Origin of the sequence: Oceanicola sp. 502str15, from assembly GCF_024105635.1 — a bacterium.
GTDB lineage: Bacteria > Pseudomonadota > Alphaproteobacteria > Rhodobacterales > Rhodobacteraceae > Vannielia.
This window is the reverse complement of sequence record NZ_WYDQ01000001.1, coordinates 3,240,203-3,462,563: the sequence shown is the minus strand read 5'-3', so window position 1 is coordinate 3,462,563 and position 222,361 is coordinate 3,240,203. Positions and strand designations below refer to the sequence as shown.

Sequence of the window (222,361 nt, the reverse complement as noted above, 5' to 3'; positions counted from 1 at the left end):
GCAACCTGAGAGAGCCAGCCGGGCAGAGCATCCGGCAGGATATGAATCGGGATGACCATGCCGTTGAAACCGCGCTCCGCCATGATCCGGCTCAGCGCCTCGGGCGATTTCACCTGCCCGATCGGGTGGCCGATGATCGGGAAAAAGGCGGTTTCGCCGTTGATCGTCAGCTCATGCGCCATGGCTCAGGCCCTCCCTGCCGCGCGCAGGATCGCCTGCGTCGCGGCCATCGCCATGCTGGCGCGGCCGAGCGGGTCGATCTTGGTCGCCAGCTTTCGGTGCGGCACCTCCACGCTGATCGTGGTGCCCTCGGGCAGCGCCTTGGCGAGGCCGAGCATGTCGATGCCACCTTCGCCCGGAAACAGCCGCTCTCCCCGGGCGACAGCAATCAGAGCTTCGTCGCTGGGGTCATAGGGCACCGCGCCATCGCAGAACTGGGCGTAGTTGATCCGCGCGGGAGGCAGGGCAGCGATCTCGTTCAAGGTGGTATCGGAGCGGTCGAAATGCAGCGCGTCGATCAGCACCCCGCCATTGTCCTGCCCGGCGGCTTCGACAATGGCCTGCGCCGCCTTCAGGTCGGGAACCGCCGTCCAAGGCATGAACTCGAGATCCGCCGTCAGCCCGGCCGGGGCGGCGAGTTGGCAGAAGCGGGCATAGTTCTCGGTCAGGCGCCCGGTGTCCGGATCGTCCCCCGCCACCAGCACATGCCGGGCCGAAAGCGCGGCGCAACGGTCGGTGAAGCGGGAGAAGAGATCCCAATCGTTCTCCGGTTTGAGGCGGATGATCTCGACATCGCCCACCGTCACGCCGGTATCGTCGAGCGCCGCCCGCACCTCCCGCAACACGCTGTCATCTGACAGCAGCGGATAGTCGGGCTCGGCACCGGGCGCGGCAGGCAGGATACGCAGTCCCACCATCTGGTAGCCCGCAGCGGCGGCGGTTTTCACCGCCTCCACCGGACCGACGTCGAAGGTGGTGAGGAAGGCAAGAGAGATCGGGTGTGTCATGTGGATCGTTCGCTCAGGTCATCGGCGAGAAAGGCAGGGGCATGGCAATCTGGCTGGTCATTTCCGGCATCAGGCTGGCCGGGCCATCCTTGGGCGGCCACTTCCCGTCCTTGACGGAGGCGGCGCGGGCTTCGGCGCGGGCGGCAAGGCTCTCGTAGGGCCAGATCTGGGTGAGGCGCGGCTCGCCATCGAGCCCGTAAAACGCGGCACTGAGCTTGGAGTATTCCTCCCGCCCGGGCACTGCATCGCGCCACTTTTCGACCAGCTCGCGAATGCCGTTGATCTTGGTGCGATAGGTGCGGAACTCGTAAACCGGGCCATGGGCACCAGGCTTCACCGGCGGCATGAAATCCAGCGCGCGGTAGCTCTCCATTGTGAGCCTGACCAGCTGCTCGGTGCAGCCGAAGGGATCGGCACTCATCAGCGCACGCTCGCGCTCGGTCATCATCTCGTCGAGGCTGTCGAAGCCGCGCAGCAGAAACACACGGTTGAGCGATCCGATGTCGGTGCCCCATGCGCCGAGAAAGGTGCCGCTGCCGCCAGCGATCCACTCCTGAATGCCCGGCGATGCCGCCCCGGCCCCGAAAATCACCGTGTCCAGCGTGGCAAGCTCATAGTAGCTCATGTCGTCATCTCCTTGATATTGACCTCTGCGGCTCCGCCTTGGGAGCCGGCATCGAGGCTGGTAACGGGCTGGCCCGCGAGATCGCGCCCAGCAATGTATCCGAATGTCATTCCCGGCCCGAGGTTGATGCCCCCCGCCGGGTAGTTGCCGCCCATGATCGACGCCATGTCGCTGCCCACGGCGTAGAGCCCGCAGAGCGGCTCTCCCATGCCGTCAAGCACGCGGGCGCGGGTATCGGTGGCAAGACCGCCGAAGGTGCCCAGCGATCCGGGCAGGATCTCGACCGCGTAGAACGGACCCTTCTCCAGCGGCGCAAGCGAGGTGTTGGGCCCGTGGTCCGGGTCGCCCTGAATCCGGTTGTAGATGCTCTCGCCGCGATGAAAATCGGGGTCGCGCCCCTGAACCGCGTGGCGGTTGAAGTTGGCGACGGTCTCCGCCAGCACCTCGGCGGGAATGTTACAGGCCCGCGCAAGGTCGGCCAGCGTGCGGCCGCGTTTCAGGTAGCCATTGCGCACCGCCGGCCCGACGGGGAAGGGAAAGGGCTTTGACCATCCCAGCCCCCAGCGCCGTTGCGCCCTGTGATCCGCGATCAGCCAGCACCGCGGCGCTTGTCCGCTTGGGGTTGCCTCGATCATTGCCCGGGTGAACCCGTGGTAGCTGTCGGCCTCCGAAACAAACCGCCGCCCCCGCGGGGTCACGGCGATGATGCCGGGCTTTGCGCGTTCGATCAGGTGCGGGAAGGTGTCGAAGCCGCCATTCCCGTTCGGAACACGCGACACAGGGGCGAGCGCAACGTTCCACTCCAGCGTGCCGTCAAGTTTTCCGCCGGCAGATTCGCCAAGGCTCAGCCCATCGCCCGTGTTGCCCTTGGGAGCGGCAGAGTGATGCCCTGCCGCGCCGCCGGCAGCGGACGCCAGCGCGTCCAGCCGGACCGGGTCATGCGGGAAACCGCCCGTGGCCAGCACCGCTCCCCGCGCGGCACGAACCTTAACCGGGCCGTCCGGCGTGTCGAGCATCGCGCCCACCACACGGCCATCCTCGCTCAGGAGCCGCTGTGCCGGAGCGCTCTCGACGAAGGTTACGCCGAGGTCGAGCGCGGAGCGGAGAAGGCGGGCAACGAGTGCGTTGCCGTTGCGAAGCTGCATGCCCCGCCGGTGCAGTGCGAGATCGCGGAGGTGGCGGGTGATCCTCCGGGTGGCGTAAAGAGCCGAAGCGGGCCGCCGGGTGGCGCGGAAGAACTCGTTCATGTCCGCCATGCCGCCGATGCCCATGCCCCAAAGACTGGCCACGCCGAGCGGTGGGCGCAGCTTCTTGATCCACTCGCCCAAGGCCCGCCCGTCATAAGGCGCAGCCGCAACAGATCGCCCGCCCTTCGCCGCGCCGGGCGTTTCATGAAAGTCGGGCACCCCGTTTCCGTCGACCCAGGCCACGGCCGTGTTCTTCTGGAAGAAATCCACCATCTCCGGGCCGTTCTCGAGGAACACCCGCAGGCGGGGGTCGCTCGAGCGATTGCCCAACTCGGAGCGGAGATATTCCAGCGGCTTTTCGATCGGCTCGTCGATGCCTGCCGCACGGGCGAGAGGGTTGCGCGGAATCCAAAGCCAACCCCCGGACCAGGCCGTGGTGCCGCCCAGCACCGGGGCCTTTTCCGCCACCACCACGCGCAGCCCGAAGTGCGCGGCCGTCACTGCGGTTGCCAGGCCGGCCGCACCGGATCCGATGACCAGCACATCGCAGTCGAGGGTGGTATGGGGAGATGGAGCCATCAGGCCGAGGCGCCGCGCAGATCCGCGAGCGAACTGGCAATGCCCTGCTCGATGGTCGTGACGGGTTGCGGCCCGAGCCATTCGGGCGCAGGCGTGTTGGCCAGCGTCTCTGGAATCCGCATCTTCGGGCCATCATATGTGATGCCATCCCAGCCAGTCTGCTGCTTCAACTCGGCAATGAACGCATCCATCTCGCGGGTGTCTCCGGCCATGGTCAGAATGCCGGCGCCGGTCATTTCGCCCGTCATGGCCGCGGCGAGTACGCGGGCGACGTCGTCGACATGAACAAACCCCACCCGACCCGAGAACCGGATCACCGCAGGCTCGCGCTTGACTGAAGCCGCAAGGGCCACCGAGGGGCCCGAGGCAATGCCGCTGCTGATGCCCGGCCCGTAAACGATGTAGGGCCGCAGCCCGAGGCTCGGCACGCCATGATCGGCCTCGTAGACCCGCGCAATGCCTTCCACGGCCAGCTTGGTGACACCGTAGATGCTCATCGGATGCGGGTTGTCTGCATCTTCGGGGCCGTAAACCCCGGCACTACTGAGGTAGGCAACCGGCAGCTTGCGGGCGCGCGCGGCCTCGAACACGTGCAGGCTGCCCAGCAGGTTGATGTCGAAGGCGCGCCGCGGATTGGCAGCACAGTCCACCGTCATGATCCCGGCGAGATGCACGACGCCATCGACCGCTTCCATTGCCGAGGCCACGCTGGCCGCATCGGTCACATCGCCCTCAACAGCCTCCCAACCTTCCGGAAGCGAGAAGGCGTGCAGTGCCTTCGGGAGATCCAGCAGGCAGGGTGTCACACCCTGCTCCGCCAGCTTGCGGGCCACGCGCTGCCCGATGAAACCGGTGCCTCCGGTCAGCAACACGCGGGTCATGGCTGATAGCCCCGGACACGCCTGCAACGCAGATTCGCAATGTGCATGAACTGTCTCCTCCCTGATCTTGGGTTCAGGTTCTGTCACAAAATGGAATGTCGTTCAATATTAAAAGTATCTTCCAAAACCGAGAGCGCCGTGGCAGGTTGCGCGCGATTTGACAGGACCGATCCCGGGCCGGCCATGCAGGCACCGGAGCGTTGGCGCTAGGAGGACCGCATGACAGACACCGCCGCACACGCCCCGCAACAACAGGGCGATTTCGACGAAGTAACCGACCTGTTGGTGATCGGCGCAGGGGTTGGCGGCATGACCGCTGCACTCGTCGGCGCAATGCGCGGCCTCGAGGTGATTCTCTGCGAGAAGACCGGAATGGTGGGCGGCAACACCGCAACCTCCGGCGGCACCACATGGGTGCCGGGCACCGCGCTCAGCCGAGAGGCGGGCGCCCCCGACAGCACCGAGGACGCCGCCGATTTCCTGCGCCACATCGTCGGCAACCGGGGCGGCGATTCGCTGCGGGCGGCCTTTCTGGACTCCGGCCCGCGGGCGATTGCCGAGATCACCGAGAACTCCGAAGTCCGCTTCGCCGCCGCACCGGCGCACCCCGATTACCTCGACGGCCCGGGCTCTGCCTATGGTGGCCGGGCGCTTGGCCCGATGCCCTTCGACGGTCGGCGGCTCGGGAAGGACTTTGGCCGGGTACGCCCGCCGCGTGACGTGTTCATGGGGCTTGGCGGCATGATGGTGGCCCGAGGGGAGATCGACCCGCTGCTGAAACCCTTCGCGAGCCTCTCCAACCTGACCACCACGATGAAGGTCGTGGGCCGCTACGCCCGCGACCGGCTCGGCCACAGCCGGGGCACGCGTCTGCTGATGGGCAATGCCCTGGTGGGCCAGCTCTTTCTGAGCCTGCGGCAGCGCGAGGTGCCGATCCGGTTCGACAGCCCGCTGAAGACTTTGATCAGCGAAGGCGGAACGGTGGTGGGCGCCGTGATCGACACGGCAAATGGCCCGCGCCGGATCCGGGCCCGCAAGGGCGTGGTCCTCGCGACTGGCGGGATCGGCTGGAACAAGGAGCTGCGCGCGCGTTTCTTTCCGCCCGAAGTCTCCCCCGCCTCGCAGATGGATCCCTCGATCTCGGGCGACGGCATCTCGACTGCCGAGAGAGATCTTGGCGCGGCGGTCGACAGTGGTGGCGACAGCGCCGGCCTCTGGATGCCCTGCTCGATCCTGAAGAACGCCGACGGCACAACCTCGGTCTGGCCACATATCCTGCTCGACCGGGCCAAGCCCGGGCTGATCGCGGTCGGCGCCGACGGGCGCCGCTTTGTGAACGAGAGCCTCAGCTACCACGACTTCTGCATGGGAATGATCAACGCCGGGCAAAGCGCGGCATGGCTGGTCGTGGATTCCCGCTTCATCCGCCGCTATGGCCTCGGCCTGGTGCTACCGGGCGGGCGGGGGCTGCGGGGTCTGCTGCGCAAGGGCTACCTGACGGAAGCACCCTCGCTTGCCGATCTGGCCGAACGGATCGACATCGACCCCGCAAGCCTTGCGGAGAGTGTTGCCGCCAACAACCGCTATTCGGAAACCGGAACTGACGAGGACTTCGGCCGGGGCAGCTCGACCATGAGCCGGTTCAACGGCGATCCCGAACGCGGGCCAAATCCCTGTATCGGCCCCATAGCCGAGGGCCCTTTCTATGCGCTGAAGGTCGTGGCGATGGACCTCGCCGGGGCGGGCGGGCTCCAGACCGACGAAACCGGCACCGTCCTGCGACCCGACGGCAGCAAAATTTCCGGCCTCTATGCCTGCGGCAACGATGCGGCGACGATCTTTCGCGGCACCTACCCCGGGCCGGGCACAACCATCGGGCCTGCAATGGTGTTCGGCTGGCGGATCGCCAGCCATGCTGCGGGCACGCTCTGAGGCGGCTGGCCCGTTACTCGGCAGCTTTGGAGATCAGGCCGAGATTGTGGTGGAAGTATTTGAAGCCCAGCGCCGCATCGCCCAGTTCGGCGGCGGCCGCCTTCAGCATCTCTGCATGGGCGGCCATCCACTCCGGATCGAGCCGGGCGGTCGGCCCGGCGATGGAGAGGCACCCGACCACGGTTTCGCCACCCCGGTAGCGCACCGGAACGGCCATGGCGGCCATGCCCACGAGGTAGCTGTCGATCGCAACCGAGTAGCCACGCTCCCGCGTTTCGGCGAGGCGGGTCATCAACTCCGACAGAGTTTGCGGGGCCTTGCTGCCTGCGTTTTCGTCGGCACGAACCACGCCCTGACGGCTGACGCGCATCAGCGCCTCATCCTCGCTCATTGTCGATAGCCAGGCCTGTCCCCCGGCCGAACTGGCCAGATGCACAACGACGCCTTGCTCCTGCCCCGGGTCATAGCGAAGCCCGCGAGTACCACCCTGCGCCACGGCCACCCAGGTCAGGCAATCGTCATCGACGATGGAGAGCCGAATCAACTCGCCACTCTCGGCAGCAAGACGGTCGAGCACCGGCTGGGCCACGTCGGTGATGCCCGCTCGCCCCAGAAAGCCGAGCCCAAGGGCAGGCATGCGGATCGTCAGCCCGTAGTCTCCATGCGCCTGCGCCTGCCGCACGTAGCCCAGCCGGGTCAGTTCCTGCAGCGTACGGTGCACCCCGCTGGCGGGCTGTGCGGTCGCCTGTGCAATGGCAGAGACCGGCAGGCCTTCCGGGTGCTCCACAAGCAGTTCGATGATGGCGAAGGATTTTTCGAGAACGCTGCTCATGATTTTTCCGTTTTGGAATTTCATTCCATAATGGCAGCGCCGATGCTCCAAGGTCAACGGCGCTGCACGCAATTACCCCACGTGATCGGCCACCCGGCTCAGCTTGCCACTTTCGATGGAGGCGGCAATCGCCTGCATCACGGCAAGGTTCAGGCTGCCTTCGCGCGCGTCGATCACCGGCGCCTCCTGCCCGGCAATCACGCCGGCAAAATGCTCCAACTGCGCCACGAAGGGGTCGACATGATCATAGGTCACCGCCTCCGGCGCCATCCGCGTCGTCCACTCGCGCGACCCCTGATGTCGCCAGAGCTCCAGGCGCGGCAGCGTCAGCCCCGCCTCCGTGCCCGAGAACATGTGCGAAACGATATCGTGCTTTGGAAACCGCGGCGCATCACCCGAGCCGAGGTCCCAGCTCCAGGGGCCGCAGGCGGTGTCTGACAGCGCCAGGGTTGCCAAGGCACCGCTTTCGAAGCGGAAGATTACCGCCGCGGTATCCTCCACGGCCAGCCCCCGGATGCCCGAAGAGGAAAGCGCCATGACCTCGGCAATCTCTCCCACGGTAAATCGCAGCAGGTCGATCTCGTGGATTGCATTGATCAGCAGCGGCCCGCCAACACCGGGCGTGCGGCGCCACTCGGGATCGAAGTAGGCGGGCGGCTTCATCAGGTCATAGGTGATCGAGACCTTCGCCAGCCGCCCAAGCGTGCCCTCGGCGATCAGCTCCTTTGCCTTGCGAATGGCGCGGTGGTGGCGACGATGGTGGCCGACCAGCACCGGCGTGCGGGTTCGCGCGGAGATTTCGGCCAGCTCCATGCCCTCCGCGACCGTGTTGGCCACCGGCTTTTCCATGAGCACAGGGATGCCTGCCTCCAGAAAATCCCGCCCGATGGGCAGATGCAGCGCATTGGGCGCTGCAATGATGGCACCATCGGGCTTTTCGGTGGCGATCAGGGACTTGTGGTCGGCATGGCTCGATGTGCCGTGGCGCGTGGCAATCTCGCCCGCGCCCGGTGCCGGGTCCGCAATGCCGGCCAGCGTGAAACCCTCATGCCGGGCGATGGTTTCGATGTGGGTGATACCTATCGCCCCGCTTCCGATGACGCAGATCTTCATGGCCGTCTCTCCCTCCCCTGTCAGTATGTCGCGCGCCCGCCGGAGGCGTCGAAAGTCGCCCCGGTGGTGAAGGAGCAGCGATCAGATGCCAGCCAGATGGCCAGCTCCGCAATCTCGGCGGGCTTCCCGGCACGCCCCATCGGCACCTTGGCCAGCACGGCCGCCCGCTGCTCTTCGGGCATCTGGAAAATCAGCTCGGTCTCGATGATCGCCGGTGCGATGCAGTTGACCAGCACCCCTGAGGTGGCCAGCTCCTTGCCCTGCGATTTCGTGAGCCCGATCATCGCAGCCTTGGAGGCCGAATAGGCCGACTGGTTCGCGTTGCCCTCCTTGCCCGCAATCGAAGCGAGGTTGACGATGCGCCCGTATCCGGCTTCGCGCATATGCCCGGCGACGGCACGGCTGGTCAGGAAGGCACTGGTCAGGTTGATTGCGAAGACACGTTGCCAGTCAGCCAGAGCATAGCGTTCTACCGGGGCTGTGGGCCCCGTGATTCCCGCGCAATTGACGAGGCTATGGATCTTCCCGAACCGCGAGACCGTTTCGTCGAAGGCGGCCTGCACAGCCTCCTCAGACGTGAGGTCGCAGGCAATGGCGTGCTGCCCCTCTCGCTGGGCACCGGGGCTCAGATCCCAGATCATTACGGTCGCGCCATTGGCAACGGCCTTCTCGGCAATCGCCTGACCGATGCCTCCATGGCCCCCGCCGATCACCATGACGGTGCCGGAAAGCATGGCTGTGCTCATGTGCGTATTTCCCTTTCTGGAGGTATTGAAATGTAGGCTGCTGCGGCCCGCCGGTTTGCGCGGCGCTCCTGCCACCACAGGAAAATTCCGCTCGACACAAGGATCACCGTGCCAAGGGTCAGCCGGGTCGACAACGTATCCCCGAACCAGAAGACGGTGATGAGAGCGGCCCCCAGCACCTGGCTGTAGAGAAAGGGCGTCAGGGTCGACGCTCTAGCGCGCGCATAGGCGGCCAAGAGGGCACTGTGACCGAGGGCGCCGAAGCCGCCGATCGCCAGCATCAAGCCGAGATCATGCAGCGAAGGGCGGACCCAGAAGAGGGGCAGGGCCAGCGTCAGGGCAAGGGCACCGATGGCGGTGGTGGCGAACTGGGTGCATCCGCGCTCCTCGTCGGTCGAGAGGATGCGGGTCAGAATCAGGAAGACCGACATGCAGAAGGCAACGCCCAACGGCAACAGAACCTCCGGCGTCAGGATCCTGCCAAGGTCCGGGTCTATCACGATGACGGTCCCGGCGAATCCCCCTCCCACAGCAACCCAATGGCGCGATGTGGGACGTTCGCCGAGAAAGAGCGCAGCCCAGATCACCACGAGAATCGGCGAGAGAAACTGGATCGTCGTGGCATTCGCAAGGGAGGTGAGGACGACGGAAGTATACATCATCAGCGTCGTCACCAGCAGGATCAGCCCGCGCAGCAACTGGAGCCCGGGTCTCCGCGTCTGCACCAACCGCCAGCCGTAGCGGCGGCTCAAAAACCCGACGACGAACAGCGTGTGAAAGACGTAACGCGCCCAGGCCGCCTGCCAGACACTGGCATGATCCGAAAGGATTTTTCCGACCGCATCGGTGGCAGCCAGCAGGACACCAGCCAGGATCGTCAGGCAGATCGCAGCTGCCAGGCTCCGCGGTGCCAATGTCTCTGTAGCTGTCATTCCTCACTCCCTGCTGTCGTACTGATATGAAATACTATTGTGGAATGCTATTCAAAAATAGCTTGCGATACCGAATATCCTGTGCTTCCTATCTAGCCGTCACGCAGAGCCGGGCCCGGGAGGGGTTCGGCGCGAAAATGAGTGCCGGAGGTGGGTGCGTCAGCGCGCACGGCACAGGGAGGGCAAAATGCTCAACAAGCGAACTTTCTTGAATTCGGCACTCGCTGCGGCGGTGCTGGCCGGCTCGTTTCTGGCACCGGCGCCGGTGGTGGCGCAGGACACCATCACCTGGAAGGCCGTCACGCTTCATCGCAACGGCGAGAGCTACAAGAAGTGGCTCTGGTTCCAGGAAGAAGCCGCCAAGCGGACCGACGGACGGCTTCAGGTCGAAATCCTGACCTTCCCCGAAGTGGGCCTGACGGGCACCGACGTGCTCCGCGTCATGGAAAGCGGCCTCATCAGCATCGCCGAAGTTTCCACCGGCTACGTATCAGGGGACTTTCCGCTGATCGAAGGCACCGACCTGCCCGGCATGGTCGGCTCCATCGACCAGTCGCGCGAGGTCTACGACGCCTGGTTCGACGAGGTCGTGCTGCCAAACAGCGACGCCATGGGCGGTAAGGTCTTCTCGACCTTCGTCTGGGGCTCGATCTACCTCTTCACCGCCGAACCGATCACGACCGCAGCCGACTTCAAGGGCCTCAAGATCCGGGTCTTCGCACCCGCCCAGGCGCGCATGGTCGAGGAACTCGGCGGCGAGCCGATCTCGATGCCGATTTCCGAGGTCTACTCGGCGCTTCAGCGCGGAGTCATCGACGGCATGATCACCGGCGCCGACCAGATCAAGCCGATGTCGGCCTGGGAGGTGACGCCCAACATCACCGATATCGGCATCGCTCCGCTCGGCGCCTATATCGTGATCTCGCAGAAGGCCTGGGACGGACTGCCCGAAGACATCCAGCAGATCCTCACCGACATGCAGGACGAGTTCACCGACGTCGGCTGGTCCACCGGCACCGAGAACACCAAGATCGGCCTCGAAATCGGCCGCGAACACGGCATGTCGATCAGCATCCCCGCCTCGCCCGAGCTTCAGGACGAGATGCGCGCGGTGGCGGTCAGCGACATCGCACCCTGGTGGAAAGAACGCGTGGGCGCCGAGGGCGCAGCCAAGTTCGACGAGATCATTCTCCCGATCGTCGAAAAGGCAGCGGCGGAGTAACCGCCGACGCACCTGTCCCGGTGGCACGGCCCCTCGATGGGGCCCGCCCGACCACCGGGAACCGGCGCGGCCCGGCTTCTCCCCGATTGCCGGACCGCGCCGACTTCCTCCGCCAAAGGGCGGCACCAGCCTTTCATCTCCAGACCGAGGGACACCCGTTGCAAACCCATTCCCGAAACCTGCTGGCGCTGTGCAACAGGGTCACCACCGCGATGGCCTGGCTCAGCGGGCTGCTGTTCCTCATCATGGCGCTCTACATGACGGCCGATGTAACCAGCCGCTCGCTCGGCGGCCCGTTCACCGGGGTTGCCGATACCTTCGCGGCCTTCACCCTCGCTCTGGGGGGCACATGGGCACTGGCACGCGCGCTTTCCGATGGCAGCCATGTGCGGATTGACCTGTTCCTGCCGCTCTACAGCACGCGCATCAAGGGCTACCTCTACACATGGTCGATGCTCATGGCCGCGCTCTTCGGCGCGGTGCTGGCCTGGCAGGCCTGGGTGCTGGTCGACAAGTCGGCCGCACGTGACGCGCTGGTGCCGCAATCGCTGGTGGATGTTCCGCTGGCCATTCCGCAGGCCTTCGCCGCGGTGGGCTACTCGATGTTCACCCTGCAGGCCGTGGTGATGACCCTCGTAGCCATCACACTTCTCTTCACCGACCACGGCGACCTGATCGAAGACCTTGAGCGCCATGAGGCAGGGCCCCAGATATGAACACCGTAATCATCACCATCATCGTTCTGCTCTTCATCGGCTTCGCGCTCGGCATGCACGTGGCGATTGCCCTCGGCATGACGGCCCTCGTCACCGGCATGGTCTTCATCGGCCCGATCTGGGACTTTTTCGGACAGATCCCGTGGAACACCACCAGCGGGGCCACGCTCATCGTGGTGCCGCTGTTCATCCTGATGGGCGAACTGCTCCTGCGCAGCGGCATCACCGAAGACCTCTACACCGCCTTCGCCAAATGGATGGACAGAATGCCCGGCGGCCTCCTGCACACCAACATCGCAGCCAGTGGCGTGTTCTCGGCCATCAGCGGCTCCAGCGTGGCCACCGCCGTCACCATCGGCGGCGTGGCCCTGCCCTCGCTGAAACGGCGCAACTACAACGAGCGCATCTCGCTCGGCTCGCTGGCGGCGGGGGGCACGCTCGGCATCCTGCTTCCGCCCAGTATCATCCTCATCGTCTACGGCCTCATGGCCGAGGTCTCCATCGGCCGGCTCTACATTGCTGCGATCGTGCCGGGCCTCATCATGATGGCCGCCTTCATCGCCGTCATTGCCGTCCGGGTCTTTCTGCGCCCCGACATGGCCCCGCGGGAGGGCGCGCAAAGCTACAGTCTCGGCGAGAAGATTGCGGGCCTCGTCAACGTGCTGCCCGCAATGGCGCTGATCCTGCTCGTGCTCGGCACCATCTACGGCGGCATCGCCACCGCAATCGAAGCCTCCGCCTTCGGCGTCACCGGCGCGCTTCTGATCGCCCTGCTCAAGCGGCGGGTGAACCTCGACATGCTGTCGAAGTGCTTCGTCACAACGGCCAGCACCACCGGCATGGTGATGCTGATCCTCATCGCGGCCTTTCTCCTCCAGTTCGTCCTGGCCTTCACCGGGATCCCGGCGGCGATCACCCGCTACGTCGTGAGCCTCGGGCTTTCCGAGCTGGAACTCGTTCTCCTGCTCTGCGTGATCTACCTCGTCTTGGGGATGTTCATGGAGAGCATGGCCATGATGGTCACAACCCTGCCGCTGATCCTGCCGCTGCTGAACTCGATGGGCGTCGACCTGGTGTGGTTCGGAGTGATCCTGGTGATCATGATCGAGGTCTCGCTGATCACGCCACCGGTCGGGATGAATCTCTTCGTGCTGCAATCGCTGCGCCGCCGCCTCGCTGGCCCGGGGGGCACCGGCTCGATCGTCGACCTCTACGTCGGGGCCTTCCCCTTTGTCTTTGCCATGCTCGCGGTCCTGCTGATGGTGATCCTGCTGCCGGACCTGGCGATGTTCCTCGTCGAAACCATGCGCGGCACCGGCTGAGGGCACCAACCCAAAGAGGGAATAGAGAATGGCAGAGCTGATCTACGAGTTTCGCAGCTACCGGCTGCTGCCCGGCAAGGCGCCCCACTACCTCGGGCTGCTGCGTCAGCACGGTGCGGCAGTGGTCAGTCGGCACCTGCCGATGCTGGGCTTCTGGATGACCGAGACCGGGCGTCTGAACACCCTGCATCACCTATGGGCCTACGCCGACATGGGCGAGCGCGCAGCCTGTCGCGCAGCCCTGATGGCCGATACCCGCTGGACAAAGGGCTTCGTGCCCGAGGCCTTTCCGCTGATCCAGGCGCAGGAAAGCCGGCTGATGCAGCTTGAAACCGGCTCGGCCCTGCTTTCCGAAGCCACGGCGCGCCGCAAGGAGCCGGTGAGCGTCGAGCCAGCCGACGGCCCGGTGGTCACCGAGGCGCTGCACGGCGTCAGCTTCGGCGGCAACGCCGCCCAGCCGGAAGGTCATATCGGCAGTTTTATAACCGTCTCAGGCGAGGCGCCGGGCACGCGGGTTTCGCTCTTTTCCTGTGACGGAACCACGCTACCAGCCCCGTCTGGAGCGCCCTCTCGCCAAGAGCTGATGCGCCCCGCCAGCTTCTCCCCCCTTCGCTAGAATGGAGCCCCCCGACATGGATCATCGCACCGCCATCATCACCGGCGCGGCAGACGGAATCGGCTGGGCAATGGCGCAGGTCTTTGCGCGTGCCGGCCATGCCGTGCTGCTGGCGGATCTCGACGGCGAAAAGGCCGCCGCCCGCGCCGCCGAGCTGGGCCCGCGCCACCTGTCCGCCGCCGCCGATGTAACCTCCGAAGACGACGTGACCGCTCTCGCGGCTCTGGCCGCAGAGAGCTTCGGTGGCTGCGACGTTCTGGTGAACAACGCCGGCATCGCCGACCGCCACCTGCCGACACTCGAGCAGGACATGGCCCATTTTTCCCGCGTGCTCGACGTGCACCTCAAAGGCACGTTTCTCGTGAGCAGGGCCATCGGAGCGGGCATGCTGAAGGTGGGAACCGGCGCAATCGTCAACATCGGCTCTATCGCCGGGGTGGCGGGCATGCCCCGCCGCAACGCCTACGGTGCCGCCAAGGCCGGCATCGTCGCGATGACCCGCTCCATGGCCTGCGAATGGGCCGGGCAGGGCGTGCGGGTCAACGCGATCATTCCGGGCTACGTGGAGACCGACCTTGTTGCGACGCTCATCGCCGACGGAAAGCTCGACGCCACCCGCCTGCGCCGCCGGATCCCCATGGGCACTCTCGCCCGCCCCGAGGATATCGCCGAGGCCGCGCTCTTTCTTGCCTCCCCGCAGGCACGGTATATTACCGGAACCACGTTGAACGTTGATGGCGGCTGGAGCGCGTTCGGAGATTCCGGAGATGCCAGCCCCGGCTGAGTTGGTCCCGGGGGCCAGCAGGAAAGGACATGTATGAGTTCCGTTGTCGATCGTACCTTCGCCATCCTGGAGTTGCTGAGCACGGTGCCCGACGGGCTCTCGGTGAAGGCGATCGCCGAGCATCTCGACATGCCCCCCAGCGGCACCCACCGGTTGCTCGGTCAACTGGTGCAGACCGGCTATGTCTCACAGGACCGCGTGCAGGGCGACTACGGGCTGACGATGAGAGCCGCGGCCATCGGCATGAGCTTTCTTCGGCGCAGCAAGGTGGTCGAGATCACCCAACCCATTCTCGACAGCATCGCCCAGGAGGCGCATGAGCTGGTTCGCCTGAGCGTCCTTGAGAACGACGGCCTGATCTGGATCGGCGTGGCCCAGGGCGCGACCGTGGGGCTGCGCTACGACCCGGGCGAAGATCAGGGCCAGATTGCGCACCTTGCCTCTTCGGCCAGCGGGCTGGCCTGGCTCTCGACGCTCGATGACGACGCTGCCCTGATGCGGGCGGCGCGGGCGGGCTTTCAAACCGAAACCAGCGGCCCGAATGCGCCGCGCGGTGCCGCCGAACTGCTCGAGCGTCTCGGCGAGACACGGGCACGCGGCTATTCCATCGTGATCGAAAGCTTCATGGCCGGGATGAACGCAATGGCCGCCCCGATCCGCCACCCCGACAATGGTCAGGGGATCGGCACGATCAGCATAAGCGGACCCAGCGTGCGCTTTTTCCAAAGTACGATGGAGGCCCTCGGCCCGCGCCTGATGAGCGCGGCGGAGGATCTCGGGAAAATGGCCTATGCCTCGCAATTCTTCCGCCGGGCGCTCTCGTCACAAGCGGACTAAGGCGGACAAAACGCGATTGGATCCGGCGCAGAAACTCCGGGCCGAGCGAGCGGCCCGGAGCGGTTTGCCTTCAACGGCTCAGTGCAGCGCCACGATCCGCGAGGGCCCGCCTGACGCTCCGGCAACTTTCGGCGCGCCAACCAAAATGTACGCCCCCGACGCGGCGATCTCATCCATGCCGGTCAGGCATTCCACGCCCCAGCGCCCGGACCCGAGCCACTCGTAGTGCACCGGAAACTCGCCCGAAGCGATGCCCCGGTCGAGCGAGAGCGTGTCCACCGCGATTCCCTTGACCGAACGCTCCTCGATCAGCAGTCGGGCGGCCTCGGGGTGGAAGCCCGGCGTGTGGTTCTTGCCCTCCCCGTCGAGCCCGGTGAAGCGTTCGGTCTTCAGGTGCGCCGACCAGCCGGAATTCATGGCAACGCAGGCACCCTCCGGAATCTCGCCGTGCTCGGCTTCCCAGGCCGCAATGTCATCCGGCGTCAGGTAGGCATCGGCATCCTCCGCGGCCTTCTGGCGGATGTCGATGATCACCAGCGGACAGAGCAGGTCGCCAATCGGGATCAGGTCCGCCGAGTTGCCATCCTCGGAAAAGTGGATCGGCGCGTCGATATGGGTGCCAGTGTGCTCCATCAGGGTCCAGCGGTTGAGATTCACCCGGTCCTTCTCCCAGGTCACCGGATGCTCCATCTCAAACCACTTCTCGCCCGAGAAGGTTGGGAAGCCCTCGTAAAGCGTGTGGGTCATGTCGGTGACGCTGCTGAAACTGAGCGGCCCGGTGGCGGCACTGGCGCGCGACGCGCTGCCAAGCAGCCCGCCGGCGCCGGCCAGCGAGGCCACGCCAAGCGTGAACCCGGCCTTCAGCACACCGCGGCGCGTGGCTTTTTCACAGATCGAATGCAAACAGTTCGGTGGGCACATGGGTACTATCCTTCTGTTGATCAAATCAGATCCACGGCACCAGCGCCGTGAAACAAAAAGCCCGCAGCCGAAGGTCGGCTGCGGGCGGGGAGAAACCGTTCTTGGGCGGGTCTCCTCAGAGACCGTTGATCGCGTCGATCATGCCCTCGGGCCAGGACTGCGACATCGTCGAGTTCAGATACTGCTCCTGCGCGTAGGCCTGAAAGGCCGCCACATCGGGGGTGTAGACCTTGAGCCCCTCGCCCTCGAAAAAGGCGATCAGCTCGGCCTCCTGGTTCAGGTACTGCTCGTCAGACCAGGCCACGGCGTTCTCGGCAGCAGAACGCATCCGCTCCTGCTGCTCGGGTGTCAGCGCGTCAAACACCTTGGACGACACGATGATGAGGCCGATGCCCACGTTGTGGCCGGTCAGCACGATCTGGTCGGTCACTTCGTAGAACTTCATTTCCTTGTCGTTCGGCAGCGGGTTGTCCTGCCCGTCGACCACGCCCGATTGCAGCGCGGTGTAAAGCTCCGAGTAGGGCACCGGCACCGGGTTGGCGCCGAGCGACTTGCCGAGGAACTGCCAGCTTTCGCCACCGGGCATCCGCAGCTTGACCCCCGACATGTCGGCAGGCGTCATGATCTCCTTGTCACCGCGCAGGTTGACCTGGCGGGTGCCGTAATAGAGCCCGGTCAGGATCTCGACCCCGAGCTTGTCGCGGCCAATCTGACGGAGCTGCTCGCCGACCTCGGACTGGAACACCGCCTTGAGGTGGGCCTGGTCACGGATCACGTAGGCCGCGCCGAGAATGTCGAACTCGGGCGCCTGCTGCGCGAGGTCCGAAGGCGGCAGGCTGGCCATCTGGATATTGCCGCGCTGGATGCCCGTGAGCTCGGTGCCCTGCTTCATCAGGGTCGCGCCGTAGAAGGGCTGGAAGTCGAACTCCTCACCGATCTCCTTGGCGAAGATGTCGACAAGCGCCACGTTGCGCGGGGCCTGCTGCGGGTTCACATCGGAGAAGATCAACTCGATCTTGTCCTGGGCCTGCGCCCCACCGGTGAGCATGGCCACCGCGAGCGCGGCGGATGCGAAGGTCTTTATCTTGTGATGGATCATGTAATCCTCCCTTGGTTTTCTTCAGATGTTGAACAGGTTTTCGGGCACCCCCTGCCCTGCCCCCTCGATGGCAAAGACGCTTCCGGCCAACGGCTCGGCAGCGAGTTGCTCGGGCGAGAGGAACTTGAAGGCAGAGGTGACGAAGAGTGTTTTCAGATCGGCCCCGCCGAAGCAGAGGCAGGTCGGGTTGGTCACGGGCAGGGCGATCTCGCGGTCGATCCGGCCATCCGGGGCGTAGCGCACCACCCGGCCACCGCCGAAGAAGGCCTGCCAGAGGCAGCCATCGGCATCGACGCATGCGCCGTCTGGCCGGTCACCCGTGGCCGAGTAGTCGGCAAACACCTCGCGTCCGGTGATCGCCTCGCCGGCCTCGTCGAGGGTGAGGCGGAAGGTGGTGTAGCGGCGGGTATCGGTAAAATACATGTGCCGCCCGTCCGGATCGAAGGCGATGCCGTTCGACACCACCACGTCGTCCAGCATTCGGGTCATGGTGCCGTCCGCGTCCACCCGGTAGAGCGCGCCCAAACCGTCCTTCAGCCCATTGTCCATGGTGCCGATCCAGAGCCGCCCGCGGGCATCGACGCGCCCGTCGTTGAGGCGGGTTGCGGGCATCGCCTCGTCCGGCGTGGCGGCAAAGGGCGTGGCGGCTCCGCTCTCGGGGTCCAGTGCCACGAGAGCGAGATCGCGCGCGCCCATCAAGCCCCCGGAACGGGTGAGCGCAAGCGAGCCGAAGTAGGTGCCGGGCTGCTCTCGGGCCTCCGCACGCCCGGTCGCCGGATTGAGCTGCCACAGGGTCGGCTGCTCGATGTCGATCCACCAGAGCAGACCGCGCGCCGCGTCCCACAGCGGGGTTTCCCCGAGCTGGGCAGCGACCTTCTGAACACAGTGGATGGTGGGCGTCATTGCCGTCACCCCTTGTAGCCCAGCAGGCGCGGCAGCCAGAGCACGAAGTCAGGCACGAAGGTGATGATCATCAGCGCCACGACGAGGGCCACGAGAAACGGCGCCAGATCGCGCACGATCCGGGTGAGCGGCTGCTTGGTGATCGACGACACGATGAACAGCAAAAGCCCGTAGGGCGGCGTAACCAGCCCGAGCATGGCGTTGACCACACAGATCACCCCGAAGTGCACCAGGTCGATCCCGAGCGCCTGAGCGGTGGGGATGAAGATCGGCACGATGATCAGCAGGATCGCGCCCGACTCCAGGATACAGCCCAGCACGAGGAACAGCGCGTTGATCGCCAGAAGGAAGCCGATCCGCGACAGCTCGTATTGCCCGAGGAAGGCCGCAAGCGAATCCGGCACGTTCTCGCGGGTCACGACATACTGGAAGGTCAGCGCCCCGGCGATCAGGATGCCCACGGTTGCGGTGGAGCGGGCCGAGGCCAGCAGCGTCTGGTAGAACTGGCCGACCCTCACCGAGCGGTAGAACACCACCGAGATCAGCAGCGCGTAGAAGGCCGCAACGGCGGCCGCCTCGGTGGGCGTCATCACCCCGCCGTAGATGCCGCCCAGCAGGATCACCGGCAGCAGCAGCGCCGGGATGGCGCGGAAGGTCACGCCGGGCATCTCGCGCAGCGGCACCACCTCGTCGACCGAGAAGTTGCGGCGATGCGCGATGACCGCGTTCATGATCATCAGCACGAGGCCCATAAGCAGCCCCGGCGCCATGCCTGCGGCAAAGAGGTAGCCAACGGACTGATCGGAAACCAGCGCATAGAGCACCATCGGGATCGAGGGCGGAATGATCGGCCCGATGGTGGCGGAGGCGGCAGTAATGGCGGCGGCATAGGAGGGCGTGTACTTCCCGTCCTTCGTCATCATGTTGATGATGATCTTGCCCATGCCCACCGCATCGGCGACCGCCGAGCCGGACATGCCGGAGAAAATCAGCGACGACACCACGTTGACGTGGCCAAGCCCGCCCTTGAACCGCCCGACCAGCGCCTGCGAAAACTGCAACAATCGGTCGGCCAGCGAACCGATATTCATGATGTCGGCGGCAAGGATGAAGAGCGGAATCGCCAGCAGCGTGTAGCTGTTGAACAGGCCCTGCAGCAGCGTCTCGGAGGCGATCGAGGGGTCGAACCCCTTCAGCATCAGGTAGACCGAAGAGCCGCAGATCATCGCGAGGCCCATCGAGAGGCCGCCGAAGGCAAGAACCGCGATCAGCAGGATGGAAATCAGGAAGGGGTCATTCATAGTCGTGGCTTCCCGCCGATTGGGGCGTGTTCCAGCCGGGGCCGGTGCCGGTGATGCCGCGCCAGATGCTGATGAAGCAGCGCAGGATCACGGAGAGTGCGAAGGGGACGTAGATGGCGAAGACCCAGTCGAAACGGATCTTCATGTAGGCGGTCTTCTCGATCGCCATGAAGGAGACGTAGTCCCAGACGTTCGGCAGGGTCCATATGAAGATGCCCGCGCAGATCGCGCCGGTGATCACGTCAAGCGCCCGGCGCCCGCCTCGGGGCAGCAGGTTGTACAGGATGTCGAGCCGGATCACTTCGGATTCCCGCACCACGAAGGCGTATCCGAACAGGATGCCCCAGAGCCACGCGATGGAGACAAACTCCACCGTCCAGCCCAGCGGCAGGTTCAACAGGTAGCGAAAGACGATCTGGATCAGGAAGCTCACGAAGAGCGCCCCGAGGATCAGCGCGAGTATGTTCTCGGCTCGCGCGCCGAGCCATTGGATTGGTTTTCGCAGACGGTCCATCCTGCCCCCGGTTGTCTCTTTGGTCGGAGACCGGCCAATCTGGCCGGCCTCCCTGTTGGTGGCTCAGAGGCCGTTGATCTGATCGAGCAGCCCTTCGGGCCAATCGGCAGAGAACTTGGAGTTCTTGAACGCCTCGAGCACGTGGGTGCGGAAGGCTTCCTTGTCGGGCTCGTAAACCTCGAGACCCTGCTCCTCGAAGAAGGCCACCAGCTCGGCCTCCTGCGCAATCGTGTCGGCGTCGAGCGCTTTCTGGAACTCCAGAGAGCATTCCTGCACCTTGGCCTGCTGCTCCTCGTTCATCGAATCCCACTTCTTCCGCGAGATCGAGAACACGTTGGTCGCGATCAGGTGGCCGGTGAGGATGATCTGGTCGGTCACCTCGTAGAACTTCATCTGCTTGTCGGCAGGCAGCGGGTTGTCCTGCCCGTCCACGGCGCCGGTCTGAAGCGCGGTATAGACCTCGGTGAAGGCCATCGGCGTCGGGTTGGCGCCCAGCGCCTCGCCAACGAACTGCCAGCCCTCGCCGCCCGGCATCCGCAGCTTGATCCCTTCCAGATCGGCCGGGACCATCACCTTGCGGTCGCCCCGGATGTTCACGTGGCGGGTGCCGATATAGGGCCAGGACAGCAGCTTGATGTCGGTGGCCTCTTCCATCTTGGCGTAAAGATCGTGAAGCACGTCGCTCTCATAGACCGCACGCATGTGGTCGTAGTCGCGGAACAGGTAGGCTGTGCCGAGGATCGAGGCTTCGGGCACCTGGTTGTAGAAATCGAAGATCGCCAGAGCGCCCATGTCGAGGTTGCCGCGCTGCATGGCGGTCAGTTCGGTGCCTTGCTTGAACAGCGTCGCGCCGAAATAGGGTTTGAACTCGAACCCGTCACCGAGGCAGCCCGAGAAGGTCTCCCGCAGAATGCGCGACCGGCGGTCGGTGTCCTGCACGGTGTCGGAATAGATCAGCTCGACCTTGTCCTGCGCCAGAGCCATATCGGCCCCTCCGCCAAGGCCGGCTCCAAAGCCGACGGCGGCCAGTATCGCCAGTTTGAGGGTAGTCTTCATCCTAAGCTCCTCCCAGGTGCTCATGTCGCGGGCGCAGCCCGCCTTCAGGTGAACGAGTCGAATGCCTCCCGCATCCGCTCGATATCGGGCGTCATGCCCGTGAAGAGATGAAAGGCCCGGACGGCCTGGTAGAGCGCCATCCCGGAGCCGGGCAAAACCGCGCAGCCCAAGGCCCGCGCCGTGGCGAGCAACTCGGTTTCGAGCGGGAAATAGACAATATCCGCAACCCAGTGATCGGGCCGCAGCGCGGCGGCTGGCAGCGGCAGGCCCGGCGCCTTGGCCATACCCACGGGTGTTGCGTTGACGATACCTTGGGCAACCTCTGCGGCCGCCGTCGCGTCTGCCACCGCGATGGCCCGGCCGGCGCCGTAGTGGCGGCAAAGATCCTGCGCCAGCGCGTCCGCCGAAGCGGCGTCTACGTCGCGGATCATCAACTGTTCCACGCCGTTGTCGAAAAGCGCATGGGCCACAGCCCCGCCCGCCCCGCCGGCGCCGATCAGGAGCACCCGGTCGCGGAGCGCCTCGGGCAATCCGCGACGCAGACCTTCGGAAAAGCCCCAATGATCGGTGTTGTCGCCAATCCGGCGACCCTCGCGCAGCAGCACGGTGTTGATCGCGCCAACCTTGCGGGCAGCCTCCGAGACTTCGTCCATCAGCGGAAGCACATCGCGTTTGAACGGGTAAGTCACGTTGAGGCCGTCGAAGCCCTCGGCCTCCAGCAGGTCCAGCGTTTCGGCCATATCCGCGGGCAAGGTGCGCGCGTCGCTGTCGATCAGGTCGTAGCGGTAACCCAGCCCGGCAGCCTCCGCCGCGGCCATGTGCATCCGCGGTGTCCGCGACCCGCCGATGCCCCGCCCAAGAAGCCCGATACGGTGCGACCCGAGCGCGCCCGGAAGACGTTGTGCTGAGGTGGCGCTTGCCAAGTTCGTGATTCCTCCCCGGGGCTCTCGTGCCCCCTTGACGCGACATTGTTCGCTACGGTTAATTATGTCAATACTATGTTCGCCAAGGTTAAGAGCGGGCCGTCCGAAAGTCGTGATCCGGAATGGCGCATTCAGCCTTGCCGCGTGATCGGCTAGACCGGGGCCGGAAGCGGACATGGCTGGAGGGGGACGATGGGAGAAATTTCGACCACAGAGGACGCGGGCGGACCGCAGCGGCGCGGCTGGAAGCAGGATCCGGACGCGGTGCGCCGCAACATCGTGCAGGTGGCCCGCGGCGTGTTTGCACGGCAGGGCCTTTCGGGCGCGCGCGTCGAGGAGATCGCCGCCAGCACCCGCACGTCCAAGCGCATGATCTACTACTACTTCGGCGACAAGGAAGGCCTCTACCGGGCCGTGCTGGAAGACGCCTACGGGCGGATGCGCGGCGACGAGGCCGCGCTCGACCTGCGCGCGGTTCACCCCGTGGCCGCTCTGCGCCAGCTGGCCGAGTTCACCTTCGAGCACCACCGCCGCGACCCCGATTTCGTGCGGCTGGTGATGATCGAGAATATCCACGAAGGCGCGCACATGTCGTCCTCCGACAGCATGACGGGGCAGAACAGCTCGGTCATCCTGCTGCTCGAAGACATCTACCAGCGCGGCTGCGAAGCCGGACTCTTCCGGAGCGGCCTCACGGCCCTCGAGCTGCACTGGCACATCTCGGCCCTGTCGATCTTCAACATCGCCAACCGCGCAACCTTCTCGCGCATCTTCGGCGACGCGCTGTTCACCGAACGCGGCCAGCGGATGCTGAGCCGGCATGTGGGCGACATGATCCTCGGCCTGGTGATGAAGCCCGGCCTCTCGTCCGAGACAGACCCGCAACGCCCCAAGGAGGAGGCACGCATGATCAACCCCGACATCTTCCGGTTTCTCGACGTATGGGACGCCAAATGGGCCACGCTGGCCCCCGAGGCCGACGCGGCGGCGCGGCGCACCCATTTCGAGAGCATCGCCCGCGACATGCGCCTGCCCACTCCGCCCGAAGTGGAAACCGACGATGAGCACTGGATCGACAGCAGCGGCGGCCCGGTGCGGGTGCGGGTGTTCCGCCACGCGGCGGGCGGCACCCAGCCTGCGCTCATCTACATGCACGGCGGCGGCTGGATGCAGGGCAGCCCCGAAACCCATTGGGACATCACCGCCCGGCTTGCGGCCTGGACCCGCTGCACGGTGATTTCGGTCGATTACGCGCTGGCGCCCGAGCATCCGTTCCCGGCGGCCTACGAGCAGGTGCTCTCGGTGGCCAAATGGGCGCATGCCGAGGCCGAGGCGCTGCGCATCGACCCGGCCCGCATCGCAATCGGCGGCGACAGCGCGGGCGGCAACCTCGCTGCCGCGGTGGCCCTCACCTGCCGCGACGAGAGCGTGCCGCTCAGCGCGCAACTGCTGATCTACCCCGCCTGCGACTTCGACCAGTCCCGCCCGTCCTATGCCGAGAACGCCGAGGGCCCGCTGCTGAAGGTGGCCGGCATGAAGGCAACCCACGCGCTCTACTCCCCCGACGAGGCGCAATTGTCCCGCGACCCGCGCCTTGCCCCGCTGGTGGCCGAAAGCCACGCCAACCTGCCGCCCACCTACATCGCCGTGGCCCAGAACGATCCGCTGCGCGACAGCGGCCTCGCCTATGCCGAGGCCCTCGAGGCGGCGGGCGTGGAGGTTGAGCTGGATCGCGGCGAAGGGCTGATCCACGGCTACCTCCGCGCCATGGAATATTGCGAGGACAGCGAGGCCAAACTGCGGGCCATGGCCACCTGGCTCCAGCAGGCGCAGGGCTGAAAACGCGGCCGGGCACCCGTCTCGGGTGTCCGGCCGGGGCCGGAAATCGGGGTTTGCGTCATGCAGAATCCTTTCGTATGAATCAAATATCACCTACGATTCCATTTTCGTAGGACATTTTTGGGAGGACCACTTGATGAAGATCACACGCAGGCTGGCGCTCGGCGCCGCAGCCGCCGCCCTGGCGCTGGCCCCGCTCACTGCCCCGGCACAGGACGTGCCCGAGCTCACCTTCTCCGCCGTGTTCACACAGAACGACATTCGCGCGGAGATGATGGAGAAGCTGAAGACGTCGGTCGCCGACATGGCCGATCTGCAGCTCTACTATGGCGGTACGCTCTTTGCGCAGGGCACCGAACTTGTCGCAATCCAGCGCGGCAACCTGTCGATGAGCAACGTCGCCCCGCAGGACATTGCCAAGCAGATCCCCGCCTTCTCCATTCTCACCGCGGCCTACCTGTTCCGCGACGCCGACCACCTGAAAACCTTCTTCGCCAGCGAAGCCGGTGCCGAGATGGTGCAGATGGCCGAGGAACAGCTTGGCATCCACATCCTCGGGCCAACCTACTTCGGCACCCGGCAGGTCAACCTGAAGAGCGACAAGAAGATCACCACGCCCGAAGACATGGCCGGCGTGAAGCTGCGGATGCCCGGCGGCGATGCCTGGCAGTTCCTCGGCGAGTCGCTCGGCGCCAACCCCACGCCGATGCCCTACTCCGAGGTCTACACCGGCCTTCAGAGCGGCGCGATCGACGGGCAGGACAACCCCTTCCCGAACGTGGAGAACATGAAGTTCTACGAGGTGACCGACCAGATCGTGCTGACCTCGCACCTCGTGGCCTTCGACCTGCTGGTCATCTCGCAAGAGATCTGGAGCGGCATGACCGATGAGCAGCGCGCGGCCTTCCAGGCGGCGGCTGACGAGGCGATCGATTGGAGCACCGAGCAGCACCTGGCCCGCGAGGCCGAACTGGCCGAGTTCTTCAAGGGCGAAGGGCTGGAGATCTACGAACCCGATCTCGACGCCTTCCGCAGCCATGCCCAGCAGAAGTACCTCGAGTCCGACCTCTCGGCAGACTGGCCCGAGGGCATGCTCGACCGGATCAACGGTCTCTGACACCGGCCAATATCGAGCAGAAAACAGAACCCGGGCCCGGGGCGCATGATCGCGCCCCGGCGCCACGGCCAGCAAGGATTCCCCAGTTATGCCGAAGCCGATCTACATCCTGAACGGCCCCAACCTGAACCGTCTGGGCGTGCGCGAGCCCGAGATCTACGGCCACACCACGCTGGCCGAGGTCGAAGCGCTATGCCGCGAGGCTGCGGGGCCGCTGCCCCTCGAGTTCCGGCAGACCAACTCCGAAGAGACGATGATCGGCTGGATCCACGAAGCCACCGACACCGGCGCGGGCATGATCATCAACCCGGCGGCCTTCACCTTCTACTCCATGGCGATCATGGACGCGCTGAAGATGTTCGACAAACCGCTGATCGAATATCACATCTCCAACATCCACACGCGCGAGCCGATGTATCACAACTCGCTGGTATCGGGCGTTGCCACCGCCGTCATGGCGGGCCTCGGCGCCGGCGGCTATGCCCATGCAGTGCGGGCGCTGATGGACATGATCGGCCCCGAGGCCTAGTCGTCGAACCGGCCGGTGCGCGCCACGTGGTCGCGCCCGACCATCACGTGATCGGTCAGCAGCGCCTCCGCCCCGGCAATATCGCGTGCCAGCACCAGATCCCGCAGCGCCTCATGCTGTCGGGCCACATCCGCACCACGAAACGACAGGGCCAGCAGGTGATAGCGCATGTAGCGATCAAAGGCGCCGGAATGGCTGGCCATCAGCGCCGGGCTGTCGCAGGCGGAGATGATCGCGTGATGAAAATCCCAGTCGTACTGCACCCAGGACGACACCGGCACCTCTTCACCGGCAACAAGCTGTGTCTCGACCGAGTGCAGCTTGTGATAGGTTGAAACCACCCGCGCCTCCCACTCGATGTCCCCCACCTCGACCGAGCGCCGCAGGGCGTGGCGCTCCAGCAGCAGCCGCAACTCCGAAATGTCCCTCAGGTCGCGCAGCGACACCGGGCTCACCTCGAAACCGCGCTGCCCCTCGGCAATGACGAACCCCTCCACCGCAAGGCGGTTCAGGATCTCCCGCAGAGTCGTGACGCTGGTGTCATAGGTCTCGCGCAGCCGCTCCAGCTTCAGTTTCTGGCCGGGCGCGAGGGTGCCCTGCATGATGTCGAAGCGGATCCGCCGGAGGCTGCGCTCGCCGGTGGTTTCGCCGTGGTGCTCGTGGGTGAAGGTCTTGGCCGCCATCTGGTTGCACCCGCCCTCAGGCGCGCTCGCCCAGGGTCTGGAGTGCGCCGGAATAGTTGGGCTCCATCGCCGCGATATGGGCCGTCAGCACCCGCGCCAGCGCCTCGGCATCACGATTCTCCACCGCCTCGGCAATCTCGAGGTGCTCGGCATAGGTGGTGTGCCGGTGCAGACTGAGCTGGGCCGAGAGATGCGCCCTCAGCGCGGCCAGACGCCCCGAGGCAATGTCGAACGCCTCGGCAAAGAACGAGTTTCCGGCATTCTCGAAAAAGACGTTGTGAAACTTCGTATCCGCCTCGGCATAGGCCAGCGAGTCGTCGTCACCGCGCGCGGCCTCCATCAGCGCGATGCTCTCGCGCAATCCGGCCAGGGTGGCCTCAGGCGCACGCTCCAGCGCAAGGCGGCTGACCAGCAGTTCCAGGTGCAGGCGGTAATCGACAAGCGCGCGAAGTTCCTCGACATCGGGCAGAAACACGATGCTCCCCCGGCGCGGCAGGATGTTGATCAGCCCCTGCATCTGAAGCAGCGTCAGCGCCTCGCGCACCGGCGTTCGGCTGACCTCCATCGCCATGGCGATCTTCTCCTCCGAAAGCGGCTCGCCCAAGGCGATCTCGCGGCGCAGAATCGCCTCCTTCAGCCGCTCGGCCACCGTAACCGCGAGCGATTGCGGCCGGTGGATCGGGCTTTTCTTCATTGGATTGATGTTCTTGTTCGCTTTCAGCGCCATGCCGCCGCCCTTCGTGCCGCCCGATCCGAAGGGCGATTGTATCTGATATGTCAGGTGCGTCCAGCGCAGCCTATAATTGACATACAGTATGCCAATAAGTAGGCCTTGGGGAAGCAGTCCAGGGAGATGGTCATGAAGGTTCTGGTCACGGGTGGCGGCGGGTTCATCGGAGCGTGGATCATCTGCCGGCTGGCGGAGGCCGGGCACGAGCCGGTTGTCTTCGACATGCACGAGAACCGCGCCAAGCTTGCCGAAATCGCGGGCGCAGCGCTCGCCGAGCGGATCACCTGGCATACCGGCAGCATCGTGGCGACGGATGATGTGACGGCGGCGGCCAGCGGCTGCGAGGGCCTGGTGCACCTCGCGGGCATCCTCACCCCGGCCTGTCGGGCAGAGCCGGTGCTGGGCGCGGAGGTCAACCTGATCGGCACGCTCAACGCCTTTCTCGCCGCCCGCACCCATGGCATCGCCAACGTGGCGTGGATGTCGAGCATGGGCGTGTTCGGCCCCGATGGAGGCGCCGAACCGCGCCCGACGACGCTCTACGGCGCCTTCAAACTGGGTGCGGAGCACGCCGCCCGGGCCTTCTGGGCCGAAGATGGCATCAGCTCCACCGGCTTTCGGCCCTACGTGGTTTATGGGCCGGGCCGCGACGTGGGCATCTCGGCGGGGCCGAGCCTGGCCTGTGCCGCCGCCGCACGGGGCGAGGCCTACACCATCCCCTTCTCCGGGCCGATCGACATGATCCATGCAGATGACGTTGCGCGGATCTTCCTCACCGCTGTCGAAGCCCCGCCGCAAGGCGCCGAGGCCATGACCCTGCTCGGGCGCTCAACCGACACCTCCGAGGTGGCCGCAACGATCAACCGGCTCGTGCCCGGTGCACAGATCACCGTCGAAGGCCCGCCGATGCCGATCGACGGGCCCAAGGCCGAACCCAAGATTGCCCGGCACTTCCCGGACTGGCAGCCGATGACGCTCGAGCAGGGGCTGTCGGACACCATCGACTTCTACCGATCACAGGGTTGAGCCGGCCTCTCAGGGCTTGTCCCACTCCGGGGCCCATTCGAAGTCGCTCTTCCGGTCCTGACGGTCGAGCCCCGAAATCGCGGCCATGTCTTCCGCGCTCAGTTCGAAGTCGAAGATGTCGAAGTTGGCCTTCATGTTCTCGATCCGCGACGACCGCGGAATGGCCAGCACGTTGTCCTGCTGCATGAGCCACCGCAGCGTGACCTGCGCCGCCGACTTGCCATGCGTCTCGCCGATGCGGGTGATGACCGGATCCTTGAACACCTCGCCCCGCGCGATGGGCTGGTAGGCGGTGAGCAGCATGTCGCGCTTTCGGGCGGATGCCAGCAGCTTCTCCTGCGCCAGGTACGGGTGATACTCGACCTGGTTCGCCACCAGCTCGGCGCCGCAGGCGTCGATCGCCTCGTCGAGCAGTGCGACGGTAAAATTGCTCACCCCGATGCTGCGGGTCTTGCCCGCCTCCCGCGCCTCGGCAAAGGCGGTCAGGGTCTCGGATAGGGGCACCTCGGTGCCGGGCCAGTGCACCAGCAACAGGTCCACATGATCCAGCTGCAACCGCTCAAGGCTGCCGTCGATGCTTTCGCGCACCTGCTCGGGGGCAAGCCGGTCGAACCAGACCTTGGTGGTGACAAAAAGCTCCTCGCGCGGCACCCCCGCCTCGCGGATCGCCTGGCCAACCTCGGCCTCGTTGCCGTAGCGCACGGCGGTGTCGATGTGGCGATAGCCGTGCTCGATGGCGCTGCGGATCGCAGCCGTGCCTTCCGGGCCGGTTAGCTCGAAGGTCCCGAGCCCCAGCGCCGGAATGCTTATGCCCTTGGCTGTCTTGTGGATCATGAAAGCTCCTTTCAGGTTGTCAGAATGACCTTTGCGGCCGCCACGCGGCCAGCATCTATATCGGCAAAGGCGCGGCTGCCCTCGGACATGGGCCGCTGTTCCACCCAGTCCAGCGCGCCAAGCGCCCGCGCCTGCAACAGGGCGAGCGCCTGGCGGAAGTCGGCCATGGAGTAGCAGTAGGCGCCGAGGAAGGACAGCTCCCGAAGCGTCAGCGCGCGCACGTCGGTGCCGTCGCTGCCGGGCAGCAGCCCGCTGTGCACGATCACCCCGCCGCGCCGCGCCAGAGCGAAGGCCTGCGCACGGGTGGCAGCGGCTCCCACGGCATCAAAGATCATGTCGGCGCTCCCCGCCGGTGGGGCCTCTTCCGGCGCCACGGCGCGCAGCCGGGCAGAGGCGGCGGCAGCCGTCGCGCGGCGTGCGGGGTTGGTCTCGATCAGCACCACCTCGCCGGCCCCTTCGGCGATCAATACCAGCGCCGTGGTCAACCCAATCGCACCGCCGCCCAGCACCACCAGCCGGGCGGTCGAAAGCGGGCGGCCCAGCGCGCGCATGCCGATGGCAACCGCATGGACCGAAACCGCCACCGGCTCCGCCAGGGCCGCCGTGGTGAACGGCATGTCATCGGGGATCGGCACAAGGTTGCGCTCGGGCGCCGCGACCAGCCCGGCAAAGGCGCCGGCATTGGGCGGCAAACCGATGTTGGCCTGCGCCTCGCAGAGCTGCGGCGCACCCGCAAGGCAGGCGGCACAATGCCCGCAGTCGAGGAAGGGGTTCAGGGCCACCCGCTGCCCGTCAAGCGCACCGCCCCGCACCACGCCTGCCGCTTCGTGCCCCATGATCATGGGCGGCACGCGGCGCGGGTCATGGCCGTGGTAGCCGTGCATGTCGGAGCCGCAGATCCCGCAGGCCGCCACTTCCAGCAGCGCCCGCCCCGCGCCCGGCACGGGCGGCGGCGGCACGTCCTCCCATTCGATCCGGGTCGTGCCGTGATAGACCAGTGCTTTCATCTCACCCTCAGTAGAACAGCGATGGCAGGAACAGGCTGACCTGCGGCACGAAAGTGACCAGCAGCAGCGTCAGCACGTTGATCGCCAGAAACGGCAGCGACGCCCGCACAAGCCGCCCGACCGGCACCTTGGCCACAGCCGCCCCCACATACAGGCAATTGCCCACCGGCGGCGTGATGAGCCCCACCCCGAGGTTGACCACCATGATCGCGCCAAACTGCACCGGGTCCACCCCCTGCGCCATCGCGACCGGCAGCAGGATCGGCGCAAAGAGGATCAGCGCCGGCACCAGGTCCACGAACATGCCGATGATCAGAAGGAACAGGTTCATCAGCAGCAGCACCATCCACGGGCTGGCATCGAGCCCGTTGAAGAACCCCACCAAGGTGTCAGGAAACTGCTCGATCGCCACGACCCAGGCAACAACTGACGTGGTGGACACCACGAAGAGCGGGATCGCCGTGTTCACGGCAGCCTCGACAACGATGGTGCCGAGCTGGCGAAAGCTGAACTCGCGATAGACCACGCCCGCGAGGAACAGCGCGTAGACCACGCCGATCACCCCGGCCTCGGTGGCCGTGGTCAGGCCGGTCACGATGGCACCCAGCAGGAACACCGGCAGGAGCAGCGCAAGGATCGCGTCCTTGAAGGCGGCCCAGAGTTCCGAAACCGGCGCCCGATGCTCGGCCTGCGGCCAGCCCTTGCGCTTTGCCATCACGTAGACGGCCACCATCAGGAACAGGCCCACAAGGATGCCCGGCACCAGCCCCGCAAGAAACAGCGCGCCAACCGAGCTGCCCACGGTCACACCGTAAAGCACCATCGGGATCGACGGCGGGATCAGGATGCCGATGGTCGAGGAGGTGATGGTGATCGCGCCCGCATCCTCCCGGCTGTAGCCCTGCTTCTCCATCGCCGGAATCATCAGGCTGCCCACCGCCGCCGTATCGGCCACCGCCGAGCCCGAGACCCCGCCGAAGAACATCGAGGAGGCAACGTTCACATGCCCCAGCCCGCCCCGGATATGGCCCACCAGCGCCGTCGCCAGCCGCACCAGCCTGCCTGCAATGGAGGTTTCGCCCGCCAGCGCGCCAGCCAGGATGAAGAGCGGCACCGCAACCAGCGGAAACGAGTAGACACCGTTGACCATCTTGTGCGGCACCTGCGCCATCGGAAAGGTGCCATCGGCCCAGAACGCCCCCATCGCCGCCGCGCCGATCGCCATGGCAACCGGCACGCCGATGATGAGCAGGAAAAAGAAGACGACGAAGATCGTCAGGATCATGAGGGGGCTCCAGTTCCGCGGCCGCGCAGCAGGCGGACGAGGTTTTCGATGCTGCACACCGCCATCAGCGCGGCCGAGATCGGCATGCAGAGATAGAAATAGCCGCGCGGAATTTTCAGCGCGTCCGACAGGCTGTTCATCGCGCCCATCACGATCTGGGTGCCGTAGACGGCCAGCGCGACGAGAAAGACCAGAACGACCAGCTCCGAGAAAATCATCAGCCCGCTCCGCAACCGTGGCGGCAGCGCCTCGACCAGCGCGGAAAAGGCAATGTGGCGGCGCTCATAGAAGGCCACGACCGAGCCCATGAACACGATCCAGATCAGGATCACGTTGGGCACTTCGGTCGCCCAATAGAGCGAATTGCGCAGGCCATACCGCCAGAACACACCCATCGCCACGCTGAGGACCAGCGCGGCGATGAGGATGCCGATAAACCAGCGAAGACCTTGGTTTACCAGCGCCACGTCAGTTGGTCTCGAGCACTGCGTCGATCAGGTCGCGGCCAATGGTCTCTTCCGAAGCCCTGTAAGACTCCTCGGCACCGGCGCGGAACGACTCCTTGTCGATGTCGCGGATGATCGTCACGCCGGTTGCCTCGATCTGATCAACCAGCGCGGCATTGGCTTCACGCGCGGCAGCAACCTGAATAAGGCTGCCCGCCTTGGCGGCCTCGACCACGGTATCCTTCACCTCCTCCGGCAGCCCTTCCCAGAAGGCGCGGGACAGCACGAACTCGGTGGGGATGTTGGCATGACCGGTAAGGCTCATGGTGGATTGCACCTCGTGGAACTTCGAGGTCCAGATGTTTTCCGGCGGGTTCTCCTGCGCACTGACCACACCCTGCTGAAGCGCCGAGTAGACCTCTTCAAACGGCAGCGGCGTCGGGTTGGCGCCCCAGGCCTTGAACGCGGTCAGCCACGGCTGGACATTGGGCACCCGAATGTCGAGCCCCTGAAGATCGGCGGCAGAGCGCACCTCGGTGCCGTTGGTCGTGATGTAACGGAAGCCCAGCTCCCCCCACGCCAGCACCTTGAAACCCTTCTCGTAGAGAATGTCGTTCAGCCGGGCCTCAACCTCGCTGTCGGCGTGCAGCACCGCATCCACATGGGCATCGTCGCGGTAGATCATCGGCAGGTTCAGCACATCGAGCCGCGAGTCGATCTGGCCGTGACGGCCCATGATGGCGCCGTCGAGCGTGCCAAGCTGCATCGCCTCGAGATACTCGGTCTCGGTGCCGAGCTGGGCGGCGGGGAATACCTTGATGTCGAACCGGCCCGGAAACTTCTCTTCCAGCACCTCCTCGAACTTGTCGAGCCACAGGCTGTAGGTGTGCGCCTCAGGCATGTTGTGCGCGATGCGCATGGTGATCGTGTCCTGCGCCATGGCGGCACCGGCCCCAAGGGCCACGGATACCGCAGCAGCGGTCATCGAAAATCTTCTGAGCAGAGCGTTCATCTCATTCCTCCCGGTTTTCAAGGCCGCCCCGGCGCGTTGATCCGCAGCCGGGCGGCCCTGTTCGTTCGCGATACTTGGCAACTGACATACAGTATGTCAATAGTCGCTCGCAGGCCATTGCTCCGGCCCGCTCGAACAAGGACAATCCCCCCGTGACCCGCGCCTATTGCCTCTCCTACCTCACCCTCGAGCTCTCCCCGCCCGAGACCATCAGCCTCGCCGCCGAGGCCGGTTACGACTCGGTGGGCACCCGGCTGATGCCCGCGCTGGAGGGGGGGCAGGCCTTTCCGCTCTGGGAGAATCCGGAGATGCTGCGCCAGACCGAGCGCCTCATCGCCGAGACGGGCATCCCCGTGTTCGACGTCGAAATCGCCCGCATTGACGGGCAAACCACCGTGGAGCACTGGCTGCCGATGCTGGAAACCGCCGCCCGGCTGGGCGCCCGGACAATCATTGCCGCCGGCCTCGACGAAAACGAATCGCGGATGACCGACACCTTCGCCGCGCTCTGCGAGGCGGCGCGGCCGCACGGGCTTTCGATCAACCTCGAGTTCACCCCCTGGGCCCCCCTGAACAGCGCTGCCGCAGCCCTTCGCGTGGTGCAGGCCGCAGGCCAGCCGAACGGCGAAGTGCTGATCGACGCCATCCATGTGGCCCGCTCGCGCACCACGCTGCGCGACCTGCAAACCATTCCCGCCGCCATGATGAGCTACCTGCAACTCTGCGATTGCCCCGCCGAACCGGCGACGACACCCGAAGCCCTTCTTCACACCGCGCGGCAGGAGCGCCTGCTGCCCGGCGAAGGCGGCGCAGACCTCGAGGGCATCACCGCCGCCCTGCCCGCCGACCTCATGGTGAGCGTCGAGATCCCCAGCCATCGGCGCATCGCCGAAATGGGGCACGCAGCCTGGGCTAGGCTCTGCCTCGAACGCTCGCAAAACAGCATGAACGCCTTTGACGCCCGGAGGGCCGCCGCATGACCACTCGCCCCGCTCCGCCCTTCGACACAACTCGGCTCGACCACCTGATGGACACCGCCGGCGTCGACGTGGTGATCGCCTCGTCAAAGCACAACATCCAGTATCTGCTGGGCGACTACCGCTTCTTCATGTTCGAGGCGATCGACGCCATCGGCCTCACCCGCTACCTGCCGCTGCTGGTCTACCCCGCAGGCCGCCCCGAGCTGGCCTTCTACATCGCCAACAGCAACGAGCGGTTCGAGCTGGAGCTGAACCGCTTCTGGGTGCCGGAGGTGGTCACCAAATCCCGCGGCACGGTCGATGCAATGCAGATGGCCCTCGACGGCCTGGCCGAGCGCGGGCTGAGCGCGGGCCGGATCGCGGTGGAAACCTGCTTTCTGCCCGCCGACGCATGGGATGTTCTGCGAACCGGCCTGCCCGGCTCGGCCCCCGTTGATGCGGTCGAAATTCTCGAAGAGCTGCGGGCGGTGAAGTCACCCAAGGAGCTGGATCTGCTGCGCATGGCGTCGGACGGCGTGGTCGGCGCGATGCAGGCCACCTTCGCCCAGCTCGCACCGGGAATGACCAAGAACGACGCGGTCGACATCCTCCGCCGCGAGGAGATCGCCCGGGGGCTGACCTGGGAGTATTGCCTCATCACCGCCGGCCAAAGCCTCAACCGCGCCCCCTCGGCGCAGGTGCTGGAGCCGGGCGACATCCTCTCGCTCGACTCGGGCGGCAACTGCTCGGGCTACCTCGGCGACCTCTGCCGCATGGGCGCGCTCGCCCCACCTTCGGCGGAGCTCCAGGACGCGCTGGCACAGATCGAGGAGGTGCAGCAGGCCGCCCGCAAACCGCTCCGCGCAGGCGCCCCCGGGGGCGCCCCCTTCGAGGCGGTGGCAGATCGGCTCAAGCCCGCCCGCGAAGGCTCCTTCGCCTTCGTCGTCCACGGAGTCGGCCTGATCACCCACGAAGCACCCCGGCTGATGGACAACGGCCCCATCCCCTACCCCGCACCGCATCGCACCCGCCCACTCGAAGCCGGCATGGTGCTCTCGGTCGAGACCACCTGGCAGCACCCCCGCCTCGGCTTCATCAAGCTGGAAGACACGGTGGCGATCACCGAAACCGGCTGCGAGGCCTTCGGCGACACGGCCCGAGGCTGGAACCTCGCCGGCTGAGCCCGCGCCTCAGGGTTCCAGCAGGATCTTCACACCCTCACGGGCGGCCACGGCCTTCAGCGCATCCTCGAACCGGTCGAGCGGAAAACGGTGGGTGACGAGGCGCAGAACCTGCGGCGCGACCTTGGGAAGGATCTTCATCACCAGGCGCCACGTCGGGTCATTGTAGGCCCGCGAGCCGGTAAGCTGGATCTCCTTCAGCACGGCAGGCGTGGTCACGAAGGTGGCGGGGCCATGGCAAAGGCCGATCAGCCCGATACGCCCTGCCTTGCGCAGAAGATGCAGGAACTCCGCCGCCACCGCCGCATTGCCGCTTGTCTCGTAGATCACGTCGGCGCCCTCCGGCCCCAGCGCCTCCGCCGCGCTGGCCTGCTCCACATCGACCGGCTCCATGCCCAGCTCCCGCGCCAGCGCGAGACGGCCCGCATCGGCGCCGACGCCGGTGATCACCACCCGCGCCGCGCCAGCTTCCAGCGCGAGGATGCCGCAGAGCAGCCCGATCGGCCCGGCCCCGATCACCAAGGCATCTTCCCCCGCCCGCAGGGGCACCTGCTCCATCACCGCGTGCACCGCCACCGCCATCGGCTCCAGAAGCGGCGCCACCGCCGGGTCCACACCCTCGGGCAGCGCAAACACCTGCGCCTCGGGCACGCTGACCATCTCGGTCCAGCCCCCGTCGATATGGCCGCCCATCATCCTCCGGTCGTCGCAAAGCGTCGGGCGCCCCAATCCGCAATACCGGCAGGTGCCACAGCCAATCTGCGGGTTCACCCCCACCACGGTGCCGGGGCTCAGATCACTGCCCTCCGGCGCTTCAACCACAACCCCGGCAAACTCGTGCCCCACGACCACCGGAAAGCTGGGCGCATACTGTCCCACCACCGCCTCGTGCCAGTGCCAGATCGCCACGTCGGTGCCGCAGATGCCCGCGGCGGTGATCCGGATCAGCACCTCGCCCGCACCGCGCCGGGGCTCTGGCCGCGCGACGAGCGCCATGCAGCCGTCGCGCGGGGCCTCCTTGACGACGGCTTTCACCCGGCAGCCGCCATGTCGGCGGCGGTAAGGGTATAGGCGAGATTGTAAACGATGGTCTGCGGATCGCTCAGCCCCAGCCCGCAATGGGCGATCACATCGTGAAATTCGGGCAGCGAGGCCTCAAGCTCGGGCTTGCCGCTGCCCTCGATCAGAACCAGCGCGTCAAAGCCCTTCTCGGTCATGCCGGGGCGCATGTCGGTCTCGCGGGTGCGAATGTCGGACACCTCGCTGCGCGCCGCGCCAACATGGGTGCAGGCCGCGCCCGTCACCTTCAGCAGCGCATCGCAAAGCCCCTGCGCGCCCGCCTCGAGCGCAGAATGGTCGCCCTCGGCCATGGTCAGGCGAATGGTCGCCATCGCGCCGCCATCCCCGGTGCCGGCAGAGGCAAGGCGATTGCAGGCCACACGCAGAAAATTGCGGAAGGTCGGCTGCACCCGGCCCGACCATTCAGTGGGGTTGTTCAACCGTTCCAGATAGGCCGGCGAGCGAAACACATCGACATTCTCGCCGGTATAGACGGTGCCGTACCGATAGCGCTCGCGCTCATGTCCGATCAGTCGCTTGCCGACCAGAAAGCCGGGGATCGACAGCCGCTCGGGCATGTGCTCGCGGGTATGCCACTCCATGTATTCGGTCTGGGAGGCGGGCTCGATATCGTGCCAGAGGGCCAGGAAGGCTTTGCCGGGCAGTGTCATTGGGTGGTCTCCTTCAGAAGCCATCAGTCTGGGCAGGGCAGCATGAACCTGCCCCGCCGGATGATCGAAGTTCAAGCATTTGGCATACTGTATGTCAATCAGCGCCACGATGCAGACCTCGGTTTTCCCGCACGCTCACGAAGATAAGCATCTGGCGAACACGTGCTGAACCAGCACCCGATCTCGCCCCAGATTCCCTACGGAAAGCGCTCCACACCGCCCATGTCAAAACCCCGCGTCACCCTAGGCCGCTCGCGCAACATAAAGCCGCGGCCCGTCGCACCGTTTTCAAAAGATGATAGGTTGATGACCGAAAGTCAGCCTGCCGCGCTGAGGCCATAACCGGACCCACCGGAAGCCGCCCGCCGCCCCTCAGCCACAAAGAGCCTAACCCGCCTTCGGCCCTTCGCTCAGCGCCTTCGCCAACCTGAACCCGATGCGCTGTGCCTCCACATCGCCCTTCGGCTTGGGCAGCGCCCGAAGCGTCACGTTGAGCTGGGTCACATGCTGCACCAACTGCATCCGCCCGCCTTCCATGTCGCGCCCGTAGAAGCTGACGATATCGGGCGCAAAAAAGCCAAGCCCCTCGATCCGCAGCAGCCCCGCACCGCCATCGGTCATCCCCATGGCGATCTCTTCGTCAGGGTCGAGCTGCTCCTCGAAGTTCTGAATATAGAGAATGATCCGCTCATAGGCCCATTCGGCGGGCGACTTCCGGGCGCCGTCCTCGCTCATCCCCTCGGGCAGCGGCTTCTGCTCCGCCGTAGCGGGGGCATCCGGATCGGTGTGCACGGCGCGACACCGCGGCAGCGCCACGCGCTCCTCCGCCTCTGCCAATGTGCGAATTTCGTCATCCATACCGGTCACACCACCCTGTAGATCCAGGCATCATCCTCGCCCGGTTCGCGGCTCACCCGCCCGGTCGCATAGAGATGGTTCACATGGCCCACCGCCTCCGCCAGGGCCAGCCCATAGGCATCTCCCTCGATCCGGCGGCCGAATACCGGCTCGAACACATCATGCGCGGTGCCCGGGGTTTCGGCCAGATGCTCCAGCAAACGGGCCAGCGCCGTGTGGTGGTTGTCGGCCATCTGCACCAGCCGCGCGGGCAGGCCGGTAAAGGGCAGCTTGTGACCGGGCAGCACGAGCTGGTCGTCGCGGGCAAAGGCACCAAGCCGCGCGCAGCTTTCCAACCACTCGCCCACCGGGTCGGCATCGGGCTCGGAAGCATAGACCCCAAGGTTGGGCGAGATCGAGGGCAACAACTGATCGCCCCCCAGCACCAGCGGCGCATCCTCGCACCAGAAGGTGGCATGTTGCGGCGCATGGCCATTGCCGATGTGCACGGTCCAGCTTCGCCCGCCGATCTGCACCCTCTGCCCCTCGCGGAGCGCCTGAAAGCCCAGCGGAAGCGGCCAGGTTATATCGGCAAAGTTGAACGGACGCTCCTCGCAGCGCTTGGCATAAACCGCCGGGTCCATCCCGGCACGCCGCCAGAACTGAAGGGTTTCCTCGTTCGGTCGCGCCTGCTCGTCGAGTTGCAGCATCCGCGTCAGCGTCCAGCACAGCCGGGTCGACCAAAGCTCGGCGCCATATTCCTGCATCAGCCAGCCAGCATTGCCGACGTGGTCAGGGTGATGATGGGTCAGGAAAATGCGTCCAATCGGCTTGCCGCCCAGCGGCCCGTGGATCAGCGCCTTCCACAGCTCGCGGCTCTCCTTCGAGCCGATCCCGGTGTCGATCACCGCCCAACTGTCGCCCTCGTCCAGCGCGAAGATGTTCACGTGGTCGAGCTTCATCGGCAGCGGCAGACGCAGCCACAAGATGCCCTCGGCCACCTCGATCGCCTCGCCGGGGGCGGGCGCGGTCTCCCACGGGAAGGAAAGCGGTTTTACGTCCATGCCCCGGACCTAGCCCGCCAACTCCTCGTTGGAAAGGGCATCCATGCCATCGCTGCCCATCCGCACCTCGGCGGCAAGCCCGGCGTGCTGCGGCAGCAGGCGGGTGATGTAAAAGCGGGCAAGGCCACTGCGCGGCCCCTCGCTGCCCTCGGCCATGGCGCTGGCAAGGTGGTAATGGGCGCCCAGCACGCGGGCAAAGGCCCGGAGGTAAGCCACCGCCACGGCACCACGCGCCGCCATGTCCATCTCCAGCACGGCCTCGGTCAGCTCGCGCTGCACCTCGGCAGCGTTCCAGACCGCGTCCGCCAGCTTCGGAAACTGCCCCCGCGCCGCCTCGGCAGCATCCTCCACCTCCGAGATCACCGTGAGTGCGGCCTCGCCGCCATCCATCAGCTTGCGCCCCACGAGGTCCAGCGCCTGAATGCCGTTGGTGCCCTCGTAAATCGTCGTGACCCGCACATCGCGGTAAAACTGCGCCGCACCGGTCTCTTCGATAAAGCCCATGCCGCCATGCACCTGAACGCCCAGCTCGGCCACCTCGCAGCCCACATCGGTGCCATAGGCCTTCGAGATCGGGGTGAACAGCGCGGCACGGGCGGCCCATCCGGCCTCGCCGGTGGCATTGGCCATGTCGAGCGCCACCGCATTGGCCAGCGCAATCGCGCGGGCGGCCTGAGTCTCGGCCTTCATGGTCATCAGCATCCGCCGCACATCGGGAAACTCGATGATGCTGCCCGAGCCGCCGACCTTGCCCTGCTTGCGCTCGGCGGCATAGGCCACGGCGGCCTGCGTGGCGGCCTCGGCCACGCCGATGCCCTGAATGCCCACGCCAAGGCGGGCGTTGTTCATCATGGTGAACATAGCCGCCATGCCGCCATGCTCGCGGCCCACGAGCCAGCCCTTTGCGCCGCTGTATTCCATCACCGCCGTGGGCGATCCATGCAGCCCCATCTTGTGCTCAAGGCTCACCACCCGCAGGCTGTTGCGCTCACCGGGGTTGCCGCTCACGTCGGGCAGGTTGCGCGGCACCATGAACAGGCTGATCCCCTTGGTCCCATCCACCCCATCAGGCAGCCGGGCCAGAACCAGATGGCAGACGTTCTGCGCAAAATCCGCATCGCCCCAGCTGATGAAAATCTTCTGCCCGCTGATGGCATAAGTCCCGTCTCCATTCGGCTCGGCCTTGCTGCGCAGCGCGCCCACATCGGTCCCGGCCTGCGGCTCGGTCAGGTTCATCGTGCCCTGCCACTCGCCGCTGATGAGCTTGGGCAGATAGGTGGCCTTCAGCTCGTCGCTGGCATGATGCTCCAACGCCTCGATCTGCCCCTGCGTGAGCAGTGGGTTCAGCGCCAGCGACAGGCAGGCCCCGTTCATCATCTCGTTGACCGATTCCATCAGCGCAATCGGCAGGCCCATCCCGCCATGCTCCGGGTCGGCGCTGATCCCGATCCAGCCGCCCTCGGCAATCGCCTTGTAGCCCTCGGCAAAGCCCGGGCTGGTGCGCACCACCCCATTCTCCAGCACCGCCGGATGCAGATCGCCCTCGCGCTGCAACGGCGCCAGAACCTCGGTGCTCAGCCGCCCCGCTTCGGTCAGGATCGCATCCACCATGTCCCCGCCCGCCTCGGCAAAGCGGTCGGTGGCGCTGACCTCGCCATATCCCACCACATGGTTGAGCAAGAACCGAAATTCGTCGACAGGGGCCTTGTAGGGCATGGGTATTTCCTCCTCGGTCGGCCTTGAGGGGCCGTCCGGCGCAGCATAAGAGAGTTGGCACCCGCGCCCAAGCGAAAGGGCGCAAAACGCAACGTCACGGGAAAGCGGCATGACGGAACGGCTGGAAGGCGAGGCAGGGCTGTCGCGAGCGGCAGAACTGCTGCGGGCGGGCGAGCTTGTGGCGATCCCGACCGAAACGGTCTACGGGCTGGCCGCCGATGCCCGCAATGGCACAGCGGTGGCCGGGATTTTCGAGGCCAAGGGCCGCCCCCGCTTCAACCCGCTCATCTGCCACCTGCCCTCGCTCGAGGCCGCTTCGGACATTGGCGTGTTCGACGGCGCCGCCCTCGCCTTGGCTCAGGCCTTCTGGCCCGGCCCGCTCACCCTCGTCGTGCCCCGCCGAGCCTCCTCGGGGCTGTCGCCGCTGGTCACGGCCGGGCTGCAAACCGTGGCCCTCCGGGTGCCTGCCCTGCCCCTGGCGCAGCGCCTCCTGACGGCCTTCGGCGGCCCGCTCGCCGCGCCCTCGGCCAATCCTTCCGGCAAGATCTCTCCCAGCACGGCCGAGCATGTGGCCACCGGCCTCGCCGGGCGTATCGCCGCCGTTCTCGATGGCGGACCGGCGGGCGTCGGGGTCGAAAGCACCATCGTCGACTGCACCGGCCCCGCCCCCCGCCTGCTCCGCCCCGGCGGCCTGCCCGTGGAAGCCCTGGAGCAGGCCCTCGGCGCGCCGCTCAACCGCGCGACCCCGACAAACGACACCGCCCCCTCCGCACCCGGCCAGCTCTCATCGCATTACGCCCCCGCAAAGCCGGTACTGCTCAACGCCGCGGCCCCGCCCCCCGGCGCACTCTTCCTCGCCTTCGGCCCCGGCCATGAGACGGCCACCGCCAACCTCTCCCCCTCGGGCGACCTGCGCGAGGCCGCCGCCAATCTCTTCACATTGCTGCACCGGCTCGACGCCATGCCCGGCACCGCCATCGCCGTCGCCCCGATCCCCAACCACGGCCTCGGCCTCGCCATAAACGACCGCCTCACCCGCGCAGCAGCCCCGCGCGGCTGATCACAGCCATCCATTCTTCGAAAAACGCCCTCAAGCGTGCCCCGCCTCGCCACTCAGCAAGCGCGGATCAACGCCAAGCGACTTCAGCGCCTGGCCCCATTTGTCGGCATCACCGGTGCCAAAGACAATCTCGGGCGTGGCATCGCAGGTCAGCCAGCCATTTCGGGTGATCTCACCCTCGAGCTGCCCCGGCCCCCAGCCGGAATAGCCCAGCGCCAAAATCGCATCCCTCGGGCCGGTGCCCCGCGCCATGTCTTCCAGAATATCCACCGTGGCGGTCATCCCGAAGTTCGGGCTCACCTCCAGCGTGGCCCCCTCGCTGCGATAGTCGGTCGAATGCAGAACAAAACCGCGCCCATGCTCCACAGGCCCGCCAACATAGATCGGAGAGCGCGCGCGGCTCGGGGCCAGATCAATCCCGCTGCCGATATCCAGCTGCTTCAACAGGTCTGAGAACGTGAGGTCTTCCGCCGTCCGGTTCACGATCAGCCCCATGGCCGCCTCGTCGGAATAGGCGCAAACATAGATCACCGCCCGCTCGAATCGCGGATCGCCCATGCCGGGCATGGCAATCAGCAGCTTGCCGGTGAGGTCCATCACTTCTGTCTGCGCGCTTGGCATGGCCCCAATGATGGGGTGCGCGGCGACGTGGTGCAAGCCGCCCGTGCGGCCCATCGGCCACGCATCGCGGGCTCTCGCCCAAACGTGATTTCACCGGAGCCACGCCGCGCCTATTCTCCGCCGCCATGAAAGCCCTCTTCGCAGCCCTCCTCACCCTCGCCCTCTGCACGCCTGTATCTGCCGGAACCTTCGGCGCCACGCCCGGCGAAGTGGTTCGGGCCGAGGTGCTTCCGGGCTGGACCACCAAGCGCGGCACCCGCATGGCCGCCCTCCGCCTCACCCTCGCCCCGGGCTGGAAGACCTATTGGCGGGCACCCGGCGAGTCGGGCATTCCGCCCAGCTTCGACTGGTCCGCCTCCCGCAACCTCGCCCGCGTCACCCTGCACTGGCCCTCGCCGCAGATCTTCGACGACGGCGGGCTTCGCACCATCGGCTACAAGCGCGAGCTGGTGCTGCCGATCGAGATCACCCCGGCCAATCCCGGCGCGCCTGTCGAGCTTGCCGCCAAGGTCGATCTTGGCGTCTGCGAGCACATCTGCGTGCCCGCCTCGCTCGCCTTCACCGCCACGCTCTCGGGCGGTGGCGCCCATGACCCGACCATTCAGGCCGCGCTCAAGGCCCGCCCGCTCACGGCCCGCGAGGCCGGGGTCTCCGGTGTCACCTGCGCCGTCGATCCCATTTCCGACGGGGTGCGCGTCACCGCCCGCATCCCCGCCTCGGCCGCCGGCGGGCGCTCGGTGGCGGTGATAGAGCCGGGCAACCCCCGCATCTGGGCCTCCGAAACCGAAACCCGCCGCGAAGGCGCCGCCCTGCTCGCCACCGCCGATCTCGTGCCCCCCTCGGGCCAGGCCATGGCGCTCTCCCGCAAGGCCCTCCGCGTCACCCTTCTCGGGCAGGGCCGCGCCATCGACATTCAAGGCTGCCCGGCGCCCTGACAGGCGCAAACCTTGACCCAAACCGCCCAAACCCCTACCTCTCCCCCATCCAAGGGAGACCTCGACATGACCAAGAACCTCACCGCAATCGCCCATCCCGCGCTTCGCACCGAGGTCTCTCATGCCTGCTCTCTCCCTCTCCGCCGTTCCGCTCACCGCACCTGACGGCACCGCCCTCACCCCGCCACTCACCCTCACCTTCGGCCCCGAGCGCACCGGCCTCGTCGGGCCGAACGGCGCGGGCAAATCCACGCTGCTGAGCCTGCTCGCCTCCGGCACCCCTGCCGCCGGGCAGATCGACAGGCAAGCCACCGCCGGGCTGCTGCGCCAGTCATGGCCCGACCTGTCGCTGCCCTGCGCCGACGCGCTCGGCCAGTCCCAGTCGCTCGCCCGTCTCGCCCGGATCGAGCGCGGCGCGCCCGCGCCGGATGACCTCGACCTTGCCGACTGGCAGCTTCCTGCAAGGATCGACGAGGCGCTCGCCCGCGCCGGCCTCCCCGGCCTCAGCCTGTCGCGCCCGCTCGCCAGCCTCTCGGGCGGCCAGCGCACCCGCCTCGGCCTCGCCCGGCTGCTGCTGGAGTCCCCCGACATCCTGCTGATGGACGAACCCACCAACAATCTCGACACCGCGGGCCGCGCCCTCGTGTCCGAGATCATCGCCACCTGGCCCGGCGGCGTTGTGGTGGCCAGCCATGACCGGGCGCTGCTGGAACGCATGGACAGGATCGTCGAACTCACCCCCGGCGGCACCCATGTGACCGGCGGCGGCTGGCAGGCCCACCGGGCCGAGCGCGAGGCCCGCCGCAACCGTGAGACAGAGGCGTTCGAGAGGGCCCGACGCGACGAGTCCCGCGTCGCCCGCGAGCTTCAGGCCGCCCGTGAAAGGGCCGCCCAGCGGGCGCAGGCAGGCAAGAAGGCCCGCGCCTCCGGCTCCCAGCCCAAGGTGCTCACCGATGCCATGGCCGACCGCGCCGGGCGCACACAGGGCGCCGACCGCCGCCGTGCCGAGCGGCTGGAGGCGCAGGCCGCCGCCGCTCGCGGGGCCGCCGAGGCGCACATCGCCCCGGCCCGCGCGCTCAGCATCGAGGCTGCCGCTTCGCGCGGCGGTGACCTCGTCCTCGATATGCAGGATCTCACCCTCACCCGCGGGGGCTTCACGCTCGGGCCACTCTCCGCCCAGCTCGCTGCGGGGGACCGCGTGGCGCTCACCGGCCCCAACGGCGCGGGCAAGAGCACCCTGCTCGCGGTCCTCCGGGGCCGCATCCCGCCGGCCGGCGGCACCCTCACCGTCACCCCCTCGCAGGCCACGCTTGATCAGCACGCAGGCGATTTTGCGCCGGAACAGAGCCTAATCGCCAACCTCCGCCGCCTTCACCCCGCCATGCCCGACAACGCCGCCCACGCGCTGCTCGCCCGCTACGGGTTTCGCGGCAAGACCGCCGACACCCCTGTCGCCCGCCTCTCGGGCGGCGAGCGCCTTCGGGCCGCGCTGGCGGCAACGCTCGGCGGCACCCCGCCCGCGCTGCTGCTGCTCGACGAGCCCACCAACCATCTGGATATCGAAACCGTCGAACTGCTGGAGGAGGCCCTGCGCCGCTACACCGGCGCCCTCCTCGTCGCCAGCCACGACGCGGCGTTTCTCGAAGCCCTCGACCTTGAGCGGGAGTTAAAGCTCTAGCGCCCGCTCGAGATCTTCGCCGCCATAGCGTTCCCGACCCGTCGGCACGAAACCGAGCTTCTCGTAGAAGGCCGCCGCCGGGTTCTCGTGCATGTGGCTCAGCACAAACCGCTTCGCCCCACGCGCCCGCGCCCAGTCCGTCAGCCAACCCAGCGCCGCCGCGCCATACCCCTTGCCCTGCTCACCGGCACCAATCATCAGCCGCCACAGGAAAACGCCCTCCGGGTCGTCCCCCTCTTCCAGCCGGTCGGCCTCTCGCCAATCCAGCATAAGGGCAAGCCCCACGTGGCGCTCGCCGTCGAGAATGGCAAAGGGGTAGGCGCCCGGCGTATAGGCCGCCTGCGCCAGGCTGATCGCGTTGTTGGAGACCCAATGGTCCTGATCCGGCGCAACCACCAGACGGATGAGCGGGTTCACATCGTCCCGCTCGACCCGCCTCAGCGTCACCATCACTTCACCCGGCGATTTCGCGCTGCAATCAGTTTCAGCCGCAGCGCATTCAGATGAATGAAGCCCTGCGCGTCCTTCTGATCGTAGGCGCCCGCATCTTCCTCAAAGGTCACATGCGCCTCGGAATACAGCGTGTGATCCGACTTGCGCGCCACGCATTTGGCCGATCCCTTGTAGAGCTTCAGCGTCACGGTGCCGGTCACATGCGCCTGGCTGTGGTCGATTGCCGCCTGCAACATCTCGCGCTCGGGGCTGAACCAGAAGCCGTTGTAGATCAGCTCTGCATATTTCGGCATCAGCTCGTCTTTCAGGTGCATCGCACCCCGGTCCAGCGTGATGCTCTCGATGCCGCGGTGGGCCTCCAACAGCAGGGTGCCGCCCGGGGTCTCGTAGATCCCGCGGCTCTTCATCCCCACAAAGCGCCCTTCCACAAGGTCCAGCCGCCCGCAGCCATGCTTGCCGCCCAGCTCGTTGAGCTTGGTCAGCACCGTCGCCGGGCTCATCGCCTCGCCGTTGATGCTGACGGCATCGCCCTTCTCAAAGCCGATCTCCACGAACTCGGGCTTGTCGGGCGCATCCTCGGGGTGAACCGTGCGCTGATAAACGTAGTCCGGCGCCATCTCGGCCGGATCTTCCAGCACCTTGCCTTCGCTCGAGGTGTGCAACAGGTTCGCATCCACCGAAAACGGCGCCTCGCCGCGCTTGTCCTTGGCAATCGGAATCTGGTGCTCTTCCGCAAACTCGATGAGCTTGGTCCGGCTCGCCAGGTCCCACTCCCGCCACGGCGCGATCACCTTGATCTCGGGGTTCAGCGCATAGGCACTCAGCTCGAAGCGCACCTGATCGTTGCCCTTGCCGGTCGCACCATGGGCCACGGCATCGGCGCCGGTTTCGGCCGCAATCTCCACCAGACGCTTCGAAATCAGCGGCCGGGCAATCGAGGTGCCCAGCAGGTAAAGGCCTTCGTAAACCGCGTTGGCGCGGAACATCGGAAAGACGAAATCGCGCACGAACTCTTCGCGCACGTCCTCGATAAAGATGTTCTCCGGCTTGATCCCCAACAGCTCGGCCTTCTTGCGCGCCGGCTCCAGCTCCTCCCCCTGGCCGAGATCGGCGGTGAAGGTCACAACCTCGCAACCATATTCAACCTGAAGCCACTTCAGGATGATCGAGGTATCCAGCCCGCCGCTATAGGCGAGAACAACTTTCTTGGGGGCAGTCATGTGCCGGGCGCTCCGTCGTCTTGCGTTCAAGGCGGCGGTCTATGCCCTTTCGGGGCCGAATCCAAGGGGCTCTCAGGCAGGGCGGCCCTGCTCGAAGGCCGCGATCGACGCGCGAAAGCTGGCGGTGACGGCAGCGGCATCCGCCGGCCCGGCCTCGCCCGACCGCGCCCTGATCTCGGCGTCCTGGCAAAGCCGGGCCACTTCGGCAAAGCCCATGTTCAGCGCCGCGCTCTTCAGACAGTGAAAGTCCTCCTCCCAACTCCCCGATGCACCGTCCTCGAGCCGGGCAAGCACCTGCTCGGCCTCTTCCAGAAAGATCTCCTTCACCTCGCCAAAAACCTCCGCGCCTACATCCTCCCGCAATTCTGCCACGCGCCCCCAGTCAATCATTCCGCCCTCCTCTGGTCTCGGCAGCCCCAAAGCTAGGGCCGGCAGGTTGAAGAAGGATTACCGAAGCCATGAAGATCCTGCGGTTCACCCAACCTTAACCGCTCCCTGCCAAACCAACCGCGCAGTAACCAAAGAGCCGATCCACCCCGTGCAAAACGGCCTTCCTCATTCTGCGCCCTCGGCGCACGGCGCAGCTGTGAGCCCACGGCGCGTTCTGGTTGTCGACGACAGCCGGATGCAGCGCCGCATCCTCTGCGCCATGCTCACCAGATGGGGCTACGCCGTGCAGGAAGCCGCCGGCGCCAAGGAGGCGCTCGACATCTGCGTGGCCGACCCGCCCGATTTCGTGCTGTCGGACTGGATGATGCCCGGCATGAACGGCATCGAGTTCTGCTCGGTCTTCCGCGCCATCCCGCGCGAGAGCTACGGCTATTTCATCCTACTCACCTCCAAGAGCAGCACCGAGGAGGTCGCCGCCGGGCTCGATGCCGGGGCCGATGACTACCTCGCCAAGCCGATCTCCCCCGACGAGCTGCGCGCCCGCCTCGCGGCCGGAGAGCGCATCCTTGGCATCCATGCCGAGCTGGTCGAAAAGAACCGCCTGGTCAGCGAGACCCTCTCACAGATCTCCACCCTCTATGATTCGCTGGACCGCGACCTCCAGGGCGCCCGCAAACTCCAGCAATCGCTCATCAAGGAGCGGTTCCGCAGCTTCGGGCCGTCGCAGGTGTCGCTCCTGCTGCGCCCCTCCGGTCACGTCGGCGGCGATCTGGTCGGCTTCTTCTCGATCAACGCCGACCGGGTGGGCCTCTTTGCCATCGACGTGTCGGGCCACGGCGTCTCCTCGGCCCTGATGACCGCGCGCCTCGCCGGGTTTCTCTCCCCCACCTCCGCCGATCAGAACGTCGCCATGACCGAAAATGCACTCGGCCTCTACGACGCGATCCCCCCGGCAGAGCTCGCCACCACCCTCAACCGGCTCACCTTCACCGAGCTGGACACGGAGCACTACTTCACTCTCGCCTACGCCGACCTCGACCTGACCACAGGCGCCTTCACCCTCGTCCAGGCCGGCCACCCCCATCCGATGATCCTCCGCGCTTCCGGCACCATCGAATGCATCGGTGAGGGCGGCATGCCGATCGGGCTGGTCGAAGAGGCGGAGTTCGACCAGATCACCGGGCACCTCGCGCCGGGCGACAGGCTGTTTCTCATGTCCGACGGGCTCACCGAGGCGATGGACCCCGAGGGAAACATGCTCGACGAAGACGGGCTGGCCGCGCTCCTGCGCCGCAATGCCCAGACCCGCGGGCCGGGGTTTCTGGAGGCCCTCACATGGGATCTCTCGGAATTCACCGGCGCCCGCGACTTCGAGGATGACGTCTCCGCCGTACTCTTCGAGTTCGACGGTCCAAAGCAGCTGGGCTAGATCAACCCCGCAAGATACCGCGCCGCAAAATGCAGATCGCCCTGGTTGCCCAGAAGCCCGAGCGCCTCGTCCGCCTCCAGCCAGAGGTCCGAGTGCCCCGGTTCGCTCGGCGGCCCGAGGCGGCGCACCGGGCGCGCCAGCACCACGGTGCACAGCTTCTCAGCCCAAAGGTCATACTCCGGCATGTAGGTGAACCGCCGAAACGCCCCCAGCCGCCGCATTGGCGCTATCCGCCAGCCAGTCTCTTCCAGCACTTCCCGGTGCAGCGCCGCCAACGGCTGCTCGCCCGGATCAATCCCGCCGCCGGGCAGCTGAAACTCCGGTTTCGGCTCTTCCTGATAGGTCACCAGCAACCGCCCGTCGCGCGGCAGCAGCGCGTAAATTCCCGGCCTGCGCACGTAGCGCCGCCCCGCCTCGACCGGCTCACCAAATCGTCTCGTCACGTCCTGCCCCTTTGCCTTGCACGCCTGCGCCCTTATATGGCACCGACAAAGCACGCCTCTACCGTCAAGGAAAGCAAATGACCCTCGGTGCAAAGATCGCCTGGGATGACACCGTCCTGCCCTTTCAACTCGACCGCTCCGACATCCGCGGTCGGGTGGCCCGGCTTGACGGGGTTCTCGACGAGATTCTCGACCAGCACGACTATCCCGACCCGATCGAACAGCTCGTGGCCGAAATGGCCCTGCTGACCGCCATGATCGGCCACACCATGAAGCTCCGCTGGAAGCTTTCGCTGCAACTGCGCGGCGATGGCCCGGCCCGGCTCATCGCAACCGACTACTACGCGCCGGAGAGCGAGGGCGCCCCGGCCCGCATCCGTGCCTACGCCAGCTATGACAACGAGCGCCCCCTCACCGACAAGCCCTTCGATCTCATCGGCTCCGGCTACTTCGCCATCCTGATCGACCAGGGCGAGGGCACCACCCCCTACCAGGGCATCACCCCCATCGACGGCGGCTCGCTTTCGGCCTGCGCAGAGACCTATTTCGCCCAGTCCGAGCAGCTTCCCACCCGGTTCCACCTCCGCTACGGCCGCTCGCTCGATGCCGATGGCACCGCCGGCACATGGCGAGCGGGCGGCATGATGCTTCAGCTCATGCCCGAGGCCTCGCCCCTGCTGAAACCCGTCGAGGGCGAAGAGCCCCGCCTGCTCCAGCCCACCGACATGCTGGACGACGAGAACGAAGAGCACTGGAACCGCGCCAACATCCTGCTCGACACCGTCGAGGAGCTTGAGCTTGTCGGCCCCACCATCCAGCCGACCGACCTGCTGGTCCGCCTCTTCCATGAAGAGCGCCCGCGCGTCTTCGATCCGCAGGCCATCAAGTTCGGCTGCACCTGCTCCGAGGAGCGGGTGCGCCAGTCGCTCTCGATCTACTCGGCAAAGGACATCGCCACCATGACCACCGACGAGGGCCGGGTCACCGCAGATTGCCAGTTCTGCGGCGCGCATTACGATCTCGACCCGGCAACGCTGGGATTCGAGGCCAAGGATGGCGATGACTGATATCGAGTCGCGGCTTCTCGCGGCCATCGCCGCCCCCGGCCGCCCCTCGTCGGACTACGACCTCAACGCGAGTCACCCGGCGGTCAAGGTCAAGACGCGCGCCGCCGGGGTGCTGGTGGCAATCTCGCTCGCCGGGCCCGAGCCGCTGCTGTTCCTCACCAAGCGCAGCTCCAGGCTCAAGCACCACCCCGGCCAGATCGCCTTTGCCGGCGGCAAGGTCGATCCGGGCGATGCCGATGCCGTCGCCGCCGCACTCCGCGAGGCCGATGAGGAAATCGGCCTGCCGGTGGCCGCAACCCGGGTGCTCGGCACGCTGCCCTCGCATGAAACCGTCACCGGCTTCACGATCACCCCCGTCATCGGTGTGATCGACGCCGCCTTCACCCCGGTGCCCGAGGCCGGTGAGGTCACGGAGGTCTTCACCGTGCCCCTCGCCCATGTGCTCGACCCTGCCCGCTACTCGGTGCAGAGCCGCTTCTGGCAGGGCTACCATCGCCGCTATTTCACCGTGCCCTACGGCCCCTATTACATCTGGGGCGCGACCGCCCGGATGCTGCGCGCCCTGGCCGACCGGATGCCGCAATGACCCGCCTCACCGCCCCCTGGCTCTCTGCCCCCGGCCCGCAGGCTCTCTGCGCGGCGCTCGAGGCGGCCGGTCATCAGGCGCTCTTCGTCGGCGGCTGCGTCCGCAACACCCTGCTCGACGCCCCGGTCTCCGACCTCGACCTCGCCACCGATGCCCTCCCGCAAAACGTCACAGACATTGCCGGAAACGCCGGTTTTCGCACCATCCCCACCGGCATCGACCACGGCACCGTCACCGTGCTCGCCGGTGAGGAGCCCATCGAAGTCACCACCTTCCGGCAGGATGTGGCCACCGATGGCCGCCACGCCACCGTCGCCTTCGCCGATGATGTAGCCCAGGATGCCGCCCGCCGCGACTTCACCATGAATGCGCTCTATTGCGATGCGCGCGGCACCCTGGTCGATCCGCTCGATGGCCTCCCCGATCTCAAGGCGGGTCGGCTGCGCTTCATCGGCAGCGCCTCCGCCCGGATCGCAGAAGACTACCTGCGCATCCTGCGCTTCTTCCGCTTCACCGCCTGGTACGGCAATCCCGACCACGGGATCGACGCCGAGGGCCTCGCCGCCTGCGCCGATGGGGCCGACGGGCTCTCCCATGTCTCCGCCGAGCGCATCACCGCCGAGCTGCTCAAGCTCCTCGCCGCCCCGGGCCCGGCCCCCGCCGTGGCCGCGATGGCCGCCTCCGGCGTGCTGCACCACGTCCTGCCCGGCGCCGATGCGCCCACGCTCACCCGCTTCATCCACTTCGCTCCCAGCCCCGATGCCACCGCCCGCCTCGCCGCGCTGGGCGGCAGCCGCGACGGGCTGCGCCTCTCCCGCGCCGAGGATCGCCGGGTCGAAACCCTGCTGACAGCCGCCGCTTCCCTCGCCCCGCCTGCGGCTCTCGCCTACCACCACGGCGAAGCCGATGCGCTGGCCGCAATCCGGCTCCGCGCCGCGCAAACAGAGACTGTTCCACCTGAAAACGCCGCTTCGGAGGCACGCCACGGCGCCGCCCAAACCTTCCCCGTCGCCGCAGCAGACCTCATGCCGCAACTCTCCGGGCCAGCCCTCGGCGCCCGCCTGAAAGAGCTGGAGTCCCGCTGGATCGCCTCCGGCTTCACCCTCGGCCGGGAAGAGTTGCTGGCCCCCTAGTTTCTTTCCCTGCCGGTTGGGCTAAGTTGCTCCCGGACGCCGAAGGACCACCCATGCAACGCCTCGCCCGCCGCATTCCCAACCTGATCGACGCCTTCCGCCCCGCGGAGGGCCCGCCCCCCGCAACGCTCCTGCCCTTCATGCGCTGGGCCGTACGCGGGGCCGAGGTGCCACTGGTCGGCGCAGGCCTCCTCTTCGTGCTCACCGGCACGCTCGAGGTCATCACCGCGCTCCTGCTCGGCGACATCATCGACGCCGCCCTGTCCTCCGGCCCCGATGCCTTCTTCTCCACCCACCTCTGGCTGATCCTCGGCACCATCGCCTTCTTCGTCCTGATCCGCCCGGCCTGCTTTCTGGCCTCCGCGGCGGCCAACACGCTGGTGATCCAGCCCAACGTCATGCCGCTGGTGCTCTCGCGCCTGCACCGCTGGACCATGGGACAGGCGGTGCAGTTCTTCGACAACGACTTTGCCGGGCGTATCGCCCAGAAGCAGATGCAGACCGCGCGGGCCATCACCGATGTCGTCTCCGAGATGGCCAACACCGTCTGCTTCGCCCTCGCCTCCCTCATCGGCGCGGTGCTTCTGCTCATCGGGATCGACTGGCGCATCGCCCTCACCCTCGCCGTCTGGCTGGTGGCCTACCTCTCCCTCATCGGCTGGTACATGCCCCGCATCCGGGTGCGCTCCAAGGCCCGCGCCTCGGCACGCGCGATGGTGACGGGCCAGGTGGTGGACACGATCACCAACATAAAGACGGTCAAGCTCTTCGCCCATGCCGAACACGAAGATCGCGCCGCTCTGGGGGCCATGGGCAAGTTCCGCGAGGCCGTCATTCACGTCGGCACCCTCGCCGCCGGGTTCCGCGGTGTGCTCATGCTGCTGGCCGGCTTCCTGCCCGCCATGCTGATCGGCGGCACCCTTCTGCTCTGGCGCGGCGGCACGGCCACGGCGGGCGACATCGCGGCCGCCGGCACCATCGCCATCCGCATCGCCCAGATGACGGGCTGGGTCAGCCACACGCTGCTGGGCATCTATGCCAGCATCGGCGAAATCGAAGACGGCATGCGCACGCTCACCCCGCGCCACTCCGTCACCGATGCCCCCGATGCAACCTCGCTCGACGTGCCCACCGGCGAGATCGAGTTTCGCGATGTCACCTTCACCTACGGCCGTGAAAAAGAAGGCCTGCGCGGCGTGAACCTGCGCGTCACCCCCGGCGAGCGCCTCGGCATCGTCGGCGCGTCCGGCGCCGGCAAATCCACCCTCGTCGCCCTGCTCCTGCGTCTCTACGACACCGAAGAGGGCAAGATCCTGATCGACGGGCAAGACATCTCGACCGTCACGCAGGAGAGCCTCCGCCGGGCTATTTCGATGGTCACGCAGGACACCGCCATGTTCAATCGCTCCGCCCGCGACAACCTCAAGTACGGCTTCCCCGATGCCCAGGATGAGGAAATGGAAGAGGCCGCCCGACGCGCCGAGGCCCATGAGTTCGTCACCGGCCTGGAAGATTTCAACAGCCGCACCGGCTACGATGCCCACCTCGGCGAGCGCGGGGTGCGCCTTTCCGGCGGCCAGCGCCAGCGCGTCGCCCTCGCCCGCGCGATCCTGAAGAACGCACCCATCCTGGTGCTGGACGAGGCCACCTCGGCGCTCGATTCCGAGGTCGAGGCCCAGATCCAGACCGCGCTCGACGAGGTGATGGAGGGCAAGACCGTGCTCGCCATCGCCCACCGCCTCTCCACCATCGCCCGAATGGACAGGATCCTCGTGCTCGATGCCGGGCAGATCGTCGAAGAGGGCACCCACGAGGAGCTTGTGGCACTGGGCGGGCGCTACGCGGGCTTCTGGCACCGCCAGTCCGGTGGTTTCCTTGACGTGACCGAAGCCGCCGAGTAACGCCGGTTCCATGACAGATGCGGTGATCGAACGGTTGAACTTGCGCGGCGAAGGCGTGGCCGAGGGCCTGCCGCCCATTCCGCGCGTGCTCCCGGGCGAGGAAGTCTCTGTTTCACCCGAAAAGCTGCAAATCCTCACGCCGTCCGAGCATCGCGTCTCGCCGCCCTGCCGCCACTACAAGGCCTGCGGGGCCTGCGCCATGCAGCACGCCTCCGACAGTTTCGTGGCCGACTGGAAAACCTCTGTCATCGCGCAAGGCCTGTCCGCGCAGGGGCTGACCACCCGGATCCGTCCCATCCTCACCTCGCCCCCCGCCTCGCGCCGCCGCGCCACGCTGCACGGGCGGCGCACCAAGAAGGGGGCCATGGTCGGCTTCATGGCCCGCGCCTCCGACGTGCTGGTCGACGTGCCCGACTGCCAGGTGCTCCACCCCGCAATCCTCGCCGCAACCTCCGCGCTCGAGGCCTTCACCCGCCTCACGGCCACCCGCACCGCCGGAGTGGATCTTGCCGTCACGGTCTCCGAAGCAGGGCTCGATCTCCGCATCACCGGCGGTCGCGCCGCCGACCGGGGCCTGCTGGCCGAACTGGCGCAGCTTGCCGGGCAGCACGGGCTGGCCCGCCTCACCTACGGCGACGAACCCATTGCCACCCGCGAGCCACCTGCCCAGCGCTTCGGCCCGGCCCGCGTGGTGCCCCCGCCGGGCGCATTCCTTCAGGCCACCGCCCACGGCGAGGCCACGCTGCTCGCCGCGGTGCAAGAGGCCATCGGGCCGGAACAGAGCCTTGTCGCCGACCTTTTCGCCGGCTGCGGCACCTTCTCGCTGCCGCTGGCCCGCGATGTCGAGGTGGAGGCCTACGAGGGCGACGCCGCCCTTACCGCCGCCCTCGATGCCGGCTGGCGCAGCACCGGCGGCACCCTGCGCCGCACCACGGCCCACACCCGCGATCTCTTCCGCCAGCCGCTCCTGCCCGACGAGCTGGCCCGCTACGGCGCCGTGGTCATCGACCCGCCCCGCGCCGGCGCCGAGGCCCAGCACCGCGCCCTCGCCACCTCTTCCGTGCCCCGCATCGCCGCCGTGTCCTGCAACCCCGTCACCTTCGCCCGCGATGCCCGCATTCTCACCGAAGGCGGCTACCGGCTCGACTGGGTTCAGCCCGTCGACCAGTTCCGCTGGTCCTCCCATGTCGAGCTGGCGGCACAGTTCACGCAGGCGTGAGTCGGCGCCGCAGCGGCTTCCACGATGGGCCAAAATCCGTATAGTGCTGGCAAAACAAGACACAGGCAAAATGCTGGGGATTCAACGGTGAAAAAGCTTACGCGCCGCGCCGCGCTCTTCGGCGCCACGGCCCTCGCTCTGGCGGGATGTTCGAGCAAGTTCAAAACCTACAACGGCCCGGAGGTCACGCGCATCGTCGTCTACAAGGACCGTCGGCGCATGTATCTCCTGCACCACCAAGACGTGCTCAAGGAGTACAAGATCGGCCTCGGCTTCGCGCCGCGCGGGCACAAGCAGTTCGAGGGCGACGGCAAGACCCCCGAGGGCCGCTACACCATCGACCGGCGCAACCCCAACTCCAGCTTCCACCTCTCGATCGGCATTTCCTATCCCAACGAGCGCGACCGGGCCTATGCCGCCGAGCAGGGCAAGAAGCCGGGGGGCGACATCTTCATCCACGGCGCCCGCGAGAGCAAACGCGACCGCAAGGGCTCGGATTGGACGGCCGGCTGCATCTGGGTGAAGAACCGCGAGATCGAGAACATCTACGCCATGGTCCGCGACGGCACCCCGATCGACATCCACCCCTGACGCCCGCGCACAGGCCCCAAACGCAAAACGCCCGGCTCTCTGGCCGGGCGTTGTGTTTTTCGGTCGGCGCGCTTGCAGCCAATCGCCGTGTCAGCTGCCGGTGATCAGCGTCCACCAGATCTTGCCGTTCTGCTCCTGATGCCAGGCAATCCCCAGATTGCGGGCGGCGGGCGAAAGGATCACGTCACGCGTGTCGCTCTGCTCCATCCAGGCCGAAACGGTCTCGATCTCGGATTCGAAGGTCTCGCTGATGTTCTCGCCCACGAACTGCCCGGCGTAGCCCGTGCGCCGCACCCGGTCGAGCGGGCTGGAGCCGTCCGAGCCAAAGTGCCAGGGCCGGTTCTGCACCGCCATATCGCGCGAATGCGTCGCGGCGGCGGCGTTCAGCTCCGAGCTGAGGGCCACAGGGCTCACGCCCCGCGCCGCACGCAGCTCGTTCACGGTGTCGAGCACCCGGTAGGGGATCTGGTTGGCGTCCCGCGCGGTGATGTTGTACACCCGCACCCCGCCATCCGTTCCGGTCGTAACAGCCGGAGAACAGCCCGCCAGCGCCAGCGCGCTCACGGCAATCAACGTAATCATCCGCAACATGATGAAAGGCAGCCCCCATGTTCAGTATCGGAGGAAAGCCATAAACACATGTCCCGCCTTCTGCAATTGCACTGCGTTCACGTTTGCCGTTTTCCGGGGTGTTTGATTTGCGACTGCGGCTTTCCCGCAATATAGTTTCGCCTTGTCGGGGCCTGCCACCCGTCACAACCGTTCGAGGCCAGTATGTCAGATCAATCCATTTCCAGGATCAACCGCCGCGCCTTTCTCGGCGCCACCGCCGCCGCCGCCGTCCTGCCTGCCACCCTTCGCGCCGAAACCGTCGATCCCTCCGCGCTCGGGCCGCAGGCCGAGGTCGCGCGCAACATCTCCAGCTTCCGCTCGCTCGACTGGCGCCCCTATTTCAGCACCACCCGGGGCGGGGCCATCCTTGTCGATCTCACCTCGCGGGCGCTGCACTACTGGTCGTCCGACCAGTCGGTCTACAAGCTCTACCCCACCTCGGTCCCGATCACCGAGGATCTCACCCGCCGCGGCCGCACCTCCGTGGCCCGCAAGGTCGAGGGCCCCACTTGGTCGCCCACCCCGGCCATGAAGCGGCGCAACCCCGAATGGCCCGATTTCGTGCCCGCCGGGCCCGACAATCCGCTCGGCACCCATGCGCTCTACCTCGGCTGGACCTACTACCGCATCCACGGCACCCACGACACGCGCAAGATCGGCCGCAAGTCGTCCAACGGCTGCATCGGGCTCTACAACGAGCACATCGCGGAGCTGTTCGGCCTCGTCGGCGTCGGTGCGCAGGTGCTGCTCATCTGAGGCACCCCGCCAGCACAAACAGCAGGGCGGCACCATCACGGGCCGCCCTTTTCATTTTGCCACACCCGCCACGCGCCGAAGCGTTAACCCTTGCCGACAAACGGCCACCTATCGCATAGATCAGGGCAAAAGGATCTTCGATGCCCGAAATCACCACCGCCCTCCCCCTGCTCGCGCTCACGGCGCTGCTGGCCTACCTGCTGGGCTCGGTGCCCTTCGGCATGGTCATGGCGCGGCTGTTCGGGCTGGGAGATCTGCGGGCCATCGGGTCGGGCAACATCGGGGCCACCAACGTGCTGCGCACCGGCAACAAGCTGGCCGCCTTCCTGACTCTGGTGCTCGATGCCGGCAAGGGCGGCATCGCCGTGCTGCTCGCCCGTTTCCTGCTGGGAGAAGATGCGGCGCAGATCGCGGGGCTCTTTGCCTTCCTCGGCCACCTCTTTCCGGTCTGGCTCAAGTTTCACGGCGGCAAGGGCGTGGCAACCTTCCTCGGCACGCTGCTGGCGCTGCACCCGCTCACCGGGCTTGCCGCCTGCGGCACATGGCTGATCGTCGCCCTGGCCACCCGGCTGAGTTCGCTCGCCGCGCTGATCTCCGCCGCCACCTCGACCTTCTGGATGTTCACGCTGGGCTACGGCAACGGCTTCTTTCTCGGCATCGCGCTGACGGTGCTCATCTACCTGCGCCACGTCGAGAACATCCGCCGCCTCAAGGCCGGCACCGAAACCCGCATCGGCGAGAAAAAGAAAACCGGGCCCTGAGGCCCGGTTTCCTGTCGTCCCAACTGTCCGCGGGTCTTACCGACCGGCCAGCTTTTCCACCGCTTCGGCAGTGCGGCGGGTGTTGTTGTAGGTGCCGATCTGGATGAAGAACATCGCCATGATCACCACCGCGCCCAGCAGACCACCGATGATGATGCCGAGGCCAACGACCTCGCCCTGGGCCAGCACCACGATGCCGCCAACCACGCCACCGATGGCGTAGATCGCACCGATCACCCAGATCAGTACTTCGAAAATCTTGATAATTGTATTGCGCATGGAATGACTTCCCTCTTCGTGTTCAATGCCTTGTGCCCGGAGATTGAGCACTTTTTACCGTTGGGTCAAGGAGTGTTAACATTTCCGTGTGCTGCGCCCGCAATGTGACGGAAGTTTTCACGTAAACCTCACGTTGCCCCAACGGTCAGTAGCTGTAGGCAGGGTAGATCCGGCTGAGATCGCCGTTCCAATCCGTCGCATAATGCTCCAGCAGCTCGTCCGCCGGGGTCTTGCCGCTGGTCACACTGTCCTGAAGCGCATTCAGAAAGTGGGTTTCATCCGGCACCATGCCCCCCGCGCCGGGACGGGCCCGCGCCTTGAGCCCGTCATGGGCGATCGACACGGCTTCCCGCGCCAGATCGAGCACTTTCATGCCCCCGACCTCACCCGCAAGCCCCTGCTCCCCGGCCGAGACGCGCAGCGCCTCGCGGGTTTCGGCGTCCCAGCCCTTCACCATGTCCCATGCCGCGTCCAGCGCGCCCTGGTCATAGGTCAGCCCGACCCAGAAGGCGGGCAGCGCACAGAGCCGCCGCCACGGGCCGCCGTCGGCGCCGCGCATCTCGATGAACTTCTTCAGCCGCGCCTCGGGGAAGGCCGTTGTCAGGTGGTCGGCCCAGTCGCTGAGGGTCGGGGTCTCGCCCGGCAGCGCGGGCAGCTCGCCCTTCAGGAAGTCGCGGAACGACTGGCCCAGCGCATTGATGTATTTGCCGTCGCGGTAGACAAAGTACATCGGCACATCCAGCGCGTATTGCACATAGGCCTCAAAGCCGAAGCCCTCCTCGAACACGAAGGGCAGCATCCCGGTGCGGGCGGCATCCATGTTGCGCCAGACGTAGCTGCGATAGCTGCGCATCCCGTTCGGCTTGCCCTCGAAGAAGGGCGAATTCGCAAAGAGCGCCGTGGCAATCGGTTGCAGCGCCAGCGCCACCCGCATCTTCTGCACCATGTCCGCCTCGGAGCCGAAGTCGAGGTTCACCTGCACCGTGCAGGTGCGCCGCATCATGGTGGTGCCGGTGGTGCCGACGCGGCCCATGTAGTCGTTCATCAGCTTGTAGCGGCCCTTGGGCATGAGCGGCATCTCGTCATGCATCCATTCCGGCGCAGCGCCCAGCCCGATGAAGCCCACGCCGATCTCGTCCGAAACCTCCTTCACCTCGCGCAGGTGCTCGTTCACCTCGTCGCAGGTCTGGTGGATGGTCTCCAGCGTCGCCCCGCTGAGTTCCAGCGCGCCCCCCGGCTCGAGGCTGACGTTCGCGCCATCCTTCTCCAGCCCGATGAGGTAGCCGTTCTCCTCTACCGGCGCCCAGCCGAAGCGGTCACGCAGCCCGGTCAGAACCGCCTGAATGGAGCGCTCCCCCTCGTAGGGCAGCGGCTTCAGCGTGTCCTTGCAATAGCCGAACTTCTCGTGCTCGGTGCCGATCCGCCAATCCTCGCGGGGCTTGCACCCGGCTTCCAGGTATTCGGCAAGTTGCGCGTGCCGCTCGATCGGCCCGCCGCCGGACTGGGGGATAGACATATTCTGGCTCCGGGGTTCTTGCCGACTGAACAATCAGACTTGGCGGCATTGGTTATGAAGTCAATGCACCAGAAGTCTATCCTTCTGCCACACGATAAAGAGCCGCGGTTCGGTGCTTCCCGAGGCCGCGATGACCTGCTCGTAACGGGCACCGGCAAAACCGGCAAGCGCATCCACCATCTTCTCCGACCCTGCCGCCGAGGCAGGAATGCGCGCCGTGCCCTCCGGCGTGACCCAGAGCCAGAACAGATCATCCTCCATCGGCCCGTCGCCGGTGGTCTCTATCTCGATCCGCATCACCTCCGGAAGCGACACCACCATGCCGCCCTCGCCGGTGAGGTAGCGCAGCGCGCCCTCGTCCAGCTCGATCACCCCGCGCCCGCCACTGCGCGGGCGAATGCGGGCACGTTGCAGCCCGGCATAAAAGCCGAACAGCCCGAACGAGATCATCGCCACCGCCAGCCACCAGACCAGCCCCGAACCCTGAAGCCCCAGCCAGACGCCCACCGCAACAACGAACCCGGCGGCAATGCATTCGCGCCAGCGGTGCAGATGTGCCCGCGCCTCGGGGCGGATCAGGCTCATGCCATCACCCGCACGGGCTGGGGCCTCTCGAGCAGCGCAATCCGGTAACTGCCCACCCGCTCGAAGCCGATCGCCTCGTAAACCCGCGCCGCCTCCGGGTTGTTGGCAAACAGCACCGCCGTCGCCACGCCCCGCGCCCGCTCCTCCGCCAGCAACGCCGCCGTCACCCTCCGGCCCCGCCCGACGCGACGCAGATCGCGCGGCACATGCACCGAGCCAAGCTGCACCATGTCGCCGGCACGGGCGTTGACCCCGGCCATGCCGACCGGCGCGCCATCTTCCACCAGAAGCCGCAGGTTGTCCTCCGTCACCACCCGCGCCGCCCGCCGCCGGGCATCCGCCACGGCCTGGTTCTTGCTGCGCGAAAATTGCGTGTCGAGAAAATGCTCGGCAAACCAGCGCCGCAGCATGTCCTCGTCCTCCGGGCGGGAAGGCCGGATCTCGGCCTCCGGGTCGGTGAGCCGCGCCAGGTCCAGCCGATAGAGCGGTTCGGCATGGTTCAGCGTAAATCCCGCATCCGCCAGCCCGAGCCCCTCCATCGCCGCCTGCACCTGCCCGTCCTCGCCTGTCATCCCGGCAATCCGCCGCCCCGCCAGCGCCCCGGCCACCGCGGGCCACAGCCCCGGCAGCGGCTCGGGCACCTGCGCCATCAGAAACCCGTCATTGTTGCAGCCCACCACCGCACGGATCTCGCCCCTTTCGGTCTCCGCCATCCAGAAGGTGCTGGAATGCGGATGGTCGCCCGGCACAAGGCCATGGGTCTCCAGATTGCCGCGCAGAAACATCGAGCTGTTCGGATGCTGCGCCAGAAACGCCTCCATCCGCGCCTCCTCGCCGGGCTGCGCCTGCCGGATCATTGCCAGTCTCCATGGGTGGTCTGCCACAGCGTCAGTGCCGCCACCGCCGCCGTGTCTGCCCGCAGAATGCGCGGCCCGAGGCTCACCGCATGGGCCTGCTCCATCGCCGCCAGCCGGTCCCGCTCGCCTTGCGAAAACCCGCCCTCCGGCCCGATCAGCACCGCCCAAGGCCCGGCCTCGCCACCAAGCCGCCGGTCTTCACCCACCAGCGCCTCGTTGCAGAACATCAGCCTGCGCTCCTGCGGCCAGCTCTCGAGCAGCGCCGAGAGCTTCACCGGCTCGCAGACCTCGGGCACAAAGGTCCCGCCGCATTGCTCCGCCGCCTCCACCGCATGGGCCTGAAGCCGGTCCACCCGGACCCGCTCGGCATTGGTGAACTCGGTGAGCACCGGCACGATCCGCCGCGCGCCCATCTCGGTGGCCTTCTCCACAATGAAATCCGTCCGCGCCTTCTTGATCGGCGCGAAGCACAGCCACAGATCGGGCGGCGACACCTGCGGCCCGGTCTGCTCGCGACACTCCAGAACCGGGTTGCGCTTGTTGGCTACAAGCACCTCGGTCCGCCACTCGCCCGCCGCGCCGTTGAACAGCAAAACCTGGTCGCCCGCCCCCAGCCGCATCACCGCAAACAGGTAATGCGCCTGCTCCCGCGACAATCCAACGGTTTGCCCCGCGGCCAGCGGGTGGTCTACATGGAGGCGGATTTTTGCTTTCATGGGGCCAGAGATATGCACGCCGAGACCGAAAGGCCAGATGCCGGGCAAGTCGCGGATGCCGTCTCGGGCAACTGGGTCGACCGCTGGGCGCCCCCCGCCACCCGCCCCTACCTCCGCCTCTCCCGCGCCGACCGGCCCATCGGCACATGGCTCCTTCTGCTGCCCTGCTGGTGGGGCGTGCTGCTGGCGGCAGCCTCGACCGGCTGGCGCTGGTTCGACCTCTGGATCATCCTCGGCTGCGGCATCGGCGCCGTTCTGATGCGCGGCGCGGGCTGCACCTGGAACGACATCACCGACCGCCATATCGACGGCTCGGTGGCCCGCACCCGCTCGCGGCCCATCCCCTCGGGCGCGGTCACCGTGCGGCAGGCGGCGGCATGGATGGCAGCCCAAGCGCTGGTGGCCTTCGCCATCCTGCTCACCTTCCCGCCCATGGCCATCTGGCTCGGCGTGGCCTCCCTCGGCCTCGTCTGCATCTACCCCTTCGCCAAGCGCTTCACATGGTGGCCGCAGATCTTCCTCGGGCTGGCCTTCAACTGGGGCGCCCTCCTCGCCTGGGCCGCCCATACCAACGCGCTCTCCCTCGCGCCCGCCTTCCTCTACCTCGCCGGCATCGCCTGGACGGTGTTCTACGACACCATCTATGCCCACCAGGACATCGAGGACGACGCCCTCATCGGCGTCAAATCCACCGCCCGCCTCTTCGGCGAAAGCTCCCCCTCCATCCTCCGCCTCTTCCTCGCCCTCACCATCACCCTGCTGACCGTCGCCATGATCGCCGCCCTGATCGAGCCCGCCTCCCCCCTGCAACTGGCCCTCGCAGCCGGCGGGGCCTGGGCCATGGGCTGGCACCTCGCCTGGCAGCTCGGTCAGCTCGACATCGAAAACCCCGCCACCTGCCTGCGCCTGTTCCGCTCCAACCGCGACGCCGGGCTCATCCCTGTGCTGTTTCTCGCCGCCGTCATCCTTCTGTGATCGCAGCATGATTGCACCCGGCGGCGGGGCGCTCTAAAGCAAGGATCAACCCGCAGCCGTGCCGGAGTGTTCATGCGCCTCAGCCCCAAGTTCGTCACCCTCGCCGCGCTCATCGTCGCCGCCGTGCTCTGCTACTTCAGCGCCACCGCCGCCGCAGGGCTCATCGAACGCGGGTCTCACTCCGCGGTGAAGACGGCGCTGATCGAAGGCGGACACGACTGGGCCACGGTGCAGACAGACGGCCTGCAAGTGCGCCTCGCCGGCACCGCCCCCTCCGAGGCAGCCCGCTTCCGGGCGCTCTCCGCCACCGGCGCCGTGGTCGATGCCACCCGCGTCATCGACCAGATCGAGGTCGAGCCCGCCAAGCCCATCACCGCCCCCAAGTTCTCCATCGAGATCCTGCGCAACGACGACGGAATCTCGATGATCGGCCTCATCCCCGCGCAGGTCGACCGCGACGAGTTCGCCGAGCGCATCACCGGCGCCGTGGGCAGCGACGTGGCCATCACCGACCTGCTCGAAACCGCCGACTACCCCCTGCCCGAAGGCTGGGACCGCGCCGTCAAGTTCGGCCTCTACGCGCTCAAGGCCCTGCCGCGCTCCAAGGTCTCCATCGCCGCCAACCGCGTGGCCGTCACCGCCATCTCCTCCTCCGGCGCCGAGAAGCGCAGGCTCGAAACCATGCTCGCCCGCGAGGCCCCCGACGGGGTCAAACTCGTGGTCGACATCACCGCGCCCCGGCCCGTCATCACCCCCTTCACCCTGCGCTTCCTGATCGACGAGAACGGCACCGCCCGCTTCGATGCCTGCTCCGCCGACACCGAGGAAACCCGCCGCCGCATCCTCTCCGCCGCCCGCTCCGTCGGGCTCGAAGGCCAGGCCGATTGCGTGCTCGGCCTCGGCGTGCCCACCCCCGACTGGGCCACCGCCGCCGAACAGGCCATCGCCGCCGTGGGCGAGCTGGGCGGCGGCGCCGTCACCTTCTCCGATGCCGACATCTCCCTCATCGCGCTTGCCGGCACCGCGCAGAATGACTTCGACCGCGTCGTCGGCGATCTCGAAAGCAACCTCCCCGAGGTCTTCTCGCTCGCCTCCAATCTCCCCGAGAAGGTCAGCGTCGATGGCACCGGCGAGGCCGATCAGGGGCCGCCCGAATTCGTCGCCACCCGCTCCCCCGAGGGCCGCGTGGCCCTGCGCGGCCGGGTGACCAACGAGCAGGTCCGCGAGGCGGTGCGCAGCTTCGCCCAGGCCAGCTTCGGCTCCGAAGCGGTCTACCTCGCCACCCGCCTCGATCCCGACCTCCCCGATGGCTGGCCGATCCGCGTGCTCGCCGGGCTCACCGCCCTCGGACAGTTGAACAACGGCACCGTCGTCGTGCAGCCCGCCTACATCGAGGTGCGCGGCATCACCGGCAACCCCGATGCCAAGGCCGAGATCGCCCGCCACCTCGCCGAAAAGTTGGGCGAAGGCGCGCATTTCGAACTCGCCGTCACCTACCAGGCCGAGCTCGACCCGCTGGCCGACCTGCCCACCCCCGAGCAGTGCCTCGCCAAGATCGTCGCCATCAACCAGGCCACGAAGATCACCTTCGAACCCGGCTCGACCGAAATCACCGGCCCCGCCGTCGGCGTGATGGACCGCATCGCCGAGGTGCTGAAGGGCAAGTGCTCCGAAATCGACTTCGCCTTCCAGATCGGCGGCCACACCGACAGCCAAGGCCGCGAACAGATGAACCAGCAGCTCTCCCAGCAGCGCGCCGACGCCGTGCTTCAGGCCCTGATGGACCGCCGCGTGCTCACCGGCCGGATCACCTCCATCGGCTACGGCGAGGCAATCCCGATCGCGGACAACGAAACCGAAGAGGGCCGCGAGGCCAACCGCCGCATCGAGTTCAAGCTCGTCTCTGCCGCGGGTGCCGAAGAGGCTGGCGCTGCCGGGGCTGATGGGGCAGAAGGTGAGAACCCGTCAGATGACGCAGTTGCCACCGAGGCTGCCACCGACGGCGCAGAAGAAGAAGGCGAGGCGGAGACCCCGGGTGAGTAGATCAGAGTTCATCATCGTCACGGCAATCATCCTCTTTGTCGCCTTCATGCTCGGATGGTTCGCCAACTGGCTCATCCACCGCCTCAGCCGGGTGACCCAGTCCGAGATAGGCGAACTCGACAAGATGGCCCAATCGCTCCACGAAGCCGAAGAAACCCGCGACCAGGCCATCGCCTACCTCCAGCAGCGCGAGGCCGAGCTGACCAACCAGCTCTCCCAGACCGAAGCCGAACTCTCGGCCGCCATGGACGGCCTGCGCGACGCCCGCCGCGAGGCCGAAGAGCTGCGCAGCTACATCGAGCGCCACCAGCAGGCCGGATGAGCGCGGCCTCCCTCGCTCTGCACCTCTGCAACGCCCGCGGCGCCCTCGATGGCCTCGCCCCCTGGCTCACCCAGGCCATCCACACCACCCACGCCCGCGCCGCCGCCCGCCTTCCCCTCGGCCCGCTCGACATCGTGTTGCGCGCCGGCACCCAGGTCATTCCCGAGAAGGGCCACGTCGGCCTCGCCCCCGGCCCCGGCACGCTGATCCTCACGGTCGATCCGCAAAACCCGGCCCTCGCCCAAAACACCAACGAGAGCTTCGAGCGCATGGTCGCCCACGAGCTGCACCACGCCGCCCGGTGGGACGGGCCGGGCTACGGCACCACCCTCGGCGCCACCCTCGTTTCCGAAGGCCTCGCCTGCCACTTCGCGCAGGATCTCTTCGGCCCGCCGCTGGAGCCTTGGGAAAACGCCGTGCCGGACGCGCTTCAAAGCCACCGCGAAACCATCCGCACCCTCTGGTCCGATCCCGGCTATGACCACAACGAATGGTTCTTCGGCACCGGCGTCTACCCGCTATGGCTCGGCTACGCCGCCGCCACCCAGCTCGTCGCCCGCTACTTCGCCGAACACCCCACCGCCACCTCGGCCGCCCTCGCCCACGACCCGCCAGAGCACTTCCGCCCGCTGGTCTGACCGCGCCCCGTTCATTTTCTTGCTGCAAATATCTCCGGGGGTGTGGGGGCTGGCCCCCACTCCAAGCCCCGCACAACGAAGCACGGCCCGAAACCCGCGCTCACCAGCGCTTCAGCGCATCCTCATCGGCCTCCACGGCCTCAACCCAGCCATCCCCGTCCCGGGTCACTTCCTTCTTCCAGAACGGCGCCCGGCTCTTGAGGTAATCCATCAGGAACTCCGCCGCCTCGAAGGCCGCCACCCGATGCGCCGAGGCCGTCGCCACCATCATGATCTGCGCCCCCGGCTCGAGCCGCCCGTGGCGATGAATCACCAGCGCCCCGGTGAGCGGCCAGCGCCCCTCGGCCTGCTGCACGATCCCGGCAATCGCCTTCTCGGTCATCCCCGGGTAATGCTCGATCTCCATCGCCTCCAGCCCGCCCGCCACGTCGCGAACCACGCCGGTAAAGCTCACCACCGCCCCGGCCCCGGCCTGCGCCGCCGAAAACCGGTTCAGCTCCGCGCCCGCGTCAAAGCCCTCGGCCTGCACCCGAACCTCGGCCATCATCCCCCCGTCATCGGCGGAAAGAAGGCCACCTCGCGCACGCCCGCAAGCGGCGCGTCAAAATCGGCAAGTTCCTGATCCAGCGCCACCCGCAGCGCGCTCACATCCTCGAAGGCCGCCGCATAGCGCGGCTCCCGCGCCCGCAACTCGTCAACCAGCGCGGCCACCGTCGCGGCCTCGGTCTCCACCGCCTCGCGCGGCAGCCCGATCCGCTCGCGGACCCAGGCAAAGTAAAGCACATCCACCGTCATTTCGGCCCCTTCAGGAAGGGCAGCGCCTTGCGGAAATAGTCCCAGCCCGTGATGAGCGTGAGCGCCCCCGCGATCCAGAGCACCCAGATGCCCGCCACCGTCGCCCAGCCCGCCGGGCCATCGCGAAAGCGCGCAAGGCCGCCGGGGCTGTCGCCACGGTGGGTCAGCCAGTCGAGCCCCGTGCCGAGGAAGAGAATGGCAATGGCCGTCATCTGCGCCGTCGTCTTCCACTTGGCGAGGTTCGTCACCTTCAGCGTGCCCGCGGTGTCACCGAGAAACTCCCGCAAGCCGCTGACGAAGACCTCGCGGAACATGATCAGCGTCGCCGGCAGCAGGATCCACGGGTTCATGCCGGAAAACCCGGTGATGACCAGCAGCGCGATCACCACCATCGCCTTGTCGGCAATCGGGTCCAGCATCGCGCCGATCTTGGTTTCCTGCTTCCACTTCCGCGCCAGCCAGCCGTCGAAAAAATCCGTCACCGCCGCCGTGACAAAGAGCACCAGCGCAAACCAGTCGGCCCAGGGGCGGGAGAAATAGAGGAACATCACCGCCACGCCGGGGGCGGCGAGCAGGCGCAGAACCGTGAGGATATTGGGCAGCGTCCAGACCATCGCCACCGGTGTATCGCGTTGCCGTGGCGTCTGGAAGAGCCGTTCGCCGCGCCTCTTTGGCGGCAATGGCCAGCGCACGCTGCATTGATTAACGTCCGCTATGTCGGATGACGTATGCACAGGGTGTGTACCGCTTGTGTACCGGATGTGCCCCTGTGCTTTTCGCGGTTAATCCCTATGGGTTAACACAAGGTCCGGCGGTGCCCCGTGCTCACCCCTTCTCATGGAAGAAGTCATAGATCTTCTGCGCCAGCCCCTCGCTGACCCCCTCCACCGCCTTCAGATCCGCCAGCGCCGCCCGGCTCACCGCCTTGGCCGAGCCGAAATGCGCCAGCAGCGCCCGCTTGCGCGTCGCGCCCACACCGGCAACCTCGTCGAGCGGGTTGGCCACCATCGACTTCGCCCGCTTGGCGCGATGGGTGCCAATGGCAAACCGATGCGCCTCGTCGCGCATCCGCTGCACGAAATAGAGCACCGGATCGTTGTGGCGCAGCGCCATAACCCTTTGGCCAGGGCGGTGAAATTCTTCCTTGCCGTGGTCGCGGTCCACCCCCTTGGCCACGCCGATGAAGGGCACATCCTCCACCCCCAACTCAGCCATGATCTCGCCCACTGCGCTCACCTGCCCGGCGCCGCCGTCGATCAGCAGCAGGTCGGGCCAGGTCTCGCTCTGCCGGTCCGGATCTTCCTTCAGCAGCCGCTTGAAGCGCCGCGAAAGCACCTCTTTCATCATGCCGAAGTCATCTCCCGGCACCAGCTCCTCGCCCTTGATGTTATATTTCCGATACTGGCTCTTCATCCAGCCATCCGGCCCCATCACCACCATGCCGCCAACGGCATTGGTGCCCTGAATATGGCTGTTGTCATAAATCTCGATCCGCCTCGGCGGCGCGGCGAGATCAAAGGCTTCCGCCAATCCTTTCAACAGCTTGGACTGCGCCGCGCTCTCGCTCATCTTCCGCGCCAGGCTCTCCCGCGCATTCCTCAGCGCCCCCGCCACCAGCTCGGCCTTCTCGCCCCGCTGCGGCACGTTCACCTCCACCTTGCGGCCCGCCGCCTCGCTCAGCAGCGCCTCCATCACCTCCCGGTCCTCGATGTCGTCACTGAGCAGCACCAGCCGCGGCGGCTCCTTGGTGGAGTAGAACTGGCCGACAAAGGCCTGCAACACCTCCGCCGGGCTCTCCGCCCCGCCAAGACGTGGGTAGTAGTCCCGGTTGCCCCAGTTCTGCCCGGCCCGGATGAAGAACACCTGCACGCAGGCCTGTCCCCCCTCCATGTGCAGCGCGATCACATCCGCCTCGGGGGTGGAGCGCGGGTTGATCCCCTGCGTCGTCTGCACCGCCGTCATCGCCCTGATCCGGTCGCGCAGCGCGGCGGCCCGCTCGAACTCCATCGCCTCGGAGGCTTCCTGCATCTGCTCGGCCAGCTGCTCCTGCACCTTGGTCGATCGCCCCTGCAGAAACCGCTCCGCATCGCCCACCAGCGCCCCGTACTCCGCCTCGCTGATATGGCCGACGCAGGGCGCGGAGCAGCGCTTGATCTGATAGAGCAGGCAGGGCCGGGAGCGGGTCTCGAAGGTGGCATCCGTGCAATTGCGCAGCAAAAAGACCTTCTGCAACTGGTTCAGCGTCCGGTTCACCGCCCCCGCGCTGGCAAAGGGGCCGTAATAGGCGCCCTTCTCCTTCTTCGCGCCCCGGTGCTTCTTGATCTGCGGAAAGGCGTGATCCTTGGCCACCAGGATATTCGGAAAGCTCTTGTCGTCGCGCAGCAGCACGTTGAACTTGGGCTTCAGCTGCTTGATCAGGTTCTGCTCCAGCAGCAGCGCCTCGGTCTCGGTCGATGTGGTCAGAAACATCATCGACGCGGTTTCCGAGATCATCCGCGCAATCCGCGGGCTGTGCCCCGTGGGCCGGGCATAGCTCGACACCCGCGCCTTCAGGTTGCGCGCCTTGCCGACGTAAAGCACCCGGCTCTCGCCATCGAGCATCCGGTAAACCCCCGGGGAGCCGTCCAGATGCCGCAACTGGTCGCGAATTACCTCATGGCCGGTCTTCATGGCACCTACTTGATCTTGATCCTGATTCCCCGTCATGGCTGCAATGGTAGTGGGGCTGGAGCAATAGGAAAGCTCTCCACGGTTTCTGTGGATAACTCTCTGGAGAACTCCCGGCCGTCCCTGAAATACCCTTATTTTCCGGCAGATTCCGTGCTTTGCCCACTTTTTGGGCGATATTCCAAGTCATTGAAATCACATGGAATATTTTATTCCGATCTCTAAATTAATGAAATCATTAAAGAATTTGTTAACGTTTTGTAACGTTTCGCGGCCCGATGGATAACTCGGTATGCCATTGTACTCCTGCCCCTCCTGTCAGGAGCAAAGCGGACGTCGCGGCAACCTCGGAGCCGAAGCCGTCAGACGACGACGACCACTAAATATGCCACGTACAACAGACTGAAAAGCGCACCGATTCTGCGGCCCATGTTCTGCTTCAGGAACACAAAAGGCACCAGCGCCAGCGAGGCCGCGAGCATCACCCAGAGGTCGAAACTCAGGATCTCCGGGTCCACCGGAACCGGCCCGACAAAGCTGGCGATGCCGATAATGGCCAACAGGTTGAACATGTTGGAGCCAATCACATTGCCCAGCGCCACATCTGCCTGGTTGCGCAGCGCGGCCATTACCGTGGTGGCCAGCTCGGGCAGCGAGGTGCCGATCGCCACCAGAGTCAGCCCGATCACCGTGTCCGAAACACCAAGAACCGTGGCAATCCGCACCGAGCTGTCGACGAGCAGATCTGCCCCCAGCGGCAGGCCCGCAAGGCCGAGCACGGTGAATACCCCGATCTTCCACCAGGGCATCGACGGGTCGGCGCCCTCGAGGTCTTCGTCCTCATCCGCGCCGTAGTCCTGCGTCGCCGTGGCCCGGCGGTGGTTGCGGGCGCTGTGGATCGCATCCCAGAGCACACCCGAAAGCGCCGCCATCAGCACCAGCCCGTGCCACCACCGGATCGGGCCGAGGTAGCAGCAGGCGATGAACAGCAGCGAAGCCGCGATCATGAACATGAAGCTTCTGCGGGTGTCGTGGTCTTTCGTGGCCAGCACCCGCATCAACGCGGGCACGCCCAGCACCAGCAGGACGTTGGCAATGTTGGAGCCCACTACGTTGCCCAGCGCCAGCCCGCCCGCATTGTCGCGCACCGCGTTGACCGAAATCAGCAGCTCGGGCGCCGAGGTGCCGAAGGCCACGATGGTCAGCGACACGATCAGCGCCGGAATGCCGAGCCGCAGCGCGATGTTCACCGCCCCGCGCACCAGTGCATCGCCAGCCAGCAGCAGGATCACAAGGCCCAGCCCTGCGATCATCAGATCATAGGCCATGCATCAGCCCTTCCCGCAGGCGCACTTGCCCGCTCCGATCCGGTAACTTCCGCATTCGGGGCATTTCCTGGCCTTCTCTACCGGCTTCGCGGGGGGCTTCTTCTTGCTCACCTTCCGCTTTCCGAAGATCGCAAGCAGGCCCATCGCGGCCAGAAAGAGAATGACAGCCTTGAGCAGCATCTAAAGCCCGAACCTCGCCCACATCGCACGGTCTTCCACCGCGCCCACGGCGCCGTTCATGGCCTCTGCACCCAGCCGCTTCAACAGCCCACGGCGCGGCCCGTGCACGGCAAAGCGGGTCTTGTCGCCAAAGCGGGCCTTCATCGTCGGGATCAGGTGGCCAACCCCATCGGCAAGCCCCACGTCCACTGCCTGCTGCCCAACCCAGATATCGCCGGTGAACAGCTCGGTGCCATCGTCCAGCTTGCTGCCCCGCCGCGCCTTCACCTGACGGATGAAGTTGCCGTGTATCACCTCCTGCAACGCCTTCAGGCGCTCAACATCCTCGGGCTTCTCGGGGCGGAACGGGTCCATGAAGCTCTTGCTCTGCCCGGCGGTATGCACCCGCCGCTCGATCCCGTGCTTGCCGATGAACTCATGCAGCCCGAAGCTGGCCGAGATCACCCCGATCGAGCCGGCAATCGAATTGTCATCGACAAAAATCTCATCGCCCGCCGTCGCCAGCCAGTAGCCACCCGAAGCCGCCACGTCCTCGACAAAGGCAAAAACAGGCACCTCTTTCTCTGCCGAAAGCCGCCTGATGCGCGCGGCAATCAGCGCGCTCTGCGTCGGAGAGCCACCGGGAGAGTTGATTTGCAGCGCCACCGCCACCGGCTTGCCCTTGCGAAAGGCCCGCTCGATCGGCGCGGCCATCCCGGCATCGCTCATCCCGCGCGAGCCCACGCCGATCGCGCCCTGAAGGCGAATGACCGAAACGAGCGGCGGGCGGTTGGTGAAGGGGAGACGCAGGCGCATGACCCCTCATGTAAGTGTGCGCAGATGCAGGAACAAGGCCGGGTGACGCCCCGTTTCGCCGCGTTCACCCGCTAATTGCCAGCCCGCTCCCGTCAAAGTAATGCAGCGCCTCCTGCGGGAAGCCCAGGGCAATCGGCGCGCCCTCCTTCAGCTCGGTATTCCCCGGCGCCCGCACCGTGATCTGCCCGGCCTCGCCCGCATCGACGATCACATAGGTATCGGCCCCCAGATACTCGATCACGTCGATCCTGCCCGTGCAGGCCCCGCCACTCTCGACCACTTCGATATGCTCTGGCCGAATCCCCACCTGCGCCACGCCCTCCGGCGTTGCCGGCAGGGTCAGCCCCGCATCAATCGGCATCACGTTCATCTTGGGCGAGCCGATGAACTGCGCCACGAACAGGTTCGCCGGGCGTTCGTAAAGCTCCCGTGGCGTGCCCACCTGCGCGATCTTGCCGAACTCCAGCACCACGATCCGGTCGGCCAGCGTCATCGCCTCCACCTGGTCGTGGGTCACGTAGATCATCGTCGTGGCAAGGCTCTGGTGCAGCTTGGCGATCTCGTAGCGCATCTCGACGCGCAGAGAGGCATCGAGGTTGGAGAGCGGCTCGTCGAACAAAAACGCCGTCGGGTCGCGCACGATGCTCCGCCCGATCGCCACCCGCTGCCGCTGCCCGCCGCTGAGATCCTTGGGCCGCCGCTCCAGGTAGGGCTCCAGCTTCAGCACCCGCGCCGCCTCGCCCACCTTGGCGTCGATCTCCGCCTTCGGCGCGCCCGCCGTCTTGAGGCTGAACCCCATGTTCTCGGCCACGCTCATGTGCGGATAGAGCGCATAGCTTTGAAACACCATGCTCAGCCCCCGCTTGGAGGGCGGCGCGGCGGTCATGTCGGCGCCGTCGATCAGGATCTGCCCGCGCGAGGTCTCCTCCAGCCCGCCGATCATCCGCAAAAGGGTCGACTTTCCGCAGCCCGAAGGGCCGACGAAGATGATGAACTCGCCGTCATCAATCTTCAGGTCCACCCCCTTGATGACCTGCACCTCGCCATACCACTTCTCGACCGCCTTCAGCTCTATGCTGCCCATGCGTTCCTCCCTGCGGTGGGCGAGGCCCATGCCAGCCACACCGCCGCCGTCCATGTAAAGTTGCGCCCGCCCGCAGGCGCGCCGTCTCGCGGATCGAAATACTCGGCAAAACCGTTTTCCGCGATCATCGCGCGCGTGTTCTCGGTGATCTTGCCCGCCCATTCGCCATGGCCCTGCTCGGCCAGCCCCTTGGCGATCAGCAGGTTCATCATCGCCCAGACCGGCCCGCGCCAGTAACGCTTCGGCTCATAGGCCGGATGCGCCGGATCGGTAGAGGGGATGCCATAGGTTTCCAGCCCCATTACCCGCTCGAGCTGCGGCAACATCCGGTCACCCCCCACCCCCGCATACCAGCTCAGAAAGCTCGCATTGCTCACCACGCCCGAGTGCCTGCCTGCCCGCTCATCGAAGGTGTCATAGGTCTGCGCCTCGGCATTCCACAGCCGCTCCGCCCCCTCTTCCATTGTGGCAATCCACCCCGCGATCTCGTCGCGCGGGCCACCAAACCGCTCCGCCAGCACCAGCAGGTCCCGCGTGCTCCGCAGTAGCGTGAAGGTCATCGTCGGATCGGCCACCCGAAACGGGTTCGCCTCGCGCAGATGGGCCTCGTCCCAGCCGCTCTCCGCCCCCAGCTTCACCAGGTAGAGAAACCGGTCATACTGCGCCTGCAAGGGCCGCTCTTCCTCGACCACATGGGTCGTATCCCGCCGCCGGTAGCTCTCGATCCCGACCGGCTCGATCGCCGCAAACGGCCCGTCCCAATCCGGGCAATTGTCGCGCCCCGTCTCCCATGGGTGGGTCACCACAATCGCCCCGCCCTCGCAGCGCCACGTCATGAACCAGCGGTGCCAGTCGACCAGCTTCGGCACCAGCGCCTCGGCGCGCGCCGCAAAGCTCTCGTCCATCTCCAGCAGCCAGCGCACGAAGGTTCCCGCAATCGGCGGCTGGCTGATCCCGCTCGACGGGATCAGCCCCACCCCGCGCCACACGTCCGGCCCCGGAAAATACCCCGGATCAACTTTGTGAAACAGGATATGCGGCACCATCCCGTTGTTCCATTGCCCGGCAAAGAGCGTGTCCAACTCGTCCCAGGCGCGCGCCATGTCATGCTCGGCAAACCCCAGCGCGGCAAAGACCGAATCCCAGTTCCACTGATACGGATACAAGCCCGCCGTCGGCACCGTATACCCGCCCCGGTCGTTCCCCTTCAGAATGGCCCGCGCCTCCTCATCCCGCGTCATCCCTTCACCGATCCCGCCGTGAGGCCCTTGGTCATGAACTTCTCCAATCCGAGAAACAGCACCATGATCGGCACCGTCGCAATCACCGCCCCCGCCATCAGGTGCTGTCGCGGCACCTCCGAGCTGTTCAGGCTCGTCACCGCCCGCGTCAGGGTAAATTTCGAGGGGTCATCCAGCAGCATGAAGGCCAGCAGGAATTCGTTCCACGCGATCATGAACACATAGAGCGACACGCTCGCCAGCGCCGGCAGCGCCAGCGGCAGGGTGATCTTCCAGATCACCGCCAGCCGGCTCAACCCATCCATCAACCCGGCCTCCTCCACCTCCGCCGGCAGCCCGCGGAAGTAGCCCTGCAACATGTAGAGCGCCACCGGGATCGTCGTGACCGGATAGATCAGCACGATGCCAAACACCGTGTTCCTCAACCCCATCTGGCTAAAGGCAATGTAGATCGGCAGCGCCAGCACGATCATCGGCACCATGTAGATCAGCAGGATCGAGCGCGAAAACGCCGCCCGCCCCACAAACCTCAGCCGCGCCACCGCATAGGCGCCGGGCACCGAGAACAGCAGGGTGATAAACACCGTCAGGCAAGAGATGTAAAAGCTCGTCCACAGATAGCGGCCAAAGTCATACTGCCCGAACAGCTCCACATAGCTGCGCAGCAGGTCCCAGCCGCGTGACAGTTCGATCGAAAAGTCGAGCGGATTCTGCAACAGCGCCTGCTGGTTCTTCAGGGAGGTCATCACCATCACGTAAAACGGGATCACCACGATGGCGGTAAAGAAGATGTAGCCGAACCCGGTCAGAAACCGGATCACCGCCTCCTCGAACTCGTGCCGCGTCAGCACCCCCGGCTTCAGCCCCGCCACGATCCCCCAGAAGCTCACCGCAAAGCTCGCGCCCAGCACCAGCGCCGAAAGCCATTCCGCCAGCCCGCCCACGTCCGCGCCAATCACCATCGGCCCCACACCCGCCAGCGTCACCCCCGCCAGTCCGATCACCGCGCCCAGCATCGACACCGAGCCAAGCCGCATCACCGCGCTCAGCCCAACCACCACGCCCCAGAGCAAGCACAGCCCCACCGAGGGCCGAAACGCCTCGCCCGTCGCAAAGGAAAAGCCCACCGCCACCGTGGTCGCCACCACCAGCATCCACAGCGCCCCGAGCACCGGGGCCGTCAGGTATCCGCGCCACAAAAGGCTCACACCCGCCCCCATTTTCTTGCTGCAAATATCTCCGGGGGTGTGGGGGCTGGCCCCCACGGCGCACCGACCGCAAAAGGCACCACGCTCAAAGCCCTTCCTCCCGGCTGATCCACTTGAAGAACACCACCGAAAAGGCAATCAGGCAGCCGAAGATCACCACCGCCACCGCCGCCCCCGCGCCGATATTGCTGATCGCGAAAGCCTGCTCATAAACGTTCACCGTCAGCGTGCGCGTCCCCGCATTGCCCCCGGTCAGCAGAAAGATGTCGTCGAACTTGTTGAAAGTCCAGATAAAGCGCAGCAGGAACAGCACGCTCAGAATGCCCAGAAGCTGCGGCAGGCTCAAATACCAGAACTTCTGAAACGGGCTGGCCCCGTCCATGTCCGCCGCCTCATACATATCCGTGTCGATGCTCTGCATCCGCGCGAGGATGAACAGAAAGCTCAGCGGAAAATACCGCCAGATCTCGAAGATGATCACCATGATCAGCGCCAGCGGTCGCTGCCCGAAAAAGTTGATCGCCTCCTCCGTCACCCCCATCTGGATCAGCAGCGCATTGGCGCTTCCGCTGAACGGGTCGAACAGCGTCACCCATGTGAAAGCCACCGCGATCACCGGCGCGACATAGGGAAACAGGTAGAGCCCCCGCAAAATCCCCTGCCCCCGAAAGCTCTTGTTCAGCAGCATGGCGGCAAACAGCCCCATCACCAGCGCCCCGATGGTGCCGAAGACCGTGTAAACCAGCGTCACCCAGAGCACCGACCAGAACTCGCCGCCATCGAAGACACGGGCGAAGTTCTCCAGCGAGAACTCGAAGTTGGTGAGGATATTCGGCGCCTTCACCACCACTTCCGGCTCGCTGTCTTCCAGCGGGTCTTCCATCGCCTCCGGGTCGTCGGCAAGGATCGGCACCCGGATCTCGCTGCGCCCCCCGGCCTCCACCTCGCCCAGATCGCAGGTCAGGGTGCGGGCCGCATAGGTGCAACCCTCCGGCACCGCACCCGGCTCGACCCCCTCGGGGAAGCTGTCCGAAAAGCGGGCCGAACTAAGCGCGATGTCCTGGCTGGTGTTGCGCACCCGGTACCGGATGTAGGGCTCCGCCTCATCGGCATCGCGCAGCTGCTCGTTCACGCTCAGCGACGGCGGGCGCAGGTCGGCCAGCCCGATCGGCTTGAAGCTGATCCAGAAGATCGCCAGCAACGGCAGGATCACCACCAGCGACACGCTGATGATCGTTGGCGCCAGCAGGCCCCACGCCAGCCGGGCCTCGCGCCTGGCAAGCGGGCCGCGGCCCTTGGGGGGGATTGGTGTTTCGGTCATTTCAAGGCCGGGCGGCGAGGCACCCCCGCCGCCCGAAGGCAAAGGTTCACTGAACCTTCGCCAGCTCCTCGTTCATCATCGCAACCGTCGCCGCCGCATCGCGGGCACCGTCGATGTATTCCCGCACCAGCCGGTTGATGACCTGGCTGTTGATCATCTTGGAGGCCAGCGAAAGCTGCCCCTCCTCAACGCCCCAACGCTGCGCCACGTCCAGCCCGCTGACGATCTCGTCGATCATCTCCGGCGCATAGAGGTCCGAAAGCGCCGCCTTCCGGTCCACGCCCACGTCGAGCATCGACCACTCGGTCTTGAACTTATCCGGCTCCTCAGCCGTGCCGCGCCGGGTCGGGAACTTGCCCTCGGGCGCGATCGAGAGCGTGTCCATGTAGCCCTCGCCCATCGAGAACTTCACAAACTCCTCGGCGGCATCGGTATCGGCATCCGAGGTGATCCCGAAGTAGCGCATGTCACCCCAGGCCGCGCCCTCTGGGTTGGAGGGGCCGGAGAAGGTGGTGACGATCCCGGTCTTGCCCGCCAGCTCGGCGCTGGTCGGATCGTCGGTCAGGGTCGGGGGGGCGTCATCGCGCAGCCCTGCCAGCTCGTCGAGGATGAAGGGCGACCAGATGATCATCGCCGCCTGCCCGGCAAAATACAGCTCGCGGCTCTGCTTCCAGAACAGCTCACCCGGCGGCGAGGCCTCTGCGATGGCCTTGTAGAAATCGAGCACCTCGGTGGTGGCCGCCTCATCGAGCGGCGCAAAGCCCTCCTCGTTCACCGGCGACACGCCGTTGGCGAGGAAGACATGCTCCAGCACCTGAGACATGAAGTTCTCATCCACCTTCGTCGCGGCCACAAAGCCATACATCTCCGGCGGGTTGTGCAGGGTCTCGATGGCGGCAAGCACATTGGCGTAAGAGTTCGGCGGCTCCAGCCCGTTCTCCTCGAACAGATCCTTGCGATAGACGATCATCTGCGTCCAGCCATCCACCGGCACGGCTGCGGTGCCATCCTCGAAGGCGGCCATGGCGAGCGGGCCGGGGGCAAAGGTATCGGTGCCCAGCTCTTCCAACACCTCGGTCGCCGCCTCGGCATCCAGAATGCCCGCCTCGGCCCAGGGCAGGGTGTATTGAATGGTGTGATAGATCACATCCGGCAGGTCTCCGGCGGCAAAGGCGGCGGTGGCGCGGGTGCCAAGATCGGTCTCGGTGACGGGAATCACCTCGACAGCGGTGCCGGTTTCAGCCTCGAAGGCCTTCGCCATCTCCTGCTGTTTCGCCAGCCGCTCGGGCTGCTCTTCGGTGGTCCAGAAGCGGATCGACTGGGCATCGGCCATCGCCGTGCCGAGAGTCAGCGCAGTCGCGGCCAGAAGCCCGCGTTTAAGGGTCACATAGGTCATGGAAGTCCTCCCAGTTTTTGTCTTTTCCAGCGCTGTTCGCACCAGTCTTCGCGTTACTCGATCGCGCCTAGGGGAGGTCTTCTGTCGGCCCTCTGGCCAGTCCGCGTCGTTGCGCGCGCTCCCCCGATGTCCTTCATAGTTGAAGGCCGGACCGGGCTGGGCAACGGTTTTTTCCCGTTTTTGCGGTAGGATGCGGGGTCTTGCCCGGGGGCTGCCTAGTTTTTGTGCAACTGTCTGCCAGACTCCTCGCGGGCATAAAGCCGCCATGTCGCCATCAGCGCCCTGTCGGCGCGGCTGCGGATCTCGGCCGCCGGCAGCGGGGGTGCGGCATGGATCACCCGGCGGATCTGAAGGTCGCCCAGCAGCAGGCCAAGGTAGGTTTCGCAGATGGCTCCGGCATCGCCGCCCCTCAGGGCGCGCTCGTCCAGCGCCCGCTGGCAGAGCGCCTCGATCATCGGCGCGATACGCGCCCGCCCGACCTCTGAGAGCACCGCGCCCAGCGCGCCCGTGGCATCACCCGCCGCCGCCCGCGCCAGGGCCACCGCCCGCGGGCCGGTCAGCAGCTCGAGCAGCACCGGGCCGAGGGCATCGAGGGTTTCCAGCGGCGAGGCCTCCGCCACAAGCGCCGCCTCAAGGCGGCTCGCGATGGCCTCGCCGTTGCGCAGCGCCATCGCCCGGAACAGGCCGAGCTTGTCGCCGTACCAGTTGTAGAGCGTCTCGTTGCTGGCCTTCGCCGCCTTGGCCACCGCCAGCATCGACATGCCCGCCGCGCCTCTCGCCTCCAGCAGCCCATAGGCCGCCGCCATGATCTGCTCTTCCCGCTTGGTCCGGTTTTCCTCGCGCATGTCACGGCTCCCTGTTGACACGCTTCCGTATATCACGTTACGGACTAGCAACAAGCGTAATAGCATATACGGATATTGCCATGCCCCTCGCCTTCCGCATCGCCGCCCTCGCCGCGCTCCTGCTCTGCGGCGCGCTCTTCGGCTTCTTCTACGCTTGGGTCTGCTCCACCATGTGGGGCCTCGATGCAGCCGCACCCGAGGTCGCCATCCGCGCCATGCAGGCGATGAACGCCTCCGTCCGCAACGCCCTCTTCTTCCCCGCCTTCTTCCTCACCGGCCCGGCCCTGCTCCTGGCCGCACTGCTCGCGTGGAAAAGCGCCCAGCCCAGGCAAGTCACCATGCTGCTCACCCTCGCGGGCCTCACCGTCCTGCTCGGCGGCACCGTCCTGACCATGGCCGTCAACGTCCCGATGAACGAGGCCCTCGCACGGGTGAGCGATGCAGAGATCGAGGCAGACGCCGCCGCCATCTGGGCCACCTACTCCGCCCCCTGGCAGGTCTGGAACCAGACCCGCACAGCCTTCACCGGCCTCGCCCTCGCCATGGCGGGCGCGGCGCTGCTGAAGGCGCGCTCAATGCAAGGTCAATAAGTCAGTAAGGTCGCGTCGGGGCTTCTATCTGTGCCGTGCAGCGCTCGGCCATCGGGCCGGGCAATGCCGCCCCGATCCGCGCCCGCTCGGAGTCCAGAAACCCCTCGCGCCCATCCGCGTTCCGGTCTTCAAACCCGAACCAGCCGCCGATCAGGTAGCAGGTGCCCGCAATCATCCAGGGCGCCGCCTCCAGCGCCGCAAGCATCCGCTCCGGCCCTGCGTCATAGAGCGGCTTCATCGCGGCGGTGAAGCTCTCTTCCGTCGCCCCGTCGAAGCTCAGCAGCGCCACCTGCCCATAGAGCAGAAACGCCGCATAGCTCTCGCTGTCTCCGGCCTCGGCGCCATCCTTGAGCCGCGCAAACAGCGCATCGCGCCCGTGCATGGCGGCAATCACGCCGTCATGACGCGTCACCGGAAGCCCGGCCATGATCTGCGCCAGTTCCACCGCGTCTTCCGGTGCCAGTTCGGCCTGCGCCGGAAATGCCGCCAGCGCAAAGGCCAGCGGCAGGGCGCAGCGCCGCAGACTCACCCGTAGAAGCCCGTCATCATTCCCGACATGAACCGCGGGTTGCAATCGTGGTCCGCCGGCCGCTTCCAGCCCGTTTCCGCCTTCTTGTCGGAAATCGACACATCCACGATGAACTGGTCCTTGGGCGATACCGTGGTCCAGATCTGGAGCAGGATATCGTTCTTGATCACGATGCAGCCCTTCGACCACCCGGCGCTCGTGCCGGCATGGATCATCGCGCCGCCACCCACGTTCGCGCCGTCGTTGTAGGACGTCCGCGGCCCGAACCAGAAGGCCTCGCGCTGGGGCAGCCCCTTTGAGACCCGGTCCTTGTCGGCCCGGTGCACCTTCGCCACCGAGTAGTCACCGGCCACGATCACCATCTTCGGATCCCACCAGCAGTCCGTGGTCACGGACAGGCTGGAAGAGGTGAACGACAGCTTGCCGACACCATCACCACGAACAACGTCTATCTGATATTTTCCCATAGGGGTCGCTCCACAAATGCATTGGTCATCTTCATCACGCCCCTTGGAATCGGCCCAAAATTGGCCGAGGGGCAGGTGAAGCCTAGCACCGGGAGCGAAATCTGCCTAGTCGCCCGTCAGCTCTTTCATCGCCGCCAGAAACGCCGCCACCTCGCCCTCGGTGTTGTAGTGGCACATCGACACCCGCAGGCACCCGTCGAGGCCCAGCGGGGCGAGCACGTTGCCCGAGTAGTGGTCCGCCGCCCGGGCATGGGTCCGAATGCCCCGCTCCCGCAGCGCGGCCACCAGCTCTCCCGCGCTCATGCCCTCCAGCGTCAACGAAACCAGCCCTTCCCGCGCCGGGTTCTCGACGCCTCCCAGAATGGTCACACCGCTCAGCTCGGCCAGGCCCTTCTGGTTGCCGGTGCCCTTCAGCATCGCCTCGGTCAGGTCGGCCTCATGGGCATGGATCGCCGCCGCAGCCGCCTCGATCCGGGCGCGCCTGTCGCCGGTCTCGCCCAGCGTCTCGCCGAGCCACGCAAAGTAGTCGACCACATCCGAAAATACCGCATAGGCCCCGGTGTCCCGCGTGCCCAGCTCCCAGGGCCCGCCCTCCTTGAGCGCGTCATGGGGCGCGGCGGCGAGCCGGTCCGAAAGCCAGGCCAGCCCGAAGCCGTGCCGCGAGAACATCTTGTAGGGAGAGACCACGTAGCCATCCACACCGGCAGCCGTAACGTCCACATGCCCATGCGCCGCGTGCTGTATCCCGTCGACGATGATCGTGCACTCCGGCGCAACCGCCCGGATCGCCCCGGCAATCGCCGCCACATCCATGCCCATGCCCGTCACCGGCGAGGCATGCACGATCGTGGCCACCCGCACATCCGGCGTCATCGCCGCGGCATAGGCCTCCGGTCCAACGGTGCCGCTGGCATCGTCATGCGCCACGAGGATGTGCTCCAGCCCCGAAGCCTCCGCCGCCCGCGCCGCCGCCACCCGGCTCGCGGGGTGCTCGAGCGTCGAGCTGATGACCTTGCCGCCATCCGTGGCATGGGCCGCACAGGCAGCGCGGGTCAGCCGAAACAGCAGCTCGGTGCCGGTCTCGCCCACGATCACCTCGCCACCCTGCGCGTTGAAGAAGGTGCGCGCGTCGTCCTTGCCCTTCGCGATCACCGCCATCAGGTGGGCCGAGGCCGGGTTGTCGCGCCCCTGGTTGTCGGGGATCGCGGCAAACTTCGCCGACGTCTCGGCAACCGCCTTCAGCGTCAGCGCCCCGCCCGCGTTCTCGAAGAAGATCCGCTCGCCCGTGAACGGGCAGCTCTCCACATGGGCAAACCTCGCCCGCACGTCTTCGATCAGCTCCGATGTCTTGCCCAGCATATGCGCCTCCTTCTTTGCCTCCGCTCTATGCCCGCCGCCGCCCGGCCACAAGATTCTCTTGCCCTCAATCAATCGTTTGATTAAACCGCGTCTCATGGACATCCACCCCACCCGAGACGCCCTCCTCCACGCCGGCCTCCGGCTGTTTGGCGAAAGCGGCTTTGCCGGGGCCTCCACCCGCGCCATCGCGGCGCAGGCCGGCACCAACGTTGCCTCCATCGCCTACCACTTCGGCGGCAAGGCCGGTCTCTACGAGGCCTGCGTCACCGAGGTGGCCCGCCGGATGACCCTCGTGTCCGAGCTTCCCATCGCCGCCAACGCCTCTCCACAAACCGCCGCCGATGCGCTCGAGGCCCTGCTGCGCCGCGCCATCGCCTACCTCTTCACCGCCGACGAGGCGGGCGAGGTCGTGCCCTTCGTCCTGCGCGTGCTGACCGAGGCAGGGGAGGCCTCCGAAACGCTCTACAACCGCCTGTTCGAGCCGCGCCACAGGCTGCTCTGCGTGCTCTGGGGCACCGCCACCAATCGCCCCCCCGAAAGCGAAAGCATCCGCCTCGCGGTCTTCGGCTTCGTCGGCCAGCTCGTCTATTTCCGGATCAACCGCGGCTTCGTCCTGCGCCGCATGGGCTGGAACACCGCCGGCCCCTCCGAGGCCGAGGCCATTGCCGACACCCTCGCCGAACAGCTCCATGCCGCCCTTGAAAGGAGCCGCTCATGAGCATCCTCTGCGCCATCCCCATCTTGTCCGCCCTCTTCGCCGGCTGCGCCCCGCCGCTGCCCTTCGCCACCGGCTACGTCGAGGGCGAGTATACGCTGGTCGCCCCCATCGCCTCGGCGCAGGTGCGCTCTGTGGCCGTCAGCCGGGGCGACAGCGTGGTGCCTGGCGACCTGCTGGTCGAGATGGAAAGCCGCGACGCCGAGATCGCCCTGGCCCAGGCCGAGGCCGCACTGGCCCAGGCCCAGAACGAGCTGGCAAACCTGACAGAGGGCCAGCGCCCCGAAGAGATGCGCGTGCTCGAGGCCACCCTCGCCTCAACCCGCGCCCGCGAGGCCGAAGCCGAGCGCGAAGCCGCCCGCATGGCCCAACTCGCAGAGCGCGGGGCGGCCACGGCAGCCCAGCGCGACGATGCCCAGACGGCGGCAGAGGTCGCCCGCGCCGCCGTGGCCGAGGCCGAGGCCCGGCTTGCCGTTGCCCGCCTGCCCGCCCGCGCCCAGCAGATCGCCGCCGCCCAGGCTCAGGTCGACGGGGCAAGCGCGGCCCGCGATCAGGCCGAATGGGCGCTCTCCCAACGCCGCCTTACCGCCCCGGTCGCCGGCCAGATCACCGATATCATCCGGATCGCCGGCGAAAACGCCGGGCCCTCCGCCCCCGTCCTCTCTCTCCTCGGCGAGAGCGCCTTGAAGCTCCGCCTCTACGTGCCCGAAACCTCCGTGTCCCGGGTCGCGCCCGGCGCCCGCCTCACCGTCAATTGCGACGGCTGCGCCTCCGGGCTCACCGCAACCGTCAACTACGTTGCCGAAGGCCCCGAGTTCACCCCGCCGGTGATCTACTCGCTCGAGAACCGCCAGAAGCTCGTCTACCTCGTCGAGGCCCGCCCCGATGGCGGGGCGGCCTCCCTCAAGCCCGGCCAGATCGTCGATGTCGACCTGCCGGGCACGACCGGACAATGAGCGCCGAACCCGCCATATCGGTGAAGGGCCTCACCAAGTCCTTCGGCGACAAGAGGGTGGTCAACAACGTCTCCCTCACCGTCGAGCGCGGCGAGATCGCGGGCTTCCTCGGCCCCAACGGCTCGGGCAAAACCACCACCATCCGCCTGATGTGCGGGTTGCTCACCCCCGATGCGGGCGAGGGCCGCGTGCTGGGCCACGACATTCTCACCGAGGGCCGCGCGATCAAGCTGAAGGTCGGTTACATGACCCAGAAGTTCAGCTTCTACGAAGACCTCACGATCGAAGAGAACCTCCGCTTCGTCGCCGGCCTCTACCGCCTGCCCCGCAAGCGGCAGGTGGTGGAAGACACGCTGAAAGACCTTGGCCTGCACTCCCGCCGCAAGCAGCTCGCCGGGTCTCTCTCCGGCGGATGGAAGCAACGCCTCGCGCTGGCCGCCTGCATCATGCACAAGCCCGACCTCCTGCTGCTCGACGAACCGACAGCGGGGGTGGACCCGAAGGCGCGCCGCGAGTTCTGGGACGAGATCCACGCGCTGGCCGCCAAGGGCCTGACCGTGCTGGTCTCCACCCACTACATGGACGAGGCCGAGCGCTGCCACCGCATCAACTACATTGCCTATGGCGCGCTTGTCGCCCGGGGCACCGTGGAGGAGGTGGTCGAGGAGGCCGCGCTCACAACCCTGCTCCTCTCCGGCACCGCCGACCAGACCGCCAGTGCCGCAGCCGCGCTCAAGGGCGCCGCCGGCGTCGAGCAGGTCGCCCACTTCGGGGCCGATCTCCACGTGGTCGGCCGTGATGCCACGGCGCTGCGCGCCTCCGCCGAGGCGGCCGCCCAACAGTCCGGCTGCACCCTGACCGAGTCCGAAACCTCGCTGGAAGACGTGTTCATCCGCCTGATGAGCGAAAGCACGGACAACATGGCATGAGCCTCTCCCGCCTCCTCTCCTTCGCCCGCCTCGGCACCCTGATCGCCAAGGAAGGCATCCAGATGCGCCGCGACCGGCTCACCTTCGCCATGATGCTCGGCGTGCCCCTGCTGCAACTCTGCCTCTTCGGCTTTGCCATCAACACCGACCCCAAGGAACTGCCCGCCGCCCTCGTCGCCCCCACGCAGGACCGCTACACGCGGGCCATGGTGACGGCCCTCGAGCTGACCGACTACTACCGCTTCATCGCGCCCCATGCCTCTGCCGCAGAGGCCGAGCGGATGATCGCCCGCGGCGAGGTCGCCTTCGTGGTCACGGTCCCCTCCGACTTCGGCCGCAAGGTCGAGCGCGGCGATGCGCCCACGATCCTGATCGAGGCCGATGCCTCCGACCCCTCCGTCGCCTCCGGCGCCGTCTCCACCCTCTCGCAGGTCGCCGCCGACGCGCTGCTGCGCGAAACCGGGCAGGAGGCCGAGGCCGCCGCGCAGGCCGCCTCCCGGCTTCAGGTCGTCGTGCACCGCCGCTACAACCCCGAGGGCATCACCCAATACAACATCGTGCCCGGTCTCCTCGGGGTGATCCTTCAGCTCACCATGGTGATGATGACCTCCATGGCGCTCACCCGCGAAACCGAGCGCGGCACGATGGAAAACCTGCTCTCCATGCCCGCCACCCCCTTCGAGATCATGCTTGGCAAGGTCATCCCCTACCTCGTGGTCGGCGCGGTGCAGGTGGCCGTGGTGCTCATCGCCGCGCGGGCGATGTTCCACATCCCCTTCGTCGGCTCGCTCTCGCTGCTGCTCTTCGGCGTCTTCGTCTTCGTGCTGGCGCTGGTGATCCTCGGCTACCTGATCTCCACCGTGGCCCGCTCGCAGATGCAGGCCATGCAGATGACCTTCTTCTTCTTCCTGCCCTCGATCATGCTTTCCGGCTTCATGTTCCCCTTCCGGGGCATGCCGCTCTGGGCGCAATACCTGGGCGAGATCTTTCCCCTCACCCATTTTCTGCGCATCGTCCGCGGCGTGATGCTCAAGGGCGCTGACCTGCCCGATGTGACGGCCCCCCTCACCGCGCTGGCCCTCTTCACCGGCCTGCTGACCCTGCTCACCCTCGCCCGCTTCCGCCGCACGCTGGACTGAGCCCGCTCAGCCCAGGCGGCACCGCAACGGGGCCATGGCCGTGGATCTCACCGAAACCCCGCCACCGCCCGCACCCGCGCGGCATTGTCCTCCGCCACCGTGCCATCCGCGTGCAGCAGCGAGTTCTCAAACCCCACCCGCATCTTGCCCCCGGCCTCCACCGCCGCGCGCAGGCACGCCGTCTCTCCCCGCCCGAAGGCGCACACCGCCCAATCGGCCGGCCGTCCGCCGAGCCAATCCATGAACGGCTCCAGCATCGCCGGGTCCGAGGCCTGCCCGGCCACATAGCGCCCGAGCACGAAAATCAGTTGCGTCTCCGCCTGCACCCCGCCCGGCAGCACCCGCTCCAGATGCACCGCATCCTCCCGGTCATACAGGATGTGCTGTATCGCAATCCCCCGCGCCGCGGCCTCGTCATAGAGCCGCGCCGCCAGCCCCTCGCCCTCCCGGCAGATCTCCCGCACCGAGACAGAGACCATATCCGCCCCCGAATGCAGCGCCACATGGGCCTGATGCCCCGGGCCATACCGCCCGCCCGACTCCGTGGTCACCTGCACCGCGAGGCCGGGCAGCGCCCGCGCCAGCTCCGCCAGCGCCTCGCGGTAGGCCCCCGAGTCGAGCAGATGCCCGCCCTCGCCGTCGCGCAGATGCAGGTGCAGCCCGTCGGCGCCCGCCGCCGCGCAGTCTCTGGCGCAGCGCACCACTTCCCCGAGGGTCAGCGGCAGGCGCGGGTGGTCATCATGTGTCTTGCTGGCGCCGTTCGGGGCCACCATCAGGCTGGGAAGCTGCATTGAAAATTCTCCTCGGCCCCAACCTCCCGCCTGCGCGGGGCAGCGTCAAGCCGCCCGGCGTCAGCCGGCAGCGCCCCCGCCCAGCGGCTCCCGGCGCAGCAGCCGAAACCGCCCGTCGTTACCCTCGCCGAACAGGCAAAGAGACCCAATCCGGAACGGCGCCGGAAGCAACCCCTCCAGCCGCTCCGCAAGCGCCGCCTCCACCCGGTCCGCTTCCGCGCCCTCCAGCCTGCCGGTGAGGGTCAGGTGAAACCGGAACTCCTCCATCACATAGGGGTAGCCCCAGCGCAGCAGCAGCGCATCCTGCCGCTCAGTCAGCCCCGCCGCCCGCCGCCGTGCCAGCTCGGCCGCCTCGGGCACTGCCCTGAAGCCATCGAGCCCCTCCACCACGCGCGCCGCAAGATGCTCGAGAGCCGCGCTGTCACCCACCGGCACAAGCGCCATGAACCGCCCGATCCGCGCCAGCCGAAGCCCCGCCATCTCCACCGGCTCCAGCCCCCGCGCCAGATCCTCCAGCGCTGCCTCCAGCCCGGCCCGGTCATGCCCTGCCGACAGCCGGAACGGCGGCTTGATCGTGCCATGAAACCCGTATTTCCGCGGCGCCTCGGCAATCGCCGCCATGTCGAGGCCCGGCACCTCCGGCTGCGCCACCTCCTGACCGCCTGCCGCATCCCAGCCCAGCCAAGCCGCGCCAAAATCGGCCAGCGGGCCCTCCGGCGGGGCGTAGTAGATCGCATATCGGCGGAACTCTTCCATCGGCCTCACCCTCCCGCACCCCTGCAACAGGGCCATGACAGATCCGCACAACCTGTTGCGAGATTTAACGAAAGGGAAGCCCCGGGCCCTGCGGCACGAAACCAAATGTTAACAGCGCCAATCCTATGGTTGCCGCCATCAGCTTGCCAACAAGACGCAGGAGGCCCAGATGCCGAACCAGCCAATTCCCTTCCCCGCGGTTGCCACCGCCACTGCCACAGCCGTATCCACGCGGCTGCGGGCACTCGTCCTCGACGATGACGATATCGACCAGCTCCGCCTGCAACGCATCTGCGAGCGGGCCGGGCTCGATCTCGACATCACCGAGGCCTACACCATCGCAGAAATGCGCCAAAAGCTCGAAACGCCCTTCGATGTGGCGTTCATCGACCATAACCTCGGCATGGAAACCGGGCTCGATGCGCTCAAGGTGCTCCTCGGCCACGAGGAGCAGACCCAGGTCATCCCGATCATGCTCACTTCCGTCACCCGCCGCACCATCGCGGTCGAGGCCATGCGCCAGGGCTGTGCCGACTACCTGGTGAAAGAGGAGCTATCGGTCGACAGCCTGCGCAAATCCATGGTCTCCGCCTTCGAGCGGCGGATGTTCTTTGCCTCCATTTCCGACGCGCGCTCGTTTCAGGAAAAGATGAAGCGCACGATCTCGCAGTTCCTCACCTCCTGCGGGCCGGAAATGCGCGAAATCCTCTCAACCACCCTCGGCCAGATCCGCAAGATGCGGGTGGACGCAAGCACCATGACCGTCGATGAGCATGTCACCATGCTGGAACGCGGCTGCAAGGATCTCGTGGTCTTCCTCGATGAACTGATGACCATCGTCGAGCAGGGCAAACGTGAAACCGCCCGCAACATCAAGCTCGTAGGCGGCTCTCATTAGGGCGCGGGCGGGGGGCACCGTGAAACGCGCGTCACCTGACGGAAGCGGGGCGGCGCATGCACTCGCCGGGCGGATCACGCTCATCGCCGTGGGCATGGTTCTCACGGTGAGCCTGCTCTACGGCTCCTACCACGTGCTCACCACGCGGTCGGCGGCGCTCCGGGCCGCGGAGTCCGATCTGCAACAGCGCGCCAGCTTCTACGCGGGCCAGATCTCTGCGGTCTTCCGCTCGGTCGAAGACCAGAGCGCCACGGTGTCCCGCCACCCCCCGATCGCCGGCATCGCGCGGGCGCTCCCCACCGGCATCGACCCGCTCGATGGCTCCACCCTCGACCACTGGAAGAGCCGCCTCGCCGTCATCATGGCCAACACCATCGAGGTGCAGCCGCATTTCACCCAGATCCGCCTGATCCTCGCCGATGACGGCTGGCACGAGATCGTCCGCGTCGATCAGCTCGGCGGCAAGCCGGTCCGCGTCTCCGAGTCCGAACTCCAGCGCAAGGGCGCCGAGCCTTATCTCACCCGCGCCCGCACCGACCCGGCCACCGCCCCCTATTTCTCCGCCATCACCTACAACCGCGAGCACGGCAAGCGCGACGGGGGGCCGGTCACGATCCGCTACATCCAGCCGGTCCGCGATGTGGCCGGCCAGCTCTACGCCGTGCTGGTGTTCAATGCCGACTACGAGCAACTGCTCCAGGCCGCCCGCCCCGAAGTCCTCAAGAACCAGACCGTCGCCGTGGTGAACAGCGCGGGCGACTATCTGCTCTTCGAGCCCGACGGCAAAACCTCCCGCCTCCATCACCACACCGATGCCGACTATCGCCCGCTGCCCGAGGTCGAGGCGCTCGGCAGCCAGCTCGGCACCCAGACCTTCGCCCACCTCGATGACGACCTCATCTACCTCTCCACCGTGCCGATTGATCCCTCCCGGCAGATCCCGGCGCAATTCGGGGTGCTCACCTTCGGCACCCGCGACCTGCTCGACGCCAACATCGCCGGAGTGCTGGTCCGCCATCTCCTCCTCACCATCCTGCTGGTCGGTTTCGCAGGCGTGGTGACCCACCTCCTCGCCTCCGAAATGGCCACGCGGTTCGAGCGTCTCACCCACGAGGTCGACCGCAGCCATGCCCGCTTGGGCTGGACCCTGCGCAACGTGGCCGACGGGCTCATCACCATTTCCGGCGATGGCCGCATCGAAGAAATCAATCCCGCCGCCGAAGACATGTTCGGCTATTCGGCCGCCGAGCTCGCCGGGCAGCCCCTCACCCGCCTGATGTTCGACCAGGACGCCACCGAGCACCCCGCCCGCGTCGCGGCCTCCGGCATCGGGGCGCAAAGCATCCGCATGGCCGGCAACCGCGAGATCTTCGGGCGCCACAAGTCCGGCCTCAAGGTGCCGCTCGAAATCTCGGTCACGCGGGCCGAACTCCACGGCGAGGTCAAGTTCATCGGCATGGTCCGCGACATCACCGAGCGCCACGCCGCCGAAAACCGGATGGCGGAGCTCGTCGGCCAGCTGCGGCGCTCCAACGAGGAGCTCGACCAGTTCGCCTATGTCGCCAGCCACGACCTCAAGGCCCCCCTCCGCGTGATCCAGAACGCCGCCGGCTGGCTGGCCGACGATCTCGCCCCCTACCTCGATGACGACACCCGCGAGAGCCTCGACCTCCTGCAAAGCCGCGCCACCCGGATGGAGCACCTCCTCAACGACCTGCTCGAACACTCCCGCATCGGCCGCCGCGAGCACTCCGTCGAGCAGGTCGGTGGCGCGGAATTTCTCGACAATCTCAAGGGCCTGCTGAACGTGCCCCCCGGCATGCGCTTCGAAACCGAGGGGCCCTTCGCCACCGCCACCCTGCCGCTCATGCCGCTGCAGGTCGTGCTGCTCAACCTCGTCTCCAACGCCTTCAAGCACCATGACCGCCCCGAGGGCCGGGTGCGCCTCGGCTTCACCGAAACCCCCGCCGCCTGGCTCTTCACCGTCGAGGATGACGGCCCCGGCATCGCCCCGGAGTTCCACGAACGGGTGTTCCAGATCTTCCAGACCCTGCGCCCCCGCGACGAGATCGAAGGTTCCGGCATGGGGCTAGCGATGGTGCGCAAGCATGTCGAGGTCGCCGGCGGCCGGATCGAGCTTCACTCCGACGGCACCCGCGGCACCACCTTCCGCCTCACCTGGCCCCGCCCCGCCGCCACGCCCCCACAGGAAATCGCCGCATGAACCAGCCCCTGCGCGTCCCGCCCCCCGTTGCAAAGGACCTCCTCAACATCATCCTGATCGAGGATGACGATGGCGATGCCAAGGCCGTCCGCCGCGCCCTCGCCAAATCCCGCATCGCCAACCCGATCCATCGGCTGCGCGACGGGATCGAGGCCCTCGGCTTCCTGCGCGGCGAGGCAGAAACCGCCCCGCCTGAGCACTTCCTCATCCTGCTCGACATCAACATGCCCCGGATGAACGGCCACGAGTTCATGGCCGAACTGCGCAAGGACGCGCGCCTCAACCGCGCGGTGGTCTTCATGCTCTCCACCTCCGAGGACGAAACCGACATCGCCCGCGCCTATGACAACAACGTTGCCGGCTACATCCTCAAGGGCAACGCGGGCCTCGACTTTCTGCGCCTGATCGACACCGTCGAGCACTTCTGGCGCCTCGTGATCCTGCCGGACATGTCGAAACCCGGCGTGCCACGGGGAGGCTAGACATGGTGCTCAAGGTTCTGGTGGTCGATGATGACGCGGGCGACCGAAAGCTCCTGCGCAGGCTCATAACCCAGCGCAGCGAAACCGCCGAGCTGAGCGAAGCCGCCAGCGGCGCCGAGGCCGCAACCGCCGACCTGCCCGACCCCGATGTGATCTTCCTCGATTACATGCTCCCCGACACGAAGGGCGTCGATCTCATCGCCCCCCTCTCCACCCGCTGGCCCCGCGCCGCCATCTGCGTCATGACCGGCCAGGGCGATGAGGAGATCGCCAAGGAATCCATCCAGCGCGGCGCCGTCGATTACCTGCCCAAGCGCAACATCTGCGCCTCCGCCCTCGACCGGGTGATCGAGACCGGCTGCAAGCTCGCCCGGATGCGCTGGCAGCTCGACGAGCAGCGCGAAGACCTGTCGATGTTCTCCGAGGTGCTCGTCCACGACCTCAAGGCCCCGATCCGCTCCATGCGCTTTCTGGTCGACAAGCTGAACGAAGACCTCGCCGAACAGCGCCAAACCGATGTCAGCCGCGATGTGCAGCTCATCGGCAAATCCGCCGACCGGCTCCACGCGCTGGTCACGAGCCTCGCCAGCCATGTCCACTTCGACCGCGAAACCCTGGCCGAGCATGTCACCGCCGCCGAGCTGGTCGAAGAGGCCCGCCTGTCGCTTCTGGCCGAGATCGAGCGCAGCGGGGCCGAACTTTCGGTCGAGGCCACCGGCAGCCTCATCTGCCACGCCCCGCAGATCGTGCAACTGCTGCAAAACCTCATCGGCAATGCCATCAAGTACGCTGGCAATGGCCCGCCCCGCATCACCATCCGCTGCACCGAGGCCGCCGACACGGTGCATTTCGAGATCGCCGACAAGGGCATCGGCGTCGCGCCCCAGTATCGCCAGACCATCTTCGAGCCCTTCAAGCGCCTGCCCGTCGCCGCCGCCATCCCCGGCACCGGCCTCGGGCTGGCCACCTGCCGCAAGGTGGTCGACCGTCACGGCGGGCGCATCTGGTGCGACGAAGCCACCACCGAGGGCACCTCCATCCACGTCACCCTGCCGCGCAGCACCGCAAAACTCGCCCGCACCGGCTGACCCGTTGCAGCCCGGCGCCGATGCTCTACCATCCGGGGCAACAAACGCCCCAGCCTGCAGGAGCAATAGGTGACCAACCCTCAAGAGCCAGCCGCCCCCCACGCCATCTACGGAGTCGATCGCTGGGGCCGCGGCCTCGTCGAAGTGATGGACAACGGCGAGATCGGGCTGGTCAACCCGCTCTCCCCCGGTGCGCAGCCCGTCAGCCTGCCCGGCATCGTCAACGCGCTCTCCCAACGCGGCATCCAGACCCCGGTGCTGCTGCGCATCACCCAGTTTCTCGAATACGGGCTCGGCCGCGTCACCGGCAGCTTCTCCGACGCCATCGCCCGCGCCGGGTACAAAGGCAGCTATCGCGGCGTGTTTCCGATCAAGGTGAACCAGCAGGAGCAGGTGGTTCGCCGTATTGTGGAGTACGGCGCACCCATGGGCTACGGCCTCGAGGCCGGCTCCAAGCCCGAGCTGGTCATCGCCCTCGGCCAGCCTCTTGCCCGCGAGGCGCTGATCATCTGCAACGGCACCAAGGACGAGGAGTTCGTCCGCCTCGCCACCCTGTCGCGCAAGGCCGGGTTCAACACCTATATCGTGCTGGAATCGCTGAACGAGGTCGATATCGCCATTCGCGTCGCCAAGGATCTGGGCATCGACCCGCTGCTCGGCGTGCGCATCAAGCTCACCAACCAGATCGGCGGCGCATGGGCCGCCAGCTCGGGCGACCGCTCCGCCTTCGGCCTCAATTCCGAACAGCTCGTTACGGCAGTCGAAAAGCTCAAGGAAGCCGGCCTGCTGCACTGCCTCACGCTCCAGCACAGCCACCTCGGCTCCCAAATCCCCGACGTCAACGACGTGCGCCGCGCCGCCTCCGAGGCCTGCCGCTACTTCACCGAGCTGCTGGGCGAGGGCGTGCCCCTCACCCACCTCGATCTCGGCGGCGGGCTGGGCATCGACTACACCGGCGAAGCCCGCGCCTCCGAAAGCTCGGTCAACTACTCGGTGGCCGAGTATTGCACCAACATCGTCGAAACCGTGAAATACGCGATGGACGAGGCCGGGGCATCCCACCCCACCCTCGTCACCGAAAGCGGGCGCGGCGTGGTCGCGCTCTCGGCCGCGCTGGTCTTCGACGTGCTCGAAACCACCCGCTACGATGTCGAAAGCGCCCCCGAGCCCGAGCCGGGCGACCATCACCTCGTGTCCGACATCGCCGGCATCGCCGCCTACCTCGAGCCGAACCGCCTGCAGGAGTGCATCAACGACGCCAGCTATTACCGCAACGAGCTGCGCGCCATGTTCCGCCGCGGCGCCATCGGCCTGCGCGAGGTGGCCCGCGGCGAGCGCATCTATCTCTGGCTCATGTCGCGCATCCACGACATCGCCGAGGCCCCCGGCGGCCCCGCCGAAATTCTCGACCAGCTCGACACCACCGCAGACATCCTGCACTGCAACTTCTCGCTGTTCCAATCGCTCCCCGACGTCTGGGCGATCGACCAACTCCACCCCCTCGTGCCGCTCCAACGGCTCAACGAGGCCCCCGACCGACGCGCCATCCTTGCCGACATCACCTGCGACAGCGACGGCAAGATCGACCGGTTCATCCTCGACGGCGGCACCGCCTCCACCCTCCCCGTGCACTCGGTCGAGGAGGGCGAGCGCTACCACTTCGGCACCTTTTTCGTCGGCGCCTACCAGGAAACCCTCGGCGACCTCCACAACCTCTTCGGCGACACCAACGTGGCCACCATCACCCTGCGCGACGATGGCGGCTTCGATCTGGTCGAGGAGCTTCAGGGCGACACGATCAGCGAGGTTCTGAGCTACGTCGAATACACCCCGCGCAACATCTCCGACGGCTTCCGCAAGCGGGTCGATGCCGCCATTTCCGAGGGCGGGATCGACGCCAACGAGGGCCGCGAACTGATCGAGGCCTTCCGCAACTCGATGAACGGCTACACCTACTTCGAATAGGCCCTAGGCCTGCTTCTTCGGCCTTTGTGCCAGCACCGAGATCAGCGCCAGCATCCCCGAGCCCAGCATCAGCACCACCGATGTTGCGTTCAGCACGGGGGTGCTGCCCGCCTTCACCATGCGGTCATACATGGTGATGGTCAGCGGCGAGTCGGAGCCGACGAGGAAGAGCGTGGTGTTGAAGTTCTCGAAGCTCACCAGGAAGGCGACCACGAAGGCCGAGAACATCGCCGGCACCAGAAACGGCAGCGTCACCGTCGCCAGCGTGCGCACCCGCGAGGCCCCGAGGTTCAGCGCCGCCTCCTCCAGCGAAATGTCGAACTTCTGCAGCCGCGCGGCGATCACCAGCGATGTGATCGTCACCAGAAACGAGAACTGCCCCAGCACCACCAGCGGCACGCCGGGCCGCAGCCATGTGAGGAAGAGGCCAAACCACTGGTCGGCCAGGTTGGCGAGGGTCGAGGCAAACACCAGGATCGAGATGCCAAGGATCACCCCCGGAATCACCAGCGGCACCACCATCAGCACGTAGAGCGCGTTCTTGAACCGGAAGTCCTTGCGCACGAAGAGGAAGGCGTTGCAGGTGCCCACCGCCACCGAAAGCGCCGCCACGATCACCCCGATATAGAGCGAGTTGCCAAGCCCCTGCAGCAGCCGGTCGTCATGAAACAGCCCCAGCTTCGGCTCGTTGGGCGAAAAGAACCAATCCCAGGTGAACCCGTTCCACGGCAGCGACGGAAACATGCTGTCGTTGAAGGCAAACACCCCGGCCGCCACCAGCGGTGCCACGAGGTAGAGAAAGAAGGCCACCACGTAGCCCCGGTAAATCCACATCAGCCCGGCGGAACCCTGCATCGCCCTACTCCTTCGCCACGGTGGTCGCCAGGCTCTGCCCGGTCAGCCGGAGCCCGGCCCAGACCACGAAGGAGGTGAAGACAAGCAGCGAAACGCCAAAGGCCGAGCCGCTCTCCCAGTTGTATCGGGTGATGAACTGGTTGTAGATCTGCTCGGTGAACCAGCTCGAATTCTTGCCCCCCAGCAGGATCGGCGTGAGGTAGCTGCCCGCCGTGAGCATGAAGGTGATGATGCAGCCCGCCACGATGCCGGGCATCGCATAGGGCACGATGATCCGCCGAAATACGGTGACGCGCGAGCCACCAAGGTTGTAACCCGCCTCCAGCAGCGCGTCGTCCATGCCTTGCAGGGTGCTCACCAGCGGCACGATCATGAACAGGATCACCGTGTAGACCAGCCCGATGATCACCGTCATGTCGTTATACAACATCTCCACCGGCTGGTTTATGATCCCCCATTTCACCAGCGTCATCGAGATCACCCCGGTTTCGCGCAACAGCACGATCCAGCCGTACGCCCGCACAAGGTCACTCACCCACAGCGGGATGAGGCACATCAGGAACAGCGCCGCCCGGCTCCGCTCCCGCGCGATCTTGGCAATGTACCACGCAATCGGAAAGCCGATCACCAGCGCCAGCGCCGTGACCAGAATGCTCATCCAGGCCGTGCGCAGCAGCGTGTTGCGATAGACCGGCTCGGTGATGAAATCTATGTAGTTCTTCAGACCGTATTCATACTGGTTGATCCCCACCTTCTCGCGGATCGACACATAGCCAATCCCGAACTGCGGCAGGATGATCAGCAGCCCGATCCACAGCGCAAAGGGCGTGAACAGCAGGATCAGCGAGAGCTTGCCCGCATCGCGGCTCATACGCCGGGCCTCCGGGCAAAGATCCGGGCACGCTCCGGGCTCCAGCTCACCGTCACGGCGCTGCCCTGCTCCACCCCGGCGCGTTGCTCCGGGTCGGCCACCTCGATCAGGTGCCGTCCGGTCTGCACCAGAATCCGGCTCGAGGCGCCGTTGAACAGAAGGCTCTCGACCTTGCCGCCAAGCTGGCAGCCGGCATCGCCCGCACCCAGCTTCAGCGCCTCCGGCCGCAGAAACACCTCCACCGCATCGCCGCTCTTGCTGCCATCGGAGACGGTGCCAACCACCTCCTGCCCGCCTTCCAGCTTCACCTTGCCCTGGCTGCCGCGCACCTCGCCCAGCTTGCCCCCAAGCACCGTGGCATCGCCCACGAACCCGGCCACGAAGCCCGAGGCGGGCGCGTCATAAAGCGCCTTCGGGGCGCCGATCTGCTCGAAGCGCCCGGCGTTCATCACCGCCACGTTGTCGCTCATCACCAGCGCCTCGCTCTGGTCATGGGTGATGTAAAGAAACGTGGTCTCGAACTGATGCTGCAACTGCTTCAGCTCGATCTTCATATGCTCGCGCAGCTTGAGGTCCAGCGCGCCCAGCGGCTCGTCCAGCAGCAGCACATCCGGCTCCAGCACCATGCAGCGCGCAATGGCGATCCGCTGCTTCTGGCCGCCCGAGAGCTGCTCGATCTTCTTGTCCTCGTTGCCCGGCAGCCCCACCCGGTCCAGCACGCGGGCCACCTTGCCGGCAATCTCGCTCTTCGGCTCGCCGCGGCAGCGCAGGCCATAGGCAATGTTCTCGCCCACGCTCATCATCGGAAACAGCGCGAGGTGCTGAAACACCATCTTCACGTTGCGCTTGTTGGGCGGCAGCCGCAGCACGCTCTCGCCCTTGATGGCAATATCCCCCGAAGTCGGGCTCTCGAAGCCCGCGATCATCCGCATCAGCGTGGTCTTGCCGCAGCCCGACGGCCCGAGGATCGAAAAGAACGACCCCGAAGGAATGTCGAGCGACACATCGGAGACGGCGGTAAAGGTGCCGAACGTCTTGGTGAGATCGGTGCAGCTCAGGTCATACATGGGGGCGGTCTTTCTGTCTTCCGGGCGGGCGTAGGGCGGGACTTGTCCCGCCATCCCGCAATGAAAAAGGGCCGGAGCGCAAGGCCCCGGCCCGTTCTCTCAATTGGCAGCCTTGATGCGCTCCAGCGCCAGGCCTTCCATGTCTTCGATCCCCGGCGGGATGTTGGCAAAGAACTTCAGGTTATCCAGGTCAGTCTGGTCGAACCCTGCCGAAATCGCCGCTTTCTTGTCGTCGGGCATCAGGTCGATCCCGTTCGGCACGGCGGCAATGGCGCCGGTCGAGGCCGACATCATCTTGGTGATCTCGGGCCGCAGCACGAAGTTGATCCACTTGTAGGCCGCATCGTCCGCCTCGCCACCGCGCGGGATGGTGAAGGTGTCGATCCAGGCCAGCGCGCCGGTTTCCGGCGGCACGAACACGATGTCGGGGTTCTCGCCGTAAAGCTTGAAGGCGGTCGAGTCCCATGTCTCCGACACCACGACCTCGCCCGAGAGCATCAGCGCACTCAGGTCGTCGCCGCCGCTCCAGTAGGTTTTGATCACGGATTTGCAGGCGATGAGCTTCTCGGTCACCTCGTCCAGCATCTGCTGGTAGGCTTCCGGGTCGGCGTAGAGGGCAAACGGGTCTTTGCCCATGCCGAAGGCGGTGCCCAGCAGGATCGTGCGGCGCAGGCGCATCGAGGTGCGGCCAGCGTATTTTTCGTCGCACAGGTCGTTCCAGCCTGTCACATCCGGGGCTTCGGCGGTGTTCGCCATGATCCCGCTGGTGCCCCACTGGTGCGGCACCGAGTAGACCTCGCCCTCGATGGTGGTGTTGGCCTTCACGCCTTCGAGCAGGTTCGGCGTCATCTTGTCGGTGTCGATCTTGCTCAGATCGAGCGGCTTGTAGATGTTGTACTCGAGCTGCGCGGCATAGACCCGGTCATGGCTCGGCTGGGCAAGGTCAAAGCCGGTGCCGCCGGTGGCGCGGAGCTTGGCGATCATCTCCTCGTTGTTCGACAGCGTCACCTCAACGTCGATGTCGGGGTATTCCTCTTCGAACTTCGCAATCACATCCTCGGGCGCATAGCCGCCCCAGGTGAGCAGGCGCAGCGTCTCGGCGCTGGCGGTGCCGGCTGCCAGAACCATCGCGGTTCCGGCAAGCAGGGCGCGGAAAGTGGGTTTCATTTCAAGTCCTCCGGTTGGGTCATTGACGTTGGAGCGGCCCGTCTGACGCGGGCCTTTGGTGAGTGAAGCCCAGAACCGCACGGATCGAAAGGAAAATTCCGTGCGCGGGCCTTAACCGATACACTGCCGTTACAAACCGAAGCGGTCCATCATCCGGTAGCTCGCCACCGCGGCCGGCAGAAACCACGGATCGCCGCTGTAGAGAGGCCGCGTCGGAAAGCCGGGCCGCATCATCGCGGTCTCCCCGGCCTTGTCCCCCAGCACCCTGAGCCCCGCTTTCATTCCCAGATAGGAGGCCATACCGATCCCCGATCCGCAATAGCCCATGGCGTGGTGGATCGGCCCCGTCGCGCCGGTATGGGCCAGCTTGTCGAAGGTGAAGGCCACAAACCCCATCCAGCTATGGCTGATCCCCACGCTCTCCAGCTCGGGAAAGAGCCGCACCATCTCGGCCCTGAGCCGCTTCGCCGCCATCCCCGCCCCCGCCTCGCCCGCCGCCGCGCGCCCGCCGAACAGCACCCGCTTTCCATCCGGCGAGGCGCGGTAGTAGTAGATCACCCGGCGACTGTCGCAATACACCCGGTTCTGCGGAAACAGCCGGGCAACATCGGCCTTCGGCAGCTCCTCCGTCGCTATGATGTAACTGCCAATCGGGATCACCCGCTTGCGGTGCCATGGCGCGGCCTTGGGCGTGTATCCATTGGTCGCAATCACCACGTCCGAGGTGGCGATGCGGCCATGCGGCGTGCTGACGGTCACGCTGTTCAGCCCCTCGTCCATCGCCTCCGCCGGGCAGTCGGGCACCACCGTCACCCCGGCGGCCAGCGCCGCGTTCAGCAGCCCGGCATGGTAGCGGCCCGGGTCGAGCGACCCGTAATTCCGGTGCACGATCCCACCGTGATACCAGTCGCTCCCGATCTCCCCGCGCTGCGCGCCCTTCGGCACCGCGATGACATGCTCGCCATCCGCCTCCCGGCTCATCTCCACGTAGGCGCGCGCCGTGGCCGCCCCGTCGAACCGCCCGCAGAGCCGATAGTCGCAGTCGATCCCCTCCGCGCCGATGAAATCTCCCAGAAACGCCAGCGAAGCCGGCCCCTCGGCCCGAATCGCCGCCGCCGTCTCGGCCCCGTGCTTCGCCGTCAACGCCCGCAGGCTCGGCTTGATCGAATAGCTGAGTTGCCCGCCATTGCGTGTGCTGCACCCCTCCCCCGGCTGGCCCTTTTCCAGCACCACCACGCTGCGCCCGCCCCGCGCAATCTGAAGCGCGGCATGCAGCCCGGTGTAGCCCGAGCCGATCACCACCGCGTCGGCGCGTTGCGGCAGCGGCGGACGCTCGATCTGCGCAGGCGGGGTGGTGTCCCACCAATAGGGCGTGGATTTCAGCTCCATCGGCAGAGCCTGCCCTGTCGCCGGTTTCGTTTCAATCCGCCGCGCTCACGGCATGGGCGGCCTTGTCGAGCCACTCCGGCGCAATCTCCACGCCCCAGCCGGGCGCCTCTGTCACGCTCACCCTGCCGCCCTCCACGCGGTAGGGGTCGTTCCGGTAAAGCCCGTATTGCCAGGGGTAATAGTCGGCCTCCTCGATGGAGAACTCCAGGTAGGGCCCGGCATTGGGGATGGCCCGCAGCAGGTGCATTGTAAATAGTGTTACAAGTCCCAGATTGGCCGCATGGGGCGTCACCACCAACCCCGCCGCCTCGGCCATCTTCGCAATCCGCAGCGTGCGCCCGATGCCACCGGCATAAAGCACATCCGGCTGCGCCACGTTCACCGCCTTCAGCTCGAACATCCGCTTCCACGTCGGCAGCCAGCAATCCTGCTCGCCCCCCGTCACGTCGATCTCCAGCGCCGCCGTCACCTCGGCGGTCTGCTCCAGCTCCCAATAGGGGCAAGGCTCCTCGTAATGCACGATGCCATTGTCCTGCAGCATCTTCCCGTAATGTATCGCCCTCTCCGGCCCGTAGCAGGAGTTCGCATCCGCCAGCAGCGCCACCCCCGCGCCGCCCACGGCCCTTGCGATGATGGGGATGATCTCTTCCGTCCGCCCCTCCCACTCATCCTGCCCGCGCCCGCACTCGGCTCCGATCCGGAACTTGAAGGCATCAAACCCCTTCTCCCCCCGCAGCCGCCGAAAGCGCTCGGCCTCCTGCTCCGGCGTGATGTCCCGCTTCATCGAAGAGGCATAGGCCCGCAACGGCCCGGCGCTCCCGCCCAGCAGCGCCGCCACCGGCTTTCCCGCAACCTTCCCGCGCAGATCCCAAAGCGCCGTCTCCACCCCGCCGATCGCCCGGCACATGTAGGAGCCCGGAAACTTGTGCTCCTTCTCCCAAGCCCGATCAAACAGGTCATCCGCGCCGGTCTCCGGGTCAAACTCCACCCCCAGCACATGCGGCGCCACCTGCCGGTGCAGCACCTGCGCCGTGATATCGCTCTGATAGGTCGAAACCTGCCCCCACCCCTCGTTGCCCGCCTCGTCGGTCACGCGGGTAAAGCCGACATCCGGCGTGGCAAAGGTTTCGATCTTGCGGATCTGCATGGCGGCGCTCCTTCTTTCGGGGCCGATAGAACGCGGGGCGCGAGGCGCGGGCAAGGGGCAAAGCGTCAGAGCCGCGCCGCCACGAGGTCGGCGGCCTTCTCCCCGATCATCAGCGCCGGGGCGTTCAGGTTGCCCGAGGTGATCGCCGGGATCACCGAGGCATCCGCCACCGTCAGCCCCTCCACGCCCCGCAACCGAAGGTCCGGCGTCACCACCGCCGTCTCTTCCGCGCCCATCGCGCAGGTGCCGCAGGGATGGAAGACAGAGCCTGTGACGGCCCGAATGTAGTCTTCCAGCGCCGCCCGCTCCGTCACCGCCGGGCCGGGCTTCAGCTCCGCGCGGGTCACCTCGGCCAGCGCCGGTTGGGCGGCAATGGCCCGCATGATCGGCACCGAGGCCAGCAGCTCGTCAAGGTCTTCCGGCGCGCTCAGGTAGTTGGGCCGGATGGCCGGGGCCTCCATCGGGTCCGCCGAGCGGATGTGCAGCGCGCCCCGGCTCTTGGGGTGGCAGTTGGAGATCCCGATCATGAAGCCCGCAAAGGCATCGGGCTTCATCAGCCGTCGCTTGCCCGGCACGGCGCGGGTGTAGGACAGAGGCGAGAAGTACAGTTGCAGGTTGGGCCGCTCCCGCCCCGCATCGCTGCGCACGAACCCGCCCGCCTGATTGACCGAGAGCGAAAGCGGCCCGCCCCGTGTGATCACATATCGCATCCCGGCCCCGGCCCGGCCCAGCCACGAGCCCAAAGTGGCATTCAGCGTCGGGGTGGTGGCCTCGTAAACAAGGTCAAACCCGATGTGATCCTGCAGGTTCTGCCCCACCCCCGGCGCGGCACAAACAGTCTCTATCCCGTGGGAACTCAGCATTTCCGGGTCGCCCAGCCCCGAAAGCTGGAGGATCTGCGGCGAGCCGATAGCCCCGGCCGCGAGCACCACCTGCCGCGTCGCCTTCACCTTCACCAGCCGGTCGCCGCGCTGAAACTCCACGCCGCTGCACCGCCGCCCCTCGAACAGCAGCCGGGTTACATGGGCGCCCGTCTCCAGCCGCAGGGCCCGGCGCCGCAGCGCGGGCCGCAGGTAGCCCGCCGCCGCCGAGGCGCGAAAGCCGCCCCGCGTGGTGATCTGGTAAAACCCGACCCCCTCCTGGCGCGCCCCGTTGAAATCCCCGTTCCGCGCATGGCCCGCCGCCTGCCCGGCGGCGACGAAGGCATGACTCAGCGGATGCACCTCCGCCGACACCTCCTTCACCCCGATCGGCCCGCCCGTGGCACGCCAATCGTCGGCCCCCGCCGCGTTGTCTTCCAGCCGCTTGAAATAGGGCAGCACCTCTTCGTAGCTCCACCCGGCACAGCCCGCCGCCGCCCAGCGGTCGTAGTCCTCGGCCTGCCCCCGGATGAAGACCATCGCGTTGATCGAACTCGAACCGCCAATCACCTTGCCCCGCGGCCAATAGGCCGCGCGCCCGCCCAGCCCCGGCTCCGGCTCGGTGTAGTAGCGCCAGTTGAGGCGCGGGTGGTAGAACGCCCCGCCATAGCCGATCGGCATCCGCACCCATGGGCTCAGATCGCCCCCGCCCGCCTCCAGCACGCACACCCGCAGCCCGGCCCGCTCCGCCAGCCGCGCCGCCACCACGCAGCCCGAAGAGCCCGCGCCCACCACCACCACGTCGCATTCGATCGTCTCCACAGGCCACGCTCCCCTGCCTTTGAAGCCCCGACCCTAAAGCCCCACTACGGCTCCCTCTCGGTGAACCGGTTGAACGGCTCGACATCGCAAAGGAACTTGACCGCCATGGCGAGGGAATAGGGATTTCGCGCAAGCTTCGAGATGGTCATACTGCCCGGGACGATCCTTTCCGCGGACCTTCCATGGCCCCTGAACTCCGTCCGCGACTGTTACCGCGTGCCGGCAAGCCGGTCCATCGTTTCTCGCCCCAATCCGAGCGATCCGCCCTGCCCCACGTCACTTGAGCAACAGCCCGACCCCCGCACCCGGCACCGCCCTGAAAGCCCTCAGCCCGCGGCCTCCTGCGCCAGCGCAACCCGCGCCTGCAACCGGCTCTGGGCCTGGTCGATGACGACGGCGGCCACGATGACCAAGCCCTTGATGACCATCTGCCAGAAGGACGACACGCCCATCATCACCAGCCCGTCGGACAGGATGCCGATGACAAAGGCGCCCACGATCGTGCCCCAGATCCGTCCGCGCCCGCCCGACATAGACGTGCCGCCAAGCACCGCCGCGGCAATGGCATTCAACTCGAAGAACTCGCCGGTCGCCGGGTGGGCGGCCTTGAGTTGTGAGGCAATGATAAGCCCCACCAGAGCAGCCATCAGACCAGAGAACATGTAGACAAACATCTTCACCCGCCGCACCCGCACGCCCGAAAGCTCCGCGCCGCGCTCGTTGCCGCCGGTCGCATAGATATGCCGCCCCAGCGGCGTGCGCTGGGCGATGTAGGTCGCCAGCAGCGCAACCGCGATCAGGATCCAGATCATCACCGGAATGCCAAACAGGTTGCCCGCCCCGATCAGCGGAAAGGTGTGCGAGCCATAATCCGGGTTGCCGTTGAGGTTCGGAAAGGTCCGCCCCCCCGACATCAGCAGCGCCGCACCCCGCGCGATGTAGAGCATCCCAAGCGTGGCGATGAAGGGCGCAACGTTGAGCCGCGTGATCAGCAGCCCGTTCACCCAGCCCACGAACACCCCCACCACGCAGACCATCAGCACGATCTCCAGCGTGTTGAACTGGATAGACCAGCCAAGGCCGAGGTCTATGCCGTTAAGCAGCAGATAGCCCGCAATCATCGAGGTGAGCCCCACTACCGAACCAACCGACAGGTCGATGCCGCCAGTGATGATCACATAGGTCATGCCGATCGCGAGAAAGGCGTTGATCGCGACATGCTTCGAGATCAGCACCGCGTTGGCCACGCTCAGAAAGTTCGGCGCGGCGAAGGCGAAGTAGCCGAACACGAGGATCAGGGCCACAAAGGTGCGGGCCTTGAGCAGCAGCAAAAGCCAGTTCACCTGTGCTGCCGGTTGCGATTGGGCGGTGACGCTCATGCGGCGCTCTCCCTGACTGAAGTGATTGGAGAGGCTGCCGCAAGCACTTCGGCCACCTCCGACCTGTTGCTGAATTCGCCGGTCACCCTGCCGTCGGCCATGACCAGAACCCGGTCGCTCAACGCCATGCATTCCTCGATCTCCGAGGTCGAGAACAGCACCGCCAGCCCCTCGGCCGCGAGCTGGCGCATCACGCGATAGATCTCGGCCTTGGCGCCAACGTCGACGCCCCGGGTCGGCTCGTCCATCAGCAAAATCTTCGGCCCGGTCATCAGCGCCTTGCCGATCACCACCTTCTGCTGGTTGCCGCCCGACAGCGACGAAACCGGATTTTCCTGGCTGGAAACCTTGATCGTCAGCCGCTTGATGAACTCCATCGCCCGCGCCGCCTCTTTCCCGAGATCAAGGTGAAACCCGCGCGCGAGGCTGCCCAGCGACGACAGCGTCAGATTCTCGCGGATCGCCATGATCTGCACCAGCCCGTCACGCTTGCGATCTTCCGGCACCAGCGCGATCCCCTGCGAGATCCGGTCGGCAATGGCGGTGCTCCGTAGCGCCTTTCCGTCGATGAAGTAGCGCCCCAGCGAGCTGCCCGGATGCCGCCCGATGATGCATTCCATCAACTCGGTGCGCCCCGCCCCCATCAGCCCGTAGATCCCCACGATCTCGCCGGCCTTCACATCGAGCGAAACGTGATCCACGTGGTAGCCGCCGCCCATCTTGGGCAACACCACATCCTCGGCCCGAAACACCTCGTCGCCCGGCTCATGCCCGATCGACGCTGCAAAATCCTTCTGCGCCCCGCCGATCATCGCCTCCACGATCCAGCGCAGGTCCACGCCGTCCATGCTGCGGCTACCGGTGATCTCGCCGTCGCGCAGCACCGTGATGTAGTCGCCAATCCGGATCAGCTCCTCCAGCCGGTGCGAAATATAGACAATCCCCACCCCCTGCGCCGTCAGCTCGTCGATCAGCTTGAACAGCACCTCCACCTCAACCGCCGAAAGCGCAGAGGTCGGCTCGTCGAGGATCAGGATGCGCGCATCCTCGGCCAGCGCCTTGGCAATCTCCACGATCTGCTGCTGCCCGATCTTCAGGAAGCCGAGCGGCGTATCGGGGTCAATCTTCTGTTCCAGCCTGCGGAGCAGCTCCGCGCTGCGCGCCCGCTGGCTTCGGGTGTCGAGATGAAACCCCGCCCGGGTCGGCTCGTTACCGATGAAGATGTTTTCGGCCACCGACATGTCGGGAAACAGGTTCAATTCCTGAAACACAATGCCGATGCCCGCCCGCACCGCGTCATCCTTGGTCTGAAACTGCACCGGCTGCCCGTCAACGGTGATCTGCCCCTCCGTCAGCGGCTCGACGCCGGAAATCACCTTCATCAGCGTCGACTTGCCCGCGCCATTCTCGCCCACCAGCACGTTGACCGCACCCATGCGGATATCGAAATCCACGCCCTTGAGCGCCCGCGTCCCGGGGTAGACCTTCACCGCATCGCGAATGCTGAGGCCAATGGGATGCTTATCGCTCATGGCTGAAAACTCAGCTCGGCAGGAGTCACGATCACCTCGTCACCGGCGCCACGAAGCGGCGTGATGCCAAGGAAGGTCACGGTGCGGCCCAGCGGGTCGCCCTCCGGCAGCACGATGCTGGCGGTGATCCGGTCGTTCAGCGCCCGCGAGAGCTTGGCATATTCGATCTGGTCGCGGAAATCGTCGAAGTTGTAGAACGGCACGCCGTCGCGCAGGGCTGTGCCCTTGATGACCGGGCCAAGCTGCAACGTCACATCGGCAGCAGCGTCATCGTCGGTGTCGAGGCCCAGGGTGCGGGCCCGGCTTTCGAGATTGGCCTCCACAACAACACCCGTGCCCCGAACCGGAAAGTTCCACGCCGCGCCCGCCCCGGCGCCCCGCTGGGCATGGGCAGTCCCGGCGGCTTCGAGGTCTGCGGCAATCTGGCGGCGCAGCTCCCCAACGTCGAGCGCCTTGTCGCGGATATGGGGCAGCAGTTGCGGCTCGAAGGTCTCTTCCAGCCGCGCCGCGTTGCGGGCGTCATCACCCTCCGGCCCTGCCGGAATTTCGGTCTCGTCCTTGTCGGAGTCATAGACGATCTTGCAGCCCGCCACGCCAAGAGACATGGCGGCTGCCAGCGCGAGCAGGAATGCCCTGTTCATCTTTCTGCTCTTCCTTGTTCCCGTTGCGCGAAGTCCGCGCGTGAACGCCACGCGCGGACCCATGCTGAGGCAAAAGCCGATCACTTCAGCGCGAAGGTCTCGAGCTGTGCAGCATTGTCGCCATTCACCAGAACGCAGTCCATGAGCTGCTTCTCGTCCATGCCCGTCGAGCCGGTCTTCAGGTACTTGTCGGCCTGCTCCACCGCCATCTGCGCCTGTGCATAGGCCGGCTGAAGCACGGTGGCCTTGATGCCGCCCGCCTTGATCGAGTCGCGCACGTCGTTGGAGCCGTCGAAGCCCACCACGATCACGTCGGTCCGGCCGGCGGCTTCCAGCGCGGCCCATGCGCCCATCGCCATGGTGTCGTTGCCCGAGATCACGCCCTTGATGTCGGGGTTGGCCTGAAGCATCGACTCCATCACCGTGAAGGCTTCGGTCTGCGACCAGTTCGCGGTCTGCTGGGCCACCATCTCCAGCTCGGGATACTGGTCGATCACGTCATGGTAGCCTTGGCTGCGAATGCCGGCGTTGGTGTCGCTCTCCTTGCCCACCAGTTCTGCATATTTGCCCTCTTCGCCCATCAGCTTCACGAACTCCTCGGCGCCAAGCTGCGCGCCCTGGTAGTTGTTCGAAACGATCTGGCTGACGGCAACGCCCGTCTCGGTGATCTCGCGGTCGATCAGGAACGACGGAATGCCCGCGTCCTTGGCCTTCTGCACCGCCGCCACCGAGGCATCGGCCCCGGCGTTGTCGAGAATGATCGCCGAAACACCCGCGGCGATGACGGTGTCGAACAGCTCCGACTGCTTGTTGGCGTCGTCATCGTGCACAAGCACCATTGTCTCGTAGCCCAGCTCCTTCGCCTTGGCTTCGGCACCATCGGCCTCCGCCTTGAAGAACGGGTTGTCATGGCTCGGGGTGATGATCGCGATGGTGTCTGCCGATGCCATCACTGGCAGCGCCAAGAGCGCCGTCGCCGCGGCCCGGATTACAGTCTTGAACGTCATGTCTTTCTCTCCTCCGTGTTGTCCGACCCCCTTGTTCACCGGGTCGCCGGAACCATTGTGCGCCCTCCTCAGCCAATGCTGTCGGTCGGCACGCTCCTCCCTTCAGCCGCCGAAACATAGGCGGCCTCCACCAGCGCGAATGTCTTCAGGTTGTCAGCGCCGGAGGTCTCCGGCACCGCGCCTTCCGACAGGCAGTGAATGAAATGCTGCTGAATGGTCACAACGCTCTCCTGAATGTTGTGCCAGGGGCGCTCGGCCCAATCGAGCAGCGGCGGCGAGGCGTCGATCACCTCTTCCTCGCCCCCGGCCTGAACCGTCAGCCGATAGCCCGCATCAAGCCGAATGGTGCCTTCCGGGCCGTCGATCTCGATCAGCGTCTCGGGAAAGGTCTCGGGGCTGCGGCGGCTGGCATAGGAGCAATCGACCACGCTGGCCATGCCGCTTTCATGGGTGAGCAGGATCGTCGCCACATCCTCCCCATTGATCGCCGGGTTCACCCGCGTCGTCACCGCCGACACGCGGGCAACATCGCCCATCAGCGCGCGCACCACGTCGAGCACATGAATGCCGAGGTCTTCGATGATGAAGCGTTTGCCTTCAGCCAGATATGGCTGGCCCGAAAACACGTCATAGCCCGAGCGAAACGAGCCACGGCAGAAAAACGGCGTCCCGATCCGGCCCGCGCGCACCAGCTCGATCACCCGGCGCACCGCCGATTGCCACCGAAAGTTCTCGTGCACCATCAAGGTCTTGCCCGCCCTGTCGGCGGCCTCCACCATCGCGCGGGCGTCGGCCATGTTCTCGGCAAATGGCTTCTGGCAGATCACGTGGACACCATGGCGCAGCGCCAGTTCCACAAGCGGGCGATGGGTCGGGGCGGTGGTGATGATATCGACGAAGTCGAGCTGATGGCGTGTCAGCATCTCCTCGGCATCCCCGTGCACATGGGCAATGTCAAAGGCGCCCGCAGCGGCCTTCGCCTTCTCCGCGTCGAGGTCGCAGAGCGCAACGATCTCTGCCCCCTCAACCGCCTTCCAGCCGTTCAGATGGTTGCCGGCAAAGAATCCGGTGCCAATGATACCGCCTTTCAGCATGTCCCCTCCAAGACTGTTCTCCCCCGCCCCGCGTCCAAGGCGCAGGCACCGTAGAATGCCCGCGCAACCGGCAGAAGCGGAGTTCGCGACCATCGCCTGCGGAAACCCGCAAGCCCGATCCGCGCCGCCGTGATGGGCACCCTCTCCACGCTCAGCCTTCCATCTCGAGCATTGCCACCGCGTAGCCCTCAAGGCGCAGGTCGCTCTGCTGTTTGCGCGGCGCCGTGTCGAGCCAATTCGGGTCTTTCATCGCCGCCGATGCACTCGCGCCATCGAGGATCGTCACCTCCGCCGCGCGCGGCAGCGCAAGGCTCTGCGGGCTCCGGGTCAGGTTCGCCACCATGATCCGCGTGGCCCCGTTCACCGTCGCGCCATAGGCGGCAACCCCCTCCGGCAGCCCGCTCAGCGCCACCCGCGGATGCCCCGCCATCTCCCGGGCCAGCCGCACCACGTGATAGAGCGGCACAACCACGCCCTCCCCCCGGTCGAAACCGGGCTGAAGAAAGCGCTGGCGCATATAGGCCAGCCCGAACGGGCCGGTCGGCGCCCCGAGGCACAGCGCCTCCACCCGGCTGCCCGCCGTGCTCGCCAGCACACCCACCGCCCAGGCCGCCCCGAACAGCCCCCGATGGCGCGGGTCCGCCCGGGCCATGGTCTCGCGCAACTGCACGGTATTTTCCGAAACCGAGCTGCCGTAGGGATTGGTCCGCATCCCGATGGACACAAGCCCGAGCCGATAGGCAAGCCCGCCGGAAAGCGCCTCGGCGCTGGAAAACACCTGCGGCAGCGCCTCCAGCGTTTCCATCACCGAGAGATCATCGCTGGCATGCACGGTGGCCGAGTTGCCATGAAAGACATAATCGCAAACCGCAGGATCGGGCCGGCAGCGATTGAACTCGGTGAAGTTGGTCAGCATCCCGCCGCCGATCAGCGCCTCCCGAAAGACCCGCCGCGCCGCCGCAACCAGCTCGTGCGGCTGCGGCCCCTCGGGCCAGGTGGCGCTCGGCTGGTAGCTCTTGAGATAGGCCTCGTTCAGCGCGAGCACCCGCTCCGGCGCAATCCCGGCCGCAGCCAGCTTCGCGGCCAGTGTATCGATCGCCGCAAAGGGCTCCGCATCCTCAAGCAGCAGCTCAACGTCGATCCCCGCCCCGAGCCTCCCGGCCAGCAAACCCGCCTCATCAAGGAACGCAGGCGCCACCGAGGCCCGCAACCGCAACAGCAGATGCGAGGCCCCGCACCCCGCGATCAGATCACGCGCCGCCGCATCGCCTTCCCAGCCCTCCTCCAGCGCAAGCCCGATGGCCGGGGCAACCTGCCCGAGAGGCTCCACACCGAGCGCCGGGGCCCGTTCCGCCCGCCGCACCACCGGCGCATCCCCCCTCAGCGAGAGCCGGACCCGCTGCGTCACCGGCGCGCCGATCTCGTAGGTAAAAGGCTCCTTCAGCGGCACGCAGTAGGTCTTGTAGGAGGCGTCCGACCAGTTGCGCTGATCCTCCATCTCGAAAACTTCGCCCTCAAAGCTCACATCCACATGGGCCGCACCGATGGCATAGGCGAGGCCAGTGATCTCCTTCATCGGCTGCGACGGCATGATCTGCTCGGGAAAGCGGGTGATCTCCTCCGCACCCCCCGGATGGGTCACGCGCACCGAACCGCCCGAAAGGCCGAGGATCGGATGCAGCACCGTCAGCCCGGCCCGGTTGGTCGCAAAGGGGCCGCCCACCGGCGTCATGGTCACGGAAACAGTCAGCAACCCGGCGTCATTGGCCGAGAACTCCACCACCAGCCCCAGCCGCCCGCCGCTCACCTCCTGCTCGATCCGCCCGGTGATTCGCCCATCCGAGCGCGCGGTTGCATCGTTGAGCGTGACGCAAGGATAGGTCGCCCAGTTCTCGTCGCGAACGGGCCAGCTGATCGCCCGCACAAGCTCGACGCCATGCCACTTGATGCTGCGGATGGACTGCTCCGAAAGCAGAAACGACAGCGCACCAACCTGCATGGCCCGCCACGGCACCGGCGGCTCCATCGTGCCGAAGATCGCAACCAGGTCTGTCGGATCTCCTCCCGATCCCGACACGGCAATGCCGCCCGTCTCCATCCCGCTGTCCAATGCCCTGTTCCTCACCTCGCCACGCTACCGGGCGCGCGGTTGGCCGTCAGGGTGATTCAGGGCGAATTGCTTTCGGCAAAGTGCAGCCCCCCCTGCGGGATCCCGCAACCATCGGCGTCATTGCCTGCATTCCTGCACCTTGGCGGGTGGCGCGCCAGCGCGTAGCATTCCCGATCAAGGGGAGGAGGAGGAGACAATGGACCTGGCTGCGGAGAGCGAGCTCGATCACTACCTGGCGATCTCCCGGGCGGTGGCCGGCGAGATGGATTTGCAGAATGTTCTCAACGGCATCGCCGGTGCGGTCAAATCCAAGCTGCTGGAGTATCACCACCTCGACGTTGCGGTCGTCACGCCCGGCGACAAGTCCAAGCACTTTGCGCTGGAAACCGGGATCGAAACGGTCTGGAACCGCGATGGCGAGGGCCGCCCGAACGCGCTCGCCCCCGTGCGTCAGGTGCTGAGCGGCGAGATCGGCAACCTCGTCACCGGCGATGCCTGGACAGACCCGCGCTTTCACTTCGACGGCGCAGACGACGCGCCGATCTTCGAGGCCAACCTGCGCAGCCGCATCCATGTGCCGCTGACGGTGCATGGCGAGGTCATCGGCGTCCTCAGCTTCTCCTCTCCCGAGCGCAACGCCTACGGCGAGGACGACGTGCGCAAGGCCCAGAACGTGGCAGACTTGATCGCCCCCTATTTCTACGCCCTCAACATGTCGGATCAGGCGCAGTCCTCCGCGCGGGCCGAAGGCGCGGCACGCGGGCGCGAGCACTCGCTGCGCCACGGCGCGCAGCGCCTGACTGAGGCGATGGAGGCAGAACGCCTCCGCCTCGGCATGGAACTCCACGACCAGACCCTGGCCGACCTCTCCTCGGTCTTCCGCAGGGTCTCCCGCCTCGCCGGGCAACCCGGCCCCGACAGCTCCGAACTTCAGGAAATCGCCAAGGCCATCTCGCGCTGCACCACCGATCTGCGCGGCATCATCGAAAACACCAAGCCCGGCGTGCTCGACCTCTTCGGCGTCACCCAGGCCATCGAGGCCCAGCTCGAACGCGCCACCCAGGGGCAGGACCGAAAGATCGCCACAAAGGTCATCGACGACACCGACAACCTCCTCGACCGCTCCGAATACCGCCTGCAACTGGCCGTGTTCCGCATCGTGCAGGAGGCGGTGACGAACGCGGTCAAGCATTCCGAATGCAGCACCATCACCGTCCGCCTGTCGATCGAAGACCACAGCCTCGGCATCGTCGTCGCCAACGACGGGCGGGTGCCGCTGGTCGGCTGGCGGCGGTCCAACCGGGGGGTCGACAACATCCGCATCCGCGCCGCCCTGATCGGCGCACGCGTCGAGTTCGAGCGTGATCCCAACGGCTCGGGCAGCCGCACCATCCTCAACATTCCCTGCGAAATCGTGCGCGCAGGCACACAAGGCCCGGGCCTCCCCAACGAGCCTGCCGCCCAGACCTCACCCCCCTCCCTGCATCACTTTGCGGACAGCGCGTCATGAAGATCCTCATCGCCGAAGACGACCCGTTTCATCGCTCCTTCCTCGCAGGCGCCGTGCGCGAGGCCCTGCCAACCTGCGAAACCCTCTTCGAGGCAACCGGCGGGCAGGACGCCATCGACATTGCGCTCGCCAACGAGATCGACGGCGTCGTGATGGACCTCCAGATGCCCGAGGTCTCCGGAATCGCCGCCGCCTCCAGAATCTGGGAGAACCGCCCCGACATGCGTATCCTGTTCTGGTCGAACTACTCCGACGAGGCCTATGTGCGCGGCGTGTCCCGCATCGTGCCCAAGGAGGCGGTCTACGGGTATCTGCTCAAGACGGCTTCGGCCCATCGTCTGGGGCTGGCGATGATGGGGATCTTCCTCGAAGACCAATGCATCATCGACCGCGAGGTGCGGGGCGTCCAGCAGCGCGCGATGGACCTGCACCAGGGGCTGTCGAACACCGAATTCGAGGTTCTGACAGACATCGCCCTGGGCCTGACCGACAAGGGCATAGCCGCCCGCCGCGGCGTCTCCACCCGCTCGGTCCAGAGCCGGCTGAAGCAGCTCTACGAAAAGCTCGGCATCGACCAGATGTCCCCCAATGACGACAGCTCGACCTTCAACTCCCGCTCACGCGCCGTGGCCATCGCCCTGTCGCGCGGCCTGCTGAACCTCGAGAGCATGTCCGCCGCCGAGGTCAAGCTTCAGGTCTGGATGGGCAACTGATCCCGGGACGCCCTCACCTCTGTTGGGCGGCCCAGGCGTCGGTCGTCTCGGTACGGATGCGGTAGATGCTGGTGGAGGCCGCAATGTAAAGATCCCGCCCGTCCTCACCGCCAAAGCACAGGTTCCCCGTCAGCTCCGGCACCCGCACCCGGCCAATCTCCCGCCCGTCGGCGTCAAACACGATCACGCCGATCTCGCTCGAACTCCAAAGGTTGCCCAGCGCATCCACCGCAAAACCGTCCGGAACCCCCTCCTCGATCTGCGCAAACAGCCGCCCGTTCTTGCACCGCCTGCCCCCCTGCACATCATAAACCCGGATGTGGCTGTTCCCCACGCCCGGCGGCTTGCGGACCGACGAGCTGTCGGCCACGTAGAACAGCGATCCATCGGGCGAGAAGGCGAGGCCATTGGGCTCCTCCACGTCGATCACCACGGGCAGGGTCTCGCCCGTGCTCGGGTCATGGCGAAACACGTAGTGGTCGCCGTACTCCCGCTCGCCGGGGTGGCCCTCGCGCGCCTCCGTGATCCCGTAGGCCGGATCGGTGAACCAGATCGCGCCGTCAGGCGCGATCACCACGTCATTGGGCGAATTGAGCCGCACCCCCCGCCAGCCATCGACGATGTTCGTCACCTCGCCGTCGCGGTCCCGCTCCATGCGCCGCCGCCCGTGAGAGCACTGCACCACGCTGCCATCCCGGTCGAGCGTGCGCCCGTTGGTAAACTCCACATCGCCCGCATACTCCGTCACCTCGCCGGTGGCCGGGCAGTATTCCCTGATCCTGTTGTTCGGAATGTCGCTCCACCGCAGGCACCCCCGCGCCGGAATCCACAGCGGCCCCTCGCTCCAGATCGACCCGCCGACCACCCGCTCAAGCGGATGCGCTGGGTCGATCAGCCCGGCCAGCCCCGTCACCGCATCTCCGATCGTCTCCCTCACGTCCCGTCCTCCCCGGCGGTTTCCCCCGCGCCACCTTTCTTCACCACCCGGCGCGGCGCAAGGATCGGCGCGCCGCTGGCAAGGAACAGGACCGCCAGCACAAGGAACCCCTTCAGCACGTTCTGCCCCGCATAGCTCCACCCGATCAGGTTGAGCAGCCCGTCCAGCAGGATGAAAAACAGCGCCCCGCCCCAAACCCCGGCGGGCACCGCGCGCCCGCCCGTGATGAGCGTGCCGCCAATCACCACAACGGCAATGGAGTCCAGCAGATAGTCATTCCCCAGCTCCACGTTCGGGGCCGAAAAAGACGCCCGAAGCGCCCCCGCCAGTGCCGCCAGCGCCCCGCACCCCAGATAGACCGCCGCCAGAACCCACCGCCCGTCGATCCCGGCATATTCCGCCGCCCGCCGCGCCTGCCCGAAGGCCAGCAGCCGCGCGCCCCATGTGGTGGTGCGCAGCAGCAGGGACACGGCGACGGTGAACAGCGCAACCAGCACCGCAAAGGCCGGAATGCCCAGCGGCGCCCAGCCAAGGAAGCTCTTCAAGGCGGGCGCCGCCGAGCCCTGAAACCCCTTCGCCAGCGTCAGCGAGATCGAGGAGGCAAAGAGGCTGGTCGCCAGCGTGGCCACGATCGGCGGAATGCGCACCAGCAGAATCGCCAGCACGCTGATCGACGCCATCGCCAGCCCCACCCCGACCGCCGCCAGAAGCCCCAGCACCCACGACCCGGTCGCCTCGCTGACGGCAATCGACAGCAGCCCCCCGAGCGAAAAGACCTTGGCCACCGACACGTCGATGTTGCCCGGCCCCGCGCTCATCACCAGCATCTGGCCAAGCCCCACCAGCACCAGGTAGGGCGCAACGGTGAAGGCCAGCGTCAGCGTCTGAAACCCGCCACCGCCCGACACCGCAATCGTCAGGGCCAGAACGATCGCCGCAGCGCCGAACGACCATGTCCATGGAGGAAGCTGCTCGCCCTTCACTGCCTCGCCTTTCGATCCACCACCAACCGCCCGGCCAGAACCGCAATGACGATGAACGCCTGAACCGCCGGTTGCAGGTTCGACGACAGCTTCAGCAGCGTCAGCAGCACCGTGAGCAGCCCCAGCGTGATCGCCCCGCAAAGCGTGCCCCAGGCCACGGCGCGGCCCCCGGTAAACATGCCGCCCCCAAGGATCACGGCAGCGATGGTCGTCAGCGTATAGCCCGGCACCGCGTTCACATCGCCACCGCCGATCTCGGCGGTCAGGGTCAGGCCCGCCGCCACCCCGAGCACCCCCACCGTGCCATAGGCCAGCATCCGGACCCGCAGCAGCGAGCCCCCCGCGCGAACCAGCGCAACCGGGTTGCTGCCCAGCGTCCGAAAGCGCACGCCCAACTGCGTCCGCTGCATCACGAACCACGTGAGCGCGGCGGCGACCACCATGGTGACGAGCGGCGTGGGGATGGCGAGCGGCGCACGCCACATCGTGTAGCTCACCAGCCAGTCGGGCCCGAGCCCCCCCGGCACCGGCAGCACGAATAGCCCGACTCCCAGCCAGATGAAGGAGGCCCCCAGCGTCGCAATGAGCGAGGGCACGGCCCGCAGCTCCACCAGCGCGCCCAGCGCGGCATAGGCCAAAACGCAGCCCCCCAGCGACATGACGCCCAGCGCCGGGCTGTCGCGCAGCACCGTTGCCGCAAGGGTGGTGACCATCCCCACGAAGAACCCGATCGACAGGTCGATATCCCCGATGCTCATCATCACCATCTGCGCCATGGCGGCGATGGCCAGCGCGACGATGGGCGACAGGATTAGCGTCATGCCGCCCTGCGACCAGATCCGCGGCTGGATCGTCCCGCAAATCAGCAGGATCACCACCATGGCCGCCAGCGTCAGCAAGCCCGGCATCAGCCGCCGCGCCAGCCCCTTGGGCCAGCCGGTCATGGCGCTCTTCGAGGTCGGGGCAGGGGCAATGACTTCGCTCATGCGGCATCCTCCGAGGCTTCGGCAAACGACAGGGCAATGATGCGTTCGTCGCTGATCTCGCGCCCGTGCAGCACCCCGGCAATCTGGCCCGCCCGCAGCACATAGGCCCGGTCGCAATAGCGCATCTCGGAGTTCTCGCTGGAGTACCAGATGATCGTGCGCCCCCCGGCGGCCTCCTCGCGGATAAGCTGGTAGAGCTCCGACTTGGTATGAATGTCGACCCCCCGGAACGGGTCGTCGAGCAGGATGGTATCAGCCTGCGAGGCAAAGGCCCGCGCCACGATCACCTTCTGCTGGTTGCCCCCCGAAAGGCCGGTGATCGCCGCCTTCGCACCGCCCCTGACCTTCAGGTGATCCACCCACCTGTCCACCAGCGCGCGCTCGGCCTCCTGCTGGCGGATGCCGTTGCGCGCAAGGCTGCCCAGCGCCGTGATCGACAGGTTGCGCGCCACGCTCCAGAGCGGAAAGATGCCCGAGCGCTGGCGATCTCCGGGCAGGTAGGCGCGGGCCTTCTCGACCTGCACATCGCCGGCCCGTCCGCGCCACAACCGCTCCAGCACCTGCTCCTGCCCCTGCCCGGCAATCCCCGCCAGCCCAATCACCTCACCCCGCCGGGCCATGATCTCCGCCGGGGCCCGGTCCACCGTCTTCATCGGAACCCGGACCGTGACGGGGCCTGTGTCCTCCGCCGCCCTGCCGGTGGCCTCGGCCCCCGTTTCGGTCACAACCACCTCCCCGCCCATCGCCATGAACAGGTCGCGCTCGGTCACCTCCCCGGCCCGATGAGTCGAGGCAACGGCACCGTCCTTCAGCACGATCACCCGGTCGCAGACCCCGAGGATCTCGCGCAACCGGTGCGACACGAGGATCACCCCAAGCCCCCGGGCCCGCAGCTTGCGCACGTAGTCGTAAAGGTCATCGACCGCGCCGCCACTGAGCGACTCCGTCGGCTCGTCGAGGATCAGCAGGCGCAGATCGTCGGTCAACGTCGCCCGCGCAATCTCCACCATCTGGCGGCTCGCAAGCTGCAAATCGTCGATGAAGTCCCCCGCGCGGATGTCATTGCCGGGAAAGATCTCCTGCAACCGCTCCCCCGCCCGCCGCGCCGCCGTGCGGTGCCAGCGCCAGCGCGGCAGCCACGGGGCGCTCGAAAAGGCGATATTGTCCCTGACCGTCAGTTCCGCGGCGAGGCTGCCCTCCTGATAGGCCATCCGAACGCCCGCAAACCCCCGCGCACCGGGCGTCGTCTGCCCGTCGATCTCGATGCTGCCGGCGGTCGGGCGCTCCAGCCCGCTCAACGCCCGCATCAGCGTGCTCTTGCCCGCGCCGTTGTGCCCGACAATGCCAAGCACCTCCCCGCACCGAACCTCCATCGTCACGCCTTTCAGGGCAACGGTCGGGCCATATGTCTTGCGCGCGTCGGTAACGCGCACCAACGGCCCGCCCTGGTCCGGCAGCTCTTCATCTGGCAGCATGGTGTTCCGATCGTGATCCATGGTCGAGGATCGGCCAGCGCCCCGAAAGGCGCTGACCGCTGCTCCGGATAGGCCCTCAGTTGCGCACCGGCACCGGCGGCAGCGCCGCCTCTTCAACGGTGCCGTCGATGTTGGCCTTGACCTGCGCGTCGACCAGCTCCTTGGTCCACTGCCACGAGGCGATCTCGTCGTCGCCCACCGCTGCAATCCATGCGTCCCGCGCGTCGTCGCTCACCACGACCGGCGGAAAGATCGTGACCCGCGGCACCTCTTCGCCATGGTAGATCTTGATCGCGGCAAACAGCGCCGCCACCCCCTGCCCCGGATCGGACATCACCGCCACCGAACCCGGCGCCCCGTTGCCTTCGCCCCAGAACTTCAGCGCCCGGCCACTCGGCGCAAAGGCCACCACCGGCGCCTCACGCCCCGCCGTCTGGAAGGCCTGCACCGCGCCCAGCCCCTCGCCGCAGCCGATGACTCCCTTGATCTCGGGCAGGCTGGCGATGGTGCCCAGCAGCGCCTCCTGCGCCTTGGCGCTGTCACAGAAGGTGACGATCTCCGCCACCACCTTCACATCCGGGTTCTTCGCCAGAATGTCCTGCTGCACCGCATACATTTCCAGCTCAGGCGGCGACCCCTGAACCCCTCTCGACAGCACCACATTGCCCGCCCCTCCGATGGCGTCGATCACCGCCTGCGTCGAGAGCCGGGCCCAATCGCCAAAGCTGTTGGTCACCAGATAGGCGCATTCGAGGTCGGTCGCGCTGTCGAACACCACCACCACGGCCCCAAGGTCGCAGGCCTGCTGCAACGTCGGATTCAGCGCCGTCGGCGACGCCGGGTTGACCAGCAGAATGTCCGGCTGGTCGAGCAAAAGCGCCTTGAGCTGCGCGATCTGCTCCGTGGCCGAGTTCTCCCCCGGCGCGTTCGAGATCTGAAACGAACTGATGAGCCCGTCGGCCTCCGCCTTGGTGGCAGCCTCCTCGAAGGCGGTGATCATCGAGCGCCGCCAGGCGTTGCCCAAAAACGCATTGCTGAGCGCCACCGAGGGCGCCTCCTTGTCCTGCGCCACTACGCTCTGCGGGCAAATGGCCGACATGACCGCCAACGCCCCGGCAAGCGTCATGCTCTTCAAGATCGTGGATTCCATTGCAGTTCCTCCCTCCTGCGATTTCGACGCGCAGCACCCGCGAGGGGCCTCGGGCGTCGCCGCAAAACTAGCCTTGCTGTGAGGAGGGCGTCAGATCGAAACCAAGAATTCGGCTGCGGTGATCCGAGTCGAACATGGCGGCTTCCCGCAAAGGGCAATGGGAGTTCGAGCGCTGTTCCTGCAAGAGACCCATCCGGCCGCCTGCAAAAATCCGCCAACCCGCAGACGCCACGGGGGGCAGATCAACGATCCCCGGTTACCGACAAAATCGGCAGCATCCGGATACTGCTCGGTTCAAGTGGTGAGCCGTGCAGGATTCGAACCTGCGACCCACTGATTAAAAGTCAGTTGCTCTACCAACTGAGCTAACGGCCCACTTGAGGCCCGGTCTCTAGGGAATCCCCCAAGGGGGGTCAAGCGGGAATCTTTCACCCCGGGCTAGAAAGCGCATCCGCCGCGCTGTATATGCCCGCCCATGCGCGACCAGACCCCTCCCCCTGGCCTGCCCTTCATGAAAATGCACGGGCTTGGCAATGACTTCGTGGTGCTCGACCACCGCGAGGGCGGGCAGGCCGTGACTCCGGCGCTCGCCACCATGCTGGCCGACCGGCACCGCGGCGTCGGCTTCGACCAGCTCGCCGTGATCGAGCCGAGCGACAGGGCCGATGCGCGCCTCACATTCTACAACGCCGACGGCTCGCTTTCGGCGGCCTGCGGCAACGCCACCCGCTGCATCGCCCGCCACCTGATGGAGGAAACCGGCAAACCCGCCGTCACCCTCCTCACCGAGCGCGGCCTCCTGCCCTGCATTGACGCCGGCGAGGGCCTCACTTCCGTCAACATGGGCGCCCCCCTGACCGACTGGCAGCAGATCCCGTTGGCCCGCGAAGCCGACACCCTCCACCTCCCGCTCGAGGGCGACCCGGTCGGCACCTCCATGGGCAACCCCCACTGCACCTTCTTCGTGGAGGACGCCGAGGCCATCGACCTCGCCCGCCTCGGCCCCGAAACCGAGCACAACCCGCTCTTCCCCGAGCGCACCAACGTGCAATTCGCCCATGTCATCGGCCCCGATCACCTGCGGATGCGGGTCTGGGAGCGCGGCACCGGAATCACCCTCGCCTCCGGCTCCTCCTCCTGCGCCGTGGCCACCGCCGCCGCCCGCCGCGGCCTGACCTCCCGCAAGGTCACCATCACCCTCGACGGCGGCACCATCCACATCGACTGGCGCGAAGATGGCGTCTGGATGACCGGCCCCACCGCCCACGTCTTTTCCGGCACGCTCCACCTATGAGCGCCCCGATCTTCTCCACCCACGGCTGCCGCCTCAACGCCTATGAGAGCGAGGCGATGCGCGAGCTCGCCGAAAGCGCAGGCCTCAAAGGCGCGGTGATCGTCAACACCTGCGCCGTCACCTCCGAAGCCGTCCGCAAGGCCCGGCAAGACATCCGCAAGCTGCGTCGCGAAAACCCCGAAGCCCGCCTCATTGTCACCGGCTGCGCCGCCCAGACCGCGCCAGAAACCTTCGCCGAAATGCCCGAGGTCGACCACGTCATCGGCAACACCGAAAAGATGCAGCCGCAAACCTGGCAAAGCCTCGCGCCGAACTTCATCGGCGACACCGAGCGCGTGCAGGTCAACGACATCATGTCGGTCACCGAAACCGCAGGCCACCTGATCGACGGCTTCGGCCGTCACCGCGCCTACGTCCAGGTGCAAAACGGCTGCGACCACCGCTGCACCTTCTGCATCATCCCCTTCGGGCGCGGCAATTCGCGCTCCGTCCCCGCTGGCGTGGTGGTCGAGCAGATCAAGCGCCTCGTGCAAAAGGGCTTCAACGAAGTCGTCCTCACCGGCGTCGATCTCACCTCCTGGGGCGCCGACCTTCCCGCACAGCCCAAACTGGGCGACCTCGTCATGCGCATCCTCAAGCTGGTGCCAGACCTGCCCCGCCTGCGGATCAGTTCGATCGATTCCATCGAGGTGGATGAAAACCTCATGCAGGCCATCGCCACTGAGCCGCGCCTCATGCCCCACCTCCACCTCTCGCTCCAGCACGGGGCAGACCTCATCCTCAAGCGGATGAAACGCCGCCACCTGCGCGACGACGCGATCCGCTTCACCGAAGAGGCCATCAAGCTCCGCCCCGAAATGACCTTCGGCGCCGACATCATCGCCGGCTTCCCCACCGAAACCGAAGCCCACTTCGAAGACTCCCTGCGCCTCGTCGAAGACTGCAACCTCACCTGGCTCCACGTCTTCCCCTACTCCCCCCGCCCCGGCACACCGGCAGCCAAAATGCCCGCCGTCCCCGGTCCCGACATCAAATCCCGCGCCGCCCGCCTCCGCTCCGCCGGCGCGCAGGCCGTCGCCCGCCACCTCGCCGCCCAACAGGGCCGCACCCACACCGTGCTCACCGAATCCCCCCGCATGGGCCGCACCGAGCAATTCACCGAAGTCGCCTTCAGCGCCGACCAGCCCGAAGGCGCCCTCGTCACCGCCACCATCACCGGCACCCAAGGCGCACAGCTCACCGCCTAGCTCCCCCCCTGCCCATTTTCTTGCTGAAAATATCTCCGGGGGTGTGGGGGCTGGCCCCCACTCCAACCCGCGCCTCCAGCGAACCGCCCCGGACCGGGCGCGTGGCGCAACGGGGTGGGTGGGTGGGCGTTGCGCCACGCGCCCGCCGCCACCCTTCCAACTCGCCCCCACCCCTGTAGGGTAGCCCCCACCCCACCACGCCGGACCAGCCCCATGCACCCCAACCCGATCTACCGCGACGCCCCCACCGCCCAGAGCCTCGACTTCGCCGCCGAGCGCGGCTTCGGCACCCTCTCGGCCAATGGCGAGACCTTCCCGCTCACCGCCCACGTCCCCTTCGCCCTCACCCCGGCCACCGGCACCGCCACGCTCCACCTGATGCGGTCCAATCCGCTGGCCCGCGCCTGCACCGCCCCCATGCCCGCCCGCCTCTCGGTCACGGGCCCCGACAGCTACATCTCCCCCGACTGGTACGGGATGGATCACCAGGTCCCGACCTGGAACTACGTCGCCGTCCAGCTCGACGGCACCCTGCACCCGCTGCCCGACGCCGATCTGCGCGCCGTGCTCGACGACCTCTCCGACATGTTCGAGCAGCGCCTCCTTCCCAAGCCGCCCTGGACCGCCGACAAGATGCCCGCCGACACGCTCGCCCGGCTCATGCGCATGATCGTGCCGTTCCGGTTTTCGGTCGAACGGGTCGAAAGCACCTGGAAGCTCGGCCAGAACAAGCCCGCCGAAAACCGCGAGGCGGCGGCGCAGCAGGTGCGCGCCTATGGCATCGGTCAGGAGACGGCGCTGCTGGCCGCGCTGATGCTCGGGGCCGGGTAGCGGCCGACGCACCGTCAATCGCCTGCGCCCGCGGCGTTAACCTCTGGCGCCCATGTCAAAAAATGTATGCACGGGATGTGTACGGCCTGTGCACGGGATGTGACATCGACCGACTCAAGGTTAACTTGCCACCGGCACAAACTTCCGCCAACGTGAATTGTCCGTTAACTCAGCCGGTTGCAAACCATGCCCTATATCCTCCACCACAGCCCCGCCTCGCCCTTCGTCCGCATGGTGATGGTGGTCGCCCACGAGGTCGGGCTGGTCGACGAGATCGAGTGCAGCGCCTCCGTCGGCACCCCGCTCGAGCCGGGCAGCATGCCGGTCGCGCAGAACCCGCTGGGCAAGATTCCCACCCTAGAGCGCCCCGACGGCCCGGCAATGTTCGACAGCCGGGTGATCTGCCGCTTCCTCGATTCCCAGGCCAGCGGCAAGCTCTATCCCGAGGGCCGCATCTGGGAGGTGCTGACGCTGGAGGCCATGGCCCACGGCTTTACCGAGGCGATTCTGGCCATGACCTACGAGGCCCGCCTGCGGCCCGAGGAAAAGCAGAGCGCAGAGATCGTCGAAGCCCAGTGGAGCAAGGCCCATCGCGCCGCGGCACAGGCCAACTCGCGCTGGATGAGCCACCTCTCCGGCCCGATCGACGCCGCGCAGATCGCGCTCGCCTGCGGCCTCGGCTATGCCGATTTCCGCCACCCGGCACGTGACTGGCGCAGCGGCAACGAGGCCCTCGCAGAGTGGTTCGCCCGCTTCAGCGAGCGCCCCTCCATGCAGGCCACCCAGCCGCCCGAGGCGTAACGCTCCGGCCCGCTGCCCGCCGGGGTCAGCCCGGCGCCTCTGTCAGAAGTTGTAGCTCAGGCCGACGTTGATCGCGTTGGTCAGAATGTTGCTTTCCCATTCGCCGCCGCCCTCGAGGTCGCCCTTGTTCGACGAGTAGGTGCCGTTGTACTCGCCAAACAGCGCCCAGTTGTCGTTCAGCGCATAGGAGGCCCCGGCAATCCAGCGCGCGGCCGGTCCGCTCACCTGATACTCGAAGGTTTCCGCCCCGCCGGTCTGCTGAAACTCGATATGCGGAATCGCCACACCCAGGCCGCCGCCGACATAGGGCGTGATCTTCCCGCCCGCCCACTGGCCGGGCCAGCGATACATCAGGTTGGCCGTCAGAATGTTGATCCCGTCGGTCATCTCCAGCGTCTCCAGCCCGTTGTCGGCCAGCGTCTCGTCGGAGGCGTAAACCTTGGCATGAGTGAATTCGGCGCCGAAGCCCCAGTTCGCATTGCGCCACCACATCGCCCGGACACCATAGTAGGGCGGCATCTCGAAGCTGCGCCCCTCCCACTCGGCCAGAAACGAAAACGGCGTGCCCGCATCCGTGCCCTCAAACCGACTGTGCGGCGAGGTCTGGTAGCCGGTGTAGAAACTCAGCTCCACCTCCGCCCGTGCGGGCAGGGCGGCGGCAAGGGTGACGGCCAGGGCAGTGGCGAAACGGGCGATGGCGGGAATGCGCATGGAAAGCTCGGCTCCAACAGGTCTTCAGGATATTTCTCCTCACCTAGCACGCAGGCCACGGATTTACAGCAGACCCCGCTTCAACAGGATGCGAACGCGCTCTTCTGTGCCATTTTTCCGGCAGTTACCCCGATTTTGCGTCACTTGGCCGCAACTGCGCCGGAATGTCCGCTGGACTGGCGCGATGGGGCCAGCTAATAACCGCGCGAAATGGCTGGGCTTCACGCCTTTGTCATGCCGCGTCATGGCCCGCCAACGCGCCGGGCCGGTGAGAAGGAGAACAACCCGTGTCGGACACTCACGAGCCCGAAGGTACACGCCGGGATTTCATCTATTACGCTACCGCAGGAGCGGGCATCGTCGCCGCTGGCGGCGCCGGCTGGGGTCTGGTCAACCAGATGAACCCCTCCGCCGATGTTCGGGCCCTCAGCTCGATTCGGGTGGATGTGTCCGGCGTCGAGCAGGGCACCCAGCTGACCGTCAAATGGCTCGGCAAGCCGGTGTTCATCCGCCGCCGCACCGCCGAAGAGATCGAAGAGGCCCGCGCCGTCGAGGTCAGCCAGCTGGTTGACCCGATCGACCGCAACGCCAACAAGCCCGGCCTGCCCGCCACCGACGACAACCGCGCCCTGAGCGAGGATGGCGAGTGGCTGGTGATGATGGGCGTCTGCACCCACCTCGGCTGCGTGCCGCTAGGGGATGGCGCCGGCGAGTTCGGCGGCTGGTTCTGCCCCTGCCACGGCTCGCACTACGACACGTCCGGTCGCATCCGCAAAGGCCCCGCACCCGAGAACCTTCCGGTGCCGGTCGCGGTCTTCGTCGACGACACAACAATTCAACTCGGCTAAGGGAGACGCGCGAAGATGTCTGGTATCCCGCACGACCATTACGAGCCCAAGACGGGCATCGAGAAATGGCTCCACTCCCGTCTGCCCATCGTCGGGCTGGCCTATGACACCCTGATGATCCCCACCCCCAAGAACCTGAACTGGTGGTGGATCTGGGGCATCGTCCTGACCTTCTGCCTCGTCCTGATGATCGCCACCGGCGTCGTCCTGGCGATGCACTACACCCCGCATGTCGACAAGGCCTTCGCCTCGATCGAGCACATCATGCGCAACGTGAACGGCGGCTACTTCATCCGCTATACCCACATGAACGGCGCCTCGCTGTTCTTCTTTGCCGTCTACATCCACATCTTCCGCGGCCTGTTCTACGGCTCCTACAAGGCGCCCCGCGAAGTGACCTGGATTGTCGGCATGCTGATCTACCTCTGCATGATGGGCACCGGCTTCCTCGGCTACGTGCTGCCCTGGGGCCAGATGTCGTTCTGGGGTGCCACCGTGATCACCGGCCTGTTCGGCGCGATCCCCTTCATCGGCCCCGACATCCAGACCTGGCTGCTCGGCGGACCTGCGGTCGACAACGCCACGCTCAACCGCTTCTTCTCGCTGCACTACCTGCTTCCCATGGTCATCGCGGCGCTGGTTGCGGTCCACATCTGGGCCTTCCACACCACCGGCAACAATAACCCCACCGGGGTTGACGTGCGGACCTCCTCCAAGGAAGAGGCCGAGAAAGACACGCTGCCGTTCTGGCCCTACTTCGTCATCAAGGATCTCTTCGCACTCGCGGTGATCCTCGCGGTGTTCTTCGCGGTCGTGGCCTTCATGCCCAACTACCTCGGCCACCCCGACAACTACATCGAGGCCAACCCGCTCTCGACACCGGCCCACATCGTGCCCGAATGGTACTTCCTGCCGTTCTACGCGATCCTGCGCGCCTTCACCTCCGACGTCTGGGTGGTGATGTTCGCCAACTGGATCAGCTTCGGCATCATCGACGCCAAGTTCTTCGGCGTGCTGGCGATGTTCGGCGCAATCGCGGTGATGGCGCTGACCCCGTGGCTCGATACCTCCTCCGTGCGCTCGGGCCGCTACCGCCCGATGTTCAAGTGGTGGTTCCTGCTGCTGGTCATCGACTTCGTGGTTCTGATGTGGCTGGGCGCCATGCCCGCCGAAGAGCCCTATTCCAGCTTCTCGCTGGTCGCGTCGGCCTATTGGTTCGCCTACTTCCTGGTGATCCTGCCGCTCCTCGGGGTGATCGAAAAGCCGCTCGCACGACCCGCGACCATCGAAGACGACTTCAACGCCCATTACGGCGGCGCTCACACGCCGGCGGAATGAGGAGGAGAGACCCAATGCGCAAGTTCGCCATCGCCCTCGCGGCAGCCAGCCTCGCCACCCTTCCGCTCGCCGCCCAGGAGGCAGAGACCACGGAAGACGAGCAGCCCCTGGCTGTAGAAACCGAAACCGAGGCGCCTGCCGAAGCCCCTGCCGAGACCACGACCGAGGAGGCCCCCGCAGAGGAGGCCGCCCCGGAAGAGGCACCGGCAGAGGAGGCAACCACGGAAGAAGCTCCTGCCGAGGAGGCTGCCGAAGAGGCGGCCCCCGCCGAGGAAGAAGCCACCCCGGAAGAAGCCCCTGCTGAAGAGGCCGCACCAGAGGAAGCTCCTGCCGAAGAAGCCGAAGCTCCCGCCGAGGAAGCTGCCGAAGAAACTCCGGCAGAAGCCGCCGAAGCCACCGGTGAAGAGGCGCCCGAAGAAGCCGAAATGGCCGAGGACGCAGATCACGCCATGGCCGAACACGGCGAGGAAGAGCACGCCGATGCGGCCCACGCCACCGGCCACACCGAAGACTTCGCCTTCTCCTTCGAGGGCCCCTTCGGCAAGTACGACCAGAACCAGCTGCAGCGCGGGTTGAAGATCTACACCGAGATCTGCTCCGCCTGTCACGGTCTGCGCTACGTCTCCTTCCGCTCCATGGCCGAAGACGGCGGGCTCGGCTACTCCGACGACCAGGTTCGCGCCTACGCCTCCGAGTTCCCGATCCTCGACGAAGACAACAACCGCCAGTTCTACGACGCTGCGCTGGGCGAATTCCGCACGCCGCTCCCGTCCGACAACTTCCCGGCCAACATGACGGCAAATGCCCCCGACCTCAGCCTGATGGCCAAGGCCCGCGCCGGTTTCCACGGTCCCTACGGCACCGGCATGAACCAGCTCTTCAAGGGCATGGGCGGCGCCGAGTACATCGCCTCTCTGATGACCGGCTACACCGGCGAAGAGAAAACCGAGTACGGCTCCACCTTCTACGGCAACACCGCCTTCCCCGGCGGCTGGATCAGCATGGCCCCCCCGCTCGCGGGCGAGGATGTCGAGTTCGATGACGGCCACGCCAACGACCTGCATCACGAGGCCGAAGACATCGCCGCCTTCCTGATGTGGACGGCAGAGCCCAAGATGATGCAGCGCAAGGAAACCGGCTTCCTCATCGTCGGCTTCCTGATCTTCCTGTCGGTGCTGCTCTACCTCACCAACAAGCGCCTCTGGGCCCCGCACAAGGCACGGGCCAAGGAGCTGAACGCCAAGAGCTGATCCGGCTCACCTGGTAACAGAACAAAAGGCGCGGACCTCACGGTTCGCGCCTTTTTCGTTGGCTCCAGGCTCCCGTCGGGTGGGTAAAATCCGCCGCCCCTACCCCAGATAGGCCCGCAAGGCCTCCGGCGGATCGTCCAGCAGCGGCCCGGTCGCCACCGGGGCCTCCGCCCGGCCCCCTGCCACCACCACCACCTGCGCCGCGAAGGCCCGCGCATCTTCCGGGTCGTGTGTGACCATCAGCACCGTGGCCCCGCTCTCCTCCGCGATCTCCGCGACCAGCGCCAGCATCTCGCGCTTCAGCGCCGGTCCGAGCGCCGCAAAGGGCTCGTCCAGCAGCAGCACCGGCCGCTGCCGCAGCAGCACCCGCGCCAGCGCCACCCGGCTGCGCTGCCCACCGCTGAGTTCGCGCGGCATCCGCCCGCCCATGCCACCCAGCCCGACCCGCTCCAGCGCCGCCTCGACCTGCCCCCTGTCCTCCGCCGTGAGCCGTAGATCCGTCCGCAGCCCGAGGCCCACGTTTCGCTCGGTGCTCAGGTGGCCAAACAGGTTCTCCTCCTGAAACAGCACGCTCACCGGCCGCGCGCCCGGCGCCAGCCCGTCGAGGTCACGCCCCGCCCAGGCAATCCGTCCGGCGCTGACCTCCACAAACCCGGCAATCCCCATCAGCAGCGTCGACTTGCCCGCCCCCGACGGCCCGATCACCGCAACCCGCGCGCCCGGCTCCACCTGCCAGTCGGCCCGCAACGCAAAGTCACCCTGCTCCAGCAGCAGCCCCTCAAGCGCCAGCATCGGCCCGCCCTCCCCTGTCAAATGCCCAGAACAGCGTCAGCGACAGCGCCAGAAGGAGCAACGCCGCCCCCGCAGCCTGCTCGATCCGGTAGGACGCCATCAGCCGGTAGAGCTGCAACGGCAGCGTCGCCGTGTCGCCATCGGCAAACATCGCGATCACCCCGAGGTCGCCCATCGACAGCGCCGCCGCCAGCCCGAGCGAAAATCCGATCGGGCGGCGCAGGGCAGGCAGCGTCACCAGCCGCAACCGGGCAAACCCGCCCATGCCGAGGCTGTCGGCCAGCCGCCCCTTGCCCGCCCGCATCTCCGCCGCCGCAGGCACCAGCACCGCGAGGGCAAAGGGCAGGGCCAGCACCGCGTTCACCACCGCCGTTACCAGCAGGGCAATCTCGTCAGGCCGCACCCAGCGGTAGCTGACGATGAACAGCCCGGTGCCGATCACCAGCGGCGAAGCCGCCAGCGGCAGCACCCCCACGAGCTGCACCCAAAGCCCCCGCCGCGCCGCTAGGGCCATCGGCAGGGTCAGCGCAAGGCACAGCGCCGCCGAGCCCAGCGCCACCGCCACCGAGCGCCCCGCCGCCGCCCAGACCGTGCCGGGCATCTCGAACAGCCCCGCCACCCCCTTCAGCGCAACCGCGCAGAGCGGGGCCAGCAGGAACAGCGCCGCCAGCGCCACGCAGAGCGCGTCCTGCACCCGCAGCCACCCGCCGCCATCCCAGCGCCGTACCGTGCCGCCCAGCCCGCCCGCAAACACCGCAGGCCGCGCCAGCCCCCAGGCCAGCGCCGCCGCCGTGCCCGCAAGGGCAAATTGCACCAGCCCCAGCACCGAGGCGGCGCCAAGGTCGTATTCGAATCGAAACGCCTGATAGATCGCCAGCTCCACCGTCGTCGCCCCCGGCCCGCCGCCCAGCGCCAGCGCCACGGCAAAGCTCGTCAGGCAGAGCGCAAAGATCAGCAGCCACGCGCCCGGCAGCACGCCCCGCAGCATCGGCCATTCAAGCCCGCGCTGCACCGCGCCCGGCCCCATGCCGAGCGAGGCCGCGAGCCGAAACCGTTCGGCCGGGATCGCCAGCCACCCCTGCAACACCAGCCGCACCGCCAGCGGCAGGTTGAAGAACACATGCGCCAGAATCACCCCCTGCGCACCGTAGAGGCTCACCTCCGGCAGCCCCAGCGCCCGCAGGCTGGCGTTGATCGCGCCCGAGCGCCCGAACACGGCGACAAGCCCCAGCACGGCAACGATGGTCGGAAGGATGAAGGGGGCGCCCATCAAGGTGATCACCGCCCCCCGCCCGTAAAAGCTCCGTCGCGCAAGCGCCCGCGCGACCGGTATCGCCAGCACAACGCTCAGCGTGGCCGAAACAACGGCCTGCCAGAGCGTGAACCACAGCGCATCCCGCGCCGCCGCACTCACCCCGGCAAACCCTTCGGCCCGCAAGGCAACAGCCACCAGCGTCCCCAGCGTCAGCGCCAGAACCAGCGCCGCCGCGAGGGCTGCAAGGCTGCGTGCTACTGGCTCAGACCTTGCCGCCACGTCTCGATCGCGTCCGCTTTCAGCGCTTCGGCCTCCTCCGCGCTCACGTAAACCGCGGTCGCCGGCACCGGCAGGTTGCGGAAGACCTCGGGCAGCTTTTCCGGGTCCAGCTTGGCCGGAAAGCTCCAGTTGCCCTCCGGAATCGCCTGCTGGAACCCGTCGCTGAGGATGAAATCCATGAACCCCTGCGCCAGCTCCGGCTGGTCACTCGAGGCCAGCTTGGCCGCCAGTTCCACGTAAAGGTAGTTCCCCTCCTCGAAGATCGCCGCCTTCTTGCTCTCATCGCCCTCGGCCATGATGTGATAGGCGGGCGAGGTGGTGTAGCTCAGCACCATGTCGGCCTCGCCCTCGGTGAACAGCCCGTAGGCCTCGCTCCAGCCCTTGGTGACGGTCAGGATCTTCGGCGCAAGCCGTTCCCAGGCCTCGCCCGCCTTGTCGCCATAAAGCGCCTCGACCCACATCACCAGCGCCAGCCCGGCCGCCGAGGCGCGCGGGTCCTGAATCACGATCCGCGTGTCGTCGGGCAGCGCCAGCAGCGCCTCGAAGCTGGTCGGCGGGTTTTCCGTCCGCTCGTCGTAGATGAAGGCGAGATGGCTCCAATCGAACGGCAGGAAGGTATCGTCTTCCCACGAAACCGGCATGGTCAGAGACGAAACATCCTGCCCATGCGGCGCAAACAGCCCGCTCGCTCCGGCGCGGGCAATCTCGTCCTGGCTCAGGCCGATGGCCACATCGGCCTCGCTGCGCTCGCCTTCCAGCAGGATGCGCGGCAGCACGTCGCCGGTGACGAACTCCAGCTCGCAGCCGCATTCGGCCTCGTAGGCGGCCTGGATCGCGGGGCCGGGGCCCCATTCGCTGGCGAAGTAGTCGGGGGCGTATACCGTCAGGGTCTCTGCAGCCGCCGTGCTGGCGACAAGTGCAAATCCCGCGGCGATGAGGGGGGCTTTCATGGGTGGTCCTCCATTGCATGCGGGCGGAGCGGGCAATCGAGGTGTCTCGAAACCTTCCCTCCGCCGGTTCTAGCCGGTTCAGGTTCGACGGGTTCGCAGGCACTCACTGCCGCATCTCAGCCCACTTGCGCAGGCACCCCGAGGTGAAGCGCAGCATAGAGGGCAAGTTCGCCTTGGCAAGGAGGTCACACATGCCGCGCTGCGGCGGGCGGGATCTTTCCTTTCTGCCGGCTCATCCTAGTCTCTGTGCAACGCCCAAGGAAACCAACATGCTACGCACATTCGCCCTCTCCCTCGCCCTGCTCCTCCCCCTCCCCGCGCTCGCCCAGCAATCTGACGGGCTGCAATCCTTCGGTCTCTCGATCGAAGGCGGCGGCCACCCCTCCGGCTCCTACTATGGCCTGATGGCCGAGGCCCGCGCGGGCTACGATCTGAGCTGGGGCGATGTCACCGTCGATCTCACCCTCGGCACCGCCGACGCCGGCTCCAACAGCCTCACCACCGCTGGCGCGCTGGTCCATGTCAGCGCCCGGCCCTACGACTGGCTCGCCGTCGGCCCCTACGCCTGGCTCGGCAGCCAGGGCGAAGGGCCCGCGGCCTATGGCTTCGGTGTCGAGGCCGCGGTGATGACCGGCGCCGGCTGGGGCGGCGAACTCTGGTTCGGCGAAACCTTCGGCGGCGTGCTGGGCGAGGGCACCTATGCCACCAACAAGGGCCTGCGCGTGCGCTACGACCGGGGCGGCAAGTTCTCCGGCTACGGCGAACTCTCCAAGGACACCGCCAACCTCACCGCCGGCGACCAGGACTTCTACCGCCTTGCCCTCGGCTTCAGCACCTGGCTCGACCTACCGGGCAGCAGCGGCACCGACCGCGCGGTCAAGCTCTCCGTCGCCGCCGGTCAACACCACTTCGACCTGCTGAATGAACGTGACAACTGGGTCTCCGTCGGCTTCAGCATCCCGCTCAAACCCACCACCGGCAGCCGCCCCGAGTTCTCCTCGCGGCGCGGGGTCACCCATTACCTCCCGATGCCCTGACAAATCCGAAACGCGTTAACGTAACGTCACCGTTTTGCAACATTCTGTGCCCCGCGCATGGATCGGTGCAATTTCGGCAATAATCCGCCGCGGGCCCGTGCTATGTCATCTGCCATACGAAGGCGCTCCAAGCGCCTCGCCAAGACCAGTGTGGTTACGTGCACCCCCCATCGTTTCGGGGACTCGTTGCTGAACTGAATCGGCAGGAGCTCGAGAACCCCCCCTTGTACCACCGGGGGCCTCTGAAAGAGCTGGGCGGTGGTACTGTCGTCATCGATAGTCTCGAGTTCCTGCCGATTTGTTTCTCCTTGGCACCGGGCCGCGCCTTGGGTAACTCCTTGCCTCCAAAGGAGCCCGCGCATGAGCCTCAACACCTTCGGTCACCTCTTCCGCGTCACCACCTGGGGCGAAAGCCACGGCCCCGCCCTCGGCTGCACCGTCGATGGCTGCCCTCCGGGCATTCCGGTCACGGCAGAGCAGATCCAGGTCTGGCTCGACAAGCGCAAGCCCGGTCAGAACAAGTACACCACCCAACGCCGCGAGGCCGATGAGGTCGAGATCCTCTCGGGCGTGTTCGAAGGCGTCACCACTGGCACCCCGGTGCAGCTGATGATCCGCAACACCGACCAGCGGTCCAAGGACTATGGCGACATCGCCGAAAAGTTCCGCCCCGGCCATGCCGACATCACCTATTGGCAGAAGTACGGAATCAGAGACTATCGCGGCGGCGGACGCTCCTCCGCCCGCGAAACCGCCGCCCGTGTGGCCGCAGGCGGGCTGGCCCGCAACGCGCTGGCCAAGCTGGTGCCGGGCCTCTCGATCAAGGGCTTCATGGTGAGCATGGGCGAACGCAGCGCCGACCCGGCCCGCTACGACATGGCCGAGATCGACAATAACCCCTTCTGGACCCCCGATGCCCAGGCCGCCGAAGACTGGGCGCTCTACCTCGACGAGCTGCGCAAATCCGGCAACTCGGTGGGCGCCGTCATCGAAGTGGTCGCCACCGGCGCCCCCGCGGGCCTCGGCGCCCCGGTCTACGGCAAGCTCGACACCGACCTTGCCGCCGCCATGATGAGCATCAACGCCGTGAAAGGCGTCGAGATCGGCGACGGTTTCGCCGCCGCCCGCCTCACCGGCGAGGCCAATGCCGACGAAATCTCCATGAGCCAGGGCGGCCCGGTCTATTCGTCCAACCACGCGGGCGGCATCCTCGGCGGCATCTCCACCGGGCAGGATCTGGTGGTACGCTTCGCCGTCAAGCCGACCTCCTCCATCCTCAAGCCCCGCAAGACCATCACCAAGTCGGGCGAGGAAACCGAGATCATCACCAAGGGCCGCCACGATCCCTGCGTCGGCATCCGCGCCGTTCCGGTGGGCGAGGCGATGATGGCCTGCGTGCTTCTTGACCACATCCTGCTGCATCGCGGGCAGGTGGGCGAAGGACTTCCCGGCCGCATCGGCTAACCCTTCCCCAAGGGCCACAAAACATGCAGTCTGCGTTCCATTAACCAAATGGGACTTTAAGCATGACCGACTTTTCCTTCGGCACATCCATGACCCTGATGCGCCGCACCGCCCCCTTCGTGATCTTCCGCATGATCGTCTACTTCGGCATCGCGGTGGCCTATGTCGTCGTCACCGGCACCGGCGCCGGCATCGGCTGGACAGTAGGCCTTGCCGGCACCGACGACTTTCAGGCCTCCAGCACGGCCTGGGGCGGCGCCATCGGCCTCGGGGCTACGGCGGCGGTGCTCTACTTCCTGCGCGAATACATCCTCTACATGGTCAAGGCCGGGCATATCGCAGTGATGGTCGAGTATCTCGAGGGCAAGGAGCTGCCCGAGGGGCGCGGCCAGATCGCCCATGCACAGGCCGTGGTCAAGGAGCGCTTCGGCACCTCCAACACGCTTTTCGCCATGGACCAGCTCATCAAGGGCGTGCTCAAGGTGGTGGTCGGCATCATCCAGGGCATCGCCAGCATCCTCCCCATCCCCGGCCTCGACGGCGCGGTAAAACTGATCCGCGCCTTCCTCAAAACCGCCGTCGGCCTGCTCGACGAGGTGATCCTCGGCCATCTCATCCGCACCCGCTCGCAAAACCCGTGGGCCGACGGGCGCGACGCGCTGGTGCTCTACGCGCAAAACGCCAAGCCCATGCTGATGAACGCCGCATGGATCGCGCTCGCCTCGTGGATCCTCTCCTTCGTGGTCTTCCTCGTCATGCTCGCCCCGGCGGCGCTCGTGGTCTGGCTGATCCCCGGAAGCTGGTCGGCCGGTGGCTTCATCTTCGCCATCATCTTCGCATGGGCAGTGAAGGCCGCACTCATCGAGCCCTTCGCCATCGCCTGCCTGCTTCAGGCCTACTTCAAGGTCACCGCCGGGCAACAGCCCAACCCCGAGTGGGTCGCCAAGCTCGAAGGCGTGTCGAAGAAGTTCAAGACCATGGGCGAGAAGGCCGCCAACTGGGCCACCGGAGGGCGCACGGCCTAGCGCCAGCCGTCCTGACACGATCCCTGACAGCGCTCCTGACACCACCCTGTCAGGGGCGCTTTGCTATGATGCCCTCATCAACAGGAGAGACTCATGCCCACCTTCTACCACGCCCCAAATTCCCGCAGTTCCACCGTGGCCATCGCCATCGAAGAAATGGGGCTTTCCACTGAAATAGAGACCAAGATCGTCTCTATCCCGCGCCAAGACGGCTCCGGCGGCCCCGATGCCGCCAACCCCCATCCCGAAAGCAAGGTGCCCGCGCTGGAGGTGAACGGCACCCTCGTCACCGAGCGCGCCGCCATCCTCGCCCTGCTCTCCGAGCTCTACCCCGAAGCCCCCAGCGCCATCCCGCCCGGCCACGCCGACCGCGGGCCGTTCCTGATGTGGCTGGCCTATTACGCGGGCGTGGTTGAGCCGCTCATCATGGGCATGGTCTGCGAGGTGGCCGACAAGCCGATCTGGATCACCACCTACCGCGACATGCCCGCCATGGTCGCAAGGCTCGAATCCACCCTCGAAGGGCAGGATTACCTGCTCGCCAGCGGCTTCTCCGCCGCCGACCTCATCATGGCCTCGCCCTACCAGTGGAACCGCGACTGGCTGCCCAAGTCGCCTGCGATCGAAGCCTGGTTCGACCGGGTCAACAGCCGGCCCGCCGTGCAGGCCATCGCCGCGCGCGACAATCCGGCCTAGCCCGCCACCTTCTTCTGCTTGGCGAGCTGCACCAGCAGGATGCCCACGGCAATCACCGCGACCCCGGCAATATCCAGCGGCCCGATGTGCTCATCCAGAAAGACCCAGGCCACCAGCACGCCGAAGAACGGGTTCAAAAAGTGGAAGGTGGCGGCCTTCACCGCCCCGATCCGCCCCACCAGCTTGAACCAGATCCACGTGGCCAGCAGGCCGGGCACGAAGACGGTGTAAAGGAAGGCCAACGTCAGCGCCGTGCTCGGGGTGTATTCCCACGTCTCGAACAGCAGCGAAGGCACCACGAGGCAGACCGCCCCGATCAGCATCTGGTAGCCCACCACCACCATCAGGTTGCCGCCCCCGCCGCTCGCGCCCCGCAGCGCCAGAGTGGCCACCGCCAGCGCCGTCGCGGCCACCACGCAAAGCGCCACGCCGGGCAGGCTCACGCCCGCCTCCAGCCGCGCCCCCATGATCAGCAGCACGCCGCCAAAGCCCATCACCAGCCCCAGCACGCCGATCCGCGGCAGCCGGTCGCCCAGCGCCACCCAGCCGATGAGCCCGACCAGAAGGGGCATCGAAGAGGCGATGATGGCGGCCAGCCCCGCCTCGACCCATTGCATCGCGATGAAGTTCAGGCCGAGATAAAGCGCATTCTGGCAGATCCCGAAGATGATCGTCGCCCGCCACTGCCCACGTGAGAGCGCAAAGCTCTGCCCGAGCGCCCGCGCGATCAGCAGCGCAATGCAGCCCGCCAGAAAGAACCGCACCGAAGACACCGCCAGCGGCGGCGCGGCCGTCACGATGATCCGCGCCGAGGTAAAGGCCGACGACCAGATGAAGGCAAAGGTCAGACCCATGAAGATTGCGCGGATGTCCATGTCAGTCCCTTTTTGCCGTCAAACCGCCCTACGCCTCCCGCGTGGGAGGGTCCAGCCCCTCTCTGCCCCCTGCCGCAGTTCTGGACAGCCCGCCCGGCAGGCAGCCATGATCGGGCATTGCTCTTCACACTTGGAGAAAGCCATTGGTCGATATCAAGATAGGAACCGCGAAGCTCGAGGCGCATCCCCTCGTCCTGTCGCCCGAATTTCATTACTACTTCCGCCGAAACCTCAGACTTCTCGGCTACCGGATGCGGCTTGTGCACACCATGGACTGTTCGTCCTGGCCAAATGACAGTGGCCTGCCCGCCAGAATCCGCGTCGAGTCCTACACCGGCTTGCGGGTTCCGATACCCGGGACCGGCAGGATAGATACCCAAACCACAAAGAACCGTCTCGCCGCCCTCTACAAGCGCAGCGGCCTGTTCGAGCCAAGCCAGATCGACAGGGATGTTCAGGCAAGCACGCTCGGTGGCCACAACATGGCCGTGCCGACCAAGAAGCTCGAACAGCTCTACAACGAGTTCTACAGCGTGGTGGTCGGCGTCTGGCTGAACTTCCGGCCCTACCTGGTCTACGGGCGGTCCGGCAGCAGCGGAGCCAGATCACCCCTGTTCACCATCTCCCAACCGGTGAGCGGCACCTTCATCGCCATCCCCGGCAAGGTGTGCAACTCCGAGGTAAAGCCGCCTTCCCGGCGCCTTGCAGAGGTCGAGTCGGTTTACAGCGAGCATGAACGCTTCAACACCGTACTCCACAACCTCGGTGTCCTCCGCCGATGGTCAGGTGGCTTCGGACCGGGGTTTGCGCACGACTGGCAGAACCGGCGCCTCAAAATTCTGGACCAGGCCGCCAAACCGCCGGTGTTCATTCGTTGGAACAACCCAAAATAAAAGGCCGCCCGGCAGGGGCGGCCTCGAAAGCCTTGGCAGCTTTTGCGTCAGGGCTTAGCCGTTGACGCTGTCTTTCAGAGCCTTGGCGATGGTCATCTTCACCACCTTGTCGGCCTCTTTCTTGATCTGGTCGCCGGTGGCGGGGTTACGCACCATCCGCTCGGGGCGCTCACGGCAGTAGATCTTGCCAACACCGGGAAGGGTCACGGCGCCGCCGGCAGACACTTCTTTGGTGATGATCGCGGTGATCGCTTCCAGCGCAGCAGCGGCGGACTTCTTGTCGCTGTCCAGCTCTTCTGCAATCGCGGCGACCAGAGCGGTCTTGGTCATCGGTTTGGTTGCCATGTACTTGTCTCCTCGTAAGTGACCCATGTTGGGTCTTATGTTAGGCAAATCTACGCCATCTTGCGGCGTCCCACAACGTTTAGTGGGCTTCGAGCCAATAAATCAAGGCGTTTTCTGAGGTTTTCGACCCTACAGGAAGGCGGTTTCGTCGAAACTGCGCAATTTTCGGCTGTGAAGGCGCTCCAAAGGCATGGTGCGCAGGTGTTCCATGGCCCTTATGCCGATCAACAGATGGTTCGCAACCTGTGATTTATAGAACTCCGAGGCCATGCCGGGCAGCTTCAGCTCGCCATGCAGCGGCTTGTCGCTGACGCACAGAAGGGTGCCGTAAGGGACGCGAAACCGAAAGCCGTTGGCCGCAATCGTCGCACTCTCCATATCCAGCGCAATCGCGCGAGATTGGCTGAGCCGCTGCACCGGGCCCGACTGGTCGCGCAGCTCCCAGTTGCGGTTGTCGATGGTCGCCACCGTGCCCGTTCGCATGATCCGCTTCAGGTCAAACCCCTCGAGCCGGGTCACATCAGCCACCGCCTTCTCCAGCGCAATCTGAATCTCCGCCAGCGGCGGGATCGGCACCCAAACCGGCAGGTCGTCATCCAGCACGTGATCTTCGCGCAGGTAGGCATGGGCCAGCACAAAATCACCCAGGCTCTGGCTGTTCCGCAGTCCGGCGCAATGCCCCACCATCAGCCAGGCATGGGGCCGGAGCACCGCAATATGGTCGGTCGCCGTCTTGGCGTTCGACGGGCCGACCCCGATGTTCACCAGCGTGATCCCCGAGCCGTTCTCCGCCTTCAGGTGATAGGTCGGCATCTGCGGCATCTTCTCGGGCGTCGGCAGCGGCGCCTCCGGGTCGGTGATCTCCACGTTCCCGGTGCTTACAAAGCTGGTGTATCCGCTCTTCGGATCGGCCAGCACATGCCGCGCGTAGGCTTCGAACTCCTCCACGTAGAACTGGTAGTTGGTAAACAGCACGTGGTTCTGAAAATGCTCCGCCTCGGTCGCGGTGTAATGGCTGAGCCGCGCGAGCGAATAGTCGATCCGCTGGGCGCTGAACGGCGCCAGCGCGTGGCTGCCATCCTCGTGCAGATAGCCGAAATCATCGACAATCGCGTCGTTCGTGGTCGACAGGTCGGGCACGTCGAAGACATCGCGCAACGGATAGGTCAGCGCCCCATCCTGCGGCACCACCACCCGCGAGTCCCCGGCCACGGCAAAATGCACCGGCATCGGCGTGGAAGAGGGGCCAATCAGCACCGGCTGGCCGTGGTTGCGGATCAACAAGCCGATCTGCTGCTTGAGATAGGCCGAAAACAGGTCCGGCCGAGTAACCGTGGTGCTGTAGGTGCCCGGCCCCGCCACATGGCCAAAACTCAACCGGCTGTCGGTCTTCGCATGGCTCGTCGTGGTCAGGCGGATCTCGGGATAAAACGCCCGGTAGCGCACCGTCGGCGCCTCGCCCGTCACCGCCTCGCTGAAATGCTCCGACAAAAACCGTGTCGACTGCTGGTAAAGCTCCACCAGCCGCGCCACCGCCTTGCCCGGCTCGTCAAACAGCTCGGCCCTCTGGCCCTCCGGTGTCACAATCGGCGTGATCTGCTCGCTCGCGTTCACGTCGCCCCCTCCTCAAACAATTCGGTCAGCTCGAACCGGGTAACATCCACAAGCCCGAGGTCCGAAATCCTGAGTTCGGGTATCACGACCAGCGCGAGGAGAGAATGCTGCATGTAGGCATTGTTGAGCGTGCAGCCGCAGGCTTCCATCGCCTGCACCATCTGCGCCGCCTTCTCGGCAACCTCCTGCGCAGGGCTGTCGCTCATCAGCCCGGCAATCGGCAGCTCCACCAACGCCAGCTCCGCGCCGTCCTTCCAGACGGTCACGCCGCCGCCCACCTCGCCCAGCCGGTTGGCGGCCAGGGCCATCAACTCCCGGTCGGTGCCGACAACGATCATGTGGTGGCTGTCATGGGCCACGGTCGAGGCCATCGCCATGCGCCCCTCGTAGCCAAAGCCTTTGACAAAGCCGTTGGTCACGCCCCCGGTCCCCCGGTGCCGCTCGACCAGCGCAATCTGGCAGGTGCCATCGGCCCCCTCGGCCACACCATCCACCACCGGCAGGTCTTCGGTGAGCGCCTTCGTCGGCGCCTGGTTCTCGACCACGCCAATCACCCGCGCCCGCACCGTATTGGCCCCCTCCGGCGCTTCGATAACGAAATCGGGCGCGCCAAGCTCCTTGCCCAGGTTCACCGTGTTCCGCGCAGCGTCCGGCCAATCCAGATGCGGAAAATCGATACTAACCTTGCCATTTTCCGCCACCAGCACGCCCTTGGCCCAAACCTTTTCGATCGGCAGCGTCTTCAGATCGGAGGTCAAGATCACATCCGCCCGCCGCCCCGGCGCGATGGAGCCAAGCTCCCGCTCAAGCCCAAAATGCGTCGCCGTGTTCACCGTTGCCATCTGCAAGGCAATCAACGGCTCGCAGCCACACTCAATCGCATGGCGCACCACCCGGTTCATATGCCCGTCATTCACCAGCGTCCCCGAGTGGCAATCATCCGTGCAAAGGATGAAGTTGCGCGGGTCCAGCCCCTTCTCCGTCACCGCGGTAATCTGGCTTTCCACGTCATACCAGGCGCTCCCAAGCCGCATCATCGAGCGCATCCCCTGCCGCACCCGCATTATGGCGTCCGCCTCGCCGGTGCCCTCATGGTCATCCGCCGGGCCACCCGCCACATAGGCATGAAAGGCCGGGCCAAGGTCGGGCGAGGCATAATGCCCGCCCACCGTCTTGCCCGCCCGCTGGGTGGCGGCAATCTCGGCCAGCATCTTCGGATCGCCCGCAGACACACCGGGAAAGTTCATCATCTCCCCCAGCCCGATGATCCCCGGCCATTCCATCGCCTCGGCCACATCCTCGGGGCTGATCTCAAAGCCCGTCGTCTCCAGCCCCGGCGCGGAGGGCGCGCAGCTTGGCATCTGGGTAAAGATCGAAACCGGCTGCATCAGAGCCTCATCGTGCATCAGCCGCACGCCTTCCAGCCCCAGCACATTCGCAATCTCATGCGGGTCGGTAAACATCACCGTGGTCCCATGCGGGGTGACGGCGCGGGCAAATTCCGCCGGCGTCAGCATCCCGGACTCGATGTGCATATGCCCATCGCACAGCCCGGGGATCAGGTAGCGCCCCTCGGCCTCCACCACCTCGGTGCCATCCCCGATGCAATGCGAGGCATCCGGCCCGACATAGGCAAACCGGCCCTGTTTTACCGCAACTTGCCAGCCGTCCAGCACCTCGCGGCTCTGCACGTTCACCAACCTGCCGCCGCGGATCACCAGATCCGCCGCCGCGCGCCCTGCGGCGACGTCCACCAGTTCCGGTGCCGCCTCCGCCCATGTTTTGAAATCAGCCGTCATGGCCCAATTGTCCATGGGCCGCGCCCCGGCGCAACCCCCGCCGGAACCGCCCCGGCGTCACCGGCGTTTTCAGCCCATGAACGCCGCCCCCGCCTCCCTCGTCTATTACCCCGACAGCCGCCCGGGCATCGCCCGTCGCCGCTGCGGGCGGGGCTTCACCTATCTCGCACCCGATGGCACCACCATCGACGACCGCAAGGAGCGCGCGCGGCTCAAGTCCCTCGCCGTTCCGCCCGCCTACGAGGAAGTCTGGATCAGCCCCAAGACCAACGGCCACCTTCAGGCCACCGGCCTCGACGCCCGTGCGCGCAAGCAATACCGCTATCACCCGGAGTGGACAGCCTTTCGCGCCGCCACCAAGTTTGCCGACCTTCCCGCCTTCGGCGAAGTCCTGCCCCGCATCCGACGCCGCGTTGCCCGCGATCTGAACCTTGATGCCGGGGAGGAGGCCTTCGCCCTCGCCGCCGTCATAGCCATGATCGACCGGCTCTCGCTCCGCGTTGGAAACAGTGACTACGCCGCCGAAAACGGCACCTACGGCGCCACCACCCTGCGCTCCCGCCACCTCCGTCTGAAGGACGGCGACCTGCTGCTCGGCTACACCTCCAAGGGCGGCAAGAAGGTGCGCCGCAAGATCGGCAACAAGCGGATGCAGCAGACCCTGCAAAAGCTCGATGACCTCCCCGGCGCCGAGCTGGTGACATGGGTGGATGACGCCGGCGAAACCCGCACCGTCAGCTCCTCTCGGGTGAACGCCTGGCTCGCCGAGGTGAGCGGCACGCCCGGCATCACCGCCAAGACCTTCCGTACCTGGTCCGGCTCCGTCGCCGCGCTGGAGGCCGCAAGTTCCGCCGAAACAGTGACGATCAAGGCCATGTCCGAAGCTGCCGCCAAGCGCCTCGGCAACACCCCCACCATCGCCCGCAACAGCTACATCCACCCCGCCGTCATCGACCTCGCCGACGCGCCGGAGGCCCTGCCCGACGAGGCGCCCGAGCACGCCGGCCTGCGCCTGCCAGAGCGCCGCCTGCTTCGGCTGATCGCACGGTGGAAACCCTAGGCAACAGGCCGCTCTGCGCCGCAGCAGGGCCTTGACCCGCCAGCCCACCCGTCTATTCGTGGTTTCATGCAAAAGGGTCTCTTTTCCAGCCTGCCAAGCATCAGCAACTGGCCCGATCGCACCGATCTTTCGGCGGCGAGCCATTGGGCTTTGCGGGCCGGCCTGGGCGAGGGCGGCGACTTCATCGCCCTGCTTCGCGCGGCCGACGAGACGCTGCTCTGGTGCGACGGCTCCGGCATCGGCCCGAACGACATCGGCACCGGCACGCCCCCCGGCCTCGGCGCGGCCTTCGCCGCCGCCTTGGCCGACCTGCCGCAATCCCGCTGCCTCATCTTCGCCCGCCCATCCAATGGCCGGGCGCTCGCGGCCCTGTCCGAAAGCATGTTGCCGCCGATCTGCCCCGACAGCGCCCTGTTCCACCACGCTCACATGGTCGACCCCGATTTCGGCGGCCGCCCGCCCGAAGAGGAAGGCCCCCGCCTCGCCGCCCTGCTCTCCGCCCCCGGCACCCGCGCCGCGGTGATCGGCAACCAGGGCGTGCTCACCCTCGCACCCGGCCTCGCCACCGCCCTCTCCTTCCTGCATCGCTTCGAGCGGGCGACCGAAACCTACCTCCGCGCGCTTGCCACCGGCCACGCGCTCCGCATTCTGCCCGACGAGCTCGCCGCCGCGCAGCCCGCCCCCGATCACGAGGCCTTCTTTGCCGCGATCAAAGCCCTGAACAGTGACTGACCAACCCCAAAAGACCCTGCTCTCCCTCGGCCACGGCTACTCCGCCCGTGCCCTCGCCGCGCGTCTCCTGCCGCTCGGCTGGACCGTGATCGGCACCACCCGCAGCGCCGACAAGCTCGACGCGCCGGGCACCGAGATGCATCTCTGGCCCGGCACCGATCTCGCCCCCCTCGCCGCCCGCGCCTCCCACGTGCTGCTCAACGCGGGTCCAACCGCCGAGGGCGACCCCTTTCTCGCAGAAACAGGCTCTATCCTCGCCCAAACCCGCCCCCAATGGCTCGGTTATCTCTCCACCACCGGCGTCTACGGCGACCATGACGGCGGCTGGGTCGATGAAGATACCCCCCTCGCCCCCTCCACCCGGCGCGGCGCGCTGCGGGCCGAGGCCGAGGCCGCCTGGCAATCTCTCGCCGCCGCCCACGGCCTGCCGCTGCACATCTTCCGCCTCGCCGGCATCTACGGCCCGGGCCGCGGCCCCTTTGCCAAGGTCCGCGCCGGCACCGCGCGGCGGATCATCAAGCCGGGGCAGGTGTTCTCGCGCATCCACGTCGAAGACATCGCACAGGTGCTCCTCGCCTCCATGCAGGCCCCGTCGGCCGGCGCGATCTACAACCTCTGCGATGATGACCCGGCCCCCCCGCAAGACGTGATCGAACACGCCGCCACCCTGCTCGGCCTGCCGGTTCCGCCCGCGATCCCTTTCGAGCAGGCGGAACTAACCCCCATGGCCCGCAGTTTCTATGCAGAGAGCAAGCGGGTGAGGAATGACCGGATCAAACGAGACCTGGGCGTCAAGCTCCTCTACCCGACCTACCGGGAGGGGCTCGACGCGCTCCGCCACCTCGAACCCTAGCATCCGCTCCCTCTCCGATGTGCTCTCGGCGCTCGACAGCCTCGCAGAGCGCAACACCGTCTCGCTCGGGAATCTGCTGGAAGAGATCGGCACTCGCGCCTTCGCCCCCCTCATTCTCGTGCCCGCGCTCATCCTCGTCACGCCCATCTCGGGTGTTCCCGGCCTGCCAACGGTCGGCGCCATCCTGATGCTGCTGGTCACGGTGCAAAAGCTCTTCGGCCGCAAGCACCTCTGGCTGCCGGGCTGGCTCACCCGCCGCAGCGTTTCGGGCGAGCGCCTCTCCGGCGCGGTCGACTGGATGCGCCGCCCCTGCGGCTGGATCGACAAACACTCCCGCCGCCGGTTAAGCGCCCTCGTCTCGGCCCCGGCCAACATCGTCACGGCCCTGGTGATTTCGCTGATCTGCCTCGTGATCCCGGCACTGGAACTGCTGCCGATGGTCACCTCGCTGCTGGCCATCGCCATCAGCCTCTTCGCCATCGGCCTCCTCGCCCGCGACGGGATCTATACCCTGCTCGCCTGGCTCTGGCTCGCCATCGCAGGCGGGATCATCTACTGGCTGATGAGCTGAAACAGGCTCTGTTCAGGCCCGTTTCGTGCCAATCTGCGCCACGTCCAGCACGCTCAGAACCTTCGCCTCGATATCCTGGGCATTCATCCCGGCCACGGCCCACATGTCGCGCGGGCTGGCCTGGTCGATGAAGGTATCGGGCAGCACCATCGAGCGATATTTCAGCCCCCGGTCAAACACGCCCTCTTCGGCATAGAGCTGCGCAACATGGCTGCCAAAGCCGCCCACCGCGCCTTCTTCCACCGTGATCACAGCCTCATGCTCCTCGGCCAGCCGCAGGCAAAGCGCGCGGTCCAGCGGCTTGGCAAAGCGCGCATCCGCGATGGTCGGGGTGATCCCCTTCGCCGCCAGCGCCTCGGCGGCCTGAAGCACCTCAGCGAGCCGCGCACCGAACGACAGCAGCGCCACCCGCTTGCCCTCCTGGATGATCCGGCCCTTGCCGATTTCGAGCGGCGTGCCGCGCTCGGGCATGTCCACGCCCATGCCCTCGCCGCGCGGATAGCGAAAGGCAATCGGCCCCTCGTCATGCGCTGCGGCGGTGGCCACCATATGGCGCAGCTCGGCCTCATCGGCCGCCGCCATCACCACGAATCCGGGCAGATTGGCAAGAAAGGCCACGTCGAAGGCGCCCGCATGCGTCGCCCCGTCGGCGCCCACCAACCCGGCGCGGTCGATGGCAAAGCGCACCGGAAGGCGCTGGATCGCCACGTCATGCACAACCTGGTCGTAGCCGCGTTGCAGGAAGGTGGAGTAGATCGCGCAGAACGGCCGCAGCCCACCCGCCGCCTGTCCGGCGGCGAAGGTCACTGCGTGCTGCTCGGCAATGCCCACGTCAAACACCCGGCCCGGAAAGCGCTTGCCCACAAGGTCCAGCCCAGTGCCATCGGGCATCGCGGCGGTCACGGCGGTGATGCGCGGATCGGCCTCGGCCTCGGCAATCAGGCTCTCGGCAAAAACCTTGGTGTAGCTCGGCGCATTGCTCGGGGCCTTCTTCTGCTCGCCCGTCACCACGTCGAACTTCGAAACCCCATGCCCCTTGTCGGCGGCTTCTTCCGCCGGGGCATAGCCCTTGCCCTTCTTTGTGATCACATGGATCAGCACCGGCCCGTCAGCCCGCGCCTTCACCGTGCGCAACACCGGCAAAAGCTGTTCAAGGTCATGCCCATCGATGGGCCCGATGTAAGAAAAGCCAAGCTGCTCAAACAGCGTGCCCCCCACCGTGGCGCTCTTCAGCAGCTCCCGCGCCCGCCGCGCGCCCTCCTGAAACGGCTCTGGCAGCAGCGAAACCGCCCCCTTGGCCGCCGCCTTGATCTCCTGAAACGGCGCACCGGCGTAAAGTCGGCTGAGATAGGCACTCATCGCGCCGGTCGGCGGGGCAATGCTCATCTCGTTGTCATTGAGGATCACGAACAGCCGCTTGCCAAGGTGCCCGGCGTTGTTCATCGCCTCATAGGCCATGCCCGCGCTCATCGCGCCATCGCCGATCACCGCAATCGCATCGCCCAGCGGCGGGTCGGCGGGCGCGCCGAGGTCGCGGGCCACGGCAAAACCCAGCGCGGCGCTGATCGAGGTGGAGCTATGGGCGGCCCCGAACGGGTCAAACGGGCTTTCGCTCCGCTTGGTAAAACCGCTGAGGCCATCCTTCTGGCGCAGGGTCGTCATCCGGTCACGCCGCCCGGTCAGGATCTTGTGGGGGTAGCACTGGTGGCTCACGTCCCAGATCAGCCGGTCGCGCGGCGTATCGAACACCGAATGCAGCGCCACCGTCAGCTCCACCACGCCAAGGCCCGCGCCAAGGTGGCCGCCGGTCTGGCTCACGGCGCTGATGGTCTCGGCGCGCAGCTCTCCCGCCACCTGCCGCAGCTCGGCATCGCTCATCTGACGCAGCGCGGCAGGCTCGTTCACACGGTCAAGCAGTGGCGTTGCTGGGCTCTGGCTCATTCTGGCCTCCTAACTGCGCCGGGCAATAACGAAACGCGCAAGCTCCCGCAACGTTTCGGCCTCCTGCCCCCAGGGCTCCAGCGCCGCGATTGCCTCGGCCACAAGTGCCTCGGCCCTTTCGCGGGCGGGCTCCAGCCCGAGGAGCGAGACAAAGGTGGCCTTGCCCCGCGCCGCATCCTTGCCAACGGCTTTCCCGACGGCTTCGGCGCTTCCCTCTACATCCAATATGTCATCAAAGATTTGAAATGCCCGGCCAACCGCATCGCCATAGTGTCGCAGGTCGGCACTTTCCTGCCCTGCCATGCGCGGCCCCGCCAGCGCCGACCAGGTGATGAGCGCGCCGGTCTTTCCGGCCTGAAGCGCTTCGATCTCGGGCAGGGTCAGCGGCGTCTGCGCGGTTTCGGCGGCGATATCCGCCGCCTGCCCGCCCACCATGCCGGCCACACCGGCGGCCTCCGAAAGGCTCTGTACCAGCGCAATCCGCGCCTCGGCGGGCAGATCGGCCCCGGCCACCAGCCCGAAGGCGAGGCTCTGCAACGCATCGCCCGCCAGCACTGCCGTCGCTTCGTCCCACTTCCGGTGAACCGTCGGGCGTCCGCGCCGCAGGTCGTCGTCATCCATGCAGGGCAGATCGTCGTGAACCAGCGAATAGGCATGCAACGCCTCGATCGCCCCGGCCACCGGCCCGGCCTTGGCCTCCAGCCCGTGTAGCCGTGCCGACTCGACCACCAGCAGCGCCCGAAGCCCCTTGCCGCCTTCGCAGGCATAGCCCATGGCCTCGGCCACGGCACCCTGCCGGGGCAAAGCCGCAGCAATCGCGGCGCAGGCCATCTCGCGCGCTTCGGAAAGTCTCTGTTTCACGGTAAAACCGCCTTAACCGACATCCAGCGGCTGGGTGCCCGTGGCATTGCCGTCGGCATCGGTGGTGATCGCGGCCACCTTCTCCTCGGCGGCCTTCAGCAGGGCGTCGCACTTGGCCCGCAGCTCCGAGCCGCGCTGGTAGAGGGCAATCGAATCCTCAAGCGGCACCTCGCCGCCTTCCAACCGGCCCACCACCGCCTCAAGCTCGCGGATCGCCTCCTCAAAGCTCATCTCTGCCACCGGCTTGTCGCTCATCTTTCGCCCCGCTTCATCAGAACCTTCACATGCGCCGCCGTGCTCGCGGCCAGCGCCTCCAGATCATATCCGCCCTCCAGCGTCGAGACCACCCGGCCCCCCGCGTGTGCATCCGCAACGTCGCAAAGCCGCTCGGTCGCCCAGGCAAAATCCTCTTCCACGAGGTTCAACTGCGCCAGCGGGTCGGCGCGGTGCGCGTCGAACCCGGCAGAGATCAGCAGCAGCTCGGGGGCAAAATCATCGAGCGCAGGCAGCACCTCATTCTCCATCACCCGCCGAAATCCCTGGCTCCCGGTTTCGGGCGGCAGAGGCACGTTCATCACGTTGTTGTCGGCGCCGGTCTCATGCTGCGCCCCGGTGCCCGGGTAAAGCGGCGACTGGTGGGTGGAGATGAACAGGCAGCGGGTCTCATCCCAGAGCAGATCCTGCGTGCCATTGCCGTGGTGCACGTCAAAATCCATCACCGCCACGCGCGAAAGCCCATGCAGATCAAGCGCGTTTTTCGCTGCAATAGAGACGTTTCCGAACAGGCAAAAGCCCATCGGCGTTGCCGTCTCGGCATGGTGTCCCGGCGGCCGTGCGGCCACGAAGGCGTTCTGCGCCGTGCCACGCATCACCCGCTCCACCGCCGCCACGCAGCCGCCCGCCCCGCGCAGCGCGGCGTTCAGCGATCCGGCCATCACGTGGGTATCGGCATCAATCGAGGCCCAGCCATCGCCCGCCGCCTCCACCGCCCGCTCCACCGCCGCCACATGCGCCTCGGGATGCACCCGCAGCAGCTCGGCGCGCTCGGCCAGGGGGCAATCATGCCAGTCGAGGTCGGCAAAATCCGGGCCTTCCAGCACCTCCAGAATGGCCTCAAGCCGCGCCACCCGCTCAGGGTGGCCCGGCGGAGTCAGGTGCTTCAGGCAATCGTCATGGGTAAAAAGAGCTGTTGTCATGGCCCCACCCTGCCGCGCCCTTGGCCCGCCCGCAAGCTACTGCGGCACCTCGAAGGTGAGCGAGGCCCAGAGCGAGTGCCAGACCGGCCCGGCCGCGGCATCATCGTTGTCCGTCGCCCGGATCACCACCGAATCCACGAGGTATTCATGCCCCGCCTGCACCGGAAACACCGCCCGCCCGGTCGCATCGGTGCGCACATGGCTCACCACCACATCGCCCTCGGGCGGCTTGTCGAAGATCTCCACCTGCGCGTCGGCCCGCGCCGCGCCATCGTAGATCACATCCACCACCATGCCCTCGCTCAGATCGTCGGTATAGGGGTTCTTCACCGCCACGATCTCGATCTCCAGGCCCATCGCCCGGTCGGTGCCGGCGCCATCCCCGGCGGCCATCAGGCTCTTTGCATAGCGCCGGTAGCTCTCGGAGAATGTCTCCATCGGCAGCCCGCGTTCGGCATGAACCGTCTCTAACCCGGCCCAATCCTTGTGTTCGAGGAACCGGCGGAAGGCGTCCATGTCCTTGTAGTTCACCACCAGATCCGCCGTCTCATGCACCACCACGTTCAGCCCCTCCGCCGGGCTGGGCAGGTTCAGCGCGGGCCGGTCGCCCACGCGCGGGGTCACCTCACTGGTGCCTTCCGGCGTCACCAGCTCAAATCTTTCCGACCGTCCGGGCACAAACACGTATCCGGCGCCCTTGAAGCCTTGCCCTACCCTGAACTCCGCCCGTAGCGTGCCCCCGGACGGCACCCGGTAGGTGTCGGGTGAAATCCAGAATTCATGCGCCTGCGCGGGAAGCGCGGCCATGAGGCAGAGAGCGAGTGAGACTAGACGCATGAATGTAACCCTGTGGCAGACCCTTCGGACACTGGCACTTGCCCTTCTCGTGTCAACCCACGCCTCCGCGAGCCGCGCCCACGAGCTGAACCCGGCCGTGGCCGATGTCACCGTGTCACCCGCGCAGGTGCAGCTTGTCGTGACCCTCACCGCCGAGGCCATGCTCGCCGGGATCGACCGCACCCAGAACATCGACACCGATGACCTGCCCGAGGGCGATGCCTACACCCGCTACCGCGAAATGCCCGCCGAGGAGATGCTGCAAGCCCTCTACGACGCATGGCCCGAGCTGCGGCAGGATTTCAACGTCCTCGCCGGCGAAGTGCCCGTCGAACTCGAAATCTCCAACGCCGAAGTGCTCGAGGAAATGCCCCTCAGCCTGCCCCGCGACACCCGGCTCACCCTGCTGGGCGATCTGCCCGAGGGCGACGCGCCCGTCACCGTGGGCTGGAAGGCCGGCTTCGGGCCGCTCGTCCTGCGCCAGACCGGCGGCGGCGAAGATGCCTACTCCGACTTCCTCAACCCCGGCGCCCAGAGCCAGCCCCTGCCCCGCACCGGCGAGATCGTCACCGAGGGCTGGCTGCCGCTCTTCGGCCGCTACATCGTGGTCGGCTTCGAGCACATCATCCCCAAGGGGCTCGATCACATCCTCTTCGTGCTCGGCCTGTTCTTCTTTTCGCTGCGGGTCGGCCCGCTGCTCTGGCAGATCACCGCCTTCACCCTCGCCCACACCATCACCCTCGCGCTGGCCAGCCTGAAGATCGTCTTCATCCCGGCCTCCATCGTCGAGCCGCTGATTGCCGCCTCCATCGTCTATGTTGCGGTCGAAAACATCTTCGGCGGGCGGCTGGGGTGGTGGCGCATCGTGGTCGTCACCTGCTTCGGCCTGCTGCACGGGCTGGGGTTTGCCTTTGTGCTCGGCGATGTCGGGCTGGAACCTTCGCGCTTCGTGACCGGGCTGATCGGCTTCAACATCGGGGTCGAGATCGGCCAGCTCACGGTGATCGCCATCGCCTTCCTCACGGTCGGCTACTGGTTCGGCAACAAGCCCTGGTATCGCAAGGCCATCGCCATTCCGGCCTCGCTCGCCATCGCCGCCGTTGCCGCTTACTGGGTGGTCGAGCGCACCCTGCTCTAACCACCCCCCGGCAGCGCGCGCCGGGTCACTTCATCGTGGCGTTCAGCTTGGCGCGCGCGGCCCGGTCCTTGCCCAGCCTCTGCTCGCGCCACACGATGAAGCCGCCGGCCGCGATCACCAGCACCGCGCCGGTGAGCATCTGCGCCGTCGGATATTCCTCGAACACAAGCCAGCCCAGCAGCAGCGACCAGATCATCGCGCTGTAGGTGAAGGGGGCCAGCATCGAGGCGTCGCTGTAGCGGTAGGCCGAGGTAATCAGGATCTGCCCCGCTCCGCCCAGCAGCCCCGAACCCACCAGCAGCACCCACTCGAAGGAGGTCGGCCAGACCCAGCCGAAGGGAATGGTCAGCAGCGACAGCAGGGTCGCCGTGCCCGAGAAGTAGAAGACAATCGCCGCGGTCGACTCGGTCCCCGCCATGGCCTTCACGAAGATCTGCGCCATCGAGGCCAGCAGCGCCGAGGCCAGGATCATCATCGTGCCGATCAACTCGCGGTCGCCGCCCTCGAAGGTGAGCCGCGGCCACATGATGATGAGCACCCCGATCAGCCCCACCGTCACCGCGCTGATCCGCAGCAGCCGCACGGATTCGCCCAGCAGGATCGCGGCGAGGATCACGATGAAGATCGGCGTGATGAAGCGCAGCGCCGTCACTTCCGGAAACGGCAGGTAGCGCAGCCCCAAAAAGCCCAAGCCCATCGCGCCGCAGCCCACGATCGCCCGCACCGCATGGCTCCGGACGCTCTGCACCTTCAGCCCGCCCGGCAGGTCGCCCCGCAGGCCGAGCCAGATGGCGATCATCGGCAGCGAAAACCCGGCACGAAAGAAGATCGTCTGCCCGACAGGAACGCCTTCGGCGGCCTTCACCATGGCGTTCATCATCGTCAAAATTGCTGTGCCGCCCACAATGAGGGCGATGCCTAGGAGCGGTCGCATAAAGGATCGTCTGTTCGGGTTTCACCGCCTTAGACCACGATCCGAACCCGAATGCGAGGCGCATTCATCCCTCTTCCACCGGCGGCGGGTTCATCCGGTAGGCCGCCACCGCCGCCCGGATACCCTCCGACGCGCGCGAAAGCGGATAGGGCCCCAGCCGGTTGCTGCGGATCATGAACACCACCCCCGCCCGCTCCTGCGCCGGAATGTCGGCCACGAACACATGCGCGTCGATCCCCTTGGCCGACAGGCTCCGCTTCATCTGCTTCGCCATCCTCAGCCCCTGCGCCTGCGTCGGCGCATGGAGCCTGAGCTGCACCCGCATGTATTGCGAGCCCTCCAGCGTCCCGCTGAACACCGCGCTCTCCACGCTTTGCGCCAGCGGCCGAAAGCTCGGATCGCCCGACAGCGTGTAGTAGCCCAGCGTCACCGCCGAGGGCAGCGCAACGAGCATCGCAAGAAAGAGGCCGTACAACAGCTGCCTGACCCACATGGCCTGGCCCTCCGGCATGAAAAAGGCAGCGCCAGTCTCCCAGCGCTGCCTTTCAATCCGGTTAAGAGCGGTGGCTCAGGAGCGCACCAGCTTCTCGTAGCTCTCCGAGATCTCGCGGGTCAGCGCGCCCACCTCGAATTTCCAGTCACCGATCTGGCCCACCGGCGTCACCTCGGCGGCGGTGCCGGTCAACCAGCACTGCTCGAAGCCTTCCAGCTCCTCGGGCATGATGTGGCGCTCGTGCACCTTGATCTGCCGGTCCTCCAGCATCCCGATCACGGTCTGCCGGGTGATCCCGTTGAGGAAGCAATCAGGCTTGGGCGTGTGCACCTCGCCATCCTTCACGAAAAAAATGTTCGCCCCGGTCGCCTCGGCCACATAGCCGCGATAGTCCATGAACAGCGCATCCGAGCAGCCCTTGGCCTCGGCCTCATGCTTGCTCATGGTGCAGATCATGTAGAGCCCGGCGGCCTTGGCATGCACCGGAATGGTCTCGGGGCTCGGCCGCTTCCACTTGGCCACGTCGAGCTTGGCACCCTTCATCTTGGCATCGCCGTAGTAGTTGCCCCACTCCCAGCCGGCCACGGCCACGCGCACGGGGTTGCGGATCGACGATACACCCATGTCCTCGCCCGAACCGCGCCACGCCACGGCGCGCACATAGGCGTCGGTCCAGCCGTTCGCCTTGAGCATCTCGTATTTCGCCGCTTCCAGCTCGTCCACGGTGTAGGGAATCTCGAAGTCGAGCCACTTGGCAGAGGCAATCAGCCGCTCCGAGTGCTTGCGGCTCTCGAAGATCTTGCCGTTGTAGCAGCGCTCGCCCTCGAACACGCTGGAGGCATAATGCAGCCCATGGGTCAGCAGGTGTACGTTGGCGCTACGCCAGTCCACCAGCTTGCCATCCATCCAGATCTTTCCGTCGCGGTCATCGTAGGCACCAGCCATCAGACCATCCTCCATATTATCGAATGTTGCGCGCCAAAGGTCCGACCCGGACATAATCTTGCGCGAAACCTGCGATTCGCTACCAATCCAGCCTTGGAAAGTCAACAAGGCTGACATAATATCGCGGCCCAAGAGGAGAAATCCAGCAAGGACAACACCATGGCCGACGGCCCCGGCAACCCGCAGACCTCCGAAAGCCTGCTGTTCCTCACCGATGAACAGCTGCGCAAGGGAATCGAGGCAATGTTCTTTGCCTACCGCGGGTTCACCGCAGACCCCGACCGCATCCTCGACGAGCTCGGCTACGGGCGGGCGCACCACCGCGCGGTGCACTTCATCCATCGCTCGCCCGGCACCACCGTCAACAACCTGCTCTCGATCCTCGGCGTCACCAAGCAGTCGCTCAACCGGGTGCTGCGCACCCTGATCGAGGATGGCCTGGTCGAAAGCCGCGTCGGCCGGCAGGACCGGCGCGAGCGCCACCTCCACCTCACCGAGGCCGGCACCCAGCTCGAGCGCCGCCTGTCCGACGCCCAGCGCGACCGGATGCGCTCGGCCTTCCGCCATGCCGGTCCCGAAGCCGTGATTGGCTTTCGCACCGTGCTCGAAGCGATGATGGACCCGGAGATGCGGCATCACTATACCGCATTGAAGGAGGGAAGCTGACAGTGAACATAGACCAATGCGACGCCCACTTGCTGATCGTCGATGATGACGAGCGTATTCGCGGGCTGTTGCAGAAGTTCCTGCTCCGCCACGGCTTCATCACCACCTCCGCGCGTGACGCCGCCCACGCCCGCCGCCTGCTGGCCGGGCTCGAATTCGACCTGATCGTGATGGACGTGATGATGCCGGGCGAAACCGGCGTCGAGCTGACCCGCGCCCTGCGCGAAAAGCTGACCACCCCGATCCTGCTGCTCACCGCCAAGGGCGAAACCGAAGACCGGATCGCCGGGCTCGAGGCAGGGGCCGACGATTACCTCGCCAAGCCCTTCGAGCCAAAGGAGCTGCTGCTCCGCATCAACGCCATCCTGCGCCGCGTGCCCACCGAAATCGCGCTCGACACCGGCCCCAAGGTGCTCTCCCTCGGCCCGGTCCGCTACGATGTCGCCCGGGGCGAAATGTGGAAGGGCGAAGAGATGGTCCGGCTGACGGCCACCGAATCCGCCCTTATGCGCATCTTCTCCGCCCAGCCCGGCGCTGCCGTCACCCGCAACAAGCTGGTCGAAGACTTGGGGCGCGATGGCGGCCAGGCCCAGGAACGCGCCGTCGATGTCCAGATCACACGGCTCCGCCGCAAGATCGAGGCCGACCCCAAGCAACCCCGCTACCTGCAAACCGTGCGCGGCGAAGGCTACATGCTCGCCCCCGATTGAGCCGCCGAAGGCGGGACAAGTCCCGCCCTACGAAAGCTGCGCCACCGCCCACTTCGCCGCATCCGCCACCACCGGGTCGCCGTCCTCGCACAACCCCTGCGCCACTGGCCTGAACCGCGCCGCCCCGCTGTTGCCGATCGCATAGAGCACGTTCCGCACAAACCGCCCCCGCCCGATCCGCTTGATCGGCGAGCCGGAAAACCGCGCCCGAAACGCCGCATCATCCAGCCCGGCCAGCTCCGCCAGATCCGGCAAATCAGTCTCTAACCCACCGTGATATCTCATGTCCGCCGCCGCCACGGCGAACTTGTTCCACGGGCAGACCGCAAGGCAATCGTCGCAGCCATAGATCCGGTTGCCCATCTTCCCCCGCAACGCCTCATCCACCGGCCCCGCGTGCTCGATGGTCAGGTAGGAAATGCAGCGCCGCGCATCGAGCTGATAGGGCGCCGGAAAGGCCTCCGTCGGGCAGACATCCAGACACCGCCGGCAATTGCCGCAATGGTCCACTTCCGCCGGATCAGGCTCGATCTCCAGCGTGCTGAAGACCGACCCGATGAAAAACCACGACCCCATCTCCCGGCTCACGAGGTTGGTATGCTTCCCCTGCCACCCCAGCCCCGCCGCCTGCGCCAGCGGCTTCTCCGCCACCGGGGCGGTATCGACAAAAACCTTTATCTCCCCCCCGAACTCGTCAATCACCCAGCGCCCCAACCGCTTCAGCCGCTTCTTGACGATATCGTGGTAATCGCGCCCGCGCGCATAGGCCGAGATCAACCCCCGCTCGCCCTCGCCCAGCGCCTCGAGCGGGTCAAACTCGGGCCCGTAACTCTCCCCCAAAACCAGAATGCTCCGGGCCTCGGGCCAGAGTGCCGTGGGGTCCTCACGCCACTCCACCCGGCGCTCCATCCACCCCATCTCGCCATGGCGCCCCTCCCGCAAGAAGGCCCTCAGCCACTCCGGCACCCGCTCAAACGGCGCCGCCCGCGCCACGCGGCACAGCGAGAACCCTTCCTCAAGCGCACGTGCAACGATGGCGTCCTTCACCACCCCGCCCCATTTTCTTGCTGAAAATATCTCCGGGGGGTTCGGGGGGCAGCGCCCCGTCCGACAGCCGATCTCAGAAATCCAGATCGGCATAATGCGGCGGCGGCGGAAAGCCCGGCACCTGGTCGGCCAGAAGCCCACGAAAGGCCGGGCGCGATTTGATTTTCGCATACCAGTCTTTCACGTTCTCGCTCCGGTTCCAGTCCACATCGCTGATGTAGTCCAGCGCGCTCAGATGGGCGGCAGCGGTGAAATCGGCAAGGCTCATCGCATCGCCAGCCAGCCAGCGCCGCTGGTCCAGCAGCCAGGCCATGTAATCGAGGTGATACTTGATCGCCTTCGCCCCGGCCTTAACATTGCGGCTCTCGGGGTAGCCCTGCCCCATCACCTTCTTGTTCACCCGCTCGTAGAGCAGGTTCGCCGTGACCTCGTGGTGAAACTTGTCGTCGAACCAGGCACAGATCCGCCGCACCTCGTAGCGCCCTTCCGAGTCCTTCGGCATCAGCGCCGGCTCCGGGTGCTTGTCCTCGAGGTATTCGCAGATCGGTTGGCTCTCGGCCATCATCTGCCCATTGTAGCGCAGAACAGGCACCTTCCCGGCCGGATTGCGGCGCAGAAAGTCCGGCTCCTGCTCCCAGTAGCGTTCTTCCACCAGCTCCACCTCAAGCCGCTTCTCGGCCATGACAAGCCGGACCTTGCGGCAGAAAGGTGAAAGCGGAACGTGGTAAAGGCGGCTGCTCATGGGTTCCCCCGAAATTCGTTAATCGCGCCCCGTGATAACGCGGCGCAGGCCTTACCTTCAATCCTCGAAACAGGCAGCCCGCCCGTCGGCGGCAATGGTGGCGGCCCCGTCGGCAATGCGGGCGGCCCGCTTGCGCTGGTTGCCGGTGGGCCGCGAGGCCGAGCGGTTCTTCGGGTTGGGCAGCACGCCGGCAAGCAGCGCCCCCTGCATCGGCGTCAGCTGCTTGGGCGGCACCCCGAAGTAATGATAGGCGGCGGCGTCGATGCCAAACACGCCCTCGTCGAACTCCGCCACGTTCAGGTAGATCTCCAGCATCCGCCGCTTGCTCCACACCGCCTCGGCCACCGGGGTGATCAGCGCCTCCAGCGCCTTGCGAAACCAGCTCCGCCCCTGCCACAGGAACACGTTCTTCACCGTCTGCTGGCTGATCGTCGAGGCCCCGCGATTGCCGCCATCCTCCAGCGCATCGCGGATCGCATCCACGTCGAAGCCCCAGTGCAGGCAGTAGTTCGCATCCTCCGCCGCCACCACGGCCCGCACCGCCGAAGGCGCCACCTCCTCGATCCCGATCCACTGGCGGTCGATGTCGCCCAACCGGCGCTTCTCCGACCAGATCGTGTGGGTCGTCGGCGGATCGAGAAAGCTGAACAGCAGCACCAGCACGAAAAGCAGCACGAAGGGCACCGCAACCACCAGCGCCAGCCGCCGCATGAACCAACGCCACGCCCGGCGCACCGGAGGCACCTGCGCCCTCGTCCGCTTGCTCTTGCCAGAGCCCTTCCTTGCCTTGCTCTCCCGCGCCATCGTTCCTGCTATACGCCGCCGCCGCAGCCGGGAAAACCCGTCAGGCAAAAAGCGCGGCCGCGTCGTGCGTGCGGATCACAGGGCGGCTCACCGGCACAAAGGGGCGGTCGAGCATCTCGGGGAAAAGCGCGGCCAGTTCCGCGCGGGTCTCGCAGTCCTCGCGGGCAAAGTCGCCGCCCGGATCGAAGCTCTCGGTCGGCACGCCCTCGGCCTCGATGATCTCGTGGCTGTCGAACATCAGGTGCCACCATGTCACCTCGCGGCAGGGCGCGCTGTGCACCCCGTCATGGCCGATGAGGCTCTTGGCCGAAACCAGCACCTCCGCCTCGCCAAAACACATCTCCGCCCGCCAGCCCTCGATCAGGATCCGGTGCTGCGGCGACACCACGAGGTCGCGGCTGTTGCCCAGCGCCCCGGCCCGAATCCGTATCGGCGCAAAGTCTCCCAGCCCGGCCACGCTCTTGCTGCCCACCCAGACCAGCGGCAACAGCCCCCGGTCGCGGGTCAGCACCCTGTCGCCGGCCTTCAGGCTCTCCACCGGCCGCGCACCGCCCTCGCAGGCAATCATCGTGCCCGGCGCAAAGCAGGGCGGCCCGAGGTTGCTCACCAAGAGCGGCCCCTGCCCGTTCACGTAGGTCGTGCCCACCAGCGTGCCGTTCATCACCAGCGTCTGCCCGTCGGTCGGGGTAAAGACCTGGGTGCCATTGGCAAGGTAGAAGGTCGTGCCGGTATAGGTGATCGTGCCGACCCCGGCCTGGTAAACCGTGACCGTATCCCCCGGATAGGAGGCGGTCACATCGCTGCCGTTCACGCTGTCATTGTTGAAGCGGTCGATGTCGCCATCGTTGTTGGCGTCATTCAGCGTCATCATCTGCCAATTCATCTGCGACCCTGCAGAAGGCGGATTGGCCGGATCAAGGATGTAGAACTGGTCTGTATATGTCGGCATTTCTGCCCCCGTCATTACCCGCCCCCACGGCGGCAACACACTGTTTCTCTCATCGGAAATTGGCACCCTGAGGGAGAGAACGGGGCAGTGATGCCATAATTGGCGGGGCGCGAACGGCCATGAAAAAGGGGGCAGCCCAAGGCCGCCCCCAATCCGTCGGTGGGCCGGACTCACCTATGCAAACAGGCTCTATTCCGCCGGAACAGCGCCCTTTTCCAGCGTCAGCGGGTGGGCCAGGTTCTTCAGCATTTCCTTCGGGCAAACCTGAATGAAATGCGGCAGCTCGCTCTCCCAGTGCTGAAGGATCAGCTCGGCCCGGCGGCTCTTGGTCTCTTCGAGGTGGTTGGTCACCAGGCGCTTGAGCTGCTCCTCCCAGTAATCCACCGTCACCGGGTTCGTCACCAGCGTCTCCATGTTCATCATGTCGTGCGCCTTGCCGTCCGGGTCGTAGAGATAGGCCATGCCGCCGGTCATCCCGGCGCCGAAGTTGGCCCCGATGCTGCCGAGGATCACCGCCACACCGCCGGTCATGTATTCACACCCGTTGGAGCCGCAGCCCTCGATCACCGTCTTGGCGCCCGAGTTGCGCACCGCAAAGCGCTCGCCCGCCCGGCCGGCGGCGTAGAGATAGCCGTCGGTCGCGCCGTAAAGCACCGTGTTGCCGATGATCGTGTTGTCCGATGCCGTCAACGGGCTGCTCATGGTCGGGCGCACAACCACGGTGCCCCCGCTCAACCCCTTGCCCACGTAGTCGTTGGCGTCGCCCGCCACTTCCAGCTTCAGGCCGGGCGCGGCAAAGGCCCCAAGCGACTGCCCGGCAGAGCCCGAGAGCTTCACCGTCAGATGGTTCGGCAAGAAGGCGTTCCGCATCCCGAAGTTCTGCACGATATGGCTCGAGGTGCGCGTGCCCACGGTCCGATGCGTGTTCTGCACCGCATATTGCAGCTGCATCTTCTCGCCATCCCGCAGGAACCGCTTGGCATCCTGCACGATCTGCGCATCCAGCGTATCGGGCACCGGGTTACGCGGGCGCTCCACCGTGTAATCCACCTTGTCCGCGCCATCGACGCAGATCAGCAGCGGGTTCAGGTCGAGATCGTCCAGATGCGCCGAGCCACGGCTCACCTGCCCGAGCAGGTCGGCCCGGCCGATCACTTCGGCAAGGCTCCGCGCGCCGATCGAGGCCAGGATCTCCCGCACCTCCTGCGCGTAGAAGGTGATGAGGTTCACCACCTTGTCGGCATTGCCGGTGAACTTCTCGCGCAGATCTTCCCGCTGGGTGCACACGCCGACAGGGCAGGTGTTGGACTGGCACTGGCGCACCATGATGCAGCCCATGGCGATCAGCGCCGCGGTGCCGATGCCATACTCTTCGGCCCCCATCATCGCGGCCATCACGATGTCACGCCCCGTGCGCAGGCCACCATCCGTCCTCAGGGTGATGCGGCTCCGCAGGTTGTTCAGGCTCAACACCTGATGCGCCTCCGTCAGCCCCATTTCCCAGGGCAGACCAGCGTATTTGATCGAGGTCGCCGGGGAGGCACCCGTGCCGCCATTGTGCCCCGAGATTAGGATGTTATCGGCCTTGGCCTTCGCCACACCCGCCGCAATCGTGCCGACGCCGGAAGAGGCGACGAGCTTCACCGTCACCTTCACCGTCGGGTTGATCTGCTTGAGGTCGTAGATCAGCTGCGCGAGGTCTTCGATCGAGTAGATGTCATGGTGCGGCGGCGGCGAAATCAGCGTCACCCCCTTGGTCGAGTGCCGCAGCCGGGCAATCAGGTCGGTTACCTTCATGCCGGGCAACTGCCCGCCCTCGCCGGGCTTGGCGCCCTGCGCCACCTTGATCTCAAGCTCCTCGCAGTGGTTCAGATACTCGGCGGTCACACCAAAGCGCCCCGAAGCCACCTGCTTGATCTTCGCAGAGGGGTTGTCGCCGTTCGGCTCCGGCACAAAATGCGCCGGATCTTCACCACCCTCGCCCGAGTCCGACTTCGCGCCAATCCGGTTCATCGCCACGTTCAGCGTTTTATGTGCCTCGGGCGACAGCGCCCCAAGGCTCATCCCCGGCGTCACGAACCGCTTCCGAATGGCCGTCACGCTCTCGACCTGCTCCACCGGAATTGGCTCGCCCAGCGGCTTGATCGCCAGCAGGTCGCGCAGGTGGATCGGCGGGTTGGCCTGCATCTTGGCGCTATACTGCTTCCACACCTCAAAGGAGCCACGGTCGCAGGCGCTTTGCAGCAGATGCATGGATGACGCTTCCCACGCATGGGTCTCGCCCGAACGCCGCGCCTTGTAGATGCCGCCCACCGGCAGCACCGGGGTCGCGCCCTTCAGCCAGCCCGCAGCGTGAATCTCCTCGGCCTTCTTCTGAATGCCGGGCACACCGATGCCGCTGATCCGGCTGGTCATGCCGGGGAAGAACTCCGCCACCATGGCCCGGCTCAGGCCCACGGCCTCAAAGTTCAGCCCGCCGCGATAGGACGACACCACCGAGATCCCCATCTTCGACATGATCTTCAGCAGGCCCTGGTCGATCGCCTCGCGATACTTGGCCACGGCCTCCGTCAGGGTCATGTCGAGCAGACCCCGCTCGATGCGGTCGGCCAGCGAATCTTCGGCGAGGTAGGCGTTCACGATGGTCGCGCCACAGCCGATGAGCACCGCAAAGTAATGCGGATCAAGGCACTCCGCCGAGCGCACGCCGAGCGAGCAGAAGGTCCGCAGCCCCTTCGCCGTCAGCCCGCTGTGCACGGCGCTGGTGGCAAGGATCATCGGCATCGCAATCCGGTCTTCGCCCGAATGCTGGTCGGTCAGCACAATGTGCCCCGACCCCGAGCGCACCGCATCCTGCGCCTCGGCCCGGATACGCTCCAGCCCTTCCTGCAGGGCATGGGGGCCACCGTCGCGCGGGAAGGTGCAATCAATCTCGCACATCTCCGCGTTGAAGTGCTTCACCAGCTCCTCGAACTGCGCATTGGCCACAAAGGGGCTCTCCAGCACGATGATCTCGGTCTGGCTGCTGTCTTCATCCAGCACGTTCTTCAGGTTGCCGAACCGCGTCTTCAGGCTCATCACCCGATACTCGCGCAGGCTGTCGATCGGCGGGTTGGTCACCTGGCTGAAGTTCTGACGGAAGAAATGGCTCAACGGGCGATACTTCTTCGACAGCACCGCAGAGGGCGTGTCATCGCCCATGCTCGCCACCATCTCCTTGCCGTCCTCGGCCATCGGCGCAAGCACCTGCTCGAGGTCCTCAATCGAATAGCCCGCCGCAATCTGCCGCTTGCGCAGCGCATCGCCGGTGAACAGCGGCGCTTCGTTCAGCTCGCCCAGCGCCTCTTCCAGATCGTTGATCTTGCCGACCCACTCTCCGAAGGGCAGCGCCCGGGAGAGCTTGTCCTTAATCTCGGTGTCGTGGAACAGCAGGCCTTTCTTCATGTCGACGGCAATCATCTGCCCCGGCCCGAGGGCGCCCTTCTCGCGCACCACCGACTCGTCAATCGTCACCATCCCGGCCTCGGAGCCGGCAATCAGCAGCCCGTCGCCGGTGACGACATAGCGCATCGGACGCAGCCCGTTCCGGTCGAGCCCGCCGCACACCCAGCGGCCATCGGTCATGGCCAGGGCGGCGGGGCCGTCCCATGGCTCCATCACCGAGTTGCAGTAGCTGTACATGTCGCGCCATTCCTCGGGCAGCTCCACGGCCTGCTTGCTCCAGCTCTCGGGCACCAGCATCGTCTTCGCCATCGGCGCAGAGCGTCCGGCCCGCACCAGCACCTCGAACACCGCATCCAGCGCGGCAGAGTCGCTCGCACCCTGCGGGATGATCGGCTTGATCTCGTCGGCCATGTCGCCAAAGGTCGAACTGGCCATGCGGATCTCATGGCTCTTCATCCAGTTCATGTTGCCCTTGATGGTGTTGATCTCACCGTTGTGGGCCAACATGCGGAAGGGCTGCGCCAGCCACCACTGCGGGAAGGTGTTGGTGGAGTAGCGCTGGTGATAGATCGCAAAGGCGCTCTCGAACCGCTCGTCCATCAGGTCGGGGTAGAACTCGGCCACCTGCTCGGCCAGCATCATCCCCTTGTAGATGATGCTGCGGCAGCTCAGCGAACACACGTAGAAGGCCGGCAGATGCGCATTCGCCGCCGCCTTCTCGATCCGCCGGCGGATCACGTAAAGCTCCCGCTCGAAGGTCTCTTCGTCCACGTCCTTGATGTTCGAAATCAGGATCTGCTCGATCTCGGGCCGCGTCGCGTTGGCCTTCTCGCCAAGGCAGGTGATGTCCACCGGCACGTGCCGCCAGCCGTAAATGTAATAGCCCATCCGAAGCACCTCGGCTTCCACGATGGTCCGCGCCCGCTCCTGCGCGCCAAAGTCGGTGCGCGGCAAAAAGATCTGGCCCACGGCAATGAGCTTGTTCTTGTCGGGCAGGTGCCCGGTGCGCTCGATCTGGTCGTAGAAGAAGCTCACCGGAATCTGCACATGAATGCCCGCGCCGTCCCCGGTCTTGCCATCGGCATCCACCGCGCCCCGGTGCCAGATCGCCTTCAGCGCCTGAATCCCGCTTTCCACCACCTTGCGGCTCGGCTTGCCGTCGATCGACACCACAAGCCCCACGCCGCAGGAGGATTTCTCCTCGCTCTCGTGGTACATGCCGTTCTCGCTGAGCCACTTGCGCTGCTGCTCATGTTCGGCAGCCCAGGCCTCGTCATACTTGGTCATGGTGGTCTCCTTCACTGGCTGTCGGGCAGGACAAGGCCCGCCTGTAGCGCGTTGCATCCGTAGCGGGGCCGAAAATCGGTAAACCCCTTTTCGCCGGGAAAGATGAACTCCCGCGGCGTGTTGTCTTCCTGCCATTGCTCTTCGCCGTCAAAGTAGCTCTCCTGCCCCAGCATGAAGAGCCGCTCCTCCTTCAGCACGTATTGCTTGCCCGTTGCGGCAAACACGAGGTCGCCGTTCTCGTCGCGGGTCTCGGAGTTGACGGTAAAGGTGTGCAGTGTCACCCCGTCGATCACCTCGGTCTTGCCGGTCGCCTCGTCGCGGCCCTTGGTGTTGAGCTTCACCGCCTCGTCGCCGGTCTGCTCGATGGTGGTAAAGTCGTAGGTGTCCACGCCCTTTTCCAGCAGCTCGCTCATGCTGATCGGGTCGGGCCCGGCCTCGAACAGGCGCTCGCTGGTTCCGGTGTTGAAGTAGAAGGCATCCACCCACTGGAACTCGCGGTCATAGACATGCTGGCTCACCGGCCCGTCGAGGTCGTGCGACACCTCCCAAACGGTGCCCTCGGGGGCCGCCTCGCAGCGCCAGTAATGCGACACGGTGCAGGCCCGTGTCTGCACGGTCAGAAAGCCGGTGCAGCCCGCGGGCGGGTTGGTGGCCTGGGCCCGGGCCTCGCCTGCCGCCATGGCGGCGGCAAGGGTGATGGCCATGGATGTCAGAGCGGTCTTCACGTGCCGTTAACTCTCTCGCTGTCGCAGGTCAGCCATGCTGACCTTTAGGGTCGGAAAGGCCAGTCAAGGTGTTGCGTCACCCAGACTGACCTTTAATCTTTGGCGTATGCACAGGCTGTGCACAGGTTGTGTACGGGTTGTGCCTGTGACCTTTTGCCTTTCTGCCGTCTATTCTGCCGCCACCGCACGGGCCGCGTCGAACTTGTTCACAATGGCCTCTGCCGCCTCCCGCCCGTCGCGGATTGCCCAGACAACAAGGCTCGCGCCGCGCTGGATGTCGCCCACGGCATAAACATTGGGCATCGGCGTCTCATGGGTCAGGAAATCGGCCTTCACCGTGCCCCAGCGCGTCACCTGAAGCTCGGGCTGATCCCACAGTTTCGGCAGTTCTTCCGGCTCGAAACCCAGCGCCTGAATGACCAGGTCGGCCTTCTCCACGTAGTCCGAACCCTCAATGATCTCAGGGCTTTGGCGGCCAGAGGCGTCGGGCTGACCAAGGCGCATCTTCTGCACCATCACCCCTTCGACGGTCTTGTCGCCGGTAAAACCCTTTGGCGCAGAGAGCCAGACGAACTCAACGCCCTCCTCTTCCGCATTGGCCACTTCGCGCTGCGACCCGGGCATGTTGGCGCGGTCCCGGCGATACAGGCATTTCACGCTCTTCGCGCCCTGCCGGATCGAGGTCCGCACGCAGTCCATCGCGGTGTCGCCACCCCCGATGACGACCACGTTCTTGCCCTCCGCATTCAGCGTCCCGTTCTCGAACTCAGGCACCGTGTCGCCAAAGCTCTTCTTGTTGGAAGCTGTAAGGAAATCAATGGCTTTCACGATACCTTCGGCGCCCACACCGGGGGCCTGAAGCTCGCGCGTCTTGTAGACGCCGGTGGCGATGATCACCGCACCATGGGCCTTCTGGATCTCCTCGAAAGAGATGTCCTCGCCCACGTTGCAATCGAGCTTGAAGGTCACGCCGCCATCTTCGAGCTGCTTGTTGCGGCGCATCACAATGTCCTTCTCCAGCTTGAAGCCGGGGATACCGTAGGTCATCAGCCCGCCCGCGCGGTCGTAGCGGTCATAGACCGTCACCTGCACGCCAGCCCGCCGCAGCAGGTCCGCCGCCGCCAGCCCGCCGGGGCCCGCGCCGATGATGCCCACGCTCTCGGGGCGCTCCTCATGCGGCTTCGGCGGCTCGACCCAGCCGTTTTCCCAAGCGGTATCAGTGATGTACTTCTCCACCGACCCGATCGTCACCGTGCCGTGGCCCGACTGCTCGATCACGCAGTTGCCTTCGCACAGCCGGTCCTGCGGGCAGATGCGGCCGCAGATCTCGGGAAAGGTGTTGGTCGCCTGGCTCAGCTCGTAGGCCTCTTTCAGCCGCCCGGTGGCGGTGAGGCGGAGCCAGTCGGGGATGTTGTTGTGCAGCGGGCAGTGGCTCTGGCAATAGGGCACGCCGCATTGGCTGCACCGGCTCGATTGTTCTTCGGCGCGCTCGGTGGCAAACTCTGCGTAAATCTCTTGGAAATCCTGTGCGCGTAGATTGGCCTCCCGCTTCTCGGGCATCTGGCGTTCTAGCTCGACGAATTTCAGCATGGGCTGCTTGGCCATGACGTCTCCTTGTCTGTCTCCGCATCCCTACACGCTCGCGGGATCGAATAAAAGTCAGCCGCACTGACCTATTTTCGTCATTCGGCATAGCCTCGCGGGCCGAAGCAAGTCAACTCCCCAGATATTGTGGCAGTATTGCTTACCTATTTTCCTACTTCCCTCTGATTGCCCGATCTATAGGCTGTGCAAAAATCAGGCGAGCAGGGCAAAATGGAACTCTGGCAACTACTAATTATTGCTATAATTCAGGGCGTTACGGAGTTTCTGCCGATCTCGTCCTCCGGCCATCTGATCCTTCTGCCCGGGCTGACGGGCATGGCCGATCAGGGGCAGGTCATTGATGTGGCAGTCCATGTCGGCACCCTCTTCGCCGTCATTCTCTACTTCCGCACCGACGTCGCCGCCGCCGCCACAGGCACCCTCCGCCTCGCCCGCGGCCGTATCGACACCCCGGGCGCCCGCCTCGCCTGGCTGCTGATCCTCGCAACGATTCCCGTGGTGCTCTTCGGCCTCGTCCTCAAGCTCACCGGCCTCGACGACCAGCTCCGCTCGGTCGCCGTCATTGGCTGGACCATGCTGATCTTCGGCCTCGTGCTCTACTGGGCCGACCAGAAGGGCCCGGAACTCAAGGAAGATTCCGACTGGAACCTCAAGGACGCCCTCATCATGGGCCTCTGGCAGGCCGTCGCCCTGATCCCCGGAACCTCCCGCTCCGGCATCACCATCACCGCCGCCCGCCACCTCGGTTACAAGCGCGAAGACGGGGCCAAACTGGCGATGCTGATGTCGATCCCCACCATCGCCGCCTCGGGCATTCTGCTCGGCGCGGAGGTGGTCGCCAATGCCGATGCACAGGCCGCGAAGGATGCCGCCATAGCGGCCCTCTTCGCCTTCCTCTCCGCCCTGCTCGCGCTCACGCTGATGATGCGCCTGCTCAAGTCGGTCAGCTTCACGCCCTACGTGATCTACCGGGTGGTTCTTGGGGTCTTCCTGCTCTGGTGGGCCTACGCCTAGGGCCTAGACCTTGAGCTTCGCCGCGGATTCCTTGATCGCGGCGTATTGCCCGGACGGGCGGAATTTCCACATGTATTCAGGAAGTTCGGCTTCCATCGGGGTGGGCACGATGCCCAGCGCCTCAAAGCCGGCGGCCCCATCGCTCACCACGTTGTCGACCGCGAGGCTCTTCACCTGGTCGCGGTTGATGAGCGAGTTGGTGAACAGGCCCATGGTCAGGCTCTGCGCCAGATCGAGCCCCCCGGCCATCATCCGCGCCACGAAACCGGGCTGCGGCAGCAGGATCTTCTTGCGCCGAATGATCCCCAGCACTTTCTCGACCAGCGCCCGGATGGTCAGCACCTCCGGCCCGCCAAGCTCGTAAGTGCCCGCAGGCACCGCGCCGATCGCGGCCTTCTCGACCGCCGCGGCCACATCGTCGACAAACACCGGCTGAACCCGGGTGTTCGCCCCGATCACCGGCATGAAGGGTCCGAAGCGGGACATGGAGGCATAGAGATTGATAAAGCCGTCTTCCGGCCCGAACATCAGGGAGGGCCGCAGAACCACAGCGTTTTCAAACGCTTCGAGCACCGCGGCTTCGCCTTCGCCCTTCGACTGGAAATAGGCGCTCGGCCCTTCGGCATCGGCACCGATGGCCGACACGTGCACAAGCCCTGCAACGCCCTGCGCTGCCGCGATCCGCGCAATCCGCGCGGCACCCTCGACATGCACGGCCTGCATGTTGTTCTTGCCATAGGTGCCGCCCACGCCGACGCAGTTGATCACCACATCCGCCCCCTGCATCGCCGCAGCGACCGAGGCATCATCCCGAATGTTGCAGAAGATCGGCTCCACCTGGCCAACCGCGCCGTAAGGCCGCAGGAATCCGGCCTCGTTAGGTCGGCGCACCGCCGCCCGCACACGCCATCCCTGCTTGGCCAGCCTCTGGGCAACGTAGCGCCCCAGAAAGCCGGAACCGCCGTAGATGGTAACGAGCTTCGACATAACGGATGTCTCCCTTGCTGGCTGAATTGCTGATAGCCTCAGGCGCTTCTCACGGCAAGGCGCGATTGGCCGCATGGCAGGTGTTGACACCCCCTCGCGGCGCATATATCTGCCCCTCTCACGACACCTGCCCAGGTGGCGGAATTGGTAGACGCGCCAGCTTCAGGTGCTGGTATTCGCAAGGATGTGGAGGTTCGAGTCCTCTCCTGGGCACCATAATCCCGACAGCAGTGATTCTTGATAAAATTCGCCCCAGTGGCGAGTTGCTGAAGGGGCTTGGTGCCTGTTTGGGGATGGTCGAAGAACTTGCCGGTATTTGAACGAAGTTCTCCCGCCTCCGCGTAACCGAAGCGCAAGCATTCTGTGCCACATCCCTCCCACGACGATGCACGCAGAATGAGGCTCCATGACATACCGCCACCCATGGCTGCTACTGGCCCTCTTCATATTCACCGCAACCGCCGCACAGGCCGCCGGGCCGCTGATCGGCGGGGCGCGGCCATTGGGTACCTCCGCAAGCACGGCGGCCGGGGTGGGGCCAAGCCTGTTCGCCGGGCTGGAGCAGGGCAGCCTTTTCGCACCCCTCCCCGAGCGGCGGCGGCGCAATACAGCCAGCCTTCCGCACCGCAACACCACCACCGAGGCTGTCTATGCCGAGTGGATTCGCGAACTCATTGCCCAGGCCGAGGCAGGCGCGGCGGGATATGATGCCGTCGTCTACAGCGCGACGATCAAGCCCCCGCGCCGCCCGACCGAAATGACCCTTGCCGAAATCTACGCCTGGATCGACGCCACGCCGGGCCAGAATCACGCAATCGGGCGCTACCAGTTCATCCCCATCACCCTGCGCCGCCTCGTCGATCATCTGGGCGCCCCGCCCGACACCCGCTTCACGCCGGACGTTCAGAATGCGCTGGCCGATCAGCTCCTGCGCGAGGCGGGCCTGACGCGGCTTCTATCGGGCGAGATGCGCCGCACCACATTCATGAATCGACTCGCGGCAATCTGGGCCGGGCTGCCCACCTCTTCGGGCCAGTCGCACTATCACGGGCATGCGGGCAACAAGGCCACGATGAGTTGGGCGCGGTTCGAGGCCGAAATGGCCAAATTCTTCCCTGAATGACAGTATTTGCCATCTGCACGGCATTTGATTTCGCGCCGATAAGGGCCTATCTCGGCTCAAACGCAAAAAGAGGCAGACCAGCGTGGCAAAGACCCATCTCTACAAGAATGACCTGCCCGACGGGCTGGACCTTGGCCCCGTTGTGGCCATCGACTGTGAAACCATGGGGTTGAACCCGCACCGCGACCGGCTCTGTCTCGTGCAGATGTCGGGAGGTGACGGCGAGGCGCATCTGGTGCAGATCGAGATCGGCCAGACCGAGGCCCCCAACCTCGCCGCGATGCTCAAAAACCCCGATGTTCTCAAGCTCTTCCACTTCGGACGATTCGACATCGCCGCGATGTACAACGCCTTCGGCGCCCTCGCAGCGCCGGTCTATTGCACCAAGATCGCCTCCAAGCTGGTGCGCACCTATACCGACCGCCATGGGCTGAAGTATCTCTGCCAAGAGCTGCTTGGCGTCGACATTTCCAAGCAGCAACAAAGCTCCGACTGGGGCGCGCCCGAGCTTTCGGATGCGCAGCAAAGCTATGCCGCCTCCGACGTGCTGCACCTGCACCGCCTTCGCGACATCCTGAACGAACGGATCGCCCGCGAAGGCCGCACGGACTTGGCCCAATCTTGCTTCGATTTCCTGCCCACCCGCGCCAGGCTCGACCTTGCCGGCTGGCCTGAAATCGACATTTTCTCCCACTAGGCACAGGCCATGAACACGCACGATCCCATCGACCCTGCCGCACTGATCGAAGCCGGTCGCCGGGTGATCACCCTCGAAAAAGAGGGGCTGACTCGCCTCGCAGACGGGCTGGGGCCGGGATTTGCCGAGGCCTGCGCGATGATCCTGGCCGCGCCGGGGCGGGTGATCGTCAGCGGCATGGGCAAGTCGGGCCACATTGCCCGCAAACTCGCTGCCACCTTTGCCTCCACCGGCACGCCCGCGCATTTCATCCACCCGGCCGAGGCAAGCCATGGCGATCTGGGGATGATGGGCCAGGGCGACGTGGCGCTGCTGCTGTCGAACTCCGGCGAAACGCCCGAGCTGGCCGATATGATCGGCTACACCCGGCGCTTCGGCATTCCGCTCATCGGTGTGGCCTCACACCCCGAGAGCACCCTGCTGACCCGCGCCGACTGCGCGATTGTGCTGCCAAGGGCCGAAGAGGCCTGCGACGAGGGCATCGTGCCCACCACTTCCACCACCATGACACTGGCTCTGGGCGATGCGCTGGCCGTTGCCCTGATGAAGCACCGCCGCTTCACGCCGGAAAAGTTCAGGGATTTCCACCCCGGCGGCAAGCTCGGGGCCCGACTCGCCAAGGTGAAAGACCTGATGCACGGCCCCGATGCGCTGCCTCTCGCCGCCCCGGGCACCCAGATGAGCGAGGCCCTGCTTACCATGAGCCAGCGCGGCTTTGGCGTGGTGGGCGTGACGGCAGAGGATGGTAGGCTTCACGGCATCGTCACCGACGGTGACTTGCGCCGGCACATGTCCGGCCTTCTGGATCATACCGTGGATGAAGTCATGACCGAAAACCCCCTGACCATCGGCCCCGACGCCCTCGCCGGTGAGGCCTTGGCGCTGATGAATGGTCACAAGATCACCTGCCTTTTCGTCTTGTCGGACAAAGGCCGGGTGGAGGGGTTGCTGCACATCCACGACTGTCTCCGCGCCGGCGTGGCCTGAGGGCGGGGGCGCAGCGATGTCGGTCTACGACAACAGCTACTCCCGCTTCGTCTCGATGGCCAAGATCGTGCTGCCGCTGGCTGCGCTTGCCCTGCTGTCCACGCTCTTTCTCGTCGCCCGCACCGTGGATCCCACCAATTCGATCCCCTTCGCCGATGTCGATGTGAACGAACTGGCCCGCGAGCAGCGCATTTCGGCGCCAAACTACTCCGGCGTCACCCGCGACGGATCTGCCATTTCCATCGCCGCCACCACCGCGCGGCCCGACCCGGAGAACGAGCACCGCGTCTCGGCCACCGATCTGCGCGCGCATCTCGAAACCCAAGGCGGTGGCGTGTACGAGCTTTCGTCGCTCTCGGGCCAAATCGACACCGGCATTGGCGAGGCGGTGCTTGATGGCGGTGTCATCATCACCACGCCCACGGGCTATCGCGTCACCTCCGAGGCGATCACCACCGCGTTGGAACGCACCGAGATAGAATCGCCCGGCCCGGTTCAGGCTGAGGGCCCGGCCGGAAAGCTCGATGCGGGCGGCATGCGCCTTGCCCGTGCAGAGCAAGGGAACGAAGCCAGCGGATACCTTCTGGTTTTCAACAATGGGGTGAAACTGGTATACACCCCGCCAAGCGAATAGGATTTTTCTCCCGTGACTTTGAAGCGCCTTTTTTTCGCATGGTTTCTCGTGCTCGCCGCCGGGCTTTCTGCCCCGGCCTTTGCACAGGGCGCCAATGTGGCCTTCGGTGCGCTCAAGCACGACAGCTCGCTGCCTGTCGAGATTGCCGCCGACCAGCTCCAGATCAACCAGGAAACCGGCAAGGCCGTGTTTCGCGGTAATGTCGAGGTCGGCCAGGGCGAGATGCGGCTCTCCGCCGCCATGGTCGAGGTCGAGTATGAAGGCGGCGAAAGCTCGACCGGCAAGGTGCAGCGGCTCCATGCCACCGGCGGCGTCACCCTCGTGAGCGGCGCCGAGGCGGCCGAGGCCCGCGAGGCGGTGTATACCATCGGCTCCAGCCAGATCGTGATGACGGGCGATGTGCTGCTGACCCAGGGCCAGAACGCGCTATCGGGTCAAAAGCTCGTGGTCCAGCTCGACAAGGGCACCGGCGTGATGGAAGGGCGTGTGCGCACCGTCTTCAAGTCGGACGGCGGCAATTGACCGACACCACCGAAACAGACCCACGCCCCGAGCTGCGGCTGGCGGGCGGTGATGCCGGATTGCGCGTGGTGAACATGCGCAAGAGCTACCGCAAGCGTCTCGTGATTCGGGATGTCAGCATGGATCTGGGCCGTGGCGAGGTTGTTGCCCTGCTCGGCCCCAACGGCTCGGGCAAAACCACCTGTTTCTACGCGATCGCCGGGCTCATCATACCGGAGAGCGGCCAGATCATGATCGACGGGCGCGAGGTGACGAGCCTGCCGATGTATCGCCGCGCCAAGCTCGGAATCGGCTATCTGCCGCAGGAAATGTCGATCTTTCGCGGGCTGAACGTGGAAGACAACATCATGGCGATCCTCGAAATCGCCGAGCCCGACCGGCACAAGCGGCGCGAGCGCCTTGAAGAGCTGCTTTCCGAGTTCGCTATCGAGCATCTGCGCCGCGCGCCCGCGCTGGCGCTTTCGGGCGGTGAGCGGCGCCGGGTGGAAATTGCCCGCTGCCTCGCCGCCGACCCCAAGTACCTGCTGCTCGATGAGCCCTTCGCCGGGGTCGACCCGATCTCGGTGGGTGAAATCCGTCATCTCGTCACCGATCTCAAGAACCGCGGAATCGGGGTGCTGATTACCGATCACAACGTGCGCGAGACGCTCGAGATCGTTGATCGGGCCTACATCCTGCATGACGGTAAAGTGCTGATGAGCGGCACCGCCGAAGAGGTGGTGAAAGACGAGAACGTGCGCCGCGTCTATCTCGGCGACAGCTTCCGCATCATGTGAGGCGGGGCGCAATGAGTGGCCCGCATACCCGACTTGAACTGCGGCAAAGCCAGCGCCTCTCGCTCTCCCCCGCCCTTCAGCAATCTGTCGGAATTCTCGCGCTCTCCGGGGCGACGCTGGAAGAGATGATTGCCGAGGCGTCGACCGAGAATCCGTTTCTGGTCTACACCCCCATAGACGCCAACGCGCCCAGTTCCGGCCCGAGGATGAGCCCCTATGACGTGGCGCTGCACACCGCCGCCGCCACGCCCAGCCTTGGCGAGCACCTCTGCGGGCAGATCGCGCTGATGAACCTTGATGAAGAGGTGACAGAGGCAGCGATGCGGCTGGCCTACGACCTTGATGAAAGCGGATTCTTCACCCAGCCCGACGTGAAATCCGTGGCGCTCGAGCACGAGATTCGCGAGCCGGTCGCGCTGCGCGCGATCCAGGCCCTGCAAGCCTGCGAACCCGCCGGGGTGGGCGCCTTCAACCTGACGGAATGCATCCGGCTGCAACTGATGGAAACCGGGCTCTCTGCCGACCGGGCACAACTGGTGCTGGCCGGCCTGCCCTACTTTAGCAAGGGGCAGCTCAACGTGATCGGGCCGGCAATTGGGCTGACGGCAAGCGAGGCCGAGGAAATCGCCGCCCTGATCCGCTCACTCGACCCGGCACCTGGCCGCGCCTTTGACCTCGCGGACCCGATCATTCGGATTCCGGAGCTGCTGGTGACGGAGAGCGATACCAATGAGTTGCAGGTGGAGTTGGTCAATGACACCGCGCCCCGGCTGCGTTTCGACAAGGAGCTGGCCGCCGCGCGCGGCGATATGGCGGCCAAGCACCTTGCGGAAGCCAAGGCGCTGATTGCGGCGGTGCAGTATCGTGGCAAGACCCTGCTGACCGTCGCCCGCGCCGTCGCGGATGCCCAGGCGGCCTTTTTCACTGGCCGGACCAAGGCGCTGGCCCCGCTGACCCGCAATGTCATCGCCGAACGACTCTCGCTGCACAAATCCACCGTCGGGCGGGCGATTTCAGGCAAGACCCTGCTCTGGCGCGGGCAGATCATTGAACTGGACGGGTTGTTCCCCTCGGCGCTTGTCACAGAGGGTGGAACACCCGTTTCGAGCCATGCTGCACAGCTCGCAATCTCGCGTCTGGTGGCCGGTGAACGGCCCGACTCCGTGCTCTCCGACGATCAGATCTGCGCAAAGTTGAGAGAGGATGGAGTTGACATATCGCGGCGAACTGTCGCCAAATACCGAAAATGCCTGAACATACCATCTTCCAGCAACCGACGCCGCCAGCTGACAAAATCAGCGGAGCAGCGCCGCACTCGCTGAAATCTCATCCGAGCGACATTACATAGTGATTGCCCGCTGGCACGCGCGGCGCAGTGCCGTGCCCGTGCTCAAAGGGATCAATACCCAGAAGAAGACCTCAGGAGGTGCCATGCGCTACCAAATCAGCGGAAAACAGATCGACATCGGTGAAGCTCTGCAAACGCACGTGCAGTCCGGCCTCGGTGCCGTGATTGACAAGTTTGCCCAGCGCCCGACCGATGCGAACGTGGTCTTTTCAAAGAGTGCCCACGAGTTTGTGTGTGAATCGACCATTCACCTCTCTACCGGCCTGACCGCTTCGGCCAAGGCCCATGCTGCCGAGATCTACTCGGCATTCGAACTGTGCTGCGACAAGATGGAAAAGCAACTGAGGCGCTACAAGCGGCGGCTGAAGGACCATCACAAGGAGCGCACGCAGCCGGTTGAATTTATCGGCGCGTCTTCGTATATCCTCGCCGCATCGGAAGATACCGAGGCCGAAGAGCCCGAAAGCTTGCAGCCGATGATCATCGCCGAGATGGAGGCCCGCGTGCCTGCCCTCTCCGTCGGTGAGGCTGTAATGCAGATGGAGCTTGATGGCGCCCCGGTTCTGGTCTTCCGCAATGAAGGGCATAACGGTGTCAACGTGGTGTACCGTCGGGAAGACGGAAACATCGGCTGGATCGACACCAAACAGCAATGAGACGCCCAGCTGGAGGGCGGGAAGGCCGGGCCGAGCATGGGACTGCAAGAAATCCTCAAGCCTGAGGCCGTAAAGGTCTTGCAGGGTGTGAGCAGCAAGAAGCGGCTGCTCCAGCAGCTTGCCGACCTTGCTCACACCGCGCATGGCCTCGAGCCGCAACGCTCGGTCGAAGCCCTCATGGAACGCGAAAGCCTCGGCCCCACAGGTGTGGGCCGGGGCGTTGCCCTGCCCCATGCCCGGCTTGAGGGGCTGTCTTCGGTGGTGGGTGTCTTCGTGCGGATCGAAAAGGCCGTGGATTTCGACTCGGTCGATCGCCAGCCGGTCGACCTGGTCTTTGCCCTCTTCGCGCCGCAGGATTCGGGCGTCGATCACCTCAAGGCGCTCGCCCTCGTTTCCCGCACGCTGCGCGACAGCGGGGTGTGCGGCAAGCTGCGGGCCAATGATGCCCCGGCAACCCTCCACACAATCCTGACGGAAGCTCCCGGCCAGCAGGCGGCCTGAGCGGCCTAGCTATTTCTGAGCCGTTTGAAGCCGAAGGCAAGATAGTCGCGCTGGTAGGCATCCATCGCGGCCTGCTCGAGTTCGTCGTCGAGAATCTCGCTCAACAGCATCGCCCCGGCCTCTTCCTGCGGAAGCGGCGCTGAGGGGGCCTCGATTTCGCATTGTGCCAGAAGCTGTGCGAGGCCGAGATCGAGCTGATCTTCGCGGATCACCATGTCGGGCTGGCCCAGCTCCGCAAAGCCTTGCAGCACGGCCGACTGGCTGGCCCAAGCCGCATCAATCCTGACACCGGTTTGCCCTGCGAGATTGGCCTTGAGAAACTGAAGCCAGGCCAAAAAGGCGGCGCGGTGGGAGGCCGTGTCGTAATCGTCCCCCGGCTCGCCCTCGGGCAGCGGAACCTTGTAGCCCTCGCGCAGGGTGCGGCGAATCTTGGTGAAAGCCCCGTCGCCTTCAGCCCGCAGGATGTGATTGCAGAACACCCGGTGGGCCCGCTCCAGCGGATGGGCGACCACGCTGAAGCTGCGCGCGCCCTTGTTCTGGCGGCGCCACTGGCGCAGTGTCTTCTGGTTGAAGCCGCGTTGCAGGGCATCGGGCTCGACACCATCGAGCGCCGCCATCCAGTGCTCGACCGGGCCAAGCGCGGCCCCCTTTATCGGCATGTGCAGAATCGGGCTGACAGCGCAGGCGAGATAGGTTGGCACCACACCACCCCGGCGCGGCTCGAAGTTGGGCGTGCGGGTGAGGCCGAAGGTGTCGATCCTGGCCAGCGCGCCCTGCATCTCGTCGAAATTGGCGACTTTCTCGTCAAGGCCGCCGGGGTTCTGTTTCTTGAGCTTCTTGGAGAGTTCTTCGAGCGGGGCTTCGCAACCGAGGTATCGGGCGAGCCCGTTGAGAACGTCAAGGTCGTTGATGTCCTCATAGGCGATGTAGAAACCGGCTTGCCCGGTGATCTGCATCTCGTGCTGCAGCACAAGCTGGAAATCCTGCAACTCGGCGATCAGGGTCTCGAACTCGTCGGCATCGAAGCGCACCTTGGCATCACGGCGGTGCTTGGCATCGGTCAGCCGCCACTGGCCGGTTTCTGCGGCGATCTTGCGACTCACATAGCTTTCGAGCGGGTTGCGGGTGAGGATCACCTTGGCGCAGCGCGGATCGGGCAGGCAGGCTTCCAGAACACGCGGGTCATGATCGTGGAAAAACCGAAAGCCGGGCAGGCCCTTGGTGTTTTTCTTCATCCGCTCGATCAGGCGCAGCGGGTCCGCCTCGCGGGCGGCGAGCGTCATGTCGAACAACTCTTTGGTGTTGTGATGGCCCACGAAGTGCGGATTGAACGCCTCGCCGTAGCAATGCAGCCCGTCAAACCGGTTTATGTTTTCTTCGAGGTAGTTGGAGCCGGTGCGCATCTCGCCGAAGAGCACGAAATAGTCGAAACGGTCGCTCATTTGCGGCTCACTTTTTTACCAGGTAGGGGCGCTGGGTATCGGTCGAGGTTGGCACCAGCTCGGGATCGACTGGGAAATCGCCCGCGAGATAGGGGTTCATTCCCTGATTCTTCAGCGTTTGCAGAAACCGCCCGAAGCCGGTGAGGTCGTGCATCAACGGCGCGGCGGTAAGGCGGCGGCGGGAGCCGGGCATGATGTCGTCCATGATGGTTTGCAGGTTGTTCATCGGGTCTTCGATGAACTCTGCCAGCGACCAGATCCGCACCCGCGCCTTGGCGTAGGGCGAGCGCAGCGTGCGCAGGTGCTCGGCCTCGACCGATTGCAGCCGCGCTGCCTCCTTGCGGACCACCGAGGAATTGATGCCGAGCTGGAACAGGCCGATTGCCCATGCGCCGGTGACAACGGAAATCTGCGCCTTCGGATCGGTGGCGATGAGCCATTCGATCTTCTGGCTGTCGCCCGGCCCGAACTGGAACATCTGCCGTTCGCCCCGGGTGTTCCAGATCAGGCTGGTGAGGAAGGCCTCCGGATTGTGGTCGCGCAGCGGGGCGCTGTTGGAGAGGCCGCCGTTGTAGGTGGTTTCACCACCCGCATACTCGACGCGGTCGGTGGAAAACAGATGGCCGTGCACCCGCCCGCCGGCAGCCTTGCCCAGCCATGTATCGAAATTGGAGAAGAGGTCGGAGAAGCCCTCGAACACCGAGTAGGGCTCGGCGGTTTTGCCGTTCTCCCAGTCGCGGTTGGGGAATCGGCTCTGCATGTAGAGCCCGGGCCGCCCGAGGGTTCGCCGGTCGACGGCCTTGGCAAAGAGCCTGTCGATCTTGGAGGGGTTCGGCTCGGCGTTCTTTGTCACCTTCGGGTCATTGGACAGGAAGGAGGCATAGAGCCGGTTGGCCTGTGGCCAGATCTTGCGGGCGACGAAGCAATCGGAGCGGCGCAGCAGCTGCAGGTGATCGTCGTAGAAGATGTGCGGCTTGCCCTGAAAATCGAACTTGGAAAGCGTCAGCGAGCGGCTTTCGACGTCGCTGGAATAGACCCGCACGATGGACTGAAAATAGCTCTCGTCGGGAATCCAGACGCGCTTGAAGTAGCGGTCGTACATGGGCCTGTCCGGGTCGGTCAGGATGGCCTCCAGAGTGGGCCGCGACAGGCACCACCATTGCGACCCGAGGTGCGGCACCAGCCCCTTCGGCACGCGGCGCTTGAACCGCACCAGCCGCTGCAGCGCGACGTAGCGGTCGAACAGGAACCGCTGCTTCTTCCACGAGAAGGGAAAGCGCAGGGTGAAGCGCTCGCTGTCGAAGCCGCCTTTAGTCCAGGTGACGTCTTCGATGGTGACGCTTTCGATGAAATCGGTGCGGGGGCGGGCATCGAGATAGGCCTTGAGTTCCTGCACCGGGCGCAGCGGAAGGCAGGAGCCGGAGGCAAGGTAGACGTGGCCGACCTCGGGGTGCTTTTGCAGCATGATCTCTGCCGCCTTCTGGGTGGCGGCGACGATGTTCCAGGTGCCCCATTCGCAATGATAGCGCGGGGCGAAGCTGACGTTTTCGAGGTCTGCGAGGGACTCGGTGAGCCGTGTGTACTCCTTGCGCCTTACCTTCCGGTCGCAGTGGATGACGATCGGGCAACCGCTCGTGGCCCAATGCCGCGCTGTCTGGCTGGCGCGCTCGAGCGCGGTATGCACGAGCATCACGAAGCCGACCATCAGGCCCAGTTTCCCTTCGACATCAGCCCGAGGATTTCGAGCTGCCGCCAATTGATGTAGCGCTCGCTCCACTTGGTCCAGAAATCGGGGTTCTCGCGCAGCACGCGGGCGTAGGCCTTGTACTCGTGGCTGGCCGCGTAGTGCTGGCCGCGCTCCAGCTCCTCCTCCGACTTGGCGGTGAAGGTATTGAGGAACTTGGCGTGCAGCAGGATGCCCGAAGCCTTCTCGCCGCCCCACTCGTCGTAGGTCAGGTTCAACCCGCGGGGCAGCAGCATGTGGGTGGAGCTGGCATAGGTGTAGCTCCTGTCCCATTTCACCAGCGGAATCTTGTTGAGCGCAGGCGCCCGCTCGGGGGCATCGCCAAAGAAGGCGCGGGCGCGGGGGCCGCCCTGGATCCAGAGGTTTCCATACAGGCGGTTGCGGGTGATCTGGTAGTTTCCGCTGTCGAAGTAGCTGGCAATTTCCAGCGGGTTCTGGCCCTCGCTGTAGGGCAGCGCATCGAGCGGGCCCTTGGGGTACATATCCAGCAGCATGGCGGAAAACGACTTGATCGAAGAGGCATCGAGCCAGTCGGTCAGGGCGCGGATGGGCCGGGTATCGCAGAACGGGTAGACGAAGAACTCGTCGACATCGACAACCAGCGCCCAATGGCCGTGAGCGTATTTTCTTTGCAGCCAGTTGAGCCAGTCCACCCCGAAGCGCGCGCGCTTGTAGCTGGCCTGTGTGGTCCAGAGCGACACGTCGGTCTGGTCTTGCAGGTACTCCCGCGAGCCGTCGTCGGAGCCGTTGTCGACGATGAAGAAATGCGCCACCCCGAGCTTGCGGTAGTACTCGAGGAAATAGGGCAGGCGGATACGCTCGTTGCGCAGGGTGACGAAGGCCAGCACGTCGCCCGGGTGGACGGCAGCACTGCGATTGGCAACGACGGACAGCTCCCGGCGTTTGCGCAGGGCTCGAATGCGCCAGCGCTTCCGCTGGAGCCGCAGCCGGTATGATCTTAATGCGCCCAACTCAATCCTTCGCCCCGAGGGCATGGCGGCACAGTGGTATCAGGTCACGCTTAAAACTTTGTTGAAATGCGCCTCCCACGTGGGGAGATGCAACCGCTCCAGCTCGACCCTCGGCACCGCTTGGCCCATTGTTGCCATTTCATGAATGGTCTTGGCCCATAGATATATATCGTTGCCTTTCAGGTAAACGGGCAAATCTCCTAGAAATTCCCGGTAAACCGGCAGGTCGTTGACGATCACCGGAGTTCGCTGCGCCAAGGCCTCGGCGGGCGGCAGGCCGAAGCCTTCGGCATGGGAGGGAAACAGGGCGGCACAGGCTCCCCTCGTCAATTGGGCAACGGCACCGTCGTTCAGGCCGTGCAGCTCGAAGATGTCGCGGCCTAGGGCGGGCGAAGCGTCGAGCCGGGCAAAGAGCGCCTCGTTGTTCCAGCCACGGCTGCCGATGATGAGAAGCACGGGGCGCGGGCCCGGCATGTTGGCCAGCTTCTCCCATGCGTCGAGGAGGAGCGCGTGATTCTTGCGGGGTTCGATCGTGCCGGTGGTGACGAAATAGGGCCTGTCGGGCGGCAGGGCGGGCAGCGCCTCGGCTGCGGAGGGCTTGGGGGTATCGACGCCGAGCAGCGCAACGAGGCCTTCGGGGATGCGGCCGAAGCGGCCGAACCACTCGATGCCGCGCTGCTGCGAGACCTCGGAATTGTAGATGATGCGGTCGGCATGGCGGCTCACGCGCCGCATGGCGGCCTCGAACTGCTCGGGCTGGCCGTCGCGCTGAAACTCCGGGTGGTCGAGCGGGATCATGTCGTGCACCAGAACGGTGATCTCGCAGAGGTTGGCCTTCATGGCCTCGAACACGCGCCCGGTGAGGTTGGAGTGCCCGACGTTGAGGTAGCGGGCGCCGCGCGGCAGGTGGCGGGCCAGCATGGAAGGCAGACGGGAGCGCAGGCAGGTGGCGCGGGCGAGGCTGCGGATGTCGGCGTGAACCCGGCGCTGAAGCGGGGAGAGCCTGCGGTTGAGCAGGGCCTGAATGTCGGCGCTGCCCCACTTGCCACCAGCCGCCAGCCGGGCGGCCAGCGCGGCAAGGCCCCTGCGATCGAGCAGGGCGTAGGACAGGGGCAGGCGGATGAGGGCGTAGAGGGGGGCATCATCGGTCAGAAGCCTGTCGAGATAGGCCCGCTCGACCCGGTCCACCCCGGTCAGCGGGCCGCGGCCAACGCGTGAGACCAGCCGCGAAAGGTCAAGGCAGCGTGGAGGCGCCTCAGCGCTCATAGGGCTCCGACTGGTGCCAGCGCCAGGCGTCGGCAATCATCGTGGCGATGTCCGACCGTTGCGGCGTCCAACCCAGCTCCTCCGCGGCGCGGCGGCTGCCCGACACCAGGGCGGCAGCATCGCCCGGGCGCCTCTGACCCTCGATCACCGGCACGGCACGGTTGGTCACGGTACCGCTGGCATCGACCACCTCGCGCACCGAAAATCCGTCACCCGAGCCAAGGCAGAAGACCCGGCTGCCCTTGTCGGCCTTGAGCCATTCGAGCCCCTTCACATGGGCATCCACGAGGTCGGAGACATGCACATAGTCGCGAATGCAGGTGCCGTCGGGCGTGGCGTAATCGGTGCCGAAGATCGTCAGCGCATCGCGCTTGCCGGCGATGGCATCCAGCATCAGGGGAATCAGGTGGGTTTCGGGCACGTGCTGCTCGCCGACCTCGGCATCGGGGTCGCAGCCCGCGACGTTGAAGTAGCGAAAGATCACCGAACGCAGCCCGTGCGCGGCCTCGAAGTCGGCCAGCAGCTGTTCGATGGCGCGCTTGGAGCTGCCGTAAGCGTTGATCGGGAGCTGCTCGGTCTCTTCATCGAGCACCACACCATCCTGATCGCCGTAGGTGGCGCAGGTGGAGGAGAAGACGAAGTTCAGGCATCCGGCGGCCACTGCGGCATCGGCGAGGTTCGCGGCGCCGGTGACGTTCTCGCGCCAGTACTTGCCCGGATCCTTCATGCTTTCGCCCACCAGCGAAAGCGCCGCAAAATGCATCACGGCAATCGGCTGGTAGGTGGCAAAGGCCGCGTCGATGCTGGCACGGTCCAGCAGGTCACCCTCGTGGAGCGGGCCGAACCTGACCGCATCGCGCCAGCCGGTGGAGAGGTTATCGAAGGCGACCGGCGTGTAGCCTGCCGCCTTCAGAGCCTTGCAGGCATGTGCGCCGATGTAGCCCGCGCCGCCGGTGACAATAACGTTCGCCATGGGAGCGGCCGCCTACTGCGCGGCTTTCTCGCTGGCCACGAGCTCGCGCAGGTAGCCCCAGAGCTCATCGCGCAGCTCGTCGCGGCCAAGGCCGAAGGACACGGTTGCCTGAAGGAACCCGGCCTTGGAGCCGCAATCGAAGCGCTGGCCGCTGAACCGGTAGCCATAGACGCCCTCTTCGCCGCCGATCTCCTGCGCGATGGCATCGGTCAGCTGGATCTCGCCGCCGGTGCCCTTTTGCTTCTTGTTGAGGTTGTTCAGTACCTTGGGCGTAAGGATGTACCGGCCGATGACGGCGAGGTTGGAGGGGGCCTCCTCGGGCTTTGGCTTTTCGACCATGCCGCCGACCTTCACCAGCTGGCCGTGGTCTTCGGTGACGTCGAGCAGCCCGTAGGCCGACGCCTTTGCCGGGGGCACTTCCATGGCGGCAACCATGCAGCCGCCGGTTTCCTGATGCGCCTCGACCATCTGCTGGAGGCACGGCTTTTCGGCGGCGATCACGTCATCGGGCAAGATCACGGCGAAGGGCTCATTGCCGATCAGGCGGCGGGCGCACCAGACGGCGTGCCCGAGGCCCAGCGCCTTGTGCTGGCGGATGTAGGCGATGGCGCCGCTTTCCATGTTGGTGTTCTTGAGCACCTCGATGAGCTGGTCCTTGCCCTTCTTGCGCAGCTCCTGCTCCAGCACCGGGGCGTGGTCGAAGTAGTCTTCGAGCGCGCCCTTGCCGCGGGAGGTGACAAAGATGAACTCCTTGATCCCGGCGGCGCGGGCCTCGTCGATGGCGTATTGAATCAGAGGCCTGTCGACCAGGGTCATAATCTCCTTCGGGATGGATTTGGTCGCCGGAAGAAACCGCGTTCCGAGCCCTGCCACCGGGAAAATTGCCTTGGTCACTTTTTTCATACTTGGTCTCGTCAATCAGTGTTGCACACGCGGTCCGAGCCGCCCGGGCGCCCGTGGAAATGCGCCGTATGAGCAGGACGATAGGGGCAAAGCTGCGGGGAAGGAACAGGGAAGCCTTTGGATTTTGTTGCACTGCGGCAAAAACCAGCCGGGATTGCCGGGATGGGTTCGAAATGGGCGACAGTCAGCTTTCGGGGCTGCGAAAACAGGCGATGCGCGCGCCTTCGCGGGCCAGTCGCGCGGTGCGGCGCCAGAAGCGGAAGACCGGATCCGTGCGCTCGGAGCGCCCGAAGAGGCCGCCGCGCTGGATCCAGAGGCCGGCGGGATCGAAGCGGCTGGCATGGAAGCGCGTGGTGCGGGAGAGGCGCAGGAGGGTGATGACGGTGTCGCCGGATGCCGCGTCTGCTCGGGCCCGGGCAAGTGCTTTGCGGTAGCCGAAGAAGGTGCAGCCGCGCAGCTCGTGGCGGGTCGGTCCCGGGCCTTCGGGGAAGGGGAGAAACGGGCTTTGGGACGGGCCGAAAGACGGCGGGTCAGAAAGGGGGGCGGAGAGGCCTTCGGAGATGCCGGCTTCGAGGCTGGCGAGCAGGGCGGGCTCATCCTCGGCGGTCAGGCGGCGTTCGGCGCGGTGCAGGGCAAGGCGCTCTTTCTGGCCTTTCCGCAGGGCGGCAAGGGCCGGGTCGCGGCGATCTTCGGGGCAGTGGCGGCGTAGGAAGAGGGCGGCGGAGCGGCCTATGGGGGCAAGGTCCGTGGGAGCGCGGTTGGCGCGTCGGGTGGCATTGGCGGCGAAGCCGTGGTGGACCTGGGCGAGGGGGACGATGGCGGTTTTACCGCCCGTGGGGGCGAGGCGGTGGGTGACATCGGTTTCGTCGAGAAAAAAGCGGAAGGCCGGGTCGAAACCGCCGATTCGGGCGAGGGACTCGCGGCGGAAGGCGCAGTTGGTGCCGTGGGTCTTTACGCAACGCGCGCTGGGCAGGAGCGTGGTTTCCGACTCGTTAACGTCGAGCGCGATATCCGCCCCGGTCTCATCTGTTGCAACCCCTTGCCACTGAAAGGAAATTCCGTTCCTGCCGCGCACGAAGCCGGTGCTGGCGTTTACTTCCGGCGCGTCAAAGGGCACCAGAAGCCGGGAGAGCCAGGGCGGCTCGGGGGTGGCGTCGTCGTCGATGAAGGCGACGAGGGGGGCGGCGGCCTCGGCAAGGCCGAGGTTGCGGGCCTGCGAGATGTTGGCCTCGTCGAACTCTACCAGCTTCATGCGGTGAGAAAGGTTAAGCGCCCGCGCCGCCTCCAGCCCTGCCGGGTCGGCCACGAGGATCAACTCGAAGTTGCGGTGGGTCTGAAGGCGGAAGGCGGGGAGGTTGCGGCGAAGCTCGTCGGGGCGGCCCCGGCTGACGATGATGACGCTGGCGCGCCCCTCCCCGCTCTCACTCATTCGACGCCCATCTGCGCCAGCATGGCCTCGATGCGGGGAATGTCTTCGGGGTTGTTCAGCTCCCAGAAGGCACGGCCCTTGCCCTGCACCTCGACGCAGAGCACGCGGCGGCCCTGCTCGAGAAACCGCAGCTGCTCCAGCCCTTCCAGCCGCTCCAGCGGGCCGGTGGGCCATGCCGGATAGGCGGTGAGCGCCTCGGGGCGGTAGGCATAGACGCCGACGTGGTGAAACACCGGCGTTGCGGCCTCGTTGGGATAGCTGGCGGAGGTGAAGGGGATCACCTCCTTGGAAAAGTAGAGCGCGGCATTGTCGGCGGCGAAGACGGCGGTGGTGCCGCCGACGCGGCCCGCCTTGCGGTCATCGAGGAAGGCCTTGAGCGACACGCCATCGCAGCGCAGCACGGGGGTGGCGATATCGGACTGGGTATCGGCCCGCATCGCCGCCACGAGGTCATCGACGAACCATGCCGGTGTGAGCGGCGCATCGCCCTGAAGGTTGACCACCACGTCGAAACTTTCGCCCAGCGCCTGCACCGCCGCAGCGCAACGCTCTGTGCCGTTGGCGCAGGTGTCGGGCGTCATCACCACCTCGGCGCCAAAGGCCTCGGCGGCCTCGCGGATGCGGGCATCGTCGGTGGCGACCACCACGCGGGGGCTGCCGGGCACGGCCTTTGCGGCCTCCCAACTGCGCTGGATGAGGGTCTTTTCGGCGCCCGACGCGCCGCGCAGCATGGCCAGAGGCTTGCCGGGATAGCGCTGCGAGGCGTAGCGGGCGGGGATGACGATAAGGAAGGACATGCGCGCTGCGCCCTAGCCCTGCTTCAGCGCCACATCGGGCGAATAGGCGATGAAGAAGGGGTTTTCGTAGCCCGGTTTGCCGTAGGTGAAGGGGGTGTGGTCATCGAAGCGGACCATCTTGCCGCCTGCCCCGCGGAGCACGGCGTCACCAGCGGCGGTGTCCCATTCCATGGTGCGCCCGAGGCGCGGGTAGATGTCGGCCTCGCCGGTGGCAACGAGGCAGAACTTGAGGCTGCTGCCCGCGCTCTTCATGTCGGCGGTGGCGTAGAGGTTGATGTAATCGTCGGTGGCCTGATCGCGGTGCGACTTGGAAGCCACCACGAGCAGGGCATCGTTATCGGGTTTGGAGACATGCATCGGCACCTGCTCGCCCGGCTCGCCGGGGGCGTGGGTGCCCTTTTCCTCGACCGACTGACCGGAGGCGAGGGTGTAGAAAAGCCGTTCCTTGGCGGGGGCATAGACCACGCCGCGCAGGGGCACGCCGTTTTCGACATAGGCGATGTTCACGGTGAAATCGCCGCGCCGTTTGACGAACTCCTTGGTGCCGTCGAGCGGGTCGACGATGAGGAAGGCTCCGGCGCTCTGGCTGTGGGTGCCGGCCTGTTCCTCGGTCACCACGAGCACATCGGGGAAGGCCTCGCGGAGACCTTCGCCGATGAGCGCATCGGCGGCTTCATCGGCCTCGGTTACAGGGCTTTCATCGGATTTCGCCTTTACCTCAAAGTCATCGGATTCGTAGATCTCCATGATCTTCGCGCCCGCTTCCAGCGCCAGACGGCGCATGACTGTGACCAAACGGTCGAAATCCATATGTCTCTCCTGTTGCTCGCGGCACCGTCAATTGACTGACGGCCAAGGCCCCTTATGGTTTGGCGTCAAAGTTTCGGCAAGTTTTCCGTGCAAGGTTGGCGGAAGGCACAGCACGAAGAGGCCGCAGGCACATGTTCGACAAGCAGACTCCCAGGACGCCCTATGGCTCGGCGCTGGCGATGGTGGAGCTGATCTATCACGCCACGGTGCGCGAAGTGCGCAAGGCGCATGGCAACGCCGTGTGGGGCCTTGTGATGAACATGCTCCAGACGGTCATTCTGGTGGGCATCTTCTATTTCATGTTCACGATTCTGGGCCTGAAGAAGAACGCCGTGCGCGGGGATTTCGTGCTCTACATCATGAGCGGGATCTTCATGTTCATGACGCATATCAAGGCGATGGGCTCTGTGGTGGGCTCTGAGGGGCCGGCCTCGGCGATGATGAAGCACGCGCCGATGAACACGCTGGTGGCGATCTGTTCGGCGGCGCTGGCGAGCCTTTACACCCAGCTCCTCTCGGCCTCGATGGTGCTGTTCATCTACCATGTCGCGATCAACCCGATCGAGTTTTACGACCCCACGGGCACCGTTGCGATGTTCCTCCTCGCGTGGTTCTCAGGCGTTTCGGTGGGCATGTTGTTTTTGTCGGCCAAGCCCTGGGCGCCGGATGCGGTCTCAATCATTTCAAGCATTTACTCGCGGGCCAACATGATTGCCTCGGGCAAGATGTTTCTTGCCAACAGCTTGCCGGCCTACATGCTGCCGTTCTTCGACTGGAACCCGCTGTTCCACACGATCGATCAGGCGCGGGGGTTTGCCTTCATCAATTACAACCCGCATTACAGCTCGATCACCTATCCGGTGCTGCTGTCGATCACGCTGATCATGCTGGGGCTGCTGGGCGAGTTCTTTACCCGCAAGCGGGTCTCGATGAGCTGGAACGCGAAACGCTGAGCGTTCGGTGGGGTAGGATCCGGGCGATTTTTGCCGTTAATTGCAAAGAGATCACAGGCACATCCCGTACACAGGCTGTGCACAACCTGTACATACGCTTTTTCTGCCCCGGTGGTTAAGTTAATCGCCCGCGCTCACCGTGCGACCGCATGGGCGGCGATGAAATCGCGGTCGGGCTCGACCCCGAGCCCCGGCCCCTCGGGCACGGCGGCATAGCCCCCGGAGCGGGCCACCTGCCCCTGAATGTCGAGCGGCTCGGACAGCAGGTCGTCGCGGAACCTGTTGTCGGTGGTGTCGAACTCCAGCATCGGCTCCCAGGGAAACAGCCCGCCGGGCAGCGGCGGCATGGCGGCGAGCAGGTGGAGATTGGTGGCGACGGCGATGGCGGAGCCCCAGACGTGGTTCACGACCGGCGTGAAATGCGCGTGGCAGAGGGCGAGCACCCGGAGATACTCGGAGATCCCGCCGAGCGCGCAGACCTCGGGTTGGGCAATGTCGAGCCCGCGGGCCTCGAGCAGCGCGCGCCAGCCCCAGCGGTTGAACTCGGCCTCGCCGCCGGAAATGTTGACCGTGAGGCCAGAGCGCAGCTCGCGGTAGCCGTCGAGATCCTCGGGTGCGACGGGCTCCTCGAACCAGTAGGGCTGAAACTCCTCCATGGCGCGGCCGACATAGAAGGCGTCTGCGGTGGTGTAGGCGTGATTGGCGTCGATCATGAAGCGAAAGTCGTCGCCTACCCCGCGCCGCACCGCCTCGATCAGGCGCACGTCGTCGCGGGGGCCGAGGCCGACTTTCATCTTGGTGGCGACGAAGCCCATGTCCTTGATCGCGGCGGCCTCGTCGGGAAAGCGGGCGACCAGCTCGTCGGCGGGTTCGGGGCGCAGCATCATGCCGTAGCCGTAAACGGGCACCCTGTCGCGGTGCCTGCCGCCGATCAGGCGATGCAGCGGCAGGCCGGCCACCTTGCCGGCGATGTCCCAGAGCGCGATGTCGACGCCGGAGAGAGATTGCATTGGCATGCCCTTCTGCCCGTGGTCGCGCAGGAGGTTGTAGACCCGGTGCCAGGCCACATCGCGGTCGAGCGGGTTCATTCCCAGCACCATGGGCGCGATCACCTGCTCGACGATGGCGCGGTTGGCCAGCGCCACGTTGCCCGCGCCGAAGCATTCGCCCCAGCCGGTGATGCCCTCGTCGGTCTGCACCTCGACGAGGTGGGCGGTGCGCTGGTGATAATACTGTTGCGAATAGCCGAGCGGCTCCGGCAGGTCGTAGCGCAGGACGTGGCTGGTGACTTTGGTGATCTTCATGGTGGCCTCCCCCGGTCGCAGCATGGGGCGGGGCGGGACGAGAGGAAAGGGGTCAGGTGACGACGCGGAGGGTCACGTTGAGGCGGCCGCCTTGGGGCAGGAGGGTGGAGGTGCCGGGTTTGAGACGGTCGATGCCGTGGAAGGCGCGGCGGGCGGCGCCGGAGAGCACGCAGACGTCGCCGGAGTGGAGCCATGTGGAGGCGGTGGGATCGCTGCGGGAGAGGCCGCCGACGCGGAACAGGGCATCATCCCCGAGGGAGATGGACACGACGGGCATGGAGAAGTCGCTTTCGTCGATGTCCTGATGCAGACCCATGCGGGCGGCTTCGGAATAGTAGTTCACCAGGCAGCACTCGGGGAGGCGGTCGGTGCCGCTGACCTTCCGCCAGATGCCGAGCACCTCGGACGGGATGGGGGGCCACTCGACGCCCGAAGGGTGGCGCCGCTCATAGCGGTAGCCGCGACGGTCGGAGACCCAGCCGAAGGTGCCGGCGGAGGTCATCTTGACCGACATGCGCTTGCCGAACCGGGTTTCGGGATGGAACATCGGCGCGGCCTCGGCCACGCGGCGGAGGGCGGCGACCATGGCCTCCTGCGCGGCGCGGTCGAGCAGGCCGGGAAACAGCGCGACGCCGCGAAAGTCGACCGGCGCGCTCATGCCCGGCGCGCACGCACGGCCTGCCATGCCGCCTGCGTCAGCTTCCAGCATTGCCGCAGCCCCGGGCCTGCGCCGAAGTCGAGCATGGCATCATGGGTGTGCACCGCGCCGAGCCTGCCGGTGGCGGTTTGCGAGCGGATGTTGACCGGGTCGATGTGGAGCCAGATCACATTGGACCAGCGGAAGGCATGGGCGAACATCAGCGACTTCATCTCGAAGTTCGTGCCCCCGCCCCAATGGCTGCGCGCGAGGAAGGTGTAGCCGATGGACGGCGTGCCGGGATCGTCATCGGTGGTATAGAAGCGCGAGGTGCCGATGATTTGGGCGCTGGCCCTGTCGATGGCCACGAGCGACTCGCCATGGGCCAGCAGGGCCTCGAAATAGGGGCCGAAAACCTCGGGGCGCCAGCGCTCGGTGGCGGGGTGTCCGGCCCAGATCAGGGGATCGGAGGCGGCGGCGGCCAGATCGTTCTTGTCTGCCGCCTGCATCGGACGCAGCAGCAGGGTCGGCCCCTCCAGCACCGGTTGCGGCTCGAATTTTGCCAATGTGCCCGCCATCTTCGGCATCTTCCCTGCAATTCCACCAAAATTCCGGCAGATTCATCCATTCACACGTGTTGCAGCGCGGCAACCTGCTCCTTATATACCCATCGAAGCTCGGTCGGGGGGCAAGACTCCGACCATTGGGATCGGGCGTCAGGGGCCTCCCAGAGGACCTGAAGCCCACAACATCGCCGAAAGAAGAGGTAGAGTTTACATGGCTAAAGTCATCGGTATCGACCTTGGGACCACCAATAGCTGCGTCGCCATCATGGACGGCTCCCAGCCCAAGGTAATCGAAAACAGCGAAGGCGCCCGCACGACGCCTTCGATCGTGGCCTTCACCGAAGGTGAGCGCCTGGTCGGCCAGTCCGCCAAGCGGCAGGCCGTGACCAACCCCGAAAACACGATCTTTGGCGTGAAGCGCCTGATCGGCCGCCGGTTCGACGACTCGGATCTGGCGAAGGACAAGAAGAACATGCCGTTCAACATCGTTGATGGCGGCAATGGCGACGCATGGGTCGACTCGCGCGGTGAGAAGTACTCCCCGAGCCAGATCTCCGCGTTCATTCTCGGCAAGATGAAAGAGACCGCCGAGAGCTACCTGGGTGAAGACGTGACCCAGGCCGTGATCACCGTGCCCGCCTATTTCAACGACGCCCAGCGTCAGGCCACCAAGGACGCCGGCAAGATTGCGGGCCTCGAGGTGCTGCGCATCATCAACGAGCCGACCGCGGCTGCGCTGGCCTATGGTCTCGACAAGAAAGAGAGCAAGACGATTGCTGTCTATGACCTTGGCGGCGGCACCTTCGACGTGACCATCCTCGAGATCGACGATGGCCTGTTTGAAGTGAAATCCACCAACGGCGACACCTTCCTTGGTGGTGAAGACTTTGACATGCGCATCGTCAACTACCTGGCCGACGAGTTCAAAAAAGAGAACGGCGTTGACCTGACCAAGGACAAGATGGCGCTGCAGCGTCTGAAGGAAGCTGCCGAGAAGGCGAAGATCGAGCTGTCGAGCGCGAGCCAGACCGAGATCAACCAGCCGTTCATCAGCATGGGCAAGGACGGCCAGCCGCTGCACATGGTGATGAAGCTGACCCGTGCCAAGCTGGAGAGCCTCGTCAATGACCTGATCAAGGCCTCGATCAAGCCCTGCCAGGCGGCGCTGAAGGATGCGTCGCTGAGCACCGGCGACATCGACGAGATCGTGCTGGTCGGTGGTATGACCCGGATGCCGAAGGTGATCGAAGAGGTCACCAAGTTCTTTGGCAAGGAGCCGCACAAGGGTGTGAACCCCGATGAGGTTGTGGCCATGGGCGCCGCGATTCAGGCCGGCGTGTTGCAGGGCGACGTGAAGGACGTGGTGCTGCTCGACGTGACGCCGCTGAGCCTTGGTATCGAGACGCTGGGTGGCGTGTTTACCCGGCTGATCGACCGCAACACCACGATCCCGACGAAGAAGAGCCAGATCTTCTCGACCGCCGAGGACAACCAGAACGCCGTGACGATCCGGGTGTTCCAGGGTGAGCGCGAGATGGCGGCCGACAACAAGATGCTCGGCCAGTTCAACCTCGAAGAGATCCCGCCCGCGCCGCGCGGCATGCCGCAGATCGAAGTGACCTTCGACATCGACGCCAACGGCATCGTCAGCGTCAGCGCCAAGGACAAGGGCACCGGCAAGGAGCAGGTGATCACCATCCAGGCCTCCGGTGGCCTTTCGGACGAAGACATCGACAAGATGGTCAAGGACGCCGAAGAGAACGCCGACGCCGACAAGGCCCGCAAGGAGCTGGTGGAAACCAAGAACCAGGGCGAGAGCCTGCTGCACTCGACCAAGAAGTCGCTCGAGGAGCATGGGGACAAGGTTGACGCCTCGACGGTGGAAGCCATCGAGCTGGCCATGGGCCCGCTGGAAGAGGCGCTTGAGGCCGACGATGCGGGCAAGATCAAGTCCGGCATCCAGAACCTCACCGAGGCCGCGATGAAGCTGGGTGAAGCCATCTACAAGGCGGAGCAGGCGAAATCCGGCGAGGCCGAGCCCGAGGATGCCGAAGACGGCCCGCGCGGCGTGGATGACGACATTGTGGATGCCGACTTTGAAGACCTCGATGACGACAAGCGTGCCTGATCGCACGTGATGTAACCCGGGACAGGCCGGCCTGGGAAACCGGGCCGGTCTTCGCCGTTCAAGGGAAAGGGCGATCAGATGGCAAAACGTGATTTCTACGAGGTGCTTGGCGTCGACCGTGGGGCCTCGGGGGACGAACTCAAGAAGGCCTATCGCAAGAAGGCCAAGGAGCTGCACCCCGACCGCAACTCCGACAACCCCAATGCCGAAGACCAGTTCAAGGAGGTCAACGAGGCGTATGACGCGCTGAAGGACCCCGAGCGCAAGGCGGCCTATGACCGCTTTGGCCATGCCGCCTTCGAGGGCGGTGGGCCGCGGCCCGGACAGGGTGGCGGGTTCAACCAGCAGGGCGACTTTGCCTCTGCCTTCAGCGATGTGTTCGACGACCTGTTTGGCGACTTCATGGGGGGCCGCGGCCGCCCCGGTGGCGGCGGGGGCGGGCGGCGTGCCGCGCGCGGATCAGACCTGCGCTACAACATGCGGATCAGCCTGGAGAATGCCTTCACGGGCACCCAGAAGACCATCAACGTGCCGACCTCGGTGCAATGCGACACCTGCGAGGGCAGCGGCGCCGAGGGTGGCGCAGAGCCGACCACCTGCCCGACCTGCTCCGGCATGGGCAAGGTGCGCGCGCAGCAGGGCTTCTTCACGGTGGAGCGCACCTGCCCCACCTGTGGCGGGCTGGGCCAGCACATCAAGAACCCCTGCAAGAGCTGTGGCGGCCAGGGCCGTGTGGAGAAGGACCGGTCGCTTTCGGTCAACATTCCGGCGGGCGTCGAAACCGGCACGCGCATTCGCCTGAGCGGCGAAGGCGAAGCCGGGCTGCGGGGCGGGCCGACGGGCGATCTCTACATCTTCATCGAAGTGGAAGCACATCCGCTGTTCGAGCGCGAGGGGGCCGACCTGTTCTGCCGCGTGCCGGTGAGCATGACCTCGGCCGCGCTGGGCGGCGACATTGAGGTGCCAACCATCGACGGGGGCCGCAGCCGGGTGAAGATTCCGGCCGGGGCGCAGAGCGGCAAGCAGATGCGCCTGCGGGGCAAGGGGATGCCGCCGCTGCGCGGGCCGGGCAATGGTGACATGTTCATCGAGCTTTCGGTCGAGACGCCGGTGAACCTGACCAACCGTCAGAAGGAGCTTCTGCAGGAGTTCGAAGGGCTGGCGAAGGACAACAACCCGGAATCCAGCAGCTTCTTCTCCAAGGTGAAGAGCTTTTGGGACGGCATGAAAGGCTGAAGAGCGGGGCGGGCCACGCCTGCCCTACTCCGACTCCTGCTCTGGCTCCCGTTCGCAGACGGTCTGCACATCTTCGACGGTGTCGCGCAGCGCCAGCGCCTCGGCGGTGAGGCTCTCGATCCGGTAGGCGGCTGACTGGCCGGCCAGCGTGGTTTCGACCTCGGTGATCATGCCCGAGGGCAGCTCGGCCAGCGGCACATTGGCGCCATCGCGCGAAAAGCGCATGAGGCGGTGGGTGTCGAGCCACTCGGTCAGGGTGCCGTCCTCCACCTCCCAGCTTCCCGAAAACGAGAACTGCATGGCAACCGGGGTCCGGTCGTCGGAGCTTTCGACCTCGCTGCGGCCCGAGAGCTTGCCGCCTTCGGCAAAGCTGACCTGCCGCTCCATGGCGTAATCATGCGGCTCGGAGGCGCAGAGCCAATTGCCCGCAAGCAGGGTGGCCTGCGGGTCTTCGCGGCAGGCCGAGAGAACGAGAAGGGCGAGGAGGGCTGTGGCCCTAGCCATTGGTGCGGCGGCAGGACATGCGCAGGTTGTCGGCCTTGCGGCCTCCGGGCGAGACGTATTCCAGCACGAGGCGCGTGTCGGTCAGGCGGCGGATGTAATAGCGCACGTGATGGGGCTGATCGACCTCGCGGCGGGCGCGGTCGGCCTCGGGGCCGCGCAGGCGGGTGGCCTTGCCCTCGGTGGTCACGGTGACGGAGGGGCTGTGAGTGCGGTCGACCCGCTCGGCCAGCACGTTGCCCTCGACCACGTAGCGCCCGGCGGCGGAGAAGGCGATTTTGGCGAGGCCGGTCTGGCCCTTGTAGCGGCGCTTGATCTGGAAGGCCTGACGGCCGGTGAACTTGCCGCCGGGCTCGTAGGTGACCACCCGCCCAAGCGCGGCGGGCCCCTCGCTGACCTGGCAGTTCCACGTGCCGGTGAGGGTGGCGGCGGAGAGCGGCGCGGCGAGAAGCAGGGCGAGGGCGGTGGCGACGAGTTTCATGGGGCGAGATTAGGCGGTGGGCGGGGCGGTGTTAACCGTTGATTCACCATGGCTGTGTCACAGTCCCGGCATGACACATGCGTTTCAGGAAGCCCCGCTGCCGCTGTTCGACCCTGACGAGGCCGAGGCGATCGTGCTGCCCGTCGGCAAGCTGCCGAGCTACATCAAGGATCACCGAAAACGGCTGCGCGAAAGGTTCATGGCGGGGGGCGCGGCGGCGATGCCCGATTACGAGATGCTGGAGCTGGTGCTGTTTCGCGCGATCCCGCGGCGCGACGTGAAGCCGCTGGCACGGGCGCTGCTGGAGCGGTTTGGCGATTACAGCGGGGTGCTTTCGGCCAGCGTGGCCCGGCTGGCCGATGTGCCCGGCGTGGGCGATGCGGTGATTGCGGAGCTGAAAATCGTGGAGGCGGCGGCGCACCGGCTGGCGCGCTCGAAGGTGTTGCAGAAGCAGGTAATCTCGAGCTGGGCGCAGTTGCTGGACTATTGCCGCGCCTCGATGGGGCACCGGGAGACCGAGCAGTTCCGGGTGCTGTACCTCGATAGGCGCAACGTGCTGATCGGGGACGAGGAGCAGGCGCAGGGCACGGTGGACCATGTGCCGGTCTATCCGCGCGAAGTGGTGAAGCGGGCGCTGGAGCTGAACGCCTCGGCGTTGATCCTCGTGCACAACCATCCGAGCGGCGATCCGACCCCGAGCACGGCGGATATTGCGATGACCGAAAAGATCCGGGAGGCCGCCGATGCGCTGGGGATCACCCTGCACGACCACCTTATCGTCGGGCGGGCCGGAGAGCTGAGTTTTCGCGCCGAGGGCTACCTGTAGAAACGGGCGCCGCACATCCCCGTGCGGCGCCCGTTCCTGACCCGTGAGCGGGGTGTTTACTCGGCTGCCGCCATGCGGATCTCGGGCAGGATGCCGGAGAACACGAGATAGTCGCCCACCGCGTCGCAGGCGGGCATGGTGACGGTGAGGGGCTGGGGCGCGAAGCCGCGGGTGCCCTTGGACATCACCTCGGCGCTCATCTCGCGGCCGCAGTTCTCTGCCGTGACCTCGGCCTCGATGTTGATGCGCACCGAGCCACCGGCGGCGGCGGGGTAGCTGTAGACCTCGGCCATCATGGCGCCGGGCATGTCTGCCGCGCCCAGAAGGGTGAGGAAGCCGCCCTCGCCCGACACGGCGCGGGACGGGCCGGCGGGTGCGGAGGCGTCGATATGGCCCTCTGTGTTGTAGTCGGCGCCGTTCTCGAAGGCGTGGAGCGCCACGCCGGCGCGGCCCTGCCAGGAGAGCGCGGTGCGCTCGAAGCCGTCGGTGCCCTGCACGAGGGTGGCGGCGCTGGCGCGCTCGCCGGTGTCGAGGCTGGCCTCGAAGGCGGCGTTGGCGGAGAGGGCGGGCACGTCGACGGTGAGCTTGCCCTCGTTGTCGGTCACCTCGGTAAAGGTGAGCGGGCCGTGCTTGAGCGTGACCGGCTCGCCGGGGCTACAGGGCGCGGAGAGCGTGAGGCGCACCATGGCGGCCTCGCGGGCCTTGGCGCTGAGGGCAAGGCTGCAATCCTGGGCGACATCGGGCATCGCCTCGCTGAGCGGCTCGGGACGGGGCTGCGGCTCGGCGGCGAGGGCGGCGACTTCGACCGGCTCGGGCTGGGCCTGCGGCTGGGGCTGCGGTTCGCTGCGCGATTGCAGCGCGGGCACCGGCAGGAGCGAGGCGGACCGGGTCACGCCAACGGAGCTGTCGGGCTTGGGCAGCGCGGCCTCGGGCACTTCGGCCATTGGCGGCGTTTCGGAGGCAGGGCGCTTTTGCAGCGCGGTGGAGAGCGGCTGGATCTTGGCCTTGGGGGCCTCGACAACGGGCTTTGCCACCGCCTGCTCCGTGGAGCCGCCGGTGAATTGCTCGGCCATCGGGCCGACCTTCTGCATGATGAATCCGGTGCCAAGCGCAATGGCAAACACCGATCCGGCCATCATCAGCCGCTTCTTCAGCTTCGCATCAACTTTCATCGTTCCCTCCGTCACCCATACGGGGATCATCGAGGAAACAACTAAAGAAGGAGTTAGGCGCGGGCGGGGCGGGATTGGGCCATTTGTTGCAAATGCCTCGAACCCGCGCCGCAGGATGTTGTGGCTGCCCGATGGCGCGCCTCAAGATGGGGCAGAAAACGAGAGGGGCGGCCTTATAGCCGCCCCATTTGTTGTTTCGCTTTTGCCAACGATCTCAGGTCAGGGTGCCGTGGCAGTGCTTGAATTTCTTGCCCGAGCCGCAGGGGCAGGGATCGTTCCGGCCCGGGTTGCCCCATGTGGTTTCGTCGTTCTCGTCGAAACCGGGCGCCGCGGCGGCCTCGGCCACCTGCTCGGCAGGAACCTCGCCGGGGGTGGCCTGCCGTTCGGCAGCCGCGGCGGCGAGGCCGGGGTGCTGGCTGGCGAGCTGCTGCATGAGCTGGGCCTGCTCCTCGGCATTGAGCGGGCGGATCTGGCCGAGCTTCTGGCTGACCTCGGCGCGCAGGCTGTCGAGCATCATCTCGAAGAGCTGGAACGACTCGGTCTTGTACTCGTTCAGCGGGTCGCGCTGAGCGTAGCCGCGGAAGCCGATGACCGAGCGGAGCTGCTCGAGGGTCAGGAGATGCTCGCGCCACTTGCCGTCGATGGTTTGCAGCAGCACCTGCTTTTCGATGTTGCGCATGGTGTCGGGGCCGAACTCGGCGGCCTTGGCGGCCATCATCTCGTCGGAGGCCTTGCAGAGCCGCTCGGAGATTTCGTCCTGGTCGACGCCCTCCTCTTCGGCCCATTCGATCACCGGCACGTCGATGGAGAGCTTTTCGAGGCAGGCGGCGTAGAGCTTTTCGGCCTCCCACTGGTCGGCGTAGCTCTTGGGCGGCATGAACTCGTCGACGAGATCGTCGACCACCTCGTGGCGCATGTCGGCGACGATCGCGGAGAGATCCTTGCTTTCCATGATCTCGCGGCGCTGCTTGAAGATGACCTTCCGCTGGTCGTTCATCACGTCGTCGAACTTGAGGAGCTGCTTGCGGATATCGAAGTTGCGGCCCTCGACCTTGGCCTGCGCCCGCTCGAGCGACTTGTTCACCCAGGGGTGGATGATCGCTTCGCCCTCTTTCATCCCGAGCCGCGACAGAACGGCGTCGAGACGCTCGGAGCCGAAGATGCGCATGAGGTCATCTTCGAGCGAGAGATAGAAGGAGGTGCGGCCCGGGTCGCCCTGACGGCCGGAGCGGCCGCGGAGCTGGTTGTCGATCCGGCGCGACTCGTGACGCTCGGAGGCCAGAACGAAGAGGCCGCCGGCCTCCTTGACCTTCTGCTCGTCGGCCTCGTGCTCGGCCTCGATCCGGGTACGGATCGCCTCGGGGTCGCCGTCGGGATCGGCGGCGATGGCCTCCATGATCTTGAACTCGACGTTGCCGCCCAGTTTGATGTCGGTCCCGCGGCCGGCCATGTTGGTGGCGATGGTCACCGAGCCGAGCTTGCCGGCGTCGGCGACGATCTGGGCCTCCTGCTCGTGCTGGCGGGCGTTCAGCACGTTGTGCGGAATGCCGGCCTTTTCGAGCAGGCTCGACAGGATCTCGGACTTTTCAATGGAGGTCGTGCCGAGCAGCACCGGCTGGCCCTTGTCGTGCGCCTTGCGGACGCGCTCGACGATGGCGTTGTATTTTTCGGTGGTGGTCCGGTAGACGGCGTCGTGGTCGTCTTTCCGGGCGATCGGCCGGTTGGTGGGCACTTCGACCACGCCGAGTTTGTAGATCTCGGCAAATTCCTCGGCCTCGGTCAGCGCGGTACCGGTCATGCCGCCGAGCTTGTTGTAGAGGCGGAAGTAGTTCTGGAAGGTCACCGAGGCCATGGTGATGTTCTCGGGCTGGATCTCGACGCCTTCCTTGGCCTCGATGGCCTGATGCAGACCGTCGGACAGCCGCCGCCCCGACATCATCCGGCCGGTGAACTCGTCGATCAGCATCACCTCGCCGTTGCGGACGATGTAATCCTTGTCCTTGAGGAAGATCTTGTGGGCCTTCAGCGCCTGGGTCGTGTGGTGCACGATGCCGGTGCTCTCGGGGTCATACAGCGACTGGCCCTCGGGCAGGATGCCCTCGCGGGTGAACTCGGCCTCGAGAAACTCGTTGCCCTCGTCCGTCAGCGTGGCGTTGCGGGTCTTTTCATCGAGCGAGTAGTGATCGGCGGTGAGCCGGGGGATCACGGCGTCGATGGTCTTGTAGAGCTCGGAACGGTCCTGCGAGGGACCGGAGATGATGAGCGGGGTGCGGGCCTCGTCGATCAGGATCGAGTCGACCTCGTCGACGATCGCGAAATTGTGGCCGCGCTGGTACATCTGGTTCAGCTCGGACTTCATGTTGTCGCGCAGGTAGTCGAAGCCCAGCTCGTTGTTGGTGGCGTAGGTGATGTCGGAGGCGTAGGCGGCCTGCTTCTCGGCATCGGGCTGCTGCGGATAGACGACGCCGCAGGTGAGGCCGAGGGCCTCGTAGACATTGCTCATCCACTCGGCGTCACGCTTGGCGAGGTAGTCGTTGACCGTGACCACGTGCACACCCTTGCCGGTGAGGGCGTTGAGGTAAGCCGGGAAGGTGGCGACGAGGGTTTTGCCCTCGCCCGTCTTCATCTCGGCGATATTGCCCTGATGCAGGAAGATCCCGCCCAGGAGCTGCACGTCGAAGGCCCGCAGCCCGAGCGCCCGCTTGGCGGCCTCGCGGCAGTTTGCGAAGGCTTCGGGCAGCAGGGCATCGAGGCTTTCGCCCCCCATCGCCCGCTTTGCCAGCTCTTCTGTCTTTTCCTTCAGCCCCTCGTCGGAGAGCTTTTCGAACTCCGGCTCAAGCGCGTTGATCTTTTCGACCAGCGGGCGGGTGGACTTGATCTTGCGGTCGTTGGCTGTGCCAAAGACCTTCTTTGCAACGGTTCCGAGACCCAGCATGTTTTCTCCGCTCGCCCTGCCTTGACGGTTTTGTGTGGCTGATGGCGCTTGCCGCCCCAATCACCCAACAATAGAAACGCGGGCAGAGAACGGGCTTGCGCCTTAGAACACAAGGCGATGTAAGACCCGTGACCCATAGTGTCAACGCCGCCGCAAGGGCGGCCGAGCAGGAGTAGATGCATGACCTTCCCCAAGACGATCGCGCTGGCGGCCATTCTGGCAGCGGGCCTCGGAGCCGGGGCGACCGCGCAGGAGGCTGCGGCGACCGAGGAGAACGAGGCCACGGAAGCGACGCCGGAGGCAATGGCAGACGTGACCGCAGACACGGTGGTGGCCACCGTGGGCGGTGTCGATATCACCGTTGGCCACATGATCGTGGCGCGCAAGTCGCTGCCCGAGCAATATGCCCAACTGCCGCCGGAAGTGCTCTGGGAGGGCATTCTGGAGCAGCTGGTGCAGCAGTATGCGCTGGCGCAGGAGGCCGGTGAGCCGAGCAAGGAGACCGAGCTTGTGCTGGAGAACCAGCGCAGCGGCTACCTTGCGGGCGACGTGCTGGAGGCCACCGCGATGCAGGCCACCACCGATGAGGCGCTGGAGGCCAAGTACAACGAGCTTTACGCCGATGCCGAGCCGCAGCGCGAGTGGAACGCCGCGCATATCCTCGTGGAAACCGAGGAAGAGGCGCAGGCGGTGAAGGAAGAGGTCGAGGGCGGCGCCGATTTTGCCGAGGTGGCCAAGGTGAAGTCGACCGGCCCCTCCGGCCCGAACGGCGGCGCATTGGGCTGGTTCAGCGCCGGCATGATGGTGCCCGAGTTCGAGGCTGCCGTGATGGCGATGAAGGCCGGCGATGTGAGCGACCCGATCCAGACCCAGTTCGGCTGGCATATCGTGAAGCTCAACGAGACCCGCCTGAAGGACAAGCCCGAGATGGCCTCGGTGAAGGACCAGCTCACCGAAGAGGTGCAGCGGGCCGCCGTGGACGAGGCGATTGCCGCAGCGGTGGAGAAGGCCGGCGTGGTGAAGCCCGAGGGCGAGGTTCCGGCCGCCGTGCTCAACGATTTCAGCCTTCTGGAGGACTGATGGGCAAGTACCCCGTTTCGCCGCTGGCGCCCGAGAGCTTTCCCGATCTGCCCGTGATCGGGGGTGTGAAGTTTGCCGCCGTGGAGGCCGGGGTGCGCTACCAGGGCCGGCTCGATGTGATGCTGGCCCTTCTCGATCCGGGCTCGGTGGTGGCGGGGGTCTTCACCCGCTCGGCCACCCGCTCGGCGCCGGTGCGCGACTGCGAGGCCAAGCTGCGCAAGAGCAGCGAGGCGGGGGCGGCCATTCTGGTGAACTCCGGCAACTCCAACGCCTTTACCGGCGGGGCGGGGCAGGAGAGCGTGGATGCGATCTGCGCCGCCGTGGCCGAGGCTGCGGATGTGCCGAAGAACCGCGTGTTCACCGCCTCGACCGGGGTGATTGGGGAGCGGCTGCCGCATGACCGGATCACCGCGAAGCTCGGCGCCCTGGTGGACGGGCTGGACGCGGGCGGTATCGAGCTGGCCGCGAAGGCGATCATGACGACCGACACCTTTGCCAAGGGCTCCACCCGCGAGGTGGCGCTGAAGGACGGGACGGTGAAGATTGCCGGGATCGCCAAGGGCTCCGGCATGATCGCGCCGGATATGGCGACGATGCTGGTCTATATCTTCACCGATGCGAAGATCTCCCGCGATGCCTTGCAGGGCATGGTGAGCGGGATCAACGAGACCACCTTCAACGCGATCACGGTGGATGGCGACACATCCACCTCGGACACGCTGCTCTGTGCCGCGACCGGGGCCTCCGGCGTGGAGTGCGACGGCTCGGAAGAGTTCGAGACGGCGCTGAAGGAGGTGATGCGCGATCTGGCGCATCAGGTGGTGAAGGACGGCGAGGGCGCGACCAAGTTCGTTGCCGTCAAGGTCACGGGCGCGGCGCATGATGCCGATGCCAAGCGGGTGGCCATGAGCATTGCCAATTCGCCGCTGGTGAAGACCGCGATTGCCGGGGAAGACCCGAACTGGGGCCGGATCGTCATGGCTGTGGGAAAGAGCGGCGCCGAGGCGGACCGTGACAAGCTGACGATCAAGTTCGGCGAGGTTCTGGTGGCCGAGCATGGCTGGGTGTCGCCGAACTACTCGGAGGAGCAGGGGGCGGGCTACATGAAGCTGCCCGAGCTGGTCATCCGGGTCGATCTCGGGCTGGGCAAGGGCCGGTTCACCGCTTGGACCTGCGACCTGACCCATCAATACATCTCGATCAACGCCGATTACCGCTCTTGAGGGGGCGGGCGTGAAGGTTGTTCTGGTTGCCGCCGTTGCGCTGATCGACGTGGACGGGCGGGTGCTGCTGGCGCAGCGGCCCGAGGGCAAGAGCATGGCCGGGCTGTGGGAGTTTCCGGGCGGCAAGGTGGAGCCGGGTGAGACGCCGGAGGCCGCGCTGATCCGGGAGCTGCACGAGGAGCTGGGGATCGAGACATGGGAGAGCTGCCTTGCGCCTCTCACCTTTGCTTCGCACGGCTATGACGACTTTCACCTGCTGATGCCGCTCTTTGCCTGTCGGAAATGGGGGGGAACGCCCCGGCCGCAGGAGGGGCAGAGCCTCAAGTGGGTGCGGGCCAACGAGCTGCGCGATTACCCGATGCCGCCTGCCGACATTCCCTTGATCCCGATTCTGCGCGATTGGCTCTGACGGCCCGCTATTGGCGCCGATGCACGATTTTATGACAGGTGCTTTCGTTCGCTGCGTAATATTCGTGCGTTCTTTCGGGGCAAAAGGTCAGATAATGAGTGAATTGTTAATGGCGTTCCGGTATCCTGCCTGAGCGTCAACGACACTTCTGGGGGAAGCATTCGATGCCAATGACTATTGTTCTGGGAAGTTGTGTTTCGGTTCAGGGCCAGTTGGTCAAGGAATTGCCCGACGGCAAGGTCATGATCCGTGTTGGTGACAAGCTCTATCGCGGCGTTCCGGCCTCGAAGGTAGCGACGGCCGCTTGAGCGGAGCTTGATCGACATGTGATCTGGGGGAACCCGCGCAGAGGAGGGCGCGGGTTTTTCTATGTCCGGGGATTGGATGGGCCCTGCGCCGATGCGGCGGGCGGGCAAGGACCCCACAGAACGAAAAAGGCCGCGCTCGGGATGGAGCGCGGCCTTTTTGGTGTGATGTCCCGGAGGATCAGTCGAGCGTGCGCTCGACCTCCTTGCGGGTGAAGATCTCGATGACATCGTTTTCGCGGATATCGTCGTAGTTCTCAAAGGCCATGCCGCATTCCTGGCCCGAAATGACCTCGGCGACCTCGTCCTTGAAGCGCTTGAGGGTCTTCAGCGTGCCTTCGTGGATCACCACGTCGTCGCGCAGCAGGCGGACGCCGGCGGAGCGGCGGGCAACGCCCTCGGTGACCAAGCAGCCGGCAACCTTGCCGACGCCGGTGACCTTGAAGACTTCGCGGATCTGCGCGTAGCCGATGAAATCTTCCTGGATCTCGGCGGAGAGCAGGCCGGAAGCGGCTGCCTTCACGTCGTCGACCAGATCGTAGATCACCGAGTAGTAGCGGATCTCGACGCCCTTCTGGTTGGCGGCCTGACGCGCGGGCGCGTTGGCCCGGACGTTGAAGCCGATGACCGGCGCACCGGAAGCTTCGGCAAGGCCGATGTCGCTTTCGGTGATGGCGCCGACGCCGTAGTGCAGCACGCGCACGCGGACCTCGTCGTTGCCGATCTTCTCCATCGCCTGGATGATCGCCTCGGCGGAGCCCTGCACGTCGGCCTTCACGACGATCGGAAGTTCGGAAACGTCCTTGTCGTCCTTGGCCTTCTGCATGAGCTGCTCAAGGGTGGTCGCGGCACCGGCGGCGGCGCGTTTTTCCTTGGCGGCATTCTCGCGGTACTCGGCGATCTCGCGGGCCTGAGCCTCGGAGGAGACGACGTTGAGCACGTCGCCGGCCTCGGGGGTGCCGTTGAGGCCGAGCACCTCGACGGGCACGGAAGGCCCTGCCTCTTCGACGCGGTCGCCCTTGTCGTTGATCAGCGCGCGGACCTTGCCCCACTGCTCGCCGACGACGAAGATGTCGCCCTGCTTGAGCGTGCCGTTCTGCACCAGAACGGTAGCGACGGGGCCACGGCCCACGTCGAGCTGGGCTTCGATCACCGCGCCCTGAGCGGCACGTTCCGGGTTGGCCTTGAGTTCGAGCACTTCGGCCTGAAGCGCGATGGCTTCGAGCAGCTCGTCGAGACCCTGGCCGGTGTGGGCCGAAACCTCGACATCCTGCACGTCGCCCGACATGGCCTCGACGACCACCTCGTGCTGGAGCAAGTCGGTGCGGACCTTCTGCGGGTTGGCCGCGGGCAGGTCGACCTTGTTGATCGCCACGATCATCGGCACGTTGGCGGCCTTGGCGTGGTTGATGGCTTCGATGGTCTGCGGCATCACCGCGTCATCAGCGGCCACGACGAGAACCACGATATCGGTGACCTGGGCACCACGGGCCCGCATCGACGTGAACGCCGCGTGGCCGGGGGTGTCGAGGAAGGAGAGCAGCGCGCCGCTCTCGGTTTTGACCTGGTAGGCGCCGATGTGCTGGGTGATCCCGCCAGCCTCGCCGGACACCACCTTGGCATCGCGGATCGCATCGAGCAGCGAGGTCTTGCCGTGGTCGACGTGGCCCATGATGGTGATGACGGGCGCACGCGGGCGGAGATCTTCTTCCTTGTCGTCGGCGCTGGCGATCACCTGCTCGACGTCGGCGTCGGAGACGCGCACGACACGGTGGCCGAACTCTTCGATGATGAGTTCGGCGGTGTCGGCGTCGATCACCTGGTTCTGGGTGACCATCATGCCGTTCTGCATGAGGGCCTTCACCACTTCGGCAACGCGCTCGGCCATGCGGTTGGCCAGCTCGGAGACCACGATGGCCTCGGGGAGCTGCACGTCGCGCACGACCTTCTCGCGGCTTTCGACACCGCCCATGGCTTTCTGGCGCGCACGCTCCTGCTTGCGCTTCATCGCGGCCATCGAGCGCTGACGCCCGCCTTCGCCGCCCGAGAGCGCCTGGTTCAGGGTGAGCTTGCCGGAGCGGCGGCCGCTGTCGTCGCGGTTGGCCTTGCCACGGTTGTCACGGTTGTCGCGGTTGTCCCGATCGTCGCGGCGCGGGGCGGCACGGCCGCCACGGCCACCTTCATCAGCGGGCGCGGGGCCGGGCTGGGAGGGTGCGGCGGCGGCAGCAGCAGCAGCGGGCGGCGCGTTGCGCTCGGCCTTCTCGCGGGCTTTCGCCTCTTCGGCCTCGCGCTTCTTGCGGGCGTCTTCTTCTTCCTTGGCCTTGAGGGCCTCCTGGCGTTCGCGCTCTTCGCGCTCCTTCGCCTCGGCTTCCTCGCGGCGGCGCTGGCGCTCGGCCTCGCGGGTCTTCTCTTCGGCCTCGCGGCGCTTGTTTTCTTCGGCCTCGGTAGCCTTGGCGGCGGCGAGCGCCTTCAGGCGACGCTCCATCTCGGCGTCGGAAATCCCGGCGGGGCGCTTGGACGGATCGCCAGCCGCAGCCGCAGCCGCAGCCCCGGCGCCAGCGGTCGGCGCACCGGGCTTGGGCACCACGACGCGCTTGCGCTTGGTTTCCACCACGACGTTCTTGGTGCGCCCGTGGGAAAAGCTCTGCTTCACCTGACCGGAGCGCGGGCCTGTACGCAGGCCCAGGGTTTTTTTGCCGTCGCTATCGCTCATGCGATGTTTGTCCTTTCCGGGGAGAATCCCCGCTTCCTTCGCGCAAAGCGCCAAGCTTTGCGGCGTCTTCTACAACACGCTTCGTGAGTCCACCAGACGCAAGAGCGGCGTGTATCACATGTTCCCTGCCGAATGCCAAACCGATTTCGTTGGCGCTCAGGCACCCTACGAAGGTGCCTTTTCCGGGCGGCGAGCTGAGTTTCGACTTGCCGCGTTCGGAGCCGTCCATGGCCTGGATCAGCAGGGCGGCCTCTTCGATGAGAAGCCAGCCTTTGACCTTTTCGTATCCTGCCACCGCACGGCCCGACTTGCGGGCGAGTGCGATGCCGTCCGTGACCCGCTTGACCAGCAGCTGCTCGACGAGGTCCACGAGGCCCTCGGGCACTTCGACCGGCGCCTTGGCGGCCCGGGCGAAGAGCTTTTTCTTTACTGCCTTTTCAAGCGCCTCGCGGCTGGGAGAAACCCAGATGCCGCGGCCCGGAAGCTTGCCGGAAATGTCGGGAACAATCTCGCCGGTGGGCCCCACGACGAAACGGACGAGGTGAGATATAGGGCGCACCTCTCCCGTGGCAATACACTTGCGTTCGGGCATTTCGCCCTTGTGTGCTGCACGTCCACCGCGTGTCAGGGCACTATCCGGGGCCTGAGATCAGACCCCGGCCTCCTCTTCTGCGGGCTCTTCGCCCTCTTCTTCCTCTTCGGAAGCGGCAAGCTCGGCCGGATCGACCCAGCCCAGCGCAATGCGGGCGGTCATGACCATGTCTTGTGCTTCTTCGAGGGAGAGCTCGAACTTTTCGAGGATGCCGTCGTCCTTCACACGCTCGCCATCCACGGTGGTCCAGCCACCGGCAAGTTCCCAGTCGGCGCAGGTTGCGAAGTCTTCCAGCGTTTTCACGCCGTCTTCGGCCAGGGCCTCGATCATCTGCGGGGTCAGACCCTCGAAGCTGACGAGGCTGTCCTCGACGCCAAGCTCGCGGGCGTGCTCGAGGGCCTTGCGGTTCTGCTCTTCGAGGTAGTCGCGGGCACGGGCCTGAAGCTCGCCGGCGGTGCCGTCGTCGACGCCGTCGATCACCAGCAGCTCGTCGAGCTCGACGTAGGCGACCTCTTCGAGCGAGGTGAAGCCCTCGGACACGAGGAGCTGGGCGAAGAACTCATCGAGGTCGAGCGTGTCCATGAAGAGCTTGGTGCGCTCTTCGAACTCGGCCTGACGGCGGGCGCTCTCTTCTTCCTCGGTGAGGATGTCGATATCCAGGCCGGTAAGCTGCGAGGCAAGGCGCACGTTCTGGCCACGGCGACCGATGGCGAGCGAAAGCTGCTCGTCGGGCACCACGACCTCGATCTTGCCGGCCTCTTCATCGAGCACGACCTTGGAGACCTCGGCGGGCTGCAGGGCGTTGACGAGGAAGGTCGGCTGATCGTCGTTCCACGGGATGATGTCGATCTTCTCGCCCTGAAGCTCGTTGACCACGGCCTGCACGCGCGAGCCGCGCATACCGACACAGGCGCCGACCGGGTCGATGCTGTTGTCGTAGGAGATGACGGCGATCTTGGCGCGGGAGCCCGGGTCACGGGCGACGGCCTTGATCTCGATGATGTTGTCGTAGATCTCGGGCACTTCCATCTTGAAGAGCTCGGCCATGAACTCGGGCGCGGTGCGCGACAGGAAGATCTGCGGGCCGCGCTGCTCGCGGCGCACGTCCTTGATGTAGACGCGGATACGGTCGCCGGGGCGATAGCTTTCGCGGCCGATTTTCTCGTTGCGGCGCAGAACGGCCTCGCCGGCGCCGATATCGACGATGACGTTGCCGTACTCCTCGCGCTTGACCAGACCGTTGATGATGGTGCCGGCGCGGTCCTTGAACTCTTCGTACTGACGGTCACGCTCGGCTTCGCGGACCTTCTGCAGGATCACCTGCTTGGCCGACTGGGCGGCGATGCGGCCCATTTCGACCGGCGGCACCTCGTCGACAAGCTCGTCGCCGTCAGCGGGCGGGGTATCCTGATCGACGCCCTCGGAGAGCGCGATGTCGATCTGGGTGGGCTTGCGCAGGAGGAAGCGGCGGATGGCGCGGGGCTCTTCATCCTCGCCCTCGGGCTGCGACATGCCGGACACGACGGTGAAGTCCTTGCCCTTGACGCCGATGGTCTGGGCGGCCTGCTCGGCGGTCATCTCGGCCTGGTAGTTCTCCAGCTCGGGATCGCCCTTCACGGTGCGGATGCGGGTGAAGGTGGCGCGGCCGGTCTTGCGGTCGATCGCGACACGAATGTCCATCTCGGCGCCGTAGCGCGACTTGGCGGCACGGGCGAGACTCTCTTCCATGGCCTCGATCACGAGGCCGGGGTCGATCATCTTTTCGCGGGCCACGGCCTCTGCGGTTTGCAGAAGCTCGAGCTGGTTTGCGGAAGTAATGGCCATCAGTTGTCCTCCTGACCGTCCATGAGGGTTTGCACCTCGTCAAATTGGGTTTCGTCGACCTGGCCTGCGTCCTTGCGGTGGCGCAGCACGTCGCGGATGAGTTCGTCGGTGAGCACGAGCTTGGCGTCGGAGAGCCAGTCGAATTGCAGGCCGATGGTAAGGGGCTCGCCGTGCTCTTCGATCTCGATGAGCACTTCGCTGCCCTCGGTGCCTTGAAGCTCGCCCTTGAAGCGACGGCGGCCGTCGATCATTTCGGTGGTTTCGAGCTTGGCCTCGTAGCCCTGCCAGCGGTCGAAGTCCTTGAGGCGGGTCAGGGGACGGTCGATGCCGGGGCTGCTCACCTCCAGCGTATACTCGTCCTCGATCGGGTCTTCGACATCGAGCACGGCGGAGACGGCGGTGGAGATGCGGGCGCAATCATCCACCTCGATGCCGCCATCGGGCTTTTCGGCCATGATCTGGAGGTTCGCCGTTTTGCCGCCCATCAGCCGCAGACGCACCAGCTCGAAGCCCATGTCTTCGAGCACGGGCGAGACGATCTCGGCCATGCGCTGGTCCATTCCGGTCTTGGCGATCAGGTCGGTCATTGGGCTGTGGCTTTCGGGCACAAAAAAACGGGCGCTGCGGCCCGTCGGATTTTCCGGTGGAGTGTCGGGGGTGGAGGCCGACGCTGCCGCTGTTGAGGGGGATATAGGCCTGTGCCGCGCGAATCGCAAGGGGTGTTAGAACCCGTAGAGCTCCGACGCCTTCGCAATGCCCCGGGTGGTGCGGACGAGTTCTGCCGAGATGCCCGGCTCGGAGAGGGCGTGGCCGGCGTTGGGGATCATCTTGAGGGTGCCGCGGGGCCAGCGGTCGACGAGGGACTGGGCGGCCTCGGGGGGGCAGATCATGTCGTAGCGGCCCTGGACCACGGTGCCGGGGATGTGGGCGATTTCGGGCATGTCGGTGAGGATCTGGCCGTCGTGGCGCAGGAAGCCCGCGTGGGTGAAGTAGTGGTTTTCGATCCGGGCGAAGGCGCGGGCGTAGCTGCCGGAGCCCTGCCCCATGTGGCCGGCGCTTTCCATCGAGGCAAGCGCGTTTTCCCATCCGGCCCAGCGCTGGGCGTGGCGGGTTTCTTCCATCAGGTCGCCGCAGAACAGGCGCTTGTGGTAGGCGGCAATGAAATCATCGTGTTCGGCTTCGGGGATCAGCTCGACAAAACGCTTCCAGACATCGGGGAAGAACCGGGCCGCGCCGCCGCCGTAGAACCACTTGAGCTCGCGCCCGGTCATCAGGAAGACGCCGCGCAGGACGAGGTAGGCGGCGTGTTCGGGGTGGGCCTGCGCATAGAGCAGCGAGAGGGTGGCGCCCCAGCTTCCGCCGAACACCACCCAGCGGTCGATGCCCAGCGCGGTGCGGATGCGCTCGATATCGGCGATGAGATCCTGCGTGGTGTTGTTCTGGACCGAGGCGAAGGGGCGCGAGCGCCCGCAGCCGCGCTGGTCGAAGAGCACGACGCGATACCTGTCAGGGTCGAAGTAGCGGCGCATCGCGGGGGAGCAGCCGCCGCCGGGGCCGCCATGGAGCACCACGGCCGGGATGCCCTCGGGATTGCCGCATTGCTCGACATAGATCGAGTGGCCGCCCGGCATGTCGATCATCCGCTGGTCGAACGGGGAGATCGCCGGGTAGAGGTGGCGGTATGCGCTGTTATGACCCGCGTTTTTGTCCATGCCTGAGCTATATAGGCTGACGGGGCGCGGGACCATGGGTTGAGAGGGAGATTTTCGATGGCGGTCGACACGGCAGATCCGGCGGAAGTGGCCAAGTTCGAGGCGATGGCGGCGGAATGGTGGGATGCGGAGGGCAAGTTCAAGCCCTTGCACATGATGAACCCGGTGCGGCTGGATTACATCTGCGACCAGATTGCCGCCGAGTTTGACCGCGACCGTGCCGGGCCGACCCCCTTTGCCGGGCTGCGGCTGCTGGATATCGGCTGCGGCGGCGGGCTGCTGAGCGAGCCGATGGCGCGGATGGGGGCCGAGGTGGTGGGCGCGGATGCCGCCGCGGGCAACATTCCGGTGGCGCAGGTTCATGCCGAGCAGTCGGGGCTGGAGATCGACTATCGCCACACCACCGCCGAGGCGCTGGCGGAGGCGGGCGAGCAGTTTGACGTGGTGCTGAACATGGAGGTGGTGGAGCATGTGGCCTCGCCGCCGGACTATCTTGAGGCGTGTCAGAGACTGCTCAAACCGGGCGGGCTGATGATTTGCTCGACCATCAACCGCAATCCCAAGAGCTTTGCGGTGGCCATCGTGGGGGCGGAATGGATCATGCGGTGGCTGCCGAAGGGCACCCATGACTGGGGCAAGTTCATTACCCCCGACGAGCTTTACGAGATGCTGCGCAAGGCGGGGCTTGACCCGGTGGATCGGAAGGGATTTGTCTTCAATCCGATCGCCTGGAGCTGGAGCCGGAGCGAGCGTGACCTGAGTGTCAATTACGTCACCGCCAGCGTGAAACCCTAGAGTTTACCAAGATGCGCAAACTTGCCCTGATCGCAGCCCTCCTTCTGGTGGCCGCACCGGCTTCGGCCGACCTGATGCAACGCTATGAGGCCGCCGACGAGGCGGTGATGACACGGTTCAACGCCCTGATCGGCCAGAAGGGCGGCACATGGAGCGAGGCCGACCGGCGCGGGCGGACCTGCCTGATGGCGGAGCTGCAGAAGCGGCATGGCGCGCGGGCGGTGAGCGGGGCGATCCGCGACCTCGAGCGGGTGGCGGCGAAGGCCGGGGCGGCGCGGGATGCGAGCGGGCTGGCGGTGGAAAAGACCATGGTGCTGGCGAGGAACGGGATTCCGGTGGCGAAATGGGCGCCGGTGGCACAGGCCTGCAAGACCAGCTTCTAGCGCCTGGAAAGGCGGGACAAGTCCCGCCCTACGGCTCCTCGCGGGCGCCGAGCTTCTGGCGCAGGTCGCGCATGACGGGGAGCATGGCGCGGACCTTCTCGGCACCGATCTCGGAGACGATGGCCGCGATCACCGGGCTGACCGAGGCAATCGCCGCGTCGCGCGCCGACCGGCCGGAGGGGCTGATGGAGACCATCTTGCGGCGGGCGTCGTCCCAATCCGGGCGGATGTGCACGTAGCCGGCCCATTCGAGCTTGTTCAGCGTGTTGGTCATGGCTCCGCGGGTCAGGTGGAAGGCCTGGGCCAGCTGGGCCGGGCTGCGCTCTTCGTTGATGTGGGCGAGGTGGTTGAGCACCGAGAAGTGGCTGATTTCCATACCCTTGGGCAGCGCCTTCGACATGCGGTTCCGGGCGAGCTGCTCGGCGGTGAGCAGCTCGGAGAACAGCGCGACGGCAAGGGTATCGGAAACTTCTGTTGCCATTCAGGGGCCTTCGAAGGGGCGATCGTGGGTCAATGCGGGGATCTTGCGCCGCGCATCGTCTACGGCTGAGAGGTTCAGGTCAACTGTGATCACACCCGGCGCGGTGCCGCCGTCGACCAGCACCTCGCCCCAGGGGGAAACCACGAGGGAGTGGCCGTGGGAGCTGCGGGTGCGGCCCTCGGTGGCCGAATGGGTGCCGCATTGGGCGGGGGCGAGCACGTAGCAGCCGGTCTCGATGGCGCGGGCTTGCAGCAGGGGCTGCCAATGGGCCGGGCCAGTGCCAGGAGAGAAGGCGGCGGGCACGGTGATGATCTGCGCCCCGGCGCGGGCGAGGCCGCGGTGGAGATGGGGGAAGCGGACATCGTAGCAGATGGTCAGGCCGATCACGGCAAGCGGCGTTTGGGCTAGAACAGAGACGTTTCCGGGGCGATAGCCAGCACTCTCGCGATAGGTTTCCGTTTCGGAGACCTGAACGTCGAACATGTGGATCTTGTCGTAGCGCGCGGCGATTTCGCCATCGGGGCCGATCAGGAAGCTGCGGTTGGCGAAGCGGCCATCGGGGTCGTCGGTCTTGAGGCCGATGGAGCCGAGCAGCAGCCATTTGGAGTGGCGTGTGGCGGCCTCGCGGAAGGCGGCGAGGGTTGGATCCTCGGCCTCGGGGCGCAGTACCTCGATCTGGCGTTTCCGGCTGGCGGAGACACAATTCGTGACCTCGGGCGTGCAGATAAGATCGGCCCCCTCGCCCACCGCCTGCTCGACCATGCCCAGCGCCACCGGCAGGTTGGCCAGCGGATCGTCGGAGCTGGTGAGCTGGAGGAGAGCGGCCCGCATCAGGCCAGCAACGGCTCTAGCTTGCCGGCGCTGTCGAGCGCGTGGAGGTCGTCGTAGCCGCCGACGTGGGTTTCACCGATGAAGATTTGCGGAACCGTGTGGCGGCCTCCGGCGCGGTCCATCATTTCGGAGCGGCGGCCGGGCTCCTCGAAGAGGTCGATCTCGGTGAACTCGGCGCCCTTGGCCTTCAGCAGGCGCTTGGCGGCGGTGCAAAAGCCGCAGATCGGCGTGGTGTAGATCTCGATGGGGGCAGACATGGCAGAACTCCTGACGTTCCGACCATACTTAGGCGTCCTTGACCGTGCGCGCCAGTGTCAGCACCCGGACCTCCGCCGCGCCCGCGCCGAGACAGGCTTCGGCGCAGGCGGCGAGGGTGGCGCCGGAGGTGAGCACATCATCGACGAGGAGCACCTTGCGGGCGGCCATGTGGTGGCGGCGACCGGGGTGGGGGTGAATGGCCTCGGCCATGTTGGCAAAGCGGGCCGCGGCGCCGAGGCCCTCCTGCCGGGGCGTGTGGCGGGCGCGCAGCAGGAGATCGGGGCAGAGGGGCGCGCCGAGCTGGCGGGCGAGGGCGCGGGCCAGAAGGGCCGACTGGTTGTAGCGCCGCCGGAAGAGGCGGAACCAGTGCAGCGGCACCGGGGCGAGCAACATGCCGGGCTCGTAGATCGGCACGGCGGCGCGGGCGAGCCAGGGCGCGACGCTTTGGGCCAGATCGGCGCGGTCATGGCTTTTGAGCGCCAGCACGATGCGCCGCCCGTTGCCGCGATAGAGCAGCGCGGCGCGGCCCCGGCTCCAGGGGCGGGCGATGGTGAGGCAATCGTCGCAGGTGAGGGCAGGGGTGCTTACGTCGTCTTCGTCTTCGTCACCTGGCAGGGGCGCGCCGCAGCGGTCGCAGACGAGGCCGGTGATGAAGGCGGTGTCACGCCAGCAGGCCGCGCAGAGCCCGCCATCGGAACCGCTGACCTCGCCGCAGGATAGGCAGTGATCGGGGTAGATCGCCTGCAGAAGCCGTTGCATCGAACCGCGCCCTCGCTGATAAGCCGCCCATGGCCCAGCCGCCCAAATTGACCGACCGCAAGGCCCTTGCTCAAAACCGTGCCCGCGCAGAGCGCGATGCGCTGTTTCTGCATGGGCAGGCCATTGATGAGATCAAGGAAAGACTCAGCGAGGTTAACAGAACCTTTACGGCGCCCTGTGTGGTGACGGGTTTTCCGGAAATCTGGGGCGAGGCCTTTCCCGAGGCGCGGGTGATCGAGGACGGTGAGCTGCTTGATATCGGGCGGGGCGCGCATGATCTGGTGATCCACGCGATGGCGCTGCATTGGGCTTCGGACCCGGTGGGGCAACTGGTTCAGGCGCGGCGGGGGCTGGTGCCGGACGGGCTGTTCATGGGGGCGATGCTGGGCGGCGAGACGCTGGCGGGGCTGCGCACCGCCCTGGCCGAGGCGGAGGCGGCGGAGACCGGCGGCCTCAGCCCGCGCGTTCTGCCGATGGGAGAGATCCGCGACCTGGGCGCGCTGCTGCAACGGGCCGGATTCGTGCTGCCGGTGGCCGATGCGCTGCCGCTCGACGTGAGCTATGTCGACACGCTGGCGCTGATGCGCGACCTGCGGGCGATGGGCGAGGCCAACGCGATGGAGGCGCGCCTGAGGGTGCCGACCCGACGCGGCGTGCTGCTGCGGGCCGCTGTGGCCCATGATGCGACGACTGCCACCGGCGACGGGCGCATTTCGGCAAGGTTCGAGACTGTTTTCCTCACCGGATGGTCGCCCGGACCCGATCAGCCCCAGCCGCTGCGCCCCGGTTCGGCCACCGCGCGGCTCGCCGACGCGCTGGGCACGAAGGAGCATGGCGAGGATGGTGGGAAGAGGTGACGCATTGACCCGTGCCACCGGGGCACTATCCCTAGCAAAAGCCCGCAACGAGGACAGCCCGTGAGCCACCTGCCGCCAGACCACCCGCCCGTGAAGCCCCGCAAGATCGGGGTGCTGATTGCAAACCTCGGCACGCCCGACAGCCCCGGTTACTGGGACATGCGGCGCTATCTGAACGAGTTTCTCAGCGACAAGCGGGTGATCGACTATCCGGCGTGGAAGTGGCAGCCGATCTTGCAGGGGATCATCCTGACCAAGCGGCCCTTTTCCAGCGGCAAGAACTACGAGCTGATCTGGGACAAGGCCAAGGACATGTCGCCGCTGATGGTGATCACCATGGCGCAGACCGAGGCGCTGCGGGCGCGGCTGGTTCAGGAATACGGCGATCAGGTGATGGTCGAGTTCTGCATGCGCTACGGCAACCCCTCGACCGAGAGCAAGCTGGCCGAGATGGTGGCGGCGGGCTGTGACCGGGTCGTGTTTTTCCCGCTTTACCCACAATATGCGGGGGCGACGACGGCGACGGCGAATGACCAGTTCTTTCGGGCGCTGATGAAGGAGAAGTGGCAGCCGGCGGTGCGGACGGTGCCGGCCTATTTCGACCGGCAGAGCTACATCGACGCGCTCTCGGCCTCGGTGGCCGAGAAGATGGGCGATGCGGAGTTGCTGGTATGCAGCTACCACGGGATGCCGAAACGCTACCTGATGGAGGGTGATCCCTACCACTGCCAGTGCCAGAAGACGACGCGGCTGCTGCGTGATCGGCTGGGACTGCCGGAGGAGAAGGTGATTACGACCTTCCAGAGCCAGTTTGGCCCGGAGGACTGGCTACGGCCCTATACCGTCGAGGAAGTGGCGGCGCGGGCGAAGGCGGGAGTGAAGAAGATTGCCGTGGTGGCTCCGGCCTTCAGCGCCGATTGCATCGAGACGCTGGAAGAGATCGAGGGGGAGATCCGCGAGAGCTTCGAACATGCGGGGGGCGAGGAATTTACCTATATTCCATGCCTGAACGACCGGCCCGATCATATCGAGGCGCTGGCGGATGCGGTGGGCGAGAGCCTGGCGGGCTGGGTCTGAGGGGGCTATTGCGCCTTCACGCAGGATAGCTCGGTGCCGTCCGGGTCGGGCTCGCGATACATGGCCTCGTCGCCCTTGATCCAGATTTCGCGCCCGAAGCTGCCCATGTAGCGGCTGCCGGACGCGGCGGGGGTGAGGGTGCCCACGTCGATGCTGTCGCCGCGCTCGAAGCGCAGGGAGGGCAGCTCTGTGTCGAAGAAGGTGGTCACGACCTCGTTGGACGAGTTGCCGTCGCAGGCCCAGAAGACGGTGTCGGTCGGCTCGGCGAGCATCCATGTTGCCACCATCTCGGCCTCGCGGCGCAGGTAGCTCTGTTCGACGCAGGCTTCGACGTTCTCGGTTTTCCAGCACTCGTCGCGCCCGGAGATCCAGCCGCGCTGGGTGGCCTTGAGCGTAGTTTCGGCCTCGGCGGCGCCGGCGTCGAGCCCGCGGGCGGCGTCGAGGGCACTGGCGTAGGTTGCGGCGATGCGCTCGTCGAGCGCGCCGAGGCGGGCGTTGGAGCAGACGAGCTGTTCGGCGCTGCTTTCGGCCTTGGCGCAATCAAAGCTCTGGGCCGCCGCGGGGGAGGCGATGAGAAGGGCGAAGAGGGCGAGTCGCATGGCATGGCTCCGGGCTGGGTGGCGGGAGCATAGCACGGGTTGCGAAGAAGCGGGACGGGGGCCGCCTCAGGCGAAGACCCGCTGGCCGGCGACCCATGTGCCGAGCACCCGGCCCTCCATCCTTGCGCCGTCGAAGGGGGTGTTCTTGGACTTGGAGCGCAACTTGCTCCGATCGAGCAGGAAGGGCGCGGAGGGGTCGAAGAGCACCAGATCGGCGGGGGCGCCTTTGGCGAGACGGCCCGACGGCAGGCCGAGGCGGCGGGCCGGGTTGAGGGCCATGGCGCGGAAGAGTTGCGGCAGGGTCAGAAGCCCCGCGTGCAGCAGGCGCATGGCGGCGGGCAGCAGAGTTTCGAGCGCGACGGCACCGGAGGCGGCCTCTTCGAAGGGCAGGCGTTTGCTCTCTTCGTCCTGCGGGGTGTGCATGGAGGAGATCACGTCGATCAGGCCGCTGCCCACGGCCTCGACCATGGCCAGGCGGTCTTCTTCCTCGCGCAGCGGCGGCTTCAGCTTGAAGTAGGTGCGATACTCGGAGAGGTCGTTCACGTTGAGGGTGAGGTGGTGGATCGACACGCCTGCGGTGATGTTGAAGCCGTTGGCCTTGGCCCGCTCCAGTGGCGGCAGGGCGCGGGCGGCGGAGAGCTGGTCGAAGTGGTAGCGCGCGCCGGTCATCTCGACCATGGCGATGTCGCGGTCGACCCCCATCCGCTCGGCCATGGGGGAGACGGCGGGCAGGCCCATAAGGGTTGCGAGCTTGCCGGATGTGGCGGACGCGCCCCTCGACAGCGTGGGCTCCTGCGGGTGACCGACCACCAGCGCGTCGAGTTCGCGGGCGTAGGAGAGGGCGCGGGCAAGCACCTTGGTATCGGCCACCACCTTGTCGCCATCGGAGAAGGCCAGCGCCCCGGCATCCTGCAAAAAGCCCAGCTCGGCCATTTCGCGGCCTTCGCGGTTCTTGGTGAGGGTCGCCATGGCGCGGATGTTCACCGGGGCGGCCTCGGCGGCGCGGCGGGTGACGAACTCGAGCGTCTCGGGGGAGTCGATGGCGGGCAGGGTATCGGGGCGCATGATGATGGTGGTCACGCCGCCCGCCGCCGCCGCCGCGCCGGCGGATTTGAACGACTCCTTGTGGCGCTCGCCGGGCTCGCAGATCTTGACGCCGATATCGACGATGCCCGGCGCGAGCCACTTGCCGTCGCCATCCACCACCTCGGCCCCCTCGGGCGCGGCCATCGGCCCGGCGGCGACGTCTGCGATCTGCCCGTCGACGACCAGAAGGTGGCCGGGCGCCTCTGTCAGCTCTTCGGGGTCGATCAGGGTGACGTTGGTGAAGAGGGTCGTCGTCATTTTGCGTGTTCCTTGAGGGCCTTGCGGGCCAGGCCCATCACCTGCGCGCCGTCTTCGATCAGCTCGAAGCCGATGCGCCGGGTGTAGGTGCGTTTCAAGCCGTTCTTGTTGCGACGGGTGAAGTTTTCGGAGGCAAACCAGAGCGTGTCGCCGCGCGCGGACTGCTCGAGCACGAGATTGTCGGTCAGCGGATAGCTCTTGAGCTTGCGGTTGCCGAAGACCTCGGTGGCGATGAAGCCGCGCTGGTTGGTCAGCGTGTAGTTGGTGTGGCGGCGCACGTAGGCATCCCAGAAGTACTTGCCGAAGGCGAGGTGGAGGCCGATGGCGAGGAAGGGCAGGCCGAAGAGAGGGAAGAAGTGGAAGATGGCGGGCGCGTTGCGGGGGGGGCCCATGGAGGAGGCCATGGAGATCCAGAAGATCGCGAAACCGGCGAAGAACAGGCCGAAGAGGCTCTGGAAGATGTCGCGGCCCCGAAAGGTGATGGCCCCGGAGGCGCGGCCCTGCCAGAGAATTTCTTCGTCGTCGTCGAGCAGCCCGGCCCAACCGGGTGGTGCCTTTGGCATCAGCCTTTCCCCCGTATAGCGGTGAGCGCGGTTTCGGCCATCACGGCATCTTCGGCCGAGAGCAGCGTAAAGCCAACCGGGCCGGGGCGTGTGGTGCGGTAGTGGCCGTCGGCATCGCGGTAGCGGCGGGCGGCGGGAAACAGGAAATGGACGGCCCAAGGGCCGTCGTCCTTGCCGACGCGGTTGATCTTACCGGTCTTGCCGATCGAGAGCCGGACCAGCCTGCGCCCGCCCTGAAGGATCACCGCCCGCGTTTCGGTGACGCCGAAGCGGGTGGCCCGGTTGAGGCGGCGGGCATAGGCGGGGGCGAAGAAGGAGAAGATCAGCCAGAGGCCGCCGGAGAGGACGAGGAAGGTGATCCAGATCGGCAGGGCGCCGTCCATCTCGTCGAGGTTGGCGATGCCGATGAGCAGGAAGAAGAGGAAGCAGGCGAACATCACCCAGCCGGTGATGCGCAGGAAGACGAATGCGCCGGGCAGGACATGGGTAAAGGTGGGTTTGCCCTCCCAGAGCAGGGTTTCGGTCTGCTTGAGGTGGGGGGCGAGGTCAGACACGAGCGGGCTCCGCTGCCCGCTCCGCCCGGAGGTTTTGCGCGAGGAGGTCCATGGCGGCCATACGCACCGCCACGCCCATTTCGACCTGTTCGGTGATGACGGAGCGGGTGGGGTCGTCGGCGGTGGCGCTGTCGATCTCGACGCCGCGGTTCATCGGGCCGGGGTGCATGACGATGGCGTCGGGCTTGGCGTGAGCGAGCTTTTCGGCGTCGAGCCCGTAGCGGTGGAAATACTCGCGCTCGGAGGGGATGAAGCCGCCGTCCATGCGCTCGCGCTGGAGGCGGAGCATCATCACCACATCGGCGTCGGCGAGGCCCTCGGCCATGTCGTGGGTGACCTCACAGCCGAGTTCGCGGAAGGCGGAGGGCACTAGCGTGGGGGGGCCGACGAGGCGGACGCGGGCTTCCATCCGGTTCAGCAGCAGGATGTTGGAGCGGGCCACGCGGGAGTGCGCGACATCGCCGCAGATCGCCACCGTCAGCCGGTGCAGGCGGCCCTTGTGGCGGCGGATGGTCAGCGCGTCGAGCAGGGCCTGGGTAGGGTGCTCATGCCGCCCGTCGCCGGCGTTCAGCACGGCGCAGTTGACCTTCTGCGCCAGCAGGTCGACCGCGCCGGAGTGGGGGTGGCGCACGACGAGGAGGTCGGGGTGCATGGCGTTGAGGGTCAGCGCCGTATCAAGCAGGGTTTCGCCCTTTTTGATCGAGCTGGCCTGCATGGCCATGTTCATCACATCCGCCCCGAGGCGCTTGCCTGCCAGCTCGAAGCTGGCCTGGGTGCGGGTGGAATTTTCGAAGAACATGTTCACCTGCGTCATCCCGCGCAGGGCGTCGCCGTGCTTGTCGCCAGAGCGGTTCTGCGCGGCGTAACGCTCTGCGAGATCGAGGATTGCGGTGATTTCATCAGGGGCAAGTGCGGCGATGCCGAGGAGGTGTCTGGCGCGCAAGGTCATGTGTTTTCCCCGAGATTTTGCCGGAGTGTATAGCAGGCTCGCACGGGGCGGCAACATGGGGTAAGTCGTTGGACATGGACGGGGAGTTTGACAGAGAGGCAATGCTGGCGGCGCTGGCCTGGCAGGTGGAGCTGGGGGCGGTGGATGCCATTGGCGATGTGCCGGTGGATCGCTTCGAGGTGAAGCCCGAGCCGAAAGCCAAGCCCGCGACCACCGCCAAAGACCAGCATGCGCCGGTTGTCATGCCCGAGCTGGATGCCGTGGCCGAGGCGAAGGCGGCGGCGGGGGCTGCCGCGACCCTCGAAGCGCTGGCCGCTGCGCAGGAGGCCTTTCCGCATTGCGAGCTGAAGCGCGGAGCCCGTAACTTTGTGTTTGCCGATGGCCGGCCCGAGGCGCGGGTGATGGTGATCGGCGAGGGGCCGGGCGCCGAAGAGGATGCGCAGGGCAAGCCCTTTGTCGGGCGGTCGGGGCAGTTGCTCGACAGGATGTTTGCGGCAATCGGCCTGGCGCGGGATGCGGTCGACGCCGAGGCGGCGCTTTACATCACCAACGTCGTGCCGTGGCGTCCGCCGCAGAACCGCGACCCGGAGGCGGAGGAGCTGGCGATGATGCGGCCCTTCGTGGAGCGCCATATCGAGCTGGCCGGGCCGGAGCTGATCGTGCTGATGGGCAACCCGGCCTGCGGGTCGCTTCTGGACAAGCGGGGGATCACCCGGCTGCGCGGCAATTGGCACGAGTTTGCCGGGGTGCCCGTGATGCCGATGTTCCACCCCTCCTTTCTGCTGCGAAAGACCGAGATGAAGCGCCTTGCCTGGGCCGACCTGCTGACGGTGCGAGCCCGGCTGGAGGGCGCGGGATGAAACGAGGAACGGGTGGGCTTGATGGTTGAGCTGCTGACATTGCTGGCCTTTCTCCCCGCCGCGCTGGCGCTGAACCTGACGCCGGGGGCGGACATGATGTTTGTGCTCGCGCAGGGCCTGAAGGGGGGCCGCGCACCGGCGATGGCGGCGAATGCCGGGATATCGGCGGGCTGCATGGTGAATGTTGCTGCGGCCGGGCTGGGCCTTGGCGCGGTGGTGGCGGCGCTGCCGGGGGCCTTCGAGGTGATCCGCTGGGGTGGGGTGGCCTATCTGCTCTGGCTGGCGGTGGCCACGCTGCGCAGTGGCGGGCCGGGGCAGAGCAAGGCCAAGGCGTTGAGCCCGGGCCGGGCGTTTCGGCAGGCGCTGCTGGTGAATGTGACCAACCCCAAGGTGATCCTGTTCATCCTCGCCTTCCTGCCGCAGTTCGTGGACCCGTCGCGCGCGGTGCTGCCGCAGTTTCTGACACTGGGCGTGGTGCTGGCCTTCGGGGGCTTTCTCATCAACGGGGCGGTCGGGCTGGGCGCGGGCTCTCTGGGGCTGGCGCTGACACGCTCGCCGCGCTTTGCCCGCATCCTGTCATGGGTGACGGCGGGGATCTTCGGGGCCTTGGCGGTGCGGCTTGCGGTGATGGAGCGGGCATGAGCGAGCGGGAGTTCATTGCGGTTCGGATCGCGGTGCTGACGGTGTCGGACAGCCGCAGCCTGGCCGAGGACCGGTCGGGCGATGTGCTGGCGGGGCGGATCGAGGCGGCCGGGCACGTGCTGGCGGAGCGGAAGATCTTGCCCGACGAGCGCGCCGAGATCGCGGCGCAGCTGCGGGCGTGGTGCGCCGATCCGGCGATTGACGTTGTGATCTCGACCGGGGGCACCGGGCTGACGGGGCGGGATGTGACGGTGGAAGCGCATCGCGATGTCTACGAGAAGGAGATCGACGCGTTCGGCACGGTGTTTACCCATGTGTCGATGGCCAAGATCGGCACCTCTGCGGTGCAATCCCGCGCCACCGGCGGCGTGGCGATGGGCACCTATCTTTTCGCCCTGCCCGGCTCGCCCGGGGCCTGCAAGGACGCCTGGGACGAGATCCTGCAAAAGCAACTCGATTACCGGCACAAGCCCTGCAACTTCGTGGAGATCATGCCGCGGCTAGATGAGCATCTGCGGCGGAAGTAGCCCGGCCTGATCGGGCCGGGGCGTTGCGCCTCTGTGCGGGTGTCACATTTTTTGCGCATTGGTCGAAAATAGTGCGACGGAAACCGCGACGGGGGGCGTAACATCCTTGTGGCTTTGCCCCAACTCGGGCGAGGTCTAGCCTGACCGATGATCGCACCGATAAAGGCACGCTGATGAATTTCTTACGCCGGTCCCTCGTGGGGCTGTTCCTGCTTTCGGTCACGTTGGGGCTTCTGGCCGTGGCGGGGGCCAGCTTTTGGGGCGCCGTCGAGGAGCGGATGAACCGTGAGGCCGGGACACGGCCTGCGCGGGAGCGCGTGGCGGGTGTGAACGTGGTGGCGATCGAGCCGGGCCGCGCGGTACCGGTGATGACCGCCTTCGGCGAGGTGCGCAGCGAGCGCACGCTGGATATCCGGGCGGTTGTTGGCGGGCGGATCGTGGAACTTTCGGAGAGTTTTGCCGAGGGCGGCACGGTGCAGCAGGGCGAGCTTCTGGCGCGGATCGAGGCCTCGAACGCGGAGGCGGCGCTGGAGAATGCCCGCACCGATGTGGCCGAGGCCGAGGCCGAGCTGCGCGATGCGGAGCGGGCGCTGGAGCTGGCGCGCGACGACCAGGCCGCCGCCGAGCGGCAGGCGGAGCTGCGCGAGCAGGCGCTGGTGCGGCAGGAAAGCCTGCGCGAGCGCGGTGTCGGGTCTGCCGCGGCGGTGGAGGAGGCCCAACTTTCGGCCGCCTCTGCCGACCAGTCGGTGCTGAGTAAGCGGCAGGCGGTGGCCTCGGCGCAGAGCCGGCTCGACGTGGGGCGCAACGGGGTGAGCCGGGCGAAGATTGCCCTGTCGAACGCCGAGCGCGACCTTGCGGACCATGAGATCCGCGCAAGTTTTTCCGGGACGATTGCCGATGTGGCGGTGGTGGAAGGCGGGCTGGTTGCGGGCAACGAGCTGATGGCCTCGCTCATCGACCCCGATGCGCTCGAGGTCTCGTTTCGGCTGAGCACGGCGCAATATGCCCGGCTGCTGGGCGAGGACGGGAGGCTGATTCCGGCGGCGATGCAGGTGCGGCTTGATGTTTCGGGGCTGGACCTCGTGGCCGAGGGGCGGCTGGACCGGGTGAGCGGCGCGGTCGGTGAGGGGCAGACGGGCCGGGTGATTTATGCCGACCTTGCGGAGAGCGCGGGCTTTCGCCCCGGGGATTTCGTGACCGTCAGCATCGAGGAGCCTGCGCTGGAAAACGTGGCCGTGGTGCCCGCCACGGCGGTGGACGCGGCAAGCACGGTGCTGGTGCTGAACGATGAGGAGCGCCTCGAGCTGGCGCAGGTCGAGGTGCTGCGGCGGCAGGGCGACGAGGTGATCATCCGGGCCGAGGGCCGGGCGGGGGCGCTGATTGTTGCCGAACGCTCGCCGCTGGTTGGCCCCGGCATCCGGGCCCGGGCGCTGGGCGATGCTGCCCCTGCCCCGGCCGAGCCGACCCCGGAGGAACTGGTGGAGCTGACGCCGGAGCGCCGCGCAAGGCTTATTGCCTTCATCGAGGGCAACAACCGGATGCCGCCCGACGCAAAGGAGCGGGTGCTGGCGCAGCTTGCGCAGGATCGGGTGCCCGCCGAGACCATCGAACGCATCGAAAGCCGGATGGGGGGCTAGGCCGAAATGGAGCGTCGCGCCTCTGGCATTCTGGCCTATTTCACCCGGCACAAGACGGCGGCGAACCTTGTTCTGGTGTTGATGATCGCCGCCGGGATTGCCGCTTTCCCGCGTATGCGGGCGCAGTTCTTCCCTGATATCGTGCTCGACAGCGTGCGGGTCTCGGTGAACTGGGATGGCGCGGGCGCCGAGGACGTGGACAGCGCGATTGTGGCCGTTCTTGAACCCGCCCTGCTTGCGGTGGACGGGGTGGAAGAGAGCGATGCGACCTCGCGGGAGGGCGGCGCGTCGATCCGGCTGGAGTTTGAACCCAACTACGACATGGCCCGCGCCGCCGAGGATGTGCAGCAGGCGGTGGACGGGATCACGAACCTGCCGGAAGAGGCGGACGACCCGGTTGTGACCCGCTCGGCCTGGCGCGACCGGGTGACGGATGTGATCATCACCGGGCCCGTGGGCGTGGAGCTGCTGGCGCGATACGCTGACGAGTTCGTGGCGCGGCTGTTCGAGGCGGGGGTGACACGGACCACGCTGCGGGGCGTGGCGGCGCCCGAGGTGATCGTGGAAGTGCCCTCGGCGCAGCTTATCAACAACGACATCACCATGCGCCAGATTGCCGATGCCATCGCCGCCGAGGCGGAGGCCGACCCGGCGGGCGATGTGAGCGGTGGCTCCTCGCGGGTGCGGACCGGCGTGGCCAAGCGCAGCCCGGAGGAGATTGCCGGGATCGTGCTGAAGCCCGATCTGACGATTGGCGATGTGGCCGATATCCGGGTGGAGGGGGTGGACCGCAACCGCACTTACTACGTTGGCCCCAACCCGGCGGTGAGCGTGCGGGTCGACCGCTCGGTGCAGGGCGATGCGATCAAGATTCAGGCCACGGTGGAGCAGGTTGCCGCCGAGCTGGAGCGGACCTTGCCCGCGGGCGTGAAGATCGACCTGATCCGCACGCGGAGCGAGGCGATCCAGGGGCGGCTCGACATCCTGTTCGAGAACGGGCTGACCGGGCTGGCGCTCGTGCTGGGGCTGCTGTTTCTGTTTCTCAACGCCCGCACGGCGCTCTGGGTGGCGGCGGGGATTCCGGTGGCGATGTGCGCTGCGGTGGCGATCATGTATGCCGCCGGGCTGACGCTGAACATGATGTCGCTCTTCGCGCTGCTCATCACCCTCGGGATCGTGGTGGATGACGCCATCGTTGTGGGCGAACATGCCGACTTCAGGGTGCGGCGGCTTGGGGAAACCCCGTTTCAGGCCAGCGAGAATGCGGCGATCCGCATGTCGGGGCCGGTGTTTTCGGCCACCGTCACGACAGTGATCGCCTTTGCCGGGCTGACGGTGATCGAGGGGCGGTTTGGCGAGCTGATTGCCGATATACCCTTTACGGTGATCACGGTGCTCATTGCCTCGCTGATCGAGTGCTTCGTGATTCTGCCAAACCACATGGCCCATGCGCTGACCGCGACCCAGAAGAAGGAGGCCTGGTACGACTGGCCTTCACGGCAGTTCAACAAGGGCTTCTCCTGGGTGCGGGACGTGCCGTTCCGGGCGCTGATGCGCGGGGTGGTCTGGGCGCGCTATCCGGTGCTGGCCGGGGTGATCGTGCTGCTGGCGGTGCAGGTGGGCGAGCTGGTGCGGGGCAACGTGCAATGGCGCTTTTTCTCGCCGCCCGAAGAGGGCCGGGTGGAGGGCAACTTTGCCATGGCGCCGGGGGCCAGCCGGGCCGACACCATTGCGCAGATGCGGATGTTTCAGGAGGCGGTGGACAGGCTGGGCGCGCAGTATGAAAGCGAGTTCGGGCTGAACCCCGTGGCCTACACGGTGGCCGAGATCGGCGGCAACACCGGGCGCGGGTTGAGCGGCGTGGACAACAAGGATGAAGACCTGCTTGGCTCCATCGCCATCGAGCTGATCGACCCTGACCTGCGGAGCTATTCGAGTTCGAAGTTCGTGGCCGACCTTCAGGAAAGCGTGGTGCAGCACCCGCTGGCCGAGATCATCAGCTTCCGCGGGTGGCGCGGCGGGCCGGGGGGCGATGCGATTGACGTGCAGCTCTCGGGCGCCTCCGTGGCGCGGCTGAAGGAGGCCGCCGAAGCGCTGAAGCGGCAATTGGCGCAGTTTGGCGAGGTTTCGGCGCTGGAGGATACGCTGAGCTACGACAAGGAAGAGCTGATCCTCGATCTGACGCCGCAGGGGCAGGAGCTTGGCTTTTCGATCGACGCGCTGGGTTCGGTGCTGCGCAACCGGCTGGGCGGGATAGAGGCAGCGACCTTCCCCGACGGGCCGCGCAGCGCGGCGATCCGGGTGGAGCTGCCCGAGGGCGAGCTGACCGCCGATTTCCTCGACCGGACGATGATGCGCACGCCCGATGGGGCCTATGTGCCGCTCGCCGACATCGTGAAGGTCAGCCGACAGACGGGCTTCTCGACCATCGACCGGGAGAACGGCATCAGGCTGGTGTCGGTGACGGGCGATCTGGATGACGAGAACGCGGCGCGGGCGGCGGAGATCATGTTGCAGATTGAGGAATCGATCCTGCCGCGGATCGAGGAAGAATATGGCGTGAACTGGCAGTTGAGCGGGCTCAGCGAGCAGGCGAACGACTTTCTGAGCGACGCGACGCTGGGCTTTGGCGCCTGCATGATCGGGATCTACCTTGTGCTGGCGTGGATCTTTTCGAGCTGGACGCGGCCGCTGCTGATTATGGCGGTGATCCCCTTCGGGCTGATCGGGGCGATCTGGGGGCACCAGATATGGCAGATGCCGCTCAGCATGTTCTCGATCGTCGGGCTGATCGGGATGTCGGGGATCATCATCAACGATTCGATCGTGCTGGTGACGACGGTGGATGAATACAGCCGCGAGCGCGGGCTGTTTCCGGCGATCATCGACGGGGCCTGCGACCGGCTGCGGCCGGTGCTGCTGACCACGCTGACCACGGTGATCGGGCTGACCCCGCTGCTCTACGAACCCTCCAGCCAGGCGCAGTTTCTGAAACCCACGGTGATCACGCTGGTCTTCGGCCTCGGGTTCGGGCTGGTGCTGGTGCTGCTGGTGGTGCCTTCGCTGCTGGCGATGCAGCAGGACGTGCGGCGGCAGTTTCAGGCGCTGCGGAGGGCCGGACAGTTTCGGCAGGGCGCGCGCGGGGTTTCGGGGATTGTCGCGCTCGTGGCGCTGGCGGTGGCGGCGTGGTTTGCCGCAACGCTCGGCTGGACCGTGGTGACGGGCGCGCTGTGGCCCGGACTGGCGGCGCTGCTGCCGGTAGACGGCCTGGCCGCGGCGCTGACGCTGTTTCTGGCCGGTACACTGGTGCTGGTGGTGCTTGGATTTGCTCTGGGGGCCCTTGGGCTTCTGGCCTCGGGCCGTCGCGCGACCTGATCCGGGGCGGCGCAGCTGGCGCCTGCGGTAAAGTGAGGGCGGCGGCCCGGAGAAGCCGCCGCCCTGCCTGCTCGGTTTACTGAGCGGTGATGGTGGTCATCACCAGATTTCCTTCGGGCTTGATCGGGCCGTCTTCCTTGGCGCCGAGGGTATATTCGAAGATACCCGTTTTCATGCCACCCTCTTCGGAGTGAACCATCAGCATGAGCATGTCGCCGGCCTTCACCTCTTCGGTGAGGATCGCGGCCACATCCATGTTTTCACCCATGCGGAGCGGCGCGTGGCCAACAACGGGGCCCGGCTTCATGTCGGCATCGGTGCGGTGCACCACCAGCCAGCCGTTTTCGCCTGCAACGACCTTGTCGGCCGAAACGACGCCGTTTTCGACGCTCTGGTCAGCGGCTTCGACCATCGGCGCCATGCCGTGGCCGGCGGCAAAGGCGGCGGTCCCGGTGAGGGCGATGGCGGTGCTGAGAATGAACTTTTTCATGTGTCTCCCTTTCAAACAGTGTGAAGGGCAGGCGCATTTTTGCGCCGGCCTTGGGGAAGACACGGGCGGACGCTGGGGAAAGTTTCAGTAGCCGAGATTTTTTTTCACGGTGAGCCCGGAGGCGGGCGGAGTTTGTGGCGGGCGAGGTCCTGGTAGAAGGGGTGGGCCTCGTCTGCGAGCGCCTGCATGTCTGCGGGAAGCTCGGGCAACGGGCTTTCGGCGCCGGAAAAGCCGGTGGAACGGTGGATGGCGCCGTACCAATGGGGCGCCCATGTGCCGTCATAGGGCTTGGGGCCGGCGGGCCATGAGAGCATGGCGGGCGTAAAGGGCAGGCCGATTTCGGCGCAGAGCCTTTGCAACATGGTGGCGGGGTCGGCGCGGATATCGGTGGCGTCGATCACCGGGCCGGGGAAGCGGGCGAAGAGATTGGCGTGCTGGGTGTAGCCGATATCGGCGAGTGTGGGGTGCTCGCGCTTGGCGGCGTAGCTTGCAACCACGCGGGCGGGGTGGCGGATAAGGTGGACGTTCACGCAGCCCTCGGCCCAGTCGAGCGGTAGGCCGTCGACCATGTGGAGGGCCATGTGCTTTTGGTAGAAATGCGGCTGGCCGCCGGGGTTCGCGCCAGCGCATCTTGCGGCGATTTCGGCTGGGTTAGAGACGTTTTCTGAGAGAACCTCGGCGCGCATCGGATGGTCGATGCCGGTGGCGGCAAGATAGGCTGCATAGAAGGGCTCGTCCCAGACGGCGCAATCCCCGCGCGCGGCGAAGGCATACATCATCGCGGTCGACAGATTCCGCGGGCCGGACCACATGGCGATTTTCATAGGCTACTCGGTGATGATCCCGATGTCGGGGCAGCCCGGGGCGAGCTTGTCGGTGTGGAAGATGTCGTCAAGGCCGGGCTCGACGGTGGTGACGGTGCTGCCGTCGATCAGGGTAAGGGAGACGTTGCGCTGGTGGTCCTGAAAGGCGGTTTCGACCTTGCAGGCCTTGAAGAGAGCGCGGGCCTGCTCCCAGGTGATCTCCCCGGTGGGCAGCGGCTCGGGCTCGGTCATGCAGCCGGAGAGCAGGGCGGCGATGGCGAGGGGGAACAGGTGTTTCATGCGGGCTCCGTGACGAGGGACTTGTAGAGCGTGCGGATGCGTTCGGTGACGGGACCCATCCGGCCGGTGCCGATGGGGCGGCCATCAATCTCGCCCACCGGGGTTTGTGCGCCGAATGTGCCGGTGAGAAAGGCCTCTTCGGCGGAATAGGCCTCGACGAGGGAGTAGTTCTTTTCGCGGCAGGGGATGCCGTTGGCATGGCAGAGATCGATCACCTTCTGCCGGGTAATGCCGTTCATGCAGTAATCGCCGGTCGAGGTCCAAACCTCGCCCTTGCGGACGATGAAGAAGTTGCAGGCGTTGGTCGTGTTCACGAAGCCATGGACATCGAGCATGAGGGCTTCGTCGGCCCCGGCCTTCTCGGCGGCGATGCAGGCGAGGATGCAGTTGAGTTTGCTGTGGGAATTCAGCTTGGGGTCTTGGGTCATCGGCAGGCCGCGCGTGTGGGGCACGGTGGCAAGGCGGATGGGGCGCGGGATGGAGGGTTTGGAGTGCTCCATGATGATGGCCACGGTGGGACCGGAGCGCGAGAGCGAGGGGTGCTGGAAGGGGCGGGTCTTGATGCCGCGAGTGACCATGAGGCGGACATGGGCATCTGTCGTCATGCCGTTGGCGGTTTGCGTCTCTGTTATTGCGGAAATGAGCTGATTTCGGCTCATGCCGATGTCGAGGTCAATCGCCTTGGCGGCCTCGAACAGCCTGTCCATGTGCTCGTCGATGAAGGTCCATCTGCCGTCGTAAAGGCGCAGTCCTTCCCAGACGCCATCTCCCAGCATGAAGCCGGAATCGTAGACGCTGACGAGCGCCTCGGCGCGGGGCTTCAGCGCGCCGTTGAGCCAGATGAGGATCGACTCGTTGCGCGGGTCGTCCTCGGCGGTGTGGGTGGTGACTTCGGTGTTCATGGGGCCACGCTAGGGAGAGCTGCGAATGTTTCCAAGGGTAAA

220 protein-coding genes, 2 tRNA genes and 1 riboswitch (1 of these 223 only partly in view) are annotated in these 222,361 nt (G+C 66.3%); of the genes, 88 read left to right on the top strand and 134 right to left on the bottom strand.

Annotated elements, in window-relative coordinates; all coding sequences use genetic code 11:
• The 5 genes in view from GTH22_RS17040 to GTH22_RS17020 are tightly spaced (at most 13 nt apart) and all read right to left on the bottom strand, a layout consistent with a single transcriptional unit that may run on beyond the window.
• On the bottom strand, window positions 1-182 hold the 5' portion of the coding sequence (locus tag GTH22_RS17040) for a shikimate dehydrogenase (protein WP_252946760.1). Its footprint begins 631 nt before the window's first position; the window shows 182 of its 813 coding nt (coding positions 1-182); its start codon is at window positions 180-182; the stop codon falls past the left edge of the window.
• 3 nt (window positions 183-185) lie between these two features.
• A complete protein-coding gene (locus tag GTH22_RS17035; RefSeq protein ID WP_252946759.1) occupies window positions 186-1,007 on the bottom strand; it encodes a sugar phosphate isomerase/epimerase in 822 nt (273 codons plus the stop codon).
• Window positions 1,008-1,020: 13 nt separating this feature from the next.
• Window positions 1,021-1,632, bottom strand: a complete 612-nt coding sequence (locus GTH22_RS17030; RefSeq protein ID WP_252946757.1) for an NIPSNAP family protein — start codon at window positions 1,630-1,632, stop codon at window positions 1,021-1,023.
• The gene (locus tag GTH22_RS17025; protein ID WP_252946756.1) at window positions 1,629-3,398 is read right to left on the bottom strand and encodes an FAD-dependent oxidoreductase; all 1,770 of its coding nucleotides are present in this window, start codon (window positions 3,396-3,398) and stop codon (window positions 1,629-1,631) included. The genes GTH22_RS17030 and GTH22_RS17025 overlap by 4 nt, the downstream gene beginning before the upstream one ends.
• On the bottom strand, window positions 3,398-4,279 hold the full coding sequence (locus tag GTH22_RS17020; RefSeq protein WP_252946754.1) for an NAD(P)-dependent oxidoreductase: 882 nt from the start codon (window positions 4,277-4,279) through the stop codon (window positions 3,398-3,400). The genes GTH22_RS17025 and GTH22_RS17020 overlap by 1 nt, the downstream gene beginning before the upstream one ends.
• A 219-nt stretch (window positions 4,280-4,498) precedes the next feature.
• Here GTH22_RS17020 and GTH22_RS17015 point away from each other — a divergent pair, with 219 nt between their 5' ends.
• Window positions 4,499-6,211 (top strand): FAD-binding protein, encoded by a 1,713-nt coding sequence (locus GTH22_RS17015; protein WP_252946753.1) that lies wholly within the window; start codon window positions 4,499-4,501, stop codon window positions 6,209-6,211.
• Between the two features lie 13 nt (window positions 6,212-6,224).
• On the opposite strand, the gene GTH22_RS17010 is transcribed toward GTH22_RS17015, so the two are convergent.
• The 4 genes from GTH22_RS17010 to GTH22_RS16995 all read right to left on the bottom strand — a co-directional run bounded on the left by GTH22_RS17010 (window position 6,225) and on the right by GTH22_RS16995 (window position 9,834).
• Window positions 6,225-7,043 (bottom strand): IclR family transcriptional regulator, encoded by an 819-nt coding sequence (locus GTH22_RS17010; protein ID WP_252946752.1) that lies wholly within the window; start codon window positions 7,041-7,043, stop codon window positions 6,225-6,227.
• Window positions 7,044-7,115: 72 nt separating this feature from the next.
• Window positions 7,116-8,156 (bottom strand): Gfo/Idh/MocA family protein, encoded by a 1,041-nt coding sequence (locus GTH22_RS17005; RefSeq protein WP_252946749.1) that lies wholly within the window; start codon window positions 8,154-8,156, stop codon window positions 7,116-7,118.
• Between the two features lie 20 nt (window positions 8,157-8,176).
• A complete protein-coding gene (locus GTH22_RS17000; protein WP_252946748.1) occupies window positions 8,177-8,902 on the bottom strand; it encodes an SDR family NAD(P)-dependent oxidoreductase in 726 nt (241 codons plus the stop codon).
• On the bottom strand, window positions 8,899-9,834 hold the full coding sequence (locus GTH22_RS16995) for a DMT family transporter (protein WP_252946747.1): 936 nt from the start codon (window positions 9,832-9,834) through the stop codon (window positions 8,899-8,901). Before GTH22_RS16995 ends, GTH22_RS17000 begins: the two co-directional genes overlap by 4 nt.
• Before the next feature lie 187 nt (window positions 9,835-10,021).
• Here GTH22_RS16995 and GTH22_RS16990 point away from each other — a divergent pair, with 187 nt between their 5' ends.
• From GTH22_RS16990 to GTH22_RS16965, 6 genes are all read left to right on the top strand, one after another.
• On the top strand, window positions 10,022-11,056 hold the full coding sequence (locus tag GTH22_RS16990; RefSeq protein WP_252946745.1) for a TRAP transporter substrate-binding protein: 1,035 nt from the start codon (window positions 10,022-10,024) through the stop codon (window positions 11,054-11,056).
• A 158-nt stretch (window positions 11,057-11,214) separates the two neighbouring features.
• Entirely contained in the window at window positions 11,215-11,772 is a 558-nt protein-coding gene (locus GTH22_RS16985) for a TRAP transporter small permease (RefSeq protein ID WP_252946744.1), read from the top strand.
• Complete coding sequence (locus GTH22_RS16980; protein ID WP_252946742.1) at window positions 11,769-13,094, top strand: TRAP transporter large permease; 1,326 nt, start codon at window positions 11,769-11,771, stop codon at window positions 13,092-13,094. The genes GTH22_RS16985 and GTH22_RS16980 overlap by 4 nt, the downstream gene beginning before the upstream one ends.
• Before the next feature lie 28 nt (window positions 13,095-13,122).
• Window positions 13,123-13,710, top strand: coding sequence for an NIPSNAP family protein (locus GTH22_RS16975; RefSeq protein ID WP_252946740.1), 588 nt, complete (start codon window positions 13,123-13,125; stop codon window positions 13,708-13,710).
• Window positions 13,711-13,726: 16 nt separating this feature from the next.
• On the top strand, window positions 13,727-14,494 hold the full coding sequence (locus GTH22_RS16970) for an SDR family NAD(P)-dependent oxidoreductase (RefSeq protein WP_252946739.1): 768 nt from the start codon (window positions 13,727-13,729) through the stop codon (window positions 14,492-14,494).
• A gap of 33 nt (window positions 14,495-14,527) precedes the next feature.
• The gene (locus tag GTH22_RS16965) at window positions 14,528-15,331 is read left to right on the top strand and encodes an IclR family transcriptional regulator (RefSeq protein ID WP_252946737.1); all 804 of its coding nucleotides are present in this window, start codon (window positions 14,528-14,530) and stop codon (window positions 15,329-15,331) included.
• A 78-nt stretch (window positions 15,332-15,409) separates the two neighbouring features.
• Here GTH22_RS16965 and GTH22_RS16960 read toward each other — a convergent pair whose 3' ends face one another.
• From GTH22_RS16960 to GTH22_RS16930, 7 genes are all read right to left on the bottom strand, one after another.
• A complete protein-coding gene (locus GTH22_RS16960) occupies window positions 15,410-16,198 on the bottom strand; it encodes a cyclase family protein (RefSeq protein ID WP_252946736.1) in 789 nt (262 codons plus the stop codon).
• 169 nt (window positions 16,199-16,367) lie between these two features.
• The gene (gene dctP / locus GTH22_RS16955) at window positions 16,368-17,351 is read right to left on the bottom strand and encodes a TRAP transporter substrate-binding protein DctP (protein WP_252946734.1); all 984 of its coding nucleotides are present in this window, start codon (window positions 17,349-17,351) and stop codon (window positions 16,368-16,370) included.
• 21 nt (window positions 17,352-17,372) lie between these two features.
• Window positions 17,373-18,254, bottom strand: coding sequence for an SMP-30/gluconolactonase/LRE family protein (locus GTH22_RS16950; RefSeq protein ID WP_252946732.1), 882 nt, complete (start codon window positions 18,252-18,254; stop codon window positions 17,373-17,375).
• 5 nt (window positions 18,255-18,259) lie between these two features.
• Entirely contained in the window at window positions 18,260-19,555 is a 1,296-nt protein-coding gene (locus GTH22_RS16945; protein WP_252946730.1) for a TRAP transporter large permease, read from the bottom strand.
• Entirely contained in the window at window positions 19,548-20,069 is a 522-nt protein-coding gene (locus tag GTH22_RS16940; protein ID WP_252946729.1) for a TRAP transporter small permease, read from the bottom strand. Before GTH22_RS16940 ends, GTH22_RS16945 begins: the two co-directional genes overlap by 8 nt.
• A 63-nt stretch (window positions 20,070-20,132) precedes the next feature.
• On the bottom strand, window positions 20,133-21,125 hold the full coding sequence (gene dctP / locus GTH22_RS16935; RefSeq protein WP_252946728.1) for a TRAP transporter substrate-binding protein DctP: 993 nt from the start codon (window positions 21,123-21,125) through the stop codon (window positions 20,133-20,135).
• Between the two features lie 44 nt (window positions 21,126-21,169).
• Window positions 21,170-22,048, bottom strand: a complete 879-nt coding sequence (locus GTH22_RS16930) for a shikimate dehydrogenase (RefSeq protein WP_256471604.1) — start codon at window positions 22,046-22,048, stop codon at window positions 21,170-21,172.
• A 192-nt stretch (window positions 22,049-22,240) separates the two neighbouring features.
• On the opposite strand from GTH22_RS16930, the gene GTH22_RS16925 reads away from it, so the two are divergent.
• From GTH22_RS16925 to GTH22_RS16915, 3 genes are all read left to right on the top strand, one after another.
• Window positions 22,241-23,887, top strand: coding sequence for an alpha/beta hydrolase fold domain-containing protein (locus GTH22_RS16925; RefSeq protein WP_252946726.1), 1,647 nt, complete (start codon window positions 22,241-22,243; stop codon window positions 23,885-23,887).
• Between the two features lie 136 nt (window positions 23,888-24,023).
• Window positions 24,024-25,004 (top strand): TRAP transporter substrate-binding protein DctP, encoded by a 981-nt coding sequence (gene dctP, locus GTH22_RS16920; RefSeq protein ID WP_252946725.1) that lies wholly within the window; start codon window positions 24,024-24,026, stop codon window positions 25,002-25,004.
• 88 nt (window positions 25,005-25,092) lie between these two features.
• Complete coding sequence (locus tag GTH22_RS16915) at window positions 25,093-25,533, top strand: type II 3-dehydroquinate dehydratase (RefSeq protein ID WP_252946724.1); 441 nt, start codon at window positions 25,093-25,095, stop codon at window positions 25,531-25,533.
• Here the strand turns inward: GTH22_RS16915 and GTH22_RS16910 are convergent.
• Both GTH22_RS16910 and GTH22_RS16905 read right to left on the bottom strand, forming a co-directional pair.
• Window positions 25,530-26,216 carry a GntR family transcriptional regulator gene (locus GTH22_RS16910; RefSeq protein WP_252946723.1) on the bottom strand — a complete coding sequence of 229 codons (687 nt, stop codon included), beginning with the start codon at window positions 26,214-26,216 and terminating at the stop codon, window positions 25,530-25,532. The genes GTH22_RS16915 and GTH22_RS16910 overlap by 4 nt on opposite strands.
• A 16-nt stretch (window positions 26,217-26,232) precedes the next feature.
• Entirely contained in the window at window positions 26,233-26,943 is a 711-nt protein-coding gene (locus GTH22_RS16905) for a GntR family transcriptional regulator (RefSeq protein ID WP_252946722.1), read from the bottom strand.
• 132 nt (window positions 26,944-27,075) lie between these two features.
• Between GTH22_RS16905 and GTH22_RS16900 the strand changes: the two genes are divergently transcribed.
• A complete protein-coding gene (locus tag GTH22_RS16900) occupies window positions 27,076-27,972 on the top strand; it encodes an NAD(P)-dependent oxidoreductase (RefSeq protein WP_252946721.1) in 897 nt (298 codons plus the stop codon).
• 9 nt (window positions 27,973-27,981) lie between these two features.
• Here GTH22_RS16900 and GTH22_RS16895 read toward each other — a convergent pair whose 3' ends face one another.
• From GTH22_RS16895 to GTH22_RS16875, 5 genes are read right to left on the bottom strand one after another with little or no spacing between them, the layout of a single operon-like run.
• Complete coding sequence (locus GTH22_RS16895; RefSeq protein WP_252946720.1) at window positions 27,982-28,806, bottom strand: aldo/keto reductase; 825 nt, start codon at window positions 28,804-28,806, stop codon at window positions 27,982-27,984.
• A gap of 11 nt (window positions 28,807-28,817) precedes the next feature.
• On the bottom strand, window positions 28,818-29,813 hold the full coding sequence (locus tag GTH22_RS16890) for an alcohol dehydrogenase catalytic domain-containing protein (RefSeq protein ID WP_252946719.1): 996 nt from the start codon (window positions 29,811-29,813) through the stop codon (window positions 28,818-28,820).
• A 7-nt stretch (window positions 29,814-29,820) separates the two neighbouring features.
• Complete coding sequence (locus GTH22_RS16885) at window positions 29,821-31,098, bottom strand: TRAP transporter large permease (protein WP_252946718.1); 1,278 nt, start codon at window positions 31,096-31,098, stop codon at window positions 29,821-29,823.
• The gene (locus GTH22_RS16880; protein WP_252946717.1) at window positions 31,095-31,565 is read right to left on the bottom strand and encodes a TRAP transporter small permease subunit; all 471 of its coding nucleotides are present in this window, start codon (window positions 31,563-31,565) and stop codon (window positions 31,095-31,097) included. Before GTH22_RS16880 ends, GTH22_RS16885 begins: the two co-directional genes overlap by 4 nt.
• Window position 31,566: 1 nt before the next feature.
• Window positions 31,567-32,556 carry a TRAP transporter substrate-binding protein gene (locus GTH22_RS16875; RefSeq protein WP_252946716.1) on the bottom strand — a complete coding sequence of 330 codons (990 nt, stop codon included), beginning with the start codon at window positions 32,554-32,556 and terminating at the stop codon, window positions 31,567-31,569.
• A gap of 152 nt (window positions 32,557-32,708) precedes the next feature.
• Here GTH22_RS16875 and GTH22_RS16870 point away from each other — a divergent pair, with 152 nt between their 5' ends.
• Together GTH22_RS16870 and GTH22_RS16865 are read left to right on the top strand one after the other, a co-directional pair.
• Window positions 32,709-33,536: a TIM barrel protein gene (locus GTH22_RS16870; protein WP_252946715.1), complete on the top strand. Its 828-nt coding sequence runs from the start codon at window positions 32,709-32,711 to the stop codon at window positions 33,534-33,536.
• Window positions 33,533-34,696: a Xaa-Pro peptidase family protein gene (locus GTH22_RS16865; protein ID WP_252946714.1), complete on the top strand. Its 1,164-nt coding sequence runs from the start codon at window positions 33,533-33,535 to the stop codon at window positions 34,694-34,696. Before GTH22_RS16870 ends, GTH22_RS16865 begins: the two co-directional genes overlap by 4 nt.
• Before the next feature lie 9 nt (window positions 34,697-34,705).
• On the opposite strand, the gene GTH22_RS16860 is transcribed toward GTH22_RS16865, so the two are convergent.
• The 5 genes from GTH22_RS16860 to GTH22_RS16840 all read right to left on the bottom strand — a co-directional run bounded on the left by GTH22_RS16860 (window position 34,706) and on the right by GTH22_RS16840 (window position 40,043).
• Window positions 34,706-35,731 (bottom strand): alcohol dehydrogenase catalytic domain-containing protein, encoded by a 1,026-nt coding sequence (locus tag GTH22_RS16860; protein WP_252946713.1) that lies wholly within the window; start codon window positions 35,729-35,731, stop codon window positions 34,706-34,708.
• Window positions 35,728-36,426: a hypothetical protein gene (locus GTH22_RS16855; protein ID WP_252946712.1), complete on the bottom strand. Its 699-nt coding sequence runs from the start codon at window positions 36,424-36,426 to the stop codon at window positions 35,728-35,730. Before GTH22_RS16855 ends, GTH22_RS16860 begins: the two co-directional genes overlap by 4 nt.
• Before the next feature lie 387 nt (window positions 36,427-36,813).
• Window positions 36,814-37,284 carry a hypothetical protein gene (locus GTH22_RS16850; protein ID WP_252946711.1) on the bottom strand — a complete coding sequence of 157 codons (471 nt, stop codon included), beginning with the start codon at window positions 37,282-37,284 and terminating at the stop codon, window positions 36,814-36,816.
• A 5-nt stretch (window positions 37,285-37,289) separates the two neighbouring features.
• Window positions 37,290-38,327, bottom strand: a complete 1,038-nt coding sequence (locus GTH22_RS16845; protein ID WP_252946710.1) for an MBL fold metallo-hydrolase — start codon at window positions 38,325-38,327, stop codon at window positions 37,290-37,292.
• A gap of 9 nt (window positions 38,328-38,336) precedes the next feature.
• A complete protein-coding gene (locus GTH22_RS16840) occupies window positions 38,337-40,043 on the bottom strand; it encodes an acyl-CoA dehydrogenase (protein WP_252946709.1) in 1,707 nt (568 codons plus the stop codon).
• 109 nt (window positions 40,044-40,152) lie between these two features.
• On the opposite strand from GTH22_RS16840, the gene GTH22_RS16835 reads away from it, so the two are divergent.
• Window positions 40,153-41,103 (top strand): L-threonylcarbamoyladenylate synthase, encoded by a 951-nt coding sequence (locus GTH22_RS16835; RefSeq protein WP_252946708.1) that lies wholly within the window; start codon window positions 40,153-40,155, stop codon window positions 41,101-41,103.
• A 30-nt stretch (window positions 41,104-41,133) separates the two neighbouring features.
• Here GTH22_RS16835 and GTH22_RS16830 read toward each other — a convergent pair whose 3' ends face one another.
• Window positions 41,134-41,724: a YqgE/AlgH family protein gene (locus GTH22_RS16830; RefSeq protein ID WP_252946707.1), complete on the bottom strand. Its 591-nt coding sequence runs from the start codon at window positions 41,722-41,724 to the stop codon at window positions 41,134-41,136.
• 125 nt (window positions 41,725-41,849) lie between these two features.
• On the opposite strand from GTH22_RS16830, the gene GTH22_RS16825 reads away from it, so the two are divergent.
• Window positions 41,850-42,659, top strand: coding sequence for a protein-disulfide reductase DsbD domain-containing protein (locus tag GTH22_RS16825; RefSeq protein WP_252946706.1), 810 nt, complete (start codon window positions 41,850-41,852; stop codon window positions 42,657-42,659).
• Between the two features lie 121 nt (window positions 42,660-42,780).
• Window positions 42,781-44,337, top strand: a complete 1,557-nt coding sequence (locus GTH22_RS16820; RefSeq protein WP_252946705.1) for an ABC-F family ATP-binding cassette domain-containing protein — start codon at window positions 42,781-42,783, stop codon at window positions 44,335-44,337.
• Here GTH22_RS16820 and GTH22_RS16815 read toward each other — a convergent pair.
• From GTH22_RS16815 to GTH22_RS16805, 3 genes are all read right to left on the bottom strand, one after another.
• Complete coding sequence (locus tag GTH22_RS16815) at window positions 44,326-44,787, bottom strand: GNAT family N-acetyltransferase (RefSeq protein ID WP_252946704.1); 462 nt, start codon at window positions 44,785-44,787, stop codon at window positions 44,326-44,328. The genes GTH22_RS16820 and GTH22_RS16815 overlap by 12 nt on opposite strands.
• The gene (locus GTH22_RS16810) at window positions 44,787-46,010 is read right to left on the bottom strand and encodes an argininosuccinate synthase (protein ID WP_252946702.1); all 1,224 of its coding nucleotides are present in this window, start codon (window positions 46,008-46,010) and stop codon (window positions 44,787-44,789) included. The genes GTH22_RS16815 and GTH22_RS16810 overlap by 1 nt, the downstream gene beginning before the upstream one ends.
• A 72-nt stretch (window positions 46,011-46,082) precedes the next feature.
• Window positions 46,083-46,400 (bottom strand): Hpt domain-containing protein, encoded by a 318-nt coding sequence (locus GTH22_RS16805; RefSeq protein WP_252946700.1) that lies wholly within the window; start codon window positions 46,398-46,400, stop codon window positions 46,083-46,085.
• A gap of 196 nt (window positions 46,401-46,596) precedes the next feature.
• Between GTH22_RS16805 and GTH22_RS16800 the strand changes: the two genes are divergently transcribed.
• Window positions 46,597-47,829, top strand: coding sequence for a SpoIIE family protein phosphatase (locus GTH22_RS16800; protein ID WP_252946699.1), 1,233 nt, complete (start codon window positions 46,597-46,599; stop codon window positions 47,827-47,829).
• Here the strand turns inward: GTH22_RS16800 and GTH22_RS16795 are convergent.
• Entirely contained in the window at window positions 47,826-48,272 is a 447-nt protein-coding gene (locus GTH22_RS16795; RefSeq protein WP_252946697.1) for an NUDIX domain-containing protein, read from the bottom strand. The two genes, GTH22_RS16800 and GTH22_RS16795, sit on opposite strands and share 4 nt — an antisense overlap.
• A gap of 77 nt (window positions 48,273-48,349) precedes the next feature.
• Between GTH22_RS16795 and GTH22_RS16790 the strand changes: the two genes are divergently transcribed.
• The 6 genes from GTH22_RS16790 (at window position 48,350) to GTH22_RS16765 (ending at window position 54,769) form a co-directional block, all read left to right on the top strand.
• On the top strand, window positions 48,350-49,339 hold the full coding sequence (locus GTH22_RS16790; RefSeq protein WP_252946696.1) for an Hsp33 family molecular chaperone HslO: 990 nt from the start codon (window positions 48,350-48,352) through the stop codon (window positions 49,337-49,339).
• On the top strand, window positions 49,332-49,925 hold the full coding sequence (locus tag GTH22_RS16785; protein ID WP_252946694.1) for a CoA pyrophosphatase: 594 nt from the start codon (window positions 49,332-49,334) through the stop codon (window positions 49,923-49,925). Before GTH22_RS16790 ends, GTH22_RS16785 begins: the two co-directional genes overlap by 8 nt.
• Window positions 49,922-51,058, top strand: coding sequence for a CCA tRNA nucleotidyltransferase (locus GTH22_RS16780; protein WP_252946693.1), 1,137 nt, complete (start codon window positions 49,922-49,924; stop codon window positions 51,056-51,058). Before GTH22_RS16785 ends, GTH22_RS16780 begins: the two co-directional genes overlap by 4 nt.
• A 53-nt stretch (window positions 51,059-51,111) precedes the next feature.
• Complete coding sequence (locus GTH22_RS16775; protein WP_252946691.1) at window positions 51,112-52,959, top strand: ABC transporter ATP-binding protein; 1,848 nt, start codon at window positions 51,112-51,114, stop codon at window positions 52,957-52,959.
• Window positions 52,960-52,969: 10 nt separating this feature from the next.
• The gene (locus GTH22_RS16770; RefSeq protein ID WP_252946689.1) at window positions 52,970-54,178 is read left to right on the top strand and encodes a class I SAM-dependent RNA methyltransferase; all 1,209 of its coding nucleotides are present in this window, start codon (window positions 52,970-52,972) and stop codon (window positions 54,176-54,178) included.
• Between the two features lie 87 nt (window positions 54,179-54,265).
• Window positions 54,266-54,769: a L,D-transpeptidase family protein gene (locus tag GTH22_RS16765; protein WP_252946688.1), complete on the top strand. Its 504-nt coding sequence runs from the start codon at window positions 54,266-54,268 to the stop codon at window positions 54,767-54,769.
• A gap of 90 nt (window positions 54,770-54,859) precedes the next feature.
• Here GTH22_RS16765 and GTH22_RS16760 read toward each other — a convergent pair whose 3' ends face one another.
• Complete coding sequence (locus GTH22_RS16760) at window positions 54,860-55,360, bottom strand: CAP domain-containing protein (RefSeq protein WP_252946686.1); 501 nt, start codon at window positions 55,358-55,360, stop codon at window positions 54,860-54,862.
• 183 nt (window positions 55,361-55,543) lie between these two features.
• On the opposite strand from GTH22_RS16760, the gene GTH22_RS16755 reads away from it, so the two are divergent.
• Together GTH22_RS16755 and plsY are read left to right on the top strand one after the other, a co-directional pair.
• Window positions 55,544-56,137 (top strand): L,D-transpeptidase, encoded by a 594-nt coding sequence (locus GTH22_RS16755; protein WP_252946685.1) that lies wholly within the window; start codon window positions 55,544-55,546, stop codon window positions 56,135-56,137.
• A gap of 140 nt (window positions 56,138-56,277) precedes the next feature.
• Window positions 56,278-56,898 (top strand): glycerol-3-phosphate 1-O-acyltransferase PlsY, encoded by a 621-nt coding sequence (plsY, locus tag GTH22_RS16750; protein WP_252946684.1) that lies wholly within the window; start codon window positions 56,278-56,280, stop codon window positions 56,896-56,898.
• A 36-nt stretch (window positions 56,899-56,934) separates the two neighbouring features.
• Here plsY and GTH22_RS16745 read toward each other — a convergent pair whose 3' ends face one another.
• The 5 genes from GTH22_RS16745 to GTH22_RS16725 all read right to left on the bottom strand — a co-directional run bounded on the left by GTH22_RS16745 (window position 56,935) and on the right by GTH22_RS16725 (window position 60,851).
• Window positions 56,935-57,177, bottom strand: a complete 243-nt coding sequence (locus GTH22_RS16745) for a hypothetical protein (protein ID WP_252946683.1) — start codon at window positions 57,175-57,177, stop codon at window positions 56,935-56,937.
• A gap of 145 nt (window positions 57,178-57,322) precedes the next feature.
• Window positions 57,323-58,693, bottom strand: coding sequence for a glutamate--cysteine ligase (locus tag GTH22_RS16740; protein WP_252946681.1), 1,371 nt, complete (start codon window positions 58,691-58,693; stop codon window positions 57,323-57,325).
• A 60-nt stretch (window positions 58,694-58,753) separates the two neighbouring features.
• Window positions 58,754-59,278: a hypothetical protein gene (locus GTH22_RS16735; RefSeq protein WP_252946679.1), complete on the bottom strand. Its 525-nt coding sequence runs from the start codon at window positions 59,276-59,278 to the stop codon at window positions 58,754-58,756.
• Complete coding sequence (locus GTH22_RS16730) at window positions 59,275-60,135, bottom strand: GNAT family N-acetyltransferase (RefSeq protein ID WP_252946677.1); 861 nt, start codon at window positions 60,133-60,135, stop codon at window positions 59,275-59,277. The genes GTH22_RS16735 and GTH22_RS16730 overlap by 4 nt, the downstream gene beginning before the upstream one ends.
• Window positions 60,132-60,851 (bottom strand): 16S rRNA (uracil(1498)-N(3))-methyltransferase, encoded by a 720-nt coding sequence (locus GTH22_RS16725; RefSeq protein ID WP_252946676.1) that lies wholly within the window; start codon window positions 60,849-60,851, stop codon window positions 60,132-60,134. Before GTH22_RS16725 ends, GTH22_RS16730 begins: the two co-directional genes overlap by 4 nt.
• Window positions 60,852-60,863: 12 nt before the next feature.
• Here GTH22_RS16725 and ubiA point away from each other — a divergent pair, with 12 nt between their 5' ends.
• From ubiA to GTH22_RS16705, 4 genes are all read left to right on the top strand, one after another.
• Window positions 60,864-61,826: a 4-hydroxybenzoate octaprenyltransferase gene (gene ubiA / locus GTH22_RS16720; protein ID WP_252946675.1), complete on the top strand. Its 963-nt coding sequence runs from the start codon at window positions 60,864-60,866 to the stop codon at window positions 61,824-61,826.
• Between the two features lie 72 nt (window positions 61,827-61,898).
• Window positions 61,899-63,869, top strand: a complete 1,971-nt coding sequence (locus GTH22_RS16715; RefSeq protein WP_252946673.1) for an OmpA family protein — start codon at window positions 61,899-61,901, stop codon at window positions 63,867-63,869.
• Window positions 63,862-64,191, top strand: coding sequence for a hypothetical protein (locus GTH22_RS16710; RefSeq protein ID WP_252946671.1), 330 nt, complete (start codon window positions 63,862-63,864; stop codon window positions 64,189-64,191). The genes GTH22_RS16715 and GTH22_RS16710 overlap by 8 nt, the downstream gene beginning before the upstream one ends.
• Window positions 64,188-64,829, top strand: coding sequence for a DUF2268 domain-containing putative Zn-dependent protease (locus tag GTH22_RS16705; RefSeq protein ID WP_252946669.1), 642 nt, complete (start codon window positions 64,188-64,190; stop codon window positions 64,827-64,829). Before GTH22_RS16710 ends, GTH22_RS16705 begins: the two co-directional genes overlap by 4 nt.
• Window positions 64,830-64,929: 100 nt before the next feature.
• Here the strand turns inward: GTH22_RS16705 and GTH22_RS16700 are convergent, their stop codons facing one another.
• From GTH22_RS16700 to GTH22_RS16640, 13 genes are all read right to left on the bottom strand, one after another.
• Window positions 64,930-65,373, bottom strand: coding sequence for a molybdenum cofactor biosynthesis protein MoaE (locus tag GTH22_RS16700; RefSeq protein WP_252946668.1), 444 nt, complete (start codon window positions 65,371-65,373; stop codon window positions 64,930-64,932).
• The gene (moaD, locus tag GTH22_RS16695) at window positions 65,373-65,618 is read right to left on the bottom strand and encodes a molybdopterin converting factor subunit 1 (protein ID WP_252947665.1); all 246 of its coding nucleotides are present in this window, start codon (window positions 65,616-65,618) and stop codon (window positions 65,373-65,375) included. The genes GTH22_RS16700 and moaD overlap by 1 nt, the downstream gene beginning before the upstream one ends.
• 2 nt (window positions 65,619-65,620) lie before the next feature.
• Complete coding sequence (gene pgsA, locus GTH22_RS16690; protein WP_252946666.1) at window positions 65,621-66,238, bottom strand: CDP-diacylglycerol--glycerol-3-phosphate 3-phosphatidyltransferase; 618 nt, start codon at window positions 66,236-66,238, stop codon at window positions 65,621-65,623.
• A gap of 211 nt (window positions 66,239-66,449) precedes the next feature.
• On the bottom strand, window positions 66,450-68,294 hold the full coding sequence (uvrC, locus tag GTH22_RS16685) for an excinuclease ABC subunit UvrC (RefSeq protein ID WP_252946664.1): 1,845 nt from the start codon (window positions 68,292-68,294) through the stop codon (window positions 66,450-66,452).
• A 359-nt stretch (window positions 68,295-68,653) separates the two neighbouring features.
• On the bottom strand, window positions 68,654-69,619 hold the full coding sequence (locus tag GTH22_RS16680) for a calcium/sodium antiporter (protein ID WP_252946663.1): 966 nt from the start codon (window positions 69,617-69,619) through the stop codon (window positions 68,654-68,656).
• 3 nt (window positions 69,620-69,622) lie between these two features.
• Window positions 69,623-69,799, bottom strand: coding sequence for a hypothetical protein (locus GTH22_RS16675; protein ID WP_252946661.1), 177 nt, complete (start codon window positions 69,797-69,799; stop codon window positions 69,623-69,625).
• Window positions 69,800-70,594, bottom strand: coding sequence for a S49 family peptidase (locus GTH22_RS16670; RefSeq protein WP_252946660.1), 795 nt, complete (start codon window positions 70,592-70,594; stop codon window positions 69,800-69,802). It lies immediately after the preceding gene.
• Window positions 70,595-70,658: 64 nt separating this feature from the next.
• A complete protein-coding gene (locus tag GTH22_RS16665; RefSeq protein WP_252946659.1) occupies window positions 70,659-71,678 on the bottom strand; it encodes an ABC transporter ATP-binding protein in 1,020 nt (339 codons plus the stop codon).
• Complete coding sequence (locus GTH22_RS16660; protein WP_252946658.1) at window positions 71,666-72,919, bottom strand: hypothetical protein; 1,254 nt, start codon at window positions 72,917-72,919, stop codon at window positions 71,666-71,668. The genes GTH22_RS16665 and GTH22_RS16660 overlap by 13 nt, the downstream gene beginning before the upstream one ends.
• Window positions 72,916-74,118, bottom strand: a complete 1,203-nt coding sequence (locus tag GTH22_RS16655) for a carbohydrate ABC transporter permease (protein ID WP_371928389.1) — start codon at window positions 74,116-74,118, stop codon at window positions 72,916-72,918. Before GTH22_RS16655 ends, GTH22_RS16660 begins: the two co-directional genes overlap by 4 nt.
• Before the next feature lie 94 nt (window positions 74,119-74,212).
• Window positions 74,213-75,448 (bottom strand): carbohydrate ABC transporter permease, encoded by a 1,236-nt coding sequence (locus tag GTH22_RS16650; protein ID WP_252946655.1) that lies wholly within the window; start codon window positions 75,446-75,448, stop codon window positions 74,213-74,215.
• Window positions 75,449-75,494: 46 nt separating this feature from the next.
• Entirely contained in the window at window positions 75,495-76,844 is a 1,350-nt protein-coding gene (locus GTH22_RS16645; RefSeq protein ID WP_371928363.1) for an ABC transporter substrate-binding protein, read from the bottom strand.
• Between the two features lie 215 nt (window positions 76,845-77,059).
• A complete protein-coding gene (locus GTH22_RS16640) occupies window positions 77,060-77,689 on the bottom strand; it encodes a TetR/AcrR family transcriptional regulator (RefSeq protein WP_252946653.1) in 630 nt (209 codons plus the stop codon).
• A gap of 80 nt (window positions 77,690-77,769) precedes the next feature.
• Here GTH22_RS16640 and GTH22_RS16635 point away from each other — a divergent pair, with 80 nt between their 5' ends.
• Window positions 77,770-78,279, top strand: a complete 510-nt coding sequence (locus GTH22_RS16635) for a DUF1772 domain-containing protein (RefSeq protein ID WP_252946651.1) — start codon at window positions 77,770-77,772, stop codon at window positions 78,277-78,279.
• 1 nt (window position 78,280) lies between these two features.
• Here GTH22_RS16635 and GTH22_RS16630 read toward each other — a convergent pair whose 3' ends face one another.
• The 3 genes from GTH22_RS16630 to GTH22_RS16620 form a co-directional block, all read right to left on the bottom strand.
• The gene (locus GTH22_RS16630; protein ID WP_252946649.1) at window positions 78,281-78,808 is read right to left on the bottom strand and encodes a hypothetical protein; all 528 of its coding nucleotides are present in this window, start codon (window positions 78,806-78,808) and stop codon (window positions 78,281-78,283) included.
• Entirely contained in the window at window positions 78,805-79,275 is a 471-nt protein-coding gene (locus tag GTH22_RS16625) for a hypothetical protein (RefSeq protein ID WP_252946648.1), read from the bottom strand. Before GTH22_RS16625 ends, GTH22_RS16630 begins: the two co-directional genes overlap by 4 nt.
• A gap of 105 nt (window positions 79,276-79,380) precedes the next feature.
• Window positions 79,381-80,634: an aminotransferase class V-fold PLP-dependent enzyme gene (locus GTH22_RS16620; RefSeq protein ID WP_252946647.1), complete on the bottom strand. Its 1,254-nt coding sequence runs from the start codon at window positions 80,632-80,634 to the stop codon at window positions 79,381-79,383.
• 94 nt (window positions 80,635-80,728) lie between these two features.
• Between GTH22_RS16620 and GTH22_RS16615 the strand changes: the two genes are divergently transcribed.
• Genes GTH22_RS16615 through GTH22_RS16600 form a run of 4 tightly spaced genes read left to right on the top strand, consistent with a single transcriptional unit; the run spans window position 80,729 to window position 84,373 of the window.
• Entirely contained in the window at window positions 80,729-81,352 is a 624-nt protein-coding gene (locus GTH22_RS16615) for a CerR family C-terminal domain-containing protein (RefSeq protein ID WP_252946646.1), read from the top strand.
• Window positions 81,349-82,305: an HlyD family secretion protein gene (locus GTH22_RS16610; protein WP_252946645.1), complete on the top strand. Its 957-nt coding sequence runs from the start codon at window positions 81,349-81,351 to the stop codon at window positions 82,303-82,305. Before GTH22_RS16615 ends, GTH22_RS16610 begins: the two co-directional genes overlap by 4 nt.
• On the top strand, window positions 82,302-83,234 hold the full coding sequence (locus GTH22_RS16605) for an ABC transporter ATP-binding protein (RefSeq protein ID WP_252946644.1): 933 nt from the start codon (window positions 82,302-82,304) through the stop codon (window positions 83,232-83,234). Before GTH22_RS16610 ends, GTH22_RS16605 begins: the two co-directional genes overlap by 4 nt.
• The gene (locus tag GTH22_RS16600) at window positions 83,231-84,373 is read left to right on the top strand and encodes an ABC transporter permease (RefSeq protein ID WP_252946643.1); all 1,143 of its coding nucleotides are present in this window, start codon (window positions 83,231-83,233) and stop codon (window positions 84,371-84,373) included. Before GTH22_RS16605 ends, GTH22_RS16600 begins: the two co-directional genes overlap by 4 nt.
• 47 nt (window positions 84,374-84,420) lie before the next feature.
• Here the strand turns inward: GTH22_RS16600 and GTH22_RS16595 are convergent, their stop codons facing one another.
• On the bottom strand, window positions 84,421-85,164 hold the full coding sequence (locus GTH22_RS16595; protein WP_252946642.1) for a 3-keto-5-aminohexanoate cleavage protein: 744 nt from the start codon (window positions 85,162-85,164) through the stop codon (window positions 84,421-84,423).
• Between the two features lie 60 nt (window positions 85,165-85,224).
• The gene (locus GTH22_RS16590; protein WP_252946641.1) at window positions 85,225-85,920 is read right to left on the bottom strand and encodes a DUF1045 domain-containing protein; all 696 of its coding nucleotides are present in this window, start codon (window positions 85,918-85,920) and stop codon (window positions 85,225-85,227) included.
• Between the two features lie 169 nt (window positions 85,921-86,089).
• Between GTH22_RS16590 and GTH22_RS16585 the strand changes: the two genes are divergently transcribed.
• The 5 genes from GTH22_RS16585 to speA all read left to right on the top strand — a co-directional run bounded on the left by GTH22_RS16585 (window position 86,090) and on the right by speA (window position 92,577).
• Window positions 86,090-86,818 (top strand): response regulator, encoded by a 729-nt coding sequence (locus tag GTH22_RS16585; protein WP_252946639.1) that lies wholly within the window; start codon window positions 86,090-86,092, stop codon window positions 86,816-86,818.
• Window positions 86,819-86,837: 19 nt separating this feature from the next.
• On the top strand, window positions 86,838-89,042 hold the full coding sequence (locus GTH22_RS22285) for an ATP-binding protein (protein ID WP_252946637.1): 2,205 nt from the start codon (window positions 86,838-86,840) through the stop codon (window positions 89,040-89,042).
• Window positions 89,039-89,524, top strand: coding sequence for a response regulator (locus tag GTH22_RS16575; RefSeq protein ID WP_252946636.1), 486 nt, complete (start codon window positions 89,039-89,041; stop codon window positions 89,522-89,524). The genes GTH22_RS22285 and GTH22_RS16575 overlap by 4 nt, the downstream gene beginning before the upstream one ends.
• Before the next feature lie 2 nt (window positions 89,525-89,526).
• A complete protein-coding gene (locus GTH22_RS16570; RefSeq protein ID WP_252946634.1) occupies window positions 89,527-90,612 on the top strand; it encodes an ATP-binding protein in 1,086 nt (361 codons plus the stop codon).
• 69 nt (window positions 90,613-90,681) lie between these two features.
• On the top strand, window positions 90,682-92,577 hold the full coding sequence (speA, locus tag GTH22_RS16565; RefSeq protein WP_252946633.1) for a biosynthetic arginine decarboxylase: 1,896 nt from the start codon (window positions 90,682-90,684) through the stop codon (window positions 92,575-92,577).
• Window positions 92,578-92,580: 3 nt separating this feature from the next.
• On the opposite strand, the gene GTH22_RS16560 is transcribed toward speA, so the two are convergent.
• From GTH22_RS16560 to GTH22_RS22225, 13 genes are all read right to left on the bottom strand, one after another.
• Complete coding sequence (locus GTH22_RS16560) at window positions 92,581-93,432, bottom strand: ABC transporter permease (protein ID WP_252946632.1); 852 nt, start codon at window positions 93,430-93,432, stop codon at window positions 92,581-92,583.
• A 4-nt stretch (window positions 93,433-93,436) separates the two neighbouring features.
• Window positions 93,437-94,303: an ABC transporter permease gene (locus GTH22_RS16555; protein WP_252946630.1), complete on the bottom strand. Its 867-nt coding sequence runs from the start codon at window positions 94,301-94,303 to the stop codon at window positions 93,437-93,439.
• Window positions 94,300-95,424 (bottom strand): ABC transporter ATP-binding protein, encoded by a 1,125-nt coding sequence (locus tag GTH22_RS16550; RefSeq protein ID WP_252946628.1) that lies wholly within the window; start codon window positions 95,422-95,424, stop codon window positions 94,300-94,302. The genes GTH22_RS16555 and GTH22_RS16550 overlap by 4 nt, the downstream gene beginning before the upstream one ends.
• Window positions 95,425-95,469: 45 nt before the next feature.
• Complete coding sequence (locus GTH22_RS16545) at window positions 95,470-96,537, bottom strand: extracellular solute-binding protein (RefSeq protein WP_252946626.1); 1,068 nt, start codon at window positions 96,535-96,537, stop codon at window positions 95,470-95,472.
• Window positions 96,538-96,666: 129 nt separating this feature from the next.
• The gene (locus tag GTH22_RS16540) at window positions 96,667-97,926 is read right to left on the bottom strand and encodes an FAD-binding oxidoreductase (protein WP_252946625.1); all 1,260 of its coding nucleotides are present in this window, start codon (window positions 97,924-97,926) and stop codon (window positions 96,667-96,669) included.
• Window positions 97,927-97,957: 31 nt separating this feature from the next.
• The gene (locus tag GTH22_RS16535; protein WP_252946623.1) at window positions 97,958-99,073 is read right to left on the bottom strand and encodes a mandelate racemase/muconate lactonizing enzyme family protein; all 1,116 of its coding nucleotides are present in this window, start codon (window positions 99,071-99,073) and stop codon (window positions 97,958-97,960) included.
• A 65-nt stretch (window positions 99,074-99,138) separates the two neighbouring features.
• Window positions 99,139-100,755 (bottom strand): GMC family oxidoreductase N-terminal domain-containing protein, encoded by a 1,617-nt coding sequence (locus GTH22_RS16530; protein WP_252946622.1) that lies wholly within the window; start codon window positions 100,753-100,755, stop codon window positions 99,139-99,141.
• Between the two features lie 326 nt (window positions 100,756-101,081).
• A complete protein-coding gene (locus tag GTH22_RS16525; protein WP_252946621.1) occupies window positions 101,082-102,134 on the bottom strand; it encodes an ABC transporter permease in 1,053 nt (350 codons plus the stop codon).
• The gene (locus tag GTH22_RS16520) at window positions 102,131-103,666 is read right to left on the bottom strand and encodes a sugar ABC transporter ATP-binding protein (RefSeq protein WP_252946620.1); all 1,536 of its coding nucleotides are present in this window, start codon (window positions 103,664-103,666) and stop codon (window positions 102,131-102,133) included. Before GTH22_RS16520 ends, GTH22_RS16525 begins: the two co-directional genes overlap by 4 nt.
• Complete coding sequence (locus tag GTH22_RS16515) at window positions 103,663-104,307, bottom strand: DUF2291 family protein (RefSeq protein WP_252946618.1); 645 nt, start codon at window positions 104,305-104,307, stop codon at window positions 103,663-103,665. Before GTH22_RS16515 ends, GTH22_RS16520 begins: the two co-directional genes overlap by 4 nt.
• A gap of 80 nt (window positions 104,308-104,387) precedes the next feature.
• The gene (locus GTH22_RS16510; protein ID WP_371928362.1) at window positions 104,388-105,314 is read right to left on the bottom strand and encodes a D-ribose ABC transporter substrate-binding protein; all 927 of its coding nucleotides are present in this window, start codon (window positions 105,312-105,314) and stop codon (window positions 104,388-104,390) included.
• 68 nt (window positions 105,315-105,382) lie between these two features.
• Window positions 105,383-106,408, bottom strand: coding sequence for a Gfo/Idh/MocA family protein (locus GTH22_RS16505; RefSeq protein WP_252946617.1), 1,026 nt, complete (start codon window positions 106,406-106,408; stop codon window positions 105,383-105,385).
• 151 nt (window positions 106,409-106,559) lie between these two features.
• Window positions 106,560-108,518, bottom strand: a complete 1,959-nt coding sequence (locus tag GTH22_RS22225; RefSeq protein WP_305884665.1) for a hypothetical protein — start codon at window positions 108,516-108,518, stop codon at window positions 106,560-106,562.
• A gap of 196 nt (window positions 108,519-108,714) precedes the next feature.
• Between GTH22_RS22225 and GTH22_RS16495 the strand changes: the two genes are divergently transcribed.
• Window positions 108,715-110,028 carry a GAF domain-containing protein gene (locus GTH22_RS16495; RefSeq protein WP_252946615.1) on the top strand — a complete coding sequence of 438 codons (1,314 nt, stop codon included), beginning with the start codon at window positions 108,715-108,717 and terminating at the stop codon, window positions 110,026-110,028.
• Window positions 110,025-110,741 carry a response regulator transcription factor gene (locus GTH22_RS16490; protein ID WP_252946614.1) on the top strand — a complete coding sequence of 239 codons (717 nt, stop codon included), beginning with the start codon at window positions 110,025-110,027 and terminating at the stop codon, window positions 110,739-110,741. Before GTH22_RS16495 ends, GTH22_RS16490 begins: the two co-directional genes overlap by 4 nt.
• Before the next feature lie 13 nt (window positions 110,742-110,754).
• Here the strand turns inward: GTH22_RS16490 and GTH22_RS16485 are convergent, their stop codons facing one another.
• From GTH22_RS16485 to GTH22_RS16460, 6 genes are all read right to left on the bottom strand, one after another.
• The gene (locus GTH22_RS16485) at window positions 110,755-111,678 is read right to left on the bottom strand and encodes an SMP-30/gluconolactonase/LRE family protein (RefSeq protein WP_252946612.1); all 924 of its coding nucleotides are present in this window, start codon (window positions 111,676-111,678) and stop codon (window positions 110,755-110,757) included.
• Entirely contained in the window at window positions 111,675-112,661 is a 987-nt protein-coding gene (locus GTH22_RS16480; RefSeq protein WP_252946611.1) for an ABC transporter permease, read from the bottom strand. Before GTH22_RS16480 ends, GTH22_RS16485 begins: the two co-directional genes overlap by 4 nt.
• Window positions 112,658-113,647: an ABC transporter permease gene (locus tag GTH22_RS16475; RefSeq protein WP_252946609.1), complete on the bottom strand. Its 990-nt coding sequence runs from the start codon at window positions 113,645-113,647 to the stop codon at window positions 112,658-112,660. Before GTH22_RS16475 ends, GTH22_RS16480 begins: the two co-directional genes overlap by 4 nt.
• Window positions 113,644-115,122, bottom strand: a complete 1,479-nt coding sequence (locus tag GTH22_RS16470) for an ATP-binding cassette domain-containing protein (protein ID WP_252946608.1) — start codon at window positions 115,120-115,122, stop codon at window positions 113,644-113,646. Before GTH22_RS16470 ends, GTH22_RS16475 begins: the two co-directional genes overlap by 4 nt.
• Window positions 115,123-115,198: 76 nt before the next feature.
• Window positions 115,199-116,272 (bottom strand): substrate-binding domain-containing protein, encoded by a 1,074-nt coding sequence (locus GTH22_RS16465; RefSeq protein WP_252946607.1) that lies wholly within the window; start codon window positions 116,270-116,272, stop codon window positions 115,199-115,201.
• Window positions 116,273-116,571: 299 nt separating this feature from the next.
• Window positions 116,572-116,647: transfer RNA gene (locus GTH22_RS16460), tRNA-Lys, on the bottom strand.
• A gap of 100 nt (window positions 116,648-116,747) precedes the next feature.
• On the opposite strand from GTH22_RS16460, the gene dapF reads away from it, so the two are divergent.
• From dapF to GTH22_RS16440, 4 genes are all read left to right on the top strand, one after another.
• Entirely contained in the window at window positions 116,748-117,566 is an 819-nt protein-coding gene (gene dapF, locus GTH22_RS16455) for a diaminopimelate epimerase (protein ID WP_252946606.1), read from the top strand.
• Window positions 117,563-118,813 carry a tRNA (N(6)-L-threonylcarbamoyladenosine(37)-C(2))-methylthiotransferase MtaB gene (gene mtaB / locus GTH22_RS16450; RefSeq protein WP_252946605.1) on the top strand — a complete coding sequence of 417 codons (1,251 nt, stop codon included), beginning with the start codon at window positions 117,563-117,565 and terminating at the stop codon, window positions 118,811-118,813. The genes dapF and mtaB overlap by 4 nt, the downstream gene beginning before the upstream one ends.
• 213 nt (window positions 118,814-119,026) lie before the next feature.
• Entirely contained in the window at window positions 119,027-119,644 is a 618-nt protein-coding gene (locus GTH22_RS16445) for an FMN-binding negative transcriptional regulator (protein WP_252946603.1), read from the top strand.
• A gap of 186 nt (window positions 119,645-119,830) precedes the next feature.
• Window positions 119,831-120,445 (top strand): glutathione S-transferase, encoded by a 615-nt coding sequence (locus tag GTH22_RS16440; protein WP_252946601.1) that lies wholly within the window; start codon window positions 119,831-119,833, stop codon window positions 120,443-120,445.
• Window positions 120,446-120,487: 42 nt separating this feature from the next.
• Here the strand turns inward: GTH22_RS16440 and GTH22_RS16435 are convergent, their stop codons facing one another.
• Entirely contained in the window at window positions 120,488-121,156 is a 669-nt protein-coding gene (locus tag GTH22_RS16435; RefSeq protein WP_252946599.1) for an outer membrane protein, read from the bottom strand.
• Between the two features lie 287 nt (window positions 121,157-121,443).
• On the opposite strand from GTH22_RS16435, the gene petA reads away from it, so the two are divergent.
• The 3 genes from petA (at window position 121,444) to GTH22_RS16420 (ending at window position 124,592) form a co-directional block, all read left to right on the top strand.
• Complete coding sequence (gene petA / locus GTH22_RS16430; RefSeq protein ID WP_252946598.1) at window positions 121,444-122,004, top strand: ubiquinol-cytochrome c reductase iron-sulfur subunit; 561 nt, start codon at window positions 121,444-121,446, stop codon at window positions 122,002-122,004.
• A gap of 15 nt (window positions 122,005-122,019) precedes the next feature.
• Window positions 122,020-123,342 (top strand): cytochrome b, encoded by a 1,323-nt coding sequence (gene petB, locus GTH22_RS16425; protein ID WP_252946596.1) that lies wholly within the window; start codon window positions 122,020-122,022, stop codon window positions 123,340-123,342.
• 449 nt (window positions 123,343-123,791) lie between these two features.
• Window positions 123,792-124,592 carry a cytochrome c1 gene (locus GTH22_RS16420; RefSeq protein ID WP_371928388.1) on the top strand — a complete coding sequence of 267 codons (801 nt, stop codon included), beginning with the start codon at window positions 123,792-123,794 and terminating at the stop codon, window positions 124,590-124,592.
• Window positions 124,593-124,691: 99 nt separating this feature from the next.
• Here GTH22_RS16420 and GTH22_RS16415 read toward each other — a convergent pair whose 3' ends face one another.
• The 3 genes from GTH22_RS16415 to GTH22_RS16405 are packed head-to-tail and all read right to left on the bottom strand — an operon-like array spanning window position 124,692 to window position 127,868.
• Window positions 124,692-125,384 carry an ATP-binding cassette domain-containing protein gene (locus GTH22_RS16415; protein ID WP_252946595.1) on the bottom strand — a complete coding sequence of 231 codons (693 nt, stop codon included), beginning with the start codon at window positions 125,382-125,384 and terminating at the stop codon, window positions 124,692-124,694.
• On the bottom strand, window positions 125,371-126,918 hold the full coding sequence (locus tag GTH22_RS16410) for a thiamine/thiamine pyrophosphate ABC transporter permease ThiP (RefSeq protein WP_252946594.1): 1,548 nt from the start codon (window positions 126,916-126,918) through the stop codon (window positions 125,371-125,373). The genes GTH22_RS16415 and GTH22_RS16410 overlap by 14 nt, the downstream gene beginning before the upstream one ends.
• A complete protein-coding gene (locus tag GTH22_RS16405) occupies window positions 126,894-127,868 on the bottom strand; it encodes a thiamine ABC transporter substrate binding subunit (protein ID WP_252946592.1) in 975 nt (324 codons plus the stop codon). Before GTH22_RS16405 ends, GTH22_RS16410 begins: the two co-directional genes overlap by 25 nt.
• A 38-nt stretch (window positions 127,869-127,906) precedes the next feature.
• A riboswitch (TPP riboswitch) is annotated at window positions 127,907-128,019 on the bottom strand.
• A gap of 118 nt (window positions 128,020-128,137) precedes the next feature.
• On the opposite strand from GTH22_RS16405, the gene GTH22_RS16400 reads away from it, so the two are divergent.
• From GTH22_RS16400 to GTH22_RS16385, 4 genes are all read left to right on the top strand, one after another.
• Complete coding sequence (locus GTH22_RS16400; RefSeq protein WP_252946590.1) at window positions 128,138-128,905, top strand: hypothetical protein; 768 nt, start codon at window positions 128,138-128,140, stop codon at window positions 128,903-128,905.
• Between the two features lie 360 nt (window positions 128,906-129,265).
• Window positions 129,266-130,369, top strand: a complete 1,104-nt coding sequence (aroC, locus tag GTH22_RS16395) for a chorismate synthase (protein WP_252946589.1) — start codon at window positions 129,266-129,268, stop codon at window positions 130,367-130,369.
• Between the two features lie 62 nt (window positions 130,370-130,431).
• Entirely contained in the window at window positions 130,432-131,394 is a 963-nt protein-coding gene (locus GTH22_RS16390; protein WP_252946587.1) for a hypothetical protein, read from the top strand.
• 93 nt (window positions 131,395-131,487) lie between these two features.
• Complete coding sequence (locus GTH22_RS16385) at window positions 131,488-132,090, top strand: glutathione S-transferase family protein (RefSeq protein WP_252946586.1); 603 nt, start codon at window positions 131,488-131,490, stop codon at window positions 132,088-132,090.
• Here GTH22_RS16385 and GTH22_RS16380 read toward each other — a convergent pair.
• On the bottom strand, window positions 132,087-132,965 hold the full coding sequence (locus tag GTH22_RS16380; RefSeq protein ID WP_252946585.1) for a DMT family transporter: 879 nt from the start codon (window positions 132,963-132,965) through the stop codon (window positions 132,087-132,089). The genes GTH22_RS16385 and GTH22_RS16380 overlap by 4 nt on opposite strands.
• Window positions 132,966-133,108: 143 nt before the next feature.
• On the opposite strand from GTH22_RS16380, the gene GTH22_RS16375 reads away from it, so the two are divergent.
• Window positions 133,109-133,858, top strand: coding sequence for a hypothetical protein (locus GTH22_RS16375; protein WP_252946583.1), 750 nt, complete (start codon window positions 133,109-133,111; stop codon window positions 133,856-133,858).
• Window positions 133,859-133,912: 54 nt separating this feature from the next.
• Here GTH22_RS16375 and GTH22_RS16370 read toward each other — a convergent pair whose 3' ends face one another.
• From GTH22_RS16370 to GTH22_RS16360, 3 genes are all read right to left on the bottom strand, one after another.
• A complete protein-coding gene (locus tag GTH22_RS16370; RefSeq protein WP_140012407.1) occupies window positions 133,913-134,203 on the bottom strand; it encodes an HU family DNA-binding protein in 291 nt (96 codons plus the stop codon).
• Window positions 134,204-134,332: 129 nt separating this feature from the next.
• Window positions 134,333-135,799: an AMP nucleosidase gene (locus GTH22_RS16365; protein ID WP_371928387.1), complete on the bottom strand. Its 1,467-nt coding sequence runs from the start codon at window positions 135,797-135,799 to the stop codon at window positions 134,333-134,335.
• Window positions 135,800-135,813: 14 nt separating this feature from the next.
• Window positions 135,814-137,616 carry an adenine deaminase gene (locus tag GTH22_RS16360; protein WP_252946581.1) on the bottom strand — a complete coding sequence of 601 codons (1,803 nt, stop codon included), beginning with the start codon at window positions 137,614-137,616 and terminating at the stop codon, window positions 135,814-135,816.
• Window positions 137,617-137,692: 76 nt separating this feature from the next.
• Between GTH22_RS16360 and GTH22_RS16355 the strand changes: the two genes are divergently transcribed.
• From GTH22_RS16355 to GTH22_RS16340, 4 genes are all read left to right on the top strand, one after another.
• The gene (locus GTH22_RS16355) at window positions 137,693-138,676 is read left to right on the top strand and encodes a DNA topoisomerase IB (RefSeq protein WP_252946580.1); all 984 of its coding nucleotides are present in this window, start codon (window positions 137,693-137,695) and stop codon (window positions 138,674-138,676) included.
• Between the two features lie 66 nt (window positions 138,677-138,742).
• Window positions 138,743-139,408: a class II aldolase/adducin family protein gene (locus tag GTH22_RS16350; protein ID WP_252946579.1), complete on the top strand. Its 666-nt coding sequence runs from the start codon at window positions 138,743-138,745 to the stop codon at window positions 139,406-139,408.
• On the top strand, window positions 139,401-140,261 hold the full coding sequence (locus tag GTH22_RS16345) for an NAD-dependent epimerase/dehydratase family protein (protein ID WP_252946578.1): 861 nt from the start codon (window positions 139,401-139,403) through the stop codon (window positions 140,259-140,261). The genes GTH22_RS16350 and GTH22_RS16345 overlap by 8 nt, the downstream gene beginning before the upstream one ends.
• Window positions 140,262-140,280: 19 nt before the next feature.
• The gene (locus tag GTH22_RS16340) at window positions 140,281-140,832 is read left to right on the top strand and encodes an exopolysaccharide biosynthesis protein (protein WP_252946577.1); all 552 of its coding nucleotides are present in this window, start codon (window positions 140,281-140,283) and stop codon (window positions 140,830-140,832) included.
• 12 nt (window positions 140,833-140,844) lie between these two features.
• Here GTH22_RS16340 and dxs read toward each other — a convergent pair whose 3' ends face one another.
• From dxs to GTH22_RS16315, 5 genes are read right to left on the bottom strand one after another with little or no spacing between them, the layout of a single operon-like run.
• Window positions 140,845-142,773 (bottom strand): 1-deoxy-D-xylulose-5-phosphate synthase, encoded by a 1,929-nt coding sequence (dxs, locus tag GTH22_RS16335; RefSeq protein ID WP_252946576.1) that lies wholly within the window; start codon window positions 142,771-142,773, stop codon window positions 140,845-140,847.
• A gap of 9 nt (window positions 142,774-142,782) precedes the next feature.
• Complete coding sequence (locus tag GTH22_RS16330) at window positions 142,783-143,604, bottom strand: polyprenyl synthetase family protein (RefSeq protein ID WP_252947662.1); 822 nt, start codon at window positions 143,602-143,604, stop codon at window positions 142,783-142,785.
• Between the two features lie 42 nt (window positions 143,605-143,646).
• On the bottom strand, window positions 143,647-143,889 hold the full coding sequence (locus GTH22_RS16325) for an exodeoxyribonuclease VII small subunit (protein WP_252946575.1): 243 nt from the start codon (window positions 143,887-143,889) through the stop codon (window positions 143,647-143,649).
• Window positions 143,886-144,830: a histone deacetylase family protein gene (locus tag GTH22_RS16320; RefSeq protein WP_252946574.1), complete on the bottom strand. Its 945-nt coding sequence runs from the start codon at window positions 144,828-144,830 to the stop codon at window positions 143,886-143,888. The genes GTH22_RS16325 and GTH22_RS16320 overlap by 4 nt, the downstream gene beginning before the upstream one ends.
• A 36-nt stretch (window positions 144,831-144,866) precedes the next feature.
• Complete coding sequence (locus tag GTH22_RS16315) at window positions 144,867-145,637, bottom strand: DUF4198 domain-containing protein (RefSeq protein ID WP_252946573.1); 771 nt, start codon at window positions 145,635-145,637, stop codon at window positions 144,867-144,869.
• Window positions 145,638-145,665: 28 nt separating this feature from the next.
• On the opposite strand from GTH22_RS16315, the gene GTH22_RS16310 reads away from it, so the two are divergent.
• Window positions 145,666-146,805 (top strand): HupE/UreJ family protein, encoded by a 1,140-nt coding sequence (locus GTH22_RS16310; protein ID WP_252946572.1) that lies wholly within the window; start codon window positions 145,666-145,668, stop codon window positions 146,803-146,805.
• 25 nt (window positions 146,806-146,830) lie between these two features.
• On the opposite strand, the gene GTH22_RS16305 is transcribed toward GTH22_RS16310, so the two are convergent.
• The 3 genes from GTH22_RS16305 to GTH22_RS16295 form a co-directional block, all read right to left on the bottom strand.
• Entirely contained in the window at window positions 146,831-147,739 is a 909-nt protein-coding gene (locus tag GTH22_RS16305) for a DMT family transporter (protein ID WP_252946571.1), read from the bottom strand.
• Window positions 147,740-147,803: 64 nt separating this feature from the next.
• Entirely contained in the window at window positions 147,804-148,250 is a 447-nt protein-coding gene (locus GTH22_RS16300; RefSeq protein WP_252946570.1) for a hypothetical protein, read from the bottom strand.
• A 57-nt stretch (window positions 148,251-148,307) separates the two neighbouring features.
• Complete coding sequence (locus tag GTH22_RS16295; protein ID WP_252946569.1) at window positions 148,308-149,177, bottom strand: branched-chain amino acid aminotransferase; 870 nt, start codon at window positions 149,175-149,177, stop codon at window positions 148,308-148,310.
• Window positions 149,178-149,336: 159 nt separating this feature from the next.
• Here GTH22_RS16295 and GTH22_RS16290 point away from each other — a divergent pair, with 159 nt between their 5' ends.
• A complete protein-coding gene (locus tag GTH22_RS16290; RefSeq protein WP_252946568.1) occupies window positions 149,337-149,843 on the top strand; it encodes a MarR family winged helix-turn-helix transcriptional regulator in 507 nt (168 codons plus the stop codon).
• A gap of 8 nt (window positions 149,844-149,851) precedes the next feature.
• The gene (locus GTH22_RS16285; protein ID WP_252947661.1) at window positions 149,852-150,553 is read left to right on the top strand and encodes a response regulator; all 702 of its coding nucleotides are present in this window, start codon (window positions 149,852-149,854) and stop codon (window positions 150,551-150,553) included.
• Between the two features lie 27 nt (window positions 150,554-150,580).
• Here the strand turns inward: GTH22_RS16285 and queG are convergent, their stop codons facing one another.
• From queG to GTH22_RS16250, 7 genes are all read right to left on the bottom strand, one after another.
• Window positions 150,581-151,600 (bottom strand): tRNA epoxyqueuosine(34) reductase QueG, encoded by a 1,020-nt coding sequence (gene queG / locus GTH22_RS16280; RefSeq protein ID WP_252946567.1) that lies wholly within the window; start codon window positions 151,598-151,600, stop codon window positions 150,581-150,583.
• Window positions 151,601-151,673: 73 nt separating this feature from the next.
• On the bottom strand, window positions 151,674-152,342 hold the full coding sequence (locus GTH22_RS16275) for a glutathione S-transferase family protein (RefSeq protein ID WP_252946566.1): 669 nt from the start codon (window positions 152,340-152,342) through the stop codon (window positions 151,674-151,676).
• Between the two features lie 57 nt (window positions 152,343-152,399).
• Window positions 152,400-153,146: a monofunctional biosynthetic peptidoglycan transglycosylase gene (gene mtgA / locus GTH22_RS16270; RefSeq protein WP_252946565.1), complete on the bottom strand. Its 747-nt coding sequence runs from the start codon at window positions 153,144-153,146 to the stop codon at window positions 152,400-152,402.
• Between the two features lie 40 nt (window positions 153,147-153,186).
• Window positions 153,187-154,029 (bottom strand): Hint domain-containing protein, encoded by an 843-nt coding sequence (locus GTH22_RS16265; protein WP_252946564.1) that lies wholly within the window; start codon window positions 154,027-154,029, stop codon window positions 153,187-153,189.
• A gap of 255 nt (window positions 154,030-154,284) precedes the next feature.
• Complete coding sequence (gene gltB / locus GTH22_RS16260) at window positions 154,285-158,826, bottom strand: glutamate synthase large subunit (RefSeq protein ID WP_252946563.1); 4,542 nt, start codon at window positions 158,824-158,826, stop codon at window positions 154,285-154,287.
• An 11-nt stretch (window positions 158,827-158,837) separates the two neighbouring features.
• Entirely contained in the window at window positions 158,838-159,551 is a 714-nt protein-coding gene (locus tag GTH22_RS16255) for a hypothetical protein (protein WP_252946562.1), read from the bottom strand.
• A 168-nt stretch (window positions 159,552-159,719) separates the two neighbouring features.
• The gene (locus GTH22_RS16250) at window positions 159,720-161,156 is read right to left on the bottom strand and encodes an NAD(P)-dependent oxidoreductase (protein ID WP_252946561.1); all 1,437 of its coding nucleotides are present in this window, start codon (window positions 161,154-161,156) and stop codon (window positions 159,720-159,722) included.
• A 210-nt stretch (window positions 161,157-161,366) separates the two neighbouring features.
• Between GTH22_RS16250 and GTH22_RS16245 the strand changes: the two genes are divergently transcribed.
• On the top strand, window positions 161,367-162,170 hold the full coding sequence (locus GTH22_RS16245; RefSeq protein ID WP_252946560.1) for an undecaprenyl-diphosphate phosphatase: 804 nt from the start codon (window positions 161,367-161,369) through the stop codon (window positions 162,168-162,170).
• 3 nt (window positions 162,171-162,173) lie between these two features.
• On the opposite strand, the gene GTH22_RS16240 is transcribed toward GTH22_RS16245, so the two are convergent.
• On the bottom strand, window positions 162,174-163,157 hold the full coding sequence (locus GTH22_RS16240) for a complex I NDUFA9 subunit family protein (protein ID WP_252946559.1): 984 nt from the start codon (window positions 163,155-163,157) through the stop codon (window positions 162,174-162,176).
• 129 nt (window positions 163,158-163,286) lie between these two features.
• Here GTH22_RS16240 and GTH22_RS16235 point away from each other — a divergent pair.
• From GTH22_RS16235 to GTH22_RS16190, 10 genes are all read left to right on the top strand, one after another.
• Window positions 163,287-163,373 (top strand) — tRNA-Leu (locus GTH22_RS16235).
• 190 nt (window positions 163,374-163,563) lie between these two features.
• Window positions 163,564-164,280: a hypothetical protein gene (locus tag GTH22_RS16230; RefSeq protein ID WP_252946558.1), complete on the top strand. Its 717-nt coding sequence runs from the start codon at window positions 163,564-163,566 to the stop codon at window positions 164,278-164,280.
• 82 nt (window positions 164,281-164,362) lie between these two features.
• Window positions 164,363-164,977, top strand: a complete 615-nt coding sequence (locus tag GTH22_RS16225; protein WP_252946557.1) for a ribonuclease D — start codon at window positions 164,363-164,365, stop codon at window positions 164,975-164,977.
• A 9-nt stretch (window positions 164,978-164,986) separates the two neighbouring features.
• On the top strand, window positions 164,987-165,964 hold the full coding sequence (locus tag GTH22_RS16220; RefSeq protein ID WP_252946556.1) for an SIS domain-containing protein: 978 nt from the start codon (window positions 164,987-164,989) through the stop codon (window positions 165,962-165,964).
• Window positions 165,965-165,980: 16 nt separating this feature from the next.
• Window positions 165,981-166,598, top strand: a complete 618-nt coding sequence (gene lptC / locus GTH22_RS16215; RefSeq protein ID WP_252946555.1) for an LPS export ABC transporter periplasmic protein LptC — start codon at window positions 165,981-165,983, stop codon at window positions 166,596-166,598.
• Window positions 166,599-166,616: 18 nt separating this feature from the next.
• Window positions 166,617-167,120 carry an LptA/OstA family protein gene (locus GTH22_RS16210; RefSeq protein WP_252947660.1) on the top strand — a complete coding sequence of 168 codons (504 nt, stop codon included), beginning with the start codon at window positions 166,617-166,619 and terminating at the stop codon, window positions 167,118-167,120.
• Window positions 167,117-167,896: an LPS export ABC transporter ATP-binding protein gene (gene lptB / locus GTH22_RS16205; protein ID WP_256471599.1), complete on the top strand. Its 780-nt coding sequence runs from the start codon at window positions 167,117-167,119 to the stop codon at window positions 167,894-167,896. The genes GTH22_RS16210 and lptB overlap by 4 nt, the downstream gene beginning before the upstream one ends.
• Window positions 167,897-167,907: 11 nt before the next feature.
• Entirely contained in the window at window positions 167,908-169,218 is a 1,311-nt protein-coding gene (rpoN, locus tag GTH22_RS16200) for an RNA polymerase factor sigma-54 (protein WP_252946554.1), read from the top strand.
• Window positions 169,219-169,327: 109 nt separating this feature from the next.
• On the top strand, window positions 169,328-169,900 hold the full coding sequence (gene hpf / locus GTH22_RS16195) for a ribosome hibernation-promoting factor, HPF/YfiA family (RefSeq protein ID WP_252946553.1): 573 nt from the start codon (window positions 169,328-169,330) through the stop codon (window positions 169,898-169,900).
• 36 nt (window positions 169,901-169,936) lie between these two features.
• Window positions 169,937-170,401, top strand: coding sequence for a PTS sugar transporter subunit IIA (locus tag GTH22_RS16190; RefSeq protein WP_252946552.1), 465 nt, complete (start codon window positions 169,937-169,939; stop codon window positions 170,399-170,401).
• Window positions 170,402-170,406: 5 nt separating this feature from the next.
• Here the strand turns inward: GTH22_RS16190 and GTH22_RS16185 are convergent, their stop codons facing one another.
• From GTH22_RS16185 to cysQ, 9 genes are all read right to left on the bottom strand, one after another.
• Complete coding sequence (locus tag GTH22_RS16185; protein WP_252946551.1) at window positions 170,407-171,843, bottom strand: sulfotransferase domain-containing protein; 1,437 nt, start codon at window positions 171,841-171,843, stop codon at window positions 170,407-170,409.
• A 7-nt stretch (window positions 171,844-171,850) separates the two neighbouring features.
• Window positions 171,851-173,551, bottom strand: coding sequence for a beta-1,6-N-acetylglucosaminyltransferase (locus GTH22_RS16180; protein ID WP_252947658.1), 1,701 nt, complete (start codon window positions 173,549-173,551; stop codon window positions 171,851-171,853).
• The gene (locus GTH22_RS16175) at window positions 173,548-174,582 is read right to left on the bottom strand and encodes a glycosyltransferase family 2 protein (protein ID WP_252946550.1); all 1,035 of its coding nucleotides are present in this window, start codon (window positions 174,580-174,582) and stop codon (window positions 173,548-173,550) included. The genes GTH22_RS16180 and GTH22_RS16175 overlap by 4 nt, the downstream gene beginning before the upstream one ends.
• A 15-nt stretch (window positions 174,583-174,597) precedes the next feature.
• Window positions 174,598-175,824, bottom strand: a complete 1,227-nt coding sequence (locus GTH22_RS16170) for a glycosyltransferase family 1 protein (protein ID WP_252946549.1) — start codon at window positions 175,822-175,824, stop codon at window positions 174,598-174,600.
• Window positions 175,814-176,797, bottom strand: coding sequence for a UDP-glucose 4-epimerase GalE (galE, locus tag GTH22_RS16165; RefSeq protein ID WP_252946548.1), 984 nt, complete (start codon window positions 176,795-176,797; stop codon window positions 175,814-175,816). Before galE ends, GTH22_RS16170 begins: the two co-directional genes overlap by 11 nt.
• 12 nt (window positions 176,798-176,809) lie before the next feature.
• Window positions 176,810-177,700: a UTP--glucose-1-phosphate uridylyltransferase GalU gene (gene galU / locus GTH22_RS16160; protein WP_252946547.1), complete on the bottom strand. Its 891-nt coding sequence runs from the start codon at window positions 177,698-177,700 to the stop codon at window positions 176,810-176,812.
• A gap of 184 nt (window positions 177,701-177,884) precedes the next feature.
• Window positions 177,885-179,129: a glycosyltransferase family 2 protein gene (locus tag GTH22_RS16155; protein ID WP_252946546.1), complete on the bottom strand. Its 1,245-nt coding sequence runs from the start codon at window positions 179,127-179,129 to the stop codon at window positions 177,885-177,887.
• On the bottom strand, window positions 179,126-179,926 hold the full coding sequence (locus GTH22_RS16150) for a 3-deoxy-manno-octulosonate cytidylyltransferase (RefSeq protein WP_252946545.1): 801 nt from the start codon (window positions 179,924-179,926) through the stop codon (window positions 179,126-179,128). The genes GTH22_RS16155 and GTH22_RS16150 overlap by 4 nt, the downstream gene beginning before the upstream one ends.
• Before the next feature lie 12 nt (window positions 179,927-179,938).
• Window positions 179,939-180,736, bottom strand: coding sequence for a 3'(2'),5'-bisphosphate nucleotidase CysQ (gene cysQ, locus GTH22_RS16145; protein WP_252946544.1), 798 nt, complete (start codon window positions 180,734-180,736; stop codon window positions 179,939-179,941).
• A gap of 131 nt (window positions 180,737-180,867) precedes the next feature.
• Between cysQ and GTH22_RS16140 the strand changes: the two genes are divergently transcribed.
• On the top strand, window positions 180,868-181,689 hold the full coding sequence (locus tag GTH22_RS16140; protein ID WP_252946543.1) for an ABC transporter permease: 822 nt from the start codon (window positions 180,868-180,870) through the stop codon (window positions 181,687-181,689).
• Between the two features lie 134 nt (window positions 181,690-181,823).
• Here GTH22_RS16140 and GTH22_RS16135 read toward each other — a convergent pair whose 3' ends face one another.
• Genes GTH22_RS16135 through GTH22_RS16125 form a run of 3 tightly spaced genes read right to left on the bottom strand, consistent with a single transcriptional unit; the run spans window position 181,824 to window position 184,217 of the window.
• Window positions 181,824-182,993: a mandelate racemase/muconate lactonizing enzyme family protein gene (locus GTH22_RS16135; protein WP_252946542.1), complete on the bottom strand. Its 1,170-nt coding sequence runs from the start codon at window positions 182,991-182,993 to the stop codon at window positions 181,824-181,826.
• Window positions 182,994-183,045: 52 nt separating this feature from the next.
• Window positions 183,046-183,651 (bottom strand): alpha-ketoglutarate-dependent dioxygenase AlkB, encoded by a 606-nt coding sequence (locus GTH22_RS16130; protein ID WP_252946541.1) that lies wholly within the window; start codon window positions 183,649-183,651, stop codon window positions 183,046-183,048.
• Window positions 183,648-184,217: a GNAT family N-acetyltransferase gene (locus GTH22_RS16125; protein WP_252946540.1), complete on the bottom strand. Its 570-nt coding sequence runs from the start codon at window positions 184,215-184,217 to the stop codon at window positions 183,648-183,650. Before GTH22_RS16125 ends, GTH22_RS16130 begins: the two co-directional genes overlap by 4 nt.
• 190 nt (window positions 184,218-184,407) lie before the next feature.
• On the opposite strand from GTH22_RS16125, the gene dnaK reads away from it, so the two are divergent.
• Window positions 184,408-186,324, top strand: a complete 1,917-nt coding sequence (gene dnaK / locus GTH22_RS16120; protein WP_252946539.1) for a molecular chaperone DnaK — start codon at window positions 184,408-184,410, stop codon at window positions 186,322-186,324.
• A gap of 78 nt (window positions 186,325-186,402) precedes the next feature.
• On the top strand, window positions 186,403-187,560 hold the full coding sequence (gene dnaJ, locus GTH22_RS16115; RefSeq protein WP_252946538.1) for a molecular chaperone DnaJ: 1,158 nt from the start codon (window positions 186,403-186,405) through the stop codon (window positions 187,558-187,560).
• A 24-nt stretch (window positions 187,561-187,584) separates the two neighbouring features.
• Here dnaJ and GTH22_RS16110 read toward each other — a convergent pair whose 3' ends face one another.
• Both GTH22_RS16110 and GTH22_RS16105 read right to left on the bottom strand, forming a co-directional pair.
• Entirely contained in the window at window positions 187,585-188,064 is a 480-nt protein-coding gene (locus GTH22_RS16110) for a hypothetical protein (RefSeq protein ID WP_252946537.1), read from the bottom strand.
• Entirely contained in the window at window positions 188,057-188,542 is a 486-nt protein-coding gene (locus GTH22_RS16105) for a hypothetical protein (RefSeq protein ID WP_252946536.1), read from the bottom strand. Before GTH22_RS16105 ends, GTH22_RS16110 begins: the two co-directional genes overlap by 8 nt.
• Before the next feature lie 70 nt (window positions 188,543-188,612).
• Between GTH22_RS16105 and radC the strand changes: the two genes are divergently transcribed.
• Window positions 188,613-189,368, top strand: coding sequence for a DNA repair protein RadC (radC, locus tag GTH22_RS16100; RefSeq protein ID WP_252946535.1), 756 nt, complete (start codon window positions 188,613-188,615; stop codon window positions 189,366-189,368).
• Between the two features lie 56 nt (window positions 189,369-189,424).
• Here the strand turns inward: radC and GTH22_RS16095 are convergent, their stop codons facing one another.
• Both GTH22_RS16095 and secA read right to left on the bottom strand, forming a co-directional pair.
• Window positions 189,425-190,540, bottom strand: a complete 1,116-nt coding sequence (locus GTH22_RS16095; protein ID WP_252946534.1) for a hypothetical protein — start codon at window positions 190,538-190,540, stop codon at window positions 189,425-189,427.
• Window positions 190,541-190,754: 214 nt separating this feature from the next.
• Window positions 190,755-193,475: a preprotein translocase subunit SecA gene (gene secA, locus GTH22_RS16090; protein ID WP_252946533.1), complete on the bottom strand. Its 2,721-nt coding sequence runs from the start codon at window positions 193,473-193,475 to the stop codon at window positions 190,755-190,757.
• Window positions 193,476-193,655: 180 nt separating this feature from the next.
• Between secA and GTH22_RS16085 the strand changes: the two genes are divergently transcribed.
• The 4 genes from GTH22_RS16085 to GTH22_RS16070 all read left to right on the top strand — a co-directional run bounded on the left by GTH22_RS16085 (window position 193,656) and on the right by GTH22_RS16070 (window position 196,495).
• The gene (locus tag GTH22_RS16085) at window positions 193,656-194,555 is read left to right on the top strand and encodes a peptidylprolyl isomerase (RefSeq protein WP_252946532.1); all 900 of its coding nucleotides are present in this window, start codon (window positions 193,656-193,658) and stop codon (window positions 194,553-194,555) included.
• On the top strand, window positions 194,555-195,778 hold the full coding sequence (argJ, locus tag GTH22_RS16080; protein WP_252946531.1) for a bifunctional glutamate N-acetyltransferase/amino-acid acetyltransferase ArgJ: 1,224 nt from the start codon (window positions 194,555-194,557) through the stop codon (window positions 195,776-195,778). The genes GTH22_RS16085 and argJ overlap by 1 nt, the downstream gene beginning before the upstream one ends.
• A 10-nt stretch (window positions 195,779-195,788) precedes the next feature.
• Complete coding sequence (locus GTH22_RS16075) at window positions 195,789-196,187, top strand: (deoxy)nucleoside triphosphate pyrophosphohydrolase (RefSeq protein ID WP_371928361.1); 399 nt, start codon at window positions 195,789-195,791, stop codon at window positions 196,185-196,187.
• 170 nt (window positions 196,188-196,357) lie between these two features.
• Complete coding sequence (locus GTH22_RS16070; RefSeq protein WP_252947696.1) at window positions 196,358-196,495, top strand: hypothetical protein; 138 nt, start codon at window positions 196,358-196,360, stop codon at window positions 196,493-196,495.
• Between the two features lie 178 nt (window positions 196,496-196,673).
• On the opposite strand, the gene infB is transcribed toward GTH22_RS16070, so the two are convergent.
• The 5 genes from infB to pip form a co-directional block, all read right to left on the bottom strand.
• Window positions 196,674-199,205: a translation initiation factor IF-2 gene (gene infB / locus GTH22_RS16065; RefSeq protein WP_252946530.1), complete on the bottom strand. Its 2,532-nt coding sequence runs from the start codon at window positions 199,203-199,205 to the stop codon at window positions 196,674-196,676.
• Complete coding sequence (locus GTH22_RS16060; RefSeq protein ID WP_252947656.1) at window positions 199,195-199,833, bottom strand: RNA-binding protein; 639 nt, start codon at window positions 199,831-199,833, stop codon at window positions 199,195-199,197. Before GTH22_RS16060 ends, infB begins: the two co-directional genes overlap by 11 nt.
• 21 nt (window positions 199,834-199,854) lie before the next feature.
• Window positions 199,855-201,621: a transcription termination factor NusA gene (gene nusA / locus GTH22_RS16055; protein ID WP_252946529.1), complete on the bottom strand. Its 1,767-nt coding sequence runs from the start codon at window positions 201,619-201,621 to the stop codon at window positions 199,855-199,857.
• Window positions 201,621-202,208 (bottom strand): ribosome maturation factor RimP, encoded by a 588-nt coding sequence (gene rimP / locus GTH22_RS16050; protein ID WP_252946528.1) that lies wholly within the window; start codon window positions 202,206-202,208, stop codon window positions 201,621-201,623. Before rimP ends, nusA begins: the two co-directional genes overlap by 1 nt.
• A 135-nt stretch (window positions 202,209-202,343) precedes the next feature.
• Window positions 202,344-203,333 carry a prolyl aminopeptidase gene (gene pip, locus GTH22_RS16045; protein ID WP_252946527.1) on the bottom strand — a complete coding sequence of 330 codons (990 nt, stop codon included), beginning with the start codon at window positions 203,331-203,333 and terminating at the stop codon, window positions 202,344-202,346.
• Between the two features lie 57 nt (window positions 203,334-203,390).
• Here pip and ubiG point away from each other — a divergent pair, with 57 nt between their 5' ends.
• Window positions 203,391-204,128 carry a bifunctional 2-polyprenyl-6-hydroxyphenol methylase/3-demethylubiquinol 3-O-methyltransferase UbiG gene (gene ubiG, locus GTH22_RS16040; RefSeq protein WP_252946526.1) on the top strand — a complete coding sequence of 246 codons (738 nt, stop codon included), beginning with the start codon at window positions 203,391-203,393 and terminating at the stop codon, window positions 204,126-204,128.
• Window positions 204,129-204,139: 11 nt separating this feature from the next.
• A complete protein-coding gene (locus GTH22_RS16035) occupies window positions 204,140-204,511 on the top strand; it encodes a hypothetical protein (protein ID WP_252946525.1) in 372 nt (123 codons plus the stop codon).
• Between the two features lie 28 nt (window positions 204,512-204,539).
• Here GTH22_RS16035 and GTH22_RS16030 read toward each other — a convergent pair whose 3' ends face one another.
• Genes GTH22_RS16030 through GTH22_RS16015 form a run of 4 tightly spaced genes read right to left on the bottom strand, consistent with a single transcriptional unit; the run spans window position 204,540 to window position 206,840 of the window.
• The gene (locus GTH22_RS16030; protein ID WP_252946524.1) at window positions 204,540-204,992 is read right to left on the bottom strand and encodes a MarR family winged helix-turn-helix transcriptional regulator; all 453 of its coding nucleotides are present in this window, start codon (window positions 204,990-204,992) and stop codon (window positions 204,540-204,542) included.
• Window positions 204,993-205,823, bottom strand: a complete 831-nt coding sequence (locus GTH22_RS16025; protein ID WP_252946523.1) for a carbon-nitrogen hydrolase family protein — start codon at window positions 205,821-205,823, stop codon at window positions 204,993-204,995. It abuts the gene before it with no gap.
• Window positions 205,823-206,080, bottom strand: a complete 258-nt coding sequence (gene grxC, locus GTH22_RS16020; RefSeq protein WP_252946522.1) for a glutaredoxin 3 — start codon at window positions 206,078-206,080, stop codon at window positions 205,823-205,825. The genes GTH22_RS16025 and grxC overlap by 1 nt, the downstream gene beginning before the upstream one ends.
• 28 nt (window positions 206,081-206,108) lie before the next feature.
• Window positions 206,109-206,840 carry a ComF family protein gene (locus GTH22_RS16015; RefSeq protein WP_252946521.1) on the bottom strand — a complete coding sequence of 244 codons (732 nt, stop codon included), beginning with the start codon at window positions 206,838-206,840 and terminating at the stop codon, window positions 206,109-206,111.
• A 29-nt stretch (window positions 206,841-206,869) separates the two neighbouring features.
• Between GTH22_RS16015 and GTH22_RS16010 the strand changes: the two genes are divergently transcribed.
• Window positions 206,870-207,697, top strand: a complete 828-nt coding sequence (locus tag GTH22_RS16010; protein ID WP_252946520.1) for an SAM-dependent methyltransferase — start codon at window positions 206,870-206,872, stop codon at window positions 207,695-207,697.
• Window positions 207,698-207,757: 60 nt separating this feature from the next.
• Window positions 207,758-208,774, top strand: a complete 1,017-nt coding sequence (hemH, locus tag GTH22_RS16005) for a ferrochelatase (protein WP_252946519.1) — start codon at window positions 207,758-207,760, stop codon at window positions 208,772-208,774.
• A 5-nt stretch (window positions 208,775-208,779) separates the two neighbouring features.
• Here hemH and GTH22_RS16000 read toward each other — a convergent pair whose 3' ends face one another.
• The 5 genes from GTH22_RS16000 to GTH22_RS15980 all read right to left on the bottom strand — a co-directional run bounded on the left by GTH22_RS16000 (window position 208,780) and on the right by GTH22_RS15980 (window position 212,783).
• A complete protein-coding gene (locus tag GTH22_RS16000) occupies window positions 208,780-209,373 on the bottom strand; it encodes an MliC family protein (RefSeq protein ID WP_252946518.1) in 594 nt (197 codons plus the stop codon).
• A 66-nt stretch (window positions 209,374-209,439) separates the two neighbouring features.
• The gene (gene pyrC / locus GTH22_RS15995; RefSeq protein WP_252946517.1) at window positions 209,440-210,717 is read right to left on the bottom strand and encodes a dihydroorotase; all 1,278 of its coding nucleotides are present in this window, start codon (window positions 210,715-210,717) and stop codon (window positions 209,440-209,442) included.
• Window positions 210,714-211,280, bottom strand: coding sequence for an aspartate carbamoyltransferase catalytic subunit (locus GTH22_RS15990; RefSeq protein WP_252946516.1), 567 nt, complete (start codon window positions 211,278-211,280; stop codon window positions 210,714-210,716). Before GTH22_RS15990 ends, pyrC begins: the two co-directional genes overlap by 4 nt.
• Complete coding sequence (locus GTH22_RS15985; RefSeq protein ID WP_252946515.1) at window positions 211,280-211,834, bottom strand: hypothetical protein; 555 nt, start codon at window positions 211,832-211,834, stop codon at window positions 211,280-211,282. Before GTH22_RS15985 ends, GTH22_RS15990 begins: the two co-directional genes overlap by 1 nt.
• Window positions 211,827-212,783, bottom strand: coding sequence for an aspartate carbamoyltransferase catalytic subunit (locus tag GTH22_RS15980; protein WP_252946514.1), 957 nt, complete (start codon window positions 212,781-212,783; stop codon window positions 211,827-211,829). Before GTH22_RS15980 ends, GTH22_RS15985 begins: the two co-directional genes overlap by 8 nt.
• 74 nt (window positions 212,784-212,857) lie before the next feature.
• On the opposite strand from GTH22_RS15980, the gene GTH22_RS15975 reads away from it, so the two are divergent.
• The 5 genes from GTH22_RS15975 to GTH22_RS15955 all read left to right on the top strand — a co-directional run bounded on the left by GTH22_RS15975 (window position 212,858) and on the right by GTH22_RS15955 (window position 219,824).
• Complete coding sequence (locus tag GTH22_RS15975; protein WP_252946513.1) at window positions 212,858-213,643, top strand: uracil-DNA glycosylase; 786 nt, start codon at window positions 212,858-212,860, stop codon at window positions 213,641-213,643.
• Between the two features lie 21 nt (window positions 213,644-213,664).
• Window positions 213,665-214,285, top strand: coding sequence for a LysE family translocator (locus GTH22_RS15970; RefSeq protein ID WP_252946512.1), 621 nt, complete (start codon window positions 213,665-213,667; stop codon window positions 214,283-214,285).
• Window positions 214,282-214,812 (top strand): molybdenum cofactor biosynthesis protein B, encoded by a 531-nt coding sequence (gene moaB / locus GTH22_RS15965; protein WP_252946511.1) that lies wholly within the window; start codon window positions 214,282-214,284, stop codon window positions 214,810-214,812. Before GTH22_RS15970 ends, moaB begins: the two co-directional genes overlap by 4 nt.
• 173 nt (window positions 214,813-214,985) lie before the next feature.
• Window positions 214,986-216,449 carry an efflux RND transporter periplasmic adaptor subunit gene (locus GTH22_RS15960; RefSeq protein WP_252946510.1) on the top strand — a complete coding sequence of 488 codons (1,464 nt, stop codon included), beginning with the start codon at window positions 214,986-214,988 and terminating at the stop codon, window positions 216,447-216,449.
• Between the two features lie 6 nt (window positions 216,450-216,455).
• A complete protein-coding gene (locus GTH22_RS15955) occupies window positions 216,456-219,824 on the top strand; it encodes an efflux RND transporter permease subunit (protein ID WP_252946509.1) in 3,369 nt (1,122 codons plus the stop codon).
• Window positions 219,825-219,900: 76 nt separating this feature from the next.
• Here the strand turns inward: GTH22_RS15955 and GTH22_RS15950 are convergent, their stop codons facing one another.
• The 4 genes from GTH22_RS15950 to GTH22_RS15935 form a co-directional block, all read right to left on the bottom strand.
• The gene (locus GTH22_RS15950) at window positions 219,901-220,314 is read right to left on the bottom strand and encodes a hypothetical protein (protein WP_252946508.1); all 414 of its coding nucleotides are present in this window, start codon (window positions 220,312-220,314) and stop codon (window positions 219,901-219,903) included.
• A 104-nt stretch (window positions 220,315-220,418) separates the two neighbouring features.
• Window positions 220,419-221,138 (bottom strand): HAD family hydrolase, encoded by a 720-nt coding sequence (locus tag GTH22_RS15945; RefSeq protein WP_252946507.1) that lies wholly within the window; start codon window positions 221,136-221,138, stop codon window positions 220,419-220,421.
• Window positions 221,139-221,141: 3 nt separating this feature from the next.
• The gene (locus GTH22_RS15940) at window positions 221,142-221,417 is read right to left on the bottom strand and encodes a hypothetical protein (protein ID WP_252946506.1); all 276 of its coding nucleotides are present in this window, start codon (window positions 221,415-221,417) and stop codon (window positions 221,142-221,144) included.
• Window positions 221,414-222,319, bottom strand: coding sequence for a D-amino acid aminotransferase (locus tag GTH22_RS15935; RefSeq protein WP_252946505.1), 906 nt, complete (start codon window positions 222,317-222,319; stop codon window positions 221,414-221,416). Before GTH22_RS15935 ends, GTH22_RS15940 begins: the two co-directional genes overlap by 4 nt.
• Window positions 222,320-222,361 lie beyond the last annotated feature (42 nt).

Bases quoted from the DNA above. Each gene is read 5' to 3' on its own strand.
- GTH22_RS16660 (WP_252946658.1), bottom strand. From the start codon at position 72,919: ATGACGCGGGATGAGGAGGCGCGGGCCATTCTGAAGGGGAACGACCGG.
- GTH22_RS16945 (WP_252946730.1), bottom strand. From the start codon at position 19,555: ATGAATGACCCCTTCCTGATTTCCATCCTGCTGATCGCGGTTCTTGCC.
- GTH22_RS16635 (WP_252946651.1), top strand. From the start codon at position 77,770: ATGCCCCTCGCCTTCCGCATCGCCGCCCTCGCCGCGCTCCTGCTCTGC.
- mtaB (WP_252946605.1), top strand. From the start codon at position 117,563: ATGAGCGCCCCGATCTTCTCCACCCACGGCTGCCGCCTCAACGCCTAT.
- GTH22_RS16320 (WP_252946574.1), bottom strand. From the start codon at position 144,830: ATGACAACAGCTCTTTTTACCCATGACGATTGCCTGAAGCACCTGACT.
- GTH22_RS16575 (WP_252946636.1), top strand. From the start codon at position 89,039: ATGAACCAGCCCCTGCGCGTCCCGCCCCCCGTTGCAAAGGACCTCCTC.
- GTH22_RS16825 (WP_252946706.1), top strand. From the start codon at position 41,850: ATGAAAGCCCTCTTCGCAGCCCTCCTCACCCTCGCCCTCTGCACGCCT.
- GTH22_RS16025 (WP_252946523.1), bottom strand. From the start codon at position 205,823: ATGCGGGCCGCTCTCCTCCAGCTCACCAGCTCCGACGATCCGCTGGCC.
- GTH22_RS16465 (WP_252946607.1), bottom strand. From the start codon at position 116,272: ATGGAATCCACGATCTTGAAGAGCATGACGCTTGCCGGGGCGTTGGCG.
- GTH22_RS15945 (WP_252946507.1), bottom strand. From the start codon at position 221,138: ATGAAAATCGCCATGTGGTCCGGCCCGCGGAATCTGTCGACCGCGATG.
- GTH22_RS17000 (WP_252946748.1), bottom strand. From the start codon at position 8,902: ATGAGCACAGCCATGCTTTCCGGCACCGTCATGGTGATCGGCGGGGGC.
- GTH22_RS16915 (WP_252946724.1), top strand. From the start codon at position 25,093: ATGCCGAAGCCGATCTACATCCTGAACGGCCCCAACCTGAACCGTCTG.
- dctP (WP_252946734.1), bottom strand. From the start codon at position 17,351: ATGATCCATCACAAGATAAAGACCTTCGCATCCGCCGCGCTCGCGGTG.
- GTH22_RS16670 (WP_252946660.1), bottom strand. From the start codon at position 70,594: ATGCGCCTGCGTCTCCCCTTCACCAACCGCCCGCCGCTCGTTTCGGTC.
- cysQ (WP_252946544.1), bottom strand. From the start codon at position 180,736: ATGGATTTCGACCGTTTGGTCACAGTCATGCGCCGTCTGGCGCTGGAA.
- GTH22_RS16610 (WP_252946645.1), top strand. From the start codon at position 81,349: ATGAGCATCCTCTGCGCCATCCCCATCTTGTCCGCCCTCTTCGCCGGC.
- GTH22_RS16865 (WP_252946714.1), top strand. From the start codon at position 33,533: ATGACCACTCGCCCCGCTCCGCCCTTCGACACAACTCGGCTCGACCAC.
- GTH22_RS16875 (WP_252946716.1), bottom strand. From the start codon at position 32,556: ATGAACGCTCTGCTCAGAAGATTTTCGATGACCGCTGCTGCGGTATCC.
- GTH22_RS16855 (WP_252946712.1), bottom strand. From the start codon at position 36,426: ATGACACTGCCCGGCAAAGCCTTCCTGGCCCTCTGGCACGATATCGAG.
- GTH22_RS16130 (WP_252946541.1), bottom strand. From the start codon at position 183,651: ATGAGCGCGCCGGTCGACTTTCGCGGCGTCGCGCTGTTTCCCGGCCTG.
- GTH22_RS16070 (WP_252947696.1), top strand. From the start codon at position 196,358: ATGACTATTGTTCTGGGAAGTTGTGTTTCGGTTCAGGGCCAGTTGGTC.
- GTH22_RS16495 (WP_252946615.1), top strand. From the start codon at position 108,715: ATGGACCTGGCTGCGGAGAGCGAGCTCGATCACTACCTGGCGATCTCC.
- GTH22_RS16505 (WP_252946617.1), bottom strand. From the start codon at position 106,408: ATGCTGAAAGGCGGTATCATTGGCACCGGATTCTTTGCCGGCAACCAT.
- GTH22_RS16390 (WP_252946587.1), top strand. From the start codon at position 130,432: ATGACCGACTTTTCCTTCGGCACATCCATGACCCTGATGCGCCGCACC.
- GTH22_RS16790 (WP_252946696.1), top strand. From the start codon at position 48,350: ATGACCCTCGGTGCAAAGATCGCCTGGGATGACACCGTCCTGCCCTTT.
- GTH22_RS16135 (WP_252946542.1), bottom strand. From the start codon at position 182,993: ATGAAGATCACCAAAGTCACCAGCCACGTCCTGCGCTACGACCTGCCG.
- GTH22_RS16220 (WP_252946556.1), top strand. From the start codon at position 164,987: ATGAACACGCACGATCCCATCGACCCTGCCGCACTGATCGAAGCCGGT.
- dapF (WP_252946606.1), top strand. From the start codon at position 116,748: ATGCGCGACCAGACCCCTCCCCCTGGCCTGCCCTTCATGAAAATGCAC.
- petB (WP_252946596.1), top strand. From the start codon at position 122,020: ATGTCTGGTATCCCGCACGACCATTACGAGCCCAAGACGGGCATCGAG.
- dxs (WP_252946576.1), bottom strand. From the start codon at position 142,773: ATGAGCCAGAGCCCAGCAACGCCACTGCTTGACCGTGTGAACGAGCCT.
- GTH22_RS17030 (WP_252946757.1), bottom strand. From the start codon at position 1,632: ATGAGCTACTATGAGCTTGCCACGCTGGACACGGTGATTTTCGGGGCC.
- GTH22_RS16560 (WP_252946632.1), bottom strand. From the start codon at position 93,432: ATGCAGGGTTCCGCCGGGCTGATGTGGATTTACCGGGGCTACGTGGTG.
- GTH22_RS16330 (WP_252947662.1), bottom strand. From the start codon at position 143,604: ATGGCCTGCGCCGCGATTGCTGCGGCTTTGCCCCGGCAGGGTGCCGTG.
- GTH22_RS16170 (WP_252946549.1), bottom strand. From the start codon at position 175,824: ATGAGCGCTGAGGCGCCTCCACGCTGCCTTGACCTTTCGCGGCTGGTC.
- GTH22_RS16110 (WP_252946537.1), bottom strand. From the start codon at position 188,064: ATGGCTAGGGCCACAGCCCTCCTCGCCCTTCTCGTTCTCTCGGCCTGC.
- GTH22_RS16905 (WP_252946722.1), bottom strand. From the start codon at position 26,943: ATGGCGCTGAAAGCGAACAAGAACATCAATCCAATGAAGAAAAGCCCG.
- GTH22_RS16745 (WP_252946683.1), bottom strand. From the start codon at position 57,177: ATGCGCAATACAATTATCAAGATTTTCGAAGTACTGATCTGGGTGATC.
- GTH22_RS16510 (WP_371928362.1), bottom strand. From the start codon at position 105,314: ATGACGTTCAAGACTGTAATCCGGGCCGCGGCGACGGCGCTCTTGGCG.
- GTH22_RS17020 (WP_252946754.1), bottom strand. From the start codon at position 4,279: ATGACCCGCGTGTTGCTGACCGGAGGCACCGGTTTCATCGGGCAGCGC.
- pip (WP_252946527.1), bottom strand. From the start codon at position 203,333: ATGGACAAAAACGCGGGTCATAACAGCGCATACCGCCACCTCTACCCG.
- plsY (WP_252946684.1), top strand. From the start codon at position 56,278: ATGCCCGAAATCACCACCGCCCTCCCCCTGCTCGCGCTCACGGCGCTG.
- GTH22_RS16980 (WP_252946742.1), top strand. From the start codon at position 11,769: ATGAACACCGTAATCATCACCATCATCGTTCTGCTCTTCATCGGCTTC.
- GTH22_RS16640 (WP_252946653.1), bottom strand. From the start codon at position 77,689: ATGCGCGAGGAAAACCGGACCAAGCGGGAAGAGCAGATCATGGCGGCG.
- GTH22_RS15935 (WP_252946505.1), bottom strand. From the start codon at position 222,319: ATGAACACCGAAGTCACCACCCACACCGCCGAGGACGACCCGCGCAAC.
- GTH22_RS16850 (WP_252946711.1), bottom strand. From the start codon at position 37,284: ATGGATGACGAAATTCGCACATTGGCAGAGGCGGAGGAGCGCGTGGCG.
- GTH22_RS16975 (WP_252946740.1), top strand. From the start codon at position 13,123: ATGGCAGAGCTGATCTACGAGTTTCGCAGCTACCGGCTGCTGCCCGGC.
- GTH22_RS16650 (WP_252946655.1), bottom strand. From the start codon at position 75,448: ATGACCGAAACACCAATCCCCCCCAAGGGCCGCGGCCCGCTTGCCAGG.
- GTH22_RS16570 (WP_252946634.1), top strand. From the start codon at position 89,527: ATGGTGCTCAAGGTTCTGGTGGTCGATGATGACGCGGGCGACCGAAAG.
- GTH22_RS16370 (WP_140012407.1), bottom strand. From the start codon at position 134,203: ATGGCAACCAAACCGATGACCAAGACCGCTCTGGTCGCCGCGATTGCA.
- GTH22_RS16680 (WP_252946663.1), bottom strand. From the start codon at position 69,619: ATGGCCTATGATCTGATGATCGCAGGGCTGGGCCTTGTGATCCTGCTG.
- GTH22_RS16705 (WP_252946669.1), top strand. From the start codon at position 64,188: ATGAGCGCGGCCTCCCTCGCTCTGCACCTCTGCAACGCCCGCGGCGCC.
- GTH22_RS16525 (WP_252946621.1), bottom strand. From the start codon at position 102,134: ATGAGCGTCACCGCCCAATCGCAACCGGCAGCACAGGTGAACTGGCTT.
- GTH22_RS16950 (WP_252946732.1), bottom strand. From the start codon at position 18,254: ATGACGCCCACCATCCACTGTGTTCAGAAGGTCGCTGCCCAGCTCGGG.
- GTH22_RS16840 (WP_252946709.1), bottom strand. From the start codon at position 40,043: ATGCCCTACAAGGCCCCTGTCGACGAATTTCGGTTCTTGCTCAACCAT.
- GTH22_RS16545 (WP_252946626.1), bottom strand. From the start codon at position 96,537: ATGAAACCCACTTTCCGCGCCCTGCTTGCCGGAACCGCGATGGTTCTG.
- GTH22_RS16095 (WP_252946534.1), bottom strand. From the start codon at position 190,540: ATGAAAGTTGATGCGAAGCTGAAGAAGCGGCTGATGATGGCCGGATCG.
- radC (WP_252946535.1), top strand. From the start codon at position 188,613: ATGACACATGCGTTTCAGGAAGCCCCGCTGCCGCTGTTCGACCCTGAC.
- moaB (WP_252946511.1), top strand. From the start codon at position 214,282: ATGAGCGAGCGGGAGTTCATTGCGGTTCGGATCGCGGTGCTGACGGTG.
- GTH22_RS17015 (WP_252946753.1), top strand. From the start codon at position 4,499: ATGACAGACACCGCCGCACACGCCCCGCAACAACAGGGCGATTTCGAC.
- GTH22_RS16295 (WP_252946569.1), bottom strand. From the start codon at position 149,177: ATGGCTGGTGCCTACGATGACCGCGACGGAAAGATCTGGATGGATGGC.
- GTH22_RS16625 (WP_252946648.1), bottom strand. From the start codon at position 79,275: ATGGGAAAATATCAGATAGACGTTGTTCGTGGTGATGGTGTCGGCAAG.
- GTH22_RS16895 (WP_252946720.1), bottom strand. From the start codon at position 28,806: ATGATCCACAAGACAGCCAAGGGCATAAGCATTCCGGCGCTGGGGCTC.
- GTH22_RS16355 (WP_252946580.1), top strand. From the start codon at position 137,693: ATGAACGCCGCCCCCGCCTCCCTCGTCTATTACCCCGACAGCCGCCCG.
- hpf (WP_252946553.1), top strand. From the start codon at position 169,328: ATGCGCTACCAAATCAGCGGAAAACAGATCGACATCGGTGAAGCTCTG.
- secA (WP_252946533.1), bottom strand. From the start codon at position 193,475: ATGCTGGGTCTCGGAACCGTTGCAAAGAAGGTCTTTGGCACAGCCAAC.
- GTH22_RS16030 (WP_252946524.1), bottom strand. From the start codon at position 204,992: ATGGCAACAGAAGTTTCCGATACCCTTGCCGTCGCGCTGTTCTCCGAG.
- GTH22_RS16290 (WP_252946568.1), top strand. From the start codon at position 149,337: ATGGCCGACGGCCCCGGCAACCCGCAGACCTCCGAAAGCCTGCTGTTC.
- GTH22_RS16830 (WP_252946707.1), bottom strand. From the start codon at position 41,724: ATGCCAAGCGCGCAGACAGAAGTGATGGACCTCACCGGCAAGCTGCTG.
- GTH22_RS16435 (WP_252946599.1), bottom strand. From the start codon at position 121,156: ATGCGCATTCCCGCCATCGCCCGTTTCGCCACTGCCCTGGCCGTCACC.
- GTH22_RS16325 (WP_252946575.1), bottom strand. From the start codon at position 143,889: ATGAGCGACAAGCCGGTGGCAGAGATGAGCTTTGAGGAGGCGATCCGC.
- aroC (WP_252946589.1), top strand. From the start codon at position 129,266: ATGAGCCTCAACACCTTCGGTCACCTCTTCCGCGTCACCACCTGGGGC.
- GTH22_RS16250 (WP_252946561.1), bottom strand. From the start codon at position 161,156: ATGGCCAAGCAGCCCATGCTGAAATTCGTCGAGCTAGAACGCCAGATG.
- GTH22_RS16305 (WP_252946571.1), bottom strand. From the start codon at position 147,739: ATGCGACCGCTCCTAGGCATCGCCCTCATTGTGGGCGGCACAGCAATT.
- GTH22_RS16300 (WP_252946570.1), bottom strand. From the start codon at position 148,250: ATGCCGGAGGGCCAGGCCATGTGGGTCAGGCAGCTGTTGTACGGCCTC.
- GTH22_RS16815 (WP_252946704.1), bottom strand. From the start codon at position 44,787: ATGGTGACGCTGAGGCGGGTCGAGCGGGACGATGTGAACCCGCTCATC.
- GTH22_RS16885 (WP_252946718.1), bottom strand. From the start codon at position 31,098: ATGATCCTGACGATCTTCGTCGTCTTCTTTTTCCTGCTCATCATCGGC.
- GTH22_RS16775 (WP_252946691.1), top strand. From the start codon at position 51,112: ATGCAACGCCTCGCCCGCCGCATTCCCAACCTGATCGACGCCTTCCGC.
- GTH22_RS16105 (WP_252946536.1), bottom strand. From the start codon at position 188,542: ATGAAACTCGTCGCCACCGCCCTCGCCCTGCTTCTCGCCGCGCCGCTC.
- GTH22_RS15970 (WP_252946512.1), top strand. From the start codon at position 213,665: ATGGTTGAGCTGCTGACATTGCTGGCCTTTCTCCCCGCCGCGCTGGCG.
- GTH22_RS16000 (WP_252946518.1), bottom strand. From the start codon at position 209,373: ATGCGACTCGCCCTCTTCGCCCTTCTCATCGCCTCCCCCGCGGCGGCC.
- GTH22_RS16230 (WP_252946558.1), top strand. From the start codon at position 163,564: ATGACATACCGCCACCCATGGCTGCTACTGGCCCTCTTCATATTCACC.
- GTH22_RS16385 (WP_252946586.1), top strand. From the start codon at position 131,488: ATGCCCACCTTCTACCACGCCCCAAATTCCCGCAGTTCCACCGTGGCC.
- GTH22_RS16910 (WP_252946723.1), bottom strand. From the start codon at position 26,216: ATGGCGGCCAAGACCTTCACCCACGAGCACCACGGCGAAACCACCGGC.
- GTH22_RS16900 (WP_252946721.1), top strand. From the start codon at position 27,076: ATGAAGGTTCTGGTCACGGGTGGCGGCGGGTTCATCGGAGCGTGGATC.
- GTH22_RS16380 (WP_252946585.1), bottom strand. From the start codon at position 132,965: ATGGACATCCGCGCAATCTTCATGGGTCTGACCTTTGCCTTCATCTGG.
- GTH22_RS16940 (WP_252946729.1), bottom strand. From the start codon at position 20,069: ATGGACCGTCTGCGAAAACCAATCCAATGGCTCGGCGCGCGAGCCGAG.
- rpoN (WP_252946554.1), top strand. From the start codon at position 167,908: ATGAGTGGCCCGCATACCCGACTTGAACTGCGGCAAAGCCAGCGCCTC.
- GTH22_RS16820 (WP_252946705.1), top strand. From the start codon at position 42,781: ATGCCTGCTCTCTCCCTCTCCGCCGTTCCGCTCACCGCACCTGACGGC.
- GTH22_RS16755 (WP_252946685.1), top strand. From the start codon at position 55,544: ATGTCAGATCAATCCATTTCCAGGATCAACCGCCGCGCCTTTCTCGGC.
- GTH22_RS16780 (WP_252946693.1), top strand. From the start codon at position 49,922: ATGACCCGCCTCACCGCCCCCTGGCTCTCTGCCCCCGGCCCGCAGGCT.
- GTH22_RS16190 (WP_252946552.1), top strand. From the start codon at position 169,937: ATGGGACTGCAAGAAATCCTCAAGCCTGAGGCCGTAAAGGTCTTGCAG.
- GTH22_RS15960 (WP_252946510.1), top strand. From the start codon at position 214,986: ATGAATTTCTTACGCCGGTCCCTCGTGGGGCTGTTCCTGCTTTCGGTC.
- GTH22_RS17035 (WP_252946759.1), bottom strand. From the start codon at position 1,007: ATGACACACCCGATCTCTCTTGCCTTCCTCACCACCTTCGACGTCGGT.
- GTH22_RS16515 (WP_252946618.1), bottom strand. From the start codon at position 104,307: ATGAACAGGGCATTCCTGCTCGCGCTGGCAGCCGCCATGTCTCTTGGC.
- GTH22_RS16535 (WP_252946623.1), bottom strand. From the start codon at position 99,073: ATGCAGATCCGCAAGATCGAAACCTTTGCCACGCCGGATGTCGGCTTT.
- GTH22_RS17010 (WP_252946752.1), bottom strand. From the start codon at position 7,043: ATGAGCAGCGTTCTCGAAAAATCCTTCGCCATCATCGAACTGCTTGTG.
- uvrC (WP_252946664.1), bottom strand. From the start codon at position 68,294: ATGAAGACCGGCCATGAGGTAATTCGCGACCAGTTGCGGCATCTGGAC.
- GTH22_RS16035 (WP_252946525.1), top strand. From the start codon at position 204,140: ATGCGCAAACTTGCCCTGATCGCAGCCCTCCTTCTGGTGGCCGCACCG.
- GTH22_RS16990 (WP_252946745.1), top strand. From the start codon at position 10,022: ATGCTCAACAAGCGAACTTTCTTGAATTCGGCACTCGCTGCGGCGGTG.
- GTH22_RS16415 (WP_252946595.1), bottom strand. From the start codon at position 125,384: ATGCTGGCGCTTGAGGGGCTGCTGCTGGAGCAGGGTGACTTTGCGTTG.
- GTH22_RS16185 (WP_252946551.1), bottom strand. From the start codon at position 171,843: ATGAGCGACCGTTTCGACTATTTCGTGCTCTTCGGCGAGATGCGCACC.
- GTH22_RS16970 (WP_252946739.1), top strand. From the start codon at position 13,727: ATGGATCATCGCACCGCCATCATCACCGGCGCGGCAGACGGAATCGGC.
- dnaK (WP_252946539.1), top strand. From the start codon at position 184,408: ATGGCTAAAGTCATCGGTATCGACCTTGGGACCACCAATAGCTGCGTC.
- GTH22_RS16700 (WP_252946668.1), bottom strand. From the start codon at position 65,373: ATGGCCGAGGTTCGGGTGCAGGCCGAGGGCTTTGACGCGGGCGCGGAG.
- dctP (WP_252946725.1), top strand. From the start codon at position 24,024: ATGAAGATCACACGCAGGCTGGCGCTCGGCGCCGCAGCCGCCGCCCTG.
- GTH22_RS16925 (WP_252946726.1), top strand. From the start codon at position 22,241: ATGGGAGAAATTTCGACCACAGAGGACGCGGGCGGACCGCAGCGGCGC.
- GTH22_RS16310 (WP_252946572.1), top strand. From the start codon at position 145,666: ATGAATGTAACCCTGTGGCAGACCCTTCGGACACTGGCACTTGCCCTT.
- GTH22_RS16760 (WP_252946686.1), bottom strand. From the start codon at position 55,360: ATGTTGCGGATGATTACGTTGATTGCCGTGAGCGCGCTGGCGCTGGCG.
- ubiG (WP_252946526.1), top strand. From the start codon at position 203,391: ATGGCGGTCGACACGGCAGATCCGGCGGAAGTGGCCAAGTTCGAGGCG.
- GTH22_RS16890 (WP_252946719.1), bottom strand. From the start codon at position 29,813: ATGAAAGCACTGGTCTATCACGGCACGACCCGGATCGAATGGGAGGAC.
- GTH22_RS16600 (WP_252946643.1), top strand. From the start codon at position 83,231: ATGAGCCTCTCCCGCCTCCTCTCCTTCGCCCGCCTCGGCACCCTGATC.
- GTH22_RS16715 (WP_252946673.1), top strand. From the start codon at position 61,899: ATGCGCCTCAGCCCCAAGTTCGTCACCCTCGCCGCGCTCATCGTCGCC.
- GTH22_RS16275 (WP_252946566.1), bottom strand. From the start codon at position 152,342: ATGAGCAGCCGCCTTTACCACGTTCCGCTTTCACCTTTCTGCCGCAAG.
- GTH22_RS16360 (WP_252946581.1), bottom strand. From the start codon at position 137,616: ATGACGGCTGATTTCAAAACATGGGCGGAGGCGGCACCGGAACTGGTG.
- GTH22_RS16770 (WP_252946689.1), top strand. From the start codon at position 52,970: ATGACAGATGCGGTGATCGAACGGTTGAACTTGCGCGGCGAAGGCGTG.
- GTH22_RS16835 (WP_252946708.1), top strand. From the start codon at position 40,153: ATGACGGAACGGCTGGAAGGCGAGGCAGGGCTGTCGCGAGCGGCAGAA.
- GTH22_RS15950 (WP_252946508.1), bottom strand. From the start codon at position 220,314: ATGAAAAAGTTCATTCTCAGCACCGCCATCGCCCTCACCGGGACCGCC.
- GTH22_RS16555 (WP_252946630.1), bottom strand. From the start codon at position 94,303: ATGAGCCGCGATGCGGGCAAGCTCTCGCTGATCCTGCTGTTCACGCCC.
- dctP (WP_252946728.1), bottom strand. From the start codon at position 21,125: ATGAAGACTACCCTCAAACTGGCGATACTGGCCGCCGTCGGCTTTGGA.
- GTH22_RS16490 (WP_252946614.1), top strand. From the start codon at position 110,025: ATGAAGATCCTCATCGCCGAAGACGACCCGTTTCATCGCTCCTTCCTC.
- GTH22_RS16965 (WP_252946737.1), top strand. From the start codon at position 14,528: ATGAGTTCCGTTGTCGATCGTACCTTCGCCATCCTGGAGTTGCTGAGC.
- GTH22_RS15975 (WP_252946513.1), top strand. From the start codon at position 212,858: ATGGACGGGGAGTTTGACAGAGAGGCAATGCTGGCGGCGCTGGCCTGG.
- GTH22_RS16470 (WP_252946608.1), bottom strand. From the start codon at position 115,122: ATGCTGCCAGATGAAGAGCTGCCGGACCAGGGCGGGCCGTTGGTGCGC.
- GTH22_RS17005 (WP_252946749.1), bottom strand. From the start codon at position 8,156: ATGAAGATCTGCGTCATCGGAAGCGGGGCGATAGGTATCACCCACATC.
- mtgA (WP_252946565.1), bottom strand. From the start codon at position 153,146: ATGGCGCGGGAGAGCAAGGCAAGGAAGGGCTCTGGCAAGAGCAAGCGG.
- GTH22_RS16585 (WP_252946639.1), top strand. From the start codon at position 86,090: ATGCCGAACCAGCCAATTCCCTTCCCCGCGGTTGCCACCGCCACTGCC.
- GTH22_RS16675 (WP_252946661.1), bottom strand. From the start codon at position 69,799: ATGCTGCTCAAGGCTGTCATTCTCTTTCTGGCCGCGATGGGCCTGCTT.
- GTH22_RS16615 (WP_252946646.1), top strand. From the start codon at position 80,729: ATGGACATCCACCCCACCCGAGACGCCCTCCTCCACGCCGGCCTCCGG.
- GTH22_RS16540 (WP_252946625.1), bottom strand. From the start codon at position 97,926: ATGGAGCTGAAATCCACGCCCTATTGGTGGGACACCACCCCGCCTGCG.
- GTH22_RS16085 (WP_252946532.1), top strand. From the start codon at position 193,656: ATGACCTTCCCCAAGACGATCGCGCTGGCGGCCATTCTGGCAGCGGGC.
- GTH22_RS16590 (WP_252946641.1), bottom strand. From the start codon at position 85,920: ATGGAAGAGTTCCGCCGATATGCGATCTACTACGCCCCGCCGGAGGGC.
- GTH22_RS16440 (WP_252946601.1), top strand. From the start codon at position 119,831: ATGCCCTATATCCTCCACCACAGCCCCGCCTCGCCCTTCGTCCGCATG.
- GTH22_RS16735 (WP_252946679.1), bottom strand. From the start codon at position 59,278: ATGAGCCTGATCCGCCCCGAGGCGCGGGCACATCTGCACCGCTGGCGC.
- pyrC (WP_252946517.1), bottom strand. From the start codon at position 210,717: ATGACGACGACCCTCTTCACCAACGTCACCCTGATCGACCCCGAAGAG.
- GTH22_RS17025 (WP_252946756.1), bottom strand. From the start codon at position 3,398: ATGGCTCCATCTCCCCATACCACCCTCGACTGCGATGTGCTGGTCATC.
- GTH22_RS16400 (WP_252946590.1), top strand. From the start codon at position 128,138: ATGCTACGCACATTCGCCCTCTCCCTCGCCCTGCTCCTCCCCCTCCCC.
- GTH22_RS16475 (WP_252946609.1), bottom strand. From the start codon at position 113,647: ATGAGCGAAGTCATTGCCCCTGCCCCGACCTCGAAGAGCGCCATGACC.
- GTH22_RS16620 (WP_252946647.1), bottom strand. From the start codon at position 80,634: ATGCTGGGCAAGACATCGGAGCTGATCGAAGACGTGCGGGCGAGGTTT.
- GTH22_RS16350 (WP_252946579.1), top strand. From the start codon at position 138,743: ATGCAAAAGGGTCTCTTTTCCAGCCTGCCAAGCATCAGCAACTGGCCC.
- GTH22_RS16605 (WP_252946644.1), top strand. From the start codon at position 82,302: ATGAGCGCCGAACCCGCCATATCGGTGAAGGGCCTCACCAAGTCCTTC.
- GTH22_RS16405 (WP_252946592.1), bottom strand. From the start codon at position 127,868: ATGAAAGCCCCCCTCATCGCCGCGGGATTTGCACTTGTCGCCAGCACG.
- GTH22_RS16785 (WP_252946694.1), top strand. From the start codon at position 49,332: ATGACTGATATCGAGTCGCGGCTTCTCGCGGCCATCGCCGCCCCCGGC.
- GTH22_RS16810 (WP_252946702.1), bottom strand. From the start codon at position 46,010: ATGACTGCCCCCAAGAAAGTTGTTCTCGCCTATAGCGGCGGGCTGGAT.
- GTH22_RS16445 (WP_252946603.1), top strand. From the start codon at position 119,027: ATGCACCCCAACCCGATCTACCGCGACGCCCCCACCGCCCAGAGCCTC.
- infB (WP_252946530.1), bottom strand. From the start codon at position 199,205: ATGAGCGATAGCGACGGCAAAAAAACCCTGGGCCTGCGTACAGGCCCG.
- GTH22_RS16740 (WP_252946681.1), bottom strand. From the start codon at position 58,693: ATGTCTATCCCCCAGTCCGGCGGCGGGCCGATCGAGCGGCACGCGCAA.
- galU (WP_252946547.1), bottom strand. From the start codon at position 177,700: ATGAAAAAAGTGACCAAGGCAATTTTCCCGGTGGCAGGGCTCGGAACG.
- GTH22_RS16315 (WP_252946573.1), bottom strand. From the start codon at position 145,637: ATGGCCGCGCTTCCCGCGCAGGCGCATGAATTCTGGATTTCACCCGAC.
- nusA (WP_252946529.1), bottom strand. From the start codon at position 201,621: ATGGCCATTACTTCCGCAAACCAGCTCGAGCTTCTGCAAACCGCAGAG.
- GTH22_RS15990 (WP_252946516.1), bottom strand. From the start codon at position 211,280: ATGCCAAAGGCACCACCCGGTTGGGCCGGGCTGCTCGACGACGACGAA.
- grxC (WP_252946522.1), bottom strand. From the start codon at position 206,080: ATGTCTGCCCCCATCGAGATCTACACCACGCCGATCTGCGGCTTTTGC.
- GTH22_RS16845 (WP_252946710.1), bottom strand. From the start codon at position 38,327: ATGGACGTAAAACCGCTTTCCTTCCCGTGGGAGACCGCGCCCGCCCCC.
- GTH22_RS15955 (WP_252946509.1), top strand. From the start codon at position 216,456: ATGGAGCGTCGCGCCTCTGGCATTCTGGCCTATTTCACCCGGCACAAG.
- lptC (WP_252946555.1), top strand. From the start codon at position 165,981: ATGTCGGTCTACGACAACAGCTACTCCCGCTTCGTCTCGATGGCCAAG.
- GTH22_RS16265 (WP_252946564.1), bottom strand. From the start codon at position 154,029: ATGAATTGGCAGATGATGACGCTGAATGACGCCAACAACGATGGCGAC.
- galE (WP_252946548.1), bottom strand. From the start codon at position 176,797: ATGGCGAACGTTATTGTCACCGGCGGCGCGGGCTACATCGGCGCACAT.
- GTH22_RS16805 (WP_252946700.1), bottom strand. From the start codon at position 46,400: ATGATTGACTGGGGGCGCGTGGCAGAATTGCGGGAGGATGTAGGCGCG.
- dnaJ (WP_252946538.1), top strand. From the start codon at position 186,403: ATGGCAAAACGTGATTTCTACGAGGTGCTTGGCGTCGACCGTGGGGCC.
- GTH22_RS16175 (WP_252946550.1), bottom strand. From the start codon at position 174,582: ATGCCCTCGGGGCGAAGGATTGAGTTGGGCGCATTAAGATCATACCGG.
- rimP (WP_252946528.1), bottom strand. From the start codon at position 202,208: ATGACCGACCTGATCGCCAAGACCGGAATGGACCAGCGCATGGCCGAG.
- GTH22_RS16420 (WP_371928388.1), top strand. From the start codon at position 123,792: ATGGCCGAACACGGCGAGGAAGAGCACGCCGATGCGGCCCACGCCACC.
- GTH22_RS16140 (WP_252946543.1), top strand. From the start codon at position 180,868: ATGTTCGACAAGCAGACTCCCAGGACGCCCTATGGCTCGGCGCTGGCG.
- GTH22_RS16240 (WP_252946559.1), bottom strand. From the start codon at position 163,157: ATGTCGAAGCTCGTTACCATCTACGGCGGTTCCGGCTTTCTGGGGCGC.
- ubiA (WP_252946675.1), top strand. From the start codon at position 60,864: ATGCACGCCGAGACCGAAAGGCCAGATGCCGGGCAAGTCGCGGATGCC.
- GTH22_RS16550 (WP_252946628.1), bottom strand. From the start codon at position 95,424: ATGGCGGGACAAGTCCCGCCCTACGCCCGCCCGGAAGACAGAAAGACC.
- GTH22_RS16150 (WP_252946545.1), bottom strand. From the start codon at position 179,926: ATGTCCTTCCTTATCGTCATCCCCGCCCGCTACGCCTCGCAGCGCTAT.
- GTH22_RS16730 (WP_252946677.1), bottom strand. From the start codon at position 60,135: ATGATCCGGCAGGCGCAGCCCGGCGAGGAGGCGCGGATGGAGGCGTTT.
- GTH22_RS16010 (WP_252946520.1), top strand. From the start codon at position 206,870: ATGGCCCAGCCGCCCAAATTGACCGACCGCAAGGCCCTTGCTCAAAAC.
- GTH22_RS16665 (WP_252946659.1), bottom strand. From the start codon at position 71,678: ATGGGCAGCATAGAGCTGAAGGCGGTCGAGAAGTGGTATGGCGAGGTG.
- GTH22_RS15980 (WP_252946514.1), bottom strand. From the start codon at position 212,783: ATGACCTTGCGCGCCAGACACCTCCTCGGCATCGCCGCACTTGCCCCT.
- pgsA (WP_252946666.1), bottom strand. From the start codon at position 66,238: ATGGTCTGGACGCTGCCCAATATCCTCACGGTTCTGCGCCTGCTCGCC.
- GTH22_RS16595 (WP_252946642.1), bottom strand. From the start codon at position 85,164: ATGCAGCTTCCCAGCCTGATGGTGGCCCCGAACGGCGCCAGCAAGACA.
- GTH22_RS15940 (WP_252946506.1), bottom strand. From the start codon at position 221,417: ATGAAACACCTGTTCCCCCTCGCCATCGCCGCCCTGCTCTCCGGCTGC.
- GTH22_RS16725 (WP_252946676.1), bottom strand. From the start codon at position 60,851: ATGAAAGCAAAAATCCGCCTCCATGTAGACCACCCGCTGGCCGCGGGG.
- GTH22_RS16995 (WP_252946747.1), bottom strand. From the start codon at position 9,834: ATGACAGCTACAGAGACATTGGCACCGCGGAGCCTGGCAGCTGCGATC.
- GTH22_RS16155 (WP_252946546.1), bottom strand. From the start codon at position 179,129: ATGAGTGAGAGCGGGGAGGGGCGCGCCAGCGTCATCATCGTCAGCCGG.
- GTH22_RS16245 (WP_252946560.1), top strand. From the start codon at position 161,367: ATGGAACTCTGGCAACTACTAATTATTGCTATAATTCAGGGCGTTACG.
- GTH22_RS16645 (WP_371928363.1), bottom strand. From the start codon at position 76,844: ATGACCTATGTGACCCTTAAACGCGGGCTTCTGGCCGCGACTGCGCTG.
- gltB (WP_252946563.1), bottom strand. From the start codon at position 158,826: ATGACCAAGTATGACGAGGCCTGGGCTGCCGAACATGAGCAGCAGCGC.
- GTH22_RS16520 (WP_252946620.1), bottom strand. From the start codon at position 103,666: ATGAGCGATAAGCATCCCATTGGCCTCAGCATTCGCGATGCGGTGAAG.
- GTH22_RS16015 (WP_252946521.1), bottom strand. From the start codon at position 206,840: ATGCAACGGCTTCTGCAGGCGATCTACCCCGATCACTGCCTATCCTGC.
- GTH22_RS16125 (WP_252946540.1), bottom strand. From the start codon at position 184,217: ATGCCGAAGATGGCGGGCACATTGGCAAAATTCGAGCCGCAACCGGTG.
- argJ (WP_252946531.1), top strand. From the start codon at position 194,555: ATGGGCAAGTACCCCGTTTCGCCGCTGGCGCCCGAGAGCTTTCCCGAT.